The organism is Oscillospiraceae bacterium NTUH-002-81, assembly GCA_032620915.1.
Taxonomy (GTDB): Bacteria; Bacillota; Clostridia; order Lachnospirales; family Lachnospiraceae; genus JAGTTR01.
Map to the genome: position 1 here is coordinate 2,525,344 of CP136052.1, position 230,686 is coordinate 2,756,029.

Sequence of the window (230,686 nt, forward strand, 5' to 3'; positions counted from 1 at the left end):
TTGTGTACGGGATCTCTGCCAGTACCCGGCCGATCAGGTAATCGCGAAGCTCTGCCTCTTTGGCGGTACGCTCTGCCATATTGGCAAATGCACGCTCTACTGCCTTGCCGTAGCCGACGATGCCCGGCACGTTCTCTGTTCCTGCCCGGCGTTTACGCTCCTGTGCGCCGCCATGAATGAAGGAACGGATCTTCACACCCTTGCGGATGTACAGGAAACCGATGCCCTTGGGGCCGTTTAACTTGTGGCCGCTGGAGCTTAACATATCAATGTGGCATTCGTCTACATTGATGGGCAGCTGGCCGTATGCCTGTACGGCATCGGTGTGGAATAAAATGCCGTGCTCATGGGCGATCTCACCGATCTCCCTGATGGGCTGGATGGTGCCGATCTCGTTGTTGGCATACATGACAGAAATCAGGATCGTGGTCGGGCGGATGGCTTTCTTTAACTCATCCAGCTTTACCACGCCGTTCTCATCCACATCCAGGTAAGTTACCTCGAAACCTCTCTTCTCCAGATATTCGCCGGTATGCAGGATGGCATGATGCTCGATCTTTGTGGTGATGATGTGATTTCCCTTGCCGGCATAAGCCTCTGCGGTTGCTTTCAGCGCCCAGTTGTCGGACTCGCTGCCGCCTGCGGTAAAGTAGATCTCGTCAGCCTTGGCTCCCAGAGAAGCTGCGATGGTCTCACGGCTCTTGGCAATGGCTTCTTTGGAATGCGAAGAGAACTCGTATACGCTTGAAGGATTGCCGTAATACTCCGTAAAATACGGAAGCATTGCCTCCACAACCTCCGGGGCGGTCTTTGTTGTCGCCGCATTGTCCAGATAAATCAGTTTTTTCATAATGTGTTCGCTCCTTACTGGCACCTTCCCTGTGCCCCATATTGTTCAATGACTTTCTTATTTTCTTTTACCAGCTGATCCAGCATGATCTCATCCACCGTGCGGTTGATGCTGTCATTGATGCGCTTCCAGACGTACTTCGTCACGCAGATGTCCATCGTATCACATCCGCCGTCGCCGTCCAGCCCCGGACAGGCCACCGCATCCAGACTGCCCTCCAGCGCGCGCAGCACATCCCCTACGGAAATCTGCCCGGCATCCTTCGCCAGACGGTATCCGCCGGACGCGCCTCTGGTGCTCACCACCAGCCCCGCCTTCTTGAGCTTTGCCAACAGCTGTTCCAGATAACTCTCCGAAATATTCTGCCGGTCTGCAATACTCTGTATGGATACTGCTCCCGCATCCTGATACACAGCAAGATCCAGAATTGCACGAAGCCCGTATCTTCCTTTTGTCGAAAGCTTCATTTCGTCATCCCTTCTGTCAATTCCGACTGTTTTACTCGGATTTCCAGTAGTAGAATATCATCCACGGCCAGTTCTGTCAAGGTGATTTTCCTCATATATATGAAAAAAGTTTCGTTTTCAGGAGTTTTGGCACGATATGCAAGCTTCTTTTCCATCCAGCTCCCATCCGGTCATCCGGGGCGCTTTTTTCCTCACTGCCGCCGGGATGCTCACCCGCGTCATGGGGTTCTTCTATAGAATATTCCTCTCCCGGTCCATCGGTGCAGAACAGGTGGGCATTTATCAGATGATTTTTCCGGTGTACGGTGTCCTGTGCGCCGCGTCCTCCTCCGGCATCCAGACAGCCATCTCCCGGCTCACCGCTGCAGAAGCGTCCCGTGGAGCAGACACCAGATTCCTGCGCTGCGGCCTTTTCACTGCCCTGCTTCTGGCTTCTCTTGGAAGTGCGGGGCTTCTGGCCTTCGCCGATCCCCTTGCAGAAACACTGCTGGGAGAGCCCCGGTGTGCACCGCTTCTGCGGGCGCTGGCCTTCTGCGTTCCCTTAAGCAGCATCCACGCCTGCATCAGCGGCTTTTATTATGGGCTCATGCGGGCCGCCGTACCGTCCCTGTCCCTGCTGGCGGAACAGAGTGCCCGGATGCTGTTTATTTTCATGGCCTGGAAAATCAGCCTGCAGGAGGGGATTGCGCTGCCGCTGTCCGCCACCGTGTGGGCGCTGGGGACCGGAGAGCTGGCTGCGGTGCTCTTCTGTGTCACGGCAATGGGGATGAAGACGCCACAAGGAAACCATTCTGATGTCCGATCCGTTCCGGCATTCAGCCACCGTCGTACTTCCCGGTTGCAGGGCCGCTTAAAGCGGAAAGTGCGGACTGTGCAGGATTCCACAGACTGTTCCGCGCCCGGGTTCCGCTCTTATTCTTTACCCGGCACCCTCTCTGTTATGCCCAAACTACTGGTGCTGGCGCTCCCGCTGACCGCCAACCGGCTGTTCATCAGCTTTTTAGCCGCCGGGGAAGCTGCCCTGCTGCCCGCCAGACTGCAATCTTACGGCCACTCCGCGCCCACCGCCCTGATCCTCTACGGTGTCCTTACAGGAATGGCCATGCCCCTGATCCTGTTTCCCACGGCCATCACCAATGCCGTGTCTGTCCTGCTGCTGCCGGCGGTGGCCCGCACCCTGTCCGATGCCAATCCCCGAAAGCTGACCCACACCATCGCCACCGCCATCCAGTACTGCCTGGTGCTGGGCATCTTTTTCTTCGGCGTTTTCTTTCTGTACGGGAATGTTCTGGGAACGGTGTTGTACAAAAACGCCCTGGCCGGAGATTTTCTGCGCACGCTGTCCTTCATCTGTCCGTTCCTGTATCTGAACGCCTCCCTGTCCAGCATCCTGGCCGGGCTGGGGCGCACTGTGACACTGTTCTGGCACAACACGATAAGCCTTCTGCTGCGGCTGTCCTTCGTCCATTTCCTCGTCCCCCGCTATGGCATGCAGGCCTATTTCTGGGGGCTTCTGGCAAGTCTCCTCTGCCAGACCCTGTGCAGCCTTTTCGTATTATATCCGTATCTGGGCTTTTCCTTTCCTGCCGTCCGGTGGATCGTGTTGCCCTCAGGTTTTCTTGTTCTGGCCGCAGGCGCAGGCTTTTTCGCCGCGCCTTTTCTCAACGCCTGGCTGTCCGGTTTTCCGCTGTTTCTGCTGGCCGGAAAAATTGGCGTGACGGCTGTTTTTTATTTCCTGCTCGTTTTTCTTTATCAGGTTCTGCCGTTCCATCATCATGCCCGCCCCGTTCATACCCGGTAATCCATTTTTCAATACACACCGATTTCATCGCAGTCGGATTTACACGGGATATTCCGGGACATCGTTTTTTGTCGACAAGGCAAAAAAAATAGTATATAATAGGTTCCCGAAAGGAGATTGAACCATGGGATTCGAATTCATCAAGAAGCTTCCTACCCCGGCAGAGATCAAACAGCAGTACCCCGTGCCGGAAAAGGTTGCACAGATAAAAAAAGAACGGGACAAACAGATTCAGGACGTATTTACCGGGAATTCCGATAAGTTTCTTGTCATTATCGGCCCCTGCTCCGCAGACAACGAGGAGTCCGTCTGCGACTATATCCGCCGCCTGATCCCCGTACAGGAAAAGGTCAAGGACAAGCTGATCATCATCCCGAGAATTTATACAAACAAACCGCGTACCACCGGTGACGGCTACAAGGGACTGGTACACCAGCCCGACCCGGAGAAGAAGCCAGACCTGCTGGCCGGTCTTATCGCCATGCGCCATCTGCACATCCGTGCCGTGGAGGAAAGCGGCCTGACGGCTGCCGATGAGATGCTTTACCCGGAAAACTGGCAGTATCTGTCGGACATCCTCTCCTACGTGGCCATCGGCGCCCGCTCCGTGGAGGATCAGCAGCACCGTCTCACCGTCAGCGGCTTTGATATCCCCGCCGGTATGAAGAACCCTACCAGCGGTGATCTGTCCGTCATGCTGAACTCCGTCCATGCAGCACAGGGCCACCACACCTTCATTTACCGCGGCTGGGAGGTGAAGACTGCCGGCAACCCGCTGGCACACGTGGTGCTGCGCGGTGCGGTGAACAAGCACGGCTCCTGCATCCCCAACTACCACTACGAGGATCTGCAGCTGCTCATGAACATGTACCGGGAAAAGGATCTGCAGAATCCGGCTGTCATCGTGGATGCCAACCACTCCAATTCCAACAAGAAATACGAGCAGCAGATCCGTATCGTCAAGGAAGTGCTGCACAGCCGCCGTCTGGATCCGGACATTCATCAGCTGGTGAAGGGCGTCATGATCGAGAGCTACATCGTGCCCGGCTGCCAGAAGGTAGGCGAGGGCGTGTACGGCAAGTCCATCACCGACCCGTGCCTGGGCTGGGAGGAATCCGAACAACTCATTTACGAGATCGCCGATCTGTGCTAAAATTTACGGTTAAAAGCTTATGACAAAAGGTGCAATCCCATCGCTGGGACTGCACCTTTTTCACATTCGCCGGAAGCAATCTGTCTATGCATTAGTTCATGTCGTATTCCTGCAATAACTGATCCCGAAATGCCGGATCATCCAGAGCACGCTGCAGATCGTCAATGCGCTGATCCGCCAGAAGACGTTTCGTCAGTTCGTTCTTCTGTTCCGCTGCTTCTGCTCTTTTCTTCTCTTGCTCCGCAATTTGTCGTTCTCTCTCTGCATTTTTTCGTTCCTGCTCTGCAATTTTCCGTTCTCGTTCCGCACTTTCCTGCGTGTCTTTGCGCCCCTGTTCACGGCCCTCCTCATACATCATCTGATCATGCTCAAACCATTTCATATATCGTAATGAAACCTCCCCGTCCCGCTTGACCTGATCCACCATCTGCTGGATGTCTCTCAGATCTTCATTGATCGCATTGTTCTGGTTCGTGTTCTCCATGTAGCTGAGAAGCTGACGCAAACTTTCCGAAATGTTTCCTTTTTTACCCCGGGTGTACAGCACCCAGGTCTCCGCATCGTCTTCATATGGCATTGTCGGTTCTTCCAGGCATCTGTTTTTGATCGTGTATAACGCCCGGTCATAGCCGAAGGGATCATAATCACAGATAAAGATCACATACACCTTTTTCATTTTGCCAAAATGCTCTCCGGCTTTCAGGCTTCTTCTGTCGATCATCGCATGATAAAACCTGGCTCGCTTCGGAAATGCTTTGATCTCCGCCGCTTTATGGTTATGATCCGGTTCCACATCGTAGACCGCTGGAATTTCCTCTCCATTGATCTGCACGCTTCCGTCCTCCTCAATATAGACGTCCAGCCTTGCGCCGCGAAGATCCGTATTCACTCCCACAAACGACTCCTGCGCACGGATTTTCAGATGCGGAAATTTCCGATCAAACAGCGTCTCCAACAATTTCCGGATAAACGCTTCTCCTGTATCCGGATACGCCAGCATGGCGTTAAAAAGGAAATCATCCAACAGGTTCAATTCTTCCAGTTTTCTTCTTTGCATTCGCATGTTCCTCCTACTGATGGCAGAGAAGAATAGAAGATGCACCGTCAAAGCTGCTGCATGCCCGCTCCCACTCTCTCCGCCATATTTTTTGTTTTCGCATATGGGGATTGAGTGACCGAACGGCCAAGAACTTTCCCAGATATGTAATTACAGTGTAGCAAACACCTGTTTTTCTGTCAATGTGCAAACTGCCAAAATCACCAAAGTTCAAAAAAGACCCTGCCCGCCGCCATACAGCCTGACGATTGGCAAAGTCTTTCTCTGTCTGTTACGTTTCCCGATTCACTTATCTTCTCGGATGCGCCTTGGCGTACACCTCCCGCACCCGGTTGGCGTTGAGGTTCACATAGATCTGGGTCGTGGAAATATCGGAATGGCCCATCATCTCCTGTACGGCATGCAGATCCGCGCCGTTCTCCACCAGATGCGCCGCAAAGGAGTGGCGGATGGTGTGGGGCGTGATCTCGGAGGTGATCCCGGCTTTTCTGGCATAGCTCTTGATCAGCTTCCAGAAGCCCTGGCGGCTCATGGGGCTGCCGGAGCAGTTGGTAAACAGCGTATCGCTGTCCTGCCCTTTCAGCAAAATACCTCTGGCAGTGTGCAGATACTGCTCCAGTGCTTTTCTGGCTTTCTGGCCAAAGGGGATGATCCGCTCCCGGTCACCGTCCCTGCACACGATATAAGCCAGCTTCATATTGACATCGGACACCTTCATGGAGATCAGCTCTGATACCCGAATGCCCGTGGCATACAGAAGCTCCAGCATGGCCCGGTCCCGGACGTCCTTGGGGTTCTTCCCCGAAGGCTGTGCCAGCAGGCGGTCAATCTCCTCAATGCTTAAGATCTCCGGCATCTTTTTCTCGATCCGGGGCGATTTCAGCGTCTGGGAAATGTCCTCCTTCAGCACCCCCTGCACGAGCAGATAATGGGAAAATGCCTTGATGGAGGCAATGCTTCTGGACACGGTGGACGGGGCAAATCCGTTCTTCTCCATATAAAGGATGTAGGAATTCAGGTTCGTCGCCGTCATCTGATCCGCCCGGTCTACCCCCCTGCTGCTCCAGATACTGTTCCAGCTTGCGCAGATCTCTCTGATATGAAATTTCCGTATTTGCCGACGTCTTTTTCACGTCATGCAGATAAATCATAAATGACTGCAGTTCCTGTTCCATACGCGCCCCCACATTGTTTACGTGTTACAGCCCACCTGCATGAACCGTAACAATTCTAGCCCTATTATAATGTGGTTTTTCCCGAAAAGCAAATGATAATTTTACCCGGAAACCCGCGATTTTCCGGGCTTTTTTTGTAAAAACGCAACATCTTGCCGATGGTATTTTTGCGAATACAATATCTTGTAAAAAATTTATTACAAATTTTACAAAATTTTTACGAGCATACGGACCAGCAGCGGATTTACCCAGGCTTCCAGCGCCAGTCCCATGAAAAACAGCAGAAAAATCCTAACCAACGCCAGTACCTGACTGCCCGATGCCATTCTCCTGCCCCATGTCCGATCAGTGTAAAGTACCCGAGAAAACCAGCTGCCTGCGCCGGCATTTCCCGGCAGGCCTCTCCGATACACCGCATCCCGCGTCACCCCCATCCCGGTGCCCGTTGTTCCCGCCCCGGTTGCCAGCAGAAAATACGCCGCCACATAGAAAATATACTGAGGCAACAGGCCCAACACACCGAAGGCCAGTCCCTCCGCGCCGAATTTCAGGCCCAGCATGGTAAAATAGGTGCCCGCGCAAAATCCAGCCCAGCAGGAAAAGAGCCGCACCGCCAGGGCGCGCACCACCGTAGCCGACAGGGCACACAACACCAGCGCTCCCATTCCCCGCTCCCGCAGCAAAAAAAAAAAAAGCTGCTCCCGGGAGGGCGCCGCATAGTGGTAGCGCTGCAGATAATAGGCGCTTAAGATGCCCGCATATGCCACATATTTTTTCCCATAACACCAGGAAAACGCCATACCGAGCATCACGCCGGGGATGAACAGGGCACACACCCGGTTTCTCCACAGATCTTTTGCATTTTCCTGTATAATACGCAAAAAGCGGCACCTCCCTTCTGTTCTCTATCTTATGAGAGGGGGGCCGCCGCATACCATGTATTCCGGGGCATTTCCAGTCTGTCGGCACAATCCGCACTGTTCTGTGCACTGCCCGCCAGTTCAGGCCTGATATTTTACTTTATACGCCATAATGGCCGCAATGGTCTTGGCATCCTGGATCTCACCGGAGAAGATTTTCTCACACAACGCATCCACCGTGTACTCGCACACGTTGATGAACTCGTCCTCATCCAGATGCTGATGGGATGGTACCAGATCCTTCGCCACATACACGTCAATGAATTCGTTGCAGTAGGCCACCGCCGTTTTCAGCTGAATGAGCAGCTCCAGATGATCTGAACGGAATCCGGTTTCCTCCTCCAGTTCCCGGGCCGCACAGTCATACGTTTTCTCCTCCAGGCTGTCCCTGCCGCCTGCCGGGATCTCCAGCGTATACCGGTCAATGGCGTTGCGGTACTGGCGCACCATGAGGATTGTGCCCCGCTCCGTCACCGGCACCACCGCCGCTGCCCCCTTGTGCCCGATAAAATCCCATTTTGCCACATGGCCCGACGGGGTTCTGACCGAATCCTGATACAGGTCGATGATGGCGCCCCTGTGGATCAGCTTCCGGTCCAGCCGCTCAAACTCTGTTTTCTCTTCCATATATGTATCCTCACTTTCCCGTCCAAATCTCCTGCTTCCACCGGCAGCTGACGCGAAATCTTCTGCCTATCCTGCGGACAGCTGTTCTTATTTTATGGCCTCGCATTTCTCGTAGCAGGCTTCGTTGGCTTTCAGCACCGCATTGCGGAAGCCATACTCCTCCAGTGCTGCCACACCTGCGATGGTGGTGCCCGCCGGGGAGCATACCATGTCCTTGAGCTCGCCGGGGTGCTTGCCTGTCTGCAGCACCATCTCTGCCGCGCCCTTCACCGTCTGGGCAGCAAATTCATACGCCTTATCCCGGGGCAGGCCGTAGCGCACCGCACTGTCTGCCAGCGCCTCGATAAACATGTATACATAGGCCGGGGAACTGCCGCTGGCGCACACCACCGCACTCATGAGCCGTTCCTCCACGTATTCCATCCGGCCAAAGGACTGGAAAAATGCCCGGATCTCCTGTTCCTCTTCCTCCGTAAACAGCCCACGGTCATAGGTCACGCCGGTCATCCCCTCGCCCAGCAGTGCCGGGGTATTGGGCATGGCCCGCACGATCCGCTTGCCGTCGCCCAGCTTTTTCACAAGAGAATCAATGGTGATGCCCGGTGCAATGGAAATGACGATCTGCTCCGGTTTCACCGCGTATTTGATATTTTTCAGCACCGCATCATAATACTGGGGCTTTACCGCCAGCACCACGATCCGTGACTGGTTCGCACACTCCGCATTGCTCTCCACGAAATCCACGCCAGTCTGTTTTTTCACAGTCTCCATGCGCTCCTGATTCACATCGGTAAACAACAGGTCTTCCGGGCGGTACAGCTTCAGAAGTCCCTGTAAAATCGCAAATCCCATGTTGCCCATTCCGATAAATCCAATCTTCGCCATCACAATTCCTCCTTACATTTTCGCCACATAGTATCCCACTTCCCGTCCCAGCGTCTGGGCAATGCTGATGCTCTGCCCCGGCAGGGAAGTGGTGTATTGCACGCCAAACCGCCTGCCGCTGCAGTTGCCGGTGGCATACAGTCCCGGGATCGGTTCAAAATCCCGGTTCAGCACCTGCTGATGCGCATCGATCTCCAACCCGCTGACCGTCACAAGAATCTTCAGCGACTGTCCGCCGGGGCTGTGGCTGTCTTTCACCGTACCGCTGGCGTAAAAAGGCGGTGTCTCCACCGGCTGCATCAGCCGGGCATCTTTTCCGAAATCATCGTCATGCCCCTGATGGCACAGCTGATTGTACCGTTCGACGGTCTGCAGGAAATTGCTCCGATCCCCTTCATCCGCAAACATCAGCGCCGCCAGCTGCTCCAGCGTGTCCGCACAGTAAAGGGGCCGGCTTTCTCCGGCCCGATCCCGGTCAAGAATGACCTTGTTCTTCTGGCCTCTGGCCTTCTCCAGGGCATCCCGGAACCGCCCATATTCCTGTGCATCTGTATAATCCAGCAGCCCGTGACAGGGCGTCTGGAACGTGATCTGCCGCTCAATCTGATCATCAAAAACCGCCCACAGGTTTCCGTTTGGCTGATACGCCCCGGGAAGTGCCGCCAGAATGTGGGTGCCGAACGCCTCATCCGAATAGCGCCTGCCGTGTCGGTTCACCCGCAGCACAGGAGTCGCGCCGATAAGTCCAAACCCGGGGAAGGAATAATTGCCACCCATGGCCGCATGGCTTCTCGGTTCCAGCCTGCCGCCTGCCCACAGCCCCATGCAGATACCGCTGCCGTCCCATCCATGCCCGGTAAAATCACTGCCTTCCTCTGTCAGATCGGCAGCTTCCGCAAGGAGATACCGGCACATATCCGCATTTCTGCTGTAGTCTCCCGCTGCCAGAATCACGCCCTTCGCCGCCCGGTACAGACAGATGCTGCCGTCGGCGCTCCTGCCATACACACCGGTTACCCGCATATTTTCCGCCTGCTCCAGCTGCAGGGCGCGGGTGGAAAAGAAAAATTCCGCCCCGTGTTCCCGGGCCAGCTGCTGACTGGCTTTGACAGCCCTGGTCTGCAGCGCCATTCCCATGTTAGGCGTTCCCGGCCACGCATGAAAACCATTCAACGTCTCCGGCATATGAGGGCTTGGCGGCATCAGCATCGGATGGATCCCATCCTTTTCCTCCTGGGACAGCGGTGCAATCAACCAGTCAAAGGCTTCCCCGCAATGCATCGCGTAGGTTTTGATCAGTGGAAAAAGAGAACGGTTGCCTGTGCGCAGCTGCCAGTCATTCACAAACGTATCCACATCCACCGGCGGGACGCCATGCGCCCTCTGCCACTGGCTGTTGATATGTCCGATCTCGCCGATGCCCAGCACCCACTGCCTGTCCTCCTCCTGCTGTTCCAGCACGATCACACGGGCACCGGCTTCGGCTGCGGCGCGTGCCGCGCACGTCCCGGCATGCCCGGCTCCCACAACCACGATATCTGCCTCGTAAATACCCTTTATTTGATCCGAAGGGATTTTTTCAGGTCTGACAGCCCACGCTTCCTTCATATGCCTCACTCCGTTCCTTCCGCTGCTTTGTAGGATCCCTTCTCCGGGCTTCCGACGATGGCCCGCAGACGGTTGCCGATCCGTTTATAGACCAGATAAGTCAAAAAAGAGGTGATGCCGGAAGAATGAAGCACATGCTTCCCAGAACGTTCATCACCTCGCCCACGTAACCGGTGTCCGTGCCCTGAAACAGGATCTTTAACAGGATCTTGACCACAATAACCCCGCAGCCGCTGACCGGCCCGAGGAAAAATCCCGCAAACAGCGCCGGAAGCTCAGAAATGTCGAACTTCAGAAAGCCCGGCACAAACGGCAGGGAGATGTTCAGCAGCATCAGCACCGCGGAGATTGCTCCCATCATGCCCACAAATACAGTTTCTTTTACAGATGACGTTTTTTCATAATTTTTTCCCTTTCCGGGATAGTATGAATGCCCAATGGCAACAACAGACCATCGGGCATCTTTGCTCTATCCTCTTTCATCCGGACTATACCGTCGGTTACGGAATTGCACCGTATCGTGCCTTTCGGCTTGCGGACTTTACCGCCGGTGGGGAATCACACCCCGCCTCGAAGATCATCGTATTATTTTTTTCTTCTGATCGCATTATAATATGTTTTTCGCTGATTGTAAAGTGTGCACTCGCCTCTGTCCATTTCCTATCAAATCTGGTAAAATAATGCTGTCAGAGTCAAAAGGTCTAAATCCACATGAGCTCGCTCATCAGTGGATGAAAGACCCTGAGACCCGCCCCGATATGAGCATAAAAGTGAGATGGCCATCTCACGATATGCGAATAACGGGCAGAATTGTGCGCGTGCGAAGCACAGAACAATTCGCAGACATAATATATACAAATGGAGGAACCGGCCATGAATCATGCTTTTTTTGCAATGATGTCACGAATGAAATATATTGAGCGCTGGGCGCTGATGCGCAACAGCAAGCAGGAGACCGTCAGTGAGCACGCCCTGCAGGTGGGGATGATCGCCCATGCCCTTGCCGTCATCAGCATCACCCGGTGCGGCAAAACCGTGGATCCGGAGAAGGCGGCCCTGCTGGGCATGTACCACGACGCTTCTGAGATCATCACGGGAGATATGCCCACCCCGGTGAAATATCACAACCATGAGATCCAGGATGCCTTCCAGGCGCTGGAGGAAAAGGCCAACCAGCAGCTGTTATCCATGCTGCCGGAGGATATGCAGCCTTACTACCGCTCCCTTTTTATCCCCACGGAGGAGGATGCCTATGTGCACCGGCTGGTAAAAGCCGCCGACAAGCTGTCCGCCTACATCAAATGCATTGAGGAGGCCAGCGCCGGCAACAGCGAATTTTTCAGTGCCCAGCAGGCCACACGGGCTTCCCTGGAAGCCATGCAGCTGCCGGAGATTCCGATTTTTATCGAAGAATTCTTAAGCCCTTTTGGGAAAAACCTGGACGAACTGCTGCGGGAATGACTTTCTATTCCTCTATCTTTTCGATGCGAAGCCGATACCGCTGTCTCGGTTTTTCCGGCGTTTCCTTCACCAGATTGGTGTTGCGGAACACGCTTAAAACCAGCCCCATGAGCAGGCACATGGACACGATGCCCCAGCCGGCCCGGGAGAAGAAGGGTAGGTATTTGGGCATGATCAGCATAAATCCCATGTGATACAGAAGATAAATAACCGTCTCACTGAAAAACAGGCAGGCGGTGCCGAAGATCAGAAGGGAACCCAGCTGATTTTTCTGCCGGAACGCAACGACAAACATCCGTGCCAGAAGGAACACCAGCAGAGCCACAATGACCAGTCCGGCCACCAGCCCGTATTTTACCATCACGTACAGAAGCCCCTGATCTGCAAAATTCAGATCTCCTGCCGTCAGATTGCCCGTGGCCCCGGCGCCGAACAGCTGTACCCCGGCCAGCAGTTTTCTGGCATACACGGCCTGGTATCCGGTGCTCTCAGAGAACTGCTCCGGGTGAAAGGCTGCCAAGATGCGCTGCTGACGGTAGCCGCTGGACAGCAGTGCTTTCAGCAGAAAACCGCCAAAGATCACCACCTCGGAACCAAGGAGCACCCCCAGGCATTTTCCCCGGCGCTCCCTAAACCACCCCCGGCACACCGCCCAGACGAGCATACAGAAGAACACTGCCGCCAACTCCAGCACGGAAGTCATGCTGCCGGAGAGAATGGCAAGAAAAACCGCTATGGCTGCAATGCCTTCACAGAGCAGGACGCCGCCAGCGCCCCAGCCCTTCATCCGGTACAAAACACCGGCAAACAGCGGCACGAACAGCATCAGCAGCGGATATACAAAGTACTGTCCATTGCGGAAGCTGCCAAACAGCATGCCCTGAGAAACGATTTCCGCGCCGATGAGCACGGTCAATCCGCCCCACATCCACAGACTGTGCTTTCCAACCACTGTATAATCCACAAAATACGCCGCCACCATCACCCCAATGCCGATCTGTGTCTCTATCAACTGCCGCGTAAACCAGGCGCTGCTGCCGGATACCCCATACTGCACCAGCAGACCAAGCAGCAGAAGCACGACTGTCAATGCCATCAGCTTCCAGTCCGGCTTGGGCCGGTACAGATGATCCAACTCCAGCCCCACGGATACCGGATCGCCCATCTGCCGCACCGCTTCCGCCTCGGCGGCCTCCGGCGTCATGCCATCCCGGATATAAGCCTCTGTCTGATCCTCAATGTGGCCGCAAAGCTCTTCCTCTGCCAGCCGTTTCCCCCGGCGATTGCGGATCTGATCCGTCACCTCCTGCAGATATGCCTTCTTATATTCCTGCAAAACCCACACCTCCCTTTCCCAGCACCTGCTCCACGGCGCCGCTGTACTGCCGCCACTCTTCCTGCTTCTGTGTCAGAAACCGCCGTCCGCTTTTTGTCAGGCTGTAATATTTCCGCAGCTTTCCCGCTGCCGCCTGCTCATAAGAGGTGAGATACCCCTTCTCCTCCAGGCCGTGTAACAGCGGATAGAGTGTCCCCGCTTTTAAGTCAAATACATCGTTGGAACGCAGCCGCAGATTCTCGATCATCTCATAGCCGTACATATCCTTTTCCTCCAGCAGCTTCAGCAGCAGCATGGTCGTGCCGCCGGACAAAAGATTTCTGTCAATCGCCATACTTTCGTCTCCTTTCTCTTTTCATATCCCATTCCGATATTCTTGTTTTGTTCTTCTATGTATATCGAAATATTTTATATATAGATCATCTATGTATAATGATATATCGAATATCTATACATGTCAACACGGAAAATCTTACGTATTTCTTAAACAATGCAAAAGGGAAGCCCCTCGCAGACTTCCCTTCCTTACCATTGGTTTCTCTGTATTTTTTTCGCTTATGCTTCCATCCAGACGGTCTGCAGCAATGCCACTGCCTCCCGGATCTCTTCTTCGGTCAAGTTCGCATATCCCATGAGCACCGTGGCCGATCCGCTGCCCTTCATGGGCCGGATGTAATATTCCGACAGGCCGTACACCTTGATGCCCACCCGGGCAGCCTGGCGGATGGCAGTCTTCTCCGTCATATTTCCGGTGAAACGCACCAGCAGATGAACCCCCGCCCGGTCGCCGGACACCTGGCAGATGGGGGACAGCTTTTTCATTTCCTCCATGAGCACATCCCGCTTACTCTTATAAATGGTGCGCATCCGGTTCAGATGCCGCTCGTAATAGCCGCCCCGCAGAAATTCCTCCAAAATGCGCTGGTCGATGCGGGATACGGTGGAGGAAATAAAGCTGCCGTACTGCTCATAGGCTTCCAGCAGCCGCTCCGGCAGCACCATGTAGCTGACCCGGATGGCCGGGGCGATGGATTTGGACAGGGTACCGATATAGATGACCCGCCCCTTGGTATCATTTCCCTGCAGCGCCGGAATGGGTTTTCCCACATACCGGAATTCACTGTCGTAATCGTCCTCAATGATGTACCGGCTGTCCCCGCCGTCGGCCCACTCCAGCAGCTCCATCCGCCGCTTCATGGGCATGACCACGCCCAGCGGATACTGATGGGAAGGCATCACGTAGGCGATCTGGGCCCGGCTTTCCTGCAACTTCTGCACATCCATGCCGCTTTTGTCCATGTTGACCGTCGTCACGCCGAAGCCCATACTCTCAAAAATCCGGTACGCCTGCTTGTAGGTGGGATTTTCCATGGCCACCAGGTAATCGGTGCCCAGAAACCGGGACAGCAGCATGAGCAGGTAGTCGTTTCCCGCGCCGATGATGACCTGCTCCGGGCTGCATTTGACGCCCCGGGACTGGTAAAGATATTCGCACAGCGCTTCCCGGAAGCTTTCGTCTCCCCGGGGATCCCCCAGCTGAAACATCTCTTTTTTGTCATCGATCAGCGTGTTCCTCGTGATCTTTCTCCACGTATTGAATGGAAAATGGGCAAGATCAATGCCGTTGGGGGAAAAATCATACCGATAGCTCTCGGCTTCCTTCTTCGGTTCCTTCACTGGCTGCGCCTGGCCGGAGGGATTGCTCCGGTACAGGGCGTCGATCTCACATACAAAATAGCCCCGGTACGGCGCGGACTCTATGTAGCCTTCAGACAAAAGCTGCTCATAGGCCAGATCCACCGTACTGCGGCTAACCTGTAAAAAGGACGCCAGTGCCCGGGTAGAAGGCAGCTTCTGCCGCGCTTCTATCTTCCCGCACTGGATGTCTCCCTTGATGTAATTGTAAATCTGCTCATAGAGCGGGGTGCGGCTTGTACCGTCCAGCTCCATCGTCAGTTCGTTCATAAACCATTTCTCTCTGTCTTTGTTTCGGTCTTTACTGATTTCCGACAACGCAGCCGGACATCGCATCGAAACCGATTCTTTTCTATTCTGCTTTCGGCAGCTTGAAGGAGCTCTTCAACGATACGATCCGGTTGAACACCGGCGCCTCGGGGGTGGAATCCTTGGCATCCACACAGAAGAAGCCCTGGCGCACAAACTGGAAGCTGTCGTAAGCTTTGGCATCTTTGATGGCAGGCTCGATGTAGCAGTCTTTCAGCACCGTAAGGGAATTGGGGTTCAGGTTCAGACTGCCGTCCTCGTTGTATACACCTTTTTCCTCATCGATGATGTTCTCGTACAGACGCACCTCTGCCTTCACTGCGTAAGGCGCCGGAACCCAGTGGATCGTTCCCTTGACCTTTCTGCCGGTGAAGCCGGAACCGCTCTTGGTCTCCGGATCGTAGGTGCAATGTACCACGGTCACCTTGCCGTTCTCATCCTTCTCGAAGCCGGTACAGGTGACAAAATATGCCTGCATGAGGCGCACCTCATTGCCCGGGAACAGACGGAAATATTTCTTCGGCGGCTCTTCCATGAAGTCCTCCCGGTCAATGTACAGCTCCCGGCAGAAGGGCACGGTTCTGGTGCCCAGCTCTTCATTTTCCAGGTTGTTGATGACGGTCAGCTCCTCCACCTGTCCCTCCGGATAGTTGTCGATGACCAGCTTGATGGGATCCAGCACAGCCATCATACGGGAGCGGGAAAGCTTCAGATCCTCGCGGATGCAGTACTCCAGCATCGCATAGTCCACAGAGCTCTGGCTCTTGCTGATGCCGCACAACTCCACAAACTTCTTGATGGATTCCGGGGTAAACCCGCGGCGGCGCAGGGCAGCGATGGATACCAGACGGGGATCATCCCAGCCGTCCACGATGCCTTCCTCCACCAGCTTCTTGATGTATCGTTTTCCTGTCACCACGTTGGTCAGGTATAATTTTGCAAACTCGATCTGCTTCGGCGGATGGGGGAACTCACACTCTCTCACCACCCAGTCGTACAGCGGCCGGTGATCCTCGAACTCCAGCGTACAGATGGAATGGGTGATGCCCTCAATGGCATCCTCGATGGGATGCGCAAAATCGTACATCGGGTAGATGCACCATTTGTCCCCGGTGTTGTGATGGGTCATATGTGCCACACGGTAAATGACCGGATCTCTCATGTTAATGTTGGGGGAAGCCATGTCGATCTTCGCCCGCAGCACCTTTGTGCCATCAGCGTACTTGCCGTTCTTCATATTTTCAAACAGCTCCAGGTTCTCCTCCACGGAGCGGTCCCGGTACGGGCTGTTCTTACCGGGCTCCTTCAAGGTGCCCCGGTACTCCCGGATCTCCTCGGCGGACAGGTCGCAGACGAAAGCCTTTCCCTTTTTGATGAGCTTTACCGCATACTCATACATCTGGTCAAAATAATCGGATGCGAAAAACAGACGATCCTCCCAGTCTGCCCCCAGCCACTGGATGTCCTTCTTGATGGAATCCACGAACTCCACCTTCTCCTTGGTGGGATTGGTATCGTCAAAACGCATGTTGAACTTGCCATGGTACTCCTCGGCCAGGCCATAATTCAGAAGAATGGACTTGGCATGTCCGATATGAAGATAGCCGTTGGGCTCCGGCGGAAAACGGGTATGCACGGTGTCATACACGCCCTCTGCCAGATCCTTGTCAATGATCTGCTCTATAAAATTTCTGGAAACTGTTTCTTTTTCCATCATGTTCCTCCTCATTTTTCACTCTGCGATATCATTCCTGTTTTCTGTCATTTCATCTATTCTTTTGCTGAAAAAACAATTCTGCCTTATATCCATACCAAGCTGCCGGATGTCAGACAGCACCTGTGGCCATTCCTGCTTCTGATCCCTATTTCTTCTTGCCCAGCACCTTCACCTGCACAAGGTCTACGATACATCCGCCCAGACCACCGATGATGGCACCGATGAGTGATCCGATAATAGCTCTGGAATATACGGTTCCGACAAAAGCACCGACAGCTGCACCGAAGATCACACCGGACAGCATGGGAGAAATCTTCCGCTTCGTGGAAGTCTCATCCACCACTTCCTCTTTTCTTCTGATACGCTTCTGCCGCGGCTGGCTTCTCTGCATTGTCTTTACATAATTGCTTCTGCCTCTGGAACTTCTCGCAGACTTCTTACTATTGCCCATTTTTTCATCCTCCAATGTATAACGATAATTACTATTATAGGAAAAAAAGAAAAGGAACGCAATCCTTTTCTTTTCCGACCTCTTATTTTCTGTATGCCGTCATCCTGTTATCGTCTTTTACGTGATCTCTTCCATCACATGATAAAGATCCATATCCAGCCCCTTCTTCATCTGCAGGGCTTCCTGGATATCGAAATCCACGATCTTTCCTCCCTGCATGGCCACTACCCGGTTGCCGATGCCATCTTTTAACAGATGTACCGCATAGTTGCCCATCTGACTGGCCATCACGCGATCCCGCAGGGACGGGCTGCCGCCCCGCTGCACATGGCCGAGAATGGAGGAACGGGTGTCAATGCCCGTGAGATTCTGGATATCTCTGGCCATCTTTTCCGTCTCTCCCACGCCCTCGGATACCACAATGATGAAATGGTGCTTGCCGCACTCCATGGCATGGAAGATCCGCGCACAGATCTCGTTGATGTCCATGGGGGTCTCCTCCGTCACAATGGCAACTGCGCCGCAGGCAATGCCGGTATTCAGCGCCATATGTCCGGCATGGCGTCCCATGACCTCCACGACCGTGCAGCGATGATGGGACTGGGACGTATCGTTGAGCCGGTCCACCAGATCCACCACCGTATTCATGGCCGTATCATAGCCAATGGTGGATTCCGTGCAGGCGATATCATTGTCGATGGTGCCCGGAATGCCGATGCAGGGCAGGCCCAGCTCCGACAGATACCTGGCGCCGTTATAGGAGCCGTCTCCGCCGATGACGATCAGGCCGTCTATGCCGGCTTCCACTGCATTTTTGTACGCCTGTTCCCGGTATTTTGCCTCGTAAAATTCCTTACATCTGGCGGTAAACAGGATCGTCCCGCCTTTTTTCAGGATATTGGACACGGACGTAAATTCCATGATCCGGAAATTTTTCTCCAGAAGGCCGTTATATCCCCGGACAACACCCATGGGAATGATATCATTGTGAAGGGCTGTCCGCACCACGCTGCGGATCGCCACATTCATCCCCGGCGCGTCGCCGCCGCTGGTCAGTACACCGATACATTTTTTTCCATCAATCATACGTAGCACCTCATTTTGGTTTATTTTCTTATATTTCCTGTAAAAACCGTTCCACGACAACGGCCACGCCGTCTGCATCGTTGGTCCCGGTAATCTCATCCGCCACATCTTTTACCGCATCCTGGGCATTCCCCATGGCCACGCCCAGACCGGCATAGGCGATCATGGAGCAATCATTGAACCCGTCACCGAAGGCTGCGGTATCATCCGCCCGTTTTCCCAGATAGGTGTTCAGCCGGTCCAGGGACTGGGCCTTGTCGATGCCCTTGGGCACCACCTCCAGGAAATAGGGCTCCGACCGGAAAATACAGCACTCCGCGCCCAGCAGCTCCTTCAGCCGCTGCTCCACCGTCACCATGTGATCCCCGTCGCCCACGATCAGGCATTTCGTCACCGGGAAATCCACATAGGCGCCAAAATCTTCCACCTGTTTCACCGGCATCCGATTCACAAATGCTTCCTTCTGCACATAAACGTCCGCCGGGGTCTCGGTGATGATCTGCTCTCCCTCGTAGGTCAATATGGCAACGCCCTGTTCTTTTGCAAACCGGGCCAGAATGGCCGGCAGCTTTTCCCGCAGTTTTTTCTGATAAATGATGTTCTGCGTTTTGCAGTCGATCATATTGCCGCCGTTGAAGGACAGGATATACCCGCCGTACACGTCCAGCTGTAATTCCTTTGCAATGGGCCATACCCCGTAGGTTGGCCGCCCGGAGGCCAGCACCACCGTGCCGCCCGCTTCCATATAACGGAACAGCGCCTGTCTTGTCCGATCTGTCACCCGTTTTTTCCGAATTGGTCAGTGTCCCGTCCAGATCCAGCACCACTGTCGAATATTTCATTGTTCTCATCCTGCCTGTTGTTCTTTTTTGTCTCTGCGTCTCGTGATGGCATCCACCAGCACCGCGATGGCGCCGTCACCGGTCACGTTGCAGGCCGTTCCGAAGCTGTCCTGGGCCAGGTACAGGGCGATCATAAGAGAACACAGGCTCTCGTCAAAGCCCAGCATCGTGCTTAAAAGTCCCAGCGCCGCCATCACCGCACCGCCCGGCACGCCCGGTGCTGCCACCATGGTCACGCCCAGCATGAGGATGAATGGCAGATAGATACTGAGAAATCCGTGTTCCAGGCCGAAGATCATGCACACCGCCAGGGAACAGCTGGTCAACGTGATGGTGGAACCCGCCAGATGAATGGTAGCACACAGCGGGATCACGAAATCCGCGATTTTATTCTGTACGTTGTTTTTCTTCGTACAATCCAGCGTCACCGGAATGGTAGCTGCGGAAGACTGGGTACCGATGGCCGTCGCATAGGCAGGCAGCATATTTTTGATCAGAGAAAAGGGATTCTTCCCCGCATAGGTGCCCGCCAGAAGATACTGCACAAGGATCATGCAGAGCTGCAGCACGATGACCACAGCAAATACCTTGATAAATACGCCCAGCACCGAGAAAACAGTTCCGGCAAAGGCCATATCCGCAAACACACCGCACACGTAAATGGGCAGCAGCGGAATGATGATCCCGGAAATCACACCGGAGACGATCTTCTGAAACTCATCGAACACCTTTTTTCAGGCCATCGGCTTTGCACACCGCAATGCCTAAGCCCATGACAAAGGAAAACACCAGCGCAGACATGACTTCCATGATGGCCGGCATCTCCACCTTCACATAAGGCGCTGCGGAAATGCTCTCCGCCGTCAGCATGTCGAAGGTATCTTTGCTCAGATTCAGCAGACTGGGAAACAGCGCCGTATCCACGGTATAGGCCACCGTTCCTGCGATGATGGTGGAACAGTAGGCGATGCCTGCCGTCAGTGCCAGCAGCTTTCCCGCGCCGATGCCCAGATCCGCGATGCCCGGCACGATAAAACCGATGATGATCAGCGGGATCATAAAACTCAGAAAATTACCAAAAATATTGTTAAAGGTTGCCAGCAGGCGCACGATGCCCTCCGGCAGGAAGGATCCAATCAGGATACCTGCGGCAATGGCGATGACCAGCCGCGGCAAAAGCCCCAGTTTCTTCTTTTTCACAGTGTTTTTCCTCTTCATTCCTCTTTTTTCGTATACCGTATTTTTGCAGAACCCGATACCTTTGCATACAGTACAAAATTCCTGCAATTTCTACCTTGCTGTATTTTAGTAGTAAAGTTTCCCTTCTTCCAGAAGCGTCAGCTTTCCGTCCTTCGCTTCCACGACAGCCACTTCACAGTTCTCCATGTGCCGCTCTCCCCAGAAACGGCTCACATCCCCGCCAAAGCAAAGCTGATTGAGCATGCCATGAATTGCGCCGCCGTGGGATACCACCAGCACGCACTTGTCCGCATATTCCTGCCGGTGTGCCAGATCATTCAGGAAATCCTGCGTCCGGGCGCACACCTCATAGAACGTCTCGCCGCCCTCCGGCGCTTCATACTGATCCGGATGGTTCAGAAACACATCACAGTACACCGGATCCTTCACCAGATACTTCGGGTTCACGACGCTCAACCCCTCATAGACGCCAAAACACATCTCGATGATCCGTGCATCCTCGTACACCGGAATGTGCCGGTCCCGGATGAGAAGCTCTGCTGTCTGTCTTGTCCGGGTCAGAGGACTGACAAAGGCCGCTGCAAAGGGCACGTCTTTCAGCGCCTCCCCGGTGATCTTCGCTTCCTCGATCCCCGTCTCATTCAGCGGGATGTCCGATCTGCCCTGCAGGCGTCTCGGGCCGTTCCAGTCTGTCTCCCCGTGGCGGACAATATATATCTTCATGTTTGCTTTCTCCTGTTATTTTTTCTGTATACTCTTTCTTATTATAGCCATCATTTCGGTATTGCGCAAGATTTCGATGCTATTTACCGCTGAATCTGCGCCCCAACACCCTTCATGAGCTGTTCTACCTCTGCCGCGCTCACCCGGTTGAAATCTCCGGGAATGCCAAGCTTCAGGCAGGAAGCTGCTGTGGCAAATTCCAGTGCTGCATCCAGATCCTTCTCATAATGGGACAGACCATACACCAGACCGCCGAAGAAGCTGTCGCCGCCGCCGACCCGATCCACGATATCCAGGATCTCATACCGTCTGGACACATGCATGGTTTTTTCCGTCGTACAGGCAGGCAGACCAGCCGTTTCGCTCCGCGCTCATGGATTCCCGCATGGTGTTCACCACCAGCTTCAGGTTCGGATATGCCGCCATCAGCGCTGCATCCAGCTTCTCAAACCGCTGCACCTTCGTGTCTGTCTCTGACAGCTCCACCGGAATGCCCAGTCTTGTGCGGACATCGTCCTCACCGATGCTCAGCACATCCACACAGGTCAGCAGCTGGGACATGGTTTTCTTCACATCGGCGCCCTCATATTTCCACAGGCTGTTCCGGTAGTTGAAATCACAGGACACCGTCAGCCCCATCTCCTTCGCTGTGTGTACCGCCGCCAGGCTCAGCTCCATGGCAGTCCGGCTGATGGCCGGGGTGATGCCGGAAATGTGGAACCAGTCTCTGCCCGCCAGCACAGTCTTCCAGTCTACGGATGCCGGATCTGCCAGGGAAATGGCAGAATATGCCCGATCATACACGACACGGCTGGGGATCTGGTTGGAACCGGCCTCCAGGAAATACAGGCCCATCCGTCCCTCACCCCGCTGAATTTTCCGGGTATCCACCCCAAATTTCCGCAGCTCCCGCACGCAGGCATCCGCGATGGTGTTGTCCGGCAGAATCGTAAAATATTCCACATCCACGCCGTAGTTTGCCAGTGATACGGCCACGTTGGCCTCGCCGCCGCCAAAGGTGGCCTCCAGGCTGCCGCTCTGGAACAGTCTTTCGTGCCAAGGTGCCCGCAGCCGCAGCATAATTTCTCCAAATGTCAGTACTTTCATCGTTTTCTCCCCTTATCTTCCTTCTTTATATATTTATCAATGATTTATTATGAAATTGCTCAGCAGCTTTCCAGAACCTTCAACAGGTAGTTCCACACCCGCTTCACGGACGGGATGTTCAGCGTCTCATCCGGCGTATGGATATCTTTCATGTCCGGCCCCAGGGAAATGCAGTCCAGTCCCGGCAGCTTGGCGGAGATCAGGCCGCACTCCAGCCCTGCGTGAATGGCCTCTACCACCGGCTCCTGGCCGTACATCTCCCGGTAAACCTGCACCATCAGCTCCCGAAGCGCAGAATCCGGCCGGTATGCCCAGCCCGGATAGCCGCCTGCGAAATCCACCGTGCCGCCCACGAACCGGATCATGTAGCCGATCTTATCCGCCAGCAGCTGTTTTTCTGATTCCAGAGAGCTGCGGATGGACAGGACAAACCGCACGCTGTCCTCCTGGGTTTCCACAATGCCCAGGCTGAGAGACGTCTGTACCAGCCCCTCGATATCCGGGCTCATGCGCTGCACGCCGTTTGGAAGCGTAAAGAGCAGGAAGATCAGCTTCTCCACTGTCTCATAGGAAAATGCCTGCAGCTCCTGATGTTCCCCCAGCTCCAGTCCGATCCGGATGTCTGGATCACAGCTTCTGAATTCTTCTGTAAGCTCCTCCTGTAACTTCTGCACACAGGCCTCTGCCTCGTTCTTCTGATCTGCCGTCAACACCAGCGTGGCCTCACAGCTCTTGGGAATGGCGTTGTCTGCCTGTCCGCCCGCAATGGATGCCACCGTGAATTCCACACACTCGGCCAGACGATACAGGACGCGGCCCATCATCGTGTTGGCGTTGGCCCTGCCCTTGTCGATCTCCGCACCGGAATGACCGCCCAGCAGGCCACTGACCGTCACCTTACACACCGTTCCCGCTGCTTCCATATATGTCACCGGCAGATGCAGTCTGGCCCGGACGCCGCCTGCACAGCCTACGGTCAGCACACCCTCTGCCTCGGAATCCAGATTGATCATCCAGCGGCTTTTCAGTTCTGAGGCATCCAGCGCCTTGGCACCCAGCAGGCCGATCTCCTCGTCCACGGTGATCACGGCCTCCAGTGCCGGATGTTTGATATGATCCGCCTCCAGGATGGCCAGCATATACGCCACGGCAATGCCATCGTCGCCGCCCAGCGTTGTACCCTGGGCGTTGATGTTGTCTCCATCCACCGCCAGCCGAAGACCGTCCTTCTCAAAATCATGTTCCACACCGGGATGTTTGGCGCATACCATATCCATATGCCCCTGCAGCATCACCGTTGGTTTGTCCTCGTAGCCTTTGGATGCCTCCTTAAAAATCACCACGTTGTTTGTGGTATCCTGAAGATAGCGAAGGCCGTGTTCTCTGGCAAAACCCGCCAGATAGTCACTGATGGCTTTCGTGTTGCCCGATCCGTGGGGGATCTGACAGATCTCCTCAAAATAATGAAATACCCGAAGTGGTTCCAATCCTGCTAAAACGCCCATTGTCTGTTTTCCTCTCTCTTTCTTCCTATATCTTTTTCTTCTGTTTTTTTCATGAAGCCATTGGCCTGCATTCTATCATTTTCAAACCATGTTTATCCTATCGTACCTGACATTTTCCGCTGCACTGGCGCACGTCCAACTTGCCTCTGCTTTACCGGCACGGTTGGTATCTGCCTCAAAGCTTCCAGCGACAACTGCTATGGCCGCCCTGCCGCCATTTTTATCAGTTATTTTCAATCATGATACTACCATATATTTCTTTCACGATTATCCTTCTGCTTCGTCGCCCATGGTCAGAAATTCCATATATGTCTCTATGGCTTCATAATATCTGGCAAGCTCCATGCTCTCATCCGTCTTGTGGCAGAGCGCCGGGCTGCCCGGCCCGAACAGTAAAGTAGGCACCTGTTTTTTTCTTAAAAATACCGATGCATCGGTGAAAAAGTTGATGCCCATATCCTCCGGCACCTTTCCCGTAGCCCGCTCTGCGGCTTTGCGAAGCTGTTTTGCCCGATGATGTCCTCTGGAAATCTCCACCGGGATCCGCTCATTTAAGATCTGCACCTTCACTTCCAGCCCCGGGTAGGAAATCTCCATTACCTGCTTCAGACTGTCGATCTCCTGCAGAAGCTTTTCGTGGCTTACTCCCGGCACAGTACGCACATCCATGATAAAACGCACCTCATCCGGGATCATGTTGTTGGCCACGCCGCCGTGCACCTGGGTGATGGATGCCGTTGCCTGAGACAGCACCGGGTGCTCCATACAGGACACGTATGTCTTGATCTGCTGGCACAGCTCGAAGCCGATCTCCGCCGCATTAATGCCCATCCACGGATAAGCACCGTGACACGTCTTTCCCTTTACTGTCAGCTCCAGCCAGATACAGCCCTTCTGGGCAATGCCCAACTGGCAGTCCGTCGGTTCCCCGATGAGCAGAAAATCCGGATCTCCGAACAGATTCCCTTCCAGAATGGCCGCCGCACCAGCGCCTCCCTTTTCTTCATCACAGGTACCCAAAAACCGCACCGTCTCCCGGGGCTTCACACCCCGCTCTGCCAGCAAGTGCAGCGCAAACGCCATGGCACACAGGCCGCTCTTCATATCGCTGGCGCCCCTGCCGTAAAGCCTGCTGTCCTCTTTGATCACCGGCACCGCCGGATCCGTGGCCCAGGCGCTCACATCCCCGTAGGGCACCGTGTCCATATGTCCGTTCCATACCATGTAATGATCTGTCTCTTCCCCCGGCACCTCCAGGATAAAATTGCCCCGCTTCTCATCGATCTGCTGCACTTTCGCCGGATACCCGGTATCTGAAAAATAGGATTTCAGATAATCTGCCACATCCGCTTCCCGGGATACCCCGTTGACACTGGGAATCGCCATCACCTTCATCAAAAGGGAGAGGGCCCGCTCCCGCTCTTCGGCCGTTAATTTATACATAAAGATTCCTTCTTTCCCGCTAACTCTCAAACTCTGGTTTCCCGCGCTGCCGCGCTCTATTGCCTGCTGACGCAGCCGGAACCTTCGTTAATGGCTTCGCGCCCAATCTCACGAACTCGCACTGTCGTGCTCTATCGCCTGCTACCGCAGGCTGTTCGTTCTATTCCTTCGATTCCAAACTCAGGTTCCCCGCGCTGCCGCGCTTTTACTGCCTGCTACCGCAGGCGGAACCTTCGTTAATGGCTTGTGAAAAACAAATGTCTGCTGACGTAGCCGCTTGTTTTTCCCTGCGCACATTATTATACCATGCTTTATCATAAAAAACCACAGGAGACATCTCACGAATTGTGATCCTGTCCACTGTGGTTTTTATTCATCCGGCGATGCGCATATCGTATCGCGCGAACCTCTTATTTTGTCAGGTAATCAATGATTTCCTTGAACAGCTGATTGTATTTCTCCCACTCGCAGAATTCCGGCGGTGCCCAGTGGGGTGCGAAGTCGGAGGTGAAGACACCGCTTCTGCCTTTGCCATAATCTGCAAAGGCGATGAAGGGATCTCCCTCTACGGTTGCCACCACATCAGCCTCAGGCTTGGCGATGGTCTTGTTGTAACCCAGCACGTTTGGGAATTCCTTGGGCAGTCCGGCCAGTGCCTCATGTTCTTTGACAATCACGGGGATCACACCGTCGCAGTGCTCCATCCGGTCATCCACAGTAAGTACCTCTACCGGAAGAACTTCCTGCACGGCGGTGTCGTGCCATTTGCCTTTGGCGTCTACACCGGAGAAGGTGAGATAGCCGCCTACCATGAGCAGTGCACCGCCATCCAGAACATAGTCGCGGATCACCTTGGTACGGTCGGGCATTTTTTCACTGCGGGCGAAGGTTGCTGTGGGAAGCAGCAGTGTGTTGGCACCGATATCCGACAGCACCACGCAGTCATATTTTTTTCAGTTCCTCTACGGTAAACGGAAAGCCGTCGGTTGCCTCATGGTTGGGCAGGAAGGTGTAATCATAGCCTGCTGCCTCCATAGCCTGGCGGAACCACTTTTCTCCGGTCTCGTAGGTAGAAGTGTAAAACGCGTCAAAGCCTTTTACATGAGTGGTATAACTCATCCAGGATTCTCCTGCCAGAAGTATTTTCTTGCTCATAGTCCAATCTTCCTTTCATATTTTGTTTTTGTGTATTCTGTTTTATTCTGATCCATTTCGTCCTGCACCGGACATTCCTCCATGTCTGCCGTCTGATCTTCCTGCTGTTACTTCTGCGCCCAGGTAAGGATCAGCTGAGCATAGATGAAAATGCAGTCCAGGTAAGCGTCCAGCTCCACATATTCATTGGGAGAATGGCACTGCTCCAGATTACCGGGGCCGAACTGGATGGTAGGGCACCCGGCAATATTTCTCCAGATTCTGGAATCACAGCCTGCAGGGGAACCCACCGTGCGCACCGGTATGCCTTTACTATGCCGGAAAGCTTCCCGAAACGCATTGACAAACATGTGCTCGGTATCCATCTCGAAAGCACCGCCCGCCTGATACATGGTAATCTTCGGCGGATGATCCTTCATCCACGGATCATAAGTTGCCACACCCATAACCGTATCGGTAAATTCCTTTACCACCATGTCATAGGACATCTGCCGGGGCAGATAATGGATGCAAGTCTCAAAGTAACAGTTTCCGGCCACCGTGGAACCGGCGGTTCCGCCATGGATGACGCCAATGTTCAGGTTCGGCGCCGGAAGCAGCGGATGCCGGTAAGTCAGCAGCCAGGTGTGTTCCATCTCCGACAGAGCATTGATGACCTTCATGGCTTTTTCAATGGCGCTGACGCCCAGCCATTTGGCGCCGGAGTGATTGGCTTTTCCCTCAAATTCCACCCGGAAGAACACGAAGCCCATATGGGCCAGGATCAGCTCCCCGCTGGTGCCCTCGCAGTTCACCACGCCGTCTGCGCGGATGCCGTGCATGGCCGCCTGCATGGAACCGTTACCGCCGCCCTCCTCGTCACACACGGAGGTGATGGTCACGTCGCCGAGCAGCTCATATCCCGCATCCTTGAGAAGCTTCACCGCCAGGGTGGAGGCCAGCAGCCCGGCCTTCATATCCGCGGAACCCAGGCCGTACAGTCTGCCGTCTTTGATGGTCGGCTCATGGGGAGGGGTCTTCCAGTCCGCTTCATTGCCTGCGGGCATGGTGTCGATATGGCTGTTGAACATGATGCTCCTGCCGCCATTTCCTTTGAAGGTGGCATATACATTGTACCTGCCATCGTAGTTGTGTCCCAGATTGCCCTCGTTATATTTGCGCAGGCACTCCTGGATCACCGCCTCCTCCATCTGGTCTTCCACGATGGAATCCGCGCCCATATCCGCAAACAGGGCCTTCATATATTCCTGTCCTTCTTTTTCCAGACCACCGGCAATGCCGTGGCCCAGATCATGGGTGTCGATGGCCACCAGATCCGCCAGCTTCTGTATATACTCGTCCCGGTGCTCCACCAGAACCTCCTTCAGATCCCTCATCCCGATTCTCCTTTCCAGACTGCAGAATTATTTTCCACATCAACCGTAATTTCGGATGCCTTCCTCCACGATGTCCCAGAATTTCTCCACATCCACGTCAATGGCCACCTTGGAATTGGGCTTCTTGTCCGATAATCCAAAGAAATCACAGTTGGTCCTGCCGTAGCTCTGCTCACTGCGGTTGTCGATCTCGGTGTACATCTCCTTCACCGTCAGCACCGACGGATCAATCAGGTATGCGCACGTCACGGGATCATGCAGCGGGCCGCCCTCCCAGCCAAACACTTCCTTCTGGGTCTTGTTGAAGAACGCCATCAGGTCTGCAAACAGATGGGCTGCTTTCGTGTCGATGGCACGCATCCGGTCCACGATGGCCGGATAGCAGAGCACCTTTCTCGTCACATCCAGTCCCACCATGACGATGGGCACGCTGGAATGGAATACCACAGAAGCCGCATCCGCATCCGCATAAATGTTAAACTCTGCCGCCGGGGTCACATTTCCCAGCTGATAGCAGCCGCCCATGAGCACGATCTCTCTGATCTTGGAGGTGATCTTCGGCTCCATGCGCATGGCCATGGCAATGTTCGTCAGCGGGCCGGTGGGCACCAGGGTGATATCCCCGTCGGATGCCATCAGCGTCCTGGTCAGGTAATTGACTGCATGCTCCTTCTCGGCACTGCGGTTCAACGGTGCAAATACCGGGCCGTCCAGACCGCTTTCCCCGTGGATCTCCGGGGAAGTCACCCGTTCCCGGATCATGGCCTGGCCGCAGCCCTGGTAAACCGGCACGTCAATGTCCAGATGCTGACATACCCGCAGCGCATTGATGGTCGTCTTCTCCAGCAGCTGGTTGCCGCCCACGGTGGTGATGCCCAGAAGCTCCAGCTTCGGGCTTCTGCCTGCCAGCAGAATGTTCACCGCATCATCGTGTCCGGGATCACAGTCCAGAATCACTTTTCTTCTATCCATTTTCGTTTGTCCTCCTGTTTGTCTCTTCTATATGCCAATCGTTCTCCTGCTAAATTGGTTCGCGCCTACTGGCTCACGCCGGTAAGGGAACTCTTCTTCTTCTTCTCTGCCGCCTGCTTGGAAACCAGGGAAATGACCAGTACCACAATGGTGATCACGTAGGGCATGAGCAGCACGATCTGGGATGGCACACCGTAAGCCTGTACCCGGGCACCCACAGAATCTGCAAAACCAAAGATCAGACAGCCGATGGCTGTAAAGATCGGGTTGGCGTTGCCGAAATACATGGCAGCCACACCCATGAAACCACGGTTGTTCGTCATGCTCTCCCGGAACAGATTGCTGTATCCTAAAGACAGATGGGCCCCTGCCAGACCGCCGATGAGACCGGCGATGAGGATGGCCTGATATTTCATGCCGTTGACATTGATGCCGGCTGTCTGGGCTGCCTGCTCGAACTTACCAACCGCCCGCAGCCGCAGGCCCCATACGGTCTTATAAAAAACAAACCACACGGCGATCACCAGAATGATGACAAACCACTCGGTGATGCTCCAGTCGTTGAAAATGTCGTTGAGCACCGGAATATTTTTCAAAAACGGAATATGTACCTTGGGAATGCCGATGATCTTCGGGTCAGAGAAGGAACCCTGCTGCCCCAGAATGGCATTCAGAAGATACTTGGTCAGGGCCACTGCCAGCAGGTTGACGCCCATACCGATGGCACAGTTGTCCGCCTTGTAGCGGATGTGGCCGATGGCGATGATCCATGCCATGAACATGCCGCTCAGCATTGCTGCCAGCACCCCCAGAATCCAGCTTCCCGTGGTGTAGCTGATGGCAACCGCCATAAATGCGCCCATGAGCATGATGCCCTCTGTTCCGACATTTAAAATGTTGGCCTGCTGGGTGATAGCCGCGCAGAGCGCCGCATAAATAATCGGTGTAGAAGCACGGAAGGTCGCATAAATCAGGGATACATTGATAATATTGGAAAATTTCATATATTACGCCTCCTGTCCTTCCTTATCGGATTTCTCCGATTTTTTCTTTTTCTTACTGCCGTAAAAGGTAAACAGCAGATCCATGGTTGCCACACAGATAAAGGTGGCTGTGATCGTATCAACGATGGACTTAGGTACGCCCGTACTCTGCTGCATACCCATAGCGCCGGCCTTCAGGACAGCCAGGAAGAAGGATACGATGGGGCCGACGGCCACGTTGCTTCTTGCGATCAGAGCTGCCAGCATCCCGTTGGAACCAAGTCCCACTGCAAAGTTGTCCAGATAATATCCATACACGCCCAGTACCTCGATGCAGCCTGCCATGCCGCCCAGGGCACCGGAGATCATCATCGTCTGTACCAGCACCTTCTTGGGCTTCATGCCGGTGTACTCCGCATGTACCGGGTTGGTACCAACGGTGCGCACCTTGTAGCCGAAGGTGGTCTTCTTTAACATCCAGCCGATAAAAATCACCGTCAGGATGGCGATAAACATGCCCGCATTGGCGTTACTCGGTTTTAAAAACTTCGGCAGCGTCACGGTCACCGGCAGGGACTGGCTGTTGGCCACACCCGCACTCATGGGGCCGCTGACGAGATAGGAAGCGATGTACTGTGCCACCGAGTTCATCAGGATGGTGACGCACACCTCATTGACCCCATATTCCGCTTTCAGGAAACCGGGGATAAAGGCCCAGGCCGCACCCACTGCCATGGCACCCAGGAAACAGGTTACCAGCAGGATCGGAGCCGGAAGAAAGGTCCAGTTGATCCCGATATAGGCTGCGGTAATACCACCCAGGAATACCTCGCCCTCAACGCCCACGTTGAACGCACCGCCTTTGGCTGCCACGGCAAATGCTGTGGACGTCAAAAGCAGCGGGGTAAAGCTTGCCAGTGTGGTTCCGAATTTCAGCTTTCCATTGAAAGCCCCCTTGATCAGTGCAGCATAGGCATCCAGCGGATTCTCACTGATCATCAGGATCAGCACCGAACCGATGACCATAGCAAGGAGAATGGTCAGAACCCATTTTCTTATCATTACGATCTTGTTATTCATGAGCATACTCCTCCTTTGTCGTATCACGACCGCCCATCATCAGAAGACCCAGGTTGTCCTCGTTGGCTTCCGATGCATCCATGCGACCGGAAATCTTTCCTTCATACATAACCACGATCCGGTCAGAAAGAGATAAAAGCTCTTCCAGGTCTGCGGAAATCAGAAGCACGCCCAACCCCTTCTCCTTCACATCCTCCAGGATAGTGCGGATAGATTCGATAGCGCCGATATCCACACCTCGGGTGGGCTGGGATGCCACCAAAAGCTTTCCGCCGATGGCAACCTCTCTTGCCACAACGATCTTCTGGGCATTACCGCCGGACAGAGACTGGGTGATCATCTCCGGATCCCGTGGACGGATATCAAACTTCTCCGACAGCTCATTGGCATAATCCGTGATCGCCTTATTGTTCAGAAGGAATCCCCTGGAAAACGGTGCGTCCTCAATCTGTACCGCTACCAGATTCTCCTTGATGCTCATATTCCGGTTCAGGCCTCTCGTATTTCGATCCTCCGGCACATGGGTCAGGCCGCTTTTCCGGATCTTCTTGGGGGAGAGATTGGTGATATCCTGTCCGTCCAGGTATACCTTACCTTTCTCCACCTTACGCAGGCCGGTGATGGCCTCGATAAATTCGCTCTGGCCGTTGCCGTCGATACCGGCGATGCCGACGATCTCCCCGGCACGCACTTCCAGATCAATGCCCCGGATCTTGGAGATCTCCTTTTCTCCCGATGTCCACAGGTTCTCCACCTTCAGCACCACATCGCCTACCTTGGCAGCTTTCCGCTCGATATTCAGGAAAACCTCCCGGCCGATCATCATCTTGGCCAGCTCCTTCGGTGACGTATCCTTCTTATCCACAGTGCCAATGTACTGACCCTGCCGCATGACGCTGATCCGGTCAGAGATCTCCATGACCTCATCCAGCTTATGGGAAATAAACACGATGGACTTGCCGTCCCTGCGCAGATTCTCCAGAATCTCAAACAGCCGTCTGGCCTCCTGGGGTGTCAGCACAGCCGTGGGTTCATCCAGAATGATGATCTCGGCGCCCCGGGTCAGGATCTTGATGATCTCTACACGCTGGGCCTCACCGACGGAAATCTGGTTGATCCGCTTATCCATCTGGATATCCATGCCATACTGGTCAATGTACTGCTGCACTGTCGTCCGGGCTTTATCGAAATCAATGGTCATTCCCTTCTTCGGTTCAAAACCAAGGATGATATTTTCCAGAACGGTCAGTTCATTCACCAGCATAAATTCCTGGTGTACCATCCCGATGCCCTTTTCGATGGCAAGCCTGGGCGTGATCTGAGTCAGTGGTTCTCCTTTTACGATGACTTCTCCGCCATCAAAATCATACATACCGTAAAGCATCTTCATCATGGTGGATTTACCGGCACCATTTTCTCCGATAAGGGAGTGGATCTCTCCCTTTCTGAGCGTAAAATTGCCGTCCTTCACTGCATGAACTTCACCGAAACTCTTCACGATATGGTTCATCTCAACAACATATTCACTCAATCTTCGTTCCCCTCTTTCTCTTACTTGTCGTTTTGGAGACATGTACGGACAGAGCCTGGGATGTTCTGCCCCTGCATCTTTGCAAAACGAAAATGCAGCAGGAAATGCATTTCCCATTATACAAAAGGGGCAGGCCCTCGTGGATAAAACCCAAAGAGCCAGCCCCTCCCTCCTGCTTATCTTACCTGATGCCGTATGGCTTTAGTTCTGCGGTCCGAAACCATCGTAGTTTTCAACAACGATCTCACCGGAAGTGATCTTGTCAGACAGCTCCTGTACCTTGTCCAGGATCTCCTGTGGGAACTGATCGCCCAGTGCCTCTTTGATCACAGCGAAATCTGTTAAGCTTACGCCGCCGTCAGCAACGGTCAGGTATGCGGTAGATCCGCCCTGGAAAGAACCATCCACAACAGACTGCACTGTCATGTAGCAAGCGGTATCTACTCTCTTCACCATGGAAGTCAGCACGGAACCCGGCTGATCGTTATCCTGGTTCAGATCTACGCCGATGGCATAATGTCCTGCATCCTTAGCTGCCTCCAGGATACCAGGGCCAGTACCGGATGCAACGTTCATGACGATATCAGCACCCTGGTCATACTGTGCCAGTGTCAGCTCTTTGCCCTTTAACGGGTCATTCCATGTGCCTGCAAATGCCTGCAGGATCTGGATATCGGGATCGATGTACTTCGCGCCCTGCTCATAACCTACGAAGAAATCATGCAGAACCGGGATATCCATGCCGCCTACCCAGCCGATAATCTTATCGGAGTTCACGCCCTCGATCTCATCGTGTGTGGTAAACATCGCTGCTGCCGCACCTGCCAGGAAGGAGCCCTGGTTCTGTGCGAAGCTGATGGACTGGATGTTGTCACCCTCAACGGTGGTGTCGATAACGGCAAACTTCACATCGGGATAGCTTGCACAGTATTTCTTCATATACTCTTCAAAGTTGGAAGAAGAACAGATGACCAGGTCATATCCGTCCTCACAAACTGCCAGCAGGTTTGCCTCCCACTCATCAGCGGTGGTACCTTCCAGCTCTTTTACTTCTACGCCAAAATCCTTCTGGGCTTTCATCAGTCCCTCATGACAGGAGTCATTGTAGGATTTGTCTCCGAGAAGTCCGGAATAAACGCATGCTACGCGGATTCCGCTTGCATCAGCGGCGCTGTCCGTCTCTGCTGCTGCGTCATCGGTTGTCTCCTCGGCTGCTGCATCGTCCTTTGTGTCAGCTGCTGCGCTGTCACCCTCGGACTTGTTCCCGCATGCTGCAAGGCTGAATACCATGGCAGATGCAAGAAGTACGCTGAGTACTTTCTTTTTCATAATTTCTACCTCTCTTTCTGTTTACAAAAAAATGCCAAAACACCTTTGAAAAAACATGAAATTAATGACCAGTCATTCTCCAAATTTTATCAGGTATCTCAGCACATCTTTGTAAAAATATGTATTTACTACATGTCTAAATTATAGAAACTTCCCTGGAATTTGTCAATACAAAATTATCAAATTCCTTTTCATTTTCACTCGTTTATTATTCATTTTGCACAATTTTTATAATCTTTGCTTATAAGCCTCCTACTACTATTTATGAACATCTTTACCCATGTAACGCATGAAAATCACGTATTTTCCCCGTTTTTCCGGGTGCCTGCGGCATAATTCAGTACCGCCGCAATGCGGTCTCGCGGAGCATTTTTATATGATAGGATGCAATTTCCTATCGTATAAAAAAACGCCGTCCCGGAGGGGAGGATTTTTCTTCTTCCGGGACAGCATTTTCTGATCTGTGAAATCTGTTCTATTTTTTAATGACAATTTTTCTGAAATTCTTCTTGCCGCGCTTGAACACCAGACCGTTCTCAAAAGCATCCGGCTCGTACTCCGTGTGGATGTCGGTCACTTTTTCACCGTCCACGGTCACACCGCCCTGCTCCACCGCACGGCGTGCCTCGGAGCGGGATGCGGTCAGGCCGCTCTTTACGAGAACGCCCAGCACATCCAGTTTGCCGCCCTCGAAATCAGCCTCGGTCAGCTCGGAAGTGGGCATATCAGCCGCATTGCCGCCGCCAAACAGCGCTCTTGCACTCTCCTGGGCTTTGCCTGCCTCTTCCTCGCCATGTACCAGCTTGGTCAGCTCGAAAGCCAGGATCTCCTTTGCCTGGTTCAGCTGGCTGCCTTCCCAGTGATCCATCTCGTCGATCTGCTCCAGCGGCAGGAAAGTCAGCATCCGCAGGCATTTCAACACATCTGCGTCGCCCACGTTTCTCCAGTACTGGTAGAACTCGAAGGGGCTTGTCTTCTTCGGATCCAGCCATACGGCGCCGGACTGGGTTTTGCCCATCTTCTTGCCCTCGGAGTTCAGCAGAAGGGTGATGGTCATGGCGTAAGCGTCCTTGCCCAGCTTCCGGCGGATCAGCTCCGTGCCGCCCAGCATGTTGCTCCACTGGTCATCGCCGCCGAACTGCATATTGCAGCCGTAGCGCTGGAATAACTCATAGAAATCGTAGCTCTGCATGAGCATGTAGTTGAATTCCAGGAAGCTTAAGCCCTTCTCCATTCTCTGCTTGTAGCACTCGGCCGTCAGCATCCGGTTGACGGAGAAATGGGGGCCGATCTCCCGCAGAAAATCAATGTAGTTCAGATCCATCAGCCACTCGGCGTTGTTGACCATCATGGCCTTGTCGTCGGAAAAATCAATGAAACGGCTCATCTGCTCCTTGAAGCAGTTGCAGTTGTGCTGGATCGTCTCCACGGTCATCATCTGCCGCATGTCAGAACGGCCGGAGGGGTCGCCGATCATGCCGGTACCGCCGCCGATGAGGGCAATGGGCTTATTGCCTGCCATCTGCAGACGCTTCATCAGGCACAGGGCCATGAAATGACCTACGTGCAGGCTGTCTGCGGTGGGGTCAAAGCCAATATAAAATACCGCTTTTCCGTTATTTACCAGTTCCTTGATCTCTGCTTCATCTGTGACCTGGGCAATGAGTCCTCTTGCCACAAGCTCGTCATACACTTTCATTTTCTTCTGCTCCTTTTCTCTCTCGAAAATCTTTGTTTTCAGTGACGGTTCTATGGGGGATCCCCCTGACGGCCGCGCTCCCTACGATTGCCATTTTACTGTTCAGCCGCGCCATTCGTAAAACAAAAAAGGGACAGCTGCCGTCCGATTAAGGACGGGAACTATCCCGTGTTACCACCTTATTTCACAGACTGCTCACACAGCCTGCCTCTGCGGGTACGCTTCTGATACCCTGACACTGTAACGTGCATCATCCCGCCGCAGCCTACCAGGTTGTCCGTTCGGTGCGGAGCTCAAGGAGGTATTCCGAATCAGCTTCCCCTGCACCTCTCATCCACCGGTTACTTTCTGTAGCTTTCCCTGATCCGTACTTGTTCCTGTCATTGCTTTTGCATTTATATGGGCATTATAAGGGATGATTTTTTCCCTTGTCAAGCCATTATTCCGTAATAGTTACATAACAGTTCACTCGCATTATTTCATAACAGTTCACTCGCGCCATTCGCATTATTTCAAGTATATGCTCTCCAACAGCGCCGTGCCGGTCTTCGTCTGGAAAACGGTGTCCCGCATATGGAGGATATTTTCTCTGGAATAGCCTGACTCGTCCGCATTTACCAGATAATCCGCCTCCAGAAGGATCTGATAATCCAGACCTTCCACGCCCTCGTAGGTGTGATGATGGCCCACCAGATACGCGATCCGGGCAATCTCCTCTCTCGTCAGCCCTGTATCTGCAAGAAAACTTTCCGTCAGCGCCGGGCCTTCCGCCTCCTGGTATTTCCCGTTGGTGTTGCCGTATTTGTTCCGGCACAGCGGGCAGGCAATATCATGGACGATGGCCGCAATCTCCGTGATCTTCTGCAGCTCCTCCGACAGTCCTTCGCCTTTGCCGATGATACGGGCATAGCTGTGCACCTTCATCAGATGGTTGATGTCCTTGCGATTGCCCGCAGAGTAGTCGATCATTTTCACAAGGATCCGTGATATGGTCATTGTTTCTGTTCTATTTTCCATGAAAGATGCCCCCTTTCCTATATGAAAGAACTTCAGAGTGCCAGCTCCAAGGTTCCGCGGTTCATTGCGGAGAACCACCCGTCAGGCTAGTGCTGTCATTCATCACCGTCTAACCATTTACATCTGTAGTAGCCAACTACAGATGCCAATACGGAGACAAGAAATGCAATGATATATTCCAAGTGAGACACCTCCTTCCTGCTGGAAAGAGTCGACAGCACTTAAAGGGTAACATATTCCATCTCATATTACAATAAAACAGTTGATTTTATATAAAAACCAGCATATAATACAAATAGCTAAAAAATGCAATGAAATGTCCAAGTGGACGTGAAAAAACCTGAAGTGCCAGCTTCAGGTTTTTTCATTGTCTGTCTATGATTATCTATTTTTCTGTTACGCCAGAATTCCCGTGGACTGTAAGAACAGAATAAACATGAGCACCGGTGCAATGTAGCGGATCATTACACTATACATGGCTTTCCTTCTGAAATGCTCGCCGTTGCGCTCCATCTCGCCGATGACATACTGGGGCTTCATGATCCAGCCAATGAGGATAGTGGACAGCAGGGAGATCAGCGGCATCATGACGCTGTTGCTGATGTAATCCATGATATCCAGAAGTTGACCCACAGAGCCGTTGGGCAGCGCAACTTCCACATAGAACACACTGTAGCCCAGCGAAATGATCGCGGATGCTGCCAGATAAATCACCGCCAGTACCAGAACGACTTTCTTCCGGCTGGCATGGAAGATCTCCACGCAGTTGGCCGCAATGGACTCCAGCACGGAGATACAGGAGGTCAGTGTGGCAAAAATCGCCGCCACGAAGAACAGAATGCCCACAATCGTTCCGGCTTTTCCCATGGCCGCAAATACCTTGGGCAGGGAAATGAACATCAGACTGGGGCCTGCGCTCATGCCGTCGGTGCCGGAAAACACATAAACTGCCGGGATGATCATCACACCAGCCAGCAGCGCCACGCCGGTGTCAAACAGTTCGATCTGGTTCACTGCCCGGTTCAGATTCACCTCCGGCTTCACGTAAGAACCATAGGTGATCATGATACCCATGGACACGCTCAGGGAGAAAAACAGCTGACTCATGGCATCCAGCAAAATCTGCAGAAAGCGTTTGACCGTCAGCCCTTCCACATGGGGCGTGATATAGTACAGGAAGCCCTGCATACCGGTGCGCACCTGGCCGGAAGCGTCCGTGCCGCGCAGCGTCAGGGAATAAATGGCGATGACCACCACCAGCACCAGCAAAATGGGCATCATAAACCGGGATACCTTCTCGATACCATCCTCCACGCCGTTGTACACGATCAACGCCGTCACGCCCATAAACAGCAGGGCAAACACCACCGGGGATACCGGAGAGGTGATAAATCCGGTGAAGTAGTTATCCTGGGCAGCCGCCTGGGCCTGTCCCGTCACATACACCACTGCATATTTCGTGATCCAGCCGCCAATCACCGCATAGTAGGTCATGATCAGCACCGGCACCAGGAACGTCAGAATGCCCAGGAATTTCCACCGGGGCCGCATTTCTGTGTACGCGCCGATGGCGCTCTTGTGGGTTTTCCGTCCAATGGCAATGTCTGACGTCAGCAGCGTAAAGCCGAAGGTCAGCACCAGCACCAGATAAATCAGCAGAAACAGTCCGCCGCCATCCTTTGCCGCCAGATAGGGGAACCTCCACAGGTTTCCGACGCCCACCGCACTGCCTGCGGCAGCCAGGACAAATCCGATCTGCCCTGAAAAATGATTTGATTTCTTTTCCATAGTTTCTCTTCTCTCTCTCTTTTTGTACTTGCCAGTTCAGCATAACACACGGTATCCAAACGGTCAACTTTATCGACTTCTCAAAAACTCAGAAAAAAAGAGCCCCACGCTTAGCCTGGAGCCCTGGAATGAACTATTTAACTGATCCGTACCAAACCGTACCACTTTTTCCATAAGTAGACGAAAGGCGAAATCCCCCATTCTATAAGGGATTCCGCCGATCAAAGGCAAGCTGCTGACGGGAATCGGACCCGTGACCTCCGCACTACCAATGCGACGCACTACCGACTGTGCTACAGCAGCATTAACACCGAAAATTATAATACCATAGGGTTCTCTATATGTCAACACTTTTCCAAATTAATTTTGAATTAATTTTCGGTGATTTGTTTGATCTTTTTTTTGATGCGCTGCAGAGCGTTGTCCGTGGCCTTGGAACTCTTGCCCAGGGTGTCTGCGATCTGAGAATAGTTCATTCCACTTAGGTAATAGCGCAGCACCTCCCGCTCGAACCGGCTCAGCTTTTTCTCGATGAGGTCTTCCATGTCCTCCAGGTTTTCCCGGGCAATGAACAGTTCCTCGGGATTGCGGTTCCGCACGTCATTGGCCGCGTAGGAAGCCCGACTGCTGGTCTGTTCCTCATTGTCACTGTCGGAAAGGGAGACGTAGGAATTCAGCGGCTGATGCTTCTGCCGCTGGGATGCCTGCACAGCCGTGTACAGCTGGCGGCTGATGCACAGATCCGCAAAGGTATGAAAGGAAGCGCCCCGCTCCGGGTCAAAGTCACGGATAGCCTTGTAAAGGCCGATCATGCCCTCCTGGATCAGGTCGTCGTTGTCACCCCCGATCAGGTAGAGGGCGCGAGCCTTCTTCCTGACCAGGTTTTTATGTTTTTCCATCAGATAATCCCGGATATCCTCGTGTCCTTCCCGCAGGCGACTGATCAGTTCTTCATCTGACAGTAAGTTATACTGCTCCACCTGTTTTTCCTCCGATGCCTTACTTCTGCACGTTCATCCGCTGGCGGACGATCTCAAATGCCATGACACCGGCTGCCACGGAGGCGTTCAGGGAATCAATGTCTCCCTTCATGGGGATGGATGCCGTAAAATCACATTTCTCCCGGACAAGGCGTCCCACGCCCTCTCCCTCGTTGCCGATGACCAGGCCGATGGGGCCGGTAAGGTTGCACCGATACATCACTTCGCCGTCCATGGCGGCACAGACGAACCAGAGGCCTTCTTTTTTCAGATCCTCGATGGTGGCCGCCAGATTGGTCACTTTGGCCACCGGCGTGTAGTTCAGTGCACCGGCAGAGGTACGGGCCACCGTTGCCGTCAAACCGACCGCTCTGCGCTTGGGAATGATCACCCCGTGGGCACCGGCCAGATTGGCGGTACGGATGATGGCGCCCAGATTATGGGGATCCTCGATGTTGTCCAGCAGGATGATAAAGGGCGGCTCGCCCTTGTCCTTTGCGATCTGCAAAATGTCCTCCACGTTGGCGTACTCATAGGCAGCCGCATAGGCGATGACCCCCTGATGCTTGCCGGTCTCGGACATCTGATCCAGCCGCTCCTTTGCCACGTAGCTGATGATGCAGTCGGTCTTCTTCGCCTCCCGGACGATGGAACGCACCGGCCCGTCCTGGCAGCCATCCTGGATAAACAGCTTATCAATGGTCTTTTTGCTGCGAAATGCCTCCATCACGGCATTCCGGCCTTCGATTGTCAGTTCTTCATATCTCATATTTTTTCCTCAATTTTTATTTTCTGTCATTCCGCGATAAATCCCTGGCTGACAAATCCTGCGTACACCAGGTCGATCAAACGCTTTTGCTCCCCTTTCAGGTACAGATAGCCCATGAGTGCCTCAAACCCCGTCGCCTTCCGGTAATCGGACATGCTGGCATTTTTGGCCATGGTGGGGGATTTGGCGTTGCGGCCCCGGCGGTAAACAGACAGTTCTTCCTCGGTGAGGCTGTCCTTTAACGCCTCGGCCATGGCTGCCTGGGCGGCAGCTTTGACCATGGAACTGGCCTTCCGATGCAGCTTGTCCGGCCGGCTGTTGCCCTGATCCACCAGAAATGTCCGCACCACCAGCTCATAGGCCGCATCCCCGATGTACGCCAGCGTCAGCGGGGAATAGGTCTGGATATCCACCTGGGGCAGGGAAAATTTTTTCTTTCAGATAAATTATGCTCTCGTCCATACGACTCCCTCACGGGTATCCTTCAGCACGATGCCCCGGGCCAGCAGCTCATCCCGGATCTCGTCTGCTCTTGCAAAGTTTTTTCTCCTTGCGGGCAGCCTGCCGCTCGGCAATGAGCTTCTCGATATCCTCATCCAGGATTTCCTCTTTCTTTTCCACAATGATGCCCAGAATATCACAAAGGGTCACCAGTTCTTCCCGCAGTGCGGCAAAAAAGCGCTGGGAATGAGCGTCTGCCGCATGGATATTGGAAAACTTCACCAGCTCGAAGATGGCGCTGATGGCGTCTGCAGTGTTGAAATCGTCGTCCATGGCTTCCTCAAATTTCTGCACATAGGTTTTGGCCTCACGAAGAAGCGCCTCCTCTGCCTCTGTCAGCTCGCCCTCCCCATTTCCGGCCAGACGTTTCAGCAGATCGGCTGCAGTGATGATCCGATCCAGGCCGTTCTTGGATGCCTCCATCAGCTCCGCGCTGAAATTTAACGGGCTGCGGTAGTGGGCGCTGAGCATGAAGAAACGCAGCACCTGCAGGTCATATTTTTCACTGATCTCCCGGACGGTGAAGAAATTGCCCAGGGATTTGCTCATTTTCTTATTGTCGATGTTCAGGAATGCATTGTGCATCCAGTAACGGCTGAATTCCTTACCGTTGCACGCCTCAGACTGAGCGATCTCATTTTCATGATGAGGGAAGATCAGATCCTCGCCGCCGGCATGAATGTCGATCTGGTCGCCCAGATATTTCTTGGACATCTCGGAGCACTCAATGTGCCAGCCGGGACGGCCCTGGCTCCAGGGGGACTCCCAGTAGGGTTCATTTTCCTTCTTCGGTTTCCACAGGACGAAATCCATCTCATCCTCTTTCTGATCCTCCACGGCGATCCGCTTACCAGCCTCCAGATCCTCCAGATTTTTCTTGGAAAGCTTGCCGTAGCCCTTGAATTTCTTCGTGCGGAAATAAACGGTGCCCTCTTTTTCATAGGCATAGCCCTTTTCGATGAGGGTGCTGATCATGTCGATCATGCCCGGGATTTCCTCGGTGGCCAGCGGGTTTTTCGTGGCCGGTTTGATGTTCATGCCTTCCATATCCTTCTTGCACTCCGCAATGTAGCGGGTGGAAATCTCGCTGGCAGACACGCCCTCTTCGTTGGCTTTTTTGATGATCTTGTCATCCACGTCCGTAAAATTGGATACAAAATTCACGTCGTAACCCTTGTACTCCATGTAGCGGCGCACGGTGTCGAAAACAATCATCGGACGGGCATTGCCGATATGGATAAAATTGTACACGGTAGGGCCGCAGACATACATGCGCACCTTGCCGGGCTCCAGCGGCACAAATTCCTCTTTTTTCTGTGACATGGTATTATACAGCTTCATGTTCTTTTCTCTCCTCCAGTTGTTTTTTCAGTTCCTCTATCTCCATTTTCATGACAATATTCTGTTCCCACAGCTCCGCCAGGTCGCGGTACACCGGATCCGGCAGATCCACCTGGTTCATGCTGCTGCGCGGCGTGTTGTCGTTGGCGCTCTTGACGATCCTCCCCGGCACACCCACGACGGTACAGTTGGGCGGCACCTCCTTGAGTACCACAGAACCGGCACCGATCTTGCAGTTATCGCCGATCTTGAAGGAACCCAGGATCTTGGCGCCTGCGCTGACCATCACGTTGTCGCCCAGCGTGGGATGTCGCTTGCCCTGCTCCTTGCCTGTGCCGCCCAGGGTCACGCCCTGATACAGCGTCACGTTGTCACCGATGATGGTTGTCTCGCCGATGATGACGCCGCTGCCGTGGTCGATGAACAGGCCCTTACCGATCTGTGCCCCGGGATGGATCTCAATGCCGGTCTTTCTCGCCGCCCGCTGGGACACCCATCTGGCCCAGAAAAAATGCCCGGCGCAATACAGCTTGTGAGCCACCCGATAGCTTAAAATAACTTTAAAGCTGGGGTACAGAAATACCTCCATATTCGATTTGATGGCCGGGTCACGCTCCCGGATCACCGCGATTTCTTCTTTTACATACTTGATCAGTCCCATACCGACGCCTCCAGTAAAACCTTATAATAAGAAAAAGAACGCCTCCATCTCCAAAAGAGACGAAGGCATTCGTGGTTCCACTCTTATTTCGAAGACCTCTCGGGTCTTCCTCTGACGCGTAACGTGCGCGACCCGTCCCCGGCTAACATACGCTCACCGGAGCAGCTCCCGGATGCACTTCACCTGCCATCCAAACCGGGAATGCTTTCAGCCAGTGACAATCCCTCTCTGATGCCGGACATGCCGGAAACCCGGCACAGGCTACTTTTCCTTTCACAGCCTTTTTCTCTTATATCAAGACTTATTCCATCATATGAAAAAACAACCGATTTGTCAAGGCTTTCCGGATTGTCCGGACGTTTTTCACAATATCAGTGTCCGTGAGGCTTTCGCTCCAGATTTTCTTTTCCCAGACTCCTGTCCTCTTTCAGGAACAGTCCTTCCAGAATCGCCAGCGGGAGCAGCGTGGCCCAGATGGCCTTTCCGGACCAGAGATCACAGAGCACCGTACCGGCCACCACGCCACCGAAAAAACTGAGCAGCATACACACATGCTTACGCCACGCCAGCCGATGGCTTTTATCTTCCCGGTTCATGTGCCGCAGTTCCCTTGCCAGTCCAATGCCTACCTGACGGATATGATTTGTCACAAAGGTTGTGGCCATGGGTGTCCCCTGCGCCTGCCGGAACGTATTGTACTGCATGGAGGCAATGAAATTGATGGCCACCTGAGAAATCTGTACCGGCGCTGACTCCGGCAAAAATCCCAGCCCCACAATAAATGCCATCTCAATGGCCAGCAGCATGCTCTCCCAGCGGATCCGCAAGCGATGCTTCACCGGATTCGGACAGAGCTCCGAGACAAACGCACCCAGCATATAGGCAGAAATCGGGATCAGATAATACCGCGCCTGTTTCCAGTTGGCAGCCCCCACAGCCAGGCCCAACAACACCACATTGGCCGTCTGGGCGTTGCAGAATGTGTTGCCCCGCAGCAGGTAAGTAAACGCACCCCCAAAATCCCGACACCGCAATGAGCGTATAGTAAACCCCGTTTTTCTCACAAAATAAATAGTCTGTGTTGGCAGCCTCTCCCCTTGCCATCATCATTCCCCTCTTCCAAATTTCCAGTTTCTTTAGCTTACACTCTCATCCACCATCAGCGTATCCGATGCCGTGGAGCGCGGCAACTTCTTCTTATGCTTGTCTGGCATTACACGATCTCGTTCAAAAAGACATGTTCATACAGAGAAAGTTTTCTCCACACATCCCGCACCTCCGGCGTCATCCGTTCCAAAAGCGTTGCCGAAGCTGCCGGATCTCCGTCTGGAAATAACAGCTGCACAAACTCATCCACAGAAAGCTGCATCACAGGCACATTTTCTCCACAAAAACGCGCATCTCCAACAACATTTTCACATCTTCCGCCATCGCCGCCAACAACAGCGGTTTCGACGACAGCGGCTCCGATAATAGCAGTTCTGGTGGCTGCAACTCCAACAGCAGCGCATCCGGCAGCAGTGGTTCCAACGACAGAGGCTCCGATAGCAGTAGCTCTGGCAACTGCAGCTCCAATAGCAGCATCCCCGACGCCAGCAGATTTTGGGACATCAGAAATCCTCTCCCAGCGGCTATCCACCTCACTTACCTGCCACAAAAAACACCCGGTATTGTCCGACAGGATCGGATCTTCCAGTTCCAGCACCAGCGCCACTGGACAGATGGCACGAACCCCTGCTGTCAGCACAGACAGATCCAGTGCCCGGGCCATGATCACCGGACGGACAGGTTCCTGTTTCCAATTTTTATTTTCAGGTTCCACTTCAAAATGATCCCAAAGATCCATTCCATACACATACAATGGCCGATGAAATCCCTGAAAGCATTCCGTCAGCGCTTCCCCCTAACTGCTCTGACTTCTCCAGCAACGGCTCCCGGATCTCCACCGCCTCGTCACAGGTATAGGCCACCAGCCCCGCCCGGCGTCCGTCCTGCAGCATCCAGCAAAGATCGCCGTCCTCCGCCCGACATTCCTTTTGCAGAACACGATAATAGTGCGCGTCCCGGACGGTGCGCACCTGAATGTGCCTGCGGGACAGCAGCTGTTTCGCCAATCCTGCGACCTCTTCCATCTCATCTTCTGCCACGGAACATAACTTCCACACAAAGTTTCTGCTTTCAAAAAAATCCACATTTCCCTTTTGATGCGCTGCTTTCGGTTCCTGCAGCAATCCTGTATTCGCAGGGCTGTGATTTTCGGCAAGCATTCCAGGTGCTGCATCAGCCAGCGCTCCCAGTACCCCCGTCATGCTCTGTTGCCGGTAGATAAACCGAAATCCAAAGGGCCGGTAAATGGCCTCCGCCGCAGGCATCAGAAACAAAAAGGGCTGTTTCTTCGCCTGACGATCCTGCATGGCCCGCTTTAGCAGCCGCGCCATCATCCCCTGATGCCGATACCGGCTGTCCGTCGCCACCGCGATCACGTAGGCCGCCTCCACCTGCGCCGCCCCAAGCTGCAGCCGGTAAGGATTCAGCTGAAGCATGGACAGAATCTCTCCATCCCGCTCCAGCACCAGAATCTCATTATCTGCTGTTTTTATATGATAATAATAATCCAGAAACCGTTCGCTGTCCTCCGCGAAAATCCGCTCCCACAGCGCCCGCGTCCGGTTCTTTTCCTCATCTGGCAGGTATCTGATCACTTCCGCCATATCGTTCCCCGCCTTCTCCCGTCATCTACGTCTTGCTATTTCTGGCATCCGCCGCAGCCTCCGCAGGGCGGCATTGCCGCGTCCTCCACATCCACAGAAGAAAAACTGGTCAGCTTCCGAAGGGAACAGATGGCCTGGGAGGAAATGCCCTCCCCGGTTCCGGTAAAGCCCAGCCCCTCTTCCGTGGTAGCTTTCACGTTCACCTGATCCACATCCAGCCCCAGCGTATCCGCAATGTTTTTCCGCATCTGCTCAATGTACGGCGCCATCTTCGGCCGCTGCGCAATGATCGTAGCGTCGATATTTTCCACCACATAAAAATGTTCTTCCAGCAGATTTCCCACATGCTCCAGCAGTTTGATGCTGGAAATGCCTTTATAAGCCGGGTCGGAATCCGGAAAATGTCTTCCGATATCCCCCAGAGCCGCCGCTCCCAGCAGCGCATCCATGATCGCATGCAGCAGCACATCCGCATCCGAATGTCCCAGCAATCCTTTCTCATAGGGAATCTTCACGCCACCGAGGATCAGATCCCGCCCTTCCACAAGCTTGTGCACATCATATCCCAGACCTGCCCGCATAATGTCCTCCTTATTCCACTTCTAAATATTTTCTCACTAATTTTACAACTTCCTCTGCCACTTCAATCTGCTCTGTGGCATCATCTTTACTTGCTATATAAAACGTATCATAGTCGCTCTTATGTCTGATAATCTCAAGTCTTGAGATTTTACGCCCGATATCCTTTGGAAAAATTTCTGTATGCACGTAATTTTTGTTAAAATAACTAAGTGTATCTTTATGCTTTTTAAAAGCAATCGGTTCCTTTGCCAGAACAGCATCTACCGCATGAAAACAAGCATAATATGCCCGGTTATTAGCAGCTTTATATTTCCGGCCGCCAGCAGAATTTTCGCCGTTTCCAGGTCATCTTCTGCCTGTTCGAACTTGTATCGCGCCACATCTTCAAACGTGCCTTCTGAATATGTTTCGGTCAAATAATCACCCCGTCTTTTTCTACATTCCGATAAAACATATCTGCCTTTTTCCAATAATCAAAATGTGTGTTGCTCTGTACCACCGGCATAATATCAGTTCCGTACTCGTCGTTAAAATCATACGTAACATCGCAAATTTTCTTTTTCCAGGGCGCTGACACCTTCTCTGTCTGTGTCAACAAGCACCATCACGTCTATATCGGAATCCGGTCGAAAATCTCCACGGGCATAAGATCCATACAGAATCACCTTTTTTATCCTGTAGTCCGTTGCACTTTCCAGTTCTCCCCGATACACTTTTAACAGCTCTTCTATTTGCTTTGGCATACACACAACACCTTCTTTCCTGCCTGGCTTCTTTGATAACTTTTATTTTATCATACTTCTATTTTCACTTCAATACGCCGCAGCGTCCTTCATCACCGCCGAAAACCGGATATTTTTTTCCGATCTTCTTCTGTGATCCTGCGGATCACTTTACAGGGATTCCCGGCGGCAATGACCCCGTCCGGGATGTCTTTGTTGACCACGCTCCCGGCACCGATGATGGTATTGCTCCCAATGGTGACGCCCGGCAGAACGGACACATTCGCCCCGATCCACACGCTGTCCCCCACAGTGATGGGCAGGGCGATCTCCAGACCCTGATTTCTCTGGGCGCTGTCAATGGCGTGACCGGCTGTGGAGAAGACGCAGTTGGGGGCGATAAACACATTGTCCCCAAAGGTCACCCGGGCACCGTCCAGGATAGTAACGTTATGATTCGTGTAAAAATTTTCCCCGATGGAGATGTTGAAACCATAATCACAGGCAAAAGGAGCTGTGATGACGGGCGTTCCTTTCAGATGTCCTATGATCTGTTGCAATAATTCCTGCTGTCGCTTTACATCCGACGGTCTGCACTGGTTGAATTCATAACACAGATCGGCACATCGGGTGCGGGCCTCCACAATCTCTCTGTCATAATTGGCATCGTATAAATACCCGTTCTGTGCCTTTTCCCATTCTGTCATATATTATCTCCTTTCTTCCGTGTAACAAAAAACACCCATGTGAAATCTCACACGGATGCTTTCTTAGTAGCGAGAGGGGGATTTGAACCCTCGACACCGCGGGTATGAACCGCGTGCTCTAGCCAACTGAGCTATCTCGCCATGGTATTCAATTTTCATTGAAAATGGGACCTACAGGGCTCGAACCTGTGACCCTCTGCTTGTAAGGCAGATGCTCTCCCAGCTGAGCTAAGATCCCGGGGTCTGCTTGGTTGTTTTGTTTCCCTCAACCTGCTTCGCTATTATACTATTATTTCGAAGCAAAAGTCAACCCCTTTTTTGAATTTTTTTAAAATTTTTAATTTTTTAAATTTTTTATTCTATTTCAGATGCGTTCTCACCCAATCTTCGACAGCTTCCGCCAGCGCCCGATGACCGTCCGCTTCCAGATGCACGCTGTCGATCTGGCCTGCCCGGGCAAATTGTGCCGCATCCAGAAAACCGAAGCCATGGATCTCGGCGATCTGCCGATACCAGTCAGCCAGCTCCAGGGACACCTGCCGGGATCGTTCATAGCCGAACAGATCGCCCAGCCGGGAACGGGTAATGTTCTCTCCGATATGCACAGGGGAAATGAGCAGCACCTGCGGATTGCCTTTCATATGAAAACGAAGGTAGTTCGTGATCTTCTCTGCCATAAGCTCCATTTCTCCGGCCACATCCATGGCACAGTACTGGAACTTGCGCTTCAGATCATTGGTACCCAGCATGATGATCAAAAGATCAAAGGGTTTCTGGCTCTCCATGCAGGGTACAAGAGAACGCATGCCATTTTTCTCTCCCTCGCAGGGATCCTCTGTAGCTATCGTTCTGCCGTTCTGTCCTTCCTCAATGATCCTGTATGTTTCTCCCAGTTTCTGCGCCAAAAGTCCCGTCCAGCGGACATCCTCCGGGAACCGCTCAGCGGTCCCCGGATCGTATCCCCAGGTGTTGGAATCTCCGAAGCAGACAATTCTTTTTCTTTCCATATTATTTAAAGTAAGCCACACCGGACTCAAAGATGCGGATATCCTGCTCGCCGTAGATGTTCATTGCCACATGGGAATCCCGGCGCTCCACATGCGCCATCTTTCCAAGGCAGCGGCCATCCGGGCTGGTGATACCCTCGATCGCGCAGTAGGAACCGTTGACGTTCCACTCCTCGTCCATGGTCGGGTTGCCGTTCAGATCCACATACTGGGTTGCCACCTGACCGTTCTCAAACAGCTTCTTCAGCCACTCGTCGTTTGCCACGAAGCGGCCCTCGCCGTGGGAAGCCGGATTGACATATACCTTGCCCAGCTCTGCCTGCGCCAGCCACGGGGATTTGTTGGAAACCACCTTGGTGTATACCATCTTGGATACGTGGCGGCCGATGTTGTTGTAGGTCAGTGTGGGTGCCTCTGCATCCTGTCCCACGATAGCGCCATTAGGCACCAGTCCCAGCTTGATCAGGGCCTGGAAGCCGTTGCAGATACCAAGGCACAGGCCGTCTCTCTCATTTAACAGCTTCATGACCGCTTCCTGGATCTTGGCATTTCGGAATGCGGTTGCAAAGAATTTCGCAGAGCCATCGGGCTCATCACCGGCCGAGAAACCGCCGGGGAACATGATGATCTGGGCCTGCCGGATTTCTTTTTTCAAAGGCATCCACAGACTCCCGGATATCGTTGGCATCCAGGTTGCGGAAGATTCTTGTCACCACGTTGGCACCGGCACGCTCAAAGGCTTTCGTGCTGTCGTACTCACAGTTGGTGCCCGGGAATACCGGAATAAATACGGTGGGTTTTGCTACCTTATGTTTGCAGATGTACACTTCCTTGGCATCATACAGGCCTGTGTTCACCGGTGCGCTGGTGTCCGCCTTGGAACGGGTCTTGAATACCTTTTCCAGGGTTCCTGTCCAGGCATCCATGGCCTCATCCATGGAAATCTTCATGTCGCCGTATACAAAGGCTTCCTCATCGGTCACCTCGCCGATCTCTGCGTAAGCCACGGTGAGCTCGTCGATCTTGTCTTTCGGAACTTCGCACACGATGTTGCCGAAGCCCGGTGCAAACAGTTCTTCCGGTGCGATCTCGCTGTCGATCTTCACACCCTTGCGGTTACCGAAGGCCATGCGGCTCACAGCTGCCACCAGACCATGGGCATCCAGCGCGTAAGCGGCATTCACCCGACCGGCCTGGATGTCTGCCTGTAAGCTTTCATACTGCTTCATCACCTGAGCAAATACCGGCAGATCATAAGCATCTCTGTCTGTTTTTACAAGGATCAGCACATCTCCGCCCTTTTTCAGCTCCGGAGAAATAATATCCTGCTCTTTTGCCACATCCACAGCGAAAGAAACCAGGGTGGGCGGCACATCAATATCGTTGAAGGTGCCGGACATGGAATCCTTACCGCCGATGGACGGCAGGCCGAAGCCGATCTGTGCATGGTAAGCGCCCAGCAGTGCTGCAAAAGGCTGGCTCCAGCGCTTGGGATCCTCGGTCATCCGACGGAAATACTCCTGGAAGGTGAAACGGATCTTGCGGAAATCACCGCCGTTGGCAACGATTTTTGCCACGGATTCCAGCACCGCATAGACAGCGCCGTGGTAAGGGCTCCAGCTGGAAAGGTACGGATCAAAGCCGTAGCTCATCATGGTGACGGTATCGCACTTGCCCTTCAGCACCGGCAGCTTGGCTACCATGGCCTGGGTCTCTGTGGTCTGATATTTGCCGCCGTGGGGCATAAATACGGAAGCGGCACCGATGGAGCCGTCGAACATTTCCACCAGACCCTTCTGGGAGCAAACGTTCAGGTCTTTCAGCGTATCCAGCCATTTGGCGCGGACATCTGTTACCGGTTCCTGTTTTTCAAAGAAGTTGTCCTTTTCGGAAGGCATCTCCACTTCCACGGCCGTCTCCTGATGAGCGCCGTTGGTGTCCAGGAAAGCACGGGAAATGTCTACGATCTTCTTGCCTCTCCACTCCAGCACCAGGCGGGGCTCCTCGGTGACAACGGCCACCGGCACAGCCTCCAGGTTTTCTTCTTTTGCGTAAGCCAGGAACTGGTCAAGATCGGAAGGATCGACTACCACAGCCATACGCTCCTGGGACTCGGAAATGGCGATCTCTGTGCCGTCCAGTCCCTCGTATTTCTTAGGCACCTTGTCCAGGTTCACCACCAGGCCTGCTGCCAGCTCACCGATGGCTACAGACACACCGCCTGCGCCGAAATCGTTGCACTTCTTGATGAGACGGCTGACTTCCTCTCTGCGGAACAGGCGCTGGATCTTCCGCTCGGTCGGCGGATTGCCCTTCTGCACCTCTGCGCCGCACGTCTCAATGGACTCCTCGGTATGTACTTTGGAGGAACCGGTAGCACCGCCGCAGCCGTCACGGCCGGTACGGCCGCCCAGCAGCACGATAATATCGCCGGGATCGGATGTCTCACGGATGACTGCTTTTCTCGGAGCCGCGCCCATGACAGCGCCGATCTCCATTCTCTTTGCCACATAATCGGGATGATAGATCTCTTTTACCAGGCCGGTGGCCAGACCGATCTGGTTGCCGTAGGAGCTGTAGCCGCTGGCTGCACCGCGGACAAGCTTCTTCTGGGGCAGCTTTCCTTTCAGCGTCTCGTCCACGGAACGGGTCGGGTCTGCCGCACCGGTGACACGCATGGCCTGATAAACGTACGTACGGCCGGACAGCGGGTCACGGATGGCGCCGCCCAGACAGGTTGCTGCGCCGCCGAAAGGCTCGATCTCTGTGGGATGGTTGTGGGTCTCATTTTTAAAGTTGATGAGCCACTCCTCGGTCTCGCCGTCGATCTCCACCGGTACCACGATGCTGCAGGCGTTGATCTCGTCAGACTCCTCCTGATCCTGTAATTTTCCTTCTTTTTTCAGCTTTCTCATGGCCATCAGGGCCAGATCCATCAGGCAGACAAATTTATCCTTGCGCTCGCCGAATACCTCTTTTCTGGCATCCAGATACTCATGATACGTCTCCTCAATGGGTTTCTGGAAATAACCGTCGTCAAATTTCACATCCGTCAGCTCGGTAGAAAACGTAGTATGACGGCAGTGGTCGGACCAGTACGTATCCAGCACACGGATCTCCGTCATGGACGGGTCACGTTTTTCCTCCTCCCGGAAATAATTCTGGATGTGTTTGAAATCCTTGAAGGTCATGGCCAGATTCAGGGAAGCATACAGCTCCTCCAGTTCCTGATCCTCCATCTGTGTAAACCCGTCAAAAATCTTCACATCTGCGGGCTCATCAAATACGGTGATGAGCGTATCCGGCTTCTGCAGGCCGGTTTCTCTGGAATCCACCGGGTTGATGCAGTAATTTTTGATCTTTTCAAACTGCTCATCTGTCAGTGTTCCTTCTATTACATAGGTGACCGCTGTCTTGATCACCGGCTGCTCGTCTTCTTTCAGAAACTGTACGCACTGAACAGCAGAATCTGCCCGCTGGTCGAACTGTCCCGGCAGGAATTCCACAGAAAATACATAGGCGCCATCTTCCCCCGGAAAATGCTCCTCATAAAGCACATCCACCGGAAGCTCCGCAAACACGGACGTACACGCTCTCGCAAATGTCTCATCGCTGATATTTTCCACATCGTAGCGGATCAGCTCACGCACACTGGTCACGGTGTCGATGCCGAGATAGCTGCTGATCTCATGCTTCAGTTCCTTCGCCTTTACCGCAAAAGGTGCTTTTTTCTCCACATATACTCTTCTTACGCTGCTCATAGGTACCTCCTCTGACGTATGATTCGTTGATTTTCCTGTTTTTATCATAGCACAACAAGAGTCATTAGTATAATTAATATATCTTATTGTGTTTATTTCTTATTCTAATAAATATCTTCCTTTGCCACACCCTTTTTTCTGCCGGGTCACGATCAGAAAAACGATGCACACAACGGCCAGCACCACCAGCATGCCCGCAAATATCACGCCCATGTGGATGGCAAAATCCGTGAAAAAGCCTTCCGGCAGCATGTTGATGAGCAGATCGGTCTTCGGATCCAGTAGCCACAGGTCATTGTTGAAAAAAACATGGTGAAACTGGGTAAATGCCCGGGTAAAATCCTGACTGGCATAGGCCGCAAACGCCCCCAGCGCCGCCAGAAATACCCCGCCGCCGATGAGATACCCTTTCGACAGCCGCCGGAACGGATGCTCGTCCATACACACAAGCGTTCCCACAATGGCGATCACCAGCAAAAGCAGCAGGCGGCGCAGGCGGATCCCACCCAGAAACAGATCCCGCACATCCGCCATGTGGGACTTCTCCCGGTCATTGAAAAACTCCCGCTCTTTCCCGTCTACCGTTGTCTCCACCACCAGGTCTGCCCGGTAGCCCTTCAGGTAATCCATCATTTCATCGGTCACATAGAGAATATCCGTTATTTCCATTTTCAATGGTTCCTGCACGTTATATTTCCGGTACTCCTTCTCATAAAAGCCCGGTTCATAATATGCCACCAGATCCAGGCTGGAGATCAGCATACACACGATCAGGGCCAGCGCCGATACGATACTCAAAATGCCATATATCTTTTTCATCGAAAGTATCCTCCTACAATTCCCGCAGTTTTTCTGTCAGGCGTATGCCCGTGGGGGTTGCCGCCAGGCCGCCCTCTCCGGTCTCCCGGATAGAAACGTCCATCCGTCGGCCGATGGCCTGCATGGCATCAATGACCTCATCCGGCGGAATCACACTGCGTATCCCCGCCATGGCCATCTCCGAGGCTGCCGCCGCCCCCACTGCGCCGATGACGTTTCGCTTCACACAGGGCACCTCCACCAGTCCCGCCACCGGGTCACAGGCCAGTCCCAGCAGATTTTTCAACGCCATGGCCGCTGCATGGGTGATGGCTCCGGGATCACCGCCCCGCAAATAGGTCAGTGCCCCTGCCGCCATGGCAGAAGCGGAACCGATCTCTGCCTGACAGCCGCCCTCCGCACCGGAAATAGACGCCCGGGAAGCAATGACCTCCCCGATCCCGGCTGCCACATAAAGCGCTTCCACCATCCGTTCTTGTTTTTCTTCGTAAAGATCCTGCCAGGTCAGCAGCACTGCCGGAAGCACGCCGCAGGAACCGGCTGTGGGCGCCGCCACGATCCGGCCCATACAGGCGTTGTTTTCACCCATTTTCAGCGCCCGTGTCATGACCTGATCCATAAAGCTGCCGCAGATCCCCTGACCCCGGTCCACAAGCTGCTCCAGCTTGTCCCCGTCCGTTCCCACAAATCCGCTGGCCGATTTCCGCTTCCGGTCATATGCGGCATCCGAGGCACGCATGGCCGCATACATCTGCTGCATTTTTCCAAAGGATTCCTCCCGGGATACCTGCCGCTCCTCCATATCCTCCTCCAGAATTGCCCAGAAGAATCCATGGCCGTCTGCGCCTGCCTGTTTTACGATCTGTTCCAGTGCATCAAAACTCATCTTTCTCTTCCTCCAGACTCAGATAGGTCACCTTCATGATCCCTTCCAGATGCCGTAGCCACCGCACGGATTCCTCCGGAATCTCCTGGTCACATTCCAGCACCATCACCGCGTTGCCGCCCCGGGCGTCCCGGTACAGCTGCATGGTGGCGATGTTCACCGCCTTGTGGGCCAGCATGGACGTCACCTCTGTCACATGCCCCGGCTGATCCAGATTGTGCACGATGAGCGTCGGATAATCGCCGCAGAAATTCGTCTCGATGCCGTCGATCTTACAGACCTGGATCCGGCCGCCGCCCAGAGAAGCAGCTTCTATCTCCAGCGTATTGCCGTCGGTGCCGGTGAGGATGAGCTGCGCCGTATTGGGATGGGCGTCCTTACACTTGGCCTCCCCGAAGGAAACCTCCATGCCCGCCTTTTCGGCCAGCTCCATGCTGTCCGGGATGCGCATATCGTCCGGCTTCATGCCAAGAAGCCCGGCAATGATGGCCCGGTCCGTGCCATGGCCCTTCCCCGTTGCCAGAAAAGACCCATACAGCAGGATCTGTGCTTTCTTCACCGGCTCCCCCAGCAGTCTTCTGGAAATATATCCGATACGCACCGCCCCGGCCGTGTGGGAGCTGGACGGCCCCACCATCACCGGCCCCACAATGTCAAAAAGGTTCATACGCTGTCCTCCTTCAAAGTCTGTCATACTTCTTTGCCTATCATACCATATTCCCGTTTTTTTGAAAACACATGCGAGTAAACTGTAATAAAAAAAGCACTTGCAAAATCTAACGATTACGATACAATAGAAATGATATGTTTTTGACCATATATTATTTGAAATAAGAAGAAAGGCTGCAAATATGATAAGTACAAGCAACGTTACCCTGCGCGTAGGCAAAAAAGCGCTTTTTGAAGATGTTAATATCAAGTTCACGGAAGGCAACTGCTATGGCCTCATCGGTGCAAACGGTGCCGGAAAATCCACATTTTTACGGATCCTGTCCGGTCAGCTGGAGCCCACAAGCGGCGAAGTCATCATCACGCCCGGTCAGCGGCTTTCCTTTTTACAGCAGGACCATTTCAAATATGACCAGTATTCCGTTATGGATACCGTTATCATGGGAAATGCCCGTCTGTATGAGATCATGAAAGAAAAAGAAGCCATCTACATGAAGGAGGATTTCAGCGACGAGGACGGCATCCGTGCCAGTGAGCTGGAGGGCGAATTCGCCGACATGAACGGCTGGGAAGCAGAGTCTGACGCTGCCACCCTGTTAAACGGCCTCGGTGTGGACACCGAGCTTCATTACAATCAGATGGCCGATATGCCCGGCAACCTGAAAGTGAAGGTGCTGCTGGCCCAGGCGCTGTTCGGCAACCCGGACATCCTTCTGCTGGATGAGCCTACCAACCACCTAGATCTGGACGCCATCGCCTGGCTGGAAGAGTTCCTCATCAACTTTGAGAACACGGTCATTGTCGTTTCCCACGACCGTTACTTCCTGAACAAGGTTTGTACCCAGATCGCCGATATCGACTATGCCAAGATCCAGCTTTACGCCGGCAACTACGACTTCTGGTACGAGTCCAGCCAGCTGATGATCAAGCAGATGAAGGAAGCCAACAAGAAGAAGGAAGAGAAGATCAAGGAGCTGCAGGAGTTCATCTCCCGGTTCAGCGCCAATGCTTCCAAGTCCAAACAGGCAACCTCCCGTAAAAAAGCCCTGGAGAAAATCCAGCTGGATGAGATCAAACCTTCCAGCCGGAAATATCCTTACATTGATTTCCGTCCCAACCGCGAGATCGGCAACGAAGTGCTGACTGTCGAGAACTTAAGTAAGACCATTGACGGCGTGAAAGTGCTGGATAACATTTCCTTTATCATGGGCCACGACGACAAGATTGCTTTCGTCGGCAGCAACGAGTTTGCCAAGACAACGCTGTTCCGCATTCTGGCCGGAGAGCTGGAGCCGGATGAGGGCACATACAAATGGGGCGTGACTACCAGCCAGTGCTATTTCCCCAAGGATAACTCCCACGAGTTCAACAACGACGATACCATCGTTGACTGGCTGACCCAGTACTCCGAGATCAAGGATGCCACCTATGTCCGCGGCTTTCTGGGCCGTATGCTTTTCGCCGGAGAAGACGGCGTGAAGAAGGTAAAGGTACTCTCCGGTGGCGAGAAAGTGCGCTGTATGCTCAGCAAACTCATGATCTCCGGTGCCAACTGCCTGCTCCTCGACGAGCCCACCGACCATCTGGACATGGAGTCCATCACTGCCTTGAACAACGGCCTCATCAAGTTCCCGGGCGTGCTGCTGTTCTCCTCCCGTGACCACCAGATCGTCCAGACCACCGCAAACCGGATCATCGAGATCCTGCCCAACGGCCGCATCATCGACAAGATCACCACATACGACGAGTATCTGGAAAGCGACGAGATGGCAAGGAAGAGAACGACCTACACCGTTGAAAATACCGACGATGTGGAGCCGGAGGAAAACGACGAAGAAGCTTAAACCATTGCATAGAAAAACAGCGGCAAGATACCCATTCCGGTTCTTACCGCTGTTTCATTTTTTATAAATACACTTGCGAAAAACAAATGGCTGCTCACACAGCCGCTTGTTTTTTCCCTGCGCGCATTACCTTAATAGTTCTCTGCATGTACCTCAAAGTAGCTCTGGGGATGTGCACATACCGGGCAAACCTCCGGTGCAGCTGTGCCAACCACGATATGTCCGCAGTTGCGGCACTCCCATACCTTCACTTCGCTCTTGGCAAATACTTCCTTCATCTCCACATTGTGCAGCAGTGCGCGATACCGCTCCTCGTGATGCTTCTCGATCTCGCCTACCATGCGGAACTTATTCGCCAGCTCCGGGAAACCTTCTGCCTCTGCGGTCCTGGCAAAATCATCATACATATCTGTCCACTCATAGTTCTCACCCTCTGCGGCGTGAAGCAGATTCTGTGCGGTATCCCCGATGCCCTGCAGCTCCTTGAACCACATCTTCGCATGCTCCTTCTCGTTGTCTGCGGTCTTCTGGAACAGGGCGGAAATCTGCTCATATCCCTCTTTCTTCGCTACGGAAGCAAAGAATGTATATTTGTTTCTTGCCTCAGATTCTCCTGAAAAAGCTGCTCTTAAATTCTTCTCTGTCTGTGTTCCTGCATATTTGTTTGCCATAAGTCATTCCATCCTTTCTCTCGTTTCCTATATTCTTTGCAGTTTATCTTAAATTATTATCAGTAATAGTTCCTGTTATTATAATATAGTATCTAAAAGAGAATGTCAACTGGTTTTTCATTTATATTGCAAAAAAATCAGCGGCATGCGATAATCAACTCAAAAGGAGGGGATTTCTCATGCCGCTGCGTGCGTTTTCTATTTTACAGATTGTTTCATTTCTGATTCTGATGATTGTCTGCCGGTTGTTTTCCATTCCGGTGTATGTGGAATGCGCCTTTCTGCTGGCGATCCCCGGATTACAGCTGCTCTTTGCCGGACAGCACCCGGATTATTTTGTGCGCACCGATTACCGGTTGGTTCGCGTCAACCGCCTGGCCGAGCAGAAGACCATTATTCCGGATTCTGTCCCCCTTGTACGGGAGGATGGTTCTGTCAATGTGCCGCAGCTTATTTTCCAGCTGGGACAGATGCTCCCCATCATCTTCGTGTTCCTGTTCTATCTGGGACTGCATCGGGACACCACTTTTGTCATTTTTCTTGTTTTGATCTGGAACTGCGTGGCCGGAATTGCAGTGATCTTTCAGGCGAGGAAAAATTTTAAATAAATAAAATACAACTGTTTTTAAAGTTCTTCTGCTTTGAATGTCGTATATCCTTCATAATAATAGCTGTGATCAATGCCTTTCCTATACATCTCCCGGCTGTGGATTTCATCTGTCAGGGCATTCTTCAGCAGGTATTTGATTTCGATATCTCGGATGGGGCTGCGTTCCATTGCCAGCAGATAGTCTTCCTTATCCACCCGGCTCCAGTCAACCACCCGGCCAATCTCTGCTTTGAATAAATGATCCAGCCAGATCCGCATACTGCGTCCATTCCCTTCCCGAAAAGGATGGGCAATGTTCATTTCCACGTATTTCTCTACGATTTCATCAAAATTGGCCTGCGGCATCTGATCAATATTGACCAGTGCGGCCTCCAGATACATCAGCGGTGCAAACCGAAAGTTCCCTTTGGCAAGATTGACTGTCCGAATCTTCCCTGCGAAATCATAAATCTCTGAAAATAAATATCGATGAATCGCCTGCAAGGTAGAAAATCTTCCTGCCGGAAGTGCATCCAACATTCCCTGTTCGAATAATTCTATTGCCTTTTTCTTACTGATCCGCTCTTCCGCTCTGGCAAGCTCTGCAGAAGTTGTCAGTCCCAGTTTATTTTCCAGCATCTGTATTTTCACCTCCCCCGTCTATTGCTTACGCTACATTTAATTTCGAAACCAGATCAATATATTCTTTTATCTCCCATTCTTCCCACCTCACTGATTTTTATTATACTATATTATCGCCCACGAACCCAACAGCATTTCAAAATATTTCTTCCAAACGAATGATACTTTCAAATCAACAGTTTATCCTTTTTTCGTTGTCAAAATTCATCCTCTCCTGTAAAATAAAATCAGACAAAAACGATTTTCTTTCTGGAAAGGAGGCACCCATCATGACCCTTTATTTTCTCTTTCTCCTGATCACCGGAGGCATTTCTGCTGCCATCATCCACATCTGCAAGCTTCCGGCTTCCCCGGATGCGTTCGCAATGGTGGTTGTTCCGCTGCACACCCTGTTCTGCATGATGAAAGGCAAAGGGCCGGAAGAAGCGGAGGCCATGGTTTTCATCCTCCGTTCTTACAAGGTCTCCTTTTTCCTGACCTGGCTGATCGGTGCCATCGTACCACTGATCCAGTACCTGACACAGCCGGAGAGCGGCCAGAACTGGGGATTTATACTGCCGTTTTTCATCTGGACATTTTTTGGTTCCTTTTTTGCACAGTCTTATAGGCGGAAACACGTTGCAAAAAACCAAGCTTGTCCTTACCATTCTTTCAAACAGATTGATTCTATTTTAATGGGAGCATTTTATGCATAAACTCAAGTTTTTTCTTACGATCCTTCTGATGATCGCCTTACAATATTACACGGTATTCCCGTCCACCCTGTCTTTTACAGCGCATTTTCTGTATACCCTGCTGCTCATCGGCATGTATACACTTCTTGTTTTCCTATGTGTAAAAACAGAGACCCGGCCAATGGTCAACCGACTGGCCTGGATCTCTGTCATTTTACTTGCTGCTTCCATGCTCTACCGGGCATTCACCTGGTAGAATACATCGTCACTGGTCTGTACCTTTCCTTCCACCCATTTGTGGTAATATTCCCGGACTTCCCGCATATCCAGCTGATAGCGCGTGGGTTCTTTTCTCCAGGCATGCTCCATGTATGCCCGCACCTCTCCGTAAAGACCATCTACGTCTATTTTCGTCAGCTTTCGGTCACGCATGACGATCTCCCCGTTGATGATCACATCTTTCACAAAACGGCCCTGGGCACGATGGATAAAGAGGCTTCGGATATCTGCATCCGGCGCTGTCCAGGGATCTTCCGTCATGTGATGGGTGTCCACAACAATCAGGTCGGCCAGCTGGCCCTTCTGCAATTTGCCCAGTTTCCCATCTAACCCTACCGTGCGGGCGGCGTTGGTTGTACCCATGGCAAGAACCTGAAATGGAGTCAGCGCCGGAGTATGGGCCATGTCATAGTCCGGTACCCGATGAAGCGCATAGATCATCCGCAGTTCTTCCAGCACATCCTCATCATCTGCCAGCTGCTTTTCATCGATGCCCAGCGCCACGTTGACGCCATGCTGCAGCATGTACCACACCGGTGCAATGCCGTTTCGCATGAGCAGGTTGCAGCTGGGATGGTGGGTAACGGAAGCATGGGCCTCACCCAGCAGCTCCATATCACTTTCTGTTAAGTATACCGCATGCCCCAGCACCAGATGCTCGTCCACAATGCCGCAGTCCTTCATATGTGCCAGCAGGCTTTTGCCATATTTTCGCTCCCCATATTCCCGCTGGTAAGGCGTCTGGAGGGTGTGGATATGCATGGGCAGACCGCCGTATTCCTCAGACAGGCGGCGCAGTTTCTCGTAAAAAGCGTCGGTGCAGCCATGGGCCCAGGTGGGGCCGAGGATGATGTTGGTCATGTCGCTGTGCAAACTGTTCCGCATTTCCCGAAAGGCTTCCACAAAATAATCCTGGGCCGCGGTTTTATCAAAAAACACCATATCATGTACCGTTTTCTGCAAATGCGGCGGCAGTGTCTCATAAAAGGCTTCATCATCGTTTGCCAGCGCATTTACGTCCTTGATGCCCGGCGCATAGGCACAGCGGATGCCGGTTTTTCCATAGTTTTCCACGGTGGTTTTCGCCCGGTCAACCACGTTCTCATCAAATAAAGGCAGATTGTCGATCATGTTCATCATGGTGCTGCCGTTTCGGATATGGCGCACCGCCATGAGCTGGGCATTCAGATCTGCCGGAAGATCCACCGCCCCCATCCAGGAGAAAATGCAGTTTTCCAGATAATCAAAGGGGATGCCTTTCTGAATATAGGAGAGCCCCCGGCCATGGGTGTGGGCGTCAATGATGCCAGGCATTACCAGATCCTTCTCCCCGCCCAGCTCTTCCGCCTGGGGGAAACGCTGTTTCAAGTCGCTATAGCTTCCCACCTCCGCGATCTTTTCCCCATCCACCAGAACGGCACCGTCTGTCAGGATGCCGTCTTTCTCATTGGTTACGTCTGCAAATAGGTATTTCCCTCGAATTAATTTCATGGCTGTCTCCGTTTCTTCTATATTATATCATTATATAGTAAGACCCCTCCCTATCAATATCCTGACAGAAGGGGCCACTCGTTATTCTTGTTTTATATCACGAACCCGCGATGCCTCTTAAACTCAGGTTCCCGCGCTATCGCGCTCTACTGCCTGCTATCGCAGGCGGAACCTTCGTTGATGGCTTGTGAAAAACAAATGTCTGCTATCGCAGCCGCTTGTTTTTCCCTGCGCTCATTATATAGTACCACCCAGCAGATGGCCGGAAAGCATATCATTCTGCGCAAGGGCCGCCTGATGGCAGTTGGCGGTGAACAGCTCGATGATCGTCGTCACCACCTGATAGCACAGGTTTACGATGTATCGGCAGTCTTCCTCGATGGAATGCTTCATCTGCAGGTACTCATCGTGGGTCTTCTGGATGAACGCATACAGCTGTTCCAGGGAAGCAAGCTTCATCGGTGCTTTCTGCTCGGCTCTTGCTCTGCCGTCCAGCAGGTACTGCCGCAGGTAAAGCTTCATCTCGCCCTCGTATACGCAGTGATCTTTCAGGTTGCCGGGGTAGATCGTGTTGTGGGGGAAGGTAAAATAGTCCGCCAGATAATGGATCACCTCACCCAGGTGGCGCATGAACGCCCGCTGGTTATTCTCATAAAGCTCCAGATTCTCCACCAGTGCACGGATGTCCTGTTTCACTTTCAGAAAGGTTCCGTTAAACTCGTGCTTTGTGCTCAGAAAGGAAGGCTTGCAGTCCGGCAAAATACTTCCAAGATAAAATGCCTTTCTGTGGTCTGCCAGCTTCTGCTCTTCCATGTTTCTGACAATGTACTGTGCCAGAGAAATATGTGATTTTTTTCTCAACGTATGATCCTCCCGATCCATCTTCGCCATGGCGCTGCCTGTGCAAAACACCTGGCATACTTTCTATGATTCTGCTGTCTCGTCATCCGGAAGCTCATATGGCGTTACCTGATATACATAGTAGTTCAGCCAGTTCGTATACAGGTTGTTGGCATGGGCTCTCCACCGGAGCAGCGGTTTTACTTCCGAGTCACCATTTTGATAATAGTTCTTAGGAAGTTGAATGTCAAGACCTTTTTCCAGGTCGCGGTGATATTCCTGATCCAGGGTAATCCGGTCATATTCCGGATGTCCCATGACAAAAATCTGCTTACCGTCCCCAGCCATGGCCAGGAAAAGCCCGGCCTCGTCGGATTCTGCCAGCACGGTCAGTGCCTCGCACGCCCGGACATCCTCCATCCGCACCTCCGTGTGGCGGGAATGAGGGGCCAGGAATACATCGTCAAATCCCCGCACCAGCGGCACCTTCCGGTTGTACACCTTATGCCAGAACAGACCGAACATCTTCTGGGGCAGCTGATATTTGGGAATGCCGTAGTGATAGTACAGACCGGCCTGGGCCGCCCAGCACAGATGCATGGTGGAAGTGACATGGGTCTTCGTCCACTCCATGATCCTCGTGATCTCTTCCCAGTAGTCCACTTCCTCATATTCCATCTGCTCCACCGGGGCACCAGTGATGATCATGCCGTCGAATTTTTTCTTACGGATCTCATCAAAGGTGACATAAAATTTATTCAGATGGCTCATAGACGTATTCTTGGATTCATGACTGCTGACCGTCACGAACGTGATATCCACCTGCAGCGGGGTGTTGGACAGGGAACGCAGCAGCTGCAGCTCCGTGTCTTCCTTGATGGGCATCAGATTCAGAATCGCAATCTGAAGCGGTCGGATGTCCTGGTGCATGGCCCGGTGCTCATCCATGACAAATATATTTTCTTCTTCCAGTATTTCTTTTACGGGCAGGTCTCCCTGAACTCTGATTGGCATAAAAACTCTCCACCTGTCTTTTCTAAACGTTTATGTTCGCTATTATAGCACCCTTTTGTAAAATCGACAAGAAATTTACATTAAAGGTGCAACAATCCGAAGCAGGCTGCCCACCAGCTTTTTGTACCAGGCCAGATTCCGGCAGCCCGCCAGCGTCACCCGCTGACAGCTTTTCAGCGTCTGGGAAAAATCTTCCTCCACTTCCTTGACAACCTTATTTCTATAAAAGAAAACGCCGCATTCAAAATGCAGATACAGGCTGCGGAAGTCCAGATTGATGGTACCCACCGCCGCTTTTTTATCATCGGTGACAAAGCTCTTGGCGTGCACAAATCCCGGCGTGTACTCGTAGATTTCCACGCCCGCCCGGATCAGCTCCTCGTAATACGTCTTGGCCAGCCAGAACGCGTACCACTTGTCCGGAATGTGGGGCATGATGATCTTCACGTCCAGTCCCTTTTTCCCGGCGTGCTGCAGGGAATCCAGCATCTCGTGATCCAGGATCAGATACGGCGTCATGATGTGCACATAGCGGGTGGCCGTATGGATCATGTTCAGGTACACTTCCTCACCCACCCGCTCGTCATCCAGCGGGCTGTCGGAGTAGGGCAGCACGTAACCGTCGGACTGCAGAGCGATTTTTTTCAGATCCTTTACAATATAATTTTCGAAGGAATCCAAATATTTTTCCGTGATATCCCACACCTGCAAAAACATCAACGTAAAGCTCATGACCGCATCGCCGTGGATCATCACCGCCGTATCCTTCCAGTGGCCGAAACGCACCTTCTGGTTGATGTACTCGTCGGCCAGATTGATGCCGCCGGTGAACGCCACCTTGCCGTCCACGATGAGGATTTTCCGGTGATCCCGGTTGTTCTGGCTGGTGGAAAGCACGGGCTTCAACGGCATGAACACCTTGCACTGGATGCCCCGTTTTTCCATTTCCTTCGGATAATCATGGGGCAGCAGTGAAAAACAGCAGGTGCCGTCGTACATAAGCCGCACCTCCACGCCCTCCTTCACCTTCCGCTCCAGGATTTCCAAAATAGCATCCCACATGACACCGGGTGCCAGGATAAAATATTCCAGGAAAATAAATTTTTCCGCTTTTTCCAGCTGGATCTTCATTTCCTCGAAAGCGTCATCTCCCAGGGGAAAATATTTCGCCTCTGTATTCCGATAAATGGGAAATCCCGCATACTCGCTCATATAGGTAGAAAACCGGGCGGTCAGGGGGCTGACCTCCACCAGATCCCGCTTCACGTCCGGATCCTGCTTCAACAGGCTTCTCGTCTCCCGGATGATGCTGCCCAGCCGTTGATTGGTCATTTTCGTGCCAATCTGCATCTTGACAAATATGTACAGCAGCACACCGAACACCGGCGCCGCCGCAATGATGACAAGCCACATGATCCGAAACGACGGCTCTGCCCTCTCATTCACCACCCAGATAATCGCCAGCACGCCGAACACCGTCATGGCAAAATTAAAGACGCCCCGGTAATCCTGGAGCCATCTGGCCGAGGCCACCAGCACCAGCAGCTGCAGCAGCAGCATGATCACCAGGATCATCGTCCGTCCAAACACGAACCGCAGCAGCTTGCGCTTTCCTCTGTGTTCCATGGGAGGTACCCCCTCCCTTCTTCTCTTCATTCGCAGATCTCTCATACTTATCCTTCTCCTATCAGCTCCAGAAACGCTTCTTCGGATAAAATCGGCACGCCCAGCTCCTTTGCCTTCTTATTCTTGGAAGAGGAAGACTGGGTATCGTTGTTGATCAGGTAATCGGTCTTGGACGTTACCGAGCCGGTGGCCTTGCCTCCCAGAGACTCGATCTTCGCCTTCAGTTCATTCCGGTTGGCGAAATGGTGCACACTGCCGGTGATAACAAAGGTCTTCCCTGCCAGCACCTGCTCCTGCTGTTCTGTCGCCTCTTCCTCCAGCGTCAGCTCCGCCAGCAGGTGATCCAGCCGTTCCATCTGCCCAGCATCCGCAAAAAAGCTGCGGATGGAGCCTGCGATGACGCCGCCGATGCCCGGCACACCGCTTAAGACTTCCTCGTCCGCGTTTTTCAGCGCTTCCAGATCGTTGCCAAAGGCCCGGCACAGCAGCTTCGCGTTGGACAGCCCCACATTTTCAATGCCCAGGCTGTAGATCACCCGGGCCAGTGTCGTGTGTCTGGCGCGATCCACACTTTCCATCAGGTTGTTGTAGGATTTTTCACCAAATCCTTCCATATTTATAATATCTTCCCGGTGCCGATCCAGGTGGAACAGGTCGGCCGCCTCGTGGATAAATCCCCTGCCGATGAATTTTTCCAGCGTTGCCTCGGAAAGGCCGTCGATGTTCAGCGCATCCCGGCTGGCCATCAGGGCAAACAGCTTGATCTTCTTGGCCTGGCAGGCCGGGTTCGTGCAGTAAAGCACCTCCACATCGTTGGCCTGGCGGATCACCGTCTCACCGCCGCACACCGGACAGACCTTCGGGATCTCCAGGGTACCGCTTCTCGTCAGATTTTCCGCGATCTGGGGAATGATCATGTTGGCCTTGTATACTTCCAGCTCATCCCCGATGCCCAGCTCCAGGCTTTTCACGATGCTCACATTGTGAACGGACGCCCGGGAAACACTGGTGCCCTCCAGCTGTACCGGCTCAAAGATCGCCACCGGATTGATCAGTCCCGTTCGGGATGCACTCCACTCCATCTCCAGCAGGTGGGTTTTCTCTGTCTCATCCTGCCATTTGAAAGCGATGGAATTCCGTGGGAACTTGGCCGTGCGCCCCAGGGAATCCCCGTAGGCGATATCGTCATACAGAAGCACCAGACCGTCCGACGGGAAATCGTTATCCTGGATTTTCCCGGCAAACCGCTGTACCGTCTCCTGCATATTTTCTGCGGTCACCACCTGGTATTCCACCACCTCAAAGCCCTGCTCCTTCAGCCAGAGGAACTGCTTTTCCCGGGAATTTTCAAAATCCACACCGTCCGCCTTCACAAGAGAAAAGGCGAAAAAATTCACATTCCGCTCGGCCGTGATCTGGCTGTTCAGCTGCCGCACAGAACCGCTGCACAGATTCCGCGGGTTCTTATATTTGGCATCCACATCCGGGATGGCCTCATTGATTTTTTCAAAATCCGAGTAGCGGATCACCGCCTCGCCCCGGAGGATCAGCTCGCCTTCATAGGAGATATGCAGCGGGATGTTGCAAAATACCCGGGCATTGCCCGTGATGACCTCTCCCACTTCCCCGTTTCCCCGGGTAACGGCCTTAAAAAGGGCCCCATCCCGGTAAGTAAGCACGATGGTCAGGCCATCCAGCTTCCAGGACAGCAGGCTTCTGTGTTCTCCTGCAAAAGCCGCCAGCTCTTCCACACTTTTCGTCTTGTCCAGAGACAGCATGGGCTGCTCATGACGTTCCTTAGGAAGTTCTGACACCACCTCATATCCCACATTGACCGTGGGGCTTCCCGCCAGCACCGTGCCGGTCTCCTTCTCCAGCACCGTCAGCTCATCGTACAGGCTGTCGTATTCATAATTGCTCATCAGCTCCCGGCTCTCCTGATAATATGCCCGGGAAGCTGCCCGAAGCCTCGTCACAAGTTCCTTCATCCGTTCCATTTTCTGATCTGCCATCTATTTTAACTCCTGTTCTGGCTGGCACCTGATCTGCCTGCTCCCTGTTTTTCTGTATCTGCTGCGGTCAGCCGCTCCAGCTCCGCGATCTCCTCCGCCGTCAGATACCTGTATGCCCCCCACGGGCAGATCGCCCAGCGTAACATTCATCACCCGCACCCGATGCAGCCGCTTTACCCGGTAGCCGAAATACTCACACATCCGGCGGATCTGCCGGTTCAGCCCCTGGGTCAGTACGATCTGAAAAGACTTCTCCCCGGTTTTCCAGATCCGGCACCTGCGCGTCACCGTGTCCAGGATGGGCACCCCGGCGGCCATCCCTTCCAGAAATGCCTCCGTCACCGGCCTGTCTACCGTTACCTGATATTCTTTCTCATGATGATTCCTGGCCCGCATCATCCGGTTGTTGATCTCCCCGTCGTTGGTCATAAGGATCAGTCCGGTGGAATCCTTGTCCAGCCGCCCCAGATAGGTGATCTTCTTCGGAAAATGCAGAAAATCGATCAAATTGTCTTTCTCTCTGGGATCTGCCGTGCATACAATCCCTTTCGGTTTGTGCACTGCCAGAAAAATCCGTTCCTCTTCCCTGGAAATCAGCTGTCCATCCACTTCCACCCGCTGCCCGGGATGAATGCGTGTACCCACAGCTGCCACGATGCCGTCCACCCGCACCCGGCCTTCCTCGATGCGCCGGTCGGCCTCCCGCCGGGAACACACCCCCGCCTCGCTGATAAATTTGTTCAGTCTGATTTCCTCCATGAAAGTATCCCCAATCTTATCACAATTACTTTTATTCTACACCAAATCTCCGGCGGTGGATACCTTTTTTTACCTATGAAAGTTTCTTGTTTTTCTGCCCAAATGTATATATAATAGTGTCAAACATGATACCCTCAGTATCATCAGACACCTACGGAGGAAACGAATGGCCAGAAACGGAGACGACAATTCCATACCAAGCACAGAAGTCATTGCCGATGAAACAGCATACCGGCGATACGTGGACGGGGAAGAGCGTGCTGCCAACCTTCTCGTGGAAAAATACAGCGATGCGCTGACCTTCTACATCAACGGCTATATCCGGGACATGCACGAGGCGGAAGACCTGATGATCGAAGCTTTTGCCCGGATTTTTGCAAAAGAACGCCCGCTGAGCAGTGAAGGCAGCTTCAAGGCATATCTTTACAAGACCGCAAGGCATCTGGCCCTGCGCCACGCAAGAAAACACCGGCTTCTCTCGCTTCGACTGGAAGATCTGGATTTCGAACCGTCGGACACCGTGATGGCAGACACTGCGCTGATCCAAAATGAGCGCAACCGTCAGCTGTATGCAGCCCTGGGAAAGATCAACGCCCGGTACCGGGAAGCGCTGTATCTCGTCTATTTTGAAGGAATGAGCTACCGTGGTGCCGGAGCCATCATGGGCAAAAGTGAACAGCAGATCACGAATCTGATCCACCGGGGCAAGCAGAGCCTGAAAAACATGTTAGAGCAGGAGGGATTTTCCTATGCGGACAAATGAGGAGCGCATCCGTCTCATCCATGAGCGGACGGCAGAAATCAGAAAAGAACAAAAAAACAGACGCCGACAGCTGCGAACCGCAGTCTGCATGGCAGCCTGTCTGCTTCTTGTGGTCGGCATCGGCATCCTGATGCCAGGCTTCATACACGGTGCGGCCGCCGGAACTGTCAGCCACACTGCCGGGACAGCAAGTCTCGTAGCAAGTCATGCCGCACTGGGCTATATTCTCATGGGTCTGCTCTCCTTTCTGCTGGGGGTGAGTGTCACGATCCTGCTCTACCGCCTGCGCAGGCACAATGACCGCAAAAAACAGGAGGACAGGGAAGATGAACTTTGAAGTCATTGATAATTGTTTTCAGATCCTCGTTCTCTGGTGCGCGGCACTGACCGCCACCGGTCTTTCCATCCGGTATCGGGAACGCCGTTTTCTGATCCTCGCCCTGGCTTACGCCTGCTTTTCCATGGGAACCCTTTACTGGGTGCTGTATCTGGCCATCCTCGGTATGTTCCCCCAGGTCTTCTACGTGGCAGAGATTTCCTGGCTGGCCGCTTATTTCTTCTATCTGTCGCTGCAGGTGCTCCGGTCAGAACATCTGTCCATCCATTTCGCCCCGCTGCCGGCACTGCTCGGCTGTCTGGTCGCCGTGGCAGCTGTGATCAACAACATCTTCGGCCCGTCACCGCTGATGCTGGCTTTATTTGCTGTCACCGCTGGTGCCATCGCATACCTGTCCCTGTTTCGCCTGCAGCACCGGCTGCCCTTCCGTCAGACCGACGCGGTTCTGTTTCTCTGCGTCGTTTTGCAGGTGGCTCTGTATGCCGTCTCTTCTTTTTTCAGTGATTACACCCATTTTAACCTGTATTTCGCAGTGGACATTACCCTGACCTGCGCCTTTGTCGCCCTGCTGCCCCTGACATTCCGGGAGGTGAAACCGTCATGACCTATATTGAAAACATTTTCATCTGTCTTGCCATCCCCCTGCTGCTGTCCGTGTTTTTCACAAAAGGCCGCACCCGCCGTTTTGCCCTGTTCACCGTGATCGGCATGGCCGTCTGCCTGCTGGCCGCCTACGTGAGCAGCTTTTTCATGGGCTATTATGGTTGTGACGCCACCCTGACCGCCATCGAAATCGCACCGGTCTGCGAGGAAATCATGAAGCTTCTGCCCCTGCTGTTCTATTTTCTCATCTTTGAGCCGGAGCCGAAGGAGCTGCCCGGCATGGCCATTGCCATCGCTGTGGGCTTCGCCACCTTCGAAAATGTCTGCTACCTGACAGAAAACGGTGCGGAAGACTTTCACTTTCTCCTCATCCGCGGCATTTCCGCCGGTGCGCTGCATATCCTCTGCGGCATCCTCACGGGATTTGGCATTTCCTACGTGTTCCGCCGCCGCTGGCTGGCACTGACCGGTGCTGTGGGAATCCTGGGCACCTGCGTGGGCTTTCACGCCATTTACAACCTGCTCATCACTGCGGGTGGCCCCTGGTGGATGGCGGCCTGCCTGTTTCCCTCCCTGCTCATCGCCTGCCTCTTTGTGCTGAAACAGCTCTTGCCGAAACTAAAGTTTACAATTCCTTTATAAAAATATGGATAAATTCTGCTTTGGGGTGAAAGGATTTTTATTTTCAGGGCTTTTATAAAGTGTCGGGCGTATTCGCTCTTCCATCATCCGTCAAAAAGGAGGCCCTGATGATGACCACCAGAACCGAAATCCACATACAGGAAATCTGCCGCAGAGCCCGGCAATACCGGCAGCAGTACGAACGCCGCATGCTTTCCATCCTGTCCGTATGCAGCCTGTTTTTGCTGGCCTGCATCACCACTCTCCTGAAAAAGGTACAGACACCGGGTATCTTTGCTGCAGCCAACGCCTATGGCGCCGTGCTGCTGCGAAACGACGTAAGCCCCTATATCGTCGTGGGTGTGGCCGCATTTGCGGCGGGCGTGATGTGCACCATTTTTTGTATGCGATGCAGAGAGAAATAAAGTCCCGGAGAAACAGATCTCCGGGACTTTCCTATATGCTCATTTTAGAAGTCACTCAATGTCTTCCACTCCACTAAGTTCGCACTAGCAGATACCCTGAGCCAGCATAGCATTGGCAACTTTCTCAAAGCCGGCGATGTTGGCACCTACTACGTAGTTGCCCTCGAAGCCGTAACGCTTTGCAGCGTCATCCAGGTTGTGGAAGATGTTTACCATGATGTCATGCAGCTTTGCATCTACCTCTTCAAAGGTCCAGCTCAGACGCTCGCTGTTCTGGGACATCTCCAGTGCGGATGTTGCAACACCGCCTGCGTTGGATGCTTTACCAGGTGCGAACAGAACCTTGTTCTCCTGCAGGTACTGAGTTGCCTCGATGGTGGTAGGCATGTTTGCGCCCTCTGCAACTGCGATACAGCCGTTGGCAACAAGCTGTTTTGCATCATCCAGGAGCAGCTCGTTCTGGGTTGCGCAAGGAAGAGCGATGTCACACTTCACGCTCCAAACACCTCTGCCCTCATGGTACTCGCTGTTCGGACGATAGTTCTTGTACTCGGTCAGTCTTGCACGTTTTACTTCCTTGATCTCCTTGATTGCTGCCAGGTCGATGCCCTCTGCATCGTAAATCCAGCCTGTGGAATCAGACATGGTGACAACCTTTGCGCCCATCTGCTGTGCTTTCTCTGCTGCGTAAATTGCTACATTTCCTGCACCGGAGATAACGACTGTCTTGCCTGCGATGTCAATGTTATTGCAGGAGAGCATTTCTTTTGTGAAATACAGAAGACCATAGCCGGTAGCCTCTGTACGTGCCAGAGATCCGCCGTAGGTCAGGCCTTTTCCTGTCAGAACACCCTCATATACGCCTTTGATTCTCTTGTACTGACCGAACAGATAACCGATCTCTCTTGCGCCGGTTCCGATGTCACCAGCCGGTACGTCTGTGTCTGCGCCGATATATTTGCAGAGCTCTGTCATAAAGCTCTGGCAGAATGCCATAACCTCGCGGTCAGATTTTCCCTTGGGATCGAAATCGGAGCCGCCCTTGCCGCCACCGATCGGCAGGCCTGTCAGGGAGTTTTTGAATACCTGCTCAAAGCCCAGGAATTTGATGATACCAAGGTTTACGGAAGGATGAAGTCTTAAGCCTCCCTTGTAAGGTCCGATGGCGCTGTTGAACTGTACACGGTATCCGGTATTTACCTGTACCTGTCCCTTGTCATCTACCCACGGAACACGGAATTTCAGCTGTCTCTCCGGATTAACGATTCTCTCCAGCAGAGCTTCTCTGCGGAATTTCTCCTCATTTGCATCCACTACCGGACGAAGGGACTCCAGAACCTCTTTCACTGCCTGATGGAACTCCGGCTCTGCGGGATTCTGTTTGATTACCTGCTCAATTACCTCATCAACGTATGACATTTCTTTCTCCTCCTTAAATACTCCACCTTCCGGGGTCTTTTCCTATTGTTTGTCATGAAAAAAGCTGTAAAGCTATAAAACAAAAAATGCGCCAAAATCAAGCATGGGATATCTCACTCCCATACTGAATTCGACGCCTTTGTCTGTGCATTATTATACTACCGGGTTATTACAATTTCAAGAAAAATCTACTTAAATTTTATTATTTCAGTTCACTCGTCTGTTCCTGCAGGCAAATTTTATGCTCGCATAAAAATTTGTTTGCGGGAATAGACGAAGGGAGCGCCATCTAATGAGCAAAAATGAGCTGCAACGCAGCGGAGAGCATCGCAGATGCGGTTTTGCGAATGGCGCGGGTGAACTGAATGCCTGTTATCCATGCTTGCACGAAAATCTGGCTGCAAAAATATTCGAAGGGAGCGCCGTCTAATGAGCAAAAATGAGCTGCAACGCAGCGGAGAGCATCGCAGATGCGGTTTTGCGAATGGCGCAGGTGAACTGCGTCTACTCTTCAACATAAGCCTTCAATCTGCAGATGGCTTTTTTCTCAAACCCGGTCAATTCCTCCGCCAGCTCCATGCTCATTTTCCCGCAGGCAGTCTGGTCACGCATCATCTGCTTCATCGCCAGCATTTTTCCGGCGCTGTCCTGGATCATCAGCCGTGCAATGTGTTCCGTGCTGATATTGGTCAGCGTGTTAAGCTGCAGATTTCCCCACTGGGCAGCCTGCTCCATGAGACCGTCCCCCTTTGGACGGAATCCGTTTTCGTACAGGCGGCTGGACGCCCGCTCCTCGATCTTGGAATATTCATAGGCCAGCCGGTTCAGATCCAGCGCCAGATCATCGTCATACACCTTCGCGATCACTGCATGCACCGCATCCACGCCCGCCTTGCTGCTCCTGTATACCTCATTTAATAAACTTCTGTCCGCTTCCGTCAGCATACATCTTCTCCTTTCCCGCTCCCGTCCACCGTGCTTCGCACCATTTTTGAGAGGCATAGAATTCTCCACAGTTTTCTGCTTATAGCATGCCCCACCCGCAGAAAACAAAACGTACATATCCATGATATTTTCATCAACCATCTGCCATGGCACTGGGGACGTCTCCGTTCCACTCCGATCGGCGCTCTGCACCCTTCCGGAGGTTTTTGTATGATAGAATGCCTGCGACATAATTCAGTACCGCCGCTTTGCACCATCGCGGAGCGTTTTTTTATATAATAGGACGAACTTTCCTATCATACAAAAAAAGGAACCCTGTCTCCAGAGTTCCCCTTTCATTGCATATTTATTCCTGTTTTCTTTTATTTGCCAACACACTCGCTGTTCACATAACCGGTCTTGCCGTCGTATTTGATCTTGATTCTGCCGCTGGAAAGCTTCTCCAGCACCTCAATCTGCGTTCCCTCGTACAGGGTAGCGATCAGCTCGCTGCTGGTGTCCTCACCGGAACGCATCTTGGCAGTCTCCACGATCCGTGCACTGCCGGAATCCGGCGCCTCGGATGCGTTTGCCGCTGCTGCCGTTACCTCGTCCGGATTGGTCGTCAGAAATTCACTCTTCACATATGCCGTTGCATTGTTGTAAGAGATCTGACTCCAGCCGTTCTCATCCTCGGAAATACGCACAGCACTGTCACCTCTGGCGATCTGGCCCACGCGATCGGAATTCTCATCCGCCTGGCTGCGCACATTGACCGTCTCTTTGGCATATACCGTCTCCTGGCCGGCGGAAGTGTCCTCCGCAGGCTGTTCTGCCTCTGCTTCTCCCCCTGTCTGCTGCTCTTCCTCAGAAGAAGCTTCCTCACTGCTCTCCTCGGCAGATGTGGACGCAGACTGGATGGTGGATGCCAGATTGCTCAGCTTCTCATCCTGTGCCAGTGCTGCGCTGTAGGCATCTTCCACCTGACTTACCAGCGCCTGCACATCAGCGCTCGCGTTCAGTTCGCTGATGGCACTCTCGGTATCGGCATCCCATGTGCCATTGTTGATATAAAGGCTGCCGTCCTCTGCCGTACACACATAGAGCATGTTCAGGGAAGGCGCCATCGTGTCCACATTCTGGAACTTGATATCATAGCACACATATACAACATAAGAATTCTCTGCCGGGCCCCGCTTCGTATAGCAGGTAATATTGTTATAGCTCTCGATATGCTGGGACATCTTCGTGACAGAATCTGCCTCCTCATCGTCAAGCTCGCTCACCGTCGCACGCAGCGCATCCACATCGCCGTTGGCTCTAGCATCAAAGTAGGACTGTACCAGCGTGTTGACCTCCGGGTATGCATCCTGCTGCAGGTCATTGGGCTCCTCCTGGGGCTGTTCCTGATCCTGCGCTGCCACCACCTGGTCTGTATTTTCCTGTGTATCTTCTTTCTTCTCTTTACCGGTACACTGTACCAGAATGACAATTATCAGTATAAGCAAAATCCCTGATATGATATAGCGAATATTATCAAGGATGAAGTTCTTGATACTGTCCATAAAAAAACGATTCCTCCTTACAACCCGAATCAGGGTATGAAAAAAGCGCATCCGGAGGGATTCGAACCCCCGACACGTGGTACCGGAAACCACTGCTCTATCCCCTGAGCTACGGATGCACATCTTCACTAACAAAGGATATCATACTATAAAATTCCATTTTAGGCAATGCCTAATTTTAAAAAAATTTTCACATCGTAAGTTTACCCAGATTTTTCCGGTAAATATACACATGATCAGACAAAATTTCTTCCGGCGCCACCCCTGTTTGATTGACGCATCGGATCATTTCTGTCATTTCCTGTGCACTCCATACATCCTCTGCGGAAACAAGCAGCAGTTCATGCACACTGCTTGGGATCACGAATACATCTCCCGGGAACTTCCGGACACACTGCTCCAGCAGGCCTTCGTACAAAATGGCAGCAGCACCATAGAACCCCCTGGTGTTCGTCAGCACATACAGCGGCATATCTTCCCGGGCACGCGCCAACGCCACCGCCCGGCGCTCTTCTTCCTTCAGATGGCGGTACGCTTCTGTCTTCTCCATCTGTTCCAGCAATGCCTGCATCGGGTGCAGCCAGTATGGCAGCAGTCTGGGCGTATTTTTCATGGCCGCCTCATAGACTGCTTCCTCCGTCACGCCCCACATATGCAGATGTGTATTCTCCACCCGCATGCTCAGCATCCCCATCGATGCTTCCGAAAACAGCACATAATAAATGATCTCCAGATCCAGAAAACCTCTGTGGGGCGCCCGTTTCAGCAGTTCCCCGTTTCGTTCCCTGCTGACCAGCCGTGCACAGATCCGGTTCTTCAGCTGTGAAAAATCCTGCAGCAGATCGGGGTTGACCTGCAGCTGCTGGTTCCTGTCCTCACAGGCACAGATCACATCGTTCACCAGCATGCCCGGAGAAGCCCCTTTCTCATACTGCTGATAGTAATCCCACAGAACAGGGGCAGGCCCTGCCGGTGCCCCCAATGGCGTATCAATAGACAGACTGTCCCGCACCAGGGAATTGTTGTGCAGCAGCGGATGTACAGTCACTTTTCTGCCGGTCACCGTCTCCACGCTCTCCTTCATGTACACTTTAAACTGTTCATAATCCATACAAAATCCTCCTTACCCCTTCTGCCGCGCACACTTTAATCTTTTTCATAATCTTGCAATTACTGTCATCTGTTTCGGACAACATCATCAACTTCCAATAACGCCACCTGATCCCAATAATGTCACTCGATCCCAATAACGTCTCTCGATCCCAATAACGTCTCTCGATCCCAATAACGTCTTTCAATCACAATAACGTCACCCGATTCCAATAACGTCACCCGATCACAATAACGTCACCCGATCACAATAACGTCACCCGATCACAATAACGTCACCCGATCACAATAACGTCACCCGATCCTGATGTCACTACCTTCCTCCAACAGTATCACCCTCTCACACATTGCGCTGGCAGAAAGCTTCAAATAAATAAAATAAATCAGTGGTTTTCACGGCACGACCGTGCCAGAAAATACAGAACATCCTGTGGATGTTAAAATAGAATGAATAAAGATAGATTTATCATACTCCCATAAAAGATGAATCGCAAGAAAACCCCTTCGACATTTTTCGATCATCCCCCATCCCTGCCGCAGGCGCCATTCATAGGGCTGCACATGCTGCATACTGCGCCCTCCGCCGCTTCACGGGTGGATCTTCATCCAGCCCCGAAAACAGCCGCTTCAAAAACCCGGCCTGAACAGATACAAAAAGAAGCCCCGTACATACGGGACTTCCCTTCATTTTTCCGTTATCAGCGATTATGCTCTGGACAGATACTCACCGGTTCTGGTGTCGATCTTGATCTTCTCGCCCTGCTCAACGAACAGCGGTACATATACGGTAGCACCGGTCTCAACAACAGCCGGTTTGCTTGCGCCTGTAGCAGTGTCTCCCTTGAAGCCAGGCTCTGTTTCGGTGATCTCCAGCTCTACGAAGAGCGGCGGCTCAACAGCGAATACGTTGCCGTTGTGTGCACACATTTTTACCATCTCGTTCTCTTTGACGAACTTCAGTGCATCACCGATCTGATCTGCACTCAGGCCGATCTGCTCGTAGGTGTTCACATCCATGAAGTAATATAAATCACCATCATTGTATAAATACTGCATGTCATTGCGGTCGATACGTGCCGGCGGGAACTTCTCAGTCGGGCGGAAGGTCTTCTCAACCACGCCGCCGTTCTTGATGTTTTTCAGCTTTGTACGAACGAAAGCTGCGCCCTTACCGGGTTTTACATGCTGAAACTCAATAATCTGGTATATATTATTGTCCATTTCGATTGTCATACCATTTCTAAAATCACCTGCTGATACCATAAAGATATTCCTCCTTGAATTATGTGCTTACACTGGAATGCCAGCTACACTCCACATCTTATAATATACTATAATAAAATCCCTGCTTTTTCAACCATTTTTTCGCTGTCCGCCCAAAAACGTTCCCTTTTTCCCGCGTCATTCACAGATTTCAGCAGCCAATTTTTCCCACACACACGAAATCTGTCTGCAAAAAGATACGGGGAACCTTTCCTCTTAAATCTCGATCAGTTCTTTCGGGGAGGATGCGAAATTCTCATATCCGTTTTCCGTCACAGCTGTCAGATCCTCGATCCGCACACCGCCCACGCCCGGAAGATAAATGCCCGGTTCCACAGTCACGGTCATGCCCGGCTGTAGGATTTCATTGCCTGCCGGGGAAAGTCTGGGCTCCTCATGAATAAACAGGCCCACGCTGTGCCCCAGTCCATGTCCGAAATAGTCTCCATATCCGGCTTTGCCGATGATATCCCGGGCGATCCTGTCGATCTCGGCCCCGGTTTTGCCCGGCTGCACCGCTGCCAGGGACGTCAGCTGCGCTTCCAGCACAATATTGTAAATTTCTTTCTGTTTTTCACTGGCTTTGCCCACCACCACGGTACGGGTCATATCCGAACAGTAGCCGTTGTATTTGCAGCCGTAATCCATGGTGACAAAATCCCCGGCCTCAATCTTTTTCGCAGACGGCGCCGCATGAGGCATGGCGGAATGATAACCGGAAGCCACGATGGTGTCAAAGGACAGCGCCTCCGCGCCGCAGCGCTTCATATACCCTTCCAGCTCCGCAGCCACTTCCAGCTCCGTGATGCCGGGTTTTAACACGGTGAGGATATGAGAAAATGCCAGATCCCCGATGTGCTCTGCCTGGGCGATGCACCGCAGCTCCTCTGCCGTCTTGATTTTCCGAAGATTGTTTAACGCCTCACCCAGGGGAAGCCAGGTCACCGGCGGCAGTTCCTTCTGTAATTCCACTGCGTCGGAATAGATCATCACCCGATCCTCAAAGCCGATGCTTTTTACCCCGTCCTCGGACACCATTTTCGCCAGGCTCACCGGGTAACCGGCCTGCCGGTTGATCTCCAGCACTTCAAAATCCGTGCTCTCCTCCTGTGCCTGAGTCGTATACCGGGAATCCGTCAGGATCACCCGGCGCGCCCGGCTCACGTACAGGTAGCCTGTCGCTCCCGAAAATCCGCTGAGATAGCGCATATTACATCCGTCTGAAACAATGACTGCCTCCGCCTGCTGTTCTTCCATACAGCGATACAGCCGCTCAATTCTGTCTGTCATAGTCAAACCCCTTCCTTTTTCTTTTTTCCGCTCATAGGCCCACAGAACGATCCGTTCCAGATACCGTTTCAGCACGATCTGGATCTCCTCCTTCGGATCGATGGGCTTGACGAGAATGGTGCGAATGCCCGCCCGGTTCGCCCCCCACACATCGGTAAACAGCTGATCGCCGATGAAGATCGTCGTCTTCTCGTCCGTGTGCATGATCTCACAGGCTTTCCGGTAATTGCCTGTGGACGGCTTGTGGGCATTGTAAATATAAGAAACGCCGATGTCCTCGTTGAACATCTTCACCCGCCCTTCCTTATTATTGGAAAGCAGACAGCAGGAAAATCCCAGCTCCTTTAATTTTGCGAACAAAGCCTTCGCCCGCGCGTCTGCCGGGGCGCCGTGGGGCACCAGCGTATTGTCGATATCAAAAATGATCCCGCGGTAGCCCTGTGCATAGAGCGCCCCGAAATCGATCCCATAGGTGGAATCCACGTATTCCCCGGGATAAAAGCATGCAAACATCCTCTTTCCTCCTGCGTTTTTCTGCTGTTTATTGTAGCAAGGAACCTGTGAAAAAAGCAAGGTGCCTGCTTGACTTTCCCGGTCAAAGCAGGCACAATAAAGATAAAAATATACTTGCTAGGAGTTGATTTTTCATGGAAAAATTGCGTAGCTGGGTAGCCGCCCACACCGACACCGTCACCGCTGCCCTGCAGCTTACCATCAGCCTCACCGCCGTTTTGCTGGCCATCCGTTCCCAGTTATCTGTTATCAAGAAAGCGGCAGCGGCGCTGCAGAGAAAGTAGGTATTTTCTCATCCCTATTTTTCATCAGAGACTGGTTTTCTCCGCAAAATCCTTCATCATTTCACTGATCTTGATCTGCTGCGGACAGACAGCCTCACAGGCACGGCACCCGATGCAGGCTGACGGCTTCTTGTCATCCTCCAGCGCCCCCAGCGCCATAGGGGCAATGAATCCACCTCCGCTGTATGTGTGCTCATTATAAAGAGAGATCAGCCAGGGAATATCCAGTTCTTTGGGACAATGGGAAGTACAGTACCGGCAGGAGGTACAGGGAAGCGTATTTCCTGCTGTCATTTTCCCGGCAATTTCCATCAGCGCCTTCATTTCTGCCTCATTCAAAGGCGCCTGTTTTTCAAACATCGCGATGTTTTCCTGCATCTGCCGGAAATCAGACATGCCGGAGAGCGTTACCGTCACCCCCGGAACGGACTGTAGGAAACGGAATGCCCACTCTGTCATAGATACGCCCGGGCGCAGACTGTGAAGCTTTTCTTCATATTCCGGTGACAACTTGCACAGACTTCCGCCGCGCAGCGGTTCCATGACCCAGATGGGAATGTTCCATGCATTCAGCACCCTGCATTTTGCTTTTGCATCCTGGAAGTCATAGTCCAGCCAGTTCAGCTGAATCTGGCAGAATTCCATGTCCTTCCCATACGCATCCAGAAAACGCTGCATGGTTTCCAGATTGCCATGAACGGAAAATCCCAGATGACGGATGCGTCCATTTTTCTTCTGTTCCATCAGATACTCGAAAATACCATATTTCGGATCCAGATACTGTTCAATATTCATCTCGCACACATTGTGAAACAGATAAAAATCAAAGTAATCCACCCGGCAGCGTTCCAGCTGCTCTTCAAAAATTTCCTTCACTTTTCCCATATTGCTCAGATCATATCCGGGAAATTTGGTTGCAAGATAGAAGTTCTCTCTCGGATACGCCGACAGCACCTCGCCCATCACCCGCTCTGAATTTCCATCATGGTATCCCCAGGCAGTGTCATAATAATTCACGCCCTTCTCCATGGCAAGGGCAACCATTCTCTTCACTTCCGGAACGTTGATATCCGCATACGCATCCCCCTGCGGCAGACGCATACATCCCATTCCCAGTGCAGAAAGCTTTAATTCCTGAAATGTCTCATAAATCATATGCTTATCCTCCTTCATCTAACATCCGAAATATGCTGCGATCTCACGCATGCGCTCTGTCTGTTTTACCTGGAAGGGACATCGGCTGTCGCAGTGTCCGCAGGCGATACAGTCGGACGCCCTTTTCTCCAGTGTCTCATAATGCTCTGTTGCCAGAATATCTCCCTGCACAGACAGATCATAATATTTGTTGATCAGGCCGATATCCATCCCTGCCGGACAGGGATGGCAATGTCTGCAGTACACGCACTTGCCCACCGCGTCATCCGGGGTAAAGGAACCAATGATGGAATAATCCCGTTCCTCCGGGGTGGCATCCAGATAGGCCAGCGCATCCTTCAGCTGTGGGATATTCCCCGGCCCGCCAAGAACCGTCAGCACCGCAGGCTTATCCAGCGCATACTGGATACACTGGGGTACGGTCAGCGCCTGATGAAACGGCGACTGTCTGGCATCCAGCAGCTGTCCGGCATTGAAAGGCTTCATGACAGAGATACCCACGCCCTCCTGCTCGCACCGGCGGTACAGACGCTGTCTTTCGCTGCCGCTTCCGATGGCAAAATCTCCCTGCCCGTAATCGTACATGGGATTGATGGAAAACATGAGCATATCCAGAATGCCCATATCCAGCACCAGATTGGCCAGCTCCGGCGCATGGGTGGAAAGACCAATGTGGCGCACAACACCCTGCTCCTTCATCTGCAGCAGATAATCCAGCACGCCATTTCGTTCATAAATCTCCAGATCTCTCTTCTCATCCAGACAATGGATAAAACCAAAATCAATATAATCTGTTTTCAGCATTTTCAACTGCCAGTCCACGGAGCGCTTCACCGCCTCCAGGCTGGTCGTCCATCCATATTCCCCGGAAGTGTAGTCCGCCCCGAAATGTACCTGCAGCAGCGCTTTGTCCCGCTGTCCCTGCAAGGCCTTTCCGTAGGCCGGAAAAATAGCGGAATGGCCGCCTGCCATGTCAAAGAAATTGACGCCCTGTTCCAGGGCAACCTGTACCGTTTGGATAATATCTTTTTCTTTCTGTTCTCCCACCACGGAAGAACCCATGCCGATCACACTGATCTGCTCCTCTCCATGAGGTAATTTTCGATATTCCATTTGTTCTCTCCCCGTTTCTCTTCGACTATTTCCAAACTTTTTCAGTCATAAATATATCTAACACTGTTCCTGTATGTCTGCTTCTTCATAGAGCACCCGTTCCAGAAAAAGCCCCTGGGCAGGCGCCGTAAACCCGGCTGCCGCACGCTGCTTTTTCTCCAGAATGGCCGGGATATCCTCCGCCCGTTTGCGCCCGTCTCCCACTTCCAGCAGCGTCCCCGTCAGGATCCTTACCATATTATATAGAAAACCGTCGCCCTCATACCGGATCAGCAGCAGATTGCCCTGCTGCTCCATGCGGATGGCCCGGATCGTGCGCACTTTGGATTTGCCAGGCGTCCGGTCGATGGTAAAGGAAGAAAAATCGTTGGTGCCCTCCAGATACCGGGCCGCCCGCTCCATGGCCGCCAGATCCAGCGGTGCCGTATAGTGACAGGCATATTTTCTCCGAAATACGTCCATCTTTTCCCCCGTATCGATCTGATACCGGTAAATTTTCCCCACAGCGCTGTACCGGCTGTGGAAATCTGCCGCCACCGGGCGGATAGCCAGAAGCCGGATGTCCTCCGGGAGGGTGCCATTCATCAGCTGCCGGAATGCAGCTCCGTCCAAAATGGGCTTCTTTGTAAAAAAATGAGCGGTCATGGCTTCCGCGTGTACTCCCGCATCTGTCCTGCCGCTCCCGATGAGACGCACCGGTTCCCGCAAAATAGCGGCGCATGTCCGCTCCAGCGTTCCCTGTATCGTCTGATCCGTGGAATTCTGCCGCTGCCAGCCCTGATAGGACGTGCCATCAAAGGCCAGCGTCAGCCGATAATTGTGATTCATGCCTTACTCCTCGTCAAAAGCCATGGCCGCATCCAGCAGCTCCTTCGTGTACGCTTCCTTCGGATGATCATAGATGTCGTCGATGTCTCCCTGCTCCACGATCCGTCCCTTCTGCATGACCAGCACCCGAGAGCATAGTTGATAGACCACATTCAGGTCATGAGAAATGAACAGGATGGACAGGCCAAACTCCTGCTTTAATTTCAGCAGAAGATCCAGGATCTGCGCCTGTACCGTCACGTCCAGGGCAGATACCGGCTCATCCGCAATGATAAACTTTGCTCCGGAGATCAATGCTGCCGCAATACTGATGCGCTGCCGCTGACCGCCGGAAAGTTCCCGCGGATAACGTTTCCGATATTCTGTGGAAAGCCCTACTGCCTCCAGCATTTCGCATACTTTTTTCTGCCGTTCTTCCTTTGTATAGCCACCTGCCAGACGCAGCGGTTCTTCCAGGATCCATCCCACCCGTTTTACCGGATTTAAGGATCCAAAGGGATCCTGAAAAACAACCTGAGGGCGCTTCGTGTAATGCTTCACCGTGCCGTCGTAGCTGTTCAGCATGCCCAGGATCACCTTGCACAGGCTGGACTTGCCGCAGCCGCTCTCTCCCACCAGACCCAGGATCTCATTTTCTTCTATATAAAAGCTCAGATCGTGAAGCACCACCTTCTTCTCCTTTGGAGAAAACGGTGTCTTCTTCACCATATACCAGGCATTGAGCCCTTCTACCTCCAGTACTCTGTCTGCCATCAGGAGATCCTCCTCTTCTTCCGCGTGGGAATGGCTGCAATGAGATTCTTCGTGTAATCCTCTTTCGGTGCCCGGAAAATCTCTTCGATGGTTCCCTCTTCCACGATCCGGCCGTCCTTCATGACGATAGCCCGGCTGCAGATCTCTTTCACCACCCGCAGGTTGTGGGAAATGAACAGAATGGTCATGCCTGTCGTCTCATTGAGCCGTTTCAGCAGCCGGATGATCTGTGCCTGAATGGTCACATCCAGCGCCGTGGTGGCCTCGTCCGCAATGAGCAGCTTCGGATTACAGATGATGGCCGATGCGATCATGACACGCTGGCGCATACCGCCGGACAGCTCATGGGGATAACTGTTGTATAATTCCTCCGCATTGGGAAGCTCCACATCCTTCATGGCCTGGATGGCTCTCGCCTTCCGCTCCGCTGCCGACAGCTCCTTCTGGTGAATGAACAGGCTTTCCTCCACCTGAGGGCCAATTTTCATCACCGGATTGAGGGAAGTCATGGGCTCCTGAAACACGATGCTCATATCCTGCCCCTGCAGCCCCCGCATCTCCTCCGCCGTAAGGGAAAACAGTTCTTTCCCGTCAAAGGTGACGCTGCCGCTGTCAATCACCTGATCACGCTTGCGCAGTCCCATGATACAGTGTACCACCATACTTTTTCCGGATCCGGACTCTCCCACAATCCCTAAAATTTCTCCCTGCTGCACACCAAATGACACATGCTCGACCACCTGCTGTCTTTCCCCGTTCTCACAGAAAGAAAGCGTAAGATCCTTTACATTCAGAAGTTCCATTGTTTTTCCCTTCCCTGGTTATTTCTTCACAGATTTTGCACGCAGGCCTTCGCTGATCAGCGCAAATCCCAGTACGATACAGATAATGGTAATACCCGGAAAAACCGCATACCACGGATCCAGATACAGATACGCCTGGGCATCATAGAGCATCCGGCCAAGGCTGGTCTCCGGAGGCTGTACGCCCAACCCCAGATAGCTCATGCTGGCCTCCGCCAGCACTGCATTGTTAAAGCCGATGGCTGCCGCCGTCAGCATACTCACAAAGCTGTTCGGCAAAATGTGTACAAACATGATCCGCAGTGGTCCTGCCCCCATGATCCTTGCGCTCCACACGAAGTCCTGCTGCTTCAGGCGAATGAATTCGCTGCGCACAATCCGGGCAAAGCTGGGAATGAAAACAATTCCTAAAGCAAGAATAATGTTTCTTTTGCCAGATCCCAGTAGACTGATCAACACCAGCGCCAGCAACACACTGGGAAACGATAAAATGACGTCGTTGATCCGCATGATCACATTGTCCAGTGCCCCGCCAACGTATCCGGTGACTGCACCGATGACAGTTCCGATGGCTGCACCGATGAAAACCGTGCAGACCGCCACGAAACAGGTTGTCCATGCGCCGCTCATGATCCGGCTGAAAATATCTCTGCCGAAGTTGTCCGTTCCCATTATATGCGCCATGGTAGGCGCCTGATTTTTCAACATCGCATTCATGGCCGTGGGATCATAGGGCGTCCAGAATTGCCCGATCACTGCCAGAAGCAGTATGCCGCCACCCAGAATACAACCGATGAGCAAACTCCAGTTTTTCTTTTTCTTCATCTTACGTTCCTCCTAGGCTCCCATGCGCACCCGCGGATCGATGAGCTGATACACAACATCCACCAGGAAATTGATGATCACCACCAATGCCGTCACATAGGTGACAATGGCCTGCACCACCGGATAATCCCGGTCTGAGATGGCTGTGATCAGCAGTCTGCCTACCCCCGGCACGGAAAATACCTGCTCCACAATGATGCTGCCCGCCAGGATCTCCGCGATGATCAGCGCCATAAAAGTAACCACCGGGATGAATGCATTCTTCAACACATGCCGGTACAACACGGCACGGTCATTGTTGCCCCGGCTGTAAGCCGTCCGCACATAATCCTGTCCCATCTCGCTCAGGACAGAATTGCGCAGGAACTTTACGACCATGGCGATCTTCGGCAGGGCCACGGCAATAGCCGGAAAGATCAGATATCTGACACAGCCGGAAAAGCTTTCATCCAGCTGCACGAATTTGCCCGGCTGAAACCATTTCAGCACCAGGCCAAATATATAAGTAAGGATGATCCCGAGAAAAAACGACGGGATCGCCATTGTTATCTGCGTAATGATATTGATGGCCGCATCCGGGAATTTCCCCGAAAAGCGAGCCGAAAGGATCCCCAACGGGATTGATACGATCAGAATCAGTAAAAAGGACATGGCGGCCAGCAGAACCGTGACCGCAAGGCGGGAAGTCAGAAGACTTGCCACCGTTGTATTATCGTACTTGTAGGACATACCAAAGTCTCCGCGCACGACACCGGAGATCCATTGGATGTAACGGGTTGTCACCGGCTGATCCAGCCCCAGTTCATGCTCCAGGGCCGCCACCTGCTCCGGTGTGGCGTCTGTTCCCAGCCGCGTCAGCGACGCATTGCCCGGAATGACAGAAAAAGCCGCGAAGGTAACCGCTGAAATACACAACAATGTGATAATGAGAGTAATAAATCTTTTTCCAACGTATTTCATAGTTACCTCCACGGTCTTTTTAAATTTCTTCTTTTTTCCTGATATTACTTATAATATACACAGGACATATCCTGTGCGGCGATCGGATAGAACTGATAGCCTGCCAGCTTGCTGTTCACAGCAACAAAGTCGGCCGGATCCTCGATGAATACATTGACAGCATCCTCTGCCAGTACCATCTCTGCCTCTTTGTACAGATTGGCCTTCTCGGTATCATCCACCGTTGCTTTGGCCTGTGTAAACAGTTCATCAAATTTGTCGCTCTTGTAATTCATAAAGTTCTTGGCATCTGTGCTCACATACTTGGTCAGCCAGTCACTGGGAGCCAGCTTACCGTCCACACCGATAACGGTTGCCTCATATTTTCTGCCCTGATAGCATTCAGACAGCCAGGTGCTCCACTCTACCAGATCCAGCTTTGCATCAATCCCTACTGCCTTCAGATTCTCTACAATGATCTCAGCGGTGCTCACATGCTGACTGTAAGAGCTGGGAACCATGATAGACAGTTCAAATCCATCTGCATAGCCAGCTTCGGTCAGCAGCTCCTTGGCCTTCTCCGGATCATAGCTGTAAAGGCCTTCCGTATCTGCGTTGTAGTATCTCTCCAGCGCCGGCAGCATATGGGTACCAATGAGATGGCTGGCGCCACCGAACAGGAAGTCATTGATGGATGCACGGTCAACAGCGTAATTCAGTGCCTGGCGGACAAGCGGGTTGGACAGTGGTTCATAATCATTGTTCAGATACAGCGCATGTACCAGATTCATGCTGCCGTCCACAATGGTAAAGTCATCACTGAGAACACTCACCTGATCGGCCGTCAGATAGTTCAGGATATCCAGGGTGCCTGCCTGCAGCTCTGTGAACGCAGTCTCCACATCTGCCACAAACTTAAAGGTCACCTGATCCAGATAAGCCGGCGTACCCCAGTATCCGTCATATCTCTCCAAAACAATATTCTGTCCCGGTGTGTAAGATACAAACTTGAAGGGGCCAGTTCCGACAGGGGTTCCTGCCGGATCCTCATTGGATGCCGGAATGATTCCCAGAGTCAGTTCAGAGATAAACTCCGAATTTGCCTCCTTCAGATGAACCTCCACTGTCTTGTCATCCGGGGTTACCACCTCGTCTACAATAGAAAAAGCGGAGGAATCGCCCTGTTCCTCCGCATAACGTTCGATAGAATACTTAATGTCATCCACGGTAACCGCACTGCCATCATGGAAGGTCACACCATCTCTGAGTGTAAAGGTATATACCTTTGCATCATCGGAAATCGTGTAATCACTTGCCACTGCCGGGGCCAGTTCACCGGCCGGCGTTGCTTTTACCAGTCCTTCATAAAGGTTGAATACAACATTTCTAGTTCCTGCGTCCGTTACTGCATGGGGGTCAAGACTAACCAGGTCCTGTGTCATACCGACTACGACACTTCCACCCTGTGTTGGTTCACCTGCCGCAGAATCCTCCGACTTCTCTTCCGTCGTGTCTTCTGCTGTTTCCTGAGAATTATTAGCAGCATCTTTGTCTGCGTTCTTGTCGCCTCCGCATGCGCAGAGTGCAATAGATACAGCGAGTACCATTACTCCTGAGAGAATCCTTTTCACGGATTTCTTTTTCATAATTGAATACCTCATTCTTCTAATATTCTCTCATTATTAGATTGTCCCCATCATTATACTACAGATCGCCAAAAATGCAAGAAAAAACCGCCCGGAAAGCCTGCAAAATACACCAAAAAGCGAAGATGAACGAATCACCCTCGCTTCATAAACAGTATTCCTCCAATGATCGCCGCTGCCACCGCGTAGGCAAAAAACGGAGCAACGGAAGCGCCGCTGCAAAAACCGATCACCCGCAGCACCACCGGAGCCAACGCCGCCCCCAGGTTGCAGCCCACCAGCACTTCCGAAGTGGCCGTATTCACCAGTGCCAGCGGCAGCCGGTCAGAAACGGTATTGAAGATGCACGTCAGCACCACTGTGTAGAAAAATCCGCAGAGAACGGCCCCTGTCACCACCAGCGCCAGATTGCCCGCCAGCGCGATGAGCAGCAGCCCCAGTCCCACCAGCAGCATACTGATGGCCGTCAGTTTTTCCCGGAACAGCTTCTGCAGCCGCCCGAAACTTAAGCCTGAAAAAATGCCCATGGCCAGCATGACGCTTAAGATCACACTGGCACCGGATTCCGTGGTAAACTGTTTTTCCAGCACCAGCGTGGGAATGCGCATGGTGTTAGAAACGTTGATACAGATCACCGTAAATCCCAGCAGCGCGTAGGGCAGGGTGAAAAGAAACTCTCTCCCGGAAAAAGATTTCTGTCTGATCTCTGTCTCTTCTGCGTGGGAAATCCCGGCAGGTGCCTTCACCGGCACAAACAGCAGGTACAGCACCAGAATACCAAAACCCAGGGCGTACACCCAGAACGCGGCGTTCCAGCGGATTTTTAACAGCTGCCCCGCAGCCAGCGTCATCAGCGCATTGCCCAGCACCTCGGCAGAGCCTCGGTATCCCAGAAGGGCGGATTTTTCCTGCCCCTGATATCGCTCACTGATGATACTGATGGCCCGGGCGTTGATCATCCCAATTCCTGTCCCCAGCAGGATCCGGGAACCGAAGATGAGCCAGTAGCTGCTGGTAAACACCGGTGCAATGCCGCCCAGCGTCAGCAGTAACAGGCCGGTGACAATGGCCATCCGCTCCCTGAGCAGCCGGGCCAGCCACGCATTCAGGATGATCATCGCCGTCACCGCAAAGGACGGTACCGAGATCAGAAGCTCCACCTGATCCCGCCGGTAGCCGTCAAAAAATCCCAGCATCTGCGGCAGTACCGTGGATACCGCATAGGCCGAAGTCAGCATCAGCGACAGGGACAATACCGCCAGTTTCTCTGTTGTTTGTTTTCCGTTCATCTATTTTATCTTCTCTCTTTGTTTCTCACTTTTACTATTTCTATCAATGATTACTATTTACAGATGTACCTCACATTGACTTTCCTTCTTCCCCAAAACCGCTATATCAGGTGCGCATTTGCTTTCGCTGATCCATACTGTTCTGGATATGCGCAGAATTCAGTCATCCGCTCTGTTTTTCCAAACATCCGCTTTACTCTGCGCGAACGGCCCACCGCATCTTGGTGGAACGGGCTCTGGGATTCTGCACGCACTCCTGGGCCGAGGGCCGGATCACATCCTTCGCATAGGCGGAATAGACGCCCGCCCGGTAGCCCTCCTTCAACGCCTGCTTCACCAGTCGATCCTCCCCGGAATGGAAGGTGAGGATGGCCGCCCTGCCGCCCGGCTTCAGCACCGTGGGCAGCTTTTCCATAAATTCATACAGCACCTCAAACTCATGGTTCACGTCGATGCGCAGCGCCTGGAACGTGCGCTGGCACGTCTTTTTCACTGCCTCCTTCCGCTCCTTTTCCGGCAGGAAGGACAGCGTCTGTTCAATAACTGCCCGCAGCTTCTCCGTGGTGTCGATGCGGTGCCCTTTCCGGATCTGGCCGGTGATGGCCGCCGCCAACTCCTCACAGTAGGGCTCGTCAGAATTTTCATAGAGCATTCCGGCCAGCTCCTCCCGGGAAATGGTATCCAGCCGCTCTGCCGCGCTGACGCCCGCCTCCTGGTTCAGCCGCAGATCCAACGGCCCGTCCACCTTGAAGGAAAAGCCCCGCTTCGGATTGTCGATCTGCATGGAGGACACGCCCAGGTCTGCCAGCAGGAAATCAAAGCCCCCGGCCTCTCTGGCGATCTCATCCACGGTACAGAAATTCTGCAGGCGGATGGTCAGCATATCCTCACCGAACCCCAGGTCTTCCAGCCGTTTTTTCGTCCGGGCAGACTCTTCCGGGTCCACGTCCGTGGCATACATATGTCCCTGTCCTTTCAGGCATTCCAGCATGGCCTTCGTGTGGCCACCATAGCCGAGCGTGGCATCAAATCCGGTCTGCCCCGGCTGTATATTGAGAAAATCCAGGATCTCCTTTACCATAATGGAAATGTGCATGCCCGCCGGGGTATTGCCCTTGCTGATCACATGGGCCACCGTGTCCTGATATTTTTCCGGCTGCAGTTCCTTATATTTTTCCTCAAATTTCTTCGGATATTTTCCTTTATAGCGCACCCGCCGTTTGTGCTCCGGCTGTGTTCCCTGTTCCATGCAGTGTTTCCTCCTGTCATTCATGACGCACTTTGCGCACGCTTCTGTCTTTGTTCCCCGTCATGTTACTTCTTTGCATTCTAACACAGACGGGATGGTTTTTCCATCCTTTTCCTATCATTCCGCACCATCCATTCTGCATCAACATTCCATCCGTCGGTGTAATTTGGCCCGTTTGCTGACCGTCCAGACAGAAAAACCCCTGACAGGAAACCTTAATATGTTCCGCTATAGCAACCAGTGAATGAAAACACGGAAAGCTATGTAGGGAAGATATCATTTATTTCCTGCCAGGGGCTATTTTATTGCACTCTTACTTTGTCAAAATTACGGGCGAAGTCCCATGCCGCCTTCCAGCGTGATGGTCTCACCATTCATGTACTTGAAGTCCGGGGATGCCAGCTGTACGCATACGCGGCCGATCTCCTTCTCCGCATCGCCGTAATGACCTGCCGGCGGCATCTTCACGTTTGCCTTGAAGGCTTCCGGATAAGCCTTCTCAAAGCCTTCCAGCTGGGTTGTCCATGCCAGCGGGCAGATGACGTTCACGTTGATGTTGTCGCGGCCCCACTCGGTGGCTGCCACCCGGGACAGGCCACGGATGCCTTCCTTGGCTGCTGCGTAAGCGCACTGTCCGTAGTTGCCGAACAGGCCTGCACCAGAACCGAAGTTGATGACGGTGCCCTCTGTCTCTTTCAGGTACGGGTAGCATGCCTGCATATAATAACAGGTTGCATAGAGACCGGAGTACAGAGCCAGATCAAACTGCTCCTGGGTGTGATCCACCAGCGTCACGCCGGATGCGGATGCCTGGGCATTGTTGATGAGGACATCGATTCTTCCGAAAGCGTCCATGGCCTGCTTCACCACGTTTGCTACCACTGCTGCATTGTCTGCGCCTGCGCTGACATCCGCCTGCACAGCCAGCACCTTCACGCCGTACAGCCGCTCCAGCTCCTCCTTGGCATCTGTCAGCTTCTGTACGTTTCTTCCGGTCAGCACCAGGTTCGCGCCCTCCTTGGCATAAGCAGTTGCAATGCCGTATCCGATGGAACCGCATCTGCCATCGCTTAAGGCTGCCCGTCCTCCTCCGGTAATGATCGCTGTCTTACCTGTTAAAAATCCCATACTCCTGATCTCCTCTCTATCACATATCTTGATGTTGTAAATCATATAACACATCTATAGTAACAGATTGTGAAAGAATAATCAATGTTTTTCGTCAGGTTTTTCACAATGTTTCGATCAGTTTTTCCACATCCTCCATGGCGGTTGCCCAGCTGGTGGCCAGACGGATCACCGTGTGGGTGTCGTCGAACTTTTCCCAGAAGCTGTATCGTACATGTTTTTTCAGTTCTTCCTGCTTCTCGTCCTCCAGAATGACAAAAATCTGATTTGTTGGAGAATCGAGAAGAAGCTGATAATTTTTCTCTTTTAGAGCCTGTTTCAGCCGATCTGCCGTCTGAATTGCATTTTTACTGATCTGTAAATAAAGGTTGTCCGTAAACAGGGCATCGAACTGTACCCCCAGAAGACGGCCCTTCGCCAGCAGCGCTCCCTGCTGTTTGACCATTGTCATAAAATAAACAGGTGCACCGTGAGGAAACACGACTGCCTCGCCGCACAGCGCTCCCACCTTTGTGCCGCCGATGTAGAACACGTCTGCATATCGTGCCATGTCCTCCAGCGTCACGTCCGTCTCCTCACTGGCCAGGCCATAGCCCAGACGGGCCCCGTCCACATAGAGCGGAATCTTCCAGGCCCGGCACACGCCGGAAATGGCCTCCAGCTCCGCTTTTGTATACAGTGTACCGTATTCCGTTGGATGGGAAATGTATACCATGCCCGGGAAAACCATGTGCTCATGGTTGCCATCCCTGTAAAACCGCTCCATATAGGCCCGCAGCTCCCCGGCGTTGATCTTGCCGTTCTCCTGGCCGATCTCCAGCACCTTGTGACCGGTATACTCGATGGCCCCTGCCTCATGGACGCTGACATGGCCGCTGTTGGCTGCCACCACGCCCTCGTGCCGCCGCAGCAGGCTGCCGATGACCACCGCATTGGTCTGGGTGCCGCCCACCAGGAAAAACACGTCTCCTTCCGGGCAGCCGCAGGCGTTCAGAATCTTTTCTTTTGCTGATGCGCAGTAAGGATCCACTCCATAACCGGACAGGTGTTCCATATTCGTCTCCGCCAGATGAGCCAGCACCACTGGATGGGCGCCCTCTCCGTAATCATTTTCAAAAAACAGCATCTGTTTCTTCCTCCTCTAATTCCCTGTATTGTTCATACCAGGCCAGGCAGGCATCGTGCCAGGTCTGCCTGGCGGACGCAAGCGCCACCACTGCATCCGTATAACCGTCTTCATTTCTTGACTGTACGTGCGTATGAACCGCATGGAAGTCCAGCATTTCGCCGTCCTGTGCCTCTGACAATCCTACCGTTTGCAGGATTCCATTTTCTGCCCAGAATTCCTCCGACGCTTCGTATATTTCCTTCTGAATCTCTTCGTCTTCCAGTGCTTTTTCATACTTTCTGGCCGCCTCTTCCAGCGCCTCCCGCGCCGGTTGAAGCCGCCAGTCCTCGTAGATTTCCTCCGTGGACAACTCCCGCAGCCGGTGCCGCTCCGCCTTTGGCACCGCCCGCATACCGTCGATGAGCGCCTGTTCCTCCGCCCGCAGTCTGGCCGACAGATCGCCGCTGCCCTTTCGTACGCAGTGCTCCACATAATGCCGGTAGCCGAAAGGATAGTAAAATACCTCCTGCCCCTCAAAGATCAGCACCGCATCCGCCAGCTGCTGGATGAAATACCGGTCATGGGAAATAAACAGCATGGTTCCCTGATACCCGGCAAAGGCCTCCTCCAGCCGCTCTTTCGCCTGGATATCCATATGGTTCGTGGGCTCATCCAGCAGCAGAAAATTGGGACGGCTCTGCAGCAGCTCCGCCAGTACCAGTCTCGCTTTCTCCCCGCCGGACAGGCTGTCCACCTTTTTCGCCGCCTCTTTTCCGCCGAAAAGATACGCCCCCAGAATGCCTCTGGCTTCCTTCTCCGTCAGCGCCGGAAACAGATCATGAAAATGCTCCAGCACGTTTTTCTCCGAAGCGATCTCCGCCGAATGCTGGTCAAAATAGCCCAGCATGATGTTATTTCCCAGGTGATACTTGCCGCCTCTGGGCGGCAGCAGGCCCGCCACGGTCTTCAAAAACGTGGTCTTGCCGGTGCCGTTGTTGCCCAGAATGGCGATCTTCTGCCCCTTTCGGATGTGCAGCGTGATTTCCAACAGCGTCTTCTCATAGCCCACCTGCAGCCGCTCTGCTTCCAGCACCCGTTTGCTGCCCGGCAGCAGCGGTTCCAGTGTGCCGATGGCCGCTGTTTTCTCCGCCAGCTCCGGCTTCTCCACCACAGGCAGCCGCTCCAGCTCTTTTCTCTTGGCCCGGGCAAAGGCCGCCTTCCGCGGTTTGTTTTTAAACCGGCGGATCAGCTCCTCCAGCCGCTCTTTCTCTTCCATATATCGCTCATAGGCCTTCGCCTGCTGCCGCAGCCGTTTCTTCTTTTCCTGCCGGTACGCCGTGTAATTGCCGGGATAACGGGTCAGCTTCCCCGCCTCCAGCTCATAGACAATCTCCGCCGTCTCGTCCAGAAAAAAACGGTCGTGAGATACCATCACCACCGCCCGGTCATAGGTTTTCAGATACTGCTCCAGCCACTCCACCGTGTGCACATCCAGGTGGTTCGTGGGCTCGTCCAACAGCAACAGGTCGGGATGATCCAGCAGCAGAGAGATCAGGCCGATCTTCGTCTGTTCGCCGCCGGAAAATTCCGAAAGCTTCCGCTTCTTATCCTTTTTTTCAAATCCAAAACCGGTAAACAGCGTGTCGTATTCCTTCTCATACCAGAACCGCTCCCGGTCAAAAGCGCTCCCGTCCCCGACAGGCGCATGCTGTTCCAGCTCCTCCTCCACCGTCCGGGAGACATCCGCAAAGCTGTGCTGATGCAGCATGCCGATGGTCAGATCCCGATCTGTGACGATGCCCGGCCCCTGCCGCCGGTCGTCCGCATCCAGAGAAAGCTCCCTGGCGATCACCCGCAGAAGGGTGGTTTTTCCCGCGCCGTTGGGTCCCACCAGGGCGATCTTCTCTGTGCCCCGGATGGCAAACTGCACATGGGACAGGATGCACCGGGCGCCAAAGGTCAGGGTGCCGTCTGTTATCTCATATTTCATAATTATATTCCTTTGTCTTTACATGATTCGCATTTTCCGTGCCTGACATTATCTTGCAGCTATCATGATCACACGCAGCTACGCACATGATAATCCCTGCAAAACAGCTAAAAAAGAGGGTACAGCACCTGCACCCTCAGACAAGAAATTTCTTCAATTCATCCATAAATGTGTTGACGTCCTTGAACTCCCGGTAAACGGAAGCAAAACGGACGTACGCCACCGCTTCCAGATTCTTCAGCCGCTCCATGACCATCTCGCCGATCTCTTTGCTGCTGATCTCCCGCTCTTCCCGGTTGAAGATCTCGGTCTCCACGGCATCCACCAGCTCATTGATCTGATTGATGGAGATGGGCCGCTTGTGACACGCCCGAAGCACCCCGGCCTCAATCTTGGACCGATCGTACTGCTCCCGGTTGTTATCCTTCTTGATCACAACGAGGGGAATCGTCTCCACCTTTTCGTAAGTGGTAAAACGCTTCTGGCAGGCATCACACAGTCTGCGGCGGCGGATAGAGCTGTTGTCATCCGCAGGTCTGGAATCAATGACTCTTGTATTATCTTCCCCGCAAAACGGACACTTCATCGCTGTTCTATTCCTCCTCAGCCAGCCCGTTCAGATACTCGGAATACGCATCCAGATTCACCTCGGATGCTGTCGTATCCGGACGATTCACCACGCCCCATACAGAATAACCGATCCAGCACAGGCACGCTGCACAGATCACAGCGACAACGCCCTTACGGATGCCCGCCTGCCGTTTCTCCTTCTGTATCGTCTCCTTGCGCTTTGATTTCTGTTCTTTATAACGATCTACCTTTGCCTGGCTCATTTCACATCTGCTCCCTGTTCTTTGCTGTATTTTTTCTCAATATCGGTGAGCATATTCACCCGCCGCTCATGTCTGCCGCCCTCGAAGCTGGCTCCGAAAAAGGCATCCACGATCATCTTGCCAAGCTCTGTTCCCACCACACGGGCGCCCATGGCAATGATATTCGCATTGTTGTGCCGGACGGACATCTGCGCGGAATACGGCTCACTGCACACCGCCGCACGGATCCCCGGTACCTTGTTGGCCGCCAGAGAAATCCCGATGCCGGTTCCGCACACCAGCACGCCTCTGTCAATCTCTCCGCTGACAATGGCCTCTGCCACCTTCTGGCCCTGCACCGGATAATCCACTTTATCTTCCGGGCTATGTGCGCCGTAATCCACGCACTCATATCCCTGCTCCTTCAGATGCTCCAGCAGTGCATCCTTCAATTCCACAGCGGCGTGGTCACAGCCAAAACCGATCTTCATACTTCTTTCCTCCATTTCTGCCATACAGAGAAACTGTTCCCTGTATCCTCCTGCATGGAAAACGGAATCCGCGACTCCGATACTCACACTATGTGAAAAGGATACCATTCCGCCCGCTTTCTGTCAATGGGCAGACTTGTTTGGGCATTTTCACCAGGTGCAGAACGTACCTATTACACATTGCGCCCCTCCTTTTCAGACAGCAGTGAGCGTGTTTATGTTCCTGTGGAAAAGGCTGACGCATCGCTGAAAAATGTCATGACGGAAAAGGAAGCGCAGACATATCTGGAAAATTTCGGAAAAATGCAGGTAAAACCGACGCTGACCAACAAAGCGCCCATGCTTGCCGCCCACTACCGGGAGCTCCTGTCTTCCTGTAACGTCTCCGATCATTTACGGTTATATAAAGAAATTTATGAAAAAGAGGCCCTGGCCGTCAAAAACGGGAAGAAAATTGGAGCGACAGAACAGCAATTTATGAAGAAAGTAGCACACCTTCTCAGTGAAGAATTTGCCATCGCTTTGCATGAATCACCGGAGTCTTCTGCCAGACGGCTGGAGGAGCTGCTGCATGCCTGATCACATACCGCTGCTTCTTTCCGATTATAATACCATCCAAATCCATCCGTTGACGCAAGGATTGAAATGCAATGTGACAAAAATCCTTCTGTACAGTCCGGGATTGCTACAAATTCCAGACAGATACAGAAGGATTTTTTATTTCATTATATTCTGATACAGGACACTTTTCCCTTATACTGCGATGATCACACCGCCGTCGTTGGCATACAGACTGCTGATGCCGTTGGTATCCAGGATCATGATGTCCTTGAAGGTGGTCTTCTCTTCCAGCAGCTTCTTGGCCATCAGCGCCCGCTCGTAGCAGTTGCAGTGAGAGATCGCCAGGATCTTCTCCGCCGGGTTCTTCACATTCTGCACCACAGCCTCCACCATCTTGTGAATGGCTTTGTTGATACCCCGGGCCTGGCCCAGCTGACAGATGCTTCCCTCCGGCGTTGCACCCATCACCGGTTTGATGTTCAGCGCAGATGCCACAAAAGCCTTGATACCGGACAGGCGTCCGTTCTTGCGCAGCGTCTCCAGACTCTCCAGCACGAAATACGTATCCAGACCGTCCACAAACTGTTCCGTCTTCTCCACCACTTCCTCAAAAGAACATCCGGCCAGCTCATATTCCTCCGCCTTCATGGCCACCAGCGTCTGCCCGATGGACGCACTCCTGGAATTGAATACATGTACCTTCCGGTCAGGATGCTTCTCCTCAAACAGCTGCTGCCCCAGTCTGGCACTGTTATAGGAACCGCTGAGCTGCTCAGACAGCGTCACCACATAAATATGATCTGCGCCGCCGTCCTCATAGGCCTGCATATACCGCTTGGGTGACGGGCAGGAGGACTTCGGACAGTTCGGGCTTGCTGCCACCTTTTTCAGGAAATCCGCCTGGTCGAACGTCTCGTCATCCACGATCCGCTCGCCGTCCACATCCAGCTCCAACGGCACATTTTCATAAAAGCCGCCCGCAAGCTTCTCCTTCGGAATCTCCCCGCAGCTGTCCACAACAATCTTATAACTCATCTTTTCTATCCCCTTTGTACCGACTCCCTGTGCCGGTTATTCCTCTATATCTGTCATTTCCGCAAAGCACTGATCTTTGCAAAAATACTTTATGATGTAGTTTTTAATACTATGTAATACTAACATAAACACAGACGTTTGAAAAGGGGAAAATAAAATTTTCACTTTTTCCTCTGTGTTTTTTTTATTTTTATCCTATATAATATAGTAGACACAAAAGAAAAGGGAGCAATGTCGAAGACAGTATTTCCTTTTCTTGCATCATTATCGAACGAACTGCCTGCGATAGCAGGCGATAAAGCACGTTCGTGCGTGTTCGTGAGATTATGGCCGCATCATAATAAGAAGGAGCACCTCTATGCTGGCATTACGATTTACACAGACGAAAAATTTTATGGAGCGTCTGCTCCTGTCCCCGGCCTTTGACCGTTTTCTCTTATCCGAGGCATCCATCACCACGGCTGCCACGGTCTCTATTGACGGGCATTTTCATCCGGATTTTTACCCGGAGGCGGATGAGGAAGAGAATGCCCCTGTCCGCGCCGACCGTGGGCTTATCTACTGGGAACAGCTACGTCCTACGTGTTTTCAGCTGATCCGGGGCAAACACACGCCCCTGTCCTTTTCCTTTATTTTCTGTCTGGACACCAGCCAAATCCAGAAGCTGCTGGCAGATGCGTCCCTGTCGTTCCGACCCGAGGACGTCCGCGCTCTGTTTCTGAACATCCGCTATGACAATGGGACACTGACCTGCACCACCGCCACCTCCATGAACCTGTTCACCCTGGACAGATCTCTGGAAGAAACGTGGGAAAAAGCGGTGACGGCATTCTTTCTCCGGCAAAGTCTTGAATTTGACAAGATATAATTTGGCAGTTTTATACTTTCTTTAGATTCTTTATAAAATTTTTGTTAGCACTCAACGCATTTGAGTGCTAATTTTCTCTTGACATTCCATTTTTGCGGTATTAATATTACTGTTATACGGAAATATCCGTATTTTCATTTGTATTAATTTTTGAAATGGAGATGTTTAATATGGCAGAAAAACATGGAAGTCTTTCCATTAACAGTGAAAATATTTTCCCGATCATCAAGAAGTGGCTCTATTCGGATCACGATATCTTCTTCCGTGAGCTCATTTCCAACGGCTGCGACGCCATCACCAAGCTGAAGAAGCTGGAGATGATGGGCGAGTACCAGTTCCCGGACAAATACAAACCGGAAATACACGTCATTGTTGACCCTGAGAAGAAGACGCTGACTTTCTGCGACAACGGCCTTGGTATGACCGCTGACGAGGTGGAGGAGTATATCAACCAGATCGCTTTCTCCGGCGCCACCGATTTCCTGGCAAAATACAAGGACAAGACCAACGAGGATCAGATCATCGGCCACTTCGGCCTGGGCTTTTACTCCGCTTTCATGGTTGCGGATGAGGTACACATCGACACCCTTTCCTATCAGCCGGGTGCGACACCGGTACACTGGGAATGTGACGGCGGCACCGAATTTTCCATGACCGAGGGCACCAAGGACAGCGTCGGCACCACCATCACCCTGTTCCTGAACGAGGACAGCGTGGAGTTTTCCAACGAATACCGGGCTAGAGAAGTCATCACCAAGTACTGCTCCTTCATGCCGGTAGAGATTTTCCTGGAAAAAGCAGGCGCCGAGCAGGAATATGAGACCATCGACGCCGCCGACATCAAAGAGGACGACGTGGTGGTAGAGCGCTTCACCGAGGAAGCCAAGACCGAGGAGAAAGAAAATGAGGACGGCACCAAGGAAGTCATCGAGATTTCCCCTGCCAAAGAGAAGGCAAAGATCAACAAGCGTCCGGTTTCCTTAAGCGTCACCACGCCGTTGTGGACGAAGCATCCCAACGAATGCACCGATGAGGAATACAAGCAGTTTTACCGGGATGTTTTCCATGATTACAAGGAGCCCCTGTTCTGGATCCATCTGAACATGGACTATCCGTTCAACCTGAAAGGTATCCTCTACTTCCCGAAGATCAACACGGAGTACGATTCCATCGAGGGCACCATCAAGCTGTACAACAACCAGGTATTTATCGCCGATAATATTAAGGAAGTCATTCCGGAATTCCTGATGCTCTTAAAGGGCGTCATCGACTGCCCGGATCTGCCGCTGAACGTATCCAGAAGTGCGCTGCAGAATGACGGCTTTGTGAAGAAGATTTCCGATTATATCACGAAAAAAGTTGCTGACAAGCTCAGCGGCATGTGCAAGACTGACCGTGAGAATTATGAGAAATACTGGGACGACATCAGCCCCTTCATCAAATTTGGCTGCATCAAGGATGCCAAGTTCTGTGAGAAGATTTCCGATTACGTGCTGTTCAAGGATCTGGACGGCAAGTATCTGACGCTGAAGGACTGCATCGAGAAAGCCGAGGCTGCCAAGGCACCCGCCGAAGGAACCGAAGAAGCCGCTTCTGAGAACTCCGGGGAGACCAAGGCCGAGGAGGCTTCCCAGACAGAGAACGCTTCTGACGCAGAAAAGAAAGACGCCGGGGACAAAGAGCCGGAGAAGACAACAATCTACTATGTCACCGACGAGATCCAGCAGAGCCAGTATATCAACATGTTCCGGGAGAATGGCATGGATGCTGTGATCCTGAAACACAACATCGACAGCCCGTTCATCACCCATCTGGAAAGCCAGAATGAAAATGTCCGCTTCCAGAGAATTGATGCGGATGTCACCGACAGCCTGCAGGATGAATCCCAGGCAGATGCCGAGAGCTACAAGGATACGCTGACCGAAGTGTTCCGCAAGGCCGTTGGCAATGACAAACTGGAAGTCCGCACCATGTCCCTCAAGGATGAGAAGACCGCTTCCATGATGGTTCTGTCCGAGGAGAGCCGCCGGATGCAGGAAATGATGCGCATGTACGGCATGACCGGCATGGACGCTTCCATGTTCGGCAGCCAGGCAGCCCTTGTCCTGAATGTGAAACATCCGCTGGTAAAATACATCTTCGAGCACAAGGATTCCGAGAAGGTTCCCATGTTCTGCGAGCAGCTGTATGATCTGGCAATGCTGGCCCACAAACCGCTGAGCCCGGAGGAAATGACCAAGTTCATCAGCAGAAGCAACGAGATCATGATGGAATTAACAAAATAAAATATACGACGTTAAAGGCGCCGGTTGAGGTTTTCCTCTTCCGACGCCTTTGCTGTTTTCTTTTTTATCTGCTCTGAATTTCTTCCCGGATCTCCTGCATTTCCATATCCGTCTGGTTGATCCGGTCTGCGATCTGGGACAGCCGGTTGACCAGATCCTCTGATCCCGGCACATCTTTCTTGTACTTCATCTGGTGCTCCAGACTTGCCCAGAAGTCCATGGCGATGGTGCGGATCTGCACCTCCACCTTCATCGGCTGCTTCCGGTCTGAGAAGAACACCGGAATCTCCACGATCATATGATAACTGCGGTATCCGTTGGGCTTGGGATTCTTGATATAATCCTTGATCTCCAGCACAGTTACATCGTCCTGCGCCCCCAGAATCGCCGCGATCTTGTAAATATCATCGATAAAGGAACAGATGACACGTACGCCTGCCACATCGTGCAGGTTGTCCAGCACGGAATCCACAGAGATCGGATATCCCCGGCGCTGCAGCTTTTCCACGATGCTCCTGGGCTTTTTTACCCGGGACTTGATCATCTCAATGGGATTGTGGGGGCTGCACACTGCCATCTCATCGTTGAGCACATCCAGCTTCGTGCGCACCTCCCGGATGGCACAGTTGTACATCATCATCAGCTCCTGGAATTCCCGCAGCTGTCCCGCAAAATAGTCCAGATTCTCTGCGATCTCCGTATTGCTCGGTATATATTTTGTCAAATCCTGTTCATTCATGTTTCTTCTCCATCTGGCCGTATCATCCGCCGAACCGGCTCCGGTATACGTCATACAGCCCGGTATTTGTAATCTCTTCGCCATCCAGTGTGATGGCATCCCATTTTCTCTGGGAAAACTGGCAGACCTGATCTCTGGCAAACGCATTATACGTCTGTTCGAACGCCTCCCAGCGCCGCTCCTCCAGGAGCTTCTGCTTATTCTGATCGGTGGCTTCCCGGTCAAAATTGTTGACACAGAGGAAAATATGGTAGCCCGTGCTGTTCTGCATGACAGTGCTCAGTTCCCCGGTATCCAGAGAAAACAGCGCCTCCTCCAGCTTCTGCTCCACGTCACCTCTTGCCACCTGATATTCTTCCTGGGCGTCATCACTGTACTGCTGGGCCATGGAATCAAAGTCTGCGCCCTGCCGCAGCTGGTCGTACGCCGACATAGCACGGTTGTAAGCATCGCCCGCGGCTGCGATCGCCTGACTTTCATCTGCAGATGCTTCTTCCCCCGCATTACCCGTCTGCCCGCTGCCTGCTGTGCTGATAAAAATATGGCGCACAGTTACCACACGGGCCTCATCATCGCTGACCTCAATGGTCTGCTCCCCGGTGAGCTCCGCATAAACCCGGTCCGCCAGCAGTGCTTTTTCAAACAGGTGCTGCACATCACTTTCCGACGCCCCGGTAAACGCCTTTTCCGTTTCTGTCAGCGTGTCCATATATTCGGCGCTGGCCGACAGAATGTTGGCCGTATCTTCCTCATTCAGCCGGATCTGGTACTTGTCCGCCATCTCATCCATGACCAGAAGCTTTCCCATCAGATCCAGGGTGCTTTCCTTCACCGATTCCTCCAGCGTCTGCCCGCCGAACTGCCGGCTCAGCATTTCTTCCCCGTACAGATTCCGGTACCGGGCCAGCTCCGTCATGAGCAGAAGCTTTGCCTCCGGCAGCGTCATGGCCGCTTTGTTCACAGAAAATAATTCATTCCGGGAAAGGCCGCCGGTAAGCACGACTTTTAAGCCGCCCTTCGTACTGCAGCCGCCAAGAGACAGCGCTGCCGCCAGCAAAACACCGCAGACGGCCACCGTCTTTTTCTTTTTTTCTCATATATGCTTCTTATCCCTCAACAATCAGAAATCTGCCGTCCGGAATGGCAAACACTTCTGCCGCATCCAGCAGCTCTTCATCGGACATGCCGTCCACATCCGCACCGCTTTCCTCAAAATATTCCCGCACCTCTGCCACGCTGTCCACCACAGCTGCCATGCAGTCGTCCAGAAACTCGTCCGCTTCCTCCAGCGTCTCCGCCACCGGCTCATCAAATAACTGTCCCTGCATTTTCAGAAAAATCTCCAGAATCTCCTCTTCGTACTCGTACATTGCGCTACACTCCTTTTTCGTCTGCGTTTCGTTTTCACCTGAACCTGCGCATAATCGCCTGGTACTTCCCATTTATCCGCACTGCGCGGGCAATTTTACAAATCATCCCAACCGCAGTCTATCTCAGCTGTTTTAAAATATCCGCAGGCACCTCTGCCAGCACCTTCGCACCGTTGTCAAGCAGCTCCTGCCGGTCACGGAAGCCCCATAATACACCGATGGGGAACATGCCTGCCGCCACTGCCGTCTGCATGTCCGTGTTCGTATCACCGCAGTACAGGCACTCCTCCGGCTTCACATCAAATACCCGGGCGATCTCCAACGCCCCGTCCGGGCACGGTTTTCTGCGGATCTTCTCGGTCTGGCCCTGCACATAGTCAAACAGTTCCGTGCCGAACAGATCCCGGATCACATCATGGGTTCTGGCATCCGGCTTGTTGGACAGTACCGCTATCTTCAAGCCTTGCTGCTTCAACGCTTCCAGCACCTCCGGAATGCCGTCGTAGGGGTGCACCTGATACATGCATTCCTTTTCAAAAATCGCTGCATAGACCGGCATGATCTCCTCCAGTCTGGAACAGGCGGTATCCCCGCAGGCGGCAAGTGCCCGCTTCATCAGCTCCTGCGCCCCGTCTCCCGCATAATAACGGTAATTATCCAGCGGCAATGCCGGAAATCCCAGCTGCTCCAGTGCCATGTTGGCACTGTGGGCAATGGAAGCCAGCGTATCCGCCAGTGTTCCATCCAGGTCAAAAATCGCTGCTTTGTAAGTCATCTGTCTTCGCTCCTTTTTTGTATGTCCTGCGGCTGCTGCCTGCCATCATCTGGCATCTTCGGTCAGTCCCAGCCGCTTCATCTCCTGATAAAGTCTTCCCAGTGGCAGCCCCACCACGTTCAGGTAGTCTCCGTTTATTTTCTCAATGTATTTGCCAAACCGTCCCTGGATGCCGTAGGCCCCGGCCTTGTCAAAGGGTTCCCCGGTGTCCATATAGGCTTCGATCTCCGCGTCCGTCATCGGATAGACAAACACGTCTGTCCGCTGCACGAAACTGTGCACAGTGTACACGCCCTGCCGCACCGCATCCAGCGCCACGCCGGTATACACCTGGTGAGATCTACCCTGCAGCGCATGCAGCATACGGCTGGCATCCGCCCGGTCTGCCGGTTTTCCCATGATCTCGCCGTCCAGCACCACAATGGTATCTGCACCCAGCACAAGGCAGTCTTCCTTCTGTGATCCAGCCACCTCCCGGGCTTTGGCTTTCGCCAGATTTTCCACAATCTCCACCGGATCTGCGCCGACACGCACTTCTTCTCCCCGGGCCGGGCAAACGGCAAAGGCAAAACCCGCCATATCCAAAATCTCCCGCCGTCTCGGAGAGGCCGACGCCAGTATGAGTTTCGTCATCATTTGTTCCTCCCATTCTAATCGCTATTATACATGAATTCTCCCGGATTGCAAAGACATTCTCTGCTCCTGTGCCTGAATGCCGCCACTGTCCGCACATCCGGCCGTTTCGTCTCACGCCACCATCCCGCCCAGCATGCCGCTGGCCACGCACAGCACCAGCGACGTAAACACATCCCCGGTCACCTGGGCACTGCTCTGTTTCATACAGAAGGACACGCCAAACAGCACCGCATAATACAGCAGGCCGATGATCATCCCCCACATAAATTTCCGCGTTTTCTGCAGCTTTCCCATAAGGAAACCGCCCAGAAAACAGGACAGCACATAGGCCGCAATGATGCCGCCGTCCACCACCGGTTCTGACAGCTCCAGCTTATATAAAAGCCCCGCCAGCACCAGCAGAATGACCATCGTCACCAGGTAGGCCGCGATGAGCACTTTTACCACAGAAAAGATCGGGAACCGCCTCTGCCCCTGCCTCATTTCCATAAAAACATCCCTCCCATACAAAAATATATGGGAGGGATGTTACAGGTATTCCTATTTAGATTACAATAAATTGTTCCGTGCTTCGCACTCTCACAATTTATCTGCCATTCGCATATCAGAAAGCTCACGCTTCCCTTCTATGCTCATGTCCGGGCATGTTCCAAGGTCTATCACCTGCCCATGTGCAAGCACAGGCAGGTTCAGACTTTGGAACATTGTAATCTACAATTTTATATTTTCCAGCAGGCAGTCCCGCAGCAGCACCAGCGCCGCTGCCACAGACGACTCTCGCACCTTTCTTCTGCCGCCGCTGAACTGGCATTTCTTCACCGTCACCTTGCCCTTGAAATTGCAGGCAATATACACCAGACCCACCGGTTTTTCCTCGGAGCCGCCGTCAGGCCCTGCGATACCGGTAACAGAAACCGCAATGTCGGAACCGGTCATCATCATGGCACCCTTGGCCATCTCCTTGGCTGTCTTCTCACTGACTGCGCCGTTTACCGACAGGGTATCCTTCTTGACCCCCACCAGCTTGCGCTTTGCCTTGTTGGAGTAGGTCACATAGCCCTGCTTGAACACATCGGAGACACCTGGCACGTTCACCAGCCGTCCTGCCAGCAGGCCGCCGGTGCAGGATTCCACGGTGGTGATGGACAGATTCTGCTCCTTTAACAGAGCCACAACCACGTCCTCCAGCTCCACATTTTCATCGGTGCTGTAAATCTTGTTGCAGAAACGACATTTCAGCTCCCGCACCACGGGTTTTAACAGCTTCTTGGCCTCCGCCTCTGTCTCCGCCTTGGCAGTCACGCGGATATGCACCTCGCCGGTCTTGGCATAGGTGGCGATGGTCGGATTCGTATACTGGTGGATGAGATCCTTCACATCGTTTTCCACAGAGCTCTCGCCCACGCCGCAGATCTTCAGCATCTTCGACACGATCACATCCGGCTCTTTTTCCCGCAGATAGGGAAAAACATAGGTTTCAAACATGGGGATCATCTCAATGGGCGGGCCCGGCAGCAGGGATCAGGGTTGCCTTCTCATCCTCCACGATGATGCCCGGCGCAGAGCCGTTGGCATTGTCCAGCACGATACAGTCCTCAATGACTTGGGCCTGCTTCCAGTTGTTCTCTGTGGGCTCCTTGCCGATGCGGCGGAAAAACTCAGCGATCCGCTCCCGGCTGTGGACGTCCTCCACCAGCTTTCTGCCCAGCACCTCTGCCACGGTCTCCTTGGTCAGGTCGTCCTCTGTGGGTCCCAGGCCGCCGCCCAGGAACACGATGTCTGAACGGTCCATGGCCTGGCGGATTGTATCTGCCAGCCGTCCCGCATTATCGCCGACCACACTCTGGTAGTAAACCGACAGACCGAGCATGGCGCACTGCTCTGCCAGATAAGCCGCATTGGTATTGACAATGTTGCCAAGCAACAGTTCCGTTCCCACTGAAATAATTTCCGCTGTCATGTTATTTTCCCCCATCCTTTAAGACGTCTTTGTTTTTCATCAGGTAATCCACCAGTGACACCACGGTAAGGATCAGCGCCACGTAGATGAGAATCTGCTCCAGCAGCACAAAGCTGCCGCCCAGATCCAGAATGAGCACAATGATCATGAGCATCTGGAAAACGGTCTTGAACTTGCCCCAGTAGCTGGCCGCAATGACCACACCGTTGTCTGATGCGATGAGCCGGAACCCACTGATGATAAATTCCCGGCTGATGATGATGATGACGATCCAGGAAGCCAGACGTCCCTTGTCCACCAGACAGATCATGGCCGAGCACACCAGCAGCTTATCCGCCAGCGGATCCATAAATTTCCCAAAATTGGTCACCAGGTTGTACTTTCTGGCGATCTTGCCATCCAGCATATCTGTCAGGCTGGCCGCAATGAAGATTGCCAGCGCGATATATTTTCCATAACTGCCGCCCAGATCCGTCAGCATAAACACCACGAAAAACGGGATCATAAACACTCTGAGCAGCGTCAGCTTATTCGGTAAATTCATCTGCCATCTCTCCTATCAAATCATATTCCATCGCTCCGGTCACCCGGGCGCGTACAAAATCACCGGTCATCAGTGTCTCCGCCGTCTGCAGGAACAGGTAGCCGTCCACATTTGGCGCATCTTTGTAGGTACGGGTCACGTAGGCATTCTCGTCTGCCACGCTGCCCTCCACCATGCACAGAAGTTCCCGGCCGATCATTTCTTCGGCCTTATCCATGGAAATCTCCTGCTGCAGCTCCATCAGTTCATCCCGCCACAGCTCCTTCTGTTCTTCCTCGATCTGGTTGTCCATGACAGCCGCCGGGGTGTCCTCCTCCGGGGAATAGGTAAATACCCCCAGCCGGTCGAACTCGCACGTATCGATGAACTCCATGAGCTCCTCATGCTCCCCCTGGGTCTCTCCCGGGAAACCGGCGATCAGCGTTGTCCGCAGGCAGATATCCGGGATCTCCTCCCGCAGGTGATCCACCACCGCCAGCAGCTGGGCTTTCGTCGTCTTTCTGCCCATCCGCCGCAAAATATCATCGGACGCGTGCTGGATCGGCAGATCCAGATAATGGCAGATCTTTTCCTCTTCCTTCATCACCTGAATGAGCTCCTCATAAATCTCCTCGGGATAACAGTACTGGATCCGGATCCAGTAAATGCCGTCAATGCGGCACAGCTCCCGCAGCAGCTCATGCAGCCGTTTCCGGCCATACAGATCCACGCCGTACAGCGTCGTCTCCTGGGCCACCAGAATGAGCTCCTTCACCCCCTGCTCTGCCAGCTCTCTCGCCTGGTCGATCAGTTCCTCCATGGGTACGCTGCGGTAAGCCCCCCGCACCTTGGGGATAATGCAGTAGGTACAGTGCTTGTCGCACCCTTCCGCGATTTTCAGATACGCATAATGGCCGCCGGTGGTGAGCATCCGCTTGCCCGTATGCACCGGCACATCCAGCGGATCCATGATCATGGGATGCTGCCCGCCCAGCGCTTCCTCAATGGCTTCAGCGATATTTTCATAGGAAGCGGTTCCCAGCACCGCATCCACCTCTTCGATCTCCTGGGTGATCTCCTCCTTGTACCGCTGGGCAAGACATCCTGCCACGATCAGCGCCTTGCACGGGCCGGTTTTCCGGTACTCCGCCATCTGGAGAATGGTGTTGATGCTTTCCTCCTTGGCATCATTGATAAAGCAGCACGTGTTGACGACGATCACATCCGCTTCCGTCTCATCGTCCGTGAAAGTGTAACCGCGGCCGCCGAGAATCCCCAGCATCGTCTCGGAATCCACCAGATTCTTGTCACATCCCAGGGAAACAAACAATATTTTCATACAAATATAAACTCCTTTACAGTCTCATGTAAATATATCAGTTTATTGTACCATTTCCTCTATACAAAAGTCAAATTTCCGTGAACGGTGAAAGATCCATTTCCATGCCCTCTGTTGCTTTCCGTCTTCATTTTTTGCTTCCCCCATTTCCAGGATTGTGCTACAATAACAGCGTAAATGCTGTCACAAAGCAAATATCGCGCAGAATGGAGGATTTTTCATGAAATCAAAGGTTTATTTTACCAGAACCATCACTTCTGACAAAGTGACCGAATTATATCATAAAGTTGGAAAACCGCTTTCCGGCAATGTGGCCATCAAACTGCACTCCGGCGAGCCGGGCAACCAGAACTTCCTGAAACCGGAATTCTGGAAACCCGTCATTGAAGAGGTAGGCGGCACTGTTACCGAGTGCAACACTGCATATGAAGGCGGCAGAAATACCACCGAGAAGCATCTGGAAACGCTGAAAAAGCATGGCTGGAGCCAGTATTTTGACGTAGATCTGCTGGATGCGGAAGGTCCGGACATGGAGCTTGCTATTCCTGGCGGCAAGATGATCAAGAAGAACTTCGTGGGCAAGGATCTGGCGAACTATAACGCTCTTCTGGTACTCTCCCACTTCAAGGGACATCCCATGGGCGGATACGGCGGCGCACTGAAACAGCTGTCCATCGGCATCGCTTCCTCCTACGGAAAAGCATATATTCACGGCGGGGGCGATCCGGCCAAGCTGTGGACCGCAGACCATGATTCCTTCCTGGCTTCTATGTCTGACGCTGCTTCCTCCGTCATCGACTACTTCAAGGGCAATGCGGTATACATCAACGTAATGAAAAATATGTCCGTGGACTGTGACTGCTGTGCAGTTGCCGAAGATCCGTGCATGAAGGACATCGGTATTCTGGCATCCGACGATCCGGTCGCCATCGACCAGGCCTGCCTGGATCTCGTTTTCGCTGCCAAGGATGACCCGGGCCGCGATCATCTCATCGAGCGGATCGAGTCCCGCAACGGCGTACACACCATCGAGTGTGCTGCTGCACTGGGTTGCGGTTCCAGAGAGTACGAACTCATCGAATTAGATTAAAAAAAAAAGAGCCGAACACGGGATCAGGCAATGCCTTTCTTTCCTGTGATCGGCTCTCTTTTTATTTTACTGTAATCCCAGCATGCTGTGCACGTAGAACTCAATGATCTCCACAGTCTTCTCGTAATCCACCGCGCCGGTGTTGATGCAGATATCATAGTTCTCCATCTCCATCCAGTCATGTCCGGTGTGATATTTGTAGAATGCGCTGCGGTGCTTGTCCGTCCGGTCAATGTGCCACTGGGCCTCCTTGGCACTGATGCTGTGCTTCTCCATCTCATGCGCCACACAGTCCTCGTAGGGTGCATAGAGGAAAATACGGATCAGCTTCGGATGATCCTTCAGGATAAAATCGGCACACCGGCCAATGACCACATAAGATTCCGAAGCAGCCAGCTCCTTGAGCACCTTGGCCTGGTAGTTGAACAGATTCTCATTGGTGGTGAAATCCTCACTCTCCGGAGGGATCAGTTCTCCTTGGTAAACCTTTCTGGACACCTTATAAAGAAGGCTGCCTTTCAGCTTCTCGTCCGCATTGGCAAACAGATCCTCGTTGATCCCGCTGTCTTCCGATGCCAGATGCAGCAGGTTCTTGTCATAAAAGCTTACCCCCAGGTCTGCCGCCAGCCTTTTTCCGATGGTCGTTCCGCCTGCGCCACAACATCTGGAAATCGTAATCACAAATTTATCCATACAGTTCCCTCCCTGTTTTCTGTCTGAATTTTGTTTGTTTATACTGTTATTTTACTTTATTTTTCGGAAATTGTCAATTTTCTCCGAACTCCCGCAGCACAGTTTTGATCATACTTTTCTGGTTGATAAGGAACGCCTCATTGGGCCACTCTTTCTTCGTGTCAGGATCCCGGTACCGCCGGTCAAGCTCCTGGATGATCTCTTCCTCCGATGCCCCTCCCCAGTGCATACGCAGAATCACATCTTTGCTTCCGGCCATTTCCTTCATACAGAAATCCCAGAAATCCGATGTTTTTTCCAGATCATAAATATTTGAATGCGGCACCAGCACATAACGCATGGGAAGTGATGCGCATTTACGGATGGATTCCTCGCTTTCTTTGTAACTGATGAGATAGTTGGGAACAAATGTTCCGTATCTGGAAGTCACGCAAGTCGTCTCACTGGCAAACAGATACGTCTCATCCATCAAAAATGCCATGGAACAACGGCTGTGTCCCGGCATATCATACGCCTGCAGCACATGGTCTCCCAGGGAAATGGTATCTCCCTCTGCGATCACATGATCGATCACCAGCTGATCCGCATCGAAACCGTCAAAATCTTCCACCTGGTACTTGGCAACCGCATCCTTATTCAGTTCCGTGATCACCGATTTCGCCTTGTCACTTTCAAATACATGCTTCACATATGCGCCGCCGTACACCTGTACATTCGGCCAGGCCTTTTCCATGGCAGGAATACCACTCACATGATCATAATGCGAATGGGTCAGAAGGATCATGTCCAGTGGCCGGTCCCCCAAAATTTTCCGGATATTTTCCACTGTTCCCTCTGCACTGTAGGCCATGCCCGCATCCACCACCGCAGCCTTCTCACTGCCCACGATCAGATAAATCTGTGAACCTCTGGCGCTGGATACATCGTAAATCCCCCTGTCTTCAAGACTGATTTTCTCCATTGGTCTTTTCTCCTATCCTAGTTTTTCCCCCATAAGAATATATAAAAAAAGAGGACACCATTTCCGGTATCCTCTGGCAGGGCTTTCTTATTCCTCTGCTTCTTCCTCTTCCGGTGTTTCCGGCATAATCTTTACTTTCCCCTTATTCAGCTCTTCTACAGCGATGGAAAGCGGCTTCTTGCCTCTTCCGTCTACCAGCGGCTCTGCGCCTCCGATGATCTGTCTTGCTCTCTTGGAGGTTGCCATCACGATAGAATAACGGCTGTTGACAACCGGGGTCTCTCCTTCCTCAACACCTGCGTTTACGACCTTCATCAGGTCTGTATAAGATGGATGCAGCATAATTCTTATTCTCCTTTCGATAAATTGCCAAGATCCTTGCGGATCTGATTGATCAGTTCCATATTTTTAGATGCCCGGCGGTGCTGCAGCTGAATCAGCTCATGGGTCTGCTCCACACAGGTATCCAGATCATCATTCATCACCAGATAGTCGTAGCAGTCGATGCCCTCTGCCTCTTCACTGGCACGCTGCAGTCTGGCAAGGATCGTCTCATGATCCTCGGTACCGCGGTCGGTGAGCCTGCGCACCAGCTCCTGCGCACTGGGCGGTGTGATAAACAGAAGAAGCGTATCCGGAAACTGCTTCTTGATCTTCAGGGCGCCCTGGATCTCGATCTCCAGAATCACATCCTTCCCGGCAGCCAGCTGTTCTTCCACGTATGCCTTCGGTGTCCCGTAAAAATGATCCACATATCTGGCATATTCCACCAGCTCCCCTTGCTCGATCATGGCACGGAACTGCTCCTCTGTTTTATAAAAATAGTCGATTCCTTCCACTTCTCCGGCTCTGGGGCCTCTGGTCGTTGCAGAAACACTCAGTGCGTAACAGTCATATCTGCGCACCAGTTCCTTCATTACCGTTCCCTTGCCTGCTCCGGAAAATCCCGAAACAACGACGAGTATTCCCTCTCGTTTCATTCCTCTTCCTCTTTCCCCTCGTAATCTCCATCCGATGAAAACCGTCTTGCTAGGGTCTCCGGCTGCAGTGCCGACAGTACCACGTGCCCGTCATCCATGACAAGCACCGCCTTTGTCCTGCGCCCCAGGGTTGCATCAATGATTCGCCCATCCTCCTTGGCAACCTGCACCAGGCGCTTCACCGGAGCCGCCTCCGGCGACACAACCGCCGTGATCTTTCCTGTATTCACACAATTTCCAAAACCAATATTCAACAGTCTGGACATGTTCTCACCTGCTTATTCAAGATTCTGGATCTGTTCCCGGATCTTCTCGATCTCCGTCTTCAGATCAATGGCCACATTGGACACCTGAATATCATTGGCCTTGGAGAGCGTGGTGTTGGCCTCCCGGTTCATCTCCTGCGCGATGAAATCCAGCTTCCGGCCGATGCTGCCGCCCTCCAGAAGGGTGGAACGCATATGCTCGATATGGCTGCGCAGACGCACGGTCTCCTCATCGGTACAGATCTTATCCGCATAAATCGTCACCTCTGTGGCAATTCTGCTCTCATCCACCGTGCCGTCCGTCAAAAGCTCCTGCACCTTATCCGTCAGCTTTGTCCGATACTCCTCCACGATCTGCGGAGAACGCTCCTCGATGAAATCCACCTTGGAAACCATATCGTCCAGCTTGCCCAGAATATCCGTCTTCAGGTTCTCACCCTCGGTGATGCGGGTCTGCACAAACTGCTCGCAGGCACCTTTCAGCGCCTTCTCCAGCAGCGCCCAGATCTCCTTCTCATCCACCGTCTGCTCTTCCATCACGAAGACATCCGGGTATCTGGCCAGTCTGGACACCGTCATATCGTTCTCCAAGTCAAACTGCTCGGCCATCTGCGCCATGTACTTCATGTAACCGGCCGCAATATCTTCATTATATTTAAGCACCATATGACTCTCTGTCAGATCCTCATAGGTGATAAACATATCTACCTTACCGCGCTCCATATAGGTCTTCAGGAAATTCCTGATCGCGGACTCAAAAAAGTTCAGCTTCTTGGGCATCTTGATGTTGATATCCAGATACCGGTGGTTCACCGACTTCATCTCTACCGTGAACTTCCGCTCACCTTCCGCAATCTCGCATCTTCCAAAGCCCGTCATGCTCTTGATCATGTTACCCCTCTTTTCTGTATCTGCCCATAATTAGATTTATTATAAATCATTGCGTAACACTAGTCAAATGGATATTTGCACGAAATTCGGTGGTGGATCCGGGATAAAACAAAACTTTTACATGATACCTGTTTCTTTCTATGTTATAATAAAAAATCAGACAGTTGAACACCGAAAAGGCTACAAATATGGCATCAGGCCAGGAAAGAAGGAAATCTTATGGCTTTAGACGGCTTTACAGTCGCGTCCATCGTCCGCGAGTTAAAACATACGATCGAAAACGGAAGGATCAGCAAGATCGCCCAGCCGGAGAACGATGAGCTGCTGCTGACAGTAAAAGGAAGCGAAGGACAATACCGGCTGCTCCTGTCAGCCAGTGCCTCCCTGCCTCTGGCGTATCTTACCTCCCAGAACAAACCCAGCCCCATGACGGCGCCCAATTTCTGCATGCTGCTGCGCAAGCACATCGGCGGCGGCCGCATCGTGTCCGTCACCCAGCCCGGCCTGGAGCGCATCATTTCTTTTGAGATCGAGCACCTGAACGACATGGGCGATCTTTGCCGGAAATTTCTCATCATTGAGCTGATGGGCAAACACAGCAACATCATTTTCTGTGACGATGAAAACAAGATTCTGGACAGTATCAAGCATGTGTCTGCCCAGATGAGCTCCGTCCGGGAGGTATTGCCGGGCCGCACCTATTTCATCCCCGAGACCCAGCACAAACGGAACCCGGTGCAGCTTTCCCGGGAAGACTTTATGGCGGGTGTTTTTTCCCGGCCCATGCCCCTCTCCAAGGCCATCTACTCCACCCTCACCGGTTTCAGCCCGTGCATGGCAGAAGAACTCTGCTTCCGGGCATCCCTGGAGCCCACCCAGTCGGCGCTGGAATTTGGAGAAAATGAGCAGCTGCATTTGTACGGCGTCTTTTCCCGGCTCATGGAAGACACGGAAAACGGCAGCTTCTCCCCCTGCATCGTCTATGACAAGGACGATCCTGTGGAATATGCCGCCTTTCATCTGGAACAGTATGCCGACATGCGCATCGTTCCTGTAGAGAGCATTTCTGCCCTGCTGGAGCAGTATTACGCGGAGAAAAACACGATTACCCGCATCCGGCAGAAATCCGCAGACCTGCGCCATCTGGTGCAGACGGCTCTTGACCGCAGCCGCAAAAAATATGACCTGCAGCTCAAACAGCTGAAAGACACGGAAAAGCGGGACAAGTACCGCATTTACGGAGAACTGCTGAACACCTACGGCTACAGCGCCGCGCCCGGGGCCCGGTCTCTGGAAGCGCTGAATTACTACACCAACGAGATGATCACCATTCCGCTGGACGAAACGCTCACTGCCACGGAAAACGCCAAGAAATATTTTGACCGCTACGGTAAACTGAAACGGACTTACGAGGCACTGACCACCCTGACCCAGGAGACCAAGGACACCATCGACCATCTGGAATCCATCCTCACCGCCCTGAACATTGCGCTGGCAGAGGAAGACCTAGTGCAGATCCGGGAGGAGCTGGCTGAAAGCGGCTACATCCGCCGCAAAGGGGGGCAGAAGAAGGTAAAGATCACCTCCCGCCCGTTCCACTATCTGTCCAGCGATGGTTTCCACATCTATGTAGGAAAAAACAACCTGCAGAACGACACCCTGACATTCAAGTTTGCCTCCGGCGGCGACTGGTGGTTCCACGCCAAAGGCATCCCCGGCTCCCATGTGGTTGTCAAAACCGAGGGCAAACCGCTGCCCGACCGCACCTTCGAGGAAGCCGCTGCGCTGGCCGCTTACTACTCCGGCGCCCGGGGAAGCGAAAAGGCCGAGGTGGATTATATTGAGAAAAAACATGTGAAAAAGCCCGCAGGCGCACGGCCCGGATTCGTCGTGTATTACACCAATTACTCCATGAGTATCGGGACGGATATTTCGGGGATACAGCTTCTGGAACCGTGATAACAGTTCAGGGGTGCTCCTTTGTCAGTCCGGCTAACAGTTCATGCGCCCATTCGCAGAATCGCCCTTCGTGCTCCCCGCTGCTGCCGCAGCTACTTTCTGCTCATTATCAGGGCGCTCCTTCCATCCCTTGCCGCGGACCGTTCTCCGTGCAAGCACGGTCACGGTTCCACGTCAGGTATGGATGAACTGTTACTTAATTTAACATAATTTTAATTGTATGGATGTTCCAGGTATGATAGAATAATAAACAATATTATTTTACAGGGAGTGATTTATTTGGATTCTGGCGACGCCATACAGTTGGGCACGATTATCGTTCTGCTTGCCCTTTCTGCATTTTTTTCATCGGCTGAAACTGCTTATACAACCATCAACCGCATCCGGCTGCGCACCCTCATTGAGGAAGGCAACAACTCTGCCAAACGGGTGGAACGGATCATCCACAACCCGGGCAAGATGCTGAGCGCGATCCTGATCGGCAACAACATTGTCAACCTTTCCGCATCTTCACTGATGACGATTTTTTCTACGAACGTGTTCGGCAGCCGCTCAGTGGGCGCTGCCACCGGTGTGCTGACACTGCTTGTTCTCATTTTCGGCGAGATCAGCCCCAAGACCATGGCCTCTGGCCATGCGGAGCGGATCGCCCTTTTATACTCCGCTCCTGTCAGTGCCCTGATCTGGCTTCTGACACCGGTGATCTTCATCGTGAATGTGCTTTCCCGGGGGCTGATGCTGCTTCTGCGGATCGACCCGGATAAGAAAAACGGCAACTTCACCACCAATGAGCTGCGTACCATCATGGAAGTCAGCCATGAGGAGGGCGTCCTGGAAAACGAAGAAAAGGTCATGATCAACAACGTGTTTGATTTTGGCGATACCCAGGCCAAGGATATCATGATCCCCCGGGCCGACATGGTATTCGCCAACATCGACGACAGCTATGATGATCTGCTGGAAATTTTCAAGAAAGAAATGTTTACCCGGCTTCCTGTCTATGAAAATACGACGGATAATGTCATCGGTATCATCAATATGAAAGACCTGCTGCTCCACGAAGGGCCGAAGGAAGCTTTTCATATCCGCAATATTTTACGGGAAGCCCATTTTACGTATGAATACAAAAAAATCTCCGAGCTCATGCTGGAGATGAAGGATTACTCTGTGAATTTCACCATTGTTCTGGACGAATACGGATCCACCGCCGGACTGATCACCTTTGAGGATCTGCTGGAGGAGATCGTGGGCGAGATCCGGGATGAATACGACAGCGCCGAGGAGGAGCTCATTCAGCAGACCGGCCCCAACGAGTATATCATTGAAGGTTCCATGAAGCTTGACGATATCAACGACGCACTGGATCTCTCCCTGCACTCCGATGATTATGATTCCATCGGTGGTCTGATCATCGAGCTGCTGGATCACCTGCCAAAGGTCGGGGAAACCGTCACAACAGACAATGACATCCGTCTGGTGGTGGATTCCCTGGACAAGAACCGGATCGAGAAGGTGCATATGTACCTGCCCCAGGAAAATACCGAAGAAATATAAACTGTCAAAAAATCTTACAAACATTTTAAAGCTGTTCTTTGCAGGAATTTTCTTTTCCGCAAAGAGCAGCTTTCTTTTTCATAAAACTGGGTAGCGTAATACCCGCCTTGTTTCCGGCCTCAGCCAACGATGGTGGCCACGTTGCCGTTGAGCCACAGCCGCAGCAATCCGAACAGCACCAGATGACCCACGTAGAAGAAATAGAAAAACCACTTCATGCCCTTCCAGGTGCCCCTTGTTCCATTGTAGCGGGCCATCAACGGCCAGATGAGAATGATGCCAAACTGTACCAGGCCGTACACCACGTCAATGCACAGGCACCAGACGATGACATACATGGAGATATAGGCGGTCATGCCCACCACCTGTTTTGTTAAATTGCCCCGGTTGTTGTAAATATGCAGCGTGCACAATACCGGAAAGCAGGACCAGTCCGACGGAAAGGCCAGCAGACAGAGCACAAGAAGGAGCGCGGTCTTCTGCCAGCTCTGTAACGGAAACGCTCTCCGCTGATCATCGTTGATGTACAGCGCCAGTGCCGCACAGAAAAGTGCCCAGATCACGCTGGTCTGGTTCAGAAAAGAGTGCCGGAACGGCACGAAGGAAATCCCAAAGCAGAAATTATAGGCAAAATGCGAAAGCACCGCAAATACAAACAGCCGCTGCAAATATTTTTTCAGATTGCTGGTGTGCGTATAGCCCTCCGCGATCATGAACCACATGGTAGGCGCGGCCAGACGGCCAAACAGATGAAGTGCGATCAGCCACCATTCCTTGTTGGCATAGCCCGGCCACAGCGTCCACGCCAGATGATCCGCCGCCATGGCAATAATGGCAATGACCTTCAGCTCATTGCCGGAAAGGCCGCTCCTGACAGATAAACCGCCATTTCCACTTTGTATTTTTGCTCCTGTATTTTCACGCTCTGCCATTATATCTTCCTCTGTTCATCCATGGCTCCTGCCCCGTTATTTCTATCTCATCCGTACTTCCCATGCGTCATTCAAAATCACGAGGATACCATGGGCTAAAAAATCTTGAAATCCTCCACAGACGCGTAGCCGACGGTTCCCTGTCCACCGTTCTCCTTCGCCTGCGCCTCCTGCTCTTCCATGGCTTCCTGTTCGGTCTTGATGTCCTCTCCGGTCAGCCGCAGAACGTCTGCGATCTCCGCCTCCGGCATGTCCAGATACGCGGACAGCTCTTCCAGCGTTACCTTCCGCTCCAACTCCTCGGAAAGGTTACGGATCGCCTCGCCGATATAATTGATCCGCTCCAGAATCTGGCCGTCTGATTTCTGCAGCCCTGCCTCTTCCTCCAGCAGGTTTTCCATCGCGCCACGGATCCCTTCCCGTATATATTCTGCCTCTGAAATGCCATCTTCCCTTAATTCCAGTGTGTCCAGTGCCATGATCAGCCCCACATTGCCTTCCTGGATCAGATCCTCCAACGGAATGCCTTTTCCTGCATAGGAAAGAGCCAGCTGGGCGCTTAACCGCATGTGCTCTGCCATCGCTGCGTCCCGGGCCAGATCTTCCAGAGATTCCAGATAATCCCCCAGCACCTGGCGATCCTCTTCCGACAGGGCTTCCAGCAGCGTCATATCTGCATCTTCCCCGCCATCGTTTCCTCCTGCCAGATCCGCAGGCTCTCTATCTGTCCTGTTTTCTTCATTCGATCCGGCAAACGCCTCACCGCCAACGGCTTCCATTCCGTCTATCTCAATGTTCATCGCTTTCAGATACCGGCCCACCATGTCCAGTTGTTCTTCCGTAAATCCAAACTCCTGCACACGCTTTTCCAGTTCTTCTCTGGAAATCCTGCCGCCGTCCGCGGTCGCCCGGGCCACCAGCTCGTTCAGCGCTTCCCGAAACTTTAATTTTTCATCCATTTGATTCACTCCTTCTGCGAAGTTATGACTTTATCATAGCATAAGAGTGAATTTCTGTCTATGAACTGCTGACGCTTATGCAGTGAACAGCTCCTGCCGTTCCCGGTTTTTCCGGATCAGGCAGAGCAGCTGTTTGATGCCCGCCTCGTAAAAATAATCCCTCCTTCCCGGCACCATCACATATTCTTTTTCCGATACCCGGTAATAATCCCGCAGTTTTCCCGGATCAAAGCAGCCATAGGACTGCCCGAACAGAAAGACGGTTTTCTGTGTATACCGCCTGTGTGAAATGAAGAACCGGCAGAAATCCTCCCCCGGTTCCGCAAAATAGACAAAGATCAGTTCCGCCTGCCGAAATTCCCGGCTGCCATAAAAAGATTCATAAGCACCTGTGCACACATGGATCTCTCCAGATGCCAACAGCTGCTGCCGCTGCATACACAGAAGGCCTCTTCTGATCTCTTTCAGACGTTCTTCTTCCTTTGATTCTCCCCACAATACAATGCTCACCTGTTTTTTCTCCTTCTGATGATAATTGCCAGACTGCACAACCCCAGAAAAGCCAGCGCCTCCGGCCGCGCCACATCCCCGGTCTTGGGATTGGAGGCCGGTGCGGGCTGCGGCACAGAAGGGCGCTCTTTCTCCGGGAGCTCCACCGTTTTCTTTTCTGCCAGAAGCAGATAACTCTCATCCCGGTAGATCACCGGCGTATGGCTGTCTTTATAAGAAAACGTGATGATCCGAGGCCGGGTTGCCGCCTCATCCAGCGCAAATCCTTCTCCTGCCTTTGTCTGTACCAGCCGGTACGTGCCCATGGGCAGTCCTGCCGGGTTGCCGTCCGTTCCGTCGGTATCGCCGCTCCAGGCCTGCCCCTTCGCATCCGCCACAAAGGTGCGCACCAGGGCGTCTTTCTCATAGAGCAGCCTGCCGCTGCCATCCCGGATATCCTCTTCTGCATACAGGGCAAACGCCGCCCCCTTCTGCGGCACCCGGATGTTTGGTTCTGTTTTTTCAGCCATGGCAACAATGGACAGCTTGCCGATCACCGGGTCGTTATACTGCTCTGCCGTCACCGTCCAGCGGTTGGCCGCAGCATCATAGGCTGCATTGTCCGCCGTGACAACAAATCTTGCTCTGGCTTTTCCTGCCGGTGTCCACTGTCCTGCGGCTTCCGTTTCATAATAGGTATGGTTGCCCGTTGTCACTGCATCCGAGCGGGAGATCACGCCCTCCTGCCCCGACAGGACGTAACCTGCGGGCGCTGTCACCTCTTCCAGCTCATATAAACCTTCCGGCAGCCCTTCTTCTGTAAAAGCCGCCAGTGCATCCGTCTGCACCCGCTGCGTGCGGTACGGATTGCTTCTGGTGCCCCGCCAGCTGCCGGTGGCCTGATCGTATTCCAGCACCAGGCCATCACCCCGCAGCAGGTACGCGGCCTTTTCTGCCAGCGTTGCTTTGGCAAAATACTGTTTTCTCCAGGCACCCTCCACATCATGAATGACATAGGCCGCCTCGCCATCCTGCACCGGAAGGCCGGAAACAGCGTCTTTCTTGATGATCTGCACATTGGCTTTCACGTCCCGGTCCCGCAAAATAATGGGCTCCCGTTTCGTTCCTTTCCCGTCTCCTTTCTTCTCGCCGTCAGTCTCATCTTCCCGGATATGCAGCAGCACCGGTTCCACGCTTCGCTTACCCTTCGGCACAGTCGTCTCCACCAGCACGTAATCGCCATAGGGAAGCAGCGGTGTCTCCAGAATGCCGTCCTTTCCATAAAATTCTTCCAGCCGATATGGACTTCCCGTTTCAAAAAGCAACACGCCCGGCAAGGTTTTCATAATTGTGTACGTCAGATTCTTCGGGTTCTGATACTTTTCTTTCAGGATTGCCCGCACCTGCTCGTCAGAAAGAGGTGCTCTGCCATTTTCTGTCTGCTCGTACAATTCCAGATCCTGATAGGAAAATACCATGAATCCCGCATCTTTGATCCACTCCATCACAGTGGCATCGTCGTCTCCGCCCACCTTGTAGATCACCTGCTTCTGTTTTTTCACCGGTTCGGACACCTCCAGCTGCACCTTCACCAGCGGCTTGTCCTCCCCTTCCCACAGAAGTGTCACCGGATAGGCGGTGTCGTCCAGAAGATACCCTTCCGGCGGCGTATCCAGTTCCCGGACCGTATACGTTCCCAGGGGCACATCCGCAAAGGTCAGTTTCCCGTCACTGCCGATCCTGCCGTCGGCAACCTGCTCCCCGGCAGCGTCAAACAGCCCATAACGGGCATTTTTCTGCGTATCTTCGTAGAAAAGCTTTGCATTGCCCTGGGGTGCTCCCAGGCCGGAATCCGCATCCCGCTTGTATACACAGATTTCCCCTTTCACCGGCTCGTTTTCCACACAAAGGGCGGCGCCATCCACCGTCTTTGCCACCTCCGTGCCGGTATTTTCTTCCGTGATCCGCACGTCATAGGTATGCTTTTCCTGGTACGTATCATCGGTGTAATCCCCCACAAAGCCTTCCGGAGCCCGCTCTTCCACCACCCGGAAGCGCCCGTCATTGTCCGGCGTATAATAGAGCCAGGCAGGTGTCACATACACCCCCCTTCTCTCCCTGCTTCGGGATCAGCTGCATGTGCGTTTTCCCGGACGCACTGGTGTCATCTCCGGTATAGGGCTCGTAATCCTGGGTCTTTTTGCTGTAAACATACACGCCGAAACTGGCACCATCCAATGGTTCCTTCGTATCTGCCGCCTTCTTCTCCACCTGCAGGCGGATCCGGTAAGGCGTATTTTCCAGTGTCACTTCCAGCTTTCCGCCATTTTCCTGCCGGGTTACATTCGTGTTCTCGTAAAAAGGCACCTCCTCTTTCAAGGCATAGGTGTATTTCTGCTGTGCATTGTTGTAAAGCACCAGCGGCAGCTGTTCCGCCCCCCTCCAGCCGGGTCTGGAATACATACTGCCAGCCATTGACAGCCGTAACCTCCTGTTCTGCCAGCCAGGTATCCTGCCCCGCTCCGGGAAGACGTCTGCCCAGCCGAAAAAGAACGCCTTCTCCTTCGGCGTTTTTCACCGCCCATTTCTTGATGCCCTTCACCTCCACGGCGCCGTACTTTAAAACCGGCGTTGCCGCTTCCGTCTTTCTCTTCTGCCCGTTGGAAGCGCCGCCGCTGATCTCATAATCCAGGCGGCAACCCTTTTCCTGGGCCGTATCCGCATTGGTGTCATAGGACGTATCCGACACCAGATACCGGTAGGCATCCTTTAAGCGCACCTGGATACTGCACCGCCACGTGCGATTCTCGCCATCCGGCACCTGCCAGGTGAGCACCCCATCCTTACACTGGGCACTGCCATCCACCGACAACACCTTGTCAAAATTCCAGTACTTTGTCTGCAATTTGTCTGTCAGCACTTTTTTCACCGCACTGGTTTTCACCGTTGCCGCTTCAATGGCCGCCAACGTGTTGGCAAAAGCCGGGTTGGACGTGTTCAGGTTCGTGGTAAAAGCCGCAAAAGTGCTGCTGTCCCGATTCGTGGACAGATTTTTCAGAAATACCGCGCCGTCAGAAGCCACCGGCATCCCCACTGCCAGCGTATAGATGGTACAGCCCGGGATCTGCCGCAGCTTTTCATTCCAGTATGTCACCTGATCCCAGTCATCTGAACACTTGCCATCAGAAATAAAAATGACCTTGGACGGTGCATTTTTATGATTGCCGGTTCTGGCAGACAGCTGCTCGTAAGCCCGCTTCATGGATTCCTGATAATAAGTGCCCGCATAGGTCATCGTTTCATTGACTTTATTTTTCACCGCTGCAAAATCCCCAGTCAGCGGAATGTAGTTGTAAATCCCTTTCTCCGGATCAGTGTCCAGCTCACCCTCCTGCTCCGGCCAGTATGTCCCGGCAAAGCTCCAGTAGCTCACCCGATTGCCCACAACGGCATCCTTGGGGGAATTGGCCGCAATCCGGTCAATGAGCCCGCAGATCGTCTGCTTGGACAGGGAAAGACGATCCTGACAGCCGTTTCCATAGTCCACGCCAATGCTCTGCCCGGCGCCATTTTTGTGATAACGGTAAAGTCCGGCATCCTGGGGCAGTGTCACCACTGTGTTCGTTCCCCGGATCAGACCGCTGGTATAGTCGTACAGATCCAGCTGTTTCCCGTCGTATTCATAATAATGATCCCGGTTCAGGCAGGGCGAATTGGACGCACCCACATGATCAGATTCGTTGCCCTGAAAATTCCGATCGTTCAGCGACATTGTTCTCGTCCGATCCAGAATGATGATGTAATCCATCCCCTGGTTCGTCGCGCCCGGCGTATCCGTCTCCGTCAGATCAATCCGGGCGATGCCCCGCTCAATATCCACCCACTGGGCCGTCTTGGTGATCGACGCCGTGGGTTCCCCCGGAAGCTGCCCGGCCCGCACCTGCTGCCTGTCTTGTGACCTTTGCCGTAGAAGGAGGCGACAGCGCAGCATCCATCTCCTGCTCTACCTCCGACAGAGGACGTGTAGGCAGCTCTGCTTCCGAATCCGCACCTTCGGAAAGTGCATTTTCAGAGGTCTCACCTTCGAGAACCGCCTTCTCCTGCACGGTATCTGTGGAAACTTCATCTTCCAAATAGCTTTCCTCTGTGCCGTTCTTTTCTCCCCTCCTCATCCCCCGAGATTTCGTCTTCGGAGGGTGCGTCTTCCGTCATTTCATCCGCAAGAGTGTTGTCTTTGGAAGATGTTTCCTGCGAAGAATCTTTTTCCTGATTTTCCTCTTCCGAAACCACATGATGTATGTCATTCTGCATATCACTTTGCATCGCTGTCTGTGCATCCTGCGCAGACTCCCTGGCAAGTTTCGTTTCCTTTGACACGGCTTCCACGGGCGCTGCTCCCACAGCCATGCACTGCCCGAAAAAGCACAGCGTCAACAGCCCTGCCAATATCATTTTTCTGTATTTTTTTATCAAATGTTCCACCTCATCTCTTTCATTCGTAAGAGGCAACATATATACAGGTATCCCTTATGTAATTGTCAAGGTGCAAAATCATTCCTGAACTTCGTCCTGAATCTCTGCCTGGAACGGCAGCTGGACTTCCGAAAGCAGACGCTTCCGGTCTGGAAATTGAGTTCCGATACGGTTTATCATACTCACTTTTATCTGTTTTGTAAAGACTTAATTTTTTGTCCACCTGATCTCTGGCCAACAACTCCAGAAATTCTTCTGGTGTGTATACCGGAATGAATGCATTCTTATAATCCCTGATATTTCTCGTTACAATACAGTCCATCCCGGAACGAATTGCCGTTTCTATCATTACAGCATCCTCAAAGTCCGAAATTTCATCAGAAATCGCTTTGCGGATATCCAATCCTCTCGTATCCAGCAAGCCAAATAACGTACAAAGTTTCTTCAACACATCCCGTGTTGTTTTCTCACTATGTGTCTGTCGGTGTGTCAGATAATAAATGTCCGTCACGGACTTGGCCGTCAGAAATCCTTCATACTGCCGATTCGCACAAAGCAAAAAAATCGCCTGCGCATCCCGGCAAAACGGCTCACGATTCTGTAGCGCGTCCACCACAATACAGGTATCTATCACAGCTCTCATATTTTCTCTAACCTCTCCTCTCTCGCTTCCTCCAATGATACATCATCTGGAAGAATACCAAACAAAGATTTTGCCATATCTACCCTGTCCTGATGAGGATTCGATAATTTTGCAATCACTTTTCCATTTTTCGTAATAAAAATATCCTCCGTCGCAGCAAGCAAAAGATACTTTCCAAGATTACTTTTCAATTCTGTTGCAGTAATAGACATCATAGGATTCCTCCTTTCCCGGTTATTATTTTTACACTTACAGGATATCACTATCGTTCGATTTTTTCAACAAATCATCCGAAATATTTTTTAAAATCGTACAGTTTTGCTAAATATTCTCATATTCCACATTTAAAATTTCCCCCATCTCGATCTCGTTTCCATCCTGCATGGTAATCTTCCTCATCACATCATCCACCCTTCTGACCACCCCAGTCACCGTCACATACGAGCCGCCTTCTTTGCGCTCATCCGGCTGAAAATAGGTGATCTGCACGACGGGCTGTTCCTCCATTCTGCACATCAGTATCTGATATTTTTCATCCAGAAGCGCCAGTGCTTCCTCATCCAGTTCTACCTTCTCATCGGTGAGACGCTGGGTTTCCAAAATGACGTCCCCGTAGCCGGTAAGGGCCGCAAAAGGAGAAAACTGCGCCGCCCGGTCTTCCATGGACATCTGCGGATGCACACGGGAAACGTGATGCGGCACTCCCGCAATGGCAACATATTTTTTATCCATATTGTTCACCTCTCCCCTCCAAAATCTTCTATCCCTTTATCTGCCAGAAGCTGTTCCGTTCCCTCCATGAAAGACATCTTAAGCTTCTCTTTTCCCTGAAATCGCAGACAGCATCCATAGCTACGCTCTATGTCCTCCGATCTGTGCATTGCGTGTCCGGGCCGTGGCCCCTTCTTCCAGGTTCATCCCCTTCAAAAGTGCATTTTTCCCATATTTCTTCTTGATGGCCAGGGCCGCCTCCTGGAGCTTACGCTCCCGGGAAAGGGCAGCCTCTTCCTCCCGCTGCCGCACCTCCTGTGCGCCATAATCAGTGAAGAGATCCATCTGCACAAAGTCCTCGTTCTTCTTCGGTGCCTCTGCCTCCGGCACCACATGATTGGCTACCACATACATGCGGCGCACCAGCAGTCCCCGGTGGATGATCCGGTCAAACAGTGCCGTCGCAGCATCCATGATCTTCCGGGCGGAGGAGGTGTAACTGTCCAGATTCTCCGTGCCGTGGGCCGATTTGGGCACACGCCGCCCATAGCGGTCTTTTTCCACTTCACCGCGATACCTGGCACTCCGCGCCGGATCTGTGAGGTTCTCTATATCATAGCCGACAGTGAGGACGATCTGATCGGTAACCAGTCCTTTATCCACCAGATCCAGTGCCAGCGCATCCGCCATCTCCTTGATCACCAGCCTGGCCTGCTCTGCCTCATAAGCGCAGGAAAGCACCTGGCCGGAGGTCAGACTGCTGCTGGCCGGACGGTAAGCTTTGATGGCCGCAACAGTACAGGGCTCCCAGCCCCAGGCATGATCGATGAGCAGCTCCGCATTTTTCCCAAACAGCTGATACAAAAGTTCTTCGTCCTGCTCAGAACAGAGGGCAATATCCCCCATGGTGAAAATCCCGTAGACTGACAGCTTTTTCGCAATCCCGGGGCCTACCCGCCAGAAATCCGTGAGGGGCCGATGATCCCACAGTTTTTCCCGAAACGCGGCCTCCGTCAGCTCCGCAATACGCACGCCCTTCTCATCCGCCGGGATATGTTTTGCCACAATATCCATGGCCACCTTACTGAGAAAAAGATTGGTGCCGATGCCCGCCGTGGCCGTCAGACCAGTGGTATCCAGCACATCCAGGATGATCTTCCGGGCCAGCTCCCGGGGGGAAAGACCATAGGTATGAAGATAATCCGTCACATCCATGAACACCTCGTCGATGGAATAGACCACCATATCCTCCGGCGCGATATATTTCAGGTAAACGCTGTAAACCTGCCTGCTGTACTCCATATAGAAGGCCATCCGCGGCGGCGCAATGATGAAATCCACCGCCAGGGCCGGATCAGCCGCCAGTTCTGCGGCAGAGCAGGAAGCCCCGGTCAGCCGATGGCCCGGCGCGGCCTGCTGCCTTGCGGCATTGGCCTCCCTGACCCGCTGGCGCACCTCAAAGAGCCGCCCCCGCCCGGAAATCCCGTAACTTTTCAGGGAAGGCGTCACCGCCAGGCAGATGGTCTTGTCCGTCCGGCTCTCGTCTGCCACCACCAGATTCGTGTCCATGGGATCCAGTTCCCGATCTTTACACTCCACAGAGGCATAGAAAGACTTCAGATCAATAGAAATATACGTGCGCTCTTTCATTCTCTGCCTCCTCCATAAAATCGAACATGTGTTTGTTTTCTTATTATACTTTTTATTTTTCACAAAGTCAATGCTTTCTATTCCGATTCCTGCGGACAGATTTTATCGCTGTTTTTTCAGCAAAAAATCAAGAAAACGCTCCGCTGCGGGCGAGAGATCCCGCATAGCCGCAATGCCCACCATGACCTTCTGGGGCGGATCCAGGGGAACGATCTTGATGCCGTCGTCCACCGTTGGCCGGTTCATCCCGTTGTTCATGGTGATGCCAAGTCCCGCTTCCACCATGGCACAGGCCGCATAGCTGTCCATGGTGGAAAACCGGGTGTTGGGCTGCACCTTGCAGGCTTTCAGCACCCGGAGATTGTCAATGTCCATCCCCGGATAAATTTCAATATACGGTTCCCTGGCAAAAGCCGCCACCGGCACCGCACCGCTTTTATCCAGATCGCTGTCCTTCGGGATCCAGGCCATGACCTGATCTTCCTGCAGGGGAATCCAGCGGTGATCCCCCTCCCGCTCACTGATGAAACAAAGGTCCACCTTTCTGGCGCGCAGCGCTTCCAGCAGCTGCGTGCTGTAGCCGCCCCGGATCTGCAGCTCAATCCCCGGATACTGGCTGTGAAAATCAGAGGCCGCCTCCGATATCCAGGCATAGGACGCACTGTAAGCTGTCCCAACAGTGACAGAACCCGTCTGCAATCCGCGGATACCCGCAGAAATCTGCTGGCACACGTTCTGGCAGTGCAGCAGCTCCTGCACCGCCGGAAGCAGCTGCTCACACGCGGCGGTGGGGCGAACCCCATCCCGCTGCCGCTATCTCCGCCTACACGGCGGCCACACGGACAGAGGGCTTTATCAATTCCTTCGGGGACAGCAGCGCGGCGGCCACCTCCATCGTGGTGGCACAGAATGTGGGCGCACAGAAAAAAGAGCGGGTACAGAAGACCTTTCGGGAGAGTGCAAAACTGCTTCTGCTCTTCGGTCTTCTCTGTTCCGCCGCCCTTTTCCTGCTGGCCCGCCCTGCCTGCACGATTTTTCTCGGAGCAGACGATCCCGAGGCACTGGAACAGGCCGTTTCTTACCTGCATCTGATTTCCTTCTTCTACCCGCTCTGCTTTCTCGGTAATACGTTTGACGGATATTTTGACGGCACCGGACAGGTTCTGATCCCCTTTATCGGCGCGGCAAGCCATATCAGCCTGCGTGCGGTTCTCTCCTGGCTGTTCATCCGCCGGTTTGGTCTGGATACCATCGCCGCGGCCACCGGCCTTGGCTGGATCTGGGTAAACCTTCTGTGGACGGTTCTCTATGTCATTCGCTCACGATCCACGTCTCATAGCCCTTCCGTCTGAGCCGCTGCTCCATCTGCACGGCATTTTCCAGTTCCCGGAAAGCGCCCACCTGTACCCGGAACAGGCCGTCCCGGTACGTGAGAAACACCGGAAATCCATCCGCCTGCAGCCGGTACAGCATCCGTTCCGCGTTGTCCCGGTTTCTGAACATACCGGTCTGCACCCGGTAGTACACCTCCGGCTTCACCGCCGGGTAAGCGTCCTCGATGCCTTTGGCGATGGCTCTGGCAATGGCGTCAAACTGCTGGTCAAACAACCGATTGTCCTCACTGTTGTTGATGAATCCGGCCTCCACCAGAAGCGCCGGGATGTCCGTACTGTTGAGCACCACCAGATTGGGACGCTCAATGACGCCGATGTTGCGAAAGCCCAGCTGCTCCAGCCGCTCATTGATGTTGGCCGCCGCCCGGGCTTTCTGCCCGCTGTTATCAAAAACAAGGGTCTCCACCCCGCTGTACTGATCGGGAAATACGCTGGAATTGCGGTGAATGGACACAAACAGATCCGCCCCGGAGCCGTTACCCAGCTCTGCCTTCTCATAAGGCGTCTGGTACAGATCCTTCGTCCGGGTATATTCCACCTCGTAGCCGTCCTCCTCCAGGATGCGCCCCACCGCCAGCGCCAGATTCAGGTTGTCATCCTTCTCCTGCCTGCCGTTGTACACGGCCCCGGGATCTGCGCCGCCATGTCCGGCATCTATCATGATTTTTGTCAAAACTGTTTTCCTCCCCTGCGAGTTCTCTTTTTATCTTATGAAGGAAAACTGATTTTGTGCTATCTGCCGCCGTTTCCGCCGATCACCGTATCAATGGGCATGGACAGCACCAGTCCGTCCGCATCACTGTGAAGCCCGCATTTTGCCCCGATAGCCTGCATGATTTTCAATTTGTTTTCTTTCTCCGTAATGATAAAAACCATCTCTTTTTCTTCCTGGATGTTCATGCTCCAAAACCGGATGGCCTCTTCATTTCCGATCCGCCTGCCGGGGACGACGGTTCCCCCCTCTTGCACCGGCCTCCCTGGCCGCCTCCATCACATTTTCACTGTATCCATGATTAACGATTGCTGCAACCAGCACATAACGCATCTCTTCCATTTTCCCCTCATCCTTTCCAAACGTCTGCATTTCCTGATCCTGCAATCCTTCCAGTATCTGTAAAAGCAGATGATTTACCCCGGACAGAGGCAGGGTGAAAGCAATCCCGCTGTTTTTCGCACCAATGACAGCGGCTTCCTTTAATTTTCTTCCCATCCGGTCTGCAAAGGGCTTTGGAAGCATCGTAATCAGCACCCGTTTTTCCGGCGTCCCCAGACCCAGAATATCCATCATTTCGCTGGATGCCGTTCCGGACGCATTCCACTCATACTGTAAGGTAATATTCCCTTCGTGAAACAGGTTCACGGCTTTTTTCGCAAGCCGCGGCATGGTAATCACCACCAAAATGCGCAGTGGTACTGTTTTTTTCATTCAAAAGCATCCGTCAATCCTCCATAATCTCCACAATAGTATCTGCATCCTCCGGTATGCTTTCACCGATTTTCGACAGTTCTTCCTTCCACGCTCTTCGTCCGCAGGCAAGTCCCATGAGCTGCACGGCAATGAGCGGTGTCAGTGCCACCAGAGCCACCACCCCGAAGGCATCCGTCATGATATTGCCTCCCACGGCCTCGCAGGCGCCGATGCACAACGGAAGCAAAAACGTGGATGTCATAGGGCCACTGGCCACGCCACCGGAATCAAAGGCAATACCGACAAACAAAGCCGGCACAAATCTTGACAGCATCAGCGCAAGGAAATATCCCGGCAAAAGGATCCACTGAATGGGAAGCCCGGTAAGGATCCGAAGAACCGCCAGGCCGATACTGACCGCAACACCGATGGACAGGCAGGTATTCATCGCTTTCGCTGATACCGTTCCATTGGAAACAGTCTGCACCTGATGGTTCAGAATCTGGATAGCCGGTTCTGCCTTGACAATAAAATATCCGATGACCATCCCAATGGGCACAAGCATCCATTTGTGTGCCGACCCTGCCAGCTCCCGGCCCAGCATGGTCCCCACCGGTGCAAAGCCCTCGTTGACGCCGCACAAAAACAGTACGAGTCCCACGTATGTATAACCAAATCCCACACACATTCTCTTGATCTGCCGTTTCTGATACCGTCTGGCCAGCAGCTGAAATATGACAAATACCACCAGAATGGGGCCAACCGCGACTGCCACCTCCCTGGCATATTTGGGGATTTCCACAGCAAAAGCGTGGGACACATCCTTCATTGTCACAACCCTTGCCACCTCTGCCGGTGTATACAATGCCTCTTCCGGCGCATAGCAGCAGCCCAGCACCATCACCGCCATGATCGGCCCCACACTGGAAAGTGCCACCAGACCAAAGCTGTCACCGGAGGCATTCCTGTCCCCGCGCACCGCCGACAGGCCAACGCCCAGTGCCATAATAAACGGTACCGTGATGGGACCGGTGGTCACACCGCCGGAGTCAAAAGCTACCGCCAGAAAATCTCCGGGCACAAAAAAAAAGAAAACAAAATCAGGATCGTATAAAAAAAGATCAGCATCAGAGACAGATTGATATGTAAAACAATCCGAAGAACAGCAATGCAAAGGCAGATCCCAACGCCTGCTGCAACTGTCAGGATCAGAACCATATTTGGAATGGCCGGAACCTGCCGGGATAAAATCTGCAGGTCCGGCTCCGCAATTGTCACAAGAACTCCCATGGCCAGCGACACCACTGTGGCCAGCCCAAGCTTACAGGATTTTGCAAGGGAAGCACCCATACCCTCTCCCAGCGGGCTCATGGACATCTCCACACCCAGCTGAAACATGCCCATCCCGATGATCAGCATAAAGGCCCCTGCAAAGAACATGGCCATCACACCGATTTCCAGCGGAATCAGCACACTACTTAAGAGCAGCACGATTCCCGTGATCGGCAGCACTGCCGACAGGGACTCCCTTATTTTTTTCCTTCAGCTTTACATTCAAGCAACCACCTCTTTGTTTTTTTTCCAGTATAACTTATCCTATTTTTTACTGTCAACCGCCCGCACCGTAAAGCTTTATTAACAATATCCACCGGGGGATCGGCATGTTCTTATTTTTCAAACGGGAAAAGGAACTGCTCTTTCGGCAGGCCGTAGTCCTCCCGCAGCTGCGCAAATTCCCGCTGCACGTTTTCTGCCATGGGCACGCCCTTGTCCTTTCGCTCCATCCAGACATCGTGCTCCTTCTCTCCCGCCGTGTAGATCCGGTCGCAGCCCGGCGCCTTTTTCGATGCCCGCAGTTCCCGCAGGATCTCGCCAGTGGTTTTCTTGAAGCTCTCCGCACCCAGGAACGCCTCTGTATCAATGGCGATGAAAAAATGGCCCAGCGGATACGGAATGGCATTGCCCTCGCTGTCTCTGCCTGTAAGCATTTTCAGGAAGCTGCCCGCCTGTAAAGCCGCACAGAGGATTTCCACCACAGTGGCATAGCCGTAGCCCTTGTAGCCTGCCAGCCCTTCGCCCACACCGCCGATGGGCGCCAGCGCTGCCTTGCCGGTGGTAAGGTCTTTCAGAATCTGCTGGCTGTCCGTCAGCGTCTCTCCGTTTTCTCCGATGACCATGCCCGCCGGTGTAGGCATGCCGTTCCGGGCAAAGTATTCAATCTTGCCCCGCTGAGAAATGGAAGTGGCGCAGTCCAGCACGAAGGGGAATTCCTCATCCGTTGGAATGCCAAAGGTCAGCGGATTGGTGCCCAGCATGTTCTCCACGCCGTTGGTGGGTGCAATGGAAGGCCGGGCATTGGTACCGGTGATGCCGATGCAGTCCTGCGCCGTGCACATTGTTGCATAATATCCAGCAATTCCATAATGGGTTGAATTTCGCACTGCAACCATGCCCATGCCGCACTTCTTTGCCTTGTCGATGGCCATTTCCATGGCCTGTTTTCCGATGACCATGCCCATGCCGTTGTGTCCGTCCACCACCGCAGTGGTGGGGGTCTCTTTGATGATCTCAAATTCCGTCACCGGATTTAAAATGCCCTGGCGGATACGGTCGATGTAAATGGGTTTGAACCGGTTGCAGCCGTGGCTCTCAATGCCCCTGCGGTCACTTTCCATCAGAATCTCCGCGCACACTTTGGCGTCCGCCGCCGGTACACCAGCCTTTTCAAAAACAGTTGTCATAAAATTTCCGATGAGCTCCCAACTCACATACGGTCTTGTCTCTTTCATATCGTCGTTCCCCTTCCCTGTCCTTTTATGTTTTTACGAATGCATCTGCTCGTGCTCTTTTTTCAGTTCCTCATAAAGCTGCAGACCGCTCCACCCCACATTGTGTTCGGTTAGGATCGCTTTCAGATTCACCGCCACTTTGTTCTTGCGCATCTGTGCCAGCAAAAGATCCAGCCGCTTGCCATAGACCCCCCGGAAAACCAGCATTTCCTCTGCCAGCTCGTCCCCGTCGTAGACTTCCTCCACCCGGGGAATTTCTTTGATCCCGGCCAGCGCCCCGATGGGCTGGTTATATTCCTCCCGGGGTATCTGCCGGATCCGCAGTCCGTTCTGTACAAAAATCATTTTCAGTTTTCGCCCGCGATCCCCTTCCAGGCGATACATGAGCACCACTTCTCCTGCTGCCATTGTCTTATCCTCCCACAAAAATTTGATCTTTTTATGCCTGATACAGCCTTTTCTCTATGGCGCTGAGCAGAAATTTCTCCGCCAGGCTGTCGTGATAGATCTGCGCCCGGGCCTCTTCCACAGAAAACCACCCGGCCCGGTCTACCTCCCCTTTTCGCAGCGTAAAATTCTCGCTGTCCACCGTGCAGGCAAAATTCACCATCAGGGTATTGCTTTTTGCAAAATACTCGCTCTTATTGAACCGATAGTCCACCACCGTGAGGCCCGTTTCCTCCTTCACTTCCCGGACAACCGCCTCCTCGGCGCTCTCGCCCTTGTTCACATACCCGGCCACCAGAATATTCCGGGCCTTGCCGTACTGCTGGATCAGCAGAATTTTGCTGTGATCCGGGCTGTACACCACCATGCTCACCGCCGTGTTGAACATGGGAAACCGGTACTGGCCGCAGTGCTCACAGTAGGGGATCATCCCCTCATTTTCCAGAAAACGCTCCACCAGAAGCGTTCCGCATTTCTCACAGTAACTCATCCTTTGTCGCTCCGTCTCTCTCTTGATACCTTACGAATTGTTCCGTGCTTCGCACTCTCACAATTCTTCCCACCATTCGCATATCGTGAAGTTATCACTTCACTTTTATGCTCATGTTGGGGCGTGTCCCAAGTTCTTTCACCCACCAGCATGCAAGCACGCGTGGGCTCAGACCTTTGTCCACTGGTATCAGTATAGCACACTATCCCTCGTTTTTTAAATATGCTATACTGTTTTTTAAGTTTGAAAAGGAGGTGTCCATTCCATGTCCCATGTTCTCGGCGAGGATCTGATCTATGAAGTGCTGTCTGTGGTAGAAGAAATTCCGGAAGGGAAGGTGGCCTCTTACGGCCAGATCGCCCGGCTCATCGGGCGGGAGAAGAATGCAAGACTGGTAGGACGGATTCTTTCCCACGCAGAATATTATGGAAACTACCCGTGTCATCGGGTGGTGAATCATGCCGGACGCACGGCCCCTGGCTGGCGGCACCAGCGGGAGCTGCTGGAAGCAGAAGGTGTTACATTTCGTGATAATGGCTGTGTGGACATGAAGCAATTCCAGTGGGAAGAATAAAGTTCCGCAAAAAAGAGAAGCTTTCTCCCGGCAGCCACACGGCACAGGATAAGCTTCTCTTTTCGTTTTTCTATCAAAGTGACGCCATAAATCGCCCGAAAGCCTGACGCCCCTCTTCCGTACACTTGTACACACCGGCGTCCTCCAGCACCCGGACGAACACACGGCCGATCTCTTCTTTTAAAATATCCATGACATTTTCTTCCGTGATACTGTCATAGTGCGGCAGAAAACCTTCCACCCAGTCGGCATGTTTTTCGATGGCCGGATTGCTTCTCACGTCTTTTTCCGGTCAGGAGGCAGTCCGCCAGCTGCTGCATCTCGTCCTTTAAGCGGGATGGCAGTACCGCCAGACCCATCACCTCGATGAGGCCGATGTTTTCCTTTTTGATGTGATGCAGCTCCGCATGGGGATGGTATACGCCCAGGGGATGTTCTTCGGTGGTGATGTTGTTGCGCAGCGCCAGATCCAGCTCGAACTTGCCGTCCCGCATCCGCGCAATGGGGGTGATGGTGTTGTGACGCTCCCCGTCCGTCTCGGCAAAAATAAATGCCGCCTCGTCGGTGTAGCCCCGCCAGCACGTCAGAATATGGTCTGCCAGGTCAATGAGCCGCTCCGCCTCTTTGCTGCGGATACGGATGACGGACAGAGGCCAGTGCACGATGCCTGCCTCCACATCCTCATAGCCCGGAATCGTAAACGTCTTTTCCACCGGCGCTTTTGCCATGGCAAACGTATAATTGCCGCCCTGGAAATGGTCGTGGCTTAAGATGGAGCCGCCCACGATGGGCAGATCTGCGTTGGAACCGATGAAATAATGGGGAAACAGCCGGATAAAATCAAACAGCTTGACAAAGGTTTCCCGGTTGATCTTCATGGGCACATGCTCACCGTTGAAAACGATGCAGTGCTCGTTGTAATACACATAAGGAGAATACTGGAAGCCCCACTCGCCGCCGTTGATGGTGATGGGAATGATCCGGTGATTTTCTCTGGCCGGATGATCCAGCCGCCCCGCGTACCCTTCATTTTCCTTGCAGAGCTGGCATTTCGGATAGCTGCTCTGTTTCGCCAGACGGGCTGCCGCGATGGCCTTGGGATCCTTCTCCGGCTTGGAAAGGTTGATGGTGATATCAATGTCTCCATAGACACTTTTCGTCACCCAGCGGATGTCCCTGCAGATCCGGTAGCGGCGGATGTAATCCGTATCCTGACTGAATTTGTAAAAGAAATCCGTTGCCTCCACGGGGCTTTTCGCATAATGGTCCATGAACGCCCGGATCACCTCGGAAGGCCGCGCCACCAGGCATCCCATCAGCTTCGTGTCAAACAGGTCTCTGCTGGCAATGCCGTTGTCCTCCAGAACGCCGGAGGCATACGCCTCATCCAGCAGATCTTTCAGGATTTCCTCTAAGGGTGTATCGTCCTCGATCTCTTCCGGTTCCTCGTATTCGTCCAGCTCCATCACTTCCAGAAGCCGGTTGGTCACATAAATCTCGTCCTCCGGCTCCACCAATCCGGTGTTTACGCCGTATGCAACCAGTTTTTTGATACTGTCATAAACCATGTCCGCTCTCCTTTTCTCCCGGGTTTCTTAGTCTTCGAAACCGTTGGGGTTCATGGACTGCCATCTCCATGCGTCCTCGCACATTTCGTCCAGTCCGCGCTCTGCTACCCAGCCAAGCTCTCTTTTCGCCTTGGAAGCGTCAGAATAACATGTTGCGATATCGCCTGCCCGGCGGGGTTTGATCTCATAAGGGATCTTCTTGCCGCAGGCTTTTTCAAAGGCAGCCACCACCTGGAGCACGCTGTAGCCGACGCCCGTGCCCAGATTGTAAATGCTGACACCCTCTTTGTCTTTCAGTTTATCAATGGCCTTCACATGGCCGATGGCCAGGTCTACCACATGGATGTAATCGCGCACGCCGGTGCCGTCCGGAGTGTCATAGTCATTACCAAATACGCCCAGGCATTTCAACTTGCCCACAGCCACCTGTGCCACGTAGGGGAGCAGGTTGTTGGGAATGCCCTTGGGATTCTCGCCGATGAGGCCGCTCTTGTGTGCGCCGATGGGATTGAAATAACGAAGCAAAATTACATTCCATTCCGGATCTGCCACATGCAGGTCAGTGAGGATCTGCTCCAGCATGCCCTTTGTCTGGCCGTAAGGGTTCGTAATCTTGCCCTTGGGGCACTCTTCGGTAATCGGGATAAATGCCGGATCGCCGTAAACCGTTGCGGAAGAGCTGAAAATAATGTTCTTCACGCCATGTTTTCTCATGACATCACACAGGATCAGCGTACCTGTGATGTTGTTGTGATAATATTCCAGCGGCTTTGCCACGGATTCGCCCACGGCCTTCAGGCCTGCGAAATGGATGACCGCATCAATCTTCTCTTCATCAAACACCTTCGTCAGTGCTGGTGCATCCAGCAGATCCACCTTGTAGAATTTCAGGCTCTTGCCTGTGATCTGCTCCACGCGCTCCAGCGCTTTCTCGCTGGCGTTGTACAGATTATCCACAACCACAACCTCATAACCTGCATTTAAAAGTTCCACACATGTATGGCTTCCGATAAAACCGGCGCCGCCTGTTACTAAAATTGTCATTTTGCTTCATCCTTTCTGTTCATATTCTCGCTTAGTTCTTACGATACCTTACGAATTGTTCCGTGCTTCGCGCTCTCACAATTCTCCCCAACATCCGCATATCGTGAAGCTTATCTCTTCACTTTTATGCTCATATCGGGGCGTGTGTCAAGTTCTTTCACCCACCTGCATGCAAGCATGCGTGGGCTCAGACCTTTGCACACTGGTATCGTTACATTATAGCACAAACTCTTTCTGTCGCGTGTGCTTTTCTATCTCTTTTTTGTGTGGATTCTGCCGCACTTTTCGGTGTTCTTACAGAACGCCTGCGCCCTCACCCACATCAATCACATAAAAATCTGCCGCATAGCCAATGGCTTTCTTATAAGCTTCGCCCACTTTGCTGATAAAGGGTTCCACCGCATCGTTTTCTACAATGCTGACGGTGCAGCCGCCGAAACCGGCGCCGGTCATGCGGGAACCGATGACACCCGGGATCTTCCACGCCTCTTCCACCAGCGTATCCAGTTCTTTGCCGGTCACCTCGTAATCATCCCGCAGGGAAACGTGGGAAGCGTTCATCAGCTGGCCGAATTTTGCAATATCGTTGACTTCCAGCGCTGCCACCGCCTGGATGGTTCTCTGGTTTTCATAGACGGCATGCTTCGCCCGCTTTTTCCGGGTCTCATCCTTGATGGCATCCTTGTACTGCTCAAAAGCTTCCTCTGTCAGGTCGCCCAGGCTCTTAATGTCCACCACTTTCTGTAATTCTGCCAGTGCGGCCTCGCACTCTGCCCGGCGCTCGTTGTATTTGGAATCGCCCAGCCCTCTCTTCTTGTTGCTGGAAGCGATGACAATTCTTGCGTGATCCAGCTTGATCGGTGCGTAGGTATAGCTCAGATCGCTGGTATCCAGGAAAATCGCATAATCTTTCTTGCCCATGGCAACCGCAAACTGATCCATGATCCCGCAGTTGACGCCATTGTACTCGTTCTCGGACTGCTGGCCGATGAGCGCCAGATCAATGTTGGTCAGAGAATCAAACCCAAACAGATCACGCAGCATCACGCCGGTAACCACCTCCACAGAAGCGGAGGAGGAAAGGCCGGAGCCGTTGGGAATATTTCCATAAAGAAGGATATCCACACCGTTGGAGATCTCCATGCCCCGCTTGCCGAATGTCCACATGACGCCCTTGGGATAATTCGTCCATCCTGCGCTGCGCGACGGCACCAGGTCATCCAAACTGGATTCAATGATGCCCAGCCGCTCAAAATTCACAGAGAAAAACCGCAGCTTCCGGTCGGTTCTCTTTCTTGCCACCGCGTAGGTGCCGATGGTCAGCGCACACGGGAACACATGTCCGCCGTTATAATCGGTGTGCTCGCCGATCAGATTTACCCGGCCCGGTGCGAAATAGGTGCGGATATCGCCCTCCGCGCCATATAATTCCTGAAACTTCTGGATCAGTTCTTCTTTCTTCATACCCGTTTCCCCTTTATACTTTATTATTTTAATAAAATTGTTTTAAATCATGTTTTCTGTTTTGATTATAGCAAACACAGCTCTGCTTGTAAACCACTTTTTCGAATCATTCTACTGCCTCTGCATAGATTAACTTCAGCACCAGATTTTGCGGATAGTCCCCGAACCGCTCGCCAAAAATATTGATGCCGCCCACGCACTGTGCATCGTCTCTGATGCCAATGCGCACCGAAATATACGGATGTTCCCTCCATCCATAATCTTCCAGTACTCGGTCAGATACCTTTTTCCCATTGATATAAGTACCTTTTCCGGTGAAGCGCCAGGTTTTCAGCTTCCCGTACTGGGTGTTCCGATCCGGCCACCAGTCCGGATTCAGCTTCCCTCTTCGCCCGCCAAAATCACTGGGACAGCGCCAGGTACCGGCTTCGCAGCCATTGATCCACAGCGTAATGTCCGAGGGACAGTCCATATTGTAAAACTGCGTCTCTGAACAAAGCTCTGCGGAAAATTCCACACTTTTCAGCGTCCGATTTTTCAGGCCCAGATTTGGAAAACGGTACTCCACATATCCGGCTTCAAACCAGATGAGCTGCGCCTGAGTGCGGTTGGGATTGTAAAATCCCCGCGGCTCGTCCTCCTCATCAATGAACTCTTTGTCACTGACAATGCCGCAGCACGGCTTCACGTCGTGATCCACAAAATTGCCCACCGGCATGCTGATGGTCTCCACCTGCTCCTGCTTTTCCTCCTCTGCTGCCAGGCGTATGGACAGCGCATCCACCTGCCTGCTGCACATTTTCATGGAGCCGCGCACCCCCGGTTTCAGTTCACAGGACAACAATCCCGCCTCCTCCAGCACCTTCACATGCATAGCTGCCGAGGACGCCGGGATGTGCAGCTGCTCTGCGATCTCATTCACATTCATCTGTCGGCCATCCAGCATTTTCAAAATATCCAGACGTACCTCCGAGGACAGGGCTTTGCCCACCAGCGTCAGTTCCCGCCTGTTCTCATATCCCAATACCCGTTCCTGCATATCTATATCTGTTCCCTTCCTTTTCCAGCCTCACAAACCCGCGCTGATCGCGCTTTACCGTCTGCTTGCAGCCAGTATATCACAAAGTTTGTTTTGTTCCAAGATATGTGAAGGATTTTTGCAGTGAACTGTAAACAACGAAGGCTGCATCCCGCAGCGGATCTCTCCGCTGCAGAACACAGCCTTCGTTATTTTTTATGTGATTGTTCTCTCTTCTGTCAGAGCTTCCTCTTACAGGATGCCGCCGATTGCGATGAACAGCGGTGCGAATACGAGAGACACGATGGTCATCAGCTTGATGAGGATGTTGATGGACGGGCCTGATGTATCCTTGAACGGGTCACCTACCGTATCGCCAACAACAGCTGCCTTGTGGGCTTCGCTTCCCTTTCCGCCATGGTTGCCTTCCTCGATGTATTTCTTCGCGTTATCCCATGCACCGCCGGCATTGGACATGAAGATTGCCATCAGAACACCAGTTACGAGAGAACCAGCCAGCAGGCCGCCCAGTGCGTCTGTGCCAAGCAGAATACCAACCACCAGCGGAGCGGCAACTGCCATCACGCCGGGAACGAGCATTTCTTTTAATGCTGCGGTTGTGGAAATAGCTACGCAGGACTTGTAATCCGGTTTGCCGGTTCCTTCCATGATTCCAGGAATGGTGCGGAACTGACGACGAACTTCCTCGATCATCTGATATGCTGCCTTGGATACGGACTCCATTGTTAAAGCGGAGAACAGGAACGGAAGCATACCGCCGATGAACAGGCCTACGATTACCTTCGGATTCAGGATATCAATGCTCTGCAGTTTTACTGCCTCAGCATAGGATACGAACAGTGCCAGTGCAGTCAGGGCTGCAGAACCGATGGCAAAACCTTTACCCATAGCTGCGGTTGTGTTACCAACAGCGTCCAGCTTATCTGTGATCTCACGGACATGATCTTCCAGACCGGACATCTCGGCGATACCGCCTGCATTGTCTGCGATGGGACCGTAAGCGTCAACGGCTACGGTGATACCTGTGGTGGAAAGCATGCCGACTGCTGCCAGCGCGATACCGTACAGGCCGCATACCTGGAAGGATACGAGGATACCCACGCAGATCAGGATGATCGGGATACCTGTGGAAAGCATACCAACTGCCAGACCACTGATGATGGTTGTTGCAGCGCCAGTCTCAGACTGCTCTGCGATCTTCTTTACAGAATTGTAATCACCGGAAGTATAAATCTCTGTAACAATACCGATGATCAGGCCTACGATCAGACCTGCGATAATGGAGATTGCTGCTGCATATCCACCAAAGATCATTTTGCTTAAAACAAATGCCACGATGATCACCAGCACGCTGGCGGTGTAAGTACCTGCCTTCAGTGCCTTGTGCGGGTTGGAATTCTCATCGCCTTTTACAAAGAAAGTACCGATGATGGATGCCAGAAGTCCTGCTGCTGCAAGCAGAAGCGGGAAAACAGCACCTGCTGCCTGATAATATACGATACCAAGGGTGATCGCAGATACCAGGGAGCCAACATAAGACTCGAACAGGTCAGCGCCCATGCCGGCAACGTCGCCTACGTTATCACCTACGTTATCAGCGATAACAGCCGGGTTTCTCGGGTCATCCTCCGGGATGCCTGCCTCAACCTTACCTACCAGGTCAGCACCTACGTCAGCAGCCTTCGTATAAATACCGCCGCCAACACGGGCAAACAGAGCGATGGAAGATGCGCCAAGGCTGAAGCCGGACAGAACGTCCACGTTCTTCGTTACCATGTAAACAGCGCCTACACCCAGCACGCCCAGACCAGCTACGCACATACCCATAACTGCGCCGCCGGAGAAAGCGATGGATAACGCTTTGTTCATTCCGCCGGTCTTGGCAGCGTTGGCAGTACGGACATTGGCCTTGGTTGCCACACTCATACCACAGTAACCGGCTGCTGTGGAGAAAATTCCGCCTAACAGGAAGCATACGGCAGTAACCCAGTTGCCGATGCCCACGCCGATCAGCACGAACAGCACGATCACGAAAATAACCAGAATCTTGTACTCAGACATCAGGAAAGCATGTGCGCCGTCGCTGATCGCTGCTGCAATCTCTTTCATCCGGTCAGTTCCGGCATCCTGTTTTCCCACCTTGGACGCAAGGTAGAAGGCAAACAGCAATGCCACAATACCCATAACGGGAGCTAAATACAACATAGAATCCATTTTGAGATCCCTCCTACATAAGTAAATATTACTTTTTTTAATTATGTGGCAAACGCACAAAATTGTCAATCTTGCAATCCCTATTTTTACCCATTTTATACAATACTTAATTTCCAAACTTTGCAGAAAATTTTTCCTGATTCCATTTTCTGCACTTCTTTCCTTGTCACTCCACCCCATTGCTGTTAAAATAAATGATGATACCAGGATTCGCAGGTATCATAGTTGGGGGGATTTCCATGTACTATTTTATTGTAAATCCGGGTTCCAGAACCGGAGAAGGACGAAAGATCTGGCAGGAGACCGAAGCCATTCTCACAGAGAAACGCATCTCCTATGAGGTTCATTTTACCGATCACAAATACCACGCCAGCGAGCTGACCCGCACGCTCTGTGCCAAAGGGGAACCGTTTACCCTGGTGGTCTTGGGCGGAGACGGCACCCTCAATGAGGTGCTCCAGGGGATTACAGAGCCGTCACTGGTGACGCTTGGCTACATTCCCACCGGCTCCGGCAATGATTTTGCCAAGGGATGCCAGATGCCGCTGGATGTGCGGCATGCGGTGCAGAATATTCTGTCCCACAAGTATGTAAAACAGCTGGACATCGGGCAGATTCAAGATCTGTCCTGCAAAAATGCCCGACAGTTTTCCGCGCCCATGCATACTGCCCGGAAATCCAGTCGCTCCTTTCTCGTCAGCGCCGGCATCGGTTTCGACGCTGCGGTATGTGCGGAGGCACTGGACTCTCCCATCAAACGGTTTCTCAATCGGATCCATCTGGGAAAATTTACCTATGTGGGCATCGCCCTGCACCAGATTTTTTCTTCCGCACCGTTTAAGGCCAAGGTGGTATTTGACGGGGAGCCCCACAAAACGTGCCGTTTTTCCAAAACGCTCTTTATCAGCGTCATGAACCTGCCCAGCGAAGGTGGCGGCCTGAAGCTGACACCCGTGGCCGACGGCAGTGACGGTTTTCTGGATGTCTGTATCGTCAACGGGCTGCCCACGGCACTGCTGCTTTTGCTGCTGCCCACCGCATTTTTCGGAAAGCATGTATATTTCCGGCGTTTTGTCACCATCCATCGCTGCCAGTCTGTGCGCATTTACGCGGACCGGCCCCTTCCGGTGCACACCGACGGAGAAAGCTTCGGCACATGCAAGACCGTCCGTATGGCTGCTTCCGGAGCCCAGATCGCGGTGATCTGCGGTGGTTCTAAACAATTTTAGAAGAAAATCTAAAGAACCGTGAAATAATTCTTACAATATACGGAAGTGTCTTGTTCCCTCGGTTTGGCTATGGTATACTTCCGTAAAACATGACATGAAAACCGCGCAACAAACCGGAGGCGAGACCTTGTTTGAACAGTTAAAGAAACGTAAATACGGACTGATCATTCCGATCTATGCAATGATCTATATTCCCTGGTTTTACTACCTGGAACGAACCGTCCAAAATCCCACACATATCATCCATCTGGCCATTGACGACTACATCCCGTTCATCGATGTGTTTATCATTCCCTACATGCTGTGGTTCGGGTACATATCAGCGACGGTGCTGTGGCTTCTGTGGAAGGATAAAAAGGAATACCTGCAGCTGATCACCTTTCTGATCATCGGCATGACGCTGTTCCTGGTGTTTTCCACCCTATACCCCAACGGCCATCAGCTGCGCCCGGCATCCTTCGACCACAATAATATTTTCACGGCCATGATCGCCCGGCTGTACCAGACCGACAGCCCCAACAACATCCTGCCAAGCATCCACGTGTACAACTCCCTTGGTGCCTGGTTTGCGATCCAGAACAGCCGTCTGACCCGGGAACGCCCCCGTCTGCGGATGGCATCCCTGGTGATGACCAGCCTGATCATCCTGTCCACCATGTTCATCAAGCAGCATTCGGTATTGGATGTGGTTCTGGCCTTCGGCCTGGCAGGCATCCTCTATCCGGTATTTTATATGCCCGGATGTCCGGTGTATTATGAAAAGTTGCTCCTGAGCTGGCGGCAGGCACCCCGGGTGAAGACATCCGAGAGCAGAGAATAAGAAAACGCAGTCGCAAAGCGGCAAAAAGCCCACATACCTGACATTGGTTATCAGATATGTGGGCTTTATTTTTACATCCAGTCTTTTTCTATCGTCTGCTCCAACTGAACAAACATCTCATAATATTTGTCCTTTGTCTGACGAATGATATCCATGGCGATCGCTTCATTATAGGCATGTGCAACATTATTTCTGGAAATCAGCGCAGCCATCCAAAGCTCTTCATCATCAAGCATTCCGGCTTTATATGCCGTCTTTAATATGGTTCTCGGAGATCCTGTTGCTCCCTCTGCATATCCGCTGTTCTGCAGAATTTCTTTCATTGCCTTCCAGGCCTGCTCGAAACAAATCTCGTACAATCCAACCATACCGGCTATTTCCACATTACTGTAAGGTTCCTGGCAGGAATAAATGTCCTTCAAATTGAGCAATGCGGATTTAAAATTCTCAAATTTTTTCATACAGAACAATTCCCTCCCGTTCGATCGACTCCAACAATTCGCTCCTGACCGGTTTATCCAGATTAATGATGTCAAATTCCAGTAACGTGGAGGTTGTTTCGTCCACATCCAGGGTAAAATAATCGCCCTTTCCGCCGCGGAATGCCAGGTCAATATCACTGCGCTCTCTGTAATCCCCCCTGGCCCTCGAGCCAAAAAGGATCAACTTCTCCACCTCATATCTTCTGGCCAGCGCAATCATTTCGTCAATTACTTTTTGCTTGATTCCTGTCCTTTCAGACAAACCTTTTGCTGCCATAATTGCCTCACTTTTTGACGACTAGTTGAACCCGATGACCTTCTGCGCCACCTTATAGGCTGCCACGGAGATCTTTCTGCCGCTTCTTCCCGGCAGGTTCATCGTTCTGCCCAGGATGCCCAGCTTGATCTTCCGGTACAGCTTGGGGGAGGCATTTTTCAGATACTCCCACAGTTCTTTTTTCTTCTCCAGATTTTCCTCGGTACCGGATTTTAACAGCAGCACAGAGGAAACCGTCATCATGATATCCACATAATTAATCATATATTTCCGCAGTTTTCCGTTCATAGGCTTCTTCATGTATTCCACCATGGCGTCTGCGATGATCTTTGTCACAAGGATCTGCTGGTCGATGCGGCCGATCATGATCTTCTCATTGACAGACTGATCCTCTCTTCCGATAAAATACCGGTAAAAGTTCACGTCCAGATAGTACATCTTTTTCACATGGGGCAGCGGCTGGAACACAAAAATGTTGTCCACATAGAAAGTATGCTTCGGCAGCTCCAGTCCACAGTCCCACAGCATTTTCGTGCGGTAGATGACAGAATGCATGAGGATATACTGACCCTTGTGCAGGAATTTTACATCATTCCAGCCAAACACCTGCTCTCTGGGGAAAGCCGTCTTATAGCGCATGACTTTTTTCTTCAGTGCGCCCTGTTTTTCATATACATAGTTGCAGATCATCATGTCCACAACCTCTTTGGCGTGTACGAGCTCCTTCAGTGTGCGGAGCACCTTCTGGTAAGCTTCCAGATTCACCCAGTCGTCACTGTCTACCACCTTGAAATACAGGCCGGTGGCATTGCGAAGGCCGGCATTGACCGCCTCGCCGTGACCGCCGTTTTCCTGGTGTACGGCCTTGATAATTGTCGGATACTCTGCTGCATAGCGGTCTGCAATGGCCGCTGTTCCATCCTTCGATCCGTCATCTACGATAATGATTTCCACATCCTCGCCGCCCGGAAGCAGAGAACGGATACAGTTCTCCATATATGCCTCTGAATTATAGCACGGCACTGCAAACGTCAGCAGTTTCATAATTTTTTATCCTCCTGATGGTTTTTCTGTAAAATCTGCTCTGCCAGTTCCAGCGCCCGGGCCGTCATGGCATCGATGTTGTAATACCGGTACTCGGCCAGTCTGCCCAGCAGATGAAAATGCGCCATGGGCGCTACCAGCATGGCATACCGGTCATACAGCTGCTGATTGTCCGCATTCATGATGGCATAGTACGGAATCTGTCCATCCGCCCCGGTGTAAGCCATGGGGTATTCCTTTACGATGGTGGTACCTTCGCACTTCTGTCCCGTCAGATGCTTGAACTCCGTGATCCGGGTGTAGTCCTCGCTGACGGTATAATTGATGACACTGTGGCCCTGATAATCCGGGCAGTCATGATGCTCGAACACAAAATCCAGGGAACGGTACGGCAGCCGCCCGAAGCAACAGCCGAACAGCTCGTCCACCGGGCCGGTATAGATCACTTCCCCGTCAAACGGTTTTCCTTCAAACAGCACCTGATTGCCGGAAAATGCCAGCAGGCTGTCTGCATCTGTGGAAAGCCGCAGGGTGATGTTTTCGTGATCCAGCATCCGCTCATACATGGCCGTAAAGCCTTCCAGCGGAACGCCCTGATATTTGTCTTTAAAATACCGGTTATCTCTGGAGATCACCACCGGCACCCGGCCGGTCACCGCCGGATCGATCTCCTCCGGCGTCTGTCCCCACTGCTTCATCGTATAATGCAGGAAAATATTTTCATAAACATAATCCGCGATCTCCCGGATCTCCGCCTGCTCCTGCTGCCGCAGCTTCAGGATCGGCACCCGGCTTTCCGCGCCAAAAGTATCCACGAGAAGCTTCTCCAGACGGTCTGCTTTCTCCTGGTCATACACCTGATGCAGGGTGTTCAGGTTGAAGGGCACCGGGATCAGCTGCTCTCCCACCTTCGCCACTACCTCATGTCCAAAATCTCTCCACGCAGTAAAACGGGAAAGGAATGCCCGCACCTGCTCATTATCTGTATGGAAAATATGAGGGCCATACGGCTGTACCAGAATGCCATGGGCATCCTGACAGTCATAGCAGTTGCCGCCCACGTGGTCTCTTCGCTCCACCACCAGCACCTGTCTGCCGTTTTCCGCCAGCACACGCGCAGCGGCCGCACCTGCTGCCCCCGCCCCTATTACGATCGTATTGTACACAGGGAACCTCCTATCTTTTTTTAAATATGATGCCTGCGGATTGTTCCGTGCTATGCACTCCCACAATCCTCACCACATTCGCATATCGTGGGATTATCATCCCACTTTTATGCTCATATCGGGGCGGGTCCCAAGGTCTCTCACCCACTTATGAGCAAGCTCACGTGGGCTTAGACCTTTTGACCCTGGCATCATAACATTATTATATCTGTTTTTGCCCTTAAATCCAATTACAATTTACTTTCATTTTTCATAAATTTTGCCCGAGTACGCGTGAAATGCCGACGGAATGGAATATTTTTCCTCCGCGCTGGCCGCATCCGCCCAGATTTCCTCCGGCCCTGCCTGGGGATCCCGCTCCTCCGTCAGGATCAGAAAGCCTTTCATATGCCATTCCACATGGGTAAAAATATGTTTTGCATCGGGCAGCGGGGTAATTCGAATGGGGGAAAGACCCATCTCTTTGACTAGGGCAAGCGCCTCTTCCTGGGTTCGTGCCCCCGGTACGTTGGGCAGCTCATACAAGCCTGCCAGCAGCCCCCTTTTTCGGCCGTTTGCGGATGAGCGTCCGCTCGCCATTCCAGATAACCAGCACCGTGAGATCCTCGATGCGCCGGGGTTTCTTCGGCGTTTTCTTCGGGAATTCATTGATCCTGTCTTCCGCTTTTGCCCGGCAGCCGAACGCCAGCGGGCACTCCTCGCAGTGGGCTTTGCCATTGGGCACACACACCAGCGCCCCCAGCTCCATCCACGCCTGATTGTAGGCGCCGGGACAGTCTTTGGGAATCACTGCCGTGATCTCTTCCTCCACCATGGTCTTTACCGACTGTTTTAAAATATCTTCTTCCCGGCAGAACAGCCGCGACCATACCCGCAGCACGTTGCCGTCCACCGCAGGCACCGGCCGTCCGCAGGCGATAGAGGCCACCGCTCCTGCCGTGTAAGAGCCGATGCCCGGCAGCTTTAACAGTTCTTCGTATGTGTCCGGCAGCTGTCCGCCGCAGGATTCCATCACCACCCGGGCTGCTTTTTGCAGATTCCGGGCACGGCTGTAGTAGCCCAGTCCTTCCCACAGCTTCATAAGCCGCTCCTCTGGCACCTCCGCCAGGCTTTTCACATCCGGCAGCTCTGTCGTGAACCGGTCAAAATAGGGCTTTACCGCCTCTACCCGGGTCTGCTGCAGCATGATCTCCGAGATCCACACCCGGTAAGGGCTCACTTCTTCCCTCCAGGGCAGCACCCGGGCGTGGCTGCGAAACCAGGAAAGCAGGGGACGGGTCATATCGTCTAGGCTGTACGTCCACTCCGTTTTGACAGGGATCTCGGCGTCTGCCGTCAGGCTGTCCGCCGTCACCAGACAGTCAAAGGCCCGCACTTCCACCCCGGCCCGGGCAGCAGCAGCCAGCGTTTCCGCAAAGGCCGGATGCATCGCCGCATTAGCTTCCAGAACCTGCACACCCTTCATCTGGATGACAAAGCAGATCATGGCCCGATAGCCGTCCGCCATACATGCCATCAGCTCCTGCATGTGGCGCACGCCCCGCTCGGTGGGTGCATCCGGGAAACGGGCGATGCCGTCCTCCTCCAGCGTCACACCCTTGACCTCGATGAACCATTTATCTGTTTCTGTTTCCGCATAAAAATCAAACCGGGAATTTCCATACTTTGTCTCGGGCCGGATCATTTTTACCCCGCCGATCAGACGGCCCTGCTCCAGCAATTCTTTTACGATGACGTTTGGCGCTTGGGAATCCATGTTGACCAGCTGACCCGGCCTCCCATCGGTTCCCGGCTTGTACACACTGATCAGATCATAGGCAGTTTTCCTCGCCGGATTGTCACTTTTCTGTATATAAACGGCTGTCCCCGGCACCAGCAATTCCCGGCACCGACCGGTGTTTTTCACATGGCACACCAGCGTCTCGCCGCCCCGGCGCACATGGGCGATAAAGCGGTTAGGACGGCTCTCAAAAACAGCCTCTTCCATTCTCTCATATCTCATAGTTTTTGCCTCCTGCCGTATTATAGCATTCTCAACAACTACTTGCCAGACCCATTCTTTTTCCTGTAGGATAGAAAGTGAAAACAGATCATATATATGTTTGTTCATGCAAGAACACATGAGTGAACTGTAAAGAAAGAAAGGCAATATCTATGGATAAAAAAATACAGACAGACGGCATTATTTTTGACGTGGACGGCACGCTATGGGATTCCACAGAAAGTGTGGCGGCCGCATGGAACGAAATTCTGGAGCACCGGCCCGACGTGTCCTTCCGTGCCACCCCGGACAACCTGAAAAAACTGTTTGGCAGACCGCTTCCGGTCATTGCCAGCATGATTTTCACAAAGCTTTCCAAACCGGAATACCTGGAGCTCATCCAGAAATGCACCGACAACGAGCACGAATTTCTGCATAAGATCCCCGGGAAGCTGTTTTCCGGCGTCAGAGAAACGCTGCTGGCATTGAAGGAGCAGTATCCCCTTTACATCGTCAGCAACTGTGAGGCCGGCTACATCGAGACCTTTCTGGAGGCCACTGGTCTTGGCGACTGCTTCCTCGACCACGAATGTCCGGGCAGCAGCGGCAAATACAAGGCCGAAAATATCCGTCTCATCGTAGAACGCAACACCATCTCTCACCCAGTTTACATCGGAGACACCGACGGCGATGCCCAGGCCTGTCAGGAGGCCGGTGTCCCCTTTATTTTCGCCGGGTTCGGCTTTGGGGAAACCACGCATTATGCTGCAAAAATCGATACATTTTCACAGATTCCGGAGGTGATCGTTCATGGCTGATATTTCCAGAAACAGCATTTCACAGCCGCAGTTCCAGCTTTATGATATGGAGACCTGGGAGCGGGCGGAATATTTTCACTACTACATGGATCTCATCAAAACCCGCTACAATCTCAATGTCAACATTGACATCACCGGATTCATGCAGGTGCTGAAGGAAAAAAATCTGAAATTTTTCCCGTCCATGCTGTACATCGTCATGCGCACGGTAAACACTTTCCGGGAGTTCCGCACCTGCCTGGACAGGGAAGGTCGTCCCGGCTACTGGAATTTCTGCAATCCGTCCTACACCGTTTTCCACAAGGATACCCATACCTTTTCGGATATCTGGAGCCCTTACAGTGAGGATTTTCACACCTTTTATGAAACCGTGGTGGCTGATATCGCCCGCTACGGCGACGTGAAGGGTGTCAAAGGCCGCGGCGATCGACCGGAAAACTTTGTCCCGGTGTCCAGTCTGCCCTGGCTGTCCTTCACCGGCTATGGCTGCGACACGTATTCAGATTCCCGCATGATCCTGCCCATCATCCTGTTTGGAAAATATTTCGAGCAGAACGGCCGGATGCTGCTGCCCTTCTCCATTTCCATCAACCACGCGACGGCGGACGGCTATCACAGTTCTTTGTTTTTGAACACCATTCAAAAGAACTGCGATGAGTTCGCCGGGGAATGAGCAGAAAGCAGCTGTGAAGCAATGGAAAGTGCGCGAGCACGCTTCTGTGAATGGCACGGCTAAACTGGTATGACTCTGCAAAAGATGATACTGATTTTTAATTGTCAACTTTATTTTTGAATTTATAGTTGACAATTCTCTTGAAATTGTCTATACTTCGGGATAACCAATACGCGAAAGCCTGTTTCAGGCATGGCCCGCGTAAATCATTTGTTAAGAGGAGTATGGAAAATGGAAATGACTCACGAGAAAACAAGAGAAAAACACAGCATCAACACTTATCAGCTTACCGCCACCGCCCTGATGGCCGCCGTGCTCTGTGCGCTGGCATCCATGTCCATCACCATCGGCATCGTCCCCATCAGCCTGGCGACCTTTGTCATCTATCTGGACGCCTACATTCTGGGTAGCCGCATGGCCACCGTCAGCACGTTCATCTATCTGCTTCTTGGCCTTGTGGGACTTCCGGTGTACTCCGGCTTCTCCTCCGGCCCAGCCAAGCTGTTCGGCCCCACCGGCGGTTACCTGTTCGGCTATCTGTTCCTGGCTTTTATCAGCGGATGGTTCATTGAACGCTTCCCGAAAAACAAGATCCTGCACATTGTCGGCATGGTCATCGCCACTGCCGTGCTTTATACCTTAGGTACCTGCTGGCTGGCTTTTCAGGCACATATGGATGCCCGCACCGCTCTCATGGCCGGTGTTATCCCGTTTCTGCTGGGCGACGCCATCAAGATCGTCGTGAGTGTCATCGTTGGCCCGGCACTGCGCAAGCGTATCAACCGCATGGAAAACTGATATCTTCTGCGCCCGGTAATGGCACGGTTTCATGCCTATATCGCACTTGATGTAACAATCTATAGAAAAAGCTGCCCTCGGGCATCCGTACCGGATGTCAAAGGACAGCTTTCTTTATATCTGTCTTCATCTATAATATGTCAAATTCCTGATACAGCTCTTTGCGGTATTCTTCATTCGAGACAGCCTTTTTCAGATCCTCCATCCGTCCGGCATCCATCAGTGCTTCACAGAGACGCCCCAGACGCTCCTCGCCCATTTGAACTCCTTTTTCCGTATAACCGATCACCTGAGAATTGTAATCCAGAATCGCTTTCTGCCGCGCTTCATACTCCAGACGCTTCTGCTCATCTGCGCTGAGCTTTTTCAGAACTCCGTAGGCCTCTCCTATGTAACCATCTTTCTCTGCCATTTTTTCAAAGTCCTCCTTCTTCTGCGCCGAAAGAAACCGCATCCACTGGATGATCATTGGCTCCTTCAACTGCTCCGGCGGAAGTTTCTTCAGTTCCAGCACATAAATTTCCAAAAGATCGGTATACTTCTTTTTCGTCTGCAGATCACAGAGCGCAATCTCACGGAAACAGATCTGATCCTCTGGAAAATGAATAAAGTTCAGAATACTCACATGTATGCATCTCTTCATTTCCCCGTAGTTTTCGCCTGCTTTGATCTGCTCCGTATACATTCTGCTCAGATAAAAGAGAATCCGTCTCTCCCAAAACGCAAATGGAACTACCTGCATTTCCAGATCAATCTGAGAGCCGTCCTTCATCCGGATCCGCACATCCAAAATACCATATTTCCCCTCTTCTGTTTCTTTTTCCAAAATCGTCGGCAATAATTCTGTGCTTCCAATTTCTGATGGATCTCTGTTCAGAATCGCTGCCAGAAACCCTTTTCTCACTGTCGGATATGCCAGCAGCTCTTTGAAACAATAATCTACCATCGGGGACATGAGGAAATCATCCGCCATTTTCTCACTCATAAAATTCTCCTTTCTTTCTCACACAAAACAGCAAAGAAACAGAGAATTTTTCTGCATTTATTTTAGCACAGTTATCTGTGTTTGAGAAGAAGCTTCTTTCCCGCCGCTCTGTATAAAATCTCATTCTGTTCGTTTGAAGTATCGCCTGATACAGGCATAGAAATATAAGAATCAGGTATTCACCTGAAAAGATACAGACATCATACCACAGCATTCCCGGGATTACAACTACATAAATTGAAAATTTATCCCGCGATGTGCTTCTACCCGAATACATTTCACAGGATAACATTTTCTGTAAAAAAGAAGCCTACGCAGAGTTTTCCTGAAATCTCCCGTAAGCTTCTTCTATATTTCTAGCAATTACATATTTCCAAATAATTTTTTCACATTATTGTAGAACACATCTTCCTGAGCCGCTTCCGGCAGTCCGCAGGTCAGTACCTTCTGGATCTCCACAGACGGATGATGGAACGGGAAATCAGTACCGAACATGATCCGGTCAGCACCCACCTCCTCATAAGCCTGCTTGATCTTGACACCCATGGGCATGCCGGACATTTCCAGATAAATGTTGGGATGGCGCTTTGCCATCTTGATAGCGGCATCGATGTATACGCCGTGTCCATGACCCATGTGGATCATCACCACTTTTACCTTTGGAAAACGCTCTGCCAGCAGCGCGATACTCCAGGGCAGGGAATACGGGGGATGACCGGAGTGGATAAACACCGGGATGCCGCGCTTTTCGGCTTCTTCCATCACCGGGTCTACCATCTCATCGTCTGCCACGAACGCATGGCGCAGCGGGTTCATCTTGATGCCCTTGAACCCCTCCTGATCCACATAACGCTCAATCTTCCGGCGACATTCTTCCGCCCCTTCCGTGGGATTGACGTACACCAGCGGCCAGAACCGGTCAGGATGCTGCCGCCAGGCCTCCAGCACACCTTCGTTTCCGTTGTGATCCTTCGCACACAGAACCGTTTTCTCGATCTCATATTCATCCATAAAGGACAGCAGCACGTCCGGCGTACCTTCCACGCCTGCCCAGCTGCCGAATTGCCCGATATGGGCATGTGCATCTATTTTCTTCATAAATATTTCTCCTTCACCTGCTGCGCAGGCCGTTCGCTCGATGATGGCGCAAGCATATTATGATACCCTTCGAATTGCTCCGTGCTTCGCACTCCCGCAATTCTTTCTACGCTCCGCTTCGGTCGGCGCTAAACATGTGCCACCGGCACATAGCGCCCACCATTCGCATATCGTGAAGCTGCCGCTTCCTCTTTATGCTCATGTTGGGGCGTGTCCAAAAGTCTTTCACCCACCTACCCAATCTCACGAACCCGCGCTGTCGCGCTTCACCGCCTGCTCCGCAGGCCGTTCGCTCGATGATGGCGCAAGAAAAGGAAATGCCGTCTTCGACGTCGCTCCCTTTTCTTTTGCGCGCATCACATCTGTCTCAGGCGGTTGAGTACCTTGGAGGACTGCAGGATGGTGATCACGACAGACGCAATGATGATCCCGATGACGGTCTGCGCGGTGATGGTCGGTGTGGTTGCCAGTGCTGCTGCGGGGCTTAACAGGATGATCTTGGCAATGGTGTAGCCCAGGATCTGGCAGATGCCGCCCACAATAGCGCCGATGAGCCAGTTGCCGTTCTTATCCGGCAGTACTTTCTCCACGATGGTTCCCATGACAAAGGCCATGACGCCTTTGATGAGAAACGTGGGCACGACCCACATGAAAAATCCGCCCAGCAGGTCAGACATGGCTGCGCCGACAGCTGCTGCCGCTGTGCCATGCTTTCTTCCCAGCACCATCACACCGATAAAAATCGCACAGTCACCCAAGTGGGTGTATCCGCCGGTGATCGCATTGGGAATCTTGAACGTGTATGTACATACAAAAATGATTGCCGCCATCATTGCGGTCTTGGTAAGCTGTTTCATAGACTGATCCATCATAAACACTCCTTCTGTTTTTCGTTTGTCCAACTATACTTCATATAGTGGCTTTTTGAAATATCCAGTTTTGTGTTTTTTATAAAGGCCAGTTTGAAAAATCGCATGCACCGCATGGACGCTGTTCTCTGTTTTTTATGCTTCCAGCAGCTTGTCCACGCTGACCAGCTTCACACAAAGTGCAAACAGATCTGCGGCCTGTGCCATTTCCTCCGGTGTGGGGAAGGACGGCGCGATACGGATGTTGCTGTCTTTCGGATCCTTTCCGTAAGGGAAGGTAGCGCCTGCACCGGTCATGACCACACCGGCCTCCTTGCATTTTGCCACGATGGCCTTTGCGCAGCCCGGGAGCGCGTCAAAGGAAATAAAGTAGCCTCCCAGCGGCTTTGTCCACTCGCCGATGCCAAGGCCGCCCAGCTCTTTTTCCAGAATATCTGTCACTGCCTCGAATTTCGGACGCAGGATAGCTGCCTGCTTGCTCATATGTTTCTTCATGCCCTCGATATCGCCGAAGAAACGCACATGGCGCAGCTGGTTGAGTTTGTCGTGGCCGATGGTCTGAATGGTCATCTGCTTGCGGATCTCGCTTAAGTTTGCCTCCGATGCTGCCAGCGCAGCGATACCGGAGCCGGGGAAGGTTACCTTGGATGTGGAAGAGAATTTATAAACCATATCCGGGTTGCCGGCCTTGGCACATTCTGCCAGAATCTCCGGCTGCTCCACCTGGTTGTCGTCGTATAAATGATGAATACAGTAGGCATTGTCCCAGTAAATCCGGATATCCTCTGCCGCAGGCTTCAGATTGGCAAAACGGCGGATGGTCTCATCGGAATAGGAATAGCCCTGGGGATTGGAATATTTCGGCACACACCAGATGCCCTTGACGGATGCATCCTCTGCCACCAGTTTTTCCACCAGATCCATATCCGGGCCTTCCGGGGACATGGGCACGTTGATCATCTCGATGCCAAAATGCTCGGTGATGGCAAAGTGCCGGTCATAGCCGGGCACCGGGCAGAGGAACTTCACCTGATCCAGCTTGCACCAGGGTGTGCTTCCCAATACGCCATGGGTCACAGACCGGGATACGGTGTCGTACATGATATTCAGGCTGGAATTGCCGTACACGATCACCTGCTCCGGCGCTACCTCCATCATATCTGCCATCAGCTTTTTGGCCTCCGGAATACCGTCCAGAACGCCGTAATTGCGGCAGTCCAGTCCCGCTTCTGTCTTCAGGACACTCTCGCTGGTGAGGACATCCATGATTCCCATGGAAAGGTCAAGCTGTGCTGCAGACGGCTTTCCTCTGGACATATCCAGCTTCAGGCCCTTGCCCTTGGCATCCTCATACTGCTTCTCCAGCTCCTTCTTTAACTGCTGCAATTCTTCCTTCGTTCTCTGTGCGTACCCGGTCATCTTGTTACCTCCTGTAAAAAAAATCTAATTTGTTTTTCATTTTAGTATATTAGTATAATTTGTTTTTCTTTGCAAGTGGGAATACTACGGGCAGAGATTTAAAAAGTAAAGAAAGGTGCTGCCTGTGGTTCGATATGGTTTTGTTCTGTTCTGCCTTTTTACCGGTATTTGCCGCTTCGTTTTACAATCACATGCATATCGTAATCTCTGGCCATCCAGTCACGGCCCGAGAGCGACTGACAGCGGCTCCCTTCCGTGCGCGATCCATCGGCTGCGCGCATCCAACGTTCCGGCCTTCCCCCTGGGGACTTTGTTTCGTGGCCGCTGCTGATTATTTTTTAATCTTTGAAAAAAATGACCCGCTGGGGCTTCTTTTGGCATGGACACCGATGGCTATTTACCGGTACGGCATTTTTCTGTACTGCATGGCCCGGCTGTGCTGGCGCAGCAAATTTCACGGCCGCATTATGTATGCTCCCGGCCTGCTCTTCTGGATTCTGTTCTCCATGATCTGTCCGCCGGTCGCTTACCTGTATATGACTCTGGTGGATTTTTTTGCAAAAAAGCAGCAGAAAGCATTTGCCCTGGGGCTTTTCTTTCTGCTGCTCTGTGATCTGTGTGTGGTTTTGTCTTTTCTTGGACTGGAAGTTTGCCGTCCACTGATCTGGATATTCTATATTCCGGCACTGGTGTTGCTCACTTACGCAGATACTTCCCGTAGTTGCATCCATGATACCTGAGAATAAGTTCTTTCCAACCGACACCAAACACCTGTCACTGTCCAATCATGCCGATATCTTGGTACGTTTTCAGGCATTCTGCCCGGGCAGATGCCGCAGCACCTTCCGGTACAGCAGGCCGCCCACCACTGCCGCCGCGATCTCCGCCAGCGGGAAGGTGACCCAGATGCCGTTTAATCCGGCAATGCGCACCATGATGGGCGCCAGGATCGGGATGACCGTCATCTGCCGGAGCAGGGAAATGGTCAGGGAATATTTGCCGATGCCCAGTGCCTCAAAGGTTCCGGCCAGCACCACGCCCACCGAGGAAATGATAAAGCCGGTGCTGATGATACGCAGGCAGGCGGTGCTGATGGTCAGCAGCTCTCCCTGGGCATGGAAGAAGGACAGGATGAAGCCGGGCACTGCCAGAAACAGCACGGTTCCCACAGTCATGATGACACCCACCACCAGAAGACCGGTGCGCACCGTCTCATTCATCCGCTTGTAATTGCGGGCGCCATAGTTGTAACCCACGATGGGACGCAGTGCCTGCACCAGACCGCTGGACGGCTGGTAAACAAACGTCTGCAATTTATAGTACAGGCCAAAGGCCGCCACGCCCACCTGGGAAGCTGATGTCAGGATGCCGTTGAGCACGCTGACAAGGATAGACGGCATGCACATCACCAGGGTGGACGGGATGGCAATTTTATAAATATTTCCCATGATAATGCCGTTGAACCGCATATATTCCAGCCGCACCTTTACCTGGGAACCACCTCTCCGATACAGCATCACAATGAGTACCAGGGACACGATCTGGCCGATGACCGTGGCGATGGCGGCCCCGGCCACCCCCATTTTCGGGCAGCCAAATTTTCCGAAGATCATAATGGGGTCAAGGATGATATTTACCACAGCCCCCACCAGCTGACAGCCCATGGGCACGTACATAATGCCCTCTGCCTGGAAGATCTTTTCCAGAACCAGGTAGATCAGTGTGCCGAAGGAGGCACACATAACGATCCGTCCGTAGGTGGTGCTCATGCCGAGAATCTCGGCATCTTTTGTATACATGGCAAGATAGGGCTTTGCCAGAAACAGGCCAATAAGCACGAACCCGACAAAATGCAACAGCACCGCCAGCATGGCCTGGCTGGCCACCTCGTCTGCCTCCTCTCCCCGTCCGGCGCCCACCGCCCGGGAAATGAGGGAGTTCATGCCGACACCCACGCCCACCGCCACAGACAGGATGATATTCTGTAACGGAAAAACAAGGGATACCGCCGTCAGGGCCTTTTCTCCCATGGCAGATACGTACATGCTGTCCACAATGTTATACATGGATGTGGTAAACATGGAAATCATCGGCGGCACTGCCATGGTCAGCAACAATCTCATCACCGGCTTCGTCCCCATGGGATTCGCCGCAGGTTTCTTTTCTTCTGTCATTCTTATTTCCTTTCTTTTCAAACATAAAAAGGACCATATACCCGCTGTTTTTCTCAGAAACAACAAAATATATAGTCCCGTTGGACACGTACATGCAATTACCGCTTAGTATCGTAGCACAACGCCAATTCCCGTGTCAAGCGTTTTATTTTACAGTTCACTCGTATGTTCTTGTGTCCAGATTCCATGCTTGCATGAAAATCTGGATGCATGAACATGCGAAGGGAGCGCCTTATAATGAGCAAAAATGAGCTGCGAAGCAGCAGAAAGCATCGAAGATGCGATTTTGCGAATGGCGCGTGTGAACTGTAACATTCCATCTTTCCTACACACCTTCTAAATCAAACGGCGGAATAAAGCTTTCCTCGGCGGTATCTCCTTCCTGGATAAATCCATTTTCCACCCCAAGCAGCACCGCGTAGTCCACCAACGTGTCATATTCATCCGCCGAAAGCTTCCTTCCCAACTCGGGAAATGTTTTTTCGATGCCCGGCATGGGCGTGTACTGGTTCATGATGCTCAAAAATATCTGCTCGCCATACGTCTCATGGAGATAGGCCAGCACCGACATGGAATCCGACAGCTGCCCCGGCAGGGCCAGATGACGCACGATAACGCCCCGCTTCATCATTCCGGCTTCATCAAAGACGGCCTCCCCAGTCTGCCGCACCATTTCCGCCAGCGCTTCCTTTGCCCGGTCGGGATAGTCCGGCGCCTGACTGTAACGCGCCGCCAGCGCCGGATCCATATATTTGAAGTCCGGCAGGTAAATATCCACCAGTCCGTCCAGCAGCCGCAGTGCCTCCGGATACTCATACCCGCCGGTGTTGTACACGATGGGCAGATCCAGTCCGCTGTCCCGTGCCTCTTGGAGCACCGGCGCCAGCGCCGGAAGGTAATGGGAGGGCGTCACCAGATTGATGTTGTCCGCCCCCTGTTTTTTCAGAGAAAAGAAAATCTCCAGAAGCCGCTCCGGGGAAATGTCTTTGCCCGCCCTTCCATCGGAAATATCCCGGTTCTGGCAGAAGACGCAGCCCAGATTACAGCCGGAGAAAAACACCGCGCCGGAACCGTTTTCCCCGGAAACGCACGGCTCTTCCCAGTAATGCAGCGCCGCCCGGGCCACCCGCAGCGTTTCCGTTACGCCGCAGCGCCCCCGCTGTCCCTGACTTCGTTTTGCCCCGCAGTCTCTCGGACAGAGACAGCAGGAAGAAAATGTCCTTATCTCCATCACAGCGCCCCCAGCAGCACGAACATGGCCGCAGATACGCAGGCCCACACGCCGGAGATCCAAAGCAGCGCCCGGCTCCAGGCCCCATGGCCGTCCGCTTCCCGCTCCTGCCCCCAGATGCAGGCAAAAAACAGGCCGGTGAACAGCAGCAGCAGAATGTATCGCACATTCATCGTGCAGATATGGGGATATTCCAGACAAAATTGAAAATAGGACAGCAGATACACTGCAGATCCCAGCAGCAGGAACCATTTTTCCATAGTTAAATGATGCCGGTACGTCACGATGCTGCGGACAATGGCGTAAGCTGCCAGCGCCACCAGCCCCACATTCATCCAGAACAATACCGTCCCGGCGATGGTGAGCCCTCTGCTTTCCTGATAAAAATCCGTCTGTCCAAAGATGGCCGTCTTCAAAAGCCCCAGAAATACATTGAATTCCCGGTAGGTGCCCGCCTCCTCGAACTGCACATCCAGATGAGCGAACTGATACGGGGAAAAATCAAAGAACCGCTTCAACACCGGAATATTGCCGATGAACTGGGGATCGTCCAGCTTTAGTTTTTCCGCATAATTCAGCGGTACGCCGAACAGAAGCTTGTTGCGCAGCGGCGCCCACAGCCCCAGAGGAAATACCACCAGACCAAAGGGGATAAACTGGCCGAAATACCGTTTCCAGTTTTTCCGCTCCCGCCACAGCTTCACAAGAAAAACCACCGCCACCGCCGGAGCCACCAGCCCGGCAGAGACTTTCGCCATCATGGCACAGCCTATCATCACCGCCAGAATGAGGATATTTTTCAGGGAACTGTCCCGATACCAGCGGATGGTGTAAAGCACCGCCCCCATCATGAAAAACAGCGCCAGCTCGTCGTTGTTCACACTGCCGGAGAGCAGCACCAGCGTGGGATGAAAGGCGATGAGCAGAAGCCCCGCGTACAGCGCTTTCCCTTTTACTTCGAATTCTTTCAAAATCAGATAGGCAAACAGCAGAATGCCCATGGAATAAAACACCGTCAGCAGCTGGATATTTTCAATGGCCAGCTCCAGCTCCACGCCCAGCTTCACATTCAGCTTCACCCACAGTGCCGCAATGGCATGGTGCAGCGGCGGATGGGAAAAGCTCCAGGCCGTCCGGGTGTCAAAATCCGGCAGATGGTGATTGTAATACAGATAACCGATGTAGCCCAGATGGCCCATGGGATAGTCAAAAATCAGCGTATCCTGCTGCCGCATATAGCAGCTTGTATAAAAAATATAATCAAGCTTCAGGCAGAGGCTGGCCACAAAAATGCCGTCCACCGCCCGTGCCTCTGTCCACCGCTTTTTCCCGGTGAGCACCGCAGCCCACACCAGTAAGACAGCAAACAGGAAAAGACAGGGTCTGGTGCCGTAGCTGCCGCCCAGCAGACCGTTGAGCAGCCGGAACAGCTCCCAGCCCCCCAGCACCGCGACAAACAGCAAGGCCAGCATCAGCACACCGTCCCGTTCAAAACTTTTTTTCATCTATTCTTCCTCACTCTCCGAACAGTCGGTTTACCGTCTGGATCCGGGCATCCACCTGTCCGTAAAAATCCCGGGCCCCGTCATAGGGCGTCAGGAAAAATAACCGCAGCAGATACAGGTTCATCTGCTTTTGCTCCTCCTCATTTCCCGAAGCCAGCAGCTCCCCCATCCGTTTCAGGAAAAAATGCCACATACAGACGAACCGCTCATAGGCGGCCACATCCGGCACATCCAGCCATTTCTTCACCTTTACCTTCGTGCGGTTCTCTTTTTTACACTCATCGGTCTGTAAAAAATACCGGAAAGATTCCTCTTCGTACACCCGCCCCAGGGGAAACAGCCGACAGATGCCCGGCCGGTACGGATGCACCGAACAGCGGCCCTCTTCATTTAAAAAGGCACAGGCTTCCTCCGCTCCCGCCATTTTCAGGTTGGGCAGGATCAGACCGTCCACCACGTGCAGCTCCAGCGCCCGGGACAATACTTCCTCCGGCGGCAGGGAAAGCCCCTGACAGAGCCGGTGCATGTCCAGCGGATCCAGCACGATACTGTTTCCCATGCCCCGGCAGCAGGCAGAACAGCCCGCGCAGTCGTTGCAGCCCGCTTTCACCAGGTCGTTGGCCGTGTACAGCTTTCCATCTGAGATTTCCTGTAAATCAACCTCTCGTATCATCGTTTATCCTCTTTCTTTCCGCAGGCCCTTGGGATAATGATTTTTCACCACATCCCCGGTTCGCTTGCCCCAGCCCAGCGGATAACCGTCCGCCAGCACCAGACACCAGCCATCCGCCCCGGGCGCGTCCGCCGGCAGGCTCTCGCCCCTAAGATACCGCACCGCCCGGTCATCGCCTGCGCAAACTTTTGTGTCACAGCAGCTTTTCGCCTCTTCGGCCCGCAGTGCCTGGGCCAGCGCCTGGGCCGGTTCAAACCGGTTCTTCTTCAATGTTCCCAGTTCCAGTCCCGCCCGCAATACCTTGAGGCCATTCAGATCCACAGCAGACGGCACCAGCCACAGATGATCGCCGAACAGCTCCAGATGGGCGCTGCCTGGCGCACCGGCAAGGGCTGCCTGGATTTGCAAAGTCACTAGCAAGGCCAGTTTTTCTCCATTTGTCTCGATCTGTATCTGCCCTTTCGACGTTTTCTCCATCTCAGAGCACTGATCTTTCGGCTGCGCAGACCGCTTCTCATCTATTGCATTTCCGTTTCGCATCTCCTGTGCCCCATGCATCACAACTTCCGGTTCCACCAGAGCATCCTTCACAAACTGCGAAAACAACAGCCTTGCCTCGTCCAGCGCAGACACGCTCTTGCCGCCTTTGTTTTTCTTCTGCTTCTTTTCCTGGGCCGGGACTTTGCTTTCGTTTCCGGCATCTGTCGATCCAGGCACGCCCAGCAGCGTACTCTCCGGGTATGTGCCGTCCCGCACAAGCACTGCCGCGAAATGGCCCTCGCCCCGCAGCTTATGGGGCCACAATCGGTACGTTTCTACTGTACTTTGCAGCGCATGTTCCACCCATTCCGGATGTCCCGGCGCGAACCAGCCGTCAAAGGGGGCTTTGCGCACCAAATGAAAATCGGGATGCAGCTCCAGAAATGCCCCGATGGTTCCCTCATTTTCCTCCGGTGCAAACGTACATGTGGAGTACACCAGCGTCCCGCCGGGCAGCAGCATCCGGGCCGCCGCTTCCAGAATGCCCTGCTGCCGTTCTGCACAGTGCTTCACATTGTCCGGGCTCCACTGTTCACACGCCTCCGGGTCTTTGCGGAACATGCCCTCGCCGGAGCAGGGAGCGTCCACCACGATCCGGTGAAAGAATGCCGGAAACCGCTCCGCCAGCCGATCCGGCGTCTCGTTGGTCACCACTGCGTGGGCAATGCCCATCCGCTCCACATTCTGAGCCAGGATCTTCGCCCGGGCCGGGTGGATCTCGTTGGACACCAGCAGACCCACGCTCTTCATGTCCGAGGCAAGATGGGTCGTCTTGCCGCCGGGAGCCGCACACAGGTCCAGCACCCGCTCCCCGGGTCTTGCTCCTGCCAGCTCTCCCACCGCCATGGCGCTGGGCTCCTGCATATAGTAAAGTCCCGCCTCGTGGTACACATGCCGACCAGGCCGGTCTTCCTTTCCATAATAAAAGCCGTTTCTCGTCCAGGGCACCCGTTCCAGAGAAAAGGGAGCCAGCGAAAGGAAGGCTTCTTTTGAAAGCTTCCCGGTATTCACCCGCAGAGCCTGGGCCTCCGGCTGCTCATAAGCCGCCCGGAAATCCTCATATTCTTCCCCGAGGAGCCGTCTCATCCGCTCCTCAAATGCTTTTGGCAGTTCCATTTCTACACTCCGATCTTCGGACAGATGTCATTCAGACAGCATCTGTCGCAATAGGGCTTCGTCCGGGCCGTGCACACTTCCCTTCCGTGGTACACCAGCCGATGGCAGAAATCGCTGCCCTCCTCCGGCGGGATCAGCTTCCACAGCGCCATCTCCACCTTCTTCGGCTCCTTGATCTGATCCACCAGCCCCATGCGGTTCACCAGACGGATGCAGTGGGTGTCTGTGACGATGGCGGGCTTGCCGAACACATCCCCCATGATCAGGTTGGCACTCTTTCTGCCCACACCGGGCAGCTTTAACAGCGCGTCGAAATCATCCGGCACCTTGCCGCCGTACTGTTCTTTTAAGATTTTCATACAGGCGCTGATGTCTCTGGCCTTGCTTTTGCCCAGCCCGCAGGGCTTCACAATGGCCTCGATCTCCTCCGGCGTTGCTGCCGCCAAGGCATCCACATCCGGGAACTTCTTATATAAATCCTCCACCACCACGTTGACGCGGGCGTCGGTACACTGGGCTGCCAGGCGCACGCTCACCAGAAGCTTCCAGGCTTCGTTGTAATCCAGCGTACATCCCGCATCCGGGTATTCTGCTTTCAGGCGCTCGATGACAGTCAGCGCCATTTCCTTCTTTGTCATAGGTAATCCCCTCGCATCTTTTTCTTCTGTTCCCGTTATTTTACCATAAAACCCTATTCACAGCAATCCAGTTCCCTCCATTTCCCACAGTTCACACGCGCCATTCGCAAAACCGCATCTTTGATGCTCTCCGCTGCGCTGCAGCTCATTTTTGCTCATAACTTGGCGCTCCCTCCGTTGCATTGCATCCGAAAGAAGCTGCCGGTGGCAGGTTCTGTAGGTCTATTCCTGCGAACAAATTTATATGCAAGCATAAAATTTGTCCACAAGAACAGACGGGTGAACTGTTGTACTTATTTTTCGTTATTTTCCTTCCTCTTTTTCGTAAAAGTTGAAAAATTTTCTATTTTCCAGTGAATTTTTTGTTAAATTTTTTCTCCTTTTTTGGTTGACAGAGCAAGATATGATGACTATAATCTGGAAATAAGCAAGGACGCGAGATGATCACTCGGGTCCTTTTTCTTTTTCTATCACGTGATGCTGCCTGTTTTCCTTTCACAGGTAAGGCCGGAAAAAGAATCGCCGAGTTCGAAAATGAGGAGGAAAAAATTATGTATTCATCTGTAGACGTCATCTGGACCCTGTTAGGCGCTGCAATGGTATTCTTCATGCAGGCCGGCTTCGCACTCTGTGAAGCGGGAATGACCCGGGCGAAAAACACCGGCAACATTCTGATGAAAAACCTTATGGATTTCTGTATTGGAACACCCTGTTACTGGCTGGTAGGCTTCGGCATCATGTTCGGAGGCACCGGCGCCCTGATCGGCGGTTTTGATCCGTTCATCCGCGGCACCTACGATTTCGGAACCCTTCCCACCATGTGCTACGTGATTTTCCAGACAGTGTTCTGTGCAACCGCAGCAACCATCGTATCCGGTTCCATGGCAGAGCGTACCAATTTCAAAGCATACTGCGCATACAGTGCACTGATCTCCCTCGTGGTATATCCCATCTCCGGTCACTGGATCTGGGGCGGCGGCTGGCTTTCCGCTCTGGGCTTTCATGATTTTGCAGGAAGCACCGCAGTCCATATGGTAGGCGGCGTGACCGCCTGCATCGGCGCCAAGATGCTTGGACCCCGTATTGGAAAATATGGAAAAGACGGCAGAGCCCGTGCGATTCCCGGACACAACCTGACTGCAGCAGCCCTGGGTGTCTTCATCCTCTGGTTCTGCTGGTTCGGTTTCAACGGCTGCAGCACCGTTGCCATGAGCTCTGATGCAGATATGGTCAGTGCCAGCCAGATTTTCATGAACACCAACATGGCAGCAGCTATTGCTACCTGCACCGTTATGATCTTTACCTGGATCCGCTATAAGAAACCCGATGTTTCCATGTCCTTAAACGGTTCCCTGGCAGGTCTGGTGGCCATCACCGCAGGCTGCGATATGGTATCCGTTACCGGCGCCTTTTTCATTGGTCTCATCGCAGGTATTGCCATTGTCCTTTCCGTAGAGTTCTTTGATAACAAAGCAAAAATCGACGATCCGGTGGGCGCCATCTCCGTACATGGCGTATGTGGTGCCCTGGGTACTATCCTCACCGGCTTCTTCGCCCTGGACGGCGGCGTGTTCTACGGCGGCGGTTTCCATTTCCTGGGCGTTCAGATTTTAGGTGTGGTTTCCGTTATCGCATGGGTACTCGTAAGCATGAACATCATTTTCCGCGTCATCGACAAGGTCATCGGCCTTCGTGTACCGGCTGATGTGGAGATCGACGGCCTGGATTACCATGAGCACGGTCTTGTCAGCGCTTACTCCGGTTTCTCCATTACAGACGTGGCAACCGGCATGGAAGTCAACGACAACACCGATCTGGGCGAGAGCGAATACGCAAGAGCTTCCCAGAAACAACGTGAAGCTGCTGTCAGCGTGACCCGCACCGAGTCCATCGGCGGCACCGCAACCGGCATGTACAAGGTATCCATCATTGCCAAGCATTCCCGTTATGACAAGCTGAAAAATGCCCTCAATGAACTGGGCGTTACCGGCATGACCGTCACACAGGTGATGGGCTGCGGCATCCAGAAGGGCGCAGGCGAGAAATATCGTGGTGCTGAGCTGGATGTGAACGTTCTGCCGAAGATGAAGATCGAGGTCATCGTCGGAAACATCCCGGTGGAAAAAGTCATCGAGACAGCCAAGAAAGCCCTCTACACCGGCCACATCGGCGACGGCAAGATTTTCGTATACGATGTACAGAAGGTGGTAAAGGTTCGTACCGGAGAGGAAGATCTGGACGCACTGAAAGATGTCGAGTAAACAAACGCATTTCTTCCATAGAAAAAGAGGAGCACGCCCGCAAAGCTGCTCCTCTTTTTTACTTTTCTATGATCTTCTCGTATTCCGCTGCCGGAATGGGCTTGGAAAACCAGTAGCCCTGCCCCAGATCACATCCGGCCTGCCGCAGAAACTCTGCCTGTTCTTTCGTCTCGATGCCCTCACAGATCACCTTGTATTCCAGTCCCTTCATGACACGGATCACCGACTGCAGGAATGTCCTTCCCTTTTCAGAAGCCATACAGTACATGAGAAATGCCTTATCCAGCTTCACCGCATTCACCGGCACATCCACCACCACGTTCAGAATGGAATAGCCGGCGCCGAAATCATCCATGGACGTCTGAAATCCAGCTGCCTGGAAATCCTGAAACATCCGCCGGACATTGTCATAATCGTTGACCGTGGCCGTCTCTGTCAGTTCCACCTCGATGAGTGACGGATCCAGGCCATACCGGTCCAGCACAGCCCGGCATTTTTTCCACCGTGTGGGCGTCCCTGGCGTGAAGGATGGAACCGTTCACCGCGATGGGCAGAAGCTTCCGCCCTTCCTCCCGGCATTTGCTCAGGAACGCTGCCACCTGCTCCAGCACGTAGAAATCCAAATCCACGATCCGGCCGTCCTTTTCCAGCGTGGCAATAAACAGATCCGGCTCCATCAGTGTGCCGTCCTCCCGGTGCCACCGGGACAGCGCCTCCGCTCCGGCAACAGTGTCATCCGACAGACGCACCTTGGGCTGGAAATACACCTCGATCTCATGATTTTTGATGGCCAGCTCAATGCCGTTTAACGTCTGTTTTTCCATCTCATGCTGCTTTGCCAGCTTCTCATCATACAGAAAAGCCATGTGAAGGGAACTGGGCAGGATCTGTTTTCTCGCATAGTTGGCCGCATCAATGGCCGCCGAAGCGCTCTCGCAGCTGGCATCGATCACATAGATACCGCTGCGCACCCGGGCCCGGATCTCGGGATGCCACAGCATCTGCTGCCGGCAGAACTCCCGGTTCACCCGCTCTACCTTTTCCACCAGCGCCGACACCTCGCCGACCGGCTGGAACAGAATGAACTGATCCGACACCACCCGGGAGAAATAGATATCTCCCACATCGGTTTCCTTCATATTTTCCATAACGGCATCACAGAAATCCTTCAACAGCTGGTCACCGCTGCGGTATCCGTACTGCTGGTTAAAATATTTGAAATTTTCAAAATCTGTGTAAATCACGGCATAGGTGTCCGCCAGCTCTCCCACGATCTGCCGCTCCACCTCTTCCTTAAAACGGGAAAAGGAAATGAGGCCGGTGAGGGAATCGTATTCCAGCAGGTTGGATGCCCCCCTGGTCAGGGCATTCATGGACGGATTCTTCGCCATGTGGATGGAAATGAGCTTTGTCACTTCCCCCAGCTGCCGCCGGTTCTTCTCCGACCAGTAGCGCTTCTCCTTGCATACCACGAAGGAAATGGCGCCGGTGTAGCTGCCATCCTGGTACATGGCTGCATAGAGCACCGTCTTGGCATCGCCCTGCATGAGCAGGTTTCTGGCGCCTTCGGAATATCTGTGCATGCTGTCATACTGCAATACCGTCGTGCCATACTCGTCATAGCTGTGGAACAGCGTCAGGAAATCTTCCTTCTGGAAAGATCCCGGCACATCCAGTGCCCCGGGGATCCCCTCCGCACACCACTGGTACTGTTTACCTGCCAGCCTGCCTTTCACATCCGTGCGTACCACTGTGATCCGATCCAGATCGAACTGATAACCGATCACTTTCAGAAGCAGATGGATGGCCAGACTGAAATTGTTCATTTTCTCGAAGATTTCAAAGGCGGTAGATATGATATCGTTGTGCAGGTATCTGGCATCCACATCCTCCACCTTCGCATCATCCAGATTCCATGTCTCATATCTTCTTAAGCAGTCGCAGAATACATACCGGTTGCGTCCGGTTTCCTTGGCTCTGCAAAGCGCCCAGTCTGCATTGCCGAACAACTGCTCATACGTATAACCGGATATATTTTCCGGCAGAAAACACACCCCCTGCACTGCATGTCATATGATACGTTTCTTCCGAAAAACGAAGCCGTCTGGTGGCCTCCACCAGCTCTCCTGCCTTCTTCACCAGCCTGTTGTGGTCAATATCCTTTAAAAGAACCACGAATCCATCTCCACTGACACGCATGATCACATCTCCGGGGCGGAACAGGGACAGCAGAAGCTGTGCAAAGGTCTCCAGCGCCCGGTCCCCAAACAGGTGCCCGTAGCTGTCATTGACACCTTTGAAATAATCAATATCCAGCATCATCAGTCCACAGGAAGCATAAGGATCTTTCTGAGAAAGATAGGTGCTGATCAGCTCCGTTCCGCGGCTGCGGTTGTACAGGCCGGTAAGGGGATCTCTGTGCGCCTGTTCTTCCAGCATCCGTTCCCGTTTGCGTTCCACGGTCACATCCCGGATAATGCCGGTCACAAACCGGTCGTCCAGCAGCTGGGTCTCCACCAGCTTCCGCCGGGTGACACCGTCCTCCACCATGCGCAGCTCCGCCGATTCCTCCCGGCTGCCTTTCAGCAGCTGCGCAAAAATATCCCGGTCCTCCGGATGGATCCAGCTGCGGATCTCCGGGGAATCCTGCCAGTGCAAAACCTCCCGGCAGCAGTTTTCCTGGTCGCTGAAAAATACCATACGATCTTCTTCTTTGTCGTAGGCATACACGTAAATACCGCTTCTGCGCAGCGTCCTGGCAAACGCTCCCACTTCTATTTTATCTGTGCGCTTCATTCGTTGATTCCTCTTTCGGGTTAAGCCTTTTTCCTAATCCCATGTTACCATAACCCCGAAAGACCAGTCAAGGTATTACATATACACGTTCACTGGCATCACAGAAATCGCCTCACGTCCTCTGCCAGCTGCTCCTCCAGCGCCATGAGCCGCCTCGTGATATCCTTCGCCTCCTCGTCCGCCGCCGCATACTGGTTCAGATATTTCCCCAGGGATTTCACGCCCATATTGCAGCCATCCGTCATCAGCCCGGCGATGGTGGCGTCCGACTCGTTCATCACCAGCCGGACATTGGTTTTCATCCAGGACATACCCTTCGCCATGGGGTTCGGCTCCTTGCCGTCATCCCCGTAGGACGCCAGCAGCTCCTCGATCTCCCGCTCCAGTACCCGGTGTTTGTCCTTGCACGCCTCCAAAAGTTTCTTCAGATCTTCATCCTTCACATAGTCCATCACATCGTGGATAGACGCCGTACCCATCTTGATGCCCGCGTCACATTCCCGCAGCAGTTTGATCGTATCCGGTTGAATCATACTGTTTTCCACTCCTTTCCGTATTCAGGAACAGTATGTGTTATTTGGGGAAAAATATGCGTTACAGTTCACAAGAGCAGGTGAAGGGAGCGCCTGGTCATGAGCAAAAATGAGCTACGCTGTTTCTTCTATATAATAAGGAAACAGTATTTCCACGGGTTGTAACATTTTTTCGATTGTAGTATAGTAGGTATCTAAAAAAAGTTCCGCTTTGGCGGAAGAAAGGATTGCATACCTATCATGGAAGAAAACACATCACAAAAGCAACTGACCCACTTTCCCGGCTGGCTGGCACTTGCCATCGCCGTCACCATCAACAGCTTCGGCGTTGTCCTGATGCTGCACTCCAACGCCGGTATTTCCGCCATTTCCAGCGTTCCCTACGCTTTTTCTCTCGTCCTGCCTTTTCTGACCTTAGGCACCTGGACGTATATTTTTCAGGGGCTTCTCGTCCTCAGTCTCATGATCCTTCGGAAAAAATTCGTTCCGTCCTATCTTTTCAGCTTTGTTGTGGGCTTCATCTTCGGCAAACTGCTGGATGTCCATGAGCTGTGGATCGACGTGCTGCCCCAGCGTCTGCCGCTTCTGGTGGTCTATTTTGTCGCCAGCTATCTGCTCATCAGTCTGGGCATCGCCCTGTCCAACCGGTGCGGCCTGCCCATCGTTCCCACGGATCTCTTTCCCAGGGAGCTGTCCCAGATCACCGGCATTCCCTACCCGAAGATCAAAATTTCCTTTGACGTCATCTGCCTGGCCGTCACCGGCGGCATGACCTTCTTCTTTCTCGGTCATTTACAGGGTCTTGGCATCGGCACCGTAGCTGCGGCCTTCACCATGGGCAAAATGGTGGGGATCTTCGGCAACTGGCTGGATCGACATTTTTCGTTTCACTCTTGACAGATACCGGTTGCAAGTGATAGGGTTACTGTAATATCAGCAAAACAGTTCACTCGCATGTTCTTGTGGACAGATTTCATGCTTGCATGGGAATCTGGATACATGAATATGCGAAGGGAGCGCCAATGGTTGAGCAAAAATGAGCTGCAACACAGCGGAGAGTATCGAAGATACGGTTTTGCCAATGGCGCGGGTGAACTGCAATATATACAATATGAGGTGAAAACATGCAGGAATTAAAACCAATCAAAGAAGGTAAAGTACGTGAGATCTATGACAACGGCGACAGCCTGATCATGGTTGCCACTGACCGCATCAGCTGCTTCGATGTGATCCTCCACAATGAGGTGACCAAGAAGGGTGCGGTACTGACCCAGATGTCCAAGTTCTGGTTCGACCTGACGGAGGATATCATCCCGAACCACATGATTTCTGTGGACACAGCCGACATGCCGGAATTCTTCCAGCAGGAGAAGTTCCAGGGCAAGTCCATGATGTGCCGGAAGCTGAACATGCTTCCCATCGAGTGTATCGTCCGCGGCTACATCACCGGAAGCGGCTGGGCCAGCTACCAGAAGAACGGCACTGTATGCGGCATCCGTCTTCCCGAAGGGCTGAAAGAGTCCGACAAGCTTCCTGAACCGATCTACACCCCTTCCACCAAGGCAGAGATCGGCGACCACGACGAGAACATCTCCTTTGAACAGAGCGTGGATCACCTTGAAAAATATTTTCCGGGCAAGGGCTGTGAGCTTGCTGAACAGCTCCGCGACAACACCATTGCCCTCTATAAGAAATGTGCCGAGTACGCCCTGAACAAAGGCATCATCATTGCAGACACCAAGTTCGAGTTCGGTCTGGATGAGAACGGCAACATGGTACTGGGCGATGAGATGCTCACCCCGGACAGCTCCCGTTTCTGGCCTGCTGACGGCTACGAGGCAGGACATTCCCAGCCGTCCTTCGACAAGCAGTTTGCCCGCGACTGGCTCACTGCCAACCCCGACAACGACTGGACACTGCCCCAGGAGATCGTGGACAAGACCATCGCCAAATATCTCCAGGCATACAAGATGCTCACCGGCAAGGATCTGGACTAATTACGCAAAGCATTCTATAGAAAAAGAGAACAGAAGGCATATCATCTTCTGTTCTCTTTTTTTATTCTCATGGTTTTTCACCGGAAACGGCTTTCTCCCCGAACATCCGCCTCATATCCACATGCATGATGTAGTAGTACATGAGCAGCAGCAATCCGCCTGCCAGCACCCAGGCCGCCGGACTTGCCAGGCAGACGCCCAGATAGCTTCTTCTGCGCGCCGCCAGGATCGCCACCACGCCCCGGCCGATGAGTTCTGCCACACCGGCCATCATAGGCAGCAGGCCATAGCCCAGCCCCTGGATGCCGTTGCGGTAAATGTTCACCACCGCCAGCGGAATGAAGAACACGCCGATGCATTTCAGGTAAATGTCCACAGAATCCATGATGAGTTGTACATCCTGAGAAACAAACAGGTACGTCATATATTTTCCCACGGTCATGGCAAAGCCTGCCGCGAGGAAGGCGTAGATTACACCCAGGATCGTGCACGCCCGAAAGCCCTGCCGGATCCGCTGCACCGCCCCGGCTCCCATATTCTGGGCACCGTAGGTCGCCATGGTCGTTCCCATGGCCGCATAGCCCTGGGTCACCAGCTGCTCGATTTTCCCGGCTGCGGTGAACGCCGCCACCAGCGTGGAGCCCAGGATATTCAGGGACGACTGCACCATCATCGTACCGATGGCCGTGATGGAATACTGCAGCGCCATGGGAATGCCCACATGAAGCTGGCTCAGAAGGATCGTGCTTCCCACATGGAAGTCTTCCCGCTTCAGGTGCAGCACCGGGATCTTCGCCGCAATGTAAATAAGGCAGAGCACCCCGGAAACGCCCTGGGCAATGACGGTGGCAATGGCTGCCCCGGCGGCCCCCAGGCCGAACACCACAATGAACACCAGATCCAGCACAATATTCAAAAGCGCACTTAAGATCAGAAAATAAAGTGGGATCTTGCTGTTGCCGATGGCCCGCAAAATGCTGGACAGCAGATTATACAGCATCTGGGCCAGAATGCCGCCGCTGATGATCATGATATACGCATAAGCATCCGCAAAAATATCCTCCGGCGTATGCATGAGAACCAACAGCGGTTTCATAAACAGCAGAAACGAGATTGTCAGAAAAATGCCCACAGCCAGAGACAGGATCCCGGCCCCGGCCACCGTCCGCCGCATGCCGACCATATCCCCAGCGCCGAATTTCTGGGCCGTCAGCACCGTAAATCCGGCGGTCATGCCCACCACAAAGCCAAAAATCAGAAACATGATCGTGCCGGTGCTTCCCACCGCCGCCAGCGCCTGATTACCCACGAATTTTCCCACGATCACGGCGTCTGCCATATTATAAAACTGCTGGAAGACATTGCCGATAAAAATCGGCAGCGTAAAGCTCAGGATGAGCTTCATCGGCTCTCCCGCAGTCATGTCATTCTGTACTGCTTTCATACGTTTCACTCCCGTTCATCTGCGCATCCGTTCCCGGATTTCCGTCCAGTCATCCCCGGTCTGCGCCAGTCTTATTTTTTATGAACGGGAGAAATTATACACGCAAAAATCCCCTGTGTAAATCGGGCAATGTGCTGATATTTTTCTCTTATTTCGGAAATATTTTTACAGCCATTCAGGCGGCTGATCCCTCGTTTCCCTTCAATTTATCCCAGGCCACAAGCCTGAAAGTCCCCCAGATCAGCACCAGCGTGATGGCCCAGGTGATGGGAAATACGATGAACAGACAGGGCAGCGTCCGCACCTGTCGGAAAACCGTCTCCACCCAGACGATGCGGAAAAGGCAGATACCCAGCATGGTCATCAGTGCGGGACGCAGGGAATATCCCATGCCCCGCATAACACCGGCAGGCACCTCATACAGGCCGCACACCGGCCCCAGTGCCAGCACAATGAGCATCCGCTGGCAGGCAGCCTCGATCACGGCCGCCTCTGAGGAAAAGATCCCCGAAAATGCCTGCCGCCAGATGACCAGCGGCGTGTTGACGATACTGTCAAACAGCACCGAGCCCACCAGGCAGAGCACCAGGATCCGTCTGCACCGCTGCCGGTTGCCCGCCGCATAGTTCTGGCTGACAAAGGTGGTCGCCGCCTGCCCGCAGGCGCTGAGGATATAATAGGAAAAATACTCATAATTCATGGAAATGGCACTGCCCGCCACCGCAATGGAGCCAAAGCTGTTCACCGCCGACTGGATAAAAATATTGGCCAGGCAGAACACCGCTCCCTGCAGCCCTGCGGGTAGCCCGATAGACACGATTTTTCCCACAAATTTTCCGGAAAAACAGAGGCTTTCCACAGATAAACGGATCTCATCCGTCTCCCGGATCAGCCACCAGACAACCATCCCCGCAGAAAACAGGGTGGAAAGATCGGTAGCAATGGCAACACCGGCCACACCCAGTCCACACACAATGACGAAAAACAGATTCAGGCCCACATTGATAAAGCCGGAAAACGTCAGGATCAGAAATGGCCTGCGGCTGTCCCCCTTGGAGCGCAGGATTGCCGAACCGAAATCATAGACCAGCAGCGCCGGATAGCCCAGACAGTAGATCCGCAGATACTGCACGGCCAGATCCAGAATTTCCTCCGGCGTGTGGATCAGCACCAGAATCGGTCTGGCAACCACCTGCCCCAGAAGCAGGCCGACCAGTCCCACCGCCAGCGCCAGCACCATGGCGATCTGGATCACGCCCTGAATATCTTTCTTTTCTCCTTTTCCAATACACATGCCCAGCAGCACGTTGGTGCCCACCGCCAGTCCTGCCGACAGGCTCACGATAAATGCCACGATCTCTCCGTTGGTGCCCACCGCCGCCAGTGCCGCGGCATCCGCAAACTTTCCCACCACCGCCGTATCCGCTGCGTTAAACAGCTGCTGCAGCATACTGCTGGCCGCAATGGGCAGGGCAAACCAGAACAGTTTTCCCGCCAGCGGCCCGTGGAGCATGTCCACTTTTGTATCTCTCATCAAAACTCCCTCTTCTCTCCAAAGATCATTTTCACAGCCGCAGGTATTTTCCCGTCACACTTTCTGGATTCTTTCGGATCTCCTCCGGCGTTCCGGCAGCCACGATCCATCCACCGGCCTCTCCGCCGCCGGGCCCCATATCGATCACATAATCCGCATTGGCGATCACATCCAGATCGTGCTCAATGACGATCACGGTGGCGCCATTCTCCACCAGCCGGTCAAACACCTGCAGCAGCGTCTGCACATCCAGCGGATGCAGGCCGATGGTGGGCTCGTCAAACACAAACACCGACGTATCCTGCTGTCGCCCCATCTCCGATGCCAGTTTCAGCCGCTGGGCTTCCCCGCCAGACAAGCTGGGCGTCGCCTCCCCCAGCGTCAGATAACCAAGCCCCAGATCCTCCAGCACCTGCAGCCGCTGCCGCACAGTTTTCAGATCCTGGCAGGCTTCTTTTGCATGCTTCACATCCATGGCCATCAGCTCCGGCAGCGCATACAGCGCCCCGTCAGCATTTTCCCGCTTTATCTCATAGGCCTCTTTCCGATAACGACTTCCCCGGCAATCCGGGCAGGGGATGTCCACATCCGGCAAAAACTGCACATCCAGGCTCACCACGCCGGTGCCGTCGCAGGTGGGACAGCGCAGGTTTCCCGTATTATAGGAAAAAGCACCAGCTGTTGTTTTTCGTTCCCTGGCCAGCGGCAGTTTTGCATACGTTTTTCGCAGCTCGTCATGGACGTTGGCATAAGTGGCAACCGTGGAACGGACGTTGATGCCGATGGGTGCCGCATCGATGAGTTTGATCTGCCGGATGCCCTCCGCCGTCACACCGCGCACATGGGGCGGCAGCGGCTTTCCCTCCAGCGCCGCCGAAAGTCCCGGGATCAGGCTTTCCAGAATCAACGTCGTTTTGCCCGAGCCCGACACGCCGGTGACCGCCGTCAGCCGCCCTTTGGGAATGTCCACCTTCAGCGGCTTCACCGTGTGGATGGCCGCCGTGGACAGATGGATGGCGCCATTGTCAAACATCTGCGCCCGCAGTATCCGGCTTCGCACCTGCACCGTTTTCCCTGCCAGGAACGGCCCAATCCGGGAAGCCGGATTGTCCGCCACCTGCGAAATCGTTCCTTGGGCAATGACCTGGCCACCGTCCGCCCCCGCTTCCGGCCCCATCTCCACCACCCAGTCTGCCTCAGACAGGATCTGTACATCGTGATCCACCAGGATCACTGAGTTGCCGTCCGCCAGAAGATCGCGCATGACACCTTTCAGTCCCACAATGTTGGACGGATGCAGACCGATGGAAGGCTCATCCAGCACGTACAGCACGCCCGTGGTGCGGTTTCGCACGGCACGGGCCAGCTGCATCCGCTGCCGCTCTCCCGTGGACAGGGTGGACGCCGCTCGATCCAGTGACAGGTAACCAAGTCCCAGATCCAGAAGCCGCGCCGCCACCCCGGCAAAAGAATCGCAGATGCTCTCCGCCATGGGCCGCATTTCCTCCGGCAGTGTCTGTGGCACGCCAGCCACCCATTCCACCAGATCCGAAAGGGGCATCTGGCACACCTCGGCAAGGCCCAGTCCCCGCACCTTCGGCTCCCGGGCCCGGGCAGACAGACGGGTGCCGCCGCAGTCCGGGCAGACCCCTTCCTTCAGAAAACGCTCCACCCGCTTCATACCCTTCTCATCCTTCACCTTTGCCAGGGCATTTTCCACCGTATAGGTGGCATTGTAATAGGTAAAATCCATCTCTCCGGCCTGATTGGTCGTCTTGGATTTGTAAAAAATATGCTTCTTTTCCGCGGGGCCGTGATACACGATATCCCGCTCTTTCTCCGTCAGTTCCCGAAAAGGCACGTCCGTACGCACCCCCATGGCCCGGCACACATCCGTCATCAGCGACCACATGAGAGAACCCCAGGGTGCCACCGCCCCCTCGTCAATGGTCAGCGATTCATCCGGCACCAGCGCCGCCTCATTCACCGTCCGCACAATGCCTGTGCCGCTGCACGTCCGGCAAGCCCCCTGGCTGTTAAACGCCAGCTCTTCCGCCGACGGCGCATAAAAATGTACCCCGCACACCGGGCACACCAGATCATGCCCCGCCGCCACCCGCAGGGACGGCTCCAGCACATGCCCGTTTGGGCACCGATGGTGCGCCACCCGGGAAAACAACAGCCGCAGGCTGTTCAGAAGCTCCGATCCTGTCCCAAAGGTGCTGCGGATCCCCGGCACCCCCGGCCGCTGATGCAGTGCCAGCGCGGCAGGCACGTACAGCACCTCATCCACCTGGGCCTTCGCCGCCTGGGTCATCCGCCGACGCGTGTAGGTAGACAGCGCTTCCAGATACCGGCGGGAGCCCTCTGCATACAATACGCCAAGCGCCAGGGAAGATTTTCCCGAGCCCGACACCCCCGCGACCCCCACGATTTTGTGCAGGGGAATATCTACGTCAATATTTTTCAGATTGTGTACATGGGCATTCCGAATGCGGATTGCCCGGGGCTCTGCCCCCTGTTCTGTTTCTTTTTCCTGTATCTGTTGTTCGTTCATTTCTGCCTCGTATTCTTTTTCATGATCCAATTCGCTGTTTGCTCCATCTCGCAAACCCGCACAACCTTGCTCTACGCACATTATACATGATCACATTCACCGTTCATTATATCACGAACCCGCGCTATCGCGCTCTATTGCCTGCTACGCAGGCTGTTCGTTCACTTATGGCACAAGAAAAGTAAATGCCATCTCCGATGGCGCTTCTTCTTTTCTTTTGTGCTTATTATATCACGAACCCGCGCTATCGCACTTGATTGCCCACTGTTTTTCTTTGCGCTTCTCCACCAGAAACCAGATGATGCACAATACCACCTGCACGATGGTGGAGGATGGTGTCGCCAGCCCGATGGTAAACAGTGTTGCCCCCGGTCGGCTGCTGAACAAAAACGCCAGCGGCACACGGATGCCAAACGCCCCCAGAATGCCCTGGATCATCACAAAACGGGTGGAGCCGATACCGTTGAAATATCCAACAAAGCAGAAATAAAAGCAGGTCAGCAGACAGTCGATGGCATAGGCCTTCAGATAATCCGCACTGGCTGCGATCACCGCCGCGTCGCTGGCAAAAATGTAGGACAAAAGATCCCCCTGGAAAAATGCCAGGTAAAACATCACCAGTGCACACACCAGCGACAGCCCCATGGCATAAAACAACGACCGGTGCGCCCGCTCATAGCAGCCCGCGCCGTAATTCTGCGCCACAAAAGCCGCCATGCCCTGCATAAACGCAGACGGGATCAGCATGAGAAATGCCACCACCTTCTCGGCCACGCCCACCCCCGCGGAGGCACTGACACCCAGCCGGTTCACGATCGCCAGAATGATCATAAAGGAAAGCCCCACCAGAAAATCCTGCAGCGCAATGGGGAATCCCAGTCCAATGATCTTGCTCACATTCTTTTTTTCAAATCGGATCTGTTTTCCGGAAAAAGAAAAGGGCAGCGTCTTTTTCCGGATCAAAACAAAAGAAATGCCCACACTCACAAGCTGTGCAAACACTGTAGCAATGGCCGCGCCTGCCGCCCCCATATGAAAACCGGCCACCAGCAGAAGATCGCCGAAAATATTGCAGACACAGGCAATGGCCACCGTCACCAGCGGTGTCCGGGAATCCCCGATGCCGCGAAACACACTGCCGATCAGATTATAAGCAATGATCACAATGGAACCGGCCCCGCAGATGCGGATATACGCCACCGTCCGGGCAAATGCTTCCTCCGGCGCATTCATCACGCCGGCAATCCCGCCAGCTGTCAGAGGCAGCAGCACCGTCAGGCATACGCCGATCACAAAAAACAGCAAAATACTGTTGCCAATGATGTCACCGCCCTTATGCGGCTTCCCCTCTCCCAGCGTCTGTCCGAGAAAAATCGTCGTTCCCATAGAAAAACTCACCAGCAGATTCGTCAGCGTTGTCATAATCTGAGAACCCGTTCCCACCGCGGACACATCCACCGGCGTACCAAACTTTCCCACCACCAGCAGATCCACCGCGCCGTACATCGCCTGCAAAAACAGCGCTCCCAGCACCGGCGCCATAAATCCCAGCAGAGATTTCATAATATTTCCTTTTGTAAAATCACTGGACATCCTTCTTTTCCTCCTGTAAAAAACGGGCTGAACAAGAGAAAGCGAAACGCCTTCCATCTTATCCAGCCCGTTATTCTTCTATAACAAACCCTCCGATGAAACCCATATGCAGTTGAAGATTTTTGCTAAGCAGTATTATAACGCTATTGCTCACCAAAATGCAAGACTAAGTTCCTGAAAAGCTTTTTTATCCTCTTGCTTGTTCATGTGAAAACAATAACCTGTAAAATTGTCACCTGATTTCGATCCGCGCTCCCACGAGGGGAGCGACCAGTAACCGGGTATCCATATATCCAATATACCATATTTCAATCCGCGCTCCCGCGAGGGGAGCGACGTGCTGGGAATAGACATTGACATGCCGACATTTCAACCCACGCTCCCGCGAGGGGAGCGACTCACTGGGCTAATGATTTTATTAACGACCCAACCATTTCAACCCACGCTCCCGCGAGGGGAGCGACTAAAAACAACCGAGTTAGAGTACAACCCAATCATTTCAACCCACGCTCCCGCGAGGGGAGCGACCTATCCCCCTGGCCGGTCAGCGACTGGCGCCGGATATTTCAACCCACGCTCCCGCGAGGGGAGCGACTCTGGGATGGATGGTATCCCAGATACTGCAATTTAATTTCAACCCACGCTCCCGCGAGGGGAGCGACAAAATGTGTCACAGGTGCCGCAGGTCACCACGGCCATTTCAACCCACGCTCCCGCGAGGGGAGCGACAACCTTTACGGGGTTTTATTCCGGCGGCGAAGCCATTTCAACCCACGCTCCCGCGAGGGGAGCGACTGCAAACCTGACCGATTTTTCTTATGGCCAGCCTTGCATTTCATAACATATCACAATCTTTCCTGCATTTCTCTATGAAATTACGTTCTTGTGATCTGCTATCTTTGTTTTTTGTACATATTTTCCGGTGCGAATCTCCCTGGCATTTTTTGTCCGCTTGTGATTCGCACCACATTTTTAATTACAGTTTCTAAAGGATGAGTACATCGTCCTGTGCAACGCCTCTGTCCACACCGACGTGTTCTACTTTGGTCTGGTATTTGTTGCCCAGATAGTAGAATCTGAGACTGTCCACGTCCTCGTCTATGATTTCCGTCAGAATTGCTTTGAGCGAAATCATCTGCGCATTGTCTACAATACATTCAAAAACAGAGTTCTGTACTCGTCTTCCATAATTTACACATTGCTTTGCGACCTTGCGCAAACGCTTTTTCCCGGCAGCGGTTTCCGTATTTACATCGTATGTGATCAATACCAGCATTTTTTCACCTTATTTCCACAGGAATACCGGATATCCATCCAGATCGCCTCTTAAATATCGCGCCAGCAGCATGGCCTGCACATAGGGGACCATTCCCCATTCTACCTTTTCTTTCAGATAGGGATGGGTAATCACTTCTTTTTTCTTATTCTGCCATTCTGTCAACAAACGCTTTCTCGCATCCTCATCCATTAGCACCGCACCGTTTTCTTTACAGGTGAAGTTTTTTGCCGTAACAATTTTTTTATTCACCAACGACAGCACAAATCGGTCTGCCAGAACGGCCCGCAGCTCTTCGATCAGATCCAGGGAAAGCGACGTCCGGCCCGGGCGGTCGGTATGCATATAGCCTACATAAGGATCCAGCCCTACCGTTTCCAGTGCAGAGGTAATCGTATTGGTCAAAAGTGTATACACAAACGACAGCATGGCATTCATGGGATCCAGCGGCGGCCTCTTGTTTCTCCCGGTAAAGGAAAAATCCTTTTTCTGCTGCAAGATCAGTTCATCAAAAACGCCAAAATATACACTGGCAGCCTCTCCCTCATAGCCCCGGAGCTGCTCCATGGATGAACTGTTTCTGATCCATTCCAGAGAATTCTTCAGATATACGGAAGCATTTTTTACACGTTCCGCATCAATCTGCATGCCATGATCCCGGATTGCCCGCTCCAGTACCCACCTTGCATTGTACACTTTCCCCGTGATACAGTTTTTCGCAATTTCCAGACTGGTCTGCGCGTCTTTACTGCTGGTATACTGCTGTTCCCGCAGAAGCACATTTCCTTTAATCTTCCCGGAAACACGGGCGAGAAATTTTCCCTGCGGCGTAACGTAACAAAGAGAAATATTTCGATGGGCACAGGCGCCCATCAGCGCAGGGCTTGTCCCTCTGTACCCAAAAGAAACGATGCCTTCCAGATTGTGCAGCGGCACCCGTCCTTTTTCTGTTTCCCCTTCATAAATCACGATATTTTCACCATTTAAGGAAAGATAGCTGTTCTCAGAGGTCACATATAGCGTATTTAATAATTTTTTCATGTTTCCTCCTTCAATGCCTGTTCTATGTACGTTTTGACAGAAACATTTCTTCCCAGTTCCGGGAGGCAGATCTCCTTTAACGAACAGGCACTGCATGCTTTTTGATATTTTACCTTCGGCGTATACCCGCGGTCATAATATTGATGCATTTCTTCCAAAATATCGGCCACTTCTTTTCTTAACTGTGCGGAAATCGGCACAATTTCCCTGCGCCTTGTCTCCCCATAGAAAATGGCTCCTTCCGGAATGTCTGTGGAAAACATTTCCTCCAGACACATGGCCTGGGCCGCCAGCTGCAGATGATCCTCTTCCGTCTCTTTGGGCTTTCCTTTCTTGTATTCCACCGGATAAACATGGTATAACCCCCGGTGCCCATGCAGCCGTATCCCGTCTTCCACCCGTTGAAATTCCACGATATCACATTCTCCGCTGACACCCAGCGTTCTGGAGGATACCGGAAGCGCCCGCGTGATGATGGTATCTTTCCGTTTTTCTGTGAGATAGGGATCATGCGCCTTTTTATGCATCAGTTCTCCGGTCACTGTGTGGACATTTTCTGCCCACTGCTGTTCAATGTGGATCAGCGCCCACTGTCTTCTGCAAAATTTGAAATGCTGTATCCCTGATATCATCAGATATTTGTCTTCCGGGTACTCCATTTAAATCATCCTTTTCACTTTCACCGAATCCGGGATTTCCTCTTCATGAAGGGTTACCGTATAGTCCTGATATTTTCGCGGATAAATAACCTCGTCCTTTTTCTTCACCTCTACAGCCTCAAACAGTTTGTATGCAGGACAATCCCCCAGTTCTTTGCTGTGTTTGAACACGATCAGTTCCCGCACTGCCATTTTTCCCCGTGCCGCAGAATGATCGTTTTCAAACATATTGATGATCGCATCCCACAAAAGGGCCAGATCCTCCTCTGAAAATCCCGTTGTTTTGCGGGCCAGATTGGCAGAAACGTACCCTTCCACCCGATACAGCCCGTAGGGCACAATGGTTTTGCGTCCCATTTCTGTTTTCTTATTTTCCGCAGCCGTTTCCGTGGTGATCGCCACTCTTGTGATCGTCACTTCCTGGCTGATGATCGGATCTATGCTTCTGGCAAAGCCAAGCTGCACCGGCCCTCTTACCTGCCCGCAGTTCAGAGAAGCTTTTACAAAAGTTGTCATAACTGCGCCAAATGTCCGGATATCATAAAAATTCTGACACATATAATCCCGCAGTTTCCGATCCGCATCCGGGTCATTTTTCTTCAGTTTTTTCAAAGATTCCGTCACTTTTTTCTCATCTGTATCCTGCACGCCCAGCGCCTCACAGGCTTCTCTGTCGCTTCTGTTCAGCGGAATATCTTCCCGGATATAAATCTTATACCCGGGTTCGCCTTCTTTTACCGTCTCCACGTAATTGCGGATCTTGCGTTTCAGGCAGACATCCGTCACCAGCCCCAGGCCGCTTTCCGGGTCGATTCTCGGCATATTTCCCGCGTCCGGATCCCCGTTTGGATTACCATTTTCCACATCAAATAAAACAACAAACTCATATCTGTTTTTGATCGCCTCGCTCATTTACTTCTCCTCCTTTTTCTCATAATTTTTCTGCATCTGATGATAATAACCGATATTGAATTTTCCCTGATCCTCCAAAGACAGCCGCTTGGGAAATTCACTGAATTTGCACATCAATTCCGTTACTTTCTGTTCATAATGGATTTTAGCACCTACGCTGTCCCGCTCTATTTTTCGAAGATGGCTGTTCTTTAATTTCAGCAGAACAGGAAATACAGAAGCCGGTGTCGCACAGGCGGCGTTAAAATACCGATCCCGAATGGTCGCTTTGATATCGCCGCTCGCCCGCTTCTGAATGAACTCCAGAACGGCAAATAACCGTCCAAGCACATATGCAACCTCCTGACTTTCTTCTCTGCACTCCATATACGCTTCTCCTTCCTTCCAATCATAATTGCGAATCAGATATGCCTTATCAATGGCTGCCCGCCCCCAGGTGACATTTCCCTGTTCTGCACGGATACGTATGATCGTATTCGTGTATAAGCTGGCCGGATACCGGCTGCCGGAAACGATCGCTTTCAGTACCGCCACCGACATATTGGAAACCGGTTTCTTATCCCGGGATTTCTGATTCGCCGTCTGATCCAGCATGTCCTCAATGCCCAGATATTCCTTTGTTTCCCACGCCGGTTTTATCATTTCCATGCGGTCGTAATGCGCAATGATATTTTTCAAAATGTTGCCAAAAGAATTCTCATAAAAAAATCGAACAGCCAGTCTGGCCGCATTTGGCGCAATGCCCATAATATAAAACTTCTGTTCCGGATCCAGCGCTACCTCTTTATAATTGATATACCCGTCATTTTTGATGGATTGAAATACCCGAATCACATCCTCCTGATTATCGCCCGGCGGATCAATGGCATCCCAGAAAGCCGCCGGGTATTCCTCCCTGGCGCTTTCCGCCCAGCAGACGATCATCGTATCTCCGATCTGCTCAGTATACTCCCGATGGGAAAGCAGATCATTCAATGCTGTTGTATAGGCGTATTCCGCATATTTTCCCACCGGCGCATTATAGCTTTGTGCCTTCCCGTAAGATTCAAAGGCCGGCGCATTGAAAGAAACCAATGCAGCACCGCTGGATTGTGCACCCGGAACCCCTTTGATGGTTCTGTGGATTCTCGCGATGGGAGTCCGTTCTCCGGTCACAAGGCAAATCCCCTTCTCCTCGCTTTCTCCGTCTTCCACCTCTTCCCAGGCCCGTTGAATTGCCGCATCATCCTGTGCATCTTGCGTATCCATGGAAAACACCAGATTCCCGCCTGCCGTCAGTTCCTCCCATTTTTCCAGAACTGCCGGATTTTCTTTTGCTTTCTGCGGATCCCATTTCTCAAAATGCGCACAGACAGCCCGCGCCATCATACTGTCTGCGCCTTTTAAAATCTCCAGATGCTTTTTCTTCGCTGCCAGAAAACAATCCTGCGCTCTTTTGTCCGCTGGATCAGCGTCGATCCCCAGCAAATACTTCGCATTATCACAGAGGAAATTGGCAGATATGCCGGAAGAACGCGGCACCATTTCCGGTACACGCAAAGTTTTCGGTTCCCATCTTTTCCTTTTGCCTTCTCCCTTTTCCTCTCTCAGGTCAAAAATTGCCTTTATATCGCCATCCGCACGCAATTCTATTGCATAGGAAACTTTCGCCTGGCACCATCCCGGTGTCGATACCTTCCCCTCTTCCGCCAGCCGCTCATAGTATTCTTTCAGCGCCTGTAAAATCATCGAATCACCTCACAGTCCCGCAGATCCAGCACGCCTTTCTTCATCACCGCCCGGAAAAACATGGGCTGTATATCGTTCGGATCACTGTAGTCCATATCATACAGCATCAGTCCCAGATCCCGTTCTTCCACATCAGCATAGGCCGTCGTGATCTCGCTCGCCTCCCACAGACCAAAATGTGCCGGAAATTCCCGGCAGCCAAAATAGGGCATGTGATAGCATTCTCCTCTTTTCAACCGTCTCATGATAATATCCTTAAACTTTCCCGGATTGTCCGTGGCATTGGCATGCACCGTCATTTCAAAATGCGCCTCGATCACATATTCCACATCACGCAGCAGGACGGAGGCCCGCTGGACAATATCGTTTTTTGTAATAATCCCCAGTTCTTTGTCCGCACCGTTGTATGCCTGTAACACATTGGCTGCTGATATTTTGCTCTGTACTTCATTTCTTCGGACGCTGGTAAACCGGATCGGCTTTCTTACATAAATCTTATCAATATGCCAGCGCAATCCTGGATGCCAGTAGATGGCTTCCAAAATGCCCCTTGCCGCGGATGGCGTCATCACGTCATAGGAATATCGCTCCACCTTTGTCTCCGGGCGGGTAAATAATGCATAATCTCCCCAGACTTTTACTTTGACTCCAACGCTCATGTTCTCACTCCTTTCCGTTGTATTTTCAGAATATTTGTTTTATACTTATGGTATTGAATCATTTTATCAGGTATAGCTTGTTTATATTTCTGATAATATCATACTTTCTCTTCGTTTACAATATATAATTTTTACTTTCACTGAAATTTATATTGATTTCATATATTAGCTCTGATATACTTTAAAAGTCAGGAAGCCCTCCATTCCTGTGGATTGAAATAGTGACAGTAACTATTACCCAACCGATAAACAGCAGCAAGAAAAAACGCTCTCTGCCTTTCTCTTACTGCTGTTTGTCTTTTCCCCAATATTCTCTTTTACATATACAACGCCATTCCTGTGTCTATATCCAGATCCAGCCCGCATTCCATGGAATATGCCTCCGGGTTTTCCAAAATATAAAAATCTTTGGTGCCTTCGACATATTCTGCCATCGACCGCAACATCCCTGCATCATAGATTTTATCAAACTCTTTTCTGTAAACATTGACACAGTACTGCCCGGCCTTTCGCATACGTGCTTTTGTAAATCCCTTTATTTTTCAGCTCCTCTAAAATGGCTTCCGCCTCTTCATTGAAACTGACAAAAACCGTCACGGTATCCTCTTCTATGAGGCGGAATTCCCTTCCCACCTTTGCAAAATGATAGTCTCTTCTTCGAAATTCCTCCAAAATATGTTTTTTGTCCAGACTGTCCCCTTTTATATGATACAGCATCTGAAAATAGCTTTCTATACACTGCAGATCATCCAGCTTCTTCTGATCCCCCAGCAGCATTCTTGCGACATCAATCTGCTGCCTTTGCCCGGGCACATATTCCTTCTCATCCAGCTGAAAAATATACACAGAGCTTTCCGCGGCAGGATTTTTCCCTTCCCGGTTGCATCTGCCAGCCGCCTGTATCATAGAATCCACTCCGGCCAGCTGCCGATATACCGTGCGAAAATCAAGGTCTACGCCCGCCTCCACCAGACTTGTGGCAATCACAACGCACCTTTTCTCATCTTCTAGGCACTGGCGAATCTTCTGCAGTACTGCTTTTCTGTGCCGGGGACACATACTGGTAGATAAATGATACACGCCTTCTCCCTGCAATTCCCGGTAGAGCTTCTGTGCACGTTTCTTCGTATTGACAATACATAAAACCTGATATTCTTCTTTCAGCCGTTCCAGAAGCTCCTCTTCTCCCAGTGTACCTGCATTTTTGTAAGTAACACGCTGCAAAAAGGCGAACTGCTCTTCCAGATCCGGACAGAGCTCTATTGGCTTTTTCTTTACAAAAAAAGAATCCAGCGCCGGCTGCGTTGCCGTACACAATACCGCACTCACCTCATACATATTGATCAGCTCTTCTATCATTGCCACACAGGGTTTCAGATAGTCGTTCGGCAACATCTGCGCCTCGTCAAATACGATCACACTGTTTGCGATGTTATGAAGCTTCCGGCACTTTGAAGACTTATTGGAAAACAGCGATTCAAAAAACTGTACATTTGTTGTCACCACAACCGGCTTATCCCAGTTTTCCGCCGCCAGCTGCATCGGTTTCAGTTCCTCCGAATCTTCATAATCCACATTGCAGTGATTTTCCAGAACATTTTCTGCCCCCAGAATTTCCCGGAACACCTGCGCATTCTGCTCGATGATGCTCGTATACGGCACCACGTAAATGACTCTGCGCATATGATGCTTTACTGCATGCCGCAGGGCAAACGCCATAGATGCAACCGTTTTTCCGCCTCCCGTTGGCACCGTCAGGCGGAAAAGCCCCTTATCCAGGCTTCCCCCTTCCAAACAGGCATTTAAAATCGCCGTTCTTCTGCCATTTACCGTATGTAAATCCGTCTCCTTTTTCCATTTGGCCACGTAAGCTTCCAACTTTTCCAGAAGAACCTCCATAGATTCTCCCTGTTCTCTTCCTGTATCTCCATTTTTCATAAACTGCTCTGTATCAAGGAAATCCGCATCCACCAGACAGGAATACAGCATTCTGATAAAAACACTCAGCGAAAAATCCGGATCGACACATGCCCGGGCATCAAATGGCGGCCCACCGACTGACGGAATCTGTACTTCCGTCCGATAAGCCCCATAATCCTCCACCTTCTTTTTCAGTCGGCCGCTTAATGTTGGCGCAGATGCCCGATCCGCCTGATTTCCATAATCAGGAAGCCCTGCGTGATGTCCGGCAATACAATAACTCATAATCGGATAAAGACCTTTATGGTCTTTACAGACCTGTGCTCCTGCTGTTGCATGGTCTACCATTTCCGTTCCATTGGTTCTGATCTTATGCTGAAATGCAGCGGAATATTTGCCAATATCATGCAGCATGCCGCAGCAATATCCCCAGTCATACTTGCCAAATGCCTCTGCAAACATTCCCGCAAGCGCAGCGGTTCCCTGTAAATGATCCAGAAGGCTTTGTTCCCGATCCTCCGTCATATGCGCTATGTATTTCACAAAAATCACGCCCCTCTGCTGTTTATGATCTGGCTTTATTCTATCGTTTCTACACCAAAATAGCCTTCTTCCCTGCAATCATATTCCTCACAGCTTCTACTTCCTTATCTGTAGCCGCTGCGATCTGCTCCGCCGAAAAACCATTCTTGTACATTTTCAGGATAATTCCCGCTTCGCCTTCCGCACGACCTTCTTCACGGCCAATCGCAATTCCATCTTCTTTTATTCCCTGACTCAGGTTACACATAACATCCACATCCTTTCGCAGATTCTCTTCTATCGGAATATCGTATTCCTGTCCCATGATATTCAGCTTTTCCTCACCTGTCAGTTGTTTTGACAGCAACGCGCCCAACAACCGGTGCAGTTCATAGGTCTCATCATGTTCCGGCAGCTCCTTAGCCAGACCGATCATAATAATATGCAGCAAATCCAGATTTCCTTTCCATACATATCCACCGATCACCTGATCTTCCACCAGATGCACATGGCACATACTGTTTTCATCCATATTCATACATATCCAGATCGAATACACCTGCCTCAGATCGTCATAATTGGAATTTTCAAAATCCCGTTCTTTCTGTGACGAAATCAATCTGCTGCCATAAAAAACAATATCAAACCTGACCAGTCCTTCGCCCAGTTCTCCATTTTCTGTGTTAAAACCAACGATTCGCTGACCATTCGTTTTCTTTTTCTGATTCGTAAGCCCCGGCTCTATGGACACTGTGCTAATCTGCGGTGTCCCCTCGATGTATCCGATCACCTCACCATGCCGCATGCCCTTAAATGCATCGACCGTCTTTACCAGAATGTGAGCCAATATCCATTTCTGTCCCAGCAGGCGTTTTTCGCTTGCATCATACTGCGCCTCTTTGTCCGTGCCCCCACTGCATTTTTCAATTCCGTGTTCAAAGTTTTCCCCCCTTTTGTTGTGCGAAGTATCTTCTATAGATATCGCGCTCTGCCAAAAGGTATCCAACCATATCTATATTATAACTTACGCGTTTTGCCGAAACAACTGCATTTTACATGCGATGCAGCCGCACCTTCATCAAATTTCTGTTGCAAAATTGGATCGATAAGCAGGATTTTGAAAAATTCACCAGGTCTTTTTTCCGTTGGAAATCCAACAGATTTATGGAACTTCCCACACTATAATAAAAACGAAAAATCAAGAAACACTGTTATTACTATTTGATAAAAATCAGAAGAAAGCGAGGATTTCTTATGGATCACAATATGTTTTGTTTTCAGTGTGAACAGACCGCAGGCTGCTCCGGCTGTACAGGAAAAACAGGCGTCTGCGGAAAAAATACCGATGTGGCAAAGCTTCAGGACGAGCTGACCGGCGCGCTGATCGGGCTGGCGCGTGCGTCCTATCACGCCCCGGGCGCTAACGACCACACCTGGCGTCTGATGATCGAGGGATTATTTACCACCGTCACAAACGTAAACTTTTACGAAAAGACTGTAAGGGAAATGATCGACCGAGTGCATGAGGAAAAAGAACGGCTGGTGCCAAACTGTTCTTCCTGTACCTCTGTGTGCGGGCAAACCGATGATTATGATTTGGAAAAAGTGTGGAATGCGCCGGAGGATATCCGCAGCCTCAAATCACTCATCCTCTTCGGCGTGCGCGGTATGGCGGCTTATGCGCACCATGCCCTGGTTCTGGGGTATACCGATGAAGAGTTAAATCATTTCTTTGCGAAAGCGCTTTTTGCGGTGGGCGAAGACTGGGACATGGACGAACTGCTGCCCATCGTGATGGAGGTTGGCGAGAAAAACCTCAAATGCATGGCGCTTCTTGACCGGGCAAACACCGAGACCTACGGCACCCCCACACCGGTCACCGTTCCCCTGACCGTAGAAAAAGGGCCGTTCATCGTGATTTCCGGTCACGATCTCCACGACCTGAAACTGCTGCTGGAGCAGACCGAAGGCAAAGGCATCAACATCTACACCCACAGTGAAATGCTCCCTGCCCACGGGTATCCTGAACTGAAAAAATATCCGCATCTCAAAGGCAATTTCGGTACGGCATGGCAGAACCAGCAGAAGGAATTTTCAGACATTCCCGCGCCGATCCTGTTTACCACCAACTGCCTGATGCCGCCCCACGCAAGCTATGCTGACCGGGTATTTACCACCGCTGTGGTTTCCTATCCCGAAATGACCCACATCGGGGAGGATAAGGACTTCACACCGGTGATCGAAAAGGCACTGGAACTGGGCGGATATCCCGAGGACAAATCATTTACCGGCATCAACGGCGGCAGCACTGTGACCACCGGTTTTGCCCGCGGCACCGTACTCGGTGTGGCCGACAAGGTGATTGAAGCGGTAAAATCCGGTGCGATCCGGCATTTCTTCCTGGTGGGCGGCTGTGACGGTGCACGGCCCGGCCGCAACTACTACACGGAATTTGTAAAACAGACGCCGCCAGACACCGTGATCCTGACCCCTGGCCTGCGGCAAATACCGGTTCAACGATCTGGATCTGGGCACCATCGGCGGTCTGCCCCGGCTGATGGATGTGGGACAATGCAACGACGCTTACAGCGCCATTCAGGTTGCCGTTGCCCTTGCAGACGCCTTTGGCTGCGGGGTAAACGACCTGCCCCTGTCCATGGTGCTCTCCTGGTACGAGCAGAAAGCTGTGTGCATCCTTCTGACCCTGTTGCATTTGGGCATCAAAAATATCCGCCTCGGCCCCACACTGCCGGCGTTCCTTTCTCCCAATGTGCTGAACTATCTTGTAGAAAACTTCGGCATCGCTCCCATCACCACACCGGAGGAAGACTTAAAACAGCTTCTGCACTGATCATAAATAGCCCCCTGCCACAATGGCAGGGGCGCTTATCTCCTTGAAATCAATCTCTTTTTTTATAAGTATCCGATAATATGCTCAACACAGCTTAAATGGCATTTTCTCGTATGCCATCACACATTGTCCAATTCTCGATTGGATATTTTATCTTCTCTATCTTTGCAAGACATTATTTCTTCGCCTTTCCTTCCAATTCCAGCATATACTTATCAAAGTCGGACATGAATAATCTGTCCTGAATGACACGGTATTTTTCAAATTCTGTCTCGGCATGAAGCTTTGCAATTTCAGCCATTCATCATCCATGACCCAGCCTTTGATGGTGTAGTCCTTTGCGATTTGATTTACCCATTTACGGAACTGTACCGCCCGCTCGGAATTGACCTTGAAACCTACAGCAATGATCATTTGAAGGCTATAGTGCTTGGTATCACGTGTCACCTGGCGAGAACCTTCGGTTTGAACTATCCGGAAATTCCGGATAGTTGAATCCTCCTCAAGCTCTGAATCAGAATAAATCTTCTTAATATGCTCATTGATTGTACGAACATCCACGTCATACAATGTGGCCATCATCTTCTGTGTCATCCATATATTTTCATCCTCGTAGCGCATCTCTATACTCTCCTGCTGATCACCAACAAGGGCAACATAGGTCAGGTATTCCGCTGCGCTGGAATGGATGGTTATTTCATCTTTTTTCTTTGCCAAAATAAGATTTCCTCCACCTCTATAATGATTCTATTTTTGACAGATGCCACATACTTTTATCAATCCAGCTAACATCTATATTTCCCCACTTTTACAAGAACATAATAAGCGGTTGACAAGTGGTAGACAAAATCGCTGTTTTGAAGTCTTGTTCGCTTACGCTGATTCCAATTCTAGCGGAAGTTCTGTCTCTCCTTCACTCGGCAGAACAACTGCGTCTCTAGCCTCAGTCTTCGTGCGTTGCACTCGTCTTCGCTAAGAGAACGCATGTTTCCACATGCACCGTCGCCGGGAACATGTCCACGCAGCAAACCTTCTCCACCCGATAGCCCCTTGCGGTCAGTACTTCCAGATCCCGTGCCAGGCTGGTGGGTTTGCAGCTGATGTATACCAGCCGGTCTACGCCATAGTCGATGATCTTGCCCAGCGCTTTGGGATGAATACCGTCGCGGGGCGGGTCAAGGACAATGAGATCCGGCTTTTCTTCTATGGTGTCCAGCACCTTGAGGACGTCGCCCGCCAGGAATTCACAGTTGGAAAGGCCGTTTCTGGCCGCGTTTTCCCGGGCAGCTTCCACGGCTTCCTCGATGATTTCCACGCCGATGACATGTTTTGCCACAGGCGCCAGCATCTGGGCGATGGTGCCGGTGCCGCTGTACAGATCGTAAATGATCTTGTCTTTGGTTTCTCCCACGTAGGAACGGGCAGTCTCGTAGAGAACTTCCGCGCCCCGGGAGTTGGTCTGGAAAAAGGAGAAGGGAGAAATTTTGAATTTCAGGCCCAACAGCTCCTCGTAAAAATGGTCACTGCCATAGACAACCTTGGTTCCTTCATCTTTGACCGCATCAGCCACGCTGTCGTTGTAGGTGTGAAGGATTCCCACAACTGTGCCGGACAGTTCCAGTGCCAGCACCCGGGATACCCAGTCCACGTCAGAGAGATCCAACTGACTTGTCGTTACCAGGTCGATAAGGATGTCGCCGGTTTTGACGCCTTTTCGCACGAGCAGGTGCCGCAGATAACCCTGATGGATCTGCTTATGATAAAAGGGCACGGCATTTTCGCTGAAATAATCCCGGACGCAGCGCAGGATTTTACGGTAATCCTCGTCCACGATGCAGCAGCCGTCTACGGTGACGATATCGTAAAAGCTGCCGCGTCTGTGCATGCCCAGCGCCAGCGGACCATCCTTGTATTCATCTCCAAAGGAGAATTCCATCTTATTTCTGTAAGCTTCCTGCTGGGGGCTTGCCTTGATTCCTTCAAAGGTGTAATCAGAAATCACGTCGTCCAGCAGTGCTTTTACCTGGGCGGCTTTCAGCTTTAACTGCTCTTCATAGGGCAGGGTCTGGTAGGTACAGCCGCCACAGACGCCAAAATGCGGACAGGGCGACGGCACCTCCAGCGGTGATGGCTCCACCACCTCCAGAAGACGGCCTTCTGCTTTTCCGTGTTTGATCTTATTGACAGAGAAACGCACCTTCTGCCCGGGCACGCTGTTTTTCACAACTACCTTTTCGCCCTCTGCCGCCACGATTCCCTTGTTGGGAAATATTACTTTTTCCACAATTCCTTCTGCAATCTGTCCTTTTTTCATCTTTTTCAAAGCCCTGCCGGGCTGCTCCTTTTCCATATTTTTGTATTTCCTATCATACAATGATAAAGCCCTGCAAACATCATCTGCCTGCAGGGCCTCCGCTGCGAATCTCTATTCTGATCACTTCCGCAAAATGTCAACAATCGTTTACTCTTCGGTGTCTTCCTCTTCTTTCTTCTCCGGTGTCTCTTCCTCTTCGTCCTCGAAGAAATCGTCATCGAAATCCTCGTCAAAATCGTCGTCGAAGTCTTCCAGATAATCCGGTGTCAGGAAACGATATACGGCATAAGCAATTCCGGCAACGGCTGCCACAGCACCCACAATCGCCAGAACCCAAAGTACCGTATTGCACTTCTTCTCATCGTCCTTCTGCTTCGTGTTTACCAATTCTGCCAGCTTGGTCATATTCAATAATTCTTCTAACTTGTCTTTATTCATTGATATCTACGTCCTTTCCTGCCAAGAATGCCTCGCTTTTTATGAGTGTATTATATCACTTCGCCCTGTATTTTACTATATTTTCCTAAAAGAATTTTCATTATTAACAGAATTTTTATTTTCCAGTTCACGCAAATATTCCTATGGGAAGGGAGCGCCTTCTCATGAGCAAAAATGAACTGCACATATTGTGAACGGCTCACGTATATTTATATTTTTATATTTTTTTCAGCTTGGCAAAGGAGGCAAACATTTTCTTTGTCCCGAATTTTTCAAAATTGACCGTTACCTCGTAGTCCCGGCCGCCCTCGGTGATGGCTTCCACGATGCCGGTGCCAAATTTGATATGCTTTACGGTGTCCCCCACCTCATAGTCCAGCGCAGCCGCCTTTGTCACAGTGAACTGCTTCGTCTCAAAGGCTTTCATATGAAAAGCGCTTTTGGCCTGCTGGTAAACGTTCTGCCGCGGGATTTCTTTTTCCTTGGGCATGGGGATACCGCCCATCTCCACCAGTTCTGTAGGGATTTCCTTGACAAAACGGGAAATCTTGCTGAACCGGTTTTCTCCGCGGATCATCCGCATCCGGGCGTAGCTTAAGGTCAGATGCCGCATGGCCCGGGTGATGCCCACGTAGCAGAGCCGCCGCTCTTCTTCCAGCTCCGACGGATCATCGGATGTGATGGTCATATAGCTTGGGAAAAGGCCATCCTCCATGCCCGCCATGTAAACATTGGGGAATTCCAGTCCCTTGGCGCTGTGCAGCGTCATGAGCACCACATAGTCGCTGTCCGGATCCAGGGAATCCACATCCGCCACCAGTGCCACTTCCTCCAGGAAACCGCTTAGGGTGGCCGGATCTTCCGCCGTCTGGTGCTGCTCCTGATATGCTGTCACCTTGGAAAGCAGCTCGTCGATGTTTTCGATCCGGGCCTGAGCCTCGTCGGTACCCTCAGCTTCCAGTTCTTTCACATAGCCGGTGTTTTCCAACACTTCATCCACCAGCTCCCGCAGGGTCAGGGAACCCTTGCGTACCCGGAAGGTGTGGATCATATCGGTAAAGGGCCGGATCTTCACACCGCTTTTTCCAAGGGTAGGAATCTCCTCGGCAATTTCCAGCGCTTCATAAAAGCTCATGCCGTTCCCCTCGGCAAAATCTGCCACCCGGTTCAGGGTCGTGGCACCGATGCCCCGCTTGGGCACGTTGATGATCCGGCGCACCGCCAGATCGTCCTTACCGTTGTCGATGGTTTTCAGATAAGCCAGAACGTCCTTGATCTCTTTCCGGGAATAGAAGTTCACACCGCCGACGATTTTATAAGGCACGTTCATGTTCACAAATCGTTCCTCAAACAGACGGGACTGGGCATTGGTGCGGTAAAGGATCGCGCAGTCATGGTAGGTATATTCCCCGTCCCGCACCCGGCTGCGGATGTCGCCGCATATGTAATCCGCCTCTTCGTACGCATTGTCGAAATTGCGCAGGGCAATTTTGTCCCCTGCCGGATTTTCCGTCCAGAGCCGCTTGTCTTTCCGCCCTTTGTTGTTGTGGATCACATCGTTGGCCGCATCCAGGATGTTCTGGGTGGAACGGTAATTCTGTTCCAGCTTGATGACGGTAGCATCCGGGAAAATCTGCTCGAAATTCAGGATATTGCCGATGTTGGCGCCCCGGAATTTATAAATGGACTGGTCATCGTCACCCACCACGCACAGATTCCGGTATTTGCCCGCCAGAAGGCTTACCAGCTTGAACTGTGCCGTGTTGGTATCCTGATACTCATCCACCATGATATAGCGAAAACGCTCCTGGTACGATTCCAGCACATCCGGTGCCCGCCAGAACAGTTCCACCGTTTTCATGATGAGATCGTCAAAATCCAGCGCATTGCTCCGTTTTAACTGATTCTGGTATTCCCGGTACGCCAGCGCGATTTTTTTTCGATTAAAATCCCCTTCCGCCCGCAGCTCCATCTCGTCCGGGTCGATAAGCTCATCTTTTGCCGAAGAAATCTGTCCCAGGATCATTTTCTCCTTCATGAGCTTTGTATCGATGTTCAGCCTCTTACACACGTCTCGCATGACAGTTTTCTGATCTTCCGCATCATAAATGGTAAAGTTCGTCCCGTAGCCGATCCGGTCAATGTATCTTCGCAGGATACGCACGCAGGCCGAATGGAAAGTACTCACCCAAACGGCAGAGGAACCGAATTCCACGATCTTGTCTATCCTCTCCCGCATCTCTCCCGCCGCCTTGTTGGTAAAGGTAATGGCCAGAATGTTCCACGGATTCACCCCGCACTCCTCGATCAGATATGCCGTCCGGTGGGTCAGCACCCGGGTCTTGCCTGATCCGGCTCCCGCCAAAATCAGAAGCGGCCCCTCCGTGCAGAGCACCGCTTCCTTCTGTTCTTTATTTAAACTGTCGTAAATACTCATATTACACCGCCTGTCCGGTTCCTTCCCCGGAACCATGTCTATCATTATAATATATCTGCAAAATTCTGTCACCCCCAAGTTATCATCACTGTTCATCCCCACCTGGTTACAATTTCCCTGCATCTGCGCACAATTTCCTTGTCCTGATTACATTTAAGAAAACCGTAAGGATTCCACCGACGAACTGCAACAAAAAGCTTGTCATCTGGTTTTCATTACTATATAATGTGTATGTGAGGTGAAAAATTATGGCAATGAACAAAGAAGAGCTCCTTGCGGCCATCCGGGACAATTTTTCCACTCTGGATTATATCCGGCCCTCGGAGATTCCGAACATTGATTTATATATGGATCAGGTAACGACTTTCATGGACAAGCGTCTGGCCAAGAGTCGCCGCTACGATAATGATAAGATCCTTACCAAGACAATGATCAACAACTATGCGAAGAATGACCTGCTTCCGCCGCCGGTGAAGAAGAAGTATTCCAAAGAGCATATGCTCCTTCTGATTTTTATTTATTATTTTAAAAATATTCTGTCCATCGGTGATATCCAGAAGGTGCTGGAGCCCATCTCCTCCCGTTTTTTCCCGGAGGGCGGTCCCATGAAACTGGAAGACGTTTACGAGGAAGTGTTCAGCCTGGAGAAGGAGCAGATCGACCTGCTGCAGGAGGATCTGCTGGCGAAGCTTTCCTGCGCCGAAAAGACGTTTCAGGACGTGGAAGGAGAAGATCAGGATCTGCTGCAGCTGTTTTCCTTCATCTGCCTCATGAGTTTTGACGTATATATGAAAAAACAGCTCATTGAAAAACTGATTGATACCGTTCTTACCAAGTAAGCATCAGCAACACAACCGGCATTCTCTGTTTTTTCGCACGGCAAAGTACGCACATCATGGCGCCGAGCGCGTCTACGTTCCACTTCAGTCTTTCCTATCATATAAAAAAGAACCCCATCATTGTCTGGCTGTGCATGCCAGGCTGATGCAGGGTTCTTCTTTATTTCTTCCGTATTTTCCTTGTTCTGTTCCATACTGTTGACTGCACAGACATCCTGATCTGCAACGCATTTTCGCTGATAAACGAATTTTCATTGCCCGACAGATGACCGCCTGCTGCATGCTTCCGGTATCCGACACCTACTCCTGGCCCTTCTCAGCCTCCAGCCTCTGAAATACCATATCGTAGCCATCATTGCCATAGTTCAATGACCGGTTCACCCGACTGATGGTCGCGGTGGAAGCACCAGTCTTCTCTGCAATTTCCAGATAGGTCTTCTGTTCCCGGAGCATCTTAGCCACCTCAAACCGCTGGGACAGTGATAAGATCTCATTGATCGTGCATACATCTTCAAAAAAGGTATAACACTCTTCTCTGTCTTTCAGACTGAGCACCGCATCGAACAGAAAGTCCACGGCTTCGGTTCTTAACTTTTTATTCATGCTCTTCCCTCCTGTACACTATCTCCATTTTACCACAGTAAAGTTTTAAAAACCAGTCTTTTTGAGAAAATTCCTTTCAATATAATCCGCCAGGATCTCTCCGGCAGACTGCTCTGCCACCAGCCCCGGCAGTCCCGGCGCTGCTTTCACACAAATATGCGGCATTTCGTATACCGCAGGCTCCACCCCCACCTGGTTGCTGGCAATGTCGATGATGATGGTGCCCGGCTGAAAATGCTCCGCCATGGTTTTGGTGATGACCGTGCTGGGCGCTGTGTTGATGATGACGCTGCAGGGTTTCCCGTTTTTCCAGTGGTCGTAGGCGATCATGGGAATGCCACCCTCCTCCGGTGCCTCGTCCGTCACCACCCGCACGGCAATGCCGATCCGTTCAAACAGCTCCGCCGTTTTTTCTGCCCACATGGCCGTAGCCGATGATGTCCACCGTATACTCATAAATGCTCTTCGGCGTCACCTGCATGAAATAATAGAGAAGTCCCTCGGCTGTCAGTGCCGTGTTTTCCTCCCGCACCTGGGCGTCGTCATAATAGCAGAATACCGGCCGATCCAGCGCATGCAGATACTCCGTGTGCAGACCGGTGAGCAGGACTGCCTCCGGCTTTAACCGCTCCAGCATGGTGCCTGCCGGATAATCCACGCCGGGGATATGCACCATGCCCGCCCCGTCCACGCCCCGGATGGGCAGAAGAAGGAAATCCAGCGTCGGCGCCGCTTCCTCCACCGCCTGCATGGATGCGGTATCTGTGGCCCGCATCACGTCCATTCCCAGTTCTTCCAATCTTGCTGCGATTACCTGCATTCTTCCGTCACTGATCATCACTGCTGCTTTCATTTTCATTCCTCCCAGATTAACAAAAAAGGAACCGCCTGCTTGCAGTCCCCCTTTGTCTCAAAATATTATCATTTCATTTACAATGATCTTTTAAACTCAGGTTCCCGCGCTACCGCGCTCTCTACTGCCTGCTATCGCAGGCGGAACCTTCGTTAATGGCTCGTGAAAAACAAATGTCTGCTGACGCAGCCGCTTATTTTTCTCTTCGCGCATTATACTTACAAGTACAAAAATACCATACCGATGGCTGCGAACAGGAAGCACATGGGCACCATGAGGATCATGGATTTTACCGGGTCTACTTTCTTGCCCAGCATACCGCCTACGATACCTGCCACAACGAAGGTGGTCAGGTCTGCCGGCGGAAGTCCCTGTCCTGCGGCTGCCAAGTTAGCGCCTGCCACTGCCACGTAGGTCGGATTCAGACCGATGGTCACCAATGCCGGGCCAAAGAACGAGAATACCACGTTCTGGGCAGTGGACTGGGAACCGGTGAGCATACCGATGAGCATCATGGCTGCTGCACCGCCGAATTTCAGTACGTTGACATTCAGTCCCTGAGCGAATTCCATTACCGCATTGATCTGTCCGCCTGCATAGAAGCAACCCAGCATGAATGCGGCACACACCTGCAGACCGGCGGTTACTTTTACTTTTTTCAGGCCGCTGACCAGCGTACCCTTCACGTCCTCCCGGACTTTCTTAAAGAAGAAGGAAACGATGGTGACAAAAATCAGCGATAACACGATGCCGTTGGAAAGTCCCTTTAAGATCGTCACCTGGGAAAGCCAGCTGTAAAGGGAAAGGGATTCATCCCCGATCTTCAGCACCTGGATCTTGCCGAGAAGCTCCGGCACCAGGTCGAATTTCAGCCCTTCCACGTTGATGGTGCGGAACAGCACGATCAGGATCAGCACGCCCAGCGGAATGAGGGAGTGCCAGTTTTCCTTCAGGATCTGTCCGGCCTTACGGTCGTCTGTGATCTCCTCGCCGTTCTCGTCAAATTCCACGATCTTCATGTCTTTTTTCACAAAGAAAGTCACCACGTAGAGACATACGATGACGATCACGATGAGTGTCGTGATATAGCCGATCTGGACAACCGGCTCAGAGTCGGTGTTGACCAGGGTGGAAGACAGTGCCAGCGACTGGGTGATGGGCGGCATAATGGAACCCATGGAAGCACCCATAACGATGATACAGCAGATGTGCTCCGGGGATAAGCCCATGGCAGCCAGTGTACCGACGGTCAGTACACCGATGACTGTGGAAGCCGCAATGGCGTCTCCCAGCAGAGAGCCTGCGATGACCAGCGCTAAAATGACGCAGATCACCAGCGCCCGGGGCGACTTGCCAAACTTGGCCTTCAGCGCTCCCATCACGGTCTCCATCGTACCGAGACGCACCTGTGTCTCCGCATAAATACTGCCGAAAATGGACAGGCAGATGACCCATGCCAGCCGGTCCACGCCGTCGATCAGCGCACCGCACCAGGCTGTCGGCTGATAAACGCCGCCGAGAATCAGAGAAAGGATGCCCGCCAGTACCAGCGCCACCTGCACGTTTCCTCCGATCTTTGGTATCTTTTTACACAAAATGACAGCCAGCATCACGCCGACCGGTATCAGAACTGTGATCATACATTTTCCCCCGTTATTATCTTGTTCGTATCTTTTTCTTCCACCTGATTCTTCTCTTTCAGAATCTCCTTGAAGGAAGTGTAGCTTAAGCCCGTCAGCTTCCGGATGTTTTTGTTCAGGTGGGCCTGATCATAAAAACCGAAATCATACACGCAGTTGAGAGAGTCCTCGTCCTCAAAAATCTGAGACTCCATGATGTTCTGCAGCCGCAGGATATCGTACAGCCGCTTGGCGTTGATGCCGGTCTGCGCCTTGATCACACTGCGGATGTACCTCGGCGAATAAGACATGTTGCCGATGATCTCCTCGATGGACAGGTTATCTTCATTATAAAGGCTGCCAAACACGAATTCGTCCACCAGCTTATTTTCCCGGAAATCCAGGCTGCTGCCCAGCACGGCCTGCATGAGCAGGGCAAAGGCCGCATCGGCATCCTTCGTATCCATGGCCTGCCGGATCGGTGTCAAGTCCCCGAACACGGACGGCTCCAGATAGTGTTCCGTATTCGTCTGCCCCTTGAAAGCCTCAAAGGTATACTGGGGCGGAAAACGCAGCATCAGATACGTGGTTCCCGGCTCCTGCCTGGTGCACATGGTCTCCGTCACCCGACCCACCAGCCGGATCCGCACGGTACCGTCCGCCCCCCGCTCAAAATAGAGCAGCGTGCAGGCGTGAGGGTACAGCACCATACCCGTCCGTTTCCGAAACCGGATCCGGAACATCTGCACGGGAAGGAAGCCGTCATTCCAGCAGTGACCGGATACCTGGTATTCCTCATATTCATCCGGATAACAGCGCTGGATCGGTATAAACTCATCCTGATGGCCAACTTCCATAGACACGGGACGCTCCTCTCAAAGAAACCGCCAGACAGGGCAGAATCCTTATTCTTTCGGTGCATAGACACTCTCATAATATATCATTAAAACACAGTTTTCCGTTTAGTTCAACCCTTTCTCCCCGTATTTTGCAGAAAAACGGCATCCATTCTTTTCAGAATGCATGCCGCCTTGTATGCTTTTAATATTTAATTGTGCGCCTCCAGAAAACGGTTGGGGCTGAACGGATCAAGGGAATAGGACTCCTTGCCGTTGACGATCTGCTCCGCCAGCAGTTTTCCGGTGATGGGTGCCAGTGCGATGCCGTCTCCCTCATGGCCCGCTGCCATGTAGAAGCCTTCCAGGCCATCCACTCTGCCGATGATGGGCAGGCCATCCGGGGTATACGGACGAAGACCCGCGAAGGCACGGATGATGCATACGTCTTTCAGCGCCGGGAAAAACCGTACCGCTCTCTTTAAAATGGCTTCGATGGCTTCCAGGGAGTTCTCTCTGTCATATCCCACCAGTTCTCTCGTGCCGCCGATGATGAGGCCGCCGCTCTCGGTCTGCTCAATGCTCAAAGAGGCACCCATCCGCAGGATGTTCTCGTCCTTGATGGTCTCCGGGCGGAACTTGATCACGTTATACCGGGCACACTGCAGCGTGCCGTCCATGAAGTGGCCAATGGGCTCGGTGACGATGAGCTGTCCCTTTCTCGGCTTGATGGGCATATCCAGGCCCACCATTTTTGCTGTGAAGGCTGCCCAAGAACCGCAGGCATTGACGATGGTGTCTGCGAAATAGTCGCCTTTCGTCGTATGTACGCCTTTAACCGCATTGCCTTCCATGATAATGCCGGTGACTTCTGTCTCGATCTGGATGGTAGCGCCCAGCTTCTTGGCTGCTCTGGCAAAGCCCAGCGTCAGCTTGATGGGGTTGACCTTGCCGCCGGTGGGAGAATATAGGGCTCCGTAAATATCCTTGGACAGCTGGGGGGTGATTTTTCTCGCCTCTTCTGCGGAAATCATCTCGATGTCCACGCCGCTCTTCTTCTGCTCTTCCACGATGCCGGACAGGATATCCCACTGCATCTTATCTTCTACCGGCTGCATGCCGCCGCTTTTCAGCTCATATTCCACATCCATGCCAAGCTCTTCGCCCAGATGCTCGAACATGGCAATGCTCTGCACGGCCAGATCCATCTGTTTGCCGGGTTTCTTTGTATGGTAGCCTACCACACCGTCGGTGGCGCCTGCGGAACCTCTTGTCAGATCCTCCCTCTCCAGAAGGAGTACCTTTTTGCCCATCTTGCTCAGATAGTAGGTCACGGAACATCCGATGATTCCACCGCCGATTACGATTACGTCTGCATCTTTACTCATCTTCCTGCCCTCCTATGATACCGATTTTCACCGGGCGTACCGGGATTCTGCTCTTGGGCGGCAGGATCTCCGCCATGGGCCGTCCTGTCTGCTCCGCAATGATTCTTGCCACCAGACGCTCACAGGTTTTTCCCTGACAGAGGCCCATGCCTGCGCGGGTTCTGCGCTTGACACCGTCCACGGTCAATGCGCCGTCTGCAATGGCATCCAGGATCTCCTGTCTGGACACTTCCTGGCATCTGCATATGATAATGTCTTTATCTTCCATGTTATTTTCCTCCCGCTTATGCTCTCTTCAGACGCTTCATGCTGCGAACTTCGTCCGCAAACTGTTTCGGAACCGCAATGCCCACCACTGCTGTTCCAGCGTATGCCTTGATCTTCCGCACGGAAGTAACGGTGGCATCACATACCACCTCACCGGCACGGCTGACTGCCTGCACCGTATCGCCCACCTCCGGCAGGGGAAGATACTCAAAGGGGAACTCGATGACTGCCTCTGTATCGCTGTAGGTCTTATCAATGATGGTGATGGCAAGACCCGGGCAGTTGGCCACACACATGCCGCAGCCGGTACATTTTTCCTCATGAAGGGTGGGCAGGTTCGTGATCTGCTCGCCGATGGTGATGGCACCGAGACGGCAGGCGTTCTCACACGGGTTGCAGGGAATTTCCTGTACACACTCGATCACAGCCACTCTTCCTTTTGCCATCCGCTCTTCGGAGGGCACGCCGGGACATGCCGCCAGCTCCTCCGGGGAGGGAATTCCTGTATACATTACACCTTTATTCATTCACAAACAGCTCCCTTCTTACAAGCATCTTTGTACGCCTGCATATCTGCAAGCTGTTTTTCCTTGGAACTTCTTCTGCCTGCGCCGAAGAAACCGGAACGCAGGGTGTTCAGCCGTCCAATGATCTCTGCCTTTTTCTGGGCAGCCTCTTCATGGCTTAAGTAACCCAGTGCCTCTGCAGCAGCCACACCGGCCATGTTGCCTTCCTCCATGGCGGAAGAAGCCTCCTCTACGCCGGTCACGTCTCCGGCCACATACACGCCGGGAACGGTTGTCTCCATATTTTCATCGTGCAGCGGCACATGTCCGCCGAAGGACGGGATAAAATCAAATTTGCATCCCACCATCCATACCAGCTCGGTCATGGGATTTAAGCCCACTGCCAGACAGACGGTATCCACGTCGAACCGTTTCTCGCTGCCCGGGATCATATTCCACTTCTCATCCACAGCTGCGATCTCCACGCCCTCGACCTCTTCTTTTCCATATACCTGTTTGATGGTGTGCCCCACATAGATCGGCACGCCTGCTCTTCTGATCTTGCCTGCGTGAACGCCGTAGCCGCCGATCTTCGGTGCGCCCTCTACAATACCGACCACCTCGGCGCCGGCCTGCATGAGCTGATAGGAAACGATCAGTCCCACGTTTCCGCTGCCCACCATGAGAATCCGCTCTCCCGGCAGCACACGGTTGACATTGATCATCGTCTGGGCTGCGCCTGCACCCATCACGCCCGGCAGCGTACTGCCCGGGAATGCCATATAGTTTTCCTTGGCGCCGCTGGCAATGATGATCTTCTTTGCTTTTACCGAATAGTTGACGCCGTTGCTGATGACGCCCATGCTCTTATCCGGCAGCAGGCCGTACACCAGGCTGTCCAGCATGACCTTGGCGCCGCTCTTTTCCACCTTTTCCAGCAGCTGCTGGCCGATGACGAAGCCTCTCGTTCCTGCCTGATGCTCCTTGGAGCCGAAAAATTTATGTATCTGTTTAAACAGCTGTCCGCCGGGTCTGGAATTCTCGTCGATGACCAGTACATCCGCCCCCGCACAGGCTGCCTGATATGCTGCGGAAAGTCCGGCACTTCCTGCGCCGACAATGGCAACATCCGTTACGATTTCTTTCATATTGAACTCCTCCTGTTGTGCTTATTCCTGGGGCTTGATCGGCGCCAGGCCTTCCTGCTTCTCCACATGCATGCCGTCATGAACCGCAGTCACACACGTTCTTGTGTTGGGAATGCCGTCCACGATCATCATGCAGTCGGTACATCTGCCGATAGCACAGAAAATACCTCTGGGCTCATGCCGCTTAGCTGTCGTCCGGAATACCCGGATGCCCGCATTCATCAGCGCAGATGCGATGGGCTCGCCCTCCAGCGCCTCGATGGGTTCGCCGTTGTAATACAGCGTTACTTTCTTCTTATCTTCCAGATCACCCAGAATCGGATGTTCTATTACACGCATATTTGTTTCCTCCTTATCGTCAGGTTACTGTCAACAATATTTTCTTATATCACAGATTTTCACGATGGCATAGTAAATTATTGACACATAAGCAAAAATGAGTTGCATCGCAGATGCGGTTTTGCGAATGGCGCTCGTGAACGGAAATTCCTCTATTAAAGATGACTCACCAGATTTTCCATGGCCAGGATATCGATCTCCCGCAGTGTCTCCTCCGTGTAGATCCCCACATGGGGCGTCACCAGCACGTTGGTGAGGGCCGGATCCATGAGCGGATCCCCGGTGGCAGGCTCATTGGTGAACACATCCACCGCCGCGCCGCCGATGGTGTGGTTTTTCAGCGCCTCCACCAGCGCCTCCTGGTCCACCAGCGCCGCCCGGCCGCTGTTGATAAGAAAGGCGGTGGGCTTCATGGCATCCAGCTGTTTTTTCCCGATCATTCCTCTGGTGGAGCTGGTGACGATGCTGTGCAGGGAAAGGAAATCTGCCTCCCGCAAAATTTCATCCAGGCTGGCGAACTCGATGTAGTCCGGCGCTCCCGCCTCGTTGCCGGAATGGGGATGCAGCACCATGACCCGCATGTGGAAGGCTGCCGCCCGGCGTGCCACTGTCTTGCCAATCCGGCCATAGCCGGTGATGCCCAGTGTCTTGCCCCACAGGTTCGTGCTCTGGCATCTCGTCCAGCGTCCCTCTTTTAACTCCTGATCGTAAAACCGCAGGTTCCGGGACAGGTCAAACATGGCTGCGAACACCCAGTCGGCCACGGCCTCATAATCGTGGGAATTCTTTGTATTATAAATGGCGATGCCGCATCTGGCCGCCGCCTCCTGATCGATGTTCTCCAAACCCACTCCGTGTCTGGAAATGACTTTCAGCGTGGGACAGGACGTCAGCACCTTCTCAGTCACTTCATCAGAGCTGGAATACACCAGCAGCCCCTTGGCCTGGTTTTCATTGATGGCCGCAATGAGCTGCTCCTCCTTCATGGCCCCGGGATTGGGGTTATAGATAATTTCCGTCTGGTATTTTTCCGCGATGGCGTCCACATATTTCCGATTATCCTTCGCATACGTCTGGCCGCTCACCAGCACTCTTTTTTTCTCCATATCTACTCCTCCTTGTCCGTAAAGCACAGATCAAATAAAAAAAGAGGAGATCGCAGGTTTTCCTGAACGTATCTCCTCTTTGAAATCAACTTTCTGTATGGGATTTTTTATTTAGCAATAGTTATAGCTTATTTTTTTCGGTTTGTGCAAGTAAAATGTTGACAGTCTTTGTCAGCCGCCGAACAGCAGGCCGATCAGCGGCTGTGTCACCATGGACAGCAGTGTGGACATGAAAATCATGCCCGAAGCAAAGGGCGCATCCCCGTCATAGGAAGCTGCCAGCATGGCCGTGGTGCTTCCCGCAGGCATGGCCGCCATGAGCACGCTGACGTCGATGAGCATGGCATCCACCCCGCAGGCTTCCAGAATGCCGTACACCACCAGCGGAATGACGATGAGCCGCAGCAGGGAATAATAAAGGATCCATCCCTTTCCGGCAATTTTACGGATATCCGTCTCCGCCAGGATCGCACCGATGACCATCATGGACACCGCTGTGGTGCAGCTGCCCGTGTAGCGCAGGGCATCATCCAGAAACGTGGGAAAACGAAGGCCGGAAATCATGGGCACCAGGCCAATGTAAACAGCCACCATGCACGGGTGTGTCAGCAGCTTCTTCACCACCGATTTCCGGTCGGTGGCGGTAAACAGCGCCAGCCCCGCCGACCACATGAACAGCCGGATGGGAATGAGGGCCACCGAAGCGTACAGAAGCCCCTCGCTGCCCAGCACGCCCTCTGCCATGGGCTGTCCCATGAAGCCCGCATTGGAACAGATGATGCCGTATTTCATGCACACCTGCTGCCCCTTTTCCGCCCCAGGAAACAAAAACCGGGAAAGAAACAGGGATGCAAACTGATAGGCAAACCCGATAAAAAGGATCAGGCCCATTTTCTGTAAAATGCTCTCATCAAAGGTCACACAGAAGGAGCGGATGATGGAGCAGGGCAAAAACAGGTCGATGACCAGCGCCGTCAGTACCTTCCGCCCTTCCTTTGTGATAATGCCCACCCGGGCACAGACATAACCGAATACCAGCAGCAAAAATAGCGTCAGCTGTAAATGAAACACCATACCGCCTCCCCTCTCCTTCGTCCTTTATGCGCCAAGCGCTTCCACCAGTATGCGGATGCGCCGCAGCCCTTCCACGATATCCTCCTCAGAAGCCGCGTAAGAAATCCGGATGAAATCCTCGCAGGCATCTCCCAAGCCGATGGCCGGTACCGTTGCCACAAACTGCTCCTCCAAAAGTCGCAAGGCAAATTCCTGGCCGGTAAGTCCGGTCTTCGACACATCCACCATCACATAGAAAGCGCCGTAGGGCTTCACGTAAGAAAGCTGCGGGATCGCATCCAGTCCAGACAGGATCAGCTGTCTTCTTCTGGCGAAAGCACCCACCATGGCACTTACCTCCGCCTGGGTCTCAGGCAGCAGCATGGCGTCCGCCAGCCCCTTCTGGATAAAGGTGGGGGAACAGGTGGTGGAATACTGGTGCATCCGCAGCAGCGACACACCCAGCTTTTTGTCGGTGAGGATCCAGCCCAGCCGCCAGCCGGTCATGGCGTATGTCTTGGAAAATCCGCTGATGATCAGGCTGCGCTCCTTCATCCCCGGGAATTCACAGATGGACGTGAACCGGGCATCCTCGTAGGTGAGCTTGCTGTACATCTCGTCGGACACCACCAGCAGGTTGTGCTCCACGGCGATCTTTGCCACCGCCGCCAGACTTTCCCTGGTATACACCGCGCCGGTGGGGTTGTTGGGGTTATTCAAAATGATCATTTTCGTTTTTTCCGTCACCGCTGCCTCCAACGCCGCCGGATCGATCTGGAAGCCGTCCTCTTTTTTCAGGGGCAGATCCACAAACACGCCGCCACAGAATTTTACCAGATTCTTGTAGCTGACAAAGGCCGGGGTGAAGATAATGACCTCGTCTCCCTCGTCCACAAAGGCCAGAATGGCGTTGTTGATGGCCTCGGCGCCGCTGGAAGTGATGAATACCTCCGTCTCCGGATCGTAGGTGACGCCGGTCTCCCGGGCGTTCTGCGCCGACAGGATCTGCCGCAGTTCTGCAAGCCCCCGGTTGGAGCCGTAATGGCTGTAGTTCTCATCGATGGCTTTTTTGACTGCCTCCTTGATGGGGGCCGGGGTGTTAAAGTTCGGCTCCCCGGCGCTTAAGGGAATGACCTTGTTGCCCTCACTTCGAAGCACGGCCGCCCGGTCCAGAATGGCCCGGATGGGGGATGCCTGTACCCGCTGAATGCCCTTGGAGCCCTGTGTGATATCGTATGTTTTTTCCATAATGTCCGCCTCCTGTTCTTGTGTGCCGCTTTATTTTACCAGCTCATTTTTGCAGCAGCCGTCCTTGGCGTACTGCCCCAGATTGTCCATGGTCACCTGGATCATGCTTTCAATGGCTTTGTCCGTGTAAAAACCGGTGTGCGCGGTATAGATTACATTGTCCATGGAAAGCAGCTCAGCAAACACCGGATCCAGCTGCTCTGGTTTCACATCCTTTTTCCGCAGAAATGCGGTTTCGTTTTCATACACATCAAAGCCAAAGCCTGCCACCTTGCCGCCCTTCAGCGCTTCCAGCATAGCGGCATGGTCGATAAGCCCGCCTCTGGCGTTGTTCACCACGTACACACCGTCCTTCATTTTTCCGATGGTGTCCGCGTTCAGCAGGTGATAGTTGTCCGCCGTCATGGGACAGTGGAGGAACACGATGTCCGCCTGTGCCAGCAGCTCCTCCAGCGGCACATACTGCGCGATCCGGGCCGTCCGCTCGTTTTCATAGGGATCGCTGGCCAGCACCTGACAGTGAAAACCTTTCAGATAGGAAATCGTCTCGTAGCCGATGCGCCCGGTACCCACCACCCCGGCAGTCATGGTGTGCAGTTCCTTTCCCTGTACCCCCGCCAGCGTATAGTCTCCGGCTGCGATCTTCTTCTGCTGTTTTTTCGCCAGCCGCAGCAGAGAGAGAGCTGTCAATATCGCATGCTCGGAAATGGCCCAGGGAGAATAAAAGGGCACGTTGGCGCCACGCAGACTGTACTGCTTCATGGCCGCCAGATCCATATGATCGTACCCGGCAGAACGGGTCACCACATATTTCACGCCGTTTTCCTGTAAGCGTCTAGCCACCGCTTCCGTAATTTTACAGGCCGTCACGATCCACACCGCATCGTACCCCCTGGTCAGATCCACCGTATCCGGCCCCAGCACCTCTTTCGCGTAAGCCAGCTCCAGCGGATAGCCGGGCCGCAGAGACTCGCTGTAAGCGATCTCTTCTTCCTTTGCTCCATATACTCTTACTTTCATCGCTGCACCTCCATTTTCCTATTATTTAACCACAAGAAACACGCTTTGCGAGTTTCTCATGGTTGTCGCGGCAGTCGCCAAGGTCTCGTGCAAGCACGGACTTTGGCTCGTTGCTCGCGCAAAAAGGAGCCGCACCAAACGGTACGGCCCCTTCGCCATTTTCTTGACTTTTATGCTCATATCATGAACGGGTTCCAAGGTCTTTCACCCACTTATGAGCAAGCTCATGTGGACTTAGACCATTTAACCCCGGCATCATATTCGTTTATTTTTCATATTCCGGTGCGTCAAACAGTCCGGAAAAATCAAAGGTTGCAAAGTAATCCTTCGGCGTCTCTGCCCGGCGGATCATCTGCACGCTGCCATCCTCATGCAGCAGCAGCTCTGCGGAACGGAGCTTGCCGTTGTAGTTGTAGCCCATGGAAAATCCGTGAGCGCCGGCATCGTGGATCACCAGGTAATCGCCCATGTCGATCTTGGGCAGCATCCGGTCAATGGCAAACTTGTCATTGTTCTCACACAGGCCGCCGGTCACATCGTACATGTGATCGCAGGGCTCGTTCTCCTTGCCCAGCACGGTGATGTGATGGTAAGCGCCGTAAATGGCCGGACGCATCAGGTTTGCCGCGCAGGCATCACAGCCGATGTACTCCTTGTAAATGTGTTTCTCATGGATGGCTTTGGTCACCAAGCAGCCATAAGGTCCAAGGACAAAACGGCCCAGCTCGGTGAAGATGGCCACGTCATCCATGCCTGCTTTCACCAGAATGTCATCGTATGCCTTGTGCACACCCTCGCCGATGGCCAGGATGTCATTGGGCTCCTTGTCCGGTGTGTACGGGATGCCCACGCCGCCGGAAAGGTTGATGAATGCGATATGCACGCCGGTCTCCTGCTGCAGCTCTACCGCCGTCTCAAACAGGATTCTTGCCAGCTTCGGATAGTAGGCATTGGTCACGGTGTTGCTGGCCAGGAATGCATGGATACCAAAATGCTTCACACCCTTGGCTTTCAGCTTCAGAAACGCCTCTGTCAGCTGCTCTCTGGTCATGCCGTACTTGGCATCCTCCGGGCTGTCCATGATCTGGTTGTGGATGGCGAAATCGCCGCCCGGATTGTATCTGCAGCACATGGTCTCCGGGAATTTGGCAATGCCTGCAAAGAAATCAATGTGGGTCAGATCATCAAAGTTGATGATGGCCCCCAGCTCTGCAGCTTTCTTGAAGTCCTGTGCCGGGGTCACATTGGATGAAAACATGATATCATGTCCGGACAGGCCCACTGCCTCAGACATGAGAAGCTCTGTGTAAGAAGAGCAGTCCGCGCCCACGCCCTCTTTTTTCAGAAGCTCCATGATATACGGGTTGGGCGTTGCCTTTACTGCAAAATACTCTCTATATCCTTTATTCCAAGAAAATGCCTGCTTTAATTTCCGCACATTTTCCAAAATGCCCTTCTCATCATATACATAAAAAGGGGTCGGCCAGGTCTTTGCCATCTCTTCGACCTGCTCCTTTGTCACAAAAGGTACTTTCTTCATCAGATTATCCTCCTCGTTGATTTTTTCATTCTCTATGATTGTTCTTCGATTGTCAACTTTTTTTCGAAAATAATGGATACAGTTATAGCTGCTGTACACTACCATCAGCACCCAGCCGGTTCCCACCGACGCGCAGACACCGTAAATACCGTACCGCGGCACCAGGATCACCGAAAGGATACAGCGCATGGCAATCTGGGAAAAAGTGGCCGTCATGGCGATCCGGATCTTGCCGATGCCCCGGAAAAAGCCCTGCAGCGCCGATACCACACCGCAGCACAGATAAAACAGTGGCATCACGGTGATGTAGGTCACACCGATCTCCACCGCCGCCGCGTTGTCCAGATCCACATACAGCCCCACCAGCGTTCTGGGCATGCTCAGCATCAGCGCACTGAACAGCACAATATACGCAAGATCCATCTGCAGGGTGCGGAGCAATCCTTTTTTCAGCCGCTCCGGATGGTGGGCACCCACATTCTGTCCGCCAAAGGTAGACATGGCACTCTGGGTACCGTCGATGAACGCCATCATAAACGCCTCCAGACGGATCGCCGCATTATAACCGGTGATCATATCCGTGCCCTGGGCATTGATGGTACCCTGCACAAGCAGGCGGCCAAAATACAGGAACGTCTGCTGCAGCGCCGATGTCCAGCTGAACAGCAGCGTATTTTTCATGACGCTTTTTTCATACACAAACTCGCTGCGTGCCAGCGCCAGGATCGGTATTTTCTTATAAATATAAATCACACATAATATGGAAGATAACGCCTGGGAAATGACTGTCGCCACCGCCGCGCCGGCTACTCCCAGAGGCGTATACCGGATAAACACGATATCCAGGATCACATTGGTCACCGATGAAATGACCAAAAACAAAAAGGCACTGCGGGAATCCCCGATGGCGCGGAGCGCCGCCGCCAGATAATTGTACAGGAAGGAGAAAAACAGTCCTGCAAAAATAATCCGCAGATACCAGTTGGTGTCCTCCATGATCTCCGCCGGTGTGTTGGCTGCCAGCAGCATCCACCGGGAGCAGACAATACAGAGCAGGGACGCTGCCACCGTAAACACACAGCCTGCAATGAGCGCTGTGGAATACTGTACCTTGAACATCTTTATATCCTGTGCCCCGTACCACTGCGCCAGCAATATGCCTACGCCCATGGACAGGCCCACCAGGAAAAACAAAACCACCGACATGATCGGGTTGGCAACACTGACCGCCGCAAACGCGTTGTTTCCGATCATCTTGCCGACGATCATCGCATCCGCCGTGTTGTAAAGCTGCTGGAATATATTTCCCAGCACGATGGGAACCGAAAAACGGAACAGCTGGCTTGTCACATTGCCCTCAGTCATGCTGTGCTCCATCTCATCTCTTCTTTCCTTATAAATAGTATATCGTTCTGTCATTCATTACCGTTCACATGCATCACTCGCAAAACCGTAATTTTGATGATTCTGTGTGAACTGTATTAGTTATATAGTATTTTTTTCAAATGCGCAAGTATATTGTTGAATATTGTGCGGTTCTCCATTATAATAAGAATTAAATATCGGATGCTGGTGTTGAGAGGACAAAGCCCAGTTACGCTTGCATAAAAGTAGGCTGCGGATCTTGAGCCACGCCCCAGATGAGCATAAAAGTGAAGAAAATCCTTCACAATATGCGAATAGAGGAGCTATGTGCCTGTGGTACATGTTTAGCACTAACCGAAGCGGAACGGAAACCGGATTTGGAGCGTGCACAGCACGGAACAATTTGGAGCATCTGATGGGAAAGACGAAAAGTAAGAGGTGGTTTTCTGTGTCAAGACGAAGAAGAAGAAACAACGGAAGGGGTTATGCCATTGCCATCCTGACGATGGCGGTGCTGATTGTCGTTCTTCTAATCGCCATCGTCGTCGTTCTCATCCGGGGCAACACAGGAAACCCGTTAAATCATGCAAAGGTGGCCACGGCAGACTATATCGATGCCTCCGGCAACACTGGACAGCGGGCCTACATCAGCGTCAACAAGAATGCACTGACGAAAGTCACTGAGAAACAGTTCGCCTCCTTCTACGAAAAGACTGTATCCGGCAGCGAATACGCCCTGTTCACCATCGCCTGTGACGACGGCACAGGCATCGTCTTCCTGTCCTCCCCGCAGAGCAATGCGGACGGCACGACCACCATTGCCGCTTACGGCTATCTGAACGAAAATGGAGAAGTGACCGAGCGCTTCGGACAGATCCTGCTGGATGGCGGCAAGTATAAATACCAAGCACAGTAGGCATATCGGAACCGCAAGCCGGTTTCCATCGTGAGCCTGCAGCATTGCCCCCCTGAGAACACGGCCCGGTCAAATATCGTAAAACATAGGGAATCCCGCATGTACCCAGCCGTACACGCGGGATTTTTCACTGCAATTTCGTCTGCGACTTCTACGCTTCGTTTGCCTCGCCGCCTGCATAAACAAAGGCTGACATATTTCATTTTCGTTCAGCATCGGCATTTTTTAGCAGGCATCCCCATTTTCTCTTTACTGCTTTTGCATTCTTTTTACTTAACTGCCTTCTCTGCGTATTCTGCCGTCACCAGCTGCTCGTAAGGCACCCACTGCGCCAGCTCCCCGGCCTCATCCAGAATATCCTCTAATAATAAGAAGCTATCCTCCTCAAAAATCAGATCTTCTTTCCAGGTTTTCTGATCATAGTACCGCTTCACAATGGTCGTCAGCGTATCCAGATCCGTCTCCGCAAACTGCGGGGCGATCACCTTGGCGATCTCCTCCGGCGTATGGCTGTTTACAAAATCCATGCCCTTCTGCAGTGCATTGGTGAACGCCTGGATCAGCTCCGGATGTTTTTCCATATAACTCTGCTTGGCACTGTAAGCCGTATAAGGCACATAGCCGGACGCCTCCCCCAGAGAAGCCACCACATAACCGGCCTTCTCCTGCTCCAGGCTGGTGGCCGCCGGTTCAAACTCCACCGTGTAGTCGCCCTGGCCTCCGGAAAAAGCCGCTGCCGTGCTGCCAAAATCAATGCTCTGGTCGATGGTCAGGTCACGGGCCGGGTCAATGCCATTTTTCTTCAGGATATACTCAAAGACCATCTGCGGCATGCCGCCCTTCCGTCCGCCCAGCACATTTTTTCCCTTCAAATCCGCCCACTGAAAATCATCCGCCGGTTCCCGCGCCACCAGGAAATTCCCAGCCCGTTGGGTCAGCTGCGCAAAGTTCACAATATAATCGTCCGGGTTCTGACTGTACACATAGATGGACGCCTCCGAGCCCATAAATCCGATATCCGCCTCCCCGGACAGCACCGCCGTCATCGTCTTATCCGCACCGAATCCCGTCACCAGCTCCAGCGCAATGCCCTCCTCTTTGAAATAGCCTTTTTCGATGGCCACATACTGGGGCGCATAAAAAATCGAATGGGCCACCTCGTTGAGCGTTACCGTCGTCAGATCCCCTTTCCCGGCAGTATCCTTTTTACCGCAGCCCGCAAGACAGCCAACCGCAAGCACCCCGGCCAGCGCAGCTGCCAGATACGACACATATCTCTTCTTCATAAAAGCTCCTCCTTATTTCCGAATACTATATGATATACGGGAAGTGGGGAAATGGTGAATCAGCAAAATTAATTCATATATAATAGATCAAAAGTAAAATATACTTGACTTTTAGTTCGGTAAATGTTACTTTATAAACACAGAGGAGGTGGACGGCGATTGGCAAAGAATATTGCGATCAAAGTGGCGCGGGCCGAAAAGGATATGACGCAGAAGGCACTGGCCGAAGCTGTCGGCGTTTCACGGCAGACCATGAACGCCATTGAAAAAGGAGAATATAATCCAACGATCCGGTTATGCCGCAAGATCTGCCACATATTGGATAAGCGCCTGGATGATTTATTTTGGGAGGATGATGAAGATGAAGAAAATGAAGAATAATCTGGATGAACGGCAGGAGTTAGAACTGCTTCGGATCGAACATAACGGCTGCTGGCTCGCTTTCTGGGGATTGCTGATCGTCATGCTGATCCAGCTGCTCACAGGAAATGACGGTGCCCGAAATCTGGCAGGCGAATGGGCTGTCTTTATGTGTCTCGCCCTGTATCTCACCATCGCCTGTATCAAAAATGGCATCTGGGACAGAAAGCTGCGGCCCACGTTCCAGACGAACCTCATCGCCAGCACCATTGCCGCGGTTATTACCGGTGTGATCTGGTTCCTTATTTCTTATAAAAATTACCACAAGCTTATCGGGGCCATTGCCACCGGAATCATTATGTTCTTATGTATAGAAGTTTTATGTTTCCTGGCACTGACCATTACTTCCAAACTGTATAAAACCAGATTACAAAAACTGGAAGACATAGAAGACCATTCTGCGGATGAAGACTAAAAAGATTCGTTGATTTTTATCACACATTGATATCATTTTATGCAAGGAGAGGAGGCATGCCCCCTCTCCGTTTTCGTATGGAATAACCTGCACAGATCCTATTTACTTTCTACAGGCTGCAAGCATGGCTCTGATCGGTATGGCATTTTAAAATGAGAACTTTTCTCAGTATCTTCTTATTGAGAAAATGTCACGCTTTCCCACATTGACACAAAAATATCACAATGGTAAAATCTCCCAGTTAGGGTTAGCACAGCCTAACATTTCTGTGTTTCCGTCTGCAAAACCAGCCATGTTCAGGACTGCTTTCCCAAGACAAAATAACAAAGGAGAGGACCATTATGAGAAAACACTACCACCGCTTTGCTGCGTTTCTGCTTTCGGCAGTAATGATACTGTCCACGGCATTTGGCTCAGCAAGCACCGTTTTGGCGGCAGACGCTCCGCCTACAACGATCACCAACTGTGAAGTTACCGGCTATTTTCCTGAAATTCTGAATCTAGGGTTTGATGATACAACCTGGACAAGTGCAATTACTTCCGTCACAGTAAACGGAACTCCCTTTTCCAAAGGATCGCCTTCTTTCGGAGGCAGTGAAAACCTCTGGGAAACCGGAACCACATACGGCAGTGAAAACTATCACGCCTTAAAAATTGTAAACAACAACATTTCTTATCCGGCAACCATCGTAATCTCCGCAGACAATTACGAGGATCTGACCGTTAATGTCACCAAAAATGCATCTGTATATCCTTACGTTTACACAGCTTCTATTGTAGGCGGAGAAACACCCACAGAGCCAGACGAGAAGCCATCTTACACAGTGACGGTTGCCACTACTGAAAACGGAACGGTATCTGTGGATAAAACATCTGCAAAAGAGGGAGAGACCGTCACCGTAACGACAGAACCCGCCGAAAATTATACACTGGATGCCATCAGCGTTGCAGACAGCACAGGTGCCTCGGTTTCCGTAAGTGAAAATGCCTTCACCATGCCGGCATCCAATGTTACGGTAAGTGCAGCGTTCAAAAGCACTGCTCCGGTAACCCCTTCTGAGGATGCCAAGATTTCTCTTGATCAGATTTCCGTCACCTCCGATTGGGGCGACTACAACTGGCTTTTCACCTTCGGAGATGCAGCAGACTACGTTTCCAAGATCACTGGTGTTTCCGTGAACGGCACAGCCTGGAAAGCACAGACATACAAGCCTTCCTCCGGCGGTGCTTATTATCCCAATACCAATGACCAGCAGCTGATATTTTGCGTAGACAGCTACGGAACCATCCCTGCGATAAAAGATGGCGATGTGCTTACCATCACAGCTGACGGTTATCAGGCACTGACTTTCAAAATATCCATTGATGACAATGGAAAGCTTACCGTTTCCGAGGCTGGCTCAACAGATCCTTCTACTCCTACCGAGCCTTCTGAGGACAAAGAAATCACCCTTGCCCAGGTATCCGTTTCTCAGGACTTCTTCGGCAATGACTGGTATTTCACTTTCGCAAACGCCGATGATTATGTTTCCAAAATCAAAGAAATCACTGTCAACGAAACCGTATGGGAAAAGAAAAACAACAGTGTTTCCAGCGGCGGCGCTTACCGCGCCAACGCTTCCGAAAACCGCCTGGAGTTTTCCGTAAAGGATTTTTCTCCCAGCCCGGTGATCGGCGTGTTAAAGAGCGGCGATGTGATTACCATTACAGCCGACGGGTACAAGCAGCTGACCTTTAAAATGGTCATCGATACCAACGGCAAAGTATCCCTTGTAGAAGATGACGGACAGGGTGATCCTTACCAGCTCCATGTAAAAATCGTAGGCAACTTTGAATCCGCTTTCGTCGGACAGAAAAACTACGATGGCATCAGCGGCGCATCTCAGTCTGTCAATGCAAGCAAAAACAGCAATGTTACCGTCTTTGGCGCACTGACAGAAAAGGATGTGGAACCCACTGACGATGACTGGGAAGAACTTGACGCTTCCTCCTCCGGCCATACGCTCAATATTAACGGAAGCAAATGCAAAGTAAATATTGTCCCTGATACGGAAAATGGAACTTCCGCAGAAAGCAGCAGTGGTATGGCTGGTGTTTTCATGCCTGCAATCAGCAGCGCTTTAACCTTAGACGGAACGCCAAAAGATCCCGGTACTTATCTGATTTCCATTGATATTACCGACGACCAGGGCCGTACTGCTACCAGTAACGCACTTCCGTTCCGTATTTATGCCGGAGATGAGAAGCTGGCAGACCGTCTCGTACTGGAAAATCTCACCCAGACCCAGGACGGCAAATATATGTGGAATATCATGGAGCCCTGGTCCATCAGCGCTTTTGGCAGCAATGTAGCCGGCGAAGACGAAAGCGTTCGCGTACCGGCTGAAGTGAAAGCATGGTACGGCTCCAATACCAGCGGTACTTATGGATTCCTTGGTTATGACATTCCCTGGGCAGATGTCCAGAAAGGCAACATTCCCCAGACGTTATACATTCCTGCAGGCTGTGATCTGACCTTCGTCAATATGGAAATCCTCAGCAGTGTGAAGATCGTCGTGGAAAACGGTGGAAAACTGAATTTAATGGATTCTACTGTACAAGGTATCATCGAAGTAAAAAATGGCGGCACGTTCTCTATGAACTACGATTCCTTTAATAAGGACTTCGTAACAGGCGCTTCTATCTGCGGACAGCTTCGTCTGGAAGATGGCGCGACTCTGGAAAATGCTGCAATCTATTCCCACAGCAATTACCTGGCAAACGGAGACCTGGTAGATCGAAATATTTCTGATCCTGTTGTCTCTGCTACAGGAAATATTGCAGTAAAAGGCATCGTTGCTATCAAGGGCGAAGATGACGGTCCCGGCATTGGTCAGATGGGTCTCCGTATAAAGGACGGAACCCTCACTTTAGAAGAGGGCGCTACGCTGGTTGCGATTGGCGGCGAAGGAAACATCAACAACAATGACGGTGGAACTGCCCTTGACTTAGATAACGCTACGATTACAGGCAAAGGCAAACTGGTCGGCATCGGCGGCAGCGTGCTCTTCGGAAACGGCGGCACAGCGATCACCGGCAACGGTACGATTTCCACCAAAGAAATCTTCCTGCGGGGCGCAACAGCTTCCGGCAACAGCAACCCGGGAAAAGCTGCTGACAGCAATGTAAAGATCCTCAGCCCGAATCAATCCGTGGAAAACGGCCAGCAGAAGGAACTTGGCAGTAATGATCCCCTCGCAGATCTGTACTGGAAAACAGGCAGTAGTCCCCTTCCGCCGCTGGCAAAATACACCACCAGCCCTGTGCCGACCTTCACGGTTACTTACACGGACGGCGTAGATGGCGAGGAAATCTTCGCTGATCAGGTATACAGCGATCTGGTGACCGGTGCAGATACCCCTGCTTATAACGGAACCCCCGCACGGGAAGGCTACACCTTCAAGGGCTGGGATCCGCAGGTAGCCGCTACGGTATCCGCAAATGCTACTTACACCGCACAGTGGGAGAAAAACACCAATCCTGAAAATCCGAGCAACCCGTCAAACCCGAGCAATCCGGCGAACCCAAGCAATCCGACGAACCCGAGTAACCCGTCCAATCCCAGCAACCCGAGCAATCCCAGCAACCCGAGCAATCCGAGTAATCCGTCCAATCCGACAACGCCTTCCGAGACAACGGATAACGGCGGACATCACCACTCCGGCAGCTCTGACAACACTGCTGCGGAACAGACGACAACCACCAGCAGCACAGCAGTCAAGACCGGCGACGAAAGCCCTGTTCTTCTGCTGACACTGCTCCTGCTGGCAGCCGCAGTGCTTACCGGTATGGTGGCTTACAGAATCCGCAGACGGAACTATAAATAAAGAGCAAACCTAACAGATAAAAGAGCATATCGCAACGCTCTATGCAACTGCTTCAAGATATCATGCAGCTGATAAGGCGTACCAAAGGGATCTGATCCATATCGGAATCAGATCCCTTTTTCTGACTTTTTCCTGCATTTCAGCAAATAAACGTAATTACATATAAAGAAATATTTTTATATCTCTATCTCTCTTTTCATTTTCTTTCATCTCTGTTTTTACTATATCAGTCGTTGTAAACAAAATCATTTCTTTGTCGTTTTTCTGTTTTATTTTGCATAATTTTATGCAATTATCTCGCATTTTCATCTCACCATAGGATGTAATTTTCTATTACAAAAAAAGAGCACCGGAATCTCCTTCCAATGCTCTTTGCTGTATTTCTTTTCAGGTATTCACCATGTCTTTTATCATTTGCGGTAATCGACTGTCTTACTCAATGGCGATGTATTTCTTCTTCTCCTCAATCTTCTTGGACGGCAGCTTCGGGAATACCAGCCGCAGAATGCCATCCTGGTAAGCGGCATGGATATCTTCCTGCTCTACCCCTTCTCCCACATAGAAGCTTCTCTGACACGTTCCGTGATAGCGCTCCTGGAAAATATAGTTGCTGCCCTCGCCTCTGTTCTCCTGGCTCTTCTTCTCCGCCCGGATGGTCAGATAACCGTCCGCCAGCTCTGCCTTGATATCCTCCTTGGCAAATCCCGGCAGATCCATGTCCAGGATGTAATTGCCATCCTTCTCCTGCACATCAGTCTTCATCAGCGTGTTGCTGAAATCTCTTCTCCCTGAAAATGGTGTATCAAAAAAGTCATCAAATAATCCTAATCCATATGTTTTGCTCGGCACTAACATAAAAACTACCTCCTTCGCCGTTTTTTGTTCTATATGTACTATATCATATATTGTTTTCTCTGTCAATAAAGCCCTTGATGTTCACAATTTATTCATTTTTATTTCAAAAAACATTCATGAACGCAACACGATTTCTTCATTTCTCTCCCATATAATAATAGCATAGAAACAAAGAAAGACCTCTTCAAGTAATACTTTTTAAATAAACTTTTTCATAATAAATGCCAGGTAAGCAGCTTACCTGGCATCCTCCCTTTCTCGGGATATTTTCTATTTACTCTTCCGATTGATGAACTCCGTTTTTACCTTGGAATACATGATCTTCTGGTCGTGATACAGGCTGTAATAGCCGGACAGCATATAGCTGATGGACACGGCGATGGCATAATAGAGCATGCCCTCGAAGCCAAACATTTCAAAACTGATGAGCAGCGTGGAGATCGGGCAGTTGGTGACGCCGCAGAACACCGCCGCCATGCCTGCCGCACCGTACAGCGCCGGAGACAGCCCCAGCATCTGGCCGAACAGGGCGCCAAAAGTGGCGCCCACGCAGAAGGACGGCACGATCTCTCCGCCTTTGAAACCGCAGCCCAGGGTAATGGCGGTCAGGATCATTTTCAAAAGAAAGGCCTCCGGCCGCACTTCTCCCTCCAGCGCCCGCTCGATCAGCGGAATGCCTGCACTGGAGTAATCCTGGGTGCCAAGAAGCAGGGTGATGGCCAGAATCAGTGCGCCGCCCACCGCCGCTTTCACGTACGGATTGGAAAATTTCTTAAACTGTGCGCCTACCTGATGGAGCATGACACAAAATACAATGCTGATGATGGCACAAAGGATACCCAGCAGTACGGCTGCCCCTGCCGTTGTTCCGGTAAATTCCGGAACCTCCAGCACCGGAAAAGCCTCCGGCTGCATACCAAAATACAGTGCCAGACGGGATGCCACGATGGATGCGCAAACACAGGGCACCAGCGCTGCATAGTGCATGATACCCACGCTGGCCACCTCCATGGGGAAAACAGCTGCCGCCAGCGGCGTGCCAAACAGCGCAGAGAAAGCGGCACTCATACCGCACATGACCATGAGACCCCGGTCTTTATCATCAAACCGGAACCAACGGCCCAGCTGCTCGCCGATACTGCCGCCCAGCTGCAGTGCCGCCCCTTCCCGGCCGGCAGAACCGCCCACCAGATGGGTGATGAGTGTGGACACGATGATCAGCGGCGCCATATAGAGGGGTACCTCTTCCTTGGCATGGATGGCTTCCAGCACCAGGTTCGTTCCCCGGGGATTATATACATGAAACAGGTGGTACAATCCAATGATGGCCACGCCGCCCACCGGCAGCAGCCAAATGATCCATGGGTGTGCCGCCCGGCAGCCATTGACAAAGGTCATGCCCTTGCCGAACAGGACGCCCACCAGTCCTACCAGCACACCGGTGATCCCGGCCACGATGAGCCATCGGATCATGCCCAGCAGATTTTCCAGAAATTCCTGCAGATCTTCTTTCGTAAACATTCCGTTTACCCCCTCTCATATCCTAGAATAGCATACCCGCGTTTTTCTGTCAAAACTTCCGTTCTTTGTTTCGCATCTTCCGAAATACTCTTTATTTTTTTCTGTCGTCGCATGTGAATTTCATGATTTTTTCTTTTTCATATATGGAAGCAAAGTTTTTCCTGTTGATTTTCTTTTTCTCCTGTGCTAATATAAGGCAAACGAAAAAGGCAGTGAAGAGAAGAAGTACCCATATGCAGACGCTTCAGAGAGAAGGCGGACGCTGCGAGCCTTTGCAAAACATATGGGGAAGCAGTCTTGGAGCTTTGGACCGAGCGGAACGCGCTTGCCGCCTTACATTTGCAGGCAGCCGATCCGGGTAGACTTCAACGGGTATTCCTCCGTTATCAGGAAACGGTATCACCCATGTGTGCACCATGGACGTACCGGCTAAGCGCAGAGATTTTTCTCTGAATTCAGGTGGTAACACGGATCAATATTCGCCCTGAGCAGTCAACAGACCGCTCGGGGTTTTCTTTTTTACACGCCATTTTCGCAGGTATTCTAAAAAGTAAAGGAGTTCTTTATTATGAAAAATTTTAAAAAATCCTCAAAACTCGACCATGTTTGTTATGATATCCGCGGGCCGGTGATGGACGAGGCAAACCGTCTCATCGCCCAGGGCTGCGAAATCCTGAAGCTGAATATCGGCAACCCGGCCCCGTTTTCGCTGATGGCGCCGGAATTTATCCCGGAGCAGATGACGTCTTCTCTTTACGCCTCAGAGGGCTACTCGGATTCCAAGGGCATTCTGCCCGCCAGAGAGGCCATTGCCGCTTACTGCGCCAAGAAAGGCATTGTGGACGTTACCTCGGACGACGTGTATACCGGCAACGGCGTCAGCGAGCTGATCACCATGGTGATGCAGGGGCTCCTGGACAGCGGCGACGAGGTGCTGCTGCCCGCCCCGGATTACCCGCTGTGGACAGCTTCCGTGGTACTGGCTGGCGGCACAGCTGTCCATTATATCTGCGATGAATCCTCCAACTGGTACCCGGACATCGAGGATATGCGCCGGAAAATCACGCCAAACACCAAGGCCATCGTCATCATCAACCCGAACAATCCCACCGGCGCCATGTATCCGCCGGAGGTGCTGGAAAAGATTGCCCAGCTGGCAAGAGAGCACGGCCTGATCCTGTTTTCCGATGAGATTTACGACCGGCTGGTGATGGATGGCAAAAAGCACACGTCCATCGCTTCCCTGGCACCGGATGTGTTCACCATCACCATGAACGGTCTGTCCAAATCCCACCGGGTAGCCGGTTTCCGTATCGGCTGGATGTGCTTAAGCGGCCCGAAAGACCATGTGAAAGACTACATCGAAGGCCTGAACCTGCTGTCCTCCATGCGGCTCTGTTCCAACGTACCTGCCCAGCAGATCGTTGCTCCGGCCCTGGAATCCTGGCCCGAGGAAGACCCGGTACTACTGCCCGGCGGCCGCATTTACGAGCAGCGAAAAGTCATCACCTCCATGTTAAACGATATCCCCGGTGTCAGCGTTACGCACCCGGATGCAGCTTTTTACGTGTTCCCGAAGCTGGACGTGAAACGGTTCGGCATCACCGACGATGAGCAGTTTGTGCTGGATTTTCTCCGGGAAAAACATGTGCTTCTCGTCCACGGCGGCGGCTTCCACTGGCCCAACCCCGATCACTTCCGTATCGTGTATCTGCCGGAGGTATCCGTGCTGGAGCGCTCCATGCAGAAGCTGGGAGAATTCCTGGACGGGTATCATCAGTATTAAGAATAGCAAAACAGCAGTGCAACCCCGATCTGTGTCGGAACTGCACTGCTGTTTCTCACTTTTCTATACTTTTTCTTTCGGAGGGTTTGCAAAAATTATACTTCGAAAATCAGATCGCCGTAGGACGGAAGCGGCCATACCTTCTTGTCTACGATGGTTTCCAGCTTGTCAGCAGGTGCTCTTAAGGCTTCCATGCCGGCTTTCACCTCATCTTTGTAGAAGAATGCCTGTTCCTTCGGATCTGCGATGGCTACTGCTTTCTCATCCAGTTCCATCAGTTTCTCTCTTGCTGTCTTCATCTCAGCCAGCAAACCGGAAATCTCAGCCAGCAGTTCTTTCTGGGCAGTTGCCTCTACACCGGCGTTCTTGCATGCTACCACAGCGTCTGCCAGGGTGCCTGTGTATCCTGCCACAGCCGGGATCAGCTGTTTGCCGGAAATGTTGATCATGGACAGTGCCTCGATGTTGATGGACTTGGAGTAGGTCTCGTACAGTACTTCCTCTCTGGATTCCAGCTCAGCTCTTGTGAAGATGCCGAATTTCTCAAACAGCTTCACAGCCTTGTCTGTGGTCAGTGTCTCGGTTGCCTCTACCATGGACTTGATGTTGGGCAGGCCGCGGCGCTCTGCCTCTGCCACCCACTCATCGGAGTAACCGTTGCCGTTGAAGATGATCCGCTGATGCTCTGTCAGGTATTTCTTGATCAGATCATGGACAGCCACATCGAAGTCCTCTGCCTTTTCCAGCTCGTCTGCTGCCTCGCAGAAGGCTTCTGCAACGATGGCGTTCAGTGTGGTGTTGGGGCTTGCGATGGAATCTGCGGAGCCAACCATACGGAACTCAAACTTGTTGCCGGTGAATGCAAACGGCGATGTCCGGTTACGGTCGGTAGCGTCTTTGTTCAGATCCGGCAGGGTTCTGACACCGGTCTGCAGCTTGCCGCCCTCCAGGCAGTTCTTTGCTTCGCCTGTCTCTACCAACTGTTTTACCACATCCTCCAGCTGCTCGCCCAGGAAAATGGAAATGATGGCCGGCGGTGCCTCGTTGGCACCCAGTCTGTGATCGTTTCCTACGTCGGAAGCCGACTGACGCAGCAGATCTGCGTGAATGTCAACGGCCTTGATGATGCATGCCAGAACAAGCAGGAACTGGATGTTTGCATTGGGGGTATCGCCCGGATCCAGCAGGTTTACACCGTTGTCGGTGCCGATGGACCAGTTGTTGTGCTTACCGGAGCCGTTCACACCTGCGAAAGGCTTCTCATGCAGCAGGCAGGTCAGGTCATGGCGGGTTGCCACTTTTTTCATGGTCTCCATAACCAGCTGGTTGTGGTCAACGGCGATGTTGGCGTCGTTGTAGATCGGCGCCAGCTCATGCTGTGCCGGTGCCACCTCATTGTGCTGTGTCTTGGCAGAGATGCCCAGCTTCCACAGCTCAATGTTCAGGTCTTTCATGTAAGCGCCCACACGCTCCTTGATGGTACCAAAGTAATGGTCTTCCATCTCCTGGCCCTTGGCTGCCGGCGCGCCGAACAGGGTGCGACCGGTGTATACCAGGTCTTTTCTCTTTAAATATTTCTCACGGTCAACCAGGAAGTACTCCTGCTCCGGTCCGACGGAAGCGGTGACCTTGGTTGCCTCTGTGTTGCCAAACAGGCGGACGATACGCAGTGCCTGCTCGCTCAGTGCCTCCATGGAACGAAGCAGCGGGGTTTTCTTATCCAGCGCTTCTCCCTTGTAGGAACAGAATGCAGTGGGAATGCACAGGATCACGCCTGCCGCATCTTTTTTCAGGAATGCCGGGGAAGTGCAGTCCCAGGCTGTATAGCCTCTTGCCTCGAAGGTGGCACGTAAACCGCCGGAGGGGAAGGAGGAAGCATCCGGCTCGCCCTTGATCAGCTCTTTGCCGGAGAACTCCATGAGCATCTTGCCCATGGCATCCGGGTTTGTGATAAATGCGTCATGCTTTTCTGCGGTGATGCCGGTCAGCGGCTGGAACCAGTGGGTGTAATGGGTTGCTCCGTTCTCCACTGCCCAGTCCTTCATTGCCTTTGCCACCACGTCTGCGGTTGCCAGAGACATCTCTCCGCCGCAGTCCATGATCTGTTTTACTTCCTGGAATACTTTCTTCGGCAGACGCTCCTTCATCTTGCCCAGGGTAAAGACCTGTTCTCCAAAGATCTCTTCTACGTTCAAAACTTCACTCATATGCTTCCATCCTTTCTCTGACCTTATTCTTTTCCTATGAATCAGAAAAGGACGCTCCATCTCTTCGAAATGGAACGTCCTCGTTCAGTCATGTATTAACTTGCTTCTAAACATACTCTCATTTTTCAGAAATTGCAAGCAAAAATTAGGATTTTCGTATTTTTTATGCAATTCTGTTATAAAATGCGCATTCAGATACTCTCATATAAGTAAAATTGCCGATTTTATACTTCAAACAGCATATCTCCGTAGGACGGCATGGGCCACAGTGCCTTGTCCACGATCATTTCCAGCTTGTCCACAGGGCTTCGCAGCGCCTCCATGGCAGGGTTGACCTCCTTGCGGAAATAGAGCGCCCGATCCTTGCCCTCGGCGATGCCGGAGGCTTCCTCTGTCACCTGGGTGAGCTTTTTCAGCGCATCCCTTGTCTCCCGGAGCAGGTCAGATACCGCACAGAGCATCTCCTCCTGCACACTGGTGTCTGCTGCCGCGCAGGCGGAACGCACCTCGTTGACGGAATGTGCCAGGTTGGCCGCATACTGGACAGCCACCGGCAGGATCTGCTTGCTGGCAATGTCGATCATGGCTCTGGCTTCGATGTTCAGCGCCTTGGCGTAAGCCTCGTATTTGATCTCCTGGCGGGAATACAGCTCAGCCTCGGTGAGCACGTGGAACTTCTCGAACAGGTCAATGGTCTTCTGCTCGGTCAGGTAGGGGATCGCATCCACCATGCAGGTGATGTTGGGCAGGCCTCTGCGGGCAGCCTCTTCCACCCACTCGTCGGAGTAGCCGTTGCCGTTGAATACGATCCGATAGTGCTCGGATGCATATTTTTTGATGAGATCATGGACAGCCTCATGGAAATTTTCCTCCCCGGCAGCCTCAATCACATCGCAGGCATCACAGAACGCGCCTGCCACGATAGTGTTCAGCACCACATTTGGAGAAGCGATGGAATCCCGGGAGCCCACCATACGGAATTCGAATTTATTGCCGGTAAAGGCAAAGGGCGATGTCCGGTTCCGGTCGGTGGCATCCTTCGTAAAGCCCGGCAGCGTCTTGACGCCGGTGCGCAGCTTCTCGCCGTGCATGCTGTGGGTCGCCTCGCCGGTGCTCATGAGCTGGCAGAGCACATCCTCCAGCTGCTCGCCCAGATAAACGGAAATGATGGCCGGGGGTGCCTCGTTGGCACCCAGACGGTGATCGTTGCCCACATCCGCTGCGGACTCCCGCAGCAGGGCTGCATACTCATCCACCGCTTTCAGGATACAGGTCAGCACCAGCAGGAACTGGATGTTCTCATGGGGCGTCTTGCCCGGCTCCAGCAGGTTGATGCCGTCATCCGTGGTCAGTGACCAGTTGTTATGCTTGCCGGAACCGTTGACCCCGGCAAAGGGGTTTCTCATGGAGCAGGCAGTGCAGACCGTGCCGGTAGGCCACATTTTTCAGCGTTTCCATCACCAGCTGATTGTGGTCAACGGCCACGTTGCACTGGGCATAAATGGGCGCCAGCTCATGCTGTCCCGGCGCCACCTCGTTGTGCTGGGTCTTGGCCGATACCCCCAGCTTCCACAGCTCCTCGTTCACATCCCGCATGAAATCCATGATCCGGTCCCGGATAACGCCGAAATAGTGGTCATCCAGCTCCTGGCCTTTCGGCGGCATGGCGCCAAACAGCGTCCGGCCCGCAAATACCAGGTCTTTTCTCTTCAGGTATTTCTCCCGGTCGATGATGAAATACTCCTGCTCTGCGCCCACAGACGGTGTTACCCGCCGGGAGGTGGTGTTGCCAAACAGACGGATCAGCCGCAGGGACTGTTTGTTGATGGCTTCCATGGAACGTAAAAGCGGCGTCTTCTGATCCAGCGCCTCGCCCTTATAAGAGCAGAACGCCGTGGGAATGTACAGGGTGCCGCCCTTCTCATCTGTTTTCACAAACGCCGGAGAGGTACAGTCCCATGCCGTATAGCCTCTGGCCTCAAAGGTGGCACGAAGGCCGCCGGACGGGAAGGAGGAGGCATCCGGCTCGCCCTTGATCAGCTCCTTGCCGGAAAACTCCATGAGCACCTTGCCGTTCTCCTTGGGTGCAGACAGAAAGGCGTCATGCTTCTCTGCCGTCGCCCCGGTCAGCGGCTGGAACCAGTGAGAATAGTGGGTCGCCCCCTTCTCGATGGCCCATTCCTTCATCTCATGGGCGATCACATCCGCCATGGCCGCATCCAGCTCACCGCCCTCTCTGATGATCTGCTTTAACTGCGCATACACCTTCTTGGGCAGCCGCTCCTGCATCACCGCATCGTCAAACACATTTTCCCCGAAAATTTCCGTAATACTACTCTGCATGCCTGTATTCCTCTCCTATGGTATCTTTTTACTTCTTTTCCGTGTTTTTTATAACCTGATATAAGAATACACTCCATATATGCAAAAATCAAGTAATCATTTCTACTGTCCGCACAGAACGGTTTTATTCCACCAGATAAGCAATATCTCCCGTTTTCATAATCTCAATTACAGGGATTTCAGATCAATCTTGTATTCAGCAGAACCTAATAAATTTCAATGGTTTCTGCCAGATCTTTCGCTGCAACATCCTTCTTTACTGCTTTTTTACGAATGGAGTGGCAATCCGGAAAAATGGAGAATTTCGAACAGAAATATGCTTATCTTATGACATAAAAAGCAATGCTTCCAAGAATCAGAGCCAGGACTATAAGTCCAATCCCAACTCCCATAAAGATTTTCTGCAGAAGCATTCGTTTTTCACCGGGACAATAAAACTCTTCTGGGTTATTTGGATTAATAAAAATGGATACCTTCTCTCCCACTGTTACTTCCGGCTTTGCAGTTCCAACAAAGGCTTTTTTTCTGATTGTTATGCCGTTAATGACATATTCGTAAATGGGAAACCATGATGCAATTTTCGCCTCATATTCGGTAGAACTGGAATTATTGATGGTTTCTTTTTGTATATCAATAATGGTTGCGATAACTGCCTGTGTGCAGACAAAGTATTTTCTTTTGTTGGCAAAATATAGTCCAATTCCTATACAAAGAAAAATAAGCCCCATAAGGGTAAATCCAAAATCACCTGACCGTTATCCATTTTTATGACAGGGATATTAAAATATTGAGGATTTTAATTTTTGCAGTTTCTCTTTTGCCAATTTATCAGGAACATCCTTATTCATCATCCAGCCAGGATACATCTTGTCTCAATCATTGTTTTTTATTTGAACATTGTTGCTTTTTAATGTTTGCAACAGTTTGTCATAATTATCGGAAAGGGCATCCACTGTTATCAATTTCTTTCCATTTTTATGATACAAGGTCAGCTGTTGCTTCTTCCCAATCATAACCTTTCCAATTTCAGGAATCATAATCTTTTTTGGCCGATGAAACAGCCGGTGTATTTCCATCTGCTTTCCGTCTACGACTATCCTCCATCTCTCAGCCCATATTGCTATTGCCAACCCGATAGTTGCAAAAATGATTGAAAAGTTAAGATGACCAATGGTAACGGTTGGATTTCCGGTCCGATAAAAGAATAAAAATACGCAAAATAAAAATATTCCAAGTCCAAACATGGTAAGATATACATATTTTAAGGCTGATGGAATTTTTTAAAATATAATAGTTACCATTGCCGATGAGATTGCTATTTATATGCTTGCGCCTATTCAAGTATTCGAGAAGAAGACTGATCAGGCACATGGAGACTACATATCCGATATATTTTGCCATAACGTTTTCCCCCAGACGTTTTTCTTTTAATATGTCATATTTTTCGGTCTTTAGCAATCAAAAAAAATAGCCGCCCGCTTTTCAATCATTTTCTCAGATGCAGATAATCAACACTATACCACACTTCCGGGAGAAAGCTATTCAGCAGATCTACTGAAATGACCGGACAGATACTGTGCAACCTGATTACTGTTTCCAAATATTAGAAAAGCAGCAGAAACTTGACTTTTAATCGTTGTTCCTGCTGCTCATAGCATTCTTTATATTTAGTTCAGATTCAAGCTTTTTACCCAGTCCTGAACCTCTTCTTCTGATGCATTAGAAGAAAATCTCTTTCCTTCCTGCCAGTCGCCGGTTCCTGCCAACTCTGCCAGCAGTGTACCGCTCTGGCCCATGCCTGAGGAAGCTGAAGTTGCAAACGGGATCATGCGAAATCCAGATACCCTGGAACTTCTGGGTTTTGCTCCCATTTTTGATTCCGGAAATTCCATGTTCTACAACGTGCCTTATGAAGGGCTGAAAAAAGTGCGAATCACTGAGCTAAAAACGCATTCCTTTATTGAACGTGAGATCAAATTGTTACAGTATGTTATGGATCGTTCCCTCGTTGATCTTGAAAAAATAGAAATGGATTTTTCCATCTATGAGCAGGATATTTATGAACAACGGGTTCGCATCCCAGTGATAAAAGAATTATTTCAAAGAAAAATGGAACTTCTGGATCTGTTTCAAAATGGCCGCGACATCTGGAAAACGAGAAAATAGAATCCTTTTTTTTTAATAGCAACCAAAAAGACAGGCGCACCCTGACGATACGTCTGTCTTTCTCTTTATTCGTTATCCGTTTATCCTTCGTTTCACGCCTTATTGGCAGAACCGAACAGCTCGATCTTCTCTTTTACCTTGTCCACGATGGCTGCAGCGCCGGGAGCCAGGAGCTTTCTCGGGTCAAAGCCCTTGCCCTGCTGATCCTTGCCTGCCTCGATGTACTTTCTGGTCGCCTCTGCGAATACAAGCTGGCACTCGGTGTTTACGTTGATCTTGGCAACGCCCAGAGAGATGGCCTTTTTGATCATGTCATCCGGGATACCGGTACCGCCGTGCAGTACCAGCGGCATATCGCCGGTCTTCTGTTGGATCTGATCCAGTGTCTCGAAGCTTAAGCCCTTCCAGTTGGCTGGGTATACACCGTGGATGTTGCCGATGCCTGCTGCCAGCATGGTTACGCCCAGATCTGCGATAGCCTTGCACTCGTTGGGATCAGCTACCTCGCCCATACCGATGACGCCGTCTTCCTCGCCGCCGATGGAGCCAACCTCTGCCTCCAGGGACATGCCCTTCTCGTTGCAGATCTTCACCAGTTCCTTGGTCTTCTCAATGTTCTCCTCGATGGGATAATGAGAGCCGTCGAACATGATGGAGGAGAAACCTGCCTCGATGCACTTGTAGCATCCTTCGTATGTGCCGTGATCCAGATGCAGCGCTACCGGAACGGTGATGCCCATCTCGTCCACCATAGCCTCTACCATGGCTGCCACTGTCTTGAATCCTGTCATATATTTTCCCGCGCCCTCAGAAACACCGAGGATGACCGGGGAATTGCATTCCTGTGCTGCCTGGAGCACAGCCTTTGTCCACTCCAGATTGTTGATGTTAAACTGTCCTACCGCATACTTGCCGGCTTTTGCTTTCTGAAGCATGTCTTTTGCTGATACTAACATATGATACCTCCATGAAGTTTTTTTTCCTGCTATAAGTATTGCTTGTTACAAACGTCATTATAACCCATTTCGAGGAAAAAAGATACTTGTTTTTACTGTGTTTTCATTCCTTTTTCAGACGGATTTCTTCCAGATTTGCATAGGTGACCTGCTCGTAGGGCAGGCGGATGTATTTGCCGTCCTGCAGCGTAAATTCATCGGAAAGCGGCGTGTCCGTGCCGATGGAAAAGGCCAGCGCCAGCATGGCCCGCGCCTGTCCCTTCGCATCGTTTAAAACGGTGCCGTAGAGCTCGTGCCTGTCCACCGCATCCAGTGCCACATCGGTGCCGTCGATGCCCACCACCAGCGGCCAGTGCTCCACGTCGCTCTCCTTCAGGGCATCAATGGCCCCCAGCGCCATATCGTCGTTGTTGGCAAATACCACTTCTATCTCGTCCCTGTAGCTCTCCAGCCACTGGGACATCTTCGTCTGCGCCTGGCCCCGGTTCCAGTTGGCGATCTCATCCGCCAGCCGGTCCACCGCAATACCGCTTTCCGTCACGGCCTTCAGGGCATACTCTGTCCGCACCAGCGCATCCTGGTGCCCGGCCTCGCCCTCCAGGATCACATACTGCAGCTTCCTGTCGCCGTTCCGATCCACCGCTTCCATGTCCTCCGCGCAGGCGTCCGCCACCAGCTGTCCTTCCATAAGACCGGATTCCAGGGCATCTGCCCCCACGTAATAAAGCTTATCCCAGCGCTGCAGATCCTCTCCCACCAGCTCCCGGTTGAAGAAGATCACCGGCGTGTCGGCATTTTTCGCCTTGTCAATGATAGTGGAAGCATCTGTCCGGTCCACCAGGTTGACACAGAGGATATCGTAATCGCTGTCGAGGAAATCCTGCACCTGGTCGTTCTGGGTAAGCTGGCTGTGACCGGCGTTGACCACCTCCATCGTGATCTGGATGTTGGTCTCCTGCTCCAGATTTTTCAGCTCCGCCGCCATATCCGTCATCATTTCCGCAAGGAAGGTGTCGTACTGGTCATACACACTCACTCCGATTTTCAGGGAAGTGACCGTGTCCGCATTCTGGCTGCCGCCGCACCCGGTGAGCAGTCCTGCTGCCAGCAGTGCCGCTGCCGCCCCTGCCATCTGTCTTCTCTGTTTTCTCATCGCATCCTCCTTACTGCACGATCGGGAACAACAGCCGCTGTAAATCCGGCTCGTACATGGTTTTCCTGTCCGCTCTGTAAAATTCTGTCGTCATGGCCGGATCCGCGTCTGTGCCTGCTTCGGGCTGGCGTTCCAGCGTATCCACCATTCGGTTCAGCCCCGCATAGCCGATGCGGAATTCGTTGGGAAAAACGATGCCGCTGATCCAGCCCTGATCCAGATAATACACGATCTTGTCCGTGGCGCCGATGCCGTACAGGGGCTGCCAGGAGCCAAAGGTCTCATGCCCTGCCATGTTCGTTCCGCCCTCCGCCTCCAGTTTTTCAAAGGCATCCAGCACCGCTTCCAGAGAAGTGGCATCCATGGCGGTCACCACCGTTCCACGGCCCTCCTGGCGGTACATTTTGGCAATGTACAGGGACAGGCCATAGTCTCCCTCGCCCCGCTGCCAGCGTCTAACATCGGCACTGTCTCCTATGGCATCCAGAAATCCATCCTGCCGCCGGCTGACACTGGAGCGTTCCGTAAACTCATCGATGAGGCTGACCGTCCTGCCGGGATAGGTTTCTTTCACAAATTCTCCCAGTGCTTTTCCCATCTCGTAATCGTCCGCTGCCAGACAGCCCAGCGTTTTGGCATTGTCCTCCACGTCCGTTTCCAGCATGAGCACCGGCACCTGCCCTGCCGCCTCCGCCACCGTCTGGTTCAACGCCGTGCTGTCACAGGCCGCCAGCAAAATGCCGTCGGCGCCGTTGCGGATCTCCTGATTGACCACCCGGATCTGCTCCTGGGGATCTGCCTCCTGGGCCATGGCCGAGAAGCTTAATTCCACCGGCAGCTCCGAAGCGCCCTGGTTTAAGCCCTCCCGCAGAAAAGCCCACCGGTCCCGGTTGTTGCCGTAGACGATGACGGAAATCTGATATTTCTGCCTGGGTGTTGCATCGCTGTTCAGATACCCGGACATGACTGCGCCGAGAAATACAAACAGCGCCAGCGCCGCCATGAGAATTCTTGTCCGTCTGCTCATCCCAGTCCCTCCCTTCCGATCTCATCCGTATAGGGAATGTCCGGCAGATGGATCCGTACCGTGGTGCCCTCGTCCGGCTCGCTCTCGATCTCCAGCCCGTACGCCTCCCCGAAATGCAGGCGGATGCGCTGGTGCACGTTCATCAGGCCGATGCCGGAGCCGCGTTTGCGCACCCGGCTGCCCTCGGTGAGCAGCTGGCGCACCGTCTCCTCCGGCATGCCCAGGCCATTGTCCGTCACTTCCAGATAAATATCCCCGTCTTTGCGGTAGCCGCGGATGAGGATTTCGCCGTCGTCATCCATGGATTCCATGCCATAGTAAATGGAATTTTCCAGCAGCGGCTGTACCACCAGCTTCACGGTACAGCAGTCCAGAATGCTTTCCTCCACTTCTGTGCGCACCTCGAACCGGTTCTTGTACCGGAGCTTCTGGATGCTCAGATAGTTCTGGGCATGCTCCAGCTCACTGCGGATGGGAATGATATTTCTGCCCTTGCTCAGGCTGATGCGGAACAGGCTGGCCAGCGAGGTTACCATTTTGATGGCCTCCTCATACCGCTCACACTCCACCATCCACACGATGGAATCCAGCGTATTATACAGGAAATGGGGGTTGATCTGGGACTGCAGCGCATCCATCTCGCTGCGCCGCTTGGCCTCCTGCTCCACCACGATGTCGTCCATCAGCTTGCGCATCTGGTTGACCATGGACTGGATGCTGTGGCCCAGGCTCTCGATCTCATAGGAACCGCCCACATAAATGGCCCGGGTCAGATCCCCTTGTTCCTCCAGCTGCTTCACCGACTGCTCCAGCCGCTGGATCGGTGTGGCGATCTTGGACGATACGATGCTGTTGACCATGAGCAGCACCAGCATGAAAAAGACGATGAGCATGACTGCGAAAAAACGCACCTGAATGGTGCTGCTGGTGTATTCGCTCACCGGCGTCACGCTGACCACCTTCCAGCCTGTATAACCCACGGTTTTCACGATGATCACCCGCTCCTCGCCGTCATATTTCTCCGTATAGCTTCCATCCTGATGGGAAGCAGCCACCTGGTTGCTCTCCTCCAGCATATTCGTGTTCAGCAGGTTCTGCCTGGGATGATAAATGATCTCACCGTCACTGTCCATCAGATACACGTAGCCCCGGTTGGCGCTGGTATTCACCTTGGCAAACAGCTGCTCAATACCGCTGAAATTCATATCTACCAGCAAAATGCCCCGGCTGGTGCGGCCACCGGTGTTCAGCTCTACCACCCGGCTCAGGGAAATGACCCAGTAATAGCGGTAGCTGTTTTCCTCAAACAGATTCTGCACATGAGGAATGGAAAAATGCAGGTTCTCAATCTTGGCATCCGCCGCCCGGAACCAGTCCTGGGACGTCACATCCACCTGCCGTTTCAGGTTGGACACCGGGGAAGCGCTGATGAGTTCGCCATCCGCCGTAAAGCAGGCGATGCTGATGAGGCTGTCCTTGTTGGCCTCATACAAAAAACTCATCTGGGCATCCAGGGTATTTTCCTTCAGGTCAGTTTTCTTGATGCCCGCATAATACATCGTGTCCGATACCCGCATCATATTGCGGATGTACGTCTCCGTACTCAGGCAAACCTGATCCATCAGCTTCTTGTTGTCCTCAGTGGCCAGCTCTCTTGTGTTGGCCGCGAACCGGGCATACAGGCTTCCGCCCAGCAGCGCCATGCCCAGGATCGTGACCACAGAAAAAGAAATGGTCAGCAGCAGCTGAATGCTGCGCTCCCGGTAAATACTTACGATTTTTTCACAAAACTTCCGGTATCGTTCTCTCATGGCCCGTCCTGTCTATTTTTCTTCTTTTGTTTTTCCCGTCCGGTATTTGGAAGGGGAAATGCCGTATTGTTTCTTGAACACGTAGCTGAAATAATTGGGCTCCGTGTAGCCCACCTTGGCCGCGATGACGTACGTCTTGTCCTCCGTGGTCTGCAGGAGCTCCACCGCCCGCTCCATCCGCACATTGGTCACATAGGCCACGAAGGTGGTGCCCAGCTCCTTTTTGAACAGGGTGGAAAAATAGGTGGGGCTGACGTTTAACGCCGAGCAGATGCCCTCCACCGACAGGTCGCTTT

213 protein-coding genes, 4 tRNA genes, 13 pseudogenes, 1 CRISPR repeat array, 1 riboswitch and 1 other annotated feature (2 of these 233 running past the window's edge) are annotated in these 230,686 nt (G+C 52.5%); of the genes and pseudogenes, 40 read left to right on the forward strand and 190 right to left on the reverse strand.

The features are described 5' to 3' along the window. The 3 genes in view from nifS to RJD28_12475 are tightly spaced (at most 14 nt apart) and all read right to left on the reverse strand, a layout consistent with a single transcriptional unit that may run on beyond the window. On the reverse strand, positions 1-850 hold the 5' portion of the coding sequence (gene nifS, locus RJD28_12465; protein WNV57098.1) for a cysteine desulfurase NifS. It extends 332 nt beyond the left edge of the window; the window shows 850 of its 1,182 coding nt (coding positions 1-850); the start codon lies at positions 848-850; its stop codon lies beyond the left edge, outside the window. Positions 851-864: 14 nt separating this feature from the next. Further along, the gene (locus tag RJD28_12470; protein ID WNV57099.1) at positions 865-1,317 is read right to left on the reverse strand and encodes an Rrf2 family transcriptional regulator; all 453 of its coding nucleotides are present in this window, start codon (positions 1,315-1,317) and stop codon (positions 865-867) included. Next, a complete protein-coding gene (locus tag RJD28_12475; GenBank protein ID WNV57100.1) occupies positions 1,314-1,472 on the reverse strand; it encodes a hypothetical protein in 159 nt (52 codons plus the stop codon). The genes RJD28_12470 and RJD28_12475 overlap by 4 nt, the downstream gene beginning before the upstream one ends. Here RJD28_12475 and RJD28_12480 point away from each other — a divergent pair. Both RJD28_12480 and RJD28_12485 read left to right on the forward strand, forming a co-directional pair. After that, entirely contained in the window at positions 1,454-3,118 is a 1,665-nt protein-coding gene (locus RJD28_12480) for a polysaccharide biosynthesis protein (protein WNV57101.1), read from the forward strand. The genes RJD28_12475 and RJD28_12480 overlap by 19 nt on opposite strands. Before the next feature lie 124 nt (positions 3,119-3,242). Then, a complete protein-coding gene (locus RJD28_12485) occupies positions 3,243-4,271 on the forward strand; it encodes a 3-deoxy-7-phosphoheptulonate synthase (protein ID WNV57102.1) in 1,029 nt (342 codons plus the stop codon). Positions 4,272-4,362: 91 nt separating this feature from the next. Here the strand turns inward: RJD28_12485 and RJD28_12490 are convergent, their stop codons facing one another. From RJD28_12490 to RJD28_12520, 7 genes and pseudogenes are all read right to left on the reverse strand, one after another. Then, positions 4,363-5,328, reverse strand: a complete 966-nt coding sequence (locus RJD28_12490) for an Rpn family recombination-promoting nuclease/putative transposase (protein ID WNV57103.1) — start codon at positions 5,326-5,328, stop codon at positions 4,363-4,365. Between the two features lie 289 nt (positions 5,329-5,617). Beyond that, positions 5,618-6,503, reverse strand: a pseudogene (gene xerD, locus RJD28_12495) (site-specific tyrosine recombinase XerD). Positions 6,504-6,709: 206 nt separating this feature from the next. Then, positions 6,710-7,384 carry a stage II sporulation protein M gene (locus tag RJD28_12500; protein ID WNV57104.1) on the reverse strand — a complete coding sequence of 225 codons (675 nt, stop codon included), beginning with the start codon at positions 7,382-7,384 and terminating at the stop codon, positions 6,710-6,712. A gap of 120 nt (positions 7,385-7,504) precedes the next feature. After that, entirely contained in the window at positions 7,505-8,050 is a 546-nt protein-coding gene (locus RJD28_12505; GenBank protein WNV57105.1) for an NUDIX hydrolase, read from the reverse strand. A gap of 87 nt (positions 8,051-8,137) precedes the next feature. Beyond that, positions 8,138-8,935, reverse strand: a complete 798-nt coding sequence (proC, locus tag RJD28_12510) for a pyrroline-5-carboxylate reductase (GenBank protein ID WNV57106.1) — start codon at positions 8,933-8,935, stop codon at positions 8,138-8,140. Between the two features lie 12 nt (positions 8,936-8,947). Continuing rightward, on the reverse strand, positions 8,948-10,543 hold the full coding sequence (locus RJD28_12515; GenBank protein WNV57107.1) for an FAD-dependent oxidoreductase: 1,596 nt from the start codon (positions 10,541-10,543) through the stop codon (positions 8,948-8,950). Positions 10,544-10,643: 100 nt separating this feature from the next. Beyond that, on the reverse strand, positions 10,644-10,904 hold the full coding sequence (locus tag RJD28_12520) for an ECF transporter S component (protein ID WNV59620.1): 261 nt from the start codon (positions 10,902-10,904) through the stop codon (positions 10,644-10,646). Positions 10,905-11,010: 106 nt separating this feature from the next. Further along, positions 11,011-11,125: riboswitch (FMN riboswitch) on the reverse strand. Positions 11,126-11,416: 291 nt separating this feature from the next. Here RJD28_12520 and yfbR point away from each other — a divergent pair. Continuing rightward, positions 11,417-12,004 carry a 5'-deoxynucleotidase gene (gene yfbR / locus RJD28_12525; protein ID WNV57108.1) on the forward strand — a complete coding sequence of 196 codons (588 nt, stop codon included), beginning with the start codon at positions 11,417-11,419 and terminating at the stop codon, positions 12,002-12,004. A 4-nt stretch (positions 12,005-12,008) separates the two neighbouring features. On the opposite strand, the gene RJD28_12530 is transcribed toward yfbR, so the two are convergent. From RJD28_12530 to sdaAB, 43 genes and pseudogenes are all read right to left on the reverse strand, one after another. After that, the gene (locus RJD28_12530; GenBank protein ID WNV57109.1) at positions 12,009-13,340 is read right to left on the reverse strand and encodes a permease prefix domain 1-containing protein; all 1,332 of its coding nucleotides are present in this window, start codon (positions 13,338-13,340) and stop codon (positions 12,009-12,011) included. Further along, a complete protein-coding gene (locus RJD28_12535) occupies positions 13,327-13,674 on the reverse strand; it encodes a PadR family transcriptional regulator (GenBank protein WNV57110.1) in 348 nt (115 codons plus the stop codon). The genes RJD28_12530 and RJD28_12535 overlap by 14 nt, the downstream gene beginning before the upstream one ends. Before the next feature lie 221 nt (positions 13,675-13,895). Beyond that, positions 13,896-15,305: a PLP-dependent aminotransferase family protein gene (locus RJD28_12540; protein WNV57111.1), complete on the reverse strand. Its 1,410-nt coding sequence runs from the start codon at positions 15,303-15,305 to the stop codon at positions 13,896-13,898. Between the two features lie 82 nt (positions 15,306-15,387). Next, a complete protein-coding gene (locus RJD28_12545; protein ID WNV59621.1) occupies positions 15,388-17,058 on the reverse strand; it encodes a glutamine--tRNA ligase/YqeY domain fusion protein in 1,671 nt (556 codons plus the stop codon). Positions 17,059-17,206: 148 nt separating this feature from the next. Beyond that, complete coding sequence (locus tag RJD28_12550) at positions 17,207-17,512, reverse strand: hypothetical protein (GenBank protein ID WNV57112.1); 306 nt, start codon at positions 17,510-17,512, stop codon at positions 17,207-17,209. A gap of 117 nt (positions 17,513-17,629) precedes the next feature. After that, positions 17,630-18,598 carry a 6-phosphofructokinase gene (gene pfkA / locus RJD28_12555; GenBank protein ID WNV57113.1) on the reverse strand — a complete coding sequence of 323 codons (969 nt, stop codon included), beginning with the start codon at positions 18,596-18,598 and terminating at the stop codon, positions 17,630-17,632. Between the two features lie 28 nt (positions 18,599-18,626). Beyond that, positions 18,627-19,379 carry a Cof-type HAD-IIB family hydrolase gene (locus RJD28_12560; protein ID WNV57114.1) on the reverse strand — a complete coding sequence of 251 codons (753 nt, stop codon included), beginning with the start codon at positions 19,377-19,379 and terminating at the stop codon, positions 18,627-18,629. 66 nt (positions 19,380-19,445) lie between these two features. Next, positions 19,446-20,658 (reverse strand): annotated as a pseudogene (locus RJD28_12565) (dicarboxylate/amino acid:cation symporter). A gap of 87 nt (positions 20,659-20,745) precedes the next feature. Continuing rightward, entirely contained in the window at positions 20,746-21,363 is a 618-nt protein-coding gene (locus RJD28_12570; GenBank protein ID WNV57115.1) for a histidine phosphatase family protein, read from the reverse strand. A gap of 83 nt (positions 21,364-21,446) precedes the next feature. Continuing rightward, positions 21,447-21,686: a carbohydrate kinase family protein gene (locus RJD28_12575; protein WNV57116.1), complete on the reverse strand. Its 240-nt coding sequence runs from the start codon at positions 21,684-21,686 to the stop codon at positions 21,447-21,449. Further along, positions 21,664-22,470 (reverse strand): sugar kinase, encoded by an 807-nt coding sequence (locus tag RJD28_12580; GenBank protein ID WNV57117.1) that lies wholly within the window; start codon positions 22,468-22,470, stop codon positions 21,664-21,666. The genes RJD28_12575 and RJD28_12580 overlap by 23 nt, the downstream gene beginning before the upstream one ends. Positions 22,471-22,529: 59 nt before the next feature. Beyond that, positions 22,530-23,975, reverse strand: a complete 1,446-nt coding sequence (locus tag RJD28_12585; GenBank protein WNV57118.1) for an aminoacyl-histidine dipeptidase — start codon at positions 23,973-23,975, stop codon at positions 22,530-22,532. A gap of 267 nt (positions 23,976-24,242) precedes the next feature. Further along, complete coding sequence (locus tag RJD28_12590; GenBank protein WNV57119.1) at positions 24,243-25,418, reverse strand: M20 family metallopeptidase; 1,176 nt, start codon at positions 25,416-25,418, stop codon at positions 24,243-24,245. A gap of 410 nt (positions 25,419-25,828) precedes the next feature. Then, positions 25,829-26,573 (reverse strand): annotated as a pseudogene (locus tag RJD28_12595) (glutamine amidotransferase). 107 nt (positions 26,574-26,680) lie between these two features. Continuing rightward, the gene (locus RJD28_12600) at positions 26,681-27,949 is read right to left on the reverse strand and encodes an ArgE/DapE family deacylase (protein WNV57120.1); all 1,269 of its coding nucleotides are present in this window, start codon (positions 27,947-27,949) and stop codon (positions 26,681-26,683) included. A 39-nt stretch (positions 27,950-27,988) separates the two neighbouring features. Then, positions 27,989-28,921 carry a nucleoside hydrolase gene (locus tag RJD28_12605; protein ID WNV57121.1) on the reverse strand — a complete coding sequence of 311 codons (933 nt, stop codon included), beginning with the start codon at positions 28,919-28,921 and terminating at the stop codon, positions 27,989-27,991. 65 nt (positions 28,922-28,986) lie between these two features. Beyond that, positions 28,987-29,925, reverse strand: a complete 939-nt coding sequence (locus RJD28_12610; GenBank protein WNV57122.1) for an ABC transporter permease — start codon at positions 29,923-29,925, stop codon at positions 28,987-28,989. Positions 29,926-29,928: 3 nt separating this feature from the next. Then, a complete protein-coding gene (locus RJD28_12615; protein WNV57123.1) occupies positions 29,929-30,984 on the reverse strand; it encodes an ABC transporter permease in 1,056 nt (351 codons plus the stop codon). Next, positions 30,977-32,557 carry an ABC transporter ATP-binding protein gene (locus tag RJD28_12620; protein WNV57124.1) on the reverse strand — a complete coding sequence of 527 codons (1,581 nt, stop codon included), beginning with the start codon at positions 32,555-32,557 and terminating at the stop codon, positions 30,977-30,979. Before RJD28_12620 ends, RJD28_12615 begins: the two co-directional genes overlap by 8 nt. A gap of 159 nt (positions 32,558-32,716) precedes the next feature. After that, the gene (locus tag RJD28_12625) at positions 32,717-33,844 is read right to left on the reverse strand and encodes a BMP family ABC transporter substrate-binding protein (GenBank protein WNV57125.1); all 1,128 of its coding nucleotides are present in this window, start codon (positions 33,842-33,844) and stop codon (positions 32,717-32,719) included. Positions 33,845-34,319: 475 nt separating this feature from the next. Further along, on the reverse strand, positions 34,320-35,543 hold the full coding sequence (gene tyrS / locus RJD28_12630; GenBank protein ID WNV57126.1) for a tyrosine--tRNA ligase: 1,224 nt from the start codon (positions 35,541-35,543) through the stop codon (positions 34,320-34,322). 507 nt (positions 35,544-36,050) lie between these two features. Then, positions 36,051-36,560 (reverse strand): phosphohydrolase, encoded by a 510-nt coding sequence (locus RJD28_12635; GenBank protein WNV57127.1) that lies wholly within the window; start codon positions 36,558-36,560, stop codon positions 36,051-36,053. Between the two features lie 396 nt (positions 36,561-36,956). Then, positions 36,957-38,348, reverse strand: a complete 1,392-nt coding sequence (locus RJD28_12640) for a sodium-dependent transporter (protein WNV57128.1) — start codon at positions 38,346-38,348, stop codon at positions 36,957-36,959. A 230-nt stretch (positions 38,349-38,578) separates the two neighbouring features. After that, positions 38,579-38,651, reverse strand: a tRNA-Thr gene (locus RJD28_12645). 68 nt (positions 38,652-38,719) lie between these two features. Continuing rightward, positions 38,720-39,328, reverse strand: a complete 609-nt coding sequence (sigH, locus tag RJD28_12650; GenBank protein ID WNV57129.1) for an RNA polymerase sporulation sigma factor SigH — start codon at positions 39,326-39,328, stop codon at positions 38,720-38,722. Positions 39,329-39,347: 19 nt separating this feature from the next. Beyond that, positions 39,348-40,097, reverse strand: coding sequence for a 23S rRNA (guanosine(2251)-2'-O)-methyltransferase RlmB (rlmB, locus tag RJD28_12655; protein ID WNV57130.1), 750 nt, complete (start codon positions 40,095-40,097; stop codon positions 39,348-39,350). Positions 40,098-40,123: 26 nt separating this feature from the next. Continuing rightward, positions 40,124-40,510, reverse strand: coding sequence for a ribonuclease III domain-containing protein (locus tag RJD28_12660; protein ID WNV57131.1), 387 nt, complete (start codon positions 40,508-40,510; stop codon positions 40,124-40,126). A gap of 33 nt (positions 40,511-40,543) precedes the next feature. Continuing rightward, positions 40,544-41,939: pseudogene (gene cysS, locus RJD28_12665) on the reverse strand (cysteine--tRNA ligase). Next, on the reverse strand, positions 41,926-42,600 hold the full coding sequence (gene epsC / locus RJD28_12670; protein ID WNV57132.1) for a serine O-acetyltransferase EpsC: 675 nt from the start codon (positions 42,598-42,600) through the stop codon (positions 41,926-41,928). The pseudogene cysS and the gene epsC overlap by 14 nt, the downstream one beginning before the upstream one ends. 371 nt (positions 42,601-42,971) lie before the next feature. Then, positions 42,972-43,634, reverse strand: a complete 663-nt coding sequence (locus tag RJD28_12675; GenBank protein WNV57133.1) for a YoaK family protein — start codon at positions 43,632-43,634, stop codon at positions 42,972-42,974. A 179-nt stretch (positions 43,635-43,813) separates the two neighbouring features. Then, complete coding sequence (locus tag RJD28_12680; GenBank protein WNV57134.1) at positions 43,814-44,422, reverse strand: hypothetical protein; 609 nt, start codon at positions 44,420-44,422, stop codon at positions 43,814-43,816. A gap of 1 nt (position 44,423) precedes the next feature. Further along, entirely contained in the window at positions 44,424-45,311 is an 888-nt protein-coding gene (locus RJD28_12685) for a GNAT family N-acetyltransferase (GenBank protein WNV57135.1), read from the reverse strand. 35 nt (positions 45,312-45,346) lie between these two features. Next, positions 45,347-45,892: a 2-C-methyl-D-erythritol 2,4-cyclodiphosphate synthase gene (gene ispF, locus RJD28_12690; GenBank protein WNV57136.1), complete on the reverse strand. Its 546-nt coding sequence runs from the start codon at positions 45,890-45,892 to the stop codon at positions 45,347-45,349. Positions 45,893-45,902: 10 nt separating this feature from the next. Continuing rightward, positions 45,903-46,154 (reverse strand): annotated as a pseudogene (locus tag RJD28_12695) (HEPN domain-containing protein). A 272-nt stretch (positions 46,155-46,426) separates the two neighbouring features. Continuing rightward, entirely contained in the window at positions 46,427-46,636 is a 210-nt protein-coding gene (locus RJD28_12700; GenBank protein ID WNV57137.1) for a nucleotidyltransferase domain-containing protein, read from the reverse strand. A gap of 92 nt (positions 46,637-46,728) precedes the next feature. After that, complete coding sequence (locus RJD28_12705; GenBank protein ID WNV57138.1) at positions 46,729-47,322, reverse strand: sugar O-acetyltransferase; 594 nt, start codon at positions 47,320-47,322, stop codon at positions 46,729-46,731. A 67-nt stretch (positions 47,323-47,389) separates the two neighbouring features. Then, a tRNA-Met gene (locus RJD28_12710) sits at positions 47,390-47,463 on the reverse strand. Between the two features lie 24 nt (positions 47,464-47,487). Next, positions 47,488-47,560 (reverse strand) — tRNA-Val (locus RJD28_12715). Positions 47,561-47,681: 121 nt separating this feature from the next. Beyond that, on the reverse strand, positions 47,682-48,329 hold the full coding sequence (locus RJD28_12720; GenBank protein ID WNV57139.1) for an SGNH/GDSL hydrolase family protein: 648 nt from the start codon (positions 48,327-48,329) through the stop codon (positions 47,682-47,684). Position 48,330: 1 nt separating this feature from the next. Next, positions 48,331-52,090, reverse strand: a pseudogene (locus tag RJD28_12725) (phosphoribosylformylglycinamidine synthase). 99 nt (positions 52,091-52,189) lie between these two features. Further along, positions 52,190-52,909 (reverse strand): TIGR01906 family membrane protein, encoded by a 720-nt coding sequence (locus tag RJD28_12730; protein WNV57140.1) that lies wholly within the window; start codon positions 52,907-52,909, stop codon positions 52,190-52,192. Between the two features lie 13 nt (positions 52,910-52,922). Then, positions 52,923-53,795, reverse strand: a complete 873-nt coding sequence (sdaAA, locus tag RJD28_12735; GenBank protein ID WNV57141.1) for an L-serine ammonia-lyase, iron-sulfur-dependent, subunit alpha — start codon at positions 53,793-53,795, stop codon at positions 52,923-52,925. Further along, entirely contained in the window at positions 53,785-54,462 is a 678-nt protein-coding gene (sdaAB, locus tag RJD28_12740; protein ID WNV57142.1) for an L-serine ammonia-lyase, iron-sulfur-dependent subunit beta, read from the reverse strand. The genes sdaAA and sdaAB overlap by 11 nt, the downstream gene beginning before the upstream one ends. A 184-nt stretch (positions 54,463-54,646) precedes the next feature. Here sdaAB and RJD28_12745 point away from each other — a divergent pair, with 184 nt between their 5' ends. Further along, positions 54,647-56,308 carry an ATP-binding cassette domain-containing protein gene (locus RJD28_12745; GenBank protein WNV57143.1) on the forward strand — a complete coding sequence of 554 codons (1,662 nt, stop codon included), beginning with the start codon at positions 54,647-54,649 and terminating at the stop codon, positions 56,306-56,308. Positions 56,309-56,439: 131 nt separating this feature from the next. Here the strand turns inward: RJD28_12745 and RJD28_12750 are convergent, their stop codons facing one another. After that, complete coding sequence (locus tag RJD28_12750) at positions 56,440-56,979, reverse strand: rubrerythrin family protein (GenBank protein ID WNV57144.1); 540 nt, start codon at positions 56,977-56,979, stop codon at positions 56,440-56,442. 179 nt (positions 56,980-57,158) lie between these two features. On the opposite strand from RJD28_12750, the gene RJD28_12755 reads away from it, so the two are divergent. After that, entirely contained in the window at positions 57,159-57,587 is a 429-nt protein-coding gene (locus RJD28_12755; GenBank protein ID WNV57145.1) for a hypothetical protein, read from the forward strand. Between the two features lie 17 nt (positions 57,588-57,604). Here RJD28_12755 and RJD28_12760 read toward each other — a convergent pair whose 3' ends face one another. Further along, the gene (locus RJD28_12760; protein ID WNV57146.1) at positions 57,605-58,207 is read right to left on the reverse strand and encodes a Fic family protein; all 603 of its coding nucleotides are present in this window, start codon (positions 58,205-58,207) and stop codon (positions 57,605-57,607) included. Between the two features lie 272 nt (positions 58,208-58,479). Here RJD28_12760 and RJD28_12765 point away from each other — a divergent pair, with 272 nt between their 5' ends. After that, the gene (locus RJD28_12765; protein WNV57147.1) at positions 58,480-58,905 is read left to right on the forward strand and encodes a hypothetical protein; all 426 of its coding nucleotides are present in this window, start codon (positions 58,480-58,482) and stop codon (positions 58,903-58,905) included. After that, complete coding sequence (locus RJD28_12770) at positions 58,898-59,140, forward strand: hypothetical protein (protein WNV57148.1); 243 nt, start codon at positions 58,898-58,900, stop codon at positions 59,138-59,140. The genes RJD28_12765 and RJD28_12770 overlap by 8 nt, the downstream gene beginning before the upstream one ends. On the opposite strand, the gene RJD28_12775 is transcribed toward RJD28_12770, so the two are convergent. From RJD28_12775 to RJD28_12800, 6 genes are all read right to left on the reverse strand, one after another. Beyond that, positions 59,119-60,654 carry an amidohydrolase family protein gene (locus RJD28_12775; protein ID WNV57149.1) on the reverse strand — a complete coding sequence of 512 codons (1,536 nt, stop codon included), beginning with the start codon at positions 60,652-60,654 and terminating at the stop codon, positions 59,119-59,121. The two genes, RJD28_12770 and RJD28_12775, sit on opposite strands and share 22 nt — an antisense overlap. Positions 60,655-60,891: 237 nt before the next feature. Next, positions 60,892-61,515 (reverse strand): zinc dependent phospholipase C family protein, encoded by a 624-nt coding sequence (locus tag RJD28_12780; protein WNV57150.1) that lies wholly within the window; start codon positions 61,513-61,515, stop codon positions 60,892-60,894. A gap of 63 nt (positions 61,516-61,578) precedes the next feature. Continuing rightward, positions 61,579-62,508, reverse strand: coding sequence for a homoserine O-succinyltransferase (gene metA / locus RJD28_12785; protein ID WNV57151.1), 930 nt, complete (start codon positions 62,506-62,508; stop codon positions 61,579-61,581). A gap of 75 nt (positions 62,509-62,583) precedes the next feature. Next, positions 62,584-64,134 carry a cardiolipin synthase gene (gene cls / locus RJD28_12790; protein ID WNV57152.1) on the reverse strand — a complete coding sequence of 517 codons (1,551 nt, stop codon included), beginning with the start codon at positions 64,132-64,134 and terminating at the stop codon, positions 62,584-62,586. 47 nt (positions 64,135-64,181) lie between these two features. Further along, a complete protein-coding gene (ligA, locus tag RJD28_12795; GenBank protein ID WNV57153.1) occupies positions 64,182-66,146 on the reverse strand; it encodes an NAD-dependent DNA ligase LigA in 1,965 nt (654 codons plus the stop codon). Further along, positions 66,147-66,905: a pseudouridine synthase gene (locus RJD28_12800; GenBank protein WNV57154.1), complete on the reverse strand. Its 759-nt coding sequence runs from the start codon at positions 66,903-66,905 to the stop codon at positions 66,147-66,149. A 166-nt stretch (positions 66,906-67,071) separates the two neighbouring features. On the opposite strand from RJD28_12800, the gene RJD28_12805 reads away from it, so the two are divergent. The 5 genes from RJD28_12805 (at position 67,072) to RJD28_12825 (ending at position 69,654) form a co-directional block, all read left to right on the forward strand. Beyond that, a complete protein-coding gene (locus RJD28_12805; GenBank protein ID WNV57155.1) occupies positions 67,072-67,668 on the forward strand; it encodes a sigma-70 family RNA polymerase sigma factor in 597 nt (198 codons plus the stop codon). Further along, positions 67,655-68,005 (forward strand): DUF4179 domain-containing protein, encoded by a 351-nt coding sequence (locus tag RJD28_12810; GenBank protein WNV57156.1) that lies wholly within the window; start codon positions 67,655-67,657, stop codon positions 68,003-68,005. The genes RJD28_12805 and RJD28_12810 overlap by 14 nt, the downstream gene beginning before the upstream one ends. Beyond that, a complete protein-coding gene (locus RJD28_12815; GenBank protein ID WNV57157.1) occupies positions 67,995-68,609 on the forward strand; it encodes a hypothetical protein in 615 nt (204 codons plus the stop codon). The genes RJD28_12810 and RJD28_12815 overlap by 11 nt, the downstream gene beginning before the upstream one ends. Beyond that, entirely contained in the window at positions 68,606-69,250 is a 645-nt protein-coding gene (locus tag RJD28_12820; protein WNV57158.1) for a PrsW family glutamic-type intramembrane protease, read from the forward strand. The genes RJD28_12815 and RJD28_12820 overlap by 4 nt, the downstream gene beginning before the upstream one ends. A gap of 107 nt (positions 69,251-69,357) precedes the next feature. Next, complete coding sequence (locus tag RJD28_12825) at positions 69,358-69,654, forward strand: hypothetical protein (protein WNV57159.1); 297 nt, start codon at positions 69,358-69,360, stop codon at positions 69,652-69,654. An 84-nt stretch (positions 69,655-69,738) separates the two neighbouring features. On the opposite strand, the gene gdhA is transcribed toward RJD28_12825, so the two are convergent. Further along, positions 69,739-71,073: an NADP-specific glutamate dehydrogenase gene (gene gdhA / locus RJD28_12830; protein WNV57160.1), complete on the reverse strand. Its 1,335-nt coding sequence runs from the start codon at positions 71,071-71,073 to the stop codon at positions 69,739-69,741. A gap of 292 nt (positions 71,074-71,365) precedes the next feature. Here gdhA and RJD28_12835 point away from each other — a divergent pair, with 292 nt between their 5' ends. Beyond that, the gene (locus tag RJD28_12835) at positions 71,366-71,503 is read left to right on the forward strand and encodes a hypothetical protein (protein ID WNV57161.1); all 138 of its coding nucleotides are present in this window, start codon (positions 71,366-71,368) and stop codon (positions 71,501-71,503) included. 74 nt (positions 71,504-71,577) lie between these two features. Here the strand turns inward: RJD28_12835 and RJD28_12840 are convergent, their stop codons facing one another. From RJD28_12840 to RJD28_12870, 7 genes are all read right to left on the reverse strand, one after another. Beyond that, the gene (locus tag RJD28_12840) at positions 71,578-72,018 is read right to left on the reverse strand and encodes a hypothetical protein (GenBank protein ID WNV57162.1); all 441 of its coding nucleotides are present in this window, start codon (positions 72,016-72,018) and stop codon (positions 71,578-71,580) included. A 362-nt stretch (positions 72,019-72,380) separates the two neighbouring features. Beyond that, the gene (locus RJD28_12845) at positions 72,381-73,562 is read right to left on the reverse strand and encodes an SH3 domain-containing protein (protein ID WNV57163.1); all 1,182 of its coding nucleotides are present in this window, start codon (positions 73,560-73,562) and stop codon (positions 72,381-72,383) included. 46 nt (positions 73,563-73,608) lie between these two features. Continuing rightward, a tRNA-Arg gene (locus RJD28_12850) sits at positions 73,609-73,681 on the reverse strand. A 71-nt stretch (positions 73,682-73,752) separates the two neighbouring features. Then, a complete protein-coding gene (locus RJD28_12855; GenBank protein ID WNV57164.1) occupies positions 73,753-74,673 on the reverse strand; it encodes a DUF5688 family protein in 921 nt (306 codons plus the stop codon). A gap of 392 nt (positions 74,674-75,065) precedes the next feature. Continuing rightward, on the reverse strand, positions 75,066-75,242 hold the full coding sequence (locus RJD28_12860; GenBank protein WNV57165.1) for a hypothetical protein: 177 nt from the start codon (positions 75,240-75,242) through the stop codon (positions 75,066-75,068). 135 nt (positions 75,243-75,377) lie between these two features. Further along, positions 75,378-75,935: an elongation factor P gene (gene efp / locus RJD28_12865; protein WNV57166.1), complete on the reverse strand. Its 558-nt coding sequence runs from the start codon at positions 75,933-75,935 to the stop codon at positions 75,378-75,380. Positions 75,936-76,151: 216 nt separating this feature from the next. Beyond that, positions 76,152-77,738 carry a YqeG family HAD IIIA-type phosphatase gene (locus RJD28_12870; GenBank protein WNV57167.1) on the reverse strand — a complete coding sequence of 529 codons (1,587 nt, stop codon included), beginning with the start codon at positions 77,736-77,738 and terminating at the stop codon, positions 76,152-76,154. Positions 77,739-77,872: 134 nt separating this feature from the next. Between RJD28_12870 and RJD28_12875 the strand changes: the two genes are divergently transcribed. Beyond that, on the forward strand, positions 77,873-78,022 hold the full coding sequence (locus tag RJD28_12875; protein ID WNV57168.1) for a hypothetical protein: 150 nt from the start codon (positions 77,873-77,875) through the stop codon (positions 78,020-78,022). Positions 78,023-78,046: 24 nt separating this feature from the next. On the opposite strand, the gene RJD28_12880 is transcribed toward RJD28_12875, so the two are convergent. From RJD28_12880 to rpiB, 16 genes are all read right to left on the reverse strand, one after another. Continuing rightward, positions 78,047-79,177 carry an aldo/keto reductase gene (locus tag RJD28_12880; protein ID WNV57169.1) on the reverse strand — a complete coding sequence of 377 codons (1,131 nt, stop codon included), beginning with the start codon at positions 79,175-79,177 and terminating at the stop codon, positions 78,047-78,049. Positions 79,178-79,195: 18 nt separating this feature from the next. Beyond that, positions 79,196-80,290 (reverse strand): aldo/keto reductase, encoded by a 1,095-nt coding sequence (locus RJD28_12885; GenBank protein WNV57170.1) that lies wholly within the window; start codon positions 80,288-80,290, stop codon positions 79,196-79,198. Positions 80,291-80,347: 57 nt separating this feature from the next. Next, positions 80,348-81,118, reverse strand: coding sequence for a tRNA pseudouridine(38-40) synthase TruA (gene truA / locus RJD28_12890; GenBank protein ID WNV57171.1), 771 nt, complete (start codon positions 81,116-81,118; stop codon positions 80,348-80,350). Between the two features lie 3 nt (positions 81,119-81,121). After that, complete coding sequence (locus RJD28_12895) at positions 81,122-81,871, reverse strand: ATP-binding cassette domain-containing protein (GenBank protein ID WNV57172.1); 750 nt, start codon at positions 81,869-81,871, stop codon at positions 81,122-81,124. Then, positions 81,871-82,674 carry an ABC transporter ATP-binding protein gene (locus RJD28_12900; protein ID WNV57173.1) on the reverse strand — a complete coding sequence of 268 codons (804 nt, stop codon included), beginning with the start codon at positions 82,672-82,674 and terminating at the stop codon, positions 81,871-81,873. Before RJD28_12900 ends, RJD28_12895 begins: the two co-directional genes overlap by 1 nt. An 18-nt stretch (positions 82,675-82,692) precedes the next feature. Beyond that, positions 82,693-83,499 (reverse strand): ABC transporter permease, encoded by an 807-nt coding sequence (locus RJD28_12905; GenBank protein WNV57174.1) that lies wholly within the window; start codon positions 83,497-83,499, stop codon positions 82,693-82,695. Between the two features lie 12 nt (positions 83,500-83,511). Then, positions 83,512-84,459 (reverse strand): ABC transporter permease, encoded by a 948-nt coding sequence (locus RJD28_12910; GenBank protein ID WNV57175.1) that lies wholly within the window; start codon positions 84,457-84,459, stop codon positions 83,512-83,514. A 44-nt stretch (positions 84,460-84,503) separates the two neighbouring features. Next, positions 84,504-86,084: an ABC transporter substrate-binding protein gene (locus tag RJD28_12915; protein WNV57176.1), complete on the reverse strand. Its 1,581-nt coding sequence runs from the start codon at positions 86,082-86,084 to the stop codon at positions 84,504-84,506. Between the two features lie 134 nt (positions 86,085-86,218). Beyond that, positions 86,219-87,373 (reverse strand): MFS transporter, encoded by a 1,155-nt coding sequence (locus tag RJD28_12920; protein ID WNV57177.1) that lies wholly within the window; start codon positions 87,371-87,373, stop codon positions 86,219-86,221. Between the two features lie 193 nt (positions 87,374-87,566). Next, positions 87,567-88,622, reverse strand: coding sequence for a 16S rRNA (cytosine(1402)-N(4))-methyltransferase RsmH (gene rsmH / locus RJD28_12925; GenBank protein ID WNV57178.1), 1,056 nt, complete (start codon positions 88,620-88,622; stop codon positions 87,567-87,569). A gap of 327 nt (positions 88,623-88,949) precedes the next feature. After that, a complete protein-coding gene (locus tag RJD28_12930; GenBank protein ID WNV57179.1) occupies positions 88,950-89,750 on the reverse strand; it encodes an SDR family oxidoreductase in 801 nt (266 codons plus the stop codon). A 103-nt stretch (positions 89,751-89,853) separates the two neighbouring features. Beyond that, positions 89,854-90,876 carry a beta-eliminating lyase-related protein gene (locus RJD28_12935; GenBank protein ID WNV57180.1) on the reverse strand — a complete coding sequence of 341 codons (1,023 nt, stop codon included), beginning with the start codon at positions 90,874-90,876 and terminating at the stop codon, positions 89,854-89,856. Next, a complete protein-coding gene (locus RJD28_12940; GenBank protein WNV57181.1) occupies positions 90,863-92,848 on the reverse strand; it encodes an ABC-F family ATP-binding cassette domain-containing protein in 1,986 nt (661 codons plus the stop codon). The genes RJD28_12935 and RJD28_12940 overlap by 14 nt, the downstream gene beginning before the upstream one ends. Before the next feature lie 136 nt (positions 92,849-92,984). Next, the gene (gene nrdR / locus RJD28_12945; protein ID WNV57182.1) at positions 92,985-93,434 is read right to left on the reverse strand and encodes a transcriptional regulator NrdR; all 450 of its coding nucleotides are present in this window, start codon (positions 93,432-93,434) and stop codon (positions 92,985-92,987) included. Positions 93,435-93,441: 7 nt separating this feature from the next. Beyond that, a complete protein-coding gene (locus RJD28_12950) occupies positions 93,442-93,681 on the reverse strand; it encodes a hypothetical protein (protein WNV57183.1) in 240 nt (79 codons plus the stop codon). Next, positions 93,678-94,151: a ribose 5-phosphate isomerase B gene (gene rpiB / locus RJD28_12955; protein ID WNV57184.1), complete on the reverse strand. Its 474-nt coding sequence runs from the start codon at positions 94,149-94,151 to the stop codon at positions 93,678-93,680. The genes RJD28_12950 and rpiB overlap by 4 nt, the downstream gene beginning before the upstream one ends. Positions 94,152-94,376: 225 nt before the next feature. On the opposite strand from rpiB, the gene RJD28_12960 reads away from it, so the two are divergent. Beyond that, positions 94,377-94,730, forward strand: coding sequence for a hypothetical protein (locus RJD28_12960; GenBank protein WNV57185.1), 354 nt, complete (start codon positions 94,377-94,379; stop codon positions 94,728-94,730). A 174-nt stretch (positions 94,731-94,904) separates the two neighbouring features. Here RJD28_12960 and RJD28_12965 read toward each other — a convergent pair whose 3' ends face one another. After that, the gene (locus RJD28_12965; protein WNV57186.1) at positions 94,905-95,747 is read right to left on the reverse strand and encodes a DegV family protein; all 843 of its coding nucleotides are present in this window, start codon (positions 95,745-95,747) and stop codon (positions 94,905-94,907) included. 358 nt (positions 95,748-96,105) lie between these two features. On the opposite strand from RJD28_12965, the gene RJD28_12970 reads away from it, so the two are divergent. Continuing rightward, positions 96,106-96,615 (forward strand): DUF5721 family protein, encoded by a 510-nt coding sequence (locus RJD28_12970; GenBank protein WNV57187.1) that lies wholly within the window; start codon positions 96,106-96,108, stop codon positions 96,613-96,615. A 170-nt stretch (positions 96,616-96,785) separates the two neighbouring features. Beyond that, positions 96,786-98,900 (forward strand): molecular chaperone HtpG, encoded by a 2,115-nt coding sequence (htpG, locus tag RJD28_12975; protein ID WNV57188.1) that lies wholly within the window; start codon positions 96,786-96,788, stop codon positions 98,898-98,900. 64 nt (positions 98,901-98,964) lie between these two features. Here htpG and RJD28_12980 read toward each other — a convergent pair whose 3' ends face one another. From RJD28_12980 to rimO, 9 genes and pseudogenes are all read right to left on the reverse strand, one after another. Next, positions 98,965-99,639, reverse strand: coding sequence for a GTP pyrophosphokinase family protein (locus RJD28_12980; GenBank protein ID WNV57189.1), 675 nt, complete (start codon positions 99,637-99,639; stop codon positions 98,965-98,967). A 22-nt stretch (positions 99,640-99,661) separates the two neighbouring features. Beyond that, the gene (locus tag RJD28_12985; GenBank protein ID WNV57190.1) at positions 99,662-100,714 is read right to left on the reverse strand and encodes a peptidylprolyl isomerase; all 1,053 of its coding nucleotides are present in this window, start codon (positions 100,712-100,714) and stop codon (positions 99,662-99,664) included. 31 nt (positions 100,715-100,745) lie between these two features. Beyond that, a complete protein-coding gene (locus RJD28_12990; GenBank protein WNV57191.1) occupies positions 100,746-101,009 on the reverse strand; it encodes a glyoxalase in 264 nt (87 codons plus the stop codon). A gap of 118 nt (positions 101,010-101,127) precedes the next feature. After that, on the reverse strand, positions 101,128-101,784 hold the full coding sequence (locus tag RJD28_12995) for an HAD family hydrolase (GenBank protein ID WNV57192.1): 657 nt from the start codon (positions 101,782-101,784) through the stop codon (positions 101,128-101,130). Positions 101,785-101,829: 45 nt separating this feature from the next. Beyond that, a complete protein-coding gene (locus RJD28_13000; GenBank protein ID WNV57193.1) occupies positions 101,830-102,420 on the reverse strand; it encodes a Maf family protein in 591 nt (196 codons plus the stop codon). Positions 102,421-102,531: 111 nt separating this feature from the next. Continuing rightward, entirely contained in the window at positions 102,532-102,909 is a 378-nt protein-coding gene (locus tag RJD28_13005; protein ID WNV57194.1) for a TIGR04086 family membrane protein, read from the reverse strand. A 222-nt stretch (positions 102,910-103,131) separates the two neighbouring features. Further along, positions 103,132-104,380: pseudogene (locus RJD28_13010) on the reverse strand (competence/damage-inducible protein A). A gap of 1 nt (position 104,381) precedes the next feature. Further along, positions 104,382-104,924, reverse strand: coding sequence for a CDP-diacylglycerol--glycerol-3-phosphate 3-phosphatidyltransferase (gene pgsA, locus RJD28_13015; GenBank protein WNV57195.1), 543 nt, complete (start codon positions 104,922-104,924; stop codon positions 104,382-104,384). Next, positions 104,908-106,242, reverse strand: a complete 1,335-nt coding sequence (gene rimO / locus RJD28_13020) for a 30S ribosomal protein S12 methylthiotransferase RimO (protein ID WNV57196.1) — start codon at positions 106,240-106,242, stop codon at positions 104,908-104,910. Before rimO ends, pgsA begins: the two co-directional genes overlap by 17 nt. A 220-nt stretch (positions 106,243-106,462) precedes the next feature. Between rimO and RJD28_13025 the strand changes: the two genes are divergently transcribed. Beyond that, positions 106,463-107,332, forward strand: coding sequence for a DUF362 domain-containing protein (locus RJD28_13025; GenBank protein WNV57197.1), 870 nt, complete (start codon positions 106,463-106,465; stop codon positions 107,330-107,332). A gap of 66 nt (positions 107,333-107,398) precedes the next feature. Here RJD28_13025 and RJD28_13030 read toward each other — a convergent pair whose 3' ends face one another. The 6 genes from RJD28_13030 to RJD28_13055 all read right to left on the reverse strand — a co-directional run bounded on the left by RJD28_13030 (position 107,399) and on the right by RJD28_13055 (position 111,123). Then, a complete protein-coding gene (locus RJD28_13030; GenBank protein ID WNV57198.1) occupies positions 107,399-108,025 on the reverse strand; it encodes a cytidylate kinase-like family protein in 627 nt (208 codons plus the stop codon). A 73-nt stretch (positions 108,026-108,098) separates the two neighbouring features. Beyond that, positions 108,099-108,986 (reverse strand): MBL fold metallo-hydrolase, encoded by an 888-nt coding sequence (locus tag RJD28_13035; protein WNV57199.1) that lies wholly within the window; start codon positions 108,984-108,986, stop codon positions 108,099-108,101. An 87-nt stretch (positions 108,987-109,073) separates the two neighbouring features. Beyond that, on the reverse strand, positions 109,074-109,328 hold the full coding sequence (gene rpoZ / locus RJD28_13040) for a DNA-directed RNA polymerase subunit omega (GenBank protein ID WNV57200.1): 255 nt from the start codon (positions 109,326-109,328) through the stop codon (positions 109,074-109,076). Between the two features lie 5 nt (positions 109,329-109,333). Next, entirely contained in the window at positions 109,334-109,966 is a 633-nt protein-coding gene (gene gmk / locus RJD28_13045; GenBank protein WNV57201.1) for a guanylate kinase, read from the reverse strand. Then, entirely contained in the window at positions 109,963-110,232 is a 270-nt protein-coding gene (locus RJD28_13050) for a DUF370 domain-containing protein (protein WNV57202.1), read from the reverse strand. The genes gmk and RJD28_13050 overlap by 4 nt, the downstream gene beginning before the upstream one ends. Before the next feature lie 12 nt (positions 110,233-110,244). Further along, a complete protein-coding gene (locus RJD28_13055; protein WNV57203.1) occupies positions 110,245-111,123 on the reverse strand; it encodes a YicC/YloC family endoribonuclease in 879 nt (292 codons plus the stop codon). A gap of 219 nt (positions 111,124-111,342) precedes the next feature. Here RJD28_13055 and RJD28_13060 point away from each other — a divergent pair, with 219 nt between their 5' ends. Together RJD28_13060 and RJD28_13065 are read left to right on the forward strand one after the other, a co-directional pair. Next, positions 111,343-113,082: an NFACT RNA binding domain-containing protein gene (locus RJD28_13060; GenBank protein WNV57204.1), complete on the forward strand. Its 1,740-nt coding sequence runs from the start codon at positions 111,343-111,345 to the stop codon at positions 113,080-113,082. Positions 113,083-113,361: 279 nt separating this feature from the next. Next, positions 113,362-114,636: a hemolysin family protein gene (locus tag RJD28_13065; GenBank protein ID WNV57205.1), complete on the forward strand. Its 1,275-nt coding sequence runs from the start codon at positions 113,362-113,364 to the stop codon at positions 114,634-114,636. 119 nt (positions 114,637-114,755) lie between these two features. Here RJD28_13065 and RJD28_13070 read toward each other — a convergent pair whose 3' ends face one another. The 11 genes from RJD28_13070 to RJD28_13120 form a co-directional block, all read right to left on the reverse strand. Further along, complete coding sequence (locus RJD28_13070) at positions 114,756-115,568, reverse strand: TraX family protein (protein ID WNV57206.1); 813 nt, start codon at positions 115,566-115,568, stop codon at positions 114,756-114,758. 95 nt (positions 115,569-115,663) lie between these two features. Next, a complete protein-coding gene (locus RJD28_13075) occupies positions 115,664-116,527 on the reverse strand; it encodes a sigma-70 domain-containing protein (protein ID WNV57207.1) in 864 nt (287 codons plus the stop codon). A 75-nt stretch (positions 116,528-116,602) separates the two neighbouring features. Beyond that, a complete protein-coding gene (locus RJD28_13080) occupies positions 116,603-117,037 on the reverse strand; it encodes a hypothetical protein (GenBank protein WNV57208.1) in 435 nt (144 codons plus the stop codon). Further along, positions 117,034-119,121, reverse strand: a complete 2,088-nt coding sequence (locus RJD28_13085) for a SpaA isopeptide-forming pilin-related protein (GenBank protein WNV57209.1) — start codon at positions 119,119-119,121, stop codon at positions 117,034-117,036. The genes RJD28_13080 and RJD28_13085 overlap by 4 nt, the downstream gene beginning before the upstream one ends. Positions 119,122-119,180: 59 nt before the next feature. Further along, positions 119,181-120,956, reverse strand: coding sequence for a vWA domain-containing protein (locus tag RJD28_13090; GenBank protein WNV57210.1), 1,776 nt, complete (start codon positions 120,954-120,956; stop codon positions 119,181-119,183). Then, the gene (locus RJD28_13095; protein ID WNV57211.1) at positions 120,886-121,149 is read right to left on the reverse strand and encodes a hypothetical protein; all 264 of its coding nucleotides are present in this window, start codon (positions 121,147-121,149) and stop codon (positions 120,886-120,888) included. The genes RJD28_13090 and RJD28_13095 overlap by 71 nt, the downstream gene beginning before the upstream one ends. 359 nt (positions 121,150-121,508) lie before the next feature. Further along, the gene (locus tag RJD28_13100) at positions 121,509-122,132 is read right to left on the reverse strand and encodes a PIN domain-containing protein (protein WNV57212.1); all 624 of its coding nucleotides are present in this window, start codon (positions 122,130-122,132) and stop codon (positions 121,509-121,511) included. Further along, on the reverse strand, positions 122,129-122,344 hold the full coding sequence (locus tag RJD28_13105) for a type II toxin-antitoxin system prevent-host-death family antitoxin (protein ID WNV59622.1): 216 nt from the start codon (positions 122,342-122,344) through the stop codon (positions 122,129-122,131). The genes RJD28_13100 and RJD28_13105 overlap by 4 nt, the downstream gene beginning before the upstream one ends. A gap of 109 nt (positions 122,345-122,453) precedes the next feature. Beyond that, positions 122,454-122,864, reverse strand: coding sequence for a YolD-like family protein (locus tag RJD28_13110; protein ID WNV57213.1), 411 nt, complete (start codon positions 122,862-122,864; stop codon positions 122,454-122,456). A gap of 120 nt (positions 122,865-122,984) precedes the next feature. Next, positions 122,985-124,493, reverse strand: a complete 1,509-nt coding sequence (locus RJD28_13115) for a DNA methylase (protein WNV57214.1) — start codon at positions 124,491-124,493, stop codon at positions 122,985-122,987. A gap of 102 nt (positions 124,494-124,595) precedes the next feature. Beyond that, on the reverse strand, positions 124,596-125,252 hold the full coding sequence (locus tag RJD28_13120; protein WNV57215.1) for a LysR family transcriptional regulator substrate-binding protein: 657 nt from the start codon (positions 125,250-125,252) through the stop codon (positions 124,596-124,598). Positions 125,253-125,347: 95 nt separating this feature from the next. Between RJD28_13120 and RJD28_13125 the strand changes: the two genes are divergently transcribed. After that, positions 125,348-125,845, forward strand: coding sequence for an MATE family efflux transporter (locus tag RJD28_13125; GenBank protein WNV59623.1), 498 nt, complete (start codon positions 125,348-125,350; stop codon positions 125,843-125,845). Here RJD28_13125 and RJD28_13130 read toward each other — a convergent pair. The 8 genes from RJD28_13130 to RJD28_13165 all read right to left on the reverse strand — a co-directional run bounded on the left by RJD28_13130 (position 125,805) and on the right by RJD28_13165 (position 131,021). Further along, on the reverse strand, positions 125,805-126,560 hold the full coding sequence (locus tag RJD28_13130; GenBank protein WNV57216.1) for an N-acetylmuramoyl-L-alanine amidase: 756 nt from the start codon (positions 126,558-126,560) through the stop codon (positions 125,805-125,807). The genes RJD28_13125 and RJD28_13130 overlap by 41 nt on opposite strands. A 59-nt stretch (positions 126,561-126,619) precedes the next feature. Next, complete coding sequence (locus RJD28_13135) at positions 126,620-126,763, reverse strand: hypothetical protein (protein ID WNV57217.1); 144 nt, start codon at positions 126,761-126,763, stop codon at positions 126,620-126,622. 46 nt (positions 126,764-126,809) lie between these two features. Next, the gene (locus tag RJD28_13140) at positions 126,810-127,313 is read right to left on the reverse strand and encodes a hypothetical protein (protein ID WNV57218.1); all 504 of its coding nucleotides are present in this window, start codon (positions 127,311-127,313) and stop codon (positions 126,810-126,812) included. Between the two features lie 13 nt (positions 127,314-127,326). Continuing rightward, entirely contained in the window at positions 127,327-128,376 is a 1,050-nt protein-coding gene (locus tag RJD28_13145; protein ID WNV57219.1) for a DUF1538 family protein, read from the reverse strand. Beyond that, positions 128,352-128,807, reverse strand: a complete 456-nt coding sequence (locus tag RJD28_13150) for a DUF1538 family protein (GenBank protein ID WNV57220.1) — start codon at positions 128,805-128,807, stop codon at positions 128,352-128,354. The genes RJD28_13145 and RJD28_13150 overlap by 25 nt, the downstream gene beginning before the upstream one ends. A gap of 155 nt (positions 128,808-128,962) precedes the next feature. Continuing rightward, positions 128,963-130,084: an Ldh family oxidoreductase gene (locus tag RJD28_13155; GenBank protein WNV57221.1), complete on the reverse strand. Its 1,122-nt coding sequence runs from the start codon at positions 130,082-130,084 to the stop codon at positions 128,963-128,965. A 33-nt stretch (positions 130,085-130,117) separates the two neighbouring features. Then, the gene (locus RJD28_13160) at positions 130,118-130,492 is read right to left on the reverse strand and encodes a DUF3783 domain-containing protein (GenBank protein WNV57222.1); all 375 of its coding nucleotides are present in this window, start codon (positions 130,490-130,492) and stop codon (positions 130,118-130,120) included. Between the two features lie 31 nt (positions 130,493-130,523). Further along, complete coding sequence (locus RJD28_13165) at positions 130,524-131,021, reverse strand: NUDIX domain-containing protein (GenBank protein ID WNV57223.1); 498 nt, start codon at positions 131,019-131,021, stop codon at positions 130,524-130,526. Between RJD28_13165 and RJD28_13170 the strand changes: the two genes are divergently transcribed. Beyond that, positions 131,020-131,241 carry a hypothetical protein gene (locus tag RJD28_13170; GenBank protein WNV59624.1) on the forward strand — a complete coding sequence of 74 codons (222 nt, stop codon included), beginning with the start codon at positions 131,020-131,022 and terminating at the stop codon, positions 131,239-131,241. The genes RJD28_13165 and RJD28_13170 overlap by 2 nt on opposite strands. Positions 131,242-131,286: 45 nt before the next feature. Continuing rightward, positions 131,287-131,595, forward strand: a complete 309-nt coding sequence (locus RJD28_13175) for an MGMT family protein (GenBank protein WNV57224.1) — start codon at positions 131,287-131,289, stop codon at positions 131,593-131,595. Between the two features lie 73 nt (positions 131,596-131,668). Here RJD28_13175 and galT read toward each other — a convergent pair. The 5 genes and pseudogenes from galT to RJD28_13200 all read right to left on the reverse strand — a co-directional run bounded on the left by galT (position 131,669) and on the right by RJD28_13200 (position 138,924). After that, a pseudogene (galT, locus tag RJD28_13180) lies at positions 131,669-133,163 on the reverse strand (UDP-glucose--hexose-1-phosphate uridylyltransferase). Between the two features lie 27 nt (positions 133,164-133,190). Continuing rightward, on the reverse strand, positions 133,191-134,207 hold the full coding sequence (gene galE, locus RJD28_13185; protein WNV57225.1) for a UDP-glucose 4-epimerase GalE: 1,017 nt from the start codon (positions 134,205-134,207) through the stop codon (positions 133,191-133,193). A 294-nt stretch (positions 134,208-134,501) separates the two neighbouring features. Next, positions 134,502-135,671, reverse strand: coding sequence for a galactokinase (locus tag RJD28_13190; protein WNV57226.1), 1,170 nt, complete (start codon positions 135,669-135,671; stop codon positions 134,502-134,504). 106 nt (positions 135,672-135,777) lie between these two features. Next, positions 135,778-136,710 (reverse strand): helix-turn-helix domain-containing protein, encoded by a 933-nt coding sequence (locus tag RJD28_13195; protein WNV57227.1) that lies wholly within the window; start codon positions 136,708-136,710, stop codon positions 135,778-135,780. A 231-nt stretch (positions 136,711-136,941) separates the two neighbouring features. Then, entirely contained in the window at positions 136,942-138,924 is a 1,983-nt protein-coding gene (locus RJD28_13200; GenBank protein ID WNV57228.1) for a sodium-translocating pyrophosphatase, read from the reverse strand. 239 nt (positions 138,925-139,163) lie between these two features. Here RJD28_13200 and RJD28_13205 point away from each other — a divergent pair, with 239 nt between their 5' ends. Both RJD28_13205 and RJD28_13210 read left to right on the forward strand, forming a co-directional pair. Then, positions 139,164-140,153, forward strand: coding sequence for a YegS/Rv2252/BmrU family lipid kinase (locus tag RJD28_13205; protein WNV57229.1), 990 nt, complete (start codon positions 139,164-139,166; stop codon positions 140,151-140,153). Between the two features lie 127 nt (positions 140,154-140,280). Then, positions 140,281-140,973, forward strand: coding sequence for a phosphatase PAP2 family protein (locus tag RJD28_13210; protein ID WNV57230.1), 693 nt, complete (start codon positions 140,281-140,283; stop codon positions 140,971-140,973). A 71-nt stretch (positions 140,974-141,044) separates the two neighbouring features. Here the strand turns inward: RJD28_13210 and RJD28_13215 are convergent, their stop codons facing one another. The 6 genes from RJD28_13215 to mutY all read right to left on the reverse strand — a co-directional run bounded on the left by RJD28_13215 (position 141,045) and on the right by mutY (position 145,944). Continuing rightward, positions 141,045-141,434 (reverse strand): HI0074 family nucleotidyltransferase substrate-binding subunit, encoded by a 390-nt coding sequence (locus RJD28_13215; protein WNV57231.1) that lies wholly within the window; start codon positions 141,432-141,434, stop codon positions 141,045-141,047. Continuing rightward, positions 141,421-141,732 (reverse strand): nucleotidyltransferase domain-containing protein, encoded by a 312-nt coding sequence (locus RJD28_13220; protein WNV57232.1) that lies wholly within the window; start codon positions 141,730-141,732, stop codon positions 141,421-141,423. Before RJD28_13220 ends, RJD28_13215 begins: the two co-directional genes overlap by 14 nt. 21 nt (positions 141,733-141,753) lie before the next feature. Continuing rightward, positions 141,754-142,776: a glycosyltransferase family A protein gene (locus RJD28_13225; GenBank protein ID WNV57233.1), complete on the reverse strand. Its 1,023-nt coding sequence runs from the start codon at positions 142,774-142,776 to the stop codon at positions 141,754-141,756. Further along, positions 142,773-143,942 (reverse strand): UDP-galactopyranose mutase, encoded by a 1,170-nt coding sequence (gene glf, locus RJD28_13230; protein ID WNV57234.1) that lies wholly within the window; start codon positions 143,940-143,942, stop codon positions 142,773-142,775. The genes RJD28_13225 and glf overlap by 4 nt, the downstream gene beginning before the upstream one ends. Positions 143,943-144,185: 243 nt before the next feature. Beyond that, positions 144,186-144,467, reverse strand: coding sequence for an NUDIX domain-containing protein (locus RJD28_13235; protein WNV57235.1), 282 nt, complete (start codon positions 144,465-144,467; stop codon positions 144,186-144,188). Further along, positions 144,460-145,944: an A/G-specific adenine glycosylase gene (mutY, locus tag RJD28_13240; protein WNV57236.1), complete on the reverse strand. Its 1,485-nt coding sequence runs from the start codon at positions 145,942-145,944 to the stop codon at positions 144,460-144,462. The genes RJD28_13235 and mutY overlap by 8 nt, the downstream gene beginning before the upstream one ends. Positions 145,945-146,096: 152 nt before the next feature. On the opposite strand from mutY, the gene RJD28_13245 reads away from it, so the two are divergent. The 3 genes from RJD28_13245 (at position 146,097) to RJD28_13255 (ending at position 148,212) form a co-directional block, all read left to right on the forward strand. After that, the gene (locus RJD28_13245; GenBank protein ID WNV57237.1) at positions 146,097-146,741 is read left to right on the forward strand and encodes an HAD family hydrolase; all 645 of its coding nucleotides are present in this window, start codon (positions 146,097-146,099) and stop codon (positions 146,739-146,741) included. Continuing rightward, positions 146,734-147,414, forward strand: a complete 681-nt coding sequence (locus RJD28_13250; GenBank protein ID WNV57238.1) for a CatA-like O-acetyltransferase — start codon at positions 146,734-146,736, stop codon at positions 147,412-147,414. Before RJD28_13245 ends, RJD28_13250 begins: the two co-directional genes overlap by 8 nt. Before the next feature lie 231 nt (positions 147,415-147,645). Beyond that, a complete protein-coding gene (locus RJD28_13255) occupies positions 147,646-148,212 on the forward strand; it encodes a biotin transporter BioY (GenBank protein WNV57239.1) in 567 nt (188 codons plus the stop codon). Positions 148,213-148,342: 130 nt separating this feature from the next. On the opposite strand, the gene RJD28_13260 is transcribed toward RJD28_13255, so the two are convergent. The 5 genes from RJD28_13260 to RJD28_13280 all read right to left on the reverse strand — a co-directional run bounded on the left by RJD28_13260 (position 148,343) and on the right by RJD28_13280 (position 152,864). Next, positions 148,343-149,197, reverse strand: a complete 855-nt coding sequence (locus RJD28_13260; GenBank protein WNV57240.1) for an Rpn family recombination-promoting nuclease/putative transposase — start codon at positions 149,195-149,197, stop codon at positions 148,343-148,345. A gap of 363 nt (positions 149,198-149,560) precedes the next feature. Then, positions 149,561-150,295, reverse strand: a complete 735-nt coding sequence (locus tag RJD28_13265) for an amidohydrolase family protein (protein WNV57241.1) — start codon at positions 150,293-150,295, stop codon at positions 149,561-149,563. 356 nt (positions 150,296-150,651) lie between these two features. Continuing rightward, positions 150,652-151,167 (reverse strand): ECF transporter S component, encoded by a 516-nt coding sequence (locus tag RJD28_13270; protein ID WNV57242.1) that lies wholly within the window; start codon positions 151,165-151,167, stop codon positions 150,652-150,654. 132 nt (positions 151,168-151,299) lie between these two features. Continuing rightward, complete coding sequence (locus RJD28_13275; GenBank protein WNV57243.1) at positions 151,300-152,583, reverse strand: aminotransferase class I/II-fold pyridoxal phosphate-dependent enzyme; 1,284 nt, start codon at positions 152,581-152,583, stop codon at positions 151,300-151,302. A gap of 158 nt (positions 152,584-152,741) precedes the next feature. Further along, positions 152,742-152,864 (reverse strand): hypothetical protein, encoded by a 123-nt coding sequence (locus tag RJD28_13280; protein ID WNV57244.1) that lies wholly within the window; start codon positions 152,862-152,864, stop codon positions 152,742-152,744. Positions 152,865-152,900: 36 nt separating this feature from the next. On the opposite strand from RJD28_13280, the gene RJD28_13285 reads away from it, so the two are divergent. Next, positions 152,901-153,323: a hypothetical protein gene (locus RJD28_13285; protein ID WNV57245.1), complete on the forward strand. Its 423-nt coding sequence runs from the start codon at positions 152,901-152,903 to the stop codon at positions 153,321-153,323. A 69-nt stretch (positions 153,324-153,392) separates the two neighbouring features. Here RJD28_13285 and RJD28_13290 read toward each other — a convergent pair whose 3' ends face one another. The 6 genes from RJD28_13290 to nth all read right to left on the reverse strand — a co-directional run bounded on the left by RJD28_13290 (position 153,393) and on the right by nth (position 160,460). Then, complete coding sequence (locus tag RJD28_13290) at positions 153,393-154,757, reverse strand: MATE family efflux transporter (GenBank protein WNV57246.1); 1,365 nt, start codon at positions 154,755-154,757, stop codon at positions 153,393-153,395. Positions 154,758-155,082: 325 nt separating this feature from the next. Beyond that, a complete protein-coding gene (locus RJD28_13295) occupies positions 155,083-155,988 on the reverse strand; it encodes a radical SAM protein (GenBank protein ID WNV57247.1) in 906 nt (301 codons plus the stop codon). Then, the gene (locus RJD28_13300; protein ID WNV57248.1) at positions 155,988-157,493 is read right to left on the reverse strand and encodes a glycosyltransferase family 39 protein; all 1,506 of its coding nucleotides are present in this window, start codon (positions 157,491-157,493) and stop codon (positions 155,988-155,990) included. The genes RJD28_13295 and RJD28_13300 overlap by 1 nt, the downstream gene beginning before the upstream one ends. 10 nt (positions 157,494-157,503) lie before the next feature. Then, positions 157,504-158,166 carry a YkgJ family cysteine cluster protein gene (locus RJD28_13305; GenBank protein WNV57249.1) on the reverse strand — a complete coding sequence of 221 codons (663 nt, stop codon included), beginning with the start codon at positions 158,164-158,166 and terminating at the stop codon, positions 157,504-157,506. A 3-nt stretch (positions 158,167-158,169) separates the two neighbouring features. Further along, on the reverse strand, positions 158,170-159,822 hold the full coding sequence (locus tag RJD28_13310; protein ID WNV57250.1) for an RsmB/NOP family class I SAM-dependent RNA methyltransferase: 1,653 nt from the start codon (positions 159,820-159,822) through the stop codon (positions 158,170-158,172). Between the two features lie 2 nt (positions 159,823-159,824). Beyond that, a complete protein-coding gene (nth, locus tag RJD28_13315; GenBank protein ID WNV57251.1) occupies positions 159,825-160,460 on the reverse strand; it encodes an endonuclease III in 636 nt (211 codons plus the stop codon). Between the two features lie 551 nt (positions 160,461-161,011). On the opposite strand from nth, the gene RJD28_13320 reads away from it, so the two are divergent. Continuing rightward, a complete protein-coding gene (locus RJD28_13320) occupies positions 161,012-162,721 on the forward strand; it encodes an ammonium transporter (GenBank protein ID WNV57252.1) in 1,710 nt (569 codons plus the stop codon). A gap of 58 nt (positions 162,722-162,779) precedes the next feature. Here RJD28_13320 and RJD28_13325 read toward each other — a convergent pair whose 3' ends face one another. The 4 genes from RJD28_13325 to RJD28_13340 form a co-directional block, all read right to left on the reverse strand. Continuing rightward, positions 162,780-163,205, reverse strand: a complete 426-nt coding sequence (locus RJD28_13325; protein WNV57253.1) for an EAL domain-containing protein — start codon at positions 163,203-163,205, stop codon at positions 162,780-162,782. Beyond that, positions 163,129-164,775 carry an EAL domain-containing protein gene (locus RJD28_13330; protein ID WNV57254.1) on the reverse strand — a complete coding sequence of 549 codons (1,647 nt, stop codon included), beginning with the start codon at positions 164,773-164,775 and terminating at the stop codon, positions 163,129-163,131. Before RJD28_13330 ends, RJD28_13325 begins: the two co-directional genes overlap by 77 nt. Then, the gene (locus RJD28_13335; protein WNV57255.1) at positions 164,735-165,517 is read right to left on the reverse strand and encodes a GGDEF domain-containing protein; all 783 of its coding nucleotides are present in this window, start codon (positions 165,515-165,517) and stop codon (positions 164,735-164,737) included. The genes RJD28_13330 and RJD28_13335 overlap by 41 nt, the downstream gene beginning before the upstream one ends. A 98-nt stretch (positions 165,518-165,615) precedes the next feature. After that, a complete protein-coding gene (locus RJD28_13340) occupies positions 165,616-166,050 on the reverse strand; it encodes a hypothetical protein (GenBank protein ID WNV57256.1) in 435 nt (144 codons plus the stop codon). A gap of 240 nt (positions 166,051-166,290) precedes the next feature. Here RJD28_13340 and RJD28_13345 point away from each other — a divergent pair, with 240 nt between their 5' ends. Both RJD28_13345 and RJD28_13350 read left to right on the forward strand, forming a co-directional pair. Further along, complete coding sequence (locus RJD28_13345; protein WNV57257.1) at positions 166,291-166,947, forward strand: DUF6198 family protein; 657 nt, start codon at positions 166,291-166,293, stop codon at positions 166,945-166,947. A gap of 227 nt (positions 166,948-167,174) precedes the next feature. After that, on the forward strand, positions 167,175-168,047 hold the full coding sequence (locus RJD28_13350) for a phosphoribosylaminoimidazolesuccinocarboxamide synthase (GenBank protein ID WNV57258.1): 873 nt from the start codon (positions 167,175-167,177) through the stop codon (positions 168,045-168,047). Positions 168,048-168,114: 67 nt separating this feature from the next. On the opposite strand, the gene RJD28_13355 is transcribed toward RJD28_13350, so the two are convergent. From RJD28_13355 to RJD28_13410, 12 genes and pseudogenes are all read right to left on the reverse strand, one after another. Further along, a complete protein-coding gene (locus RJD28_13355; GenBank protein WNV57259.1) occupies positions 168,115-169,491 on the reverse strand; it encodes an MATE family efflux transporter in 1,377 nt (458 codons plus the stop codon). A 175-nt stretch (positions 169,492-169,666) separates the two neighbouring features. Beyond that, a complete protein-coding gene (locus RJD28_13360) occupies positions 169,667-171,025 on the reverse strand; it encodes an MATE family efflux transporter (protein WNV57260.1) in 1,359 nt (452 codons plus the stop codon). Between the two features lie 31 nt (positions 171,026-171,056). Beyond that, positions 171,057-173,582 (reverse strand): ATP-binding cassette domain-containing protein, encoded by a 2,526-nt coding sequence (locus RJD28_13365; GenBank protein ID WNV59625.1) that lies wholly within the window; start codon positions 173,580-173,582, stop codon positions 171,057-171,059. 231 nt (positions 173,583-173,813) lie between these two features. Further along, on the reverse strand, positions 173,814-175,175 hold the full coding sequence (locus RJD28_13370) for an MATE family efflux transporter (protein ID WNV57261.1): 1,362 nt from the start codon (positions 175,173-175,175) through the stop codon (positions 173,814-173,816). Positions 175,176-175,414: 239 nt separating this feature from the next. Continuing rightward, positions 175,415-175,970: a CRISPR direct-repeat array (repeat unit 32 nt; unit sequence ATTTCAACCCACGCTCCCGCGAGGGGAGCGAC). Between the two features lie 190 nt (positions 175,971-176,160). Further along, entirely contained in the window at positions 176,161-176,451 is a 291-nt protein-coding gene (gene cas2, locus RJD28_13375; GenBank protein WNV57262.1) for a CRISPR-associated endonuclease Cas2, read from the reverse strand. A 9-nt stretch (positions 176,452-176,460) separates the two neighbouring features. Next, positions 176,461-177,492, reverse strand: a complete 1,032-nt coding sequence (cas1c, locus tag RJD28_13380) for a type I-C CRISPR-associated endonuclease Cas1c (protein ID WNV57263.1) — start codon at positions 177,490-177,492, stop codon at positions 176,461-176,463. Next, on the reverse strand, positions 177,489-178,151 hold the full coding sequence (gene cas4, locus RJD28_13385) for a CRISPR-associated protein Cas4 (protein WNV57264.1): 663 nt from the start codon (positions 178,149-178,151) through the stop codon (positions 177,489-177,491). The genes cas1c and cas4 overlap by 4 nt, the downstream gene beginning before the upstream one ends. Continuing rightward, positions 178,152-179,063, reverse strand: coding sequence for a type I-C CRISPR-associated protein Cas7/Csd2 (gene cas7c / locus RJD28_13390; GenBank protein ID WNV57265.1), 912 nt, complete (start codon positions 179,061-179,063; stop codon positions 178,152-178,154). After that, positions 179,064-180,791, reverse strand: a complete 1,728-nt coding sequence (cas8c, locus tag RJD28_13395) for a type I-C CRISPR-associated protein Cas8c/Csd1 (GenBank protein ID WNV57266.1) — start codon at positions 180,789-180,791, stop codon at positions 179,064-179,066. Further along, complete coding sequence (gene cas5c, locus RJD28_13400; GenBank protein WNV57267.1) at positions 180,788-181,450, reverse strand: type I-C CRISPR-associated protein Cas5c; 663 nt, start codon at positions 181,448-181,450, stop codon at positions 180,788-180,790. The genes cas8c and cas5c overlap by 4 nt, the downstream gene beginning before the upstream one ends. Before the next feature lie 317 nt (positions 181,451-181,767). Further along, positions 181,768-183,913: pseudogene (gene cas3 / locus RJD28_13405) on the reverse strand (CRISPR-associated helicase Cas3'). 49 nt (positions 183,914-183,962) lie between these two features. Next, positions 183,963-184,739, reverse strand: coding sequence for a hypothetical protein (locus RJD28_13410; GenBank protein WNV57268.1), 777 nt, complete (start codon positions 184,737-184,739; stop codon positions 183,963-183,965). 407 nt (positions 184,740-185,146) lie between these two features. Here RJD28_13410 and hcp point away from each other — a divergent pair. Beyond that, positions 185,147-186,743, forward strand: a pseudogene (gene hcp / locus RJD28_13415) (hydroxylamine reductase). Positions 186,744-187,034: 291 nt separating this feature from the next. Here the strand turns inward: hcp and rhuM are convergent. From rhuM to pcrA, 4 genes and pseudogenes are all read right to left on the reverse strand, one after another. Next, positions 187,035-187,460 (reverse strand): annotated as a pseudogene (gene rhuM / locus RJD28_13420) (RhuM family protein). Positions 187,461-187,686: 226 nt separating this feature from the next. Beyond that, a complete protein-coding gene (rlmD, locus tag RJD28_13425) occupies positions 187,687-189,057 on the reverse strand; it encodes a 23S rRNA (uracil(1939)-C(5))-methyltransferase RlmD (protein ID WNV59626.1) in 1,371 nt (456 codons plus the stop codon). 147 nt (positions 189,058-189,204) lie between these two features. Further along, a complete protein-coding gene (locus RJD28_13430; protein ID WNV57269.1) occupies positions 189,205-189,495 on the reverse strand; it encodes a hypothetical protein in 291 nt (96 codons plus the stop codon). A gap of 217 nt (positions 189,496-189,712) precedes the next feature. Then, complete coding sequence (pcrA, locus tag RJD28_13435; protein ID WNV57270.1) at positions 189,713-191,932, reverse strand: DNA helicase PcrA; 2,220 nt, start codon at positions 191,930-191,932, stop codon at positions 189,713-189,715. Positions 191,933-192,180: 248 nt separating this feature from the next. Between pcrA and RJD28_13440 the strand changes: the two genes are divergently transcribed. Continuing rightward, a complete protein-coding gene (locus RJD28_13440) occupies positions 192,181-192,771 on the forward strand; it encodes a DUF1836 domain-containing protein (GenBank protein ID WNV57271.1) in 591 nt (196 codons plus the stop codon). A 300-nt stretch (positions 192,772-193,071) separates the two neighbouring features. Here the strand turns inward: RJD28_13440 and RJD28_13445 are convergent, their stop codons facing one another. The 16 genes and pseudogenes from RJD28_13445 to RJD28_13520 form a co-directional block, all read right to left on the reverse strand. Further along, entirely contained in the window at positions 193,072-193,374 is a 303-nt protein-coding gene (locus tag RJD28_13445) for a YerC/YecD family TrpR-related protein (protein ID WNV57272.1), read from the reverse strand. Positions 193,375-193,419: 45 nt separating this feature from the next. Continuing rightward, positions 193,420-193,797 (reverse strand): hypothetical protein, encoded by a 378-nt coding sequence (locus tag RJD28_13450; GenBank protein WNV57273.1) that lies wholly within the window; start codon positions 193,795-193,797, stop codon positions 193,420-193,422. Then, the gene (locus RJD28_13455) at positions 193,766-194,227 is read right to left on the reverse strand and encodes a hypothetical protein (GenBank protein ID WNV57274.1); all 462 of its coding nucleotides are present in this window, start codon (positions 194,225-194,227) and stop codon (positions 193,766-193,768) included. The genes RJD28_13450 and RJD28_13455 overlap by 32 nt, the downstream gene beginning before the upstream one ends. A 218-nt stretch (positions 194,228-194,445) precedes the next feature. After that, positions 194,446-195,867: a TRAP transporter large permease subunit gene (locus tag RJD28_13460; GenBank protein WNV57275.1), complete on the reverse strand. Its 1,422-nt coding sequence runs from the start codon at positions 195,865-195,867 to the stop codon at positions 194,446-194,448. Continuing rightward, positions 195,864-196,703, reverse strand: coding sequence for a helix-turn-helix domain-containing protein (locus RJD28_13465; protein ID WNV57276.1), 840 nt, complete (start codon positions 196,701-196,703; stop codon positions 195,864-195,866). Before RJD28_13465 ends, RJD28_13460 begins: the two co-directional genes overlap by 4 nt. A 191-nt stretch (positions 196,704-196,894) precedes the next feature. Continuing rightward, complete coding sequence (locus RJD28_13470) at positions 196,895-198,070, reverse strand: FAD-binding oxidoreductase (protein ID WNV57277.1); 1,176 nt, start codon at positions 198,068-198,070, stop codon at positions 196,895-196,897. After that, positions 198,063-198,338 carry a (2Fe-2S)-binding protein gene (locus RJD28_13475; GenBank protein ID WNV57278.1) on the reverse strand — a complete coding sequence of 92 codons (276 nt, stop codon included), beginning with the start codon at positions 198,336-198,338 and terminating at the stop codon, positions 198,063-198,065. Before RJD28_13475 ends, RJD28_13470 begins: the two co-directional genes overlap by 8 nt. Before the next feature lie 16 nt (positions 198,339-198,354). Next, positions 198,355-198,864, reverse strand: a complete 510-nt coding sequence (locus RJD28_13480) for a 4Fe-4S binding protein (GenBank protein WNV57279.1) — start codon at positions 198,862-198,864, stop codon at positions 198,355-198,357. Further along, positions 198,861-199,991 (reverse strand): NAD(P)/FAD-dependent oxidoreductase, encoded by a 1,131-nt coding sequence (locus tag RJD28_13485; protein ID WNV57280.1) that lies wholly within the window; start codon positions 199,989-199,991, stop codon positions 198,861-198,863. Before RJD28_13485 ends, RJD28_13480 begins: the two co-directional genes overlap by 4 nt. A gap of 21 nt (positions 199,992-200,012) precedes the next feature. Further along, the gene (locus RJD28_13490; GenBank protein ID WNV57281.1) at positions 200,013-200,330 is read right to left on the reverse strand and encodes a (2Fe-2S)-binding protein; all 318 of its coding nucleotides are present in this window, start codon (positions 200,328-200,330) and stop codon (positions 200,013-200,015) included. A 155-nt stretch (positions 200,331-200,485) separates the two neighbouring features. After that, a complete protein-coding gene (locus tag RJD28_13495; protein WNV57282.1) occupies positions 200,486-201,436 on the reverse strand; it encodes an NAD(P)-dependent oxidoreductase in 951 nt (316 codons plus the stop codon). 171 nt (positions 201,437-201,607) lie between these two features. Next, entirely contained in the window at positions 201,608-202,510 is a 903-nt protein-coding gene (locus RJD28_13500; GenBank protein ID WNV57283.1) for an AEC family transporter, read from the reverse strand. Between the two features lie 24 nt (positions 202,511-202,534). Next, positions 202,535-203,737, reverse strand: coding sequence for a pyridoxal phosphate-dependent aminotransferase (locus RJD28_13505; GenBank protein ID WNV57284.1), 1,203 nt, complete (start codon positions 203,735-203,737; stop codon positions 202,535-202,537). Between the two features lie 30 nt (positions 203,738-203,767). Then, on the reverse strand, positions 203,768-204,757 hold the full coding sequence (locus RJD28_13510) for an NAD(P)-dependent oxidoreductase (GenBank protein ID WNV57285.1): 990 nt from the start codon (positions 204,755-204,757) through the stop codon (positions 203,768-203,770). Positions 204,758-205,022: 265 nt separating this feature from the next. Beyond that, complete coding sequence (locus RJD28_13515) at positions 205,023-206,297, reverse strand: diaminopimelate decarboxylase (GenBank protein WNV59627.1); 1,275 nt, start codon at positions 206,295-206,297, stop codon at positions 205,023-205,025. A 231-nt stretch (positions 206,298-206,528) separates the two neighbouring features. Further along, positions 206,529-207,716: pseudogene (locus tag RJD28_13520) on the reverse strand (MATE family efflux transporter). A gap of 394 nt (positions 207,717-208,110) precedes the next feature. On the opposite strand from RJD28_13520, the gene RJD28_13525 reads away from it, so the two are divergent. After that, on the forward strand, positions 208,111-208,578 hold the full coding sequence (locus RJD28_13525) for a hypothetical protein (GenBank protein ID WNV57286.1): 468 nt from the start codon (positions 208,111-208,113) through the stop codon (positions 208,576-208,578). Positions 208,579-208,847: 269 nt separating this feature from the next. Here RJD28_13525 and RJD28_13530 read toward each other — a convergent pair whose 3' ends face one another. Then, positions 208,848-209,864, reverse strand: a complete 1,017-nt coding sequence (locus tag RJD28_13530) for an ABC transporter substrate-binding protein (GenBank protein WNV57287.1) — start codon at positions 209,862-209,864, stop codon at positions 208,848-208,850. A gap of 159 nt (positions 209,865-210,023) precedes the next feature. On the opposite strand from RJD28_13530, the gene RJD28_13535 reads away from it, so the two are divergent. The 3 genes from RJD28_13535 to RJD28_13545 all read left to right on the forward strand — a co-directional run bounded on the left by RJD28_13535 (position 210,024) and on the right by RJD28_13545 (position 214,565). Beyond that, a complete protein-coding gene (locus RJD28_13535) occupies positions 210,024-210,245 on the forward strand; it encodes a helix-turn-helix transcriptional regulator (protein ID WNV57288.1) in 222 nt (73 codons plus the stop codon). Continuing rightward, a complete protein-coding gene (locus tag RJD28_13540; GenBank protein WNV57289.1) occupies positions 210,226-210,699 on the forward strand; it encodes a DUF6773 family protein in 474 nt (157 codons plus the stop codon). The genes RJD28_13535 and RJD28_13540 overlap by 20 nt, the downstream gene beginning before the upstream one ends. 341 nt (positions 210,700-211,040) lie before the next feature. Next, positions 211,041-214,565: a DUF1533 domain-containing protein gene (locus RJD28_13545; protein WNV57290.1), complete on the forward strand. Its 3,525-nt coding sequence runs from the start codon at positions 211,041-211,043 to the stop codon at positions 214,563-214,565. A gap of 432 nt (positions 214,566-214,997) precedes the next feature. Here the strand turns inward: RJD28_13545 and RJD28_13550 are convergent, their stop codons facing one another. After that, positions 214,998-215,420: an Hsp20/alpha crystallin family protein gene (locus tag RJD28_13550; protein ID WNV57291.1), complete on the reverse strand. Its 423-nt coding sequence runs from the start codon at positions 215,418-215,420 to the stop codon at positions 214,998-215,000. 270 nt (positions 215,421-215,690) lie between these two features. Beyond that, positions 215,691-216,941 carry a chloride channel protein gene (locus RJD28_13555; GenBank protein WNV57292.1) on the reverse strand — a complete coding sequence of 417 codons (1,251 nt, stop codon included), beginning with the start codon at positions 216,939-216,941 and terminating at the stop codon, positions 215,691-215,693. A 203-nt stretch (positions 216,942-217,144) separates the two neighbouring features. After that, positions 217,145-217,431: a binding site (T-box leader), on the forward strand. 78 nt (positions 217,432-217,509) lie between these two features. Between RJD28_13555 and RJD28_13560 the strand changes: the two genes are divergently transcribed. Further along, complete coding sequence (locus RJD28_13560; protein ID WNV57293.1) at positions 217,510-218,727, forward strand: pyridoxal phosphate-dependent aminotransferase; 1,218 nt, start codon at positions 217,510-217,512, stop codon at positions 218,725-218,727. A 95-nt stretch (positions 218,728-218,822) separates the two neighbouring features. On the opposite strand, the gene RJD28_13565 is transcribed toward RJD28_13560, so the two are convergent. The 4 genes and pseudogenes from RJD28_13565 to RJD28_13580 all read right to left on the reverse strand — a co-directional run bounded on the left by RJD28_13565 (position 218,823) and on the right by RJD28_13580 (position 224,521). Next, positions 218,823-220,934, reverse strand: coding sequence for a glutamine synthetase III (locus RJD28_13565; GenBank protein ID WNV57294.1), 2,112 nt, complete (start codon positions 220,932-220,934; stop codon positions 218,823-218,825). A 224-nt stretch (positions 220,935-221,158) separates the two neighbouring features. Then, positions 221,159-223,277 (reverse strand): annotated as a pseudogene (locus RJD28_13570) (glutamine synthetase III). Between the two features lie 320 nt (positions 223,278-223,597). After that, entirely contained in the window at positions 223,598-224,005 is a 408-nt protein-coding gene (locus RJD28_13575) for a DUF3592 domain-containing protein (protein WNV57295.1), read from the reverse strand. Between the two features lie 144 nt (positions 224,006-224,149). Further along, positions 224,150-224,521 (reverse strand): hypothetical protein, encoded by a 372-nt coding sequence (locus RJD28_13580; protein WNV57296.1) that lies wholly within the window; start codon positions 224,519-224,521, stop codon positions 224,150-224,152. Between the two features lie 550 nt (positions 224,522-225,071). Between RJD28_13580 and RJD28_13585 the strand changes: the two genes are divergently transcribed. Next, a complete protein-coding gene (locus RJD28_13585; GenBank protein ID WNV57297.1) occupies positions 225,072-225,443 on the forward strand; it encodes a hypothetical protein in 372 nt (123 codons plus the stop codon). 92 nt (positions 225,444-225,535) lie between these two features. Here the strand turns inward: RJD28_13585 and fba are convergent, their stop codons facing one another. The 5 genes from fba to RJD28_13610 form a co-directional block, all read right to left on the reverse strand. Further along, complete coding sequence (gene fba, locus RJD28_13590) at positions 225,536-226,399, reverse strand: class II fructose-1,6-bisphosphate aldolase (GenBank protein WNV57298.1); 864 nt, start codon at positions 226,397-226,399, stop codon at positions 225,536-225,538. Positions 226,400-226,502: 103 nt separating this feature from the next. Further along, complete coding sequence (locus RJD28_13595; protein WNV57299.1) at positions 226,503-227,552, reverse strand: galactose ABC transporter substrate-binding protein; 1,050 nt, start codon at positions 227,550-227,552, stop codon at positions 226,503-226,505. 10 nt (positions 227,553-227,562) lie between these two features. Beyond that, positions 227,563-228,579, reverse strand: a complete 1,017-nt coding sequence (locus tag RJD28_13600; protein WNV57300.1) for a substrate-binding domain-containing protein — start codon at positions 228,577-228,579, stop codon at positions 227,563-227,565. Continuing rightward, on the reverse strand, positions 228,576-230,390 hold the full coding sequence (locus RJD28_13605; protein ID WNV57301.1) for a sensor histidine kinase: 1,815 nt from the start codon (positions 230,388-230,390) through the stop codon (positions 228,576-228,578). The genes RJD28_13600 and RJD28_13605 overlap by 4 nt, the downstream gene beginning before the upstream one ends. Before the next feature lie 12 nt (positions 230,391-230,402). Continuing rightward, positions 230,403-230,686, reverse strand: partial view of a response regulator gene (locus RJD28_13610; GenBank protein WNV57302.1) — the 3' end only. Its footprint extends 1,390 nt past the window's final position; 284 of the gene's 1,674 nt are visible here — the last part of the coding sequence; its start codon lies off the right edge, out of view; the stop codon is at positions 230,403-230,405.

Bases quoted from the DNA above. Each gene is read 5' to 3' on its own strand.
- RJD28_12470 (WNV57099.1), bottom strand. From the start codon at position 1,317: ATGAAGCTTTCGACAAAAGGAAGATACGGGCTTCGTGCAATTCTGGAT.
- RJD28_12480 (WNV57101.1), top strand. From the start codon at position 1,454: ATGCAAGCTTCTTTTCCATCCAGCTCCCATCCGGTCATCCGGGGCGCT.
- RJD28_12475 (WNV57100.1), bottom strand. From the start codon at position 1,472: ATGGAAAAGAAGCTTGCATATCGTGCCAAAACTCCTGAAAACGAAACT.
- RJD28_12485 (WNV57102.1), top strand. From the start codon at position 3,243: ATGGGATTCGAATTCATCAAGAAGCTTCCTACCCCGGCAGAGATCAAA.
- RJD28_12490 (WNV57103.1), bottom strand. From the start codon at position 5,328: ATGCAAAGAAGAAAACTGGAAGAATTGAACCTGTTGGATGATTTCCTT.
- RJD28_12505 (WNV57105.1), bottom strand. From the start codon at position 8,050: ATGGAAGAGAAAACAGAGTTTGAGCGGCTGGACCGGAAGCTGATCCAC.
- proC (WNV57106.1), bottom strand. From the start codon at position 8,935: ATGGCGAAGATTGGATTTATCGGAATGGGCAACATGGGATTTGCGATT.
- RJD28_12515 (WNV57107.1), bottom strand. From the start codon at position 10,543: ATGAAGGAAGCGTGGGCTGTCAGACCTGAAAAAATCCCTTCGGATCAA.
- RJD28_12520 (WNV59620.1), bottom strand. From the start codon at position 10,904: ATGATGGGAGCAATCTCCGCGGTGCTGATGCTGCTGAACATCTCCCTG.
- yfbR (WNV57108.1), top strand. From the start codon at position 11,417: ATGAATCATGCTTTTTTTGCAATGATGTCACGAATGAAATATATTGAG.
- RJD28_12535 (WNV57110.1), bottom strand. From the start codon at position 13,674: ATGGCGATTGACAGAAATCTTTTGTCCGGCGGCACGACCATGCTGCTG.
- RJD28_12540 (WNV57111.1), bottom strand. From the start codon at position 15,305: ATGAACGAACTGACGATGGAGCTGGACGGTACAAGCCGCACCCCGCTC.
- RJD28_12545 (WNV59621.1), bottom strand. From the start codon at position 17,058: ATGGAAAAAGAAACAGTTTCCAGAAATTTTATAGAGCAGATCATTGAC.
- RJD28_12550 (WNV57112.1), bottom strand. From the start codon at position 17,512: ATGGGCAATAGTAAGAAGTCTGCGAGAAGTTCCAGAGGCAGAAGCAAT.
- pfkA (WNV57113.1), bottom strand. From the start codon at position 18,598: ATGATTGATGGAAAAAAATGTATCGGTGTACTGACCAGCGGCGGCGAC.
- RJD28_12570 (WNV57115.1), bottom strand. From the start codon at position 21,363: ATGAAGATATATATTGTCCGCCACGGGGAGACAGACTGGAACGGCCCG.
- RJD28_12575 (WNV57116.1), bottom strand. From the start codon at position 21,686: ATGCATGTGTCCAGACGGTATGAGATCCTGGATATCGTGGATCGGGTC.
- RJD28_12580 (WNV57117.1), bottom strand. From the start codon at position 22,470: ATGAAAGTACTGACATTTGGAGAAATTATGCTGCGGCTGCGGGCACCT.
- RJD28_12585 (WNV57118.1), bottom strand. From the start codon at position 23,975: ATGGGCGTTTTAGCAGGATTGGAACCACTTCGGGTATTTCATTATTTT.
- RJD28_12590 (WNV57119.1), bottom strand. From the start codon at position 25,418: ATGTATAAATTAACGGCCGAAGAGCGGGAGCGGGCCCTCTCCCTTTTG.
- RJD28_12600 (WNV57120.1), bottom strand. From the start codon at position 27,949: ATGAGGGATCTGAAGGAGGTTCTGGTGGAGCACCGGGACGAGTATATA.
- RJD28_12605 (WNV57121.1), bottom strand. From the start codon at position 28,921: ATGGATAGAAGAAAAGTGATTCTGGACTGTGATCCCGGACACGATGAT.
- RJD28_12610 (WNV57122.1), bottom strand. From the start codon at position 29,925: ATGAAATTTTCCAATATTATCAATGTATCCCTGATTTATGCGACCTTC.
- RJD28_12615 (WNV57123.1), bottom strand. From the start codon at position 30,984: ATGAATAACAAGATCGTAATGATAAGAAAATGGGTTCTGACCATTCTC.
- RJD28_12620 (WNV57124.1), bottom strand. From the start codon at position 32,557: ATGTCTCCAAAACGACAAGTAAGAGAAAGAGGGGAACGAAGATTGAGT.
- RJD28_12625 (WNV57125.1), bottom strand. From the start codon at position 33,844: ATGAAAAAGAAAGTACTCAGCGTACTTCTTGCATCTGCCATGGTATTC.
- tyrS (WNV57126.1), bottom strand. From the start codon at position 35,543: ATGAAAGTGTATGACGAGCTTGTGGCAAGAGGACTCATTGCCCAGGTC.
- RJD28_12635 (WNV57127.1), bottom strand. From the start codon at position 36,560: ATGGAAAATAGAACAGAAACAATGACCATATCACGGATCCTTGTGAAA.
- RJD28_12640 (WNV57128.1), bottom strand. From the start codon at position 38,348: ATGGAAAAGAAATCAAATCATTTTTCAGGGCAGATCGGATTTGTCCTG.
- rlmB (WNV57130.1), bottom strand. From the start codon at position 40,097: ATGAGATATGAAGAACTGACAATCGAAGGCCGGAATGCCGTGATGGAG.
- epsC (WNV57132.1), bottom strand. From the start codon at position 42,600: ATGGGACTGATCAAGTATGTAAAAGAAGAAATCGCGGTGATCCGGGAG.
- RJD28_12685 (WNV57135.1), bottom strand. From the start codon at position 45,311: ATGGCGGAAGTGATCAGATACCTGCCAGATGAGGAAAAGAACCGGACG.
- ispF (WNV57136.1), bottom strand. From the start codon at position 45,892: ATGCGGGCAGGTCTGGGATATGATGTGCACAAGCTTGTGGAAGGGCGG.
- RJD28_12700 (WNV57137.1), bottom strand. From the start codon at position 46,636: ATGCCAAAGCAAATAGAAGAGCTGTTAAAAGTGTATCGGGGAGAACTG.
- RJD28_12705 (WNV57138.1), bottom strand. From the start codon at position 47,322: ATGACAGAATGGGAAAAGGCACAGAACGGGTATTTATACGATGCCAAT.
- RJD28_12720 (WNV57139.1), bottom strand. From the start codon at position 48,329: ATGGAAAGAAAAAGAATTGTCTGCTTCGGAGATTCCAACACCTGGGGA.
- RJD28_12730 (WNV57140.1), bottom strand. From the start codon at position 52,909: ATGAAAAAGATATATGGCATTTTGAGTATCGTATCGGCGCTGGCCCTG.
- sdaAA (WNV57141.1), bottom strand. From the start codon at position 53,795: ATGAGTTTTGATGCACTGGAACAGATCGTAAAACAGGCAGGCGCAGAC.
- sdaAB (WNV57142.1), bottom strand. From the start codon at position 54,462: ATGAACCTTTTTGACATTGTGGGGCCGGTGATGGTGGGGCCGTCCAGC.
- RJD28_12745 (WNV57143.1), top strand. From the start codon at position 54,647: ATGATAAGTACAAGCAACGTTACCCTGCGCGTAGGCAAAAAAGCGCTT.
- RJD28_12750 (WNV57144.1), bottom strand. From the start codon at position 56,979: ATGGCAAACAAATATGCAGGAACACAGACAGAGAAGAATTTAAGAGCA.
- RJD28_12755 (WNV57145.1), top strand. From the start codon at position 57,159: ATGCCGCTGCGTGCGTTTTCTATTTTACAGATTGTTTCATTTCTGATT.
- RJD28_12760 (WNV57146.1), bottom strand. From the start codon at position 58,207: ATGCTGGAAAATAAACTGGGACTGACAACTTCTGCAGAGCTTGCCAGA.
- RJD28_12765 (WNV57147.1), top strand. From the start codon at position 58,480: ATGACCCTTTATTTTCTCTTTCTCCTGATCACCGGAGGCATTTCTGCT.
- RJD28_12770 (WNV57148.1), top strand. From the start codon at position 58,898: ATGCATAAACTCAAGTTTTTTCTTACGATCCTTCTGATGATCGCCTTA.
- RJD28_12775 (WNV57149.1), bottom strand. From the start codon at position 60,654: ATGAAATTAATTCGAGGGAAATACCTATTTGCAGACGTAACCAATGAG.
- metA (WNV57151.1), bottom strand. From the start codon at position 62,508: ATGCCAATCAGAGTTCAGGGAGACCTGCCCGTAAAAGAAATACTGGAA.
- cls (WNV57152.1), bottom strand. From the start codon at position 64,134: ATGGAACACAGAGGAAAGCGCAAGCTGCTGCGGTTCGTGTTTGGACGG.
- ligA (WNV57153.1), bottom strand. From the start codon at position 66,146: ATGGCAGATCAGAAAATGGAACGGATGAAGGAACTTGTGACGAGGCTT.
- RJD28_12800 (WNV57154.1), bottom strand. From the start codon at position 66,905: ATGGAGGAAATCAGACTGAACAAATTTATCAGCGAGGCGGGGGTGTGT.
- RJD28_12805 (WNV57155.1), top strand. From the start codon at position 67,072: ATGGCCAGAAACGGAGACGACAATTCCATACCAAGCACAGAAGTCATT.
- RJD28_12810 (WNV57156.1), top strand. From the start codon at position 67,655: ATGCGGACAAATGAGGAGCGCATCCGTCTCATCCATGAGCGGACGGCA.
- RJD28_12815 (WNV57157.1), top strand. From the start codon at position 67,995: ATGAACTTTGAAGTCATTGATAATTGTTTTCAGATCCTCGTTCTCTGG.
- RJD28_12820 (WNV57158.1), top strand. From the start codon at position 68,606: ATGACCTATATTGAAAACATTTTCATCTGTCTTGCCATCCCCCTGCTG.
- RJD28_12825 (WNV57159.1), top strand. From the start codon at position 69,358: ATGATGACCACCAGAACCGAAATCCACATACAGGAAATCTGCCGCAGA.
- gdhA (WNV57160.1), bottom strand. From the start codon at position 71,073: ATGTCATACGTTGATGAGGTAATTGAGCAGGTAATCAAACAGAATCCC.
- RJD28_12835 (WNV57161.1), top strand. From the start codon at position 71,366: ATGAGCAAAAATGAGCTGCAACGCAGCGGAGAGCATCGCAGATGCGGT.
- RJD28_12840 (WNV57162.1), bottom strand. From the start codon at position 72,018: ATGCTGACGGAAGCGGACAGAAGTTTATTAAATGAGGTATACAGGAGC.
- RJD28_12845 (WNV57163.1), bottom strand. From the start codon at position 73,562: ATGGACAGTATCAAGAACTTCATCCTTGATAATATTCGCTATATCATA.
- RJD28_12855 (WNV57164.1), bottom strand. From the start codon at position 74,673: ATGGATTATGAACAGTTTAAAGTGTACATGAAGGAGAGCGTGGAGACG.
- RJD28_12860 (WNV57165.1), bottom strand. From the start codon at position 75,242: ATGCAGCATGTGCAGCCCTATGAATGGCGCCTGCGGCAGGGATGGGGG.
- efp (WNV57166.1), bottom strand. From the start codon at position 75,935: ATGGTATCAGCAGGTGATTTTAGAAATGGTATGACAATCGAAATGGAC.
- RJD28_12870 (WNV57167.1), bottom strand. From the start codon at position 77,738: ATGTTTGCATGCTTTTATCCCGGGGAATACGTGGATTCCACCTATGGG.
- RJD28_12875 (WNV57168.1), top strand. From the start codon at position 77,873: ATGGAAAAATTGCGTAGCTGGGTAGCCGCCCACACCGACACCGTCACC.
- RJD28_12880 (WNV57169.1), bottom strand. From the start codon at position 79,177: ATGATTTATGAGACATTTCAGGAATTAAAGCTTTCTGCACTGGGAATG.
- RJD28_12885 (WNV57170.1), bottom strand. From the start codon at position 80,290: ATGGAATATCGAAAATTACCTCATGGAGAGGAGCAGATCAGTGTGATC.
- truA (WNV57171.1), bottom strand. From the start codon at position 81,118: ATGAATCACAATTATCGGCTGACGCTGGCCTTTGATGGCACGTCCTAT.
- RJD28_12895 (WNV57172.1), bottom strand. From the start codon at position 81,871: ATGGCAGACAGAGTACTGGAGGTAGAAGGGCTCAATGCCTGGTATATG.
- RJD28_12900 (WNV57173.1), bottom strand. From the start codon at position 82,674: ATGGAACTTCTGAATGTAAAGGATCTTACGCTTTCTTTCTGTGAGAAC.
- RJD28_12905 (WNV57174.1), bottom strand. From the start codon at position 83,499: ATGAAGAAAAAGAAAAACTGGAGTTTGCTCATCGGTTGTATTCTGGGT.
- RJD28_12910 (WNV57175.1), bottom strand. From the start codon at position 84,459: ATGAAATACGTTGGAAAAAGATTTATTACTCTCATTATCACATTGTTG.
- RJD28_12915 (WNV57176.1), bottom strand. From the start codon at position 86,084: ATGAAAAAGAAATCCGTGAAAAGGATTCTCTCAGGAGTAATGGTACTC.
- RJD28_12920 (WNV57177.1), bottom strand. From the start codon at position 87,373: ATGAACGGAAAACAAACAACAGAGAAACTGGCGGTATTGTCCCTGTCG.
- rsmH (WNV57178.1), bottom strand. From the start codon at position 88,622: ATGGAACAGGGAACACAGCCGGAGCACAAACGGCGGGTGCGCTATAAA.
- RJD28_12930 (WNV57179.1), bottom strand. From the start codon at position 89,750: ATGGGATTTTTAACAGGTAAGACAGCGATCATTACCGGAGGAGGACGG.
- RJD28_12935 (WNV57180.1), bottom strand. From the start codon at position 90,876: ATGCTGTTTTTTGAAAATGATTACGGAGAGGGCGCCCATCCAGTGGTG.
- RJD28_12940 (WNV57181.1), bottom strand. From the start codon at position 92,848: ATGAAATATGAGATAACAGACGGCACCCTGACCTTTGGCGCCCGGTGC.
- nrdR (WNV57182.1), bottom strand. From the start codon at position 93,434: ATGAAGTGTCCGTTTTGCGGGGAAGATAATACAAGAGTCATTGATTCC.
- RJD28_12950 (WNV57183.1), bottom strand. From the start codon at position 93,681: ATGAGCCAGGCAAAGGTAGATCGTTATAAAGAACAGAAATCAAAGCGC.
- rpiB (WNV57184.1), bottom strand. From the start codon at position 94,151: ATGAAGATCGGTTTTGGCTGTGACCACGCCGCTGTGGAATTGAAGGAT.
- RJD28_12965 (WNV57186.1), bottom strand. From the start codon at position 95,747: ATGAGTTATAAGATTGTTGTGGACAGCTGCGGGGAGATTCCGAAGGAG.
- RJD28_12970 (WNV57187.1), top strand. From the start codon at position 96,106: ATGCTGGCATTACGATTTACACAGACGAAAAATTTTATGGAGCGTCTG.
- htpG (WNV57188.1), top strand. From the start codon at position 96,786: ATGGCAGAAAAACATGGAAGTCTTTCCATTAACAGTGAAAATATTTTC.
- RJD28_12980 (WNV57189.1), bottom strand. From the start codon at position 99,639: ATGAATGAACAGGATTTGACAAAATATATACCGAGCAATACGGAGATC.
- RJD28_12990 (WNV57191.1), bottom strand. From the start codon at position 101,009: ATGTACGAGTACGAAGAGGAGATTCTGGAGATTTTTCTGAAAATGCAG.
- RJD28_12995 (WNV57192.1), bottom strand. From the start codon at position 101,784: ATGACTTACAAAGCAGCGATTTTTGACCTGGATGGAACACTGGCGGAT.
- RJD28_13000 (WNV57193.1), bottom strand. From the start codon at position 102,420: ATGATGACGAAACTCATACTGGCGTCGGCCTCTCCGAGACGGCGGGAG.
- RJD28_13005 (WNV57194.1), bottom strand. From the start codon at position 102,909: ATGGAAATGAGGCAGGGGCAGAGGCGGTTCCCGATCTTTTCTGTGGTA.
- pgsA (WNV57195.1), bottom strand. From the start codon at position 104,924: ATGAATTTACCGAATAAGCTGACGCTGCTCAGAGTGTTTATGATCCCG.
- rimO (WNV57196.1), bottom strand. From the start codon at position 106,242: ATGAAAATATTGTTTGTTTCCCTGGGATGTGACAAGAATCTGGTGGAT.
- RJD28_13025 (WNV57197.1), top strand. From the start codon at position 106,463: ATGAAATCAAAGGTTTATTTTACCAGAACCATCACTTCTGACAAAGTG.
- RJD28_13030 (WNV57198.1), bottom strand. From the start codon at position 108,025: ATGGATAAATTTGTGATTACGATTTCCAGATGTTGTGGCGCAGGCGGA.
- RJD28_13035 (WNV57199.1), bottom strand. From the start codon at position 108,986: ATGGAGAAAATCAGTCTTGAAGACAGGGGGATTTACGATGTATCCAGC.
- rpoZ (WNV57200.1), bottom strand. From the start codon at position 109,328: ATGCTGCATCCATCTTATACAGACCTGATGAAGGTCGTAAACGCAGGT.
- gmk (WNV57201.1), bottom strand. From the start codon at position 109,966: ATGAAACGAGAGGGAATACTCGTCGTTGTTTCGGGATTTTCCGGAGCA.
- RJD28_13050 (WNV57202.1), bottom strand. From the start codon at position 110,232: ATGTCCAGACTGTTGAATATTGGTTTTGGAAATTGTGTGAATACAGGA.
- RJD28_13055 (WNV57203.1), bottom strand. From the start codon at position 111,123: ATGATCAAGAGCATGACGGGCTTTGGAAGATGCGAGATTGCGGAAGGT.
- RJD28_13060 (WNV57204.1), top strand. From the start codon at position 111,343: ATGGCTTTAGACGGCTTTACAGTCGCGTCCATCGTCCGCGAGTTAAAA.
- RJD28_13070 (WNV57206.1), bottom strand. From the start codon at position 115,568: ATGGCAGAGCGTGAAAATACAGGAGCAAAAATACAAAGTGGAAATGGC.
- RJD28_13075 (WNV57207.1), bottom strand. From the start codon at position 116,527: ATGGATGAAAAATTAAAGTTTCGGGAAGCGCTGAACGAGCTGGTGGCC.
- RJD28_13100 (WNV57212.1), bottom strand. From the start codon at position 122,132: ATGAGAGCTGTGATAGATACCTGTATTGTGGTGGACGCGCTACAGAAT.
- RJD28_13105 (WNV59622.1), bottom strand. From the start codon at position 122,344: ATGTCTATTACTGCAACAGAATTGAAAAGTAATCTTGGAAAGTATCTT.
- RJD28_13110 (WNV57213.1), bottom strand. From the start codon at position 122,864: ATGGATAAAAAATATGTTGCCATTGCGGGAGTGCCGCATCACGTTTCC.
- RJD28_13115 (WNV57214.1), bottom strand. From the start codon at position 124,493: ATGAAAGAGCGCACGTATATTTCTATTGATCTGAAGTCTTTCTATGCC.
- RJD28_13135 (WNV57217.1), bottom strand. From the start codon at position 126,763: ATGGTTTTTATCATTACGGAGAAAGAAAACAAATTGAAAATCATGCAG.
- RJD28_13140 (WNV57218.1), bottom strand. From the start codon at position 127,313: ATGAAAAAAACAGTACCACTGCGCATTTTGGTGGTGATTACCATGCCG.
- RJD28_13155 (WNV57221.1), bottom strand. From the start codon at position 130,084: ATGAAAGAGACAAGACCGTATGTGAGTTGGGAGCTCATCGGAAATTTT.
- RJD28_13160 (WNV57222.1), bottom strand. From the start codon at position 130,492: ATGGCAGCAGGAGAAGTGGTGCTCATGTATCGCCTGGAAGGGGATCGC.
- RJD28_13165 (WNV57223.1), bottom strand. From the start codon at position 131,021: ATGAGTTACTGTGAGAAATGCGGAACGCTTCTGGTGGAGCGTTTTCTG.
- RJD28_13175 (WNV57224.1), top strand. From the start codon at position 131,287: ATGTCCCATGTTCTCGGCGAGGATCTGATCTATGAAGTGCTGTCTGTG.
- galE (WNV57225.1), bottom strand. From the start codon at position 134,207: ATGACAATTTTAGTAACAGGCGGCGCCGGTTTTATCGGAAGCCATACA.
- RJD28_13190 (WNV57226.1), bottom strand. From the start codon at position 135,671: ATGAAGAAAGAAGAACTGATCCAGAAGTTTCAGGAATTATATGGCGCG.
- RJD28_13195 (WNV57227.1), bottom strand. From the start codon at position 136,710: ATGCAGGAACGGGTATTGGGATATGAGAACAGGCGGGAACTGACGCTG.
- RJD28_13200 (WNV57228.1), bottom strand. From the start codon at position 138,924: ATGGATTCTATGTTGTATTTAGCTCCCGTTATGGGTATTGTGGCATTG.
- RJD28_13205 (WNV57229.1), top strand. From the start codon at position 139,164: ATGTACTATTTTATTGTAAATCCGGGTTCCAGAACCGGAGAAGGACGA.
- RJD28_13215 (WNV57231.1), bottom strand. From the start codon at position 141,434: ATGAAAAAATTTGAGAATTTTAAATCCGCATTGCTCAATTTGAAGGAC.
- RJD28_13220 (WNV57232.1), bottom strand. From the start codon at position 141,732: ATGGCAGCAAAAGGTTTGTCTGAAAGGACAGGAATCAAGCAAAAAGTA.
- RJD28_13225 (WNV57233.1), bottom strand. From the start codon at position 142,776: ATGAAACTGCTGACGTTTGCAGTGCCGTGCTATAATTCAGAGGCATAT.
- mutY (WNV57236.1), bottom strand. From the start codon at position 145,944: ATGAGATATGAGAGAATGGAAGAGGCTGTTTTTGAGAGCCGTCCTAAC.
- RJD28_13245 (WNV57237.1), top strand. From the start codon at position 146,097: ATGGATAAAAAAATACAGACAGACGGCATTATTTTTGACGTGGACGGC.
- RJD28_13250 (WNV57238.1), top strand. From the start codon at position 146,734: ATGGCTGATATTTCCAGAAACAGCATTTCACAGCCGCAGTTCCAGCTT.
- RJD28_13255 (WNV57239.1), top strand. From the start codon at position 147,646: ATGGAAATGACTCACGAGAAAACAAGAGAAAAACACAGCATCAACACT.
- RJD28_13260 (WNV57240.1), bottom strand. From the start codon at position 149,197: ATGAGTGAGAAAATGGCGGATGATTTCCTCATGTCCCCGATGGTAGAT.
- RJD28_13265 (WNV57241.1), bottom strand. From the start codon at position 150,295: ATGAAGAAAATAGATGCACATGCCCATATCGGGCAATTCGGCAGCTGG.
- RJD28_13270 (WNV57242.1), bottom strand. From the start codon at position 151,167: ATGATGGATCAGTCTATGAAACAGCTTACCAAGACCGCAATGATGGCG.
- RJD28_13275 (WNV57243.1), bottom strand. From the start codon at position 152,583: ATGACCGGGTACGCACAGAGAACGAAGGAAGAATTGCAGCAGTTAAAG.
- RJD28_13280 (WNV57244.1), bottom strand. From the start codon at position 152,864: ATGCGCGCAGCCGATGGATCGCGCACGGAAGGGAGCCGCTGTCAGTCG.
- RJD28_13290 (WNV57246.1), bottom strand. From the start codon at position 154,757: ATGACAGAAGAAAAGAAACCTGCGGCGAATCCCATGGGGACGAAGCCG.
- RJD28_13295 (WNV57247.1), bottom strand. From the start codon at position 155,988: ATGGAGATAAGGACATTTTCTTCCTGCTGTCTCTGTCCGAGAGACTGC.
- RJD28_13300 (WNV57248.1), bottom strand. From the start codon at position 157,493: ATGAAAAAAAGTTTTGAACGGGACGGTGTGCTGATGCTGGCCTTGCTG.
- RJD28_13305 (WNV57249.1), bottom strand. From the start codon at position 158,166: ATGATACGAGAGGTTGATTTACAGGAAATCTCAGATGGAAAGCTGTAC.
- RJD28_13310 (WNV57250.1), bottom strand. From the start codon at position 159,822: ATGGAACTGCCAAAAGCATTTGAGGAGCGGATGAGACGGCTCCTCGGG.
- nth (WNV57251.1), bottom strand. From the start codon at position 160,460: ATGACAAAGAAGGAAATGGCGCTGACTGTCATCGAGCGCCTGAAAGCA.
- RJD28_13320 (WNV57252.1), top strand. From the start codon at position 161,012: ATGTATTCATCTGTAGACGTCATCTGGACCCTGTTAGGCGCTGCAATG.
- RJD28_13335 (WNV57255.1), bottom strand. From the start codon at position 165,517: ATGAAGCGCACAGATAAAATAGAAGTGGGAGCGTTTGCCAGGACGCTG.
- RJD28_13340 (WNV57256.1), bottom strand. From the start codon at position 166,050: ATGATTCAACCGGATACGATCAAACTGCTGCGGGAATGTGACGCGGGC.
- RJD28_13345 (WNV57257.1), top strand. From the start codon at position 166,291: ATGGAAGAAAACACATCACAAAAGCAACTGACCCACTTTCCCGGCTGG.
- RJD28_13350 (WNV57258.1), top strand. From the start codon at position 167,175: ATGCAGGAATTAAAACCAATCAAAGAAGGTAAAGTACGTGAGATCTAT.
- RJD28_13355 (WNV57259.1), bottom strand. From the start codon at position 169,491: ATGAAAGCAGTACAGAATGACATGACTGCGGGAGAGCCGATGAAGCTC.
- RJD28_13360 (WNV57260.1), bottom strand. From the start codon at position 171,025: ATGAGAGATACAAAAGTGGACATGCTCCACGGGCCGCTGGCGGGAAAA.
- RJD28_13365 (WNV59625.1), bottom strand. From the start codon at position 173,582: ATGAACGAACAACAGATACAGGAAAAAGAAACAGAACAGGGGGCAGAG.
- RJD28_13370 (WNV57261.1), bottom strand. From the start codon at position 175,175: ATGTCCAGTGATTTTACAAAAGGAAATATTATGAAATCTCTGCTGGGA.
- cas2 (WNV57262.1), bottom strand. From the start codon at position 176,451: ATGCTGGTATTGATCACATACGATGTAAATACGGAAACCGCTGCCGGG.
- cas1c (WNV57263.1), bottom strand. From the start codon at position 177,492: ATGAAAAAATTATTAAATACGCTATATGTGACCTCTGAGAACAGCTAT.
- cas4 (WNV57264.1), bottom strand. From the start codon at position 178,151: ATGGAGTACCCGGAAGACAAATATCTGATGATATCAGGGATACAGCAT.
- cas7c (WNV57265.1), bottom strand. From the start codon at position 179,063: ATGAGCGAGGCGATCAAAAACAGATATGAGTTTGTTGTTTTATTTGAT.
- cas8c (WNV57266.1), bottom strand. From the start codon at position 180,791: ATGATTTTACAGGCGCTGAAAGAATACTATGAGCGGCTGGCGGAAGAG.
- cas5c (WNV57267.1), bottom strand. From the start codon at position 181,450: ATGAGCGTTGGAGTCAAAGTAAAAGTCTGGGGAGATTATGCATTATTT.
- rlmD (WNV59626.1), bottom strand. From the start codon at position 189,057: ATGAAAAAAGGACAGATTGCAGAAGGAATTGTGGAAAAAGTAATATTT.
- RJD28_13430 (WNV57269.1), bottom strand. From the start codon at position 189,495: ATGAATAAAGACAAGTTAGAAGAATTATTGAATATGACCAAGCTGGCA.
- pcrA (WNV57270.1), bottom strand. From the start codon at position 191,932: ATGAGTATTTACGACAGTTTAAATAAAGAACAGAAGGAAGCGGTGCTC.
- RJD28_13440 (WNV57271.1), top strand. From the start codon at position 192,181: ATGGCAATGAACAAAGAAGAGCTCCTTGCGGCCATCCGGGACAATTTT.
- RJD28_13445 (WNV57272.1), bottom strand. From the start codon at position 193,374: ATGAATAAAAAGTTAAGAACCGAAGCCGTGGACTTTCTGTTCGATGCG.
- RJD28_13450 (WNV57273.1), bottom strand. From the start codon at position 193,797: ATGTGGGCAGAAAAAACGGCGGAGCTGTTTGAACGGATCGGCATTGCC.
- RJD28_13455 (WNV57274.1), bottom strand. From the start codon at position 194,227: ATGAAAGCAGCAGTGATGATCAGTGACGGAAGAATGCAGGTAATCGCA.
- RJD28_13460 (WNV57275.1), bottom strand. From the start codon at position 195,867: ATGATCACAGTTCTGATACCGGTCGGCGTGATGCTGGCTGTCATTTTG.
- RJD28_13465 (WNV57276.1), bottom strand. From the start codon at position 196,703: ATGGAAGTTGGCCATCAGGATGAGTTTATACCGATCCAGCGCTGTTAT.
- RJD28_13470 (WNV57277.1), bottom strand. From the start codon at position 198,070: ATGAGTAAAGATGCAGACGTAATCGTAATCGGCGGTGGAATCATCGGA.
- RJD28_13475 (WNV57278.1), bottom strand. From the start codon at position 198,338: ATGGAAGATAAAGACATTATCATATGCAGATGCCAGGAAGTGTCCAGA.
- RJD28_13480 (WNV57279.1), bottom strand. From the start codon at position 198,864: ATGAATAAAGGTGTAATGTATACAGGAATTCCCTCCCCGGAGGAGCTG.
- RJD28_13485 (WNV57280.1), bottom strand. From the start codon at position 199,991: ATGAAAGAAATCGTAACGGATGTTGCCATTGTCGGCGCAGGAAGTGCC.
- RJD28_13490 (WNV57281.1), bottom strand. From the start codon at position 200,330: ATGCGTGTAATAGAACATCCGATTCTGGGTGATCTGGAAGATAAGAAG.
- RJD28_13495 (WNV57282.1), bottom strand. From the start codon at position 201,436: ATGGAGAAAAAAAGAGTGCTGGTGAGCGGCCAGACGTATGCGAAGGAT.
- RJD28_13500 (WNV57283.1), bottom strand. From the start codon at position 202,510: ATGGTGTTTCATTTACAGCTGACGCTATTTTTGCTGCTGGTATTCGGT.
- RJD28_13505 (WNV57284.1), bottom strand. From the start codon at position 203,737: ATGGAAAAAACATACGATATCACACAGGGCTCCAAGGGCATTCAGCGG.
- RJD28_13510 (WNV57285.1), bottom strand. From the start codon at position 204,757: ATGAAAGTAAGAGTATATGGAGCAAAGGAAGAAGAGATCGCTTACAGC.
- RJD28_13515 (WNV59627.1), bottom strand. From the start codon at position 206,297: ATGAAGAAAGTACCTTTTGTGACAAAGGAGCAGGTCGAAGAGATGGCA.
- RJD28_13530 (WNV57287.1), bottom strand. From the start codon at position 209,864: ATGAAGAAGAGATATGTGTCGTATCTGGCAGCTGCGCTGGCCGGGGTG.
- RJD28_13540 (WNV57289.1), top strand. From the start codon at position 210,226: ATGAAGAAAATGAAGAATAATCTGGATGAACGGCAGGAGTTAGAACTG.
- RJD28_13545 (WNV57290.1), top strand. From the start codon at position 211,041: ATGAGAAAACACTACCACCGCTTTGCTGCGTTTCTGCTTTCGGCAGTA.
- RJD28_13550 (WNV57291.1), bottom strand. From the start codon at position 215,420: ATGTTAGTGCCGAGCAAAACATATGGATTAGGATTATTTGATGACTTT.
- RJD28_13555 (WNV57292.1), bottom strand. From the start codon at position 216,941: ATGTTTACGAAAGAAGATCTGCAGGAATTTCTGGAAAATCTGCTGGGC.
- RJD28_13560 (WNV57293.1), top strand. From the start codon at position 217,510: ATGAAAAATTTTAAAAAATCCTCAAAACTCGACCATGTTTGTTATGAT.
- RJD28_13565 (WNV57294.1), bottom strand. From the start codon at position 220,934: ATGAGTGAAGTTTTGAACGTAGAAGAGATCTTTGGAGAACAGGTCTTT.
- RJD28_13575 (WNV57295.1), bottom strand. From the start codon at position 224,005: ATGGGGCTTATTTTTCTTTGTATAGGAATTGGACTATATTTTGCCAAC.
- RJD28_13580 (WNV57296.1), bottom strand. From the start codon at position 224,521: ATGTTTGGACTTGGAATATTTTTATTTTGCGTATTTTTATTCTTTTAT.
- RJD28_13585 (WNV57297.1), top strand. From the start codon at position 225,072: ATGCCTGAGGAAGCTGAAGTTGCAAACGGGATCATGCGAAATCCAGAT.
- fba (WNV57298.1), bottom strand. From the start codon at position 226,399: ATGTTAGTATCAGCAAAAGACATGCTTCAGAAAGCAAAAGCCGGCAAG.
- RJD28_13595 (WNV57299.1), bottom strand. From the start codon at position 227,552: ATGAGAAAACAGAGAAGACAGATGGCAGGGGCGGCAGCGGCACTGCTG.
- RJD28_13600 (WNV57300.1), bottom strand. From the start codon at position 228,579: ATGAGCAGACGGACAAGAATTCTCATGGCGGCGCTGGCGCTGTTTGTA.
- RJD28_13605 (WNV57301.1), bottom strand. From the start codon at position 230,390: ATGAGAGAACGATACCGGAAGTTTTGTGAAAAAATCGTAAGTATTTAC.